General features: G+C 66.3%; 166 protein-coding genes, 6 tRNA genes and 1 other RNA gene. 108 read left to right on the forward strand and 65 right to left on the reverse strand.

The features are described 5' to 3' along the window. Window positions 1–1,194: DUF4263 domain-containing protein (locus tag M9952_13600; GenBank protein MCO5313960.1), on the reverse strand; the 1,194-nt coding region annotated here is incomplete at its 3' end. A gap of 139 nt (window positions 1,195–1,333) precedes the next feature. Beyond that, window positions 1,334–1,717, reverse strand: a transfer-messenger RNA (tmRNA) gene (gene ssrA, locus M9952_13605). A gap of 129 nt (window positions 1,718–1,846) precedes the next feature. On the opposite strand from ssrA, the gene M9952_13610 reads away from it, so the two are divergent. The 4 genes from M9952_13610 (at window position 1,847) to M9952_13625 (ending at window position 4,783) form a co-directional block, all read left to right on the forward strand. Beyond that, window positions 1,847–2,347 (forward strand): GNAT family N-acetyltransferase, encoded by a 501-nt coding sequence (locus M9952_13610; protein MCO5313961.1) that lies wholly within the window; start codon window positions 1,847–1,849, stop codon window positions 2,345–2,347. A 253-nt stretch (window positions 2,348–2,600) separates the two neighbouring features. After that, on the forward strand, window positions 2,601–3,482 hold the full coding sequence (locus M9952_13615; GenBank protein ID MCO5313962.1) for an LLM class flavin-dependent oxidoreductase: 882 nt from the start codon (window positions 2,601–2,603) through the stop codon (window positions 3,480–3,482). A 51-nt stretch (window positions 3,483–3,533) separates the two neighbouring features. Then, window positions 3,534–4,289 carry an aminopeptidase P family protein gene (locus M9952_13620; GenBank protein MCO5313963.1) on the forward strand — a complete coding sequence of 252 codons (756 nt, stop codon included), beginning with the start codon at window positions 3,534–3,536 and terminating at the stop codon, window positions 4,287–4,289. Between the two features lie 50 nt (window positions 4,290–4,339). Next, complete coding sequence (locus tag M9952_13625) at window positions 4,340–4,783, forward strand: OsmC family protein (GenBank protein ID MCO5313964.1); 444 nt, start codon at window positions 4,340–4,342, stop codon at window positions 4,781–4,783. Between the two features lie 26 nt (window positions 4,784–4,809). Here the strand turns inward: M9952_13625 and smpB are convergent, their stop codons facing one another. Beyond that, window positions 4,810–5,286 (reverse strand): SsrA-binding protein SmpB, encoded by a 477-nt coding sequence (gene smpB, locus M9952_13630; protein ID MCO5313965.1) that lies wholly within the window; start codon window positions 5,284–5,286, stop codon window positions 4,810–4,812. Window positions 5,287–5,344: 58 nt separating this feature from the next. Between smpB and M9952_13635 the strand changes: the two genes are divergently transcribed. From M9952_13635 to M9952_13645, 3 genes are all read left to right on the forward strand, one after another. Next, window positions 5,345–5,764, forward strand: a complete 420-nt coding sequence (locus M9952_13635; GenBank protein ID MCO5313966.1) for a M67 family metallopeptidase — start codon at window positions 5,345–5,347, stop codon at window positions 5,762–5,764. 95 nt (window positions 5,765–5,859) lie between these two features. Continuing rightward, window positions 5,860–6,807, forward strand: coding sequence for a cysteine synthase family protein (locus M9952_13640; GenBank protein MCO5313967.1), 948 nt, complete (start codon window positions 5,860–5,862; stop codon window positions 6,805–6,807). Between the two features lie 126 nt (window positions 6,808–6,933). Further along, on the forward strand, window positions 6,934–9,726 hold the full coding sequence (locus tag M9952_13645; protein MCO5313968.1) for an AAA family ATPase: 2,793 nt from the start codon (window positions 6,934–6,936) through the stop codon (window positions 9,724–9,726). 1 nt (window position 9,727) lies between these two features. On the opposite strand, the gene M9952_13650 is transcribed toward M9952_13645, so the two are convergent. Together M9952_13650 and M9952_13655 are read right to left on the reverse strand one after the other, a co-directional pair. Next, a complete protein-coding gene (locus M9952_13650; GenBank protein ID MCO5313969.1) occupies window positions 9,728–10,516 on the reverse strand; it encodes a thioesterase family protein in 789 nt (262 codons plus the stop codon). A gap of 49 nt (window positions 10,517–10,565) precedes the next feature. Then, window positions 10,566–11,663 (reverse strand): GNAT family N-acetyltransferase, encoded by a 1,098-nt coding sequence (locus M9952_13655; GenBank protein MCO5313970.1) that lies wholly within the window; start codon window positions 11,661–11,663, stop codon window positions 10,566–10,568. Between the two features lie 83 nt (window positions 11,664–11,746). Here M9952_13655 and M9952_13660 point away from each other — a divergent pair, with 83 nt between their 5' ends. From M9952_13660 to M9952_13670, 3 genes are read left to right on the forward strand one after another with little or no spacing between them, the layout of a single operon-like run. Beyond that, entirely contained in the window at window positions 11,747–12,871 is a 1,125-nt protein-coding gene (locus M9952_13660; GenBank protein MCO5313971.1) for a ferritin-like domain-containing protein, read from the forward strand. 59 nt (window positions 12,872–12,930) lie between these two features. Beyond that, window positions 12,931–13,152, forward strand: coding sequence for a hypothetical protein (locus M9952_13665; GenBank protein MCO5313972.1), 222 nt, complete (start codon window positions 12,931–12,933; stop codon window positions 13,150–13,152). Further along, window positions 13,149–13,532 (forward strand): type II toxin-antitoxin system VapC family toxin, encoded by a 384-nt coding sequence (locus M9952_13670; protein MCO5313973.1) that lies wholly within the window; start codon window positions 13,149–13,151, stop codon window positions 13,530–13,532. Before M9952_13665 ends, M9952_13670 begins: the two co-directional genes overlap by 4 nt. 125 nt (window positions 13,533–13,657) lie before the next feature. Here M9952_13670 and M9952_13675 read toward each other — a convergent pair whose 3' ends face one another. After that, window positions 13,658–15,211 (reverse strand): AMP-binding protein, encoded by a 1,554-nt coding sequence (locus M9952_13675; GenBank protein MCO5313974.1) that lies wholly within the window; start codon window positions 15,209–15,211, stop codon window positions 13,658–13,660. A 197-nt stretch (window positions 15,212–15,408) separates the two neighbouring features. Here M9952_13675 and M9952_13680 point away from each other — a divergent pair, with 197 nt between their 5' ends. The 7 genes from M9952_13680 to M9952_13710 all read left to right on the forward strand — a co-directional run bounded on the left by M9952_13680 (window position 15,409) and on the right by M9952_13710 (window position 20,055). After that, window positions 15,409–15,564 (forward strand): hypothetical protein, encoded by a 156-nt coding sequence (locus M9952_13680; protein MCO5313975.1) that lies wholly within the window; start codon window positions 15,409–15,411, stop codon window positions 15,562–15,564. A 7-nt stretch (window positions 15,565–15,571) separates the two neighbouring features. Further along, window positions 15,572–16,198: a Fic family protein gene (locus M9952_13685; protein ID MCO5313976.1), complete on the forward strand. Its 627-nt coding sequence runs from the start codon at window positions 15,572–15,574 to the stop codon at window positions 16,196–16,198. A gap of 134 nt (window positions 16,199–16,332) precedes the next feature. Beyond that, window positions 16,333–17,178: a glutamate racemase gene (murI, locus tag M9952_13690; GenBank protein ID MCO5313977.1), complete on the forward strand. Its 846-nt coding sequence runs from the start codon at window positions 16,333–16,335 to the stop codon at window positions 17,176–17,178. Between the two features lie 11 nt (window positions 17,179–17,189). Then, window positions 17,190–17,930, forward strand: a complete 741-nt coding sequence (gene rph, locus M9952_13695) for a ribonuclease PH (GenBank protein ID MCO5313978.1) — start codon at window positions 17,190–17,192, stop codon at window positions 17,928–17,930. A gap of 10 nt (window positions 17,931–17,940) precedes the next feature. Continuing rightward, a complete protein-coding gene (gene rdgB / locus M9952_13700; GenBank protein MCO5313979.1) occupies window positions 17,941–18,561 on the forward strand; it encodes an RdgB/HAM1 family non-canonical purine NTP pyrophosphatase in 621 nt (206 codons plus the stop codon). Beyond that, the gene (gene galT / locus M9952_13705; protein ID MCO5313980.1) at window positions 18,558–19,520 is read left to right on the forward strand and encodes a galactose-1-phosphate uridylyltransferase; all 963 of its coding nucleotides are present in this window, start codon (window positions 18,558–18,560) and stop codon (window positions 19,518–19,520) included. Before rdgB ends, galT begins: the two co-directional genes overlap by 4 nt. Before the next feature lie 7 nt (window positions 19,521–19,527). Further along, the gene (locus M9952_13710) at window positions 19,528–20,055 is read left to right on the forward strand and encodes a DUF1697 domain-containing protein (GenBank protein ID MCO5313981.1); all 528 of its coding nucleotides are present in this window, start codon (window positions 19,528–19,530) and stop codon (window positions 20,053–20,055) included. 34 nt (window positions 20,056–20,089) lie between these two features. Here M9952_13710 and M9952_13715 read toward each other — a convergent pair whose 3' ends face one another. Further along, the gene (locus M9952_13715; protein ID MCO5313982.1) at window positions 20,090–21,196 is read right to left on the reverse strand and encodes an alanine racemase; all 1,107 of its coding nucleotides are present in this window, start codon (window positions 21,194–21,196) and stop codon (window positions 20,090–20,092) included. A 59-nt stretch (window positions 21,197–21,255) separates the two neighbouring features. On the opposite strand from M9952_13715, the gene M9952_13720 reads away from it, so the two are divergent. Both M9952_13720 and M9952_13725 read left to right on the forward strand, forming a co-directional pair. Beyond that, window positions 21,256–22,425, forward strand: a complete 1,170-nt coding sequence (locus M9952_13720) for a thiolase family protein (protein MCO5313983.1) — start codon at window positions 21,256–21,258, stop codon at window positions 22,423–22,425. Then, window positions 22,422–22,841 (forward strand): zinc ribbon domain-containing protein, encoded by a 420-nt coding sequence (locus tag M9952_13725; protein ID MCO5313984.1) that lies wholly within the window; start codon window positions 22,422–22,424, stop codon window positions 22,839–22,841. The genes M9952_13720 and M9952_13725 overlap by 4 nt, the downstream gene beginning before the upstream one ends. A gap of 2 nt (window positions 22,842–22,843) precedes the next feature. Here the strand turns inward: M9952_13725 and M9952_13730 are convergent, their stop codons facing one another. Next, the gene (locus tag M9952_13730; GenBank protein MCO5313985.1) at window positions 22,844–24,580 is read right to left on the reverse strand and encodes an HNH endonuclease; all 1,737 of its coding nucleotides are present in this window, start codon (window positions 24,578–24,580) and stop codon (window positions 22,844–22,846) included. A gap of 222 nt (window positions 24,581–24,802) precedes the next feature. On the opposite strand from M9952_13730, the gene M9952_13735 reads away from it, so the two are divergent. Further along, window positions 24,803–25,396 (forward strand): ATP-dependent Clp protease proteolytic subunit, encoded by a 594-nt coding sequence (locus M9952_13735; GenBank protein MCO5313986.1) that lies wholly within the window; start codon window positions 24,803–24,805, stop codon window positions 25,394–25,396. 289 nt (window positions 25,397–25,685) lie between these two features. Here M9952_13735 and M9952_13740 read toward each other — a convergent pair whose 3' ends face one another. The 3 genes from M9952_13740 to rpe all read right to left on the reverse strand — a co-directional run bounded on the left by M9952_13740 (window position 25,686) and on the right by rpe (window position 27,357). Then, the gene (locus tag M9952_13740) at window positions 25,686–26,129 is read right to left on the reverse strand and encodes a CAP domain-containing protein (protein MCO5313987.1); all 444 of its coding nucleotides are present in this window, start codon (window positions 26,127–26,129) and stop codon (window positions 25,686–25,688) included. Between the two features lie 90 nt (window positions 26,130–26,219). Continuing rightward, complete coding sequence (locus tag M9952_13745) at window positions 26,220–26,648, reverse strand: hypothetical protein (protein MCO5313988.1); 429 nt, start codon at window positions 26,646–26,648, stop codon at window positions 26,220–26,222. 7 nt (window positions 26,649–26,655) lie between these two features. Then, on the reverse strand, window positions 26,656–27,357 hold the full coding sequence (gene rpe, locus M9952_13750; protein ID MCO5313989.1) for a ribulose-phosphate 3-epimerase: 702 nt from the start codon (window positions 27,355–27,357) through the stop codon (window positions 26,656–26,658). Window positions 27,358–27,413: 56 nt separating this feature from the next. On the opposite strand from rpe, the gene M9952_13755 reads away from it, so the two are divergent. Next, on the forward strand, window positions 27,414–28,247 hold the full coding sequence (locus M9952_13755; protein MCO5313990.1) for a 50S ribosomal protein L11 methyltransferase: 834 nt from the start codon (window positions 27,414–27,416) through the stop codon (window positions 28,245–28,247). A 52-nt stretch (window positions 28,248–28,299) separates the two neighbouring features. On the opposite strand, the gene serB is transcribed toward M9952_13755, so the two are convergent. Then, a complete protein-coding gene (gene serB, locus M9952_13760; protein MCO5313991.1) occupies window positions 28,300–29,559 on the reverse strand; it encodes a phosphoserine phosphatase SerB in 1,260 nt (419 codons plus the stop codon). An 86-nt stretch (window positions 29,560–29,645) separates the two neighbouring features. On the opposite strand from serB, the gene M9952_13765 reads away from it, so the two are divergent. The 5 genes from M9952_13765 (at window position 29,646) to M9952_13785 (ending at window position 36,552) form a co-directional block, all read left to right on the forward strand. Further along, window positions 29,646–30,875 carry a TRAM domain-containing protein gene (locus tag M9952_13765; GenBank protein MCO5313992.1) on the forward strand — a complete coding sequence of 410 codons (1,230 nt, stop codon included), beginning with the start codon at window positions 29,646–29,648 and terminating at the stop codon, window positions 30,873–30,875. Beyond that, entirely contained in the window at window positions 30,872–31,714 is an 843-nt protein-coding gene (locus M9952_13770; protein MCO5313993.1) for a glutaminyl-peptide cyclotransferase, read from the forward strand. The genes M9952_13765 and M9952_13770 overlap by 4 nt, the downstream gene beginning before the upstream one ends. Then, window positions 31,711–32,196, forward strand: a complete 486-nt coding sequence (locus M9952_13775) for a septum formation family protein (GenBank protein ID MCO5313994.1) — start codon at window positions 31,711–31,713, stop codon at window positions 32,194–32,196. Before M9952_13770 ends, M9952_13775 begins: the two co-directional genes overlap by 4 nt. Window positions 32,197–32,299: 103 nt before the next feature. Further along, a complete protein-coding gene (locus M9952_13780) occupies window positions 32,300–35,197 on the forward strand; it encodes a DEAD/DEAH box helicase (GenBank protein MCO5313995.1) in 2,898 nt (965 codons plus the stop codon). Next, the gene (locus M9952_13785; protein MCO5313996.1) at window positions 35,194–36,552 is read left to right on the forward strand and encodes a hypothetical protein; all 1,359 of its coding nucleotides are present in this window, start codon (window positions 35,194–35,196) and stop codon (window positions 36,550–36,552) included. Before M9952_13780 ends, M9952_13785 begins: the two co-directional genes overlap by 4 nt. A 7-nt stretch (window positions 36,553–36,559) precedes the next feature. Here the strand turns inward: M9952_13785 and M9952_13790 are convergent, their stop codons facing one another. Continuing rightward, window positions 36,560–37,579: a transglycosylase family protein gene (locus M9952_13790; protein MCO5313997.1), complete on the reverse strand. Its 1,020-nt coding sequence runs from the start codon at window positions 37,577–37,579 to the stop codon at window positions 36,560–36,562. Between the two features lie 220 nt (window positions 37,580–37,799). On the opposite strand from M9952_13790, the gene M9952_13795 reads away from it, so the two are divergent. Then, on the forward strand, window positions 37,800–39,440 hold the full coding sequence (locus tag M9952_13795; protein ID MCO5313998.1) for an ABC transporter substrate-binding protein: 1,641 nt from the start codon (window positions 37,800–37,802) through the stop codon (window positions 39,438–39,440). Between the two features lie 71 nt (window positions 39,441–39,511). Continuing rightward, a complete protein-coding gene (locus M9952_13800; GenBank protein MCO5313999.1) occupies window positions 39,512–40,615 on the forward strand; it encodes a DUF4436 domain-containing protein in 1,104 nt (367 codons plus the stop codon). A gap of 1 nt (window position 40,616) precedes the next feature. On the opposite strand, the gene M9952_13805 is transcribed toward M9952_13800, so the two are convergent. Next, entirely contained in the window at window positions 40,617–41,759 is a 1,143-nt protein-coding gene (locus M9952_13805) for a sterol desaturase family protein (protein MCO5314000.1), read from the reverse strand. Between the two features lie 110 nt (window positions 41,760–41,869). Between M9952_13805 and M9952_13810 the strand changes: the two genes are divergently transcribed. Together M9952_13810 and M9952_13815 are read left to right on the forward strand one after the other, a co-directional pair. Further along, window positions 41,870–42,547, forward strand: coding sequence for a sterol desaturase family protein (locus tag M9952_13810; protein ID MCO5314001.1), 678 nt, complete (start codon window positions 41,870–41,872; stop codon window positions 42,545–42,547). 66 nt (window positions 42,548–42,613) lie between these two features. After that, window positions 42,614–43,036, forward strand: coding sequence for a hypothetical protein (locus M9952_13815; protein MCO5314002.1), 423 nt, complete (start codon window positions 42,614–42,616; stop codon window positions 43,034–43,036). 311 nt (window positions 43,037–43,347) lie between these two features. Here M9952_13815 and M9952_13820 read toward each other — a convergent pair. Further along, window positions 43,348–43,420: transfer RNA gene (locus tag M9952_13820), tRNA-Lys, on the reverse strand. A gap of 130 nt (window positions 43,421–43,550) precedes the next feature. Beyond that, on the reverse strand, window positions 43,551–44,810 hold the full coding sequence (locus M9952_13825; GenBank protein MCO5314003.1) for a hypothetical protein: 1,260 nt from the start codon (window positions 44,808–44,810) through the stop codon (window positions 43,551–43,553). A gap of 73 nt (window positions 44,811–44,883) precedes the next feature. Here M9952_13825 and M9952_13830 point away from each other — a divergent pair, with 73 nt between their 5' ends. Continuing rightward, window positions 44,884–46,311 (forward strand): CoA transferase, encoded by a 1,428-nt coding sequence (locus tag M9952_13830; GenBank protein ID MCO5314004.1) that lies wholly within the window; start codon window positions 44,884–44,886, stop codon window positions 46,309–46,311. 60 nt (window positions 46,312–46,371) lie between these two features. Here M9952_13830 and M9952_13835 read toward each other — a convergent pair. Continuing rightward, window positions 46,372–46,448: transfer RNA gene (locus M9952_13835), tRNA-His, on the reverse strand. 167 nt (window positions 46,449–46,615) lie between these two features. On the opposite strand from M9952_13835, the gene M9952_13840 reads away from it, so the two are divergent. Together M9952_13840 and M9952_13845 are read left to right on the forward strand one after the other, a co-directional pair. Further along, window positions 46,616–47,428, forward strand: coding sequence for an SDR family NAD(P)-dependent oxidoreductase (locus M9952_13840; protein MCO5314005.1), 813 nt, complete (start codon window positions 46,616–46,618; stop codon window positions 47,426–47,428). 135 nt (window positions 47,429–47,563) lie between these two features. Beyond that, the gene (locus M9952_13845; GenBank protein MCO5314006.1) at window positions 47,564–48,082 is read left to right on the forward strand and encodes an SRPBCC family protein; all 519 of its coding nucleotides are present in this window, start codon (window positions 47,564–47,566) and stop codon (window positions 48,080–48,082) included. Here M9952_13845 and M9952_13850 read toward each other — a convergent pair whose 3' ends face one another. Continuing rightward, a complete protein-coding gene (locus M9952_13850; protein ID MCO5314007.1) occupies window positions 48,083–49,330 on the reverse strand; it encodes a cytochrome P450 in 1,248 nt (415 codons plus the stop codon). 292 nt (window positions 49,331–49,622) lie between these two features. Then, window positions 49,623–49,696 (reverse strand) — tRNA-Arg (locus tag M9952_13855). Window positions 49,697–49,772: 76 nt separating this feature from the next. Here M9952_13855 and M9952_13860 point away from each other — a divergent pair. Both M9952_13860 and M9952_13865 read left to right on the forward strand, forming a co-directional pair. Continuing rightward, complete coding sequence (locus M9952_13860) at window positions 49,773–50,201, forward strand: globin (protein MCO5314008.1); 429 nt, start codon at window positions 49,773–49,775, stop codon at window positions 50,199–50,201. A gap of 44 nt (window positions 50,202–50,245) precedes the next feature. Beyond that, window positions 50,246–51,160: a cation diffusion facilitator family transporter gene (locus tag M9952_13865; protein ID MCO5314009.1), complete on the forward strand. Its 915-nt coding sequence runs from the start codon at window positions 50,246–50,248 to the stop codon at window positions 51,158–51,160. 30 nt (window positions 51,161–51,190) lie between these two features. Here M9952_13865 and M9952_13870 read toward each other — a convergent pair whose 3' ends face one another. The 3 genes from M9952_13870 to M9952_13880 form a co-directional block, all read right to left on the reverse strand. Further along, complete coding sequence (locus tag M9952_13870; protein ID MCO5314010.1) at window positions 51,191–51,772, reverse strand: TMEM165/GDT1 family protein; 582 nt, start codon at window positions 51,770–51,772, stop codon at window positions 51,191–51,193. 103 nt (window positions 51,773–51,875) lie between these two features. Then, window positions 51,876–51,950: transfer RNA gene (locus M9952_13875), tRNA-Gly, on the reverse strand. Window positions 51,951–51,972: 22 nt separating this feature from the next. Next, window positions 51,973–52,050: transfer RNA gene (locus M9952_13880), tRNA-Pro, on the reverse strand. Window positions 52,051–52,163: 113 nt separating this feature from the next. Here M9952_13880 and tig point away from each other — a divergent pair. The 16 genes from tig (at window position 52,164) to rpmA (ending at window position 69,588) form a co-directional block, all read left to right on the forward strand. Beyond that, window positions 52,164–53,567 carry a trigger factor gene (tig, locus tag M9952_13885; protein MCO5314011.1) on the forward strand — a complete coding sequence of 468 codons (1,404 nt, stop codon included), beginning with the start codon at window positions 52,164–52,166 and terminating at the stop codon, window positions 53,565–53,567. Window positions 53,568–53,608: 41 nt separating this feature from the next. Then, window positions 53,609–54,256, forward strand: a complete 648-nt coding sequence (locus tag M9952_13890) for an ATP-dependent Clp protease proteolytic subunit (GenBank protein ID MCO5314012.1) — start codon at window positions 53,609–53,611, stop codon at window positions 54,254–54,256. A gap of 183 nt (window positions 54,257–54,439) precedes the next feature. Further along, window positions 54,440–55,714 (forward strand): ATP-dependent Clp protease ATP-binding subunit ClpX, encoded by a 1,275-nt coding sequence (clpX, locus tag M9952_13895; GenBank protein MCO5314013.1) that lies wholly within the window; start codon window positions 54,440–54,442, stop codon window positions 55,712–55,714. 3 nt (window positions 55,715–55,717) lie between these two features. Continuing rightward, a complete protein-coding gene (locus M9952_13900) occupies window positions 55,718–57,067 on the forward strand; it encodes a Mur ligase family protein (protein MCO5314014.1) in 1,350 nt (449 codons plus the stop codon). Between the two features lie 77 nt (window positions 57,068–57,144). Beyond that, on the forward strand, window positions 57,145–57,897 hold the full coding sequence (locus tag M9952_13905; GenBank protein MCO5314015.1) for a hypothetical protein: 753 nt from the start codon (window positions 57,145–57,147) through the stop codon (window positions 57,895–57,897). 58 nt (window positions 57,898–57,955) lie between these two features. After that, complete coding sequence (gene ndk, locus M9952_13910; protein ID MCO5314016.1) at window positions 57,956–58,363, forward strand: nucleoside-diphosphate kinase; 408 nt, start codon at window positions 57,956–57,958, stop codon at window positions 58,361–58,363. A 167-nt stretch (window positions 58,364–58,530) separates the two neighbouring features. Continuing rightward, window positions 58,531–59,538, forward strand: coding sequence for a rod shape-determining protein (locus tag M9952_13915; protein MCO5314017.1), 1,008 nt, complete (start codon window positions 58,531–58,533; stop codon window positions 59,536–59,538). Window positions 59,539–59,553: 15 nt separating this feature from the next. Continuing rightward, window positions 59,554–60,387 carry a rod shape-determining protein MreC gene (mreC, locus tag M9952_13920; GenBank protein MCO5314018.1) on the forward strand — a complete coding sequence of 278 codons (834 nt, stop codon included), beginning with the start codon at window positions 59,554–59,556 and terminating at the stop codon, window positions 60,385–60,387. Further along, complete coding sequence (gene mreD, locus M9952_13925; GenBank protein MCO5314019.1) at window positions 60,384–60,896, forward strand: rod shape-determining protein MreD; 513 nt, start codon at window positions 60,384–60,386, stop codon at window positions 60,894–60,896. The genes mreC and mreD overlap by 4 nt, the downstream gene beginning before the upstream one ends. A 15-nt stretch (window positions 60,897–60,911) precedes the next feature. Beyond that, window positions 60,912–63,185, forward strand: coding sequence for a penicillin-binding protein 2 (mrdA, locus tag M9952_13930; protein ID MCO5314020.1), 2,274 nt, complete (start codon window positions 60,912–60,914; stop codon window positions 63,183–63,185). Then, on the forward strand, window positions 63,182–64,300 hold the full coding sequence (rodA, locus tag M9952_13935; GenBank protein MCO5314021.1) for a rod shape-determining protein RodA: 1,119 nt from the start codon (window positions 63,182–63,184) through the stop codon (window positions 64,298–64,300). The genes mrdA and rodA overlap by 4 nt, the downstream gene beginning before the upstream one ends. Before the next feature lie 94 nt (window positions 64,301–64,394). Then, window positions 64,395–66,344 (forward strand): TIGR03960 family B12-binding radical SAM protein, encoded by a 1,950-nt coding sequence (locus M9952_13940; protein ID MCO5314022.1) that lies wholly within the window; start codon window positions 64,395–64,397, stop codon window positions 66,342–66,344. Then, window positions 66,341–67,039 carry a TIGR03936 family radical SAM-associated protein gene (locus tag M9952_13945; protein MCO5314023.1) on the forward strand — a complete coding sequence of 233 codons (699 nt, stop codon included), beginning with the start codon at window positions 66,341–66,343 and terminating at the stop codon, window positions 67,037–67,039. Before M9952_13940 ends, M9952_13945 begins: the two co-directional genes overlap by 4 nt. Before the next feature lie 30 nt (window positions 67,040–67,069). Next, a complete protein-coding gene (locus M9952_13950) occupies window positions 67,070–68,980 on the forward strand; it encodes an Rne/Rng family ribonuclease (GenBank protein MCO5314024.1) in 1,911 nt (636 codons plus the stop codon). Between the two features lie 41 nt (window positions 68,981–69,021). Next, a complete protein-coding gene (gene rplU / locus M9952_13955; protein ID MCO5314025.1) occupies window positions 69,022–69,330 on the forward strand; it encodes a 50S ribosomal protein L21 in 309 nt (102 codons plus the stop codon). Between the two features lie 6 nt (window positions 69,331–69,336). Further along, window positions 69,337–69,588 (forward strand): 50S ribosomal protein L27, encoded by a 252-nt coding sequence (rpmA, locus tag M9952_13960; protein MCO5314026.1) that lies wholly within the window; start codon window positions 69,337–69,339, stop codon window positions 69,586–69,588. A 125-nt stretch (window positions 69,589–69,713) separates the two neighbouring features. Here rpmA and M9952_13965 read toward each other — a convergent pair whose 3' ends face one another. Continuing rightward, entirely contained in the window at window positions 69,714–70,883 is a 1,170-nt protein-coding gene (locus M9952_13965) for an HD domain-containing protein (GenBank protein ID MCO5314027.1), read from the reverse strand. Window positions 70,884–71,058: 175 nt separating this feature from the next. Between M9952_13965 and M9952_13970 the strand changes: the two genes are divergently transcribed. The 5 genes from M9952_13970 (at window position 71,059) to proB (ending at window position 76,270) form a co-directional block, all read left to right on the forward strand. Next, on the forward strand, window positions 71,059–71,643 hold the full coding sequence (locus M9952_13970; GenBank protein ID MCO5314028.1) for a pilus assembly protein: 585 nt from the start codon (window positions 71,059–71,061) through the stop codon (window positions 71,641–71,643). Next, the gene (locus tag M9952_13975) at window positions 71,640–72,278 is read left to right on the forward strand and encodes a pilus assembly protein (protein ID MCO5314029.1); all 639 of its coding nucleotides are present in this window, start codon (window positions 71,640–71,642) and stop codon (window positions 72,276–72,278) included. Before M9952_13970 ends, M9952_13975 begins: the two co-directional genes overlap by 4 nt. A 2-nt stretch (window positions 72,279–72,280) precedes the next feature. Further along, window positions 72,281–73,846 (forward strand): Tad domain-containing protein, encoded by a 1,566-nt coding sequence (locus M9952_13980; GenBank protein MCO5314030.1) that lies wholly within the window; start codon window positions 72,281–72,283, stop codon window positions 73,844–73,846. A gap of 64 nt (window positions 73,847–73,910) precedes the next feature. Continuing rightward, on the forward strand, window positions 73,911–75,185 hold the full coding sequence (gene obgE / locus M9952_13985) for a GTPase ObgE (GenBank protein ID MCO5314031.1): 1,275 nt from the start codon (window positions 73,911–73,913) through the stop codon (window positions 75,183–75,185). Next, window positions 75,182–76,270, forward strand: a complete 1,089-nt coding sequence (gene proB / locus M9952_13990; protein MCO5314032.1) for a glutamate 5-kinase — start codon at window positions 75,182–75,184, stop codon at window positions 76,268–76,270. The genes obgE and proB overlap by 4 nt, the downstream gene beginning before the upstream one ends. Window positions 76,271–76,349: 79 nt before the next feature. Here the strand turns inward: proB and M9952_13995 are convergent, their stop codons facing one another. From M9952_13995 to M9952_14010, 4 genes are all read right to left on the reverse strand, one after another. Beyond that, the gene (locus M9952_13995) at window positions 76,350–77,195 is read right to left on the reverse strand and encodes a PspA/IM30 family protein (protein ID MCO5314033.1); all 846 of its coding nucleotides are present in this window, start codon (window positions 77,193–77,195) and stop codon (window positions 76,350–76,352) included. A 70-nt stretch (window positions 77,196–77,265) separates the two neighbouring features. After that, window positions 77,266–78,927 (reverse strand): polysaccharide biosynthesis C-terminal domain-containing protein, encoded by a 1,662-nt coding sequence (locus tag M9952_14000; protein MCO5314034.1) that lies wholly within the window; start codon window positions 78,925–78,927, stop codon window positions 77,266–77,268. Further along, complete coding sequence (locus M9952_14005; GenBank protein ID MCO5314035.1) at window positions 78,924–79,652, reverse strand: hypothetical protein; 729 nt, start codon at window positions 79,650–79,652, stop codon at window positions 78,924–78,926. The genes M9952_14000 and M9952_14005 overlap by 4 nt, the downstream gene beginning before the upstream one ends. A gap of 38 nt (window positions 79,653–79,690) precedes the next feature. Continuing rightward, window positions 79,691–81,211 carry an AAA family ATPase gene (locus M9952_14010; GenBank protein ID MCO5314036.1) on the reverse strand — a complete coding sequence of 507 codons (1,521 nt, stop codon included), beginning with the start codon at window positions 81,209–81,211 and terminating at the stop codon, window positions 79,691–79,693. Window positions 81,212–81,327: 116 nt separating this feature from the next. Here M9952_14010 and M9952_14015 point away from each other — a divergent pair, with 116 nt between their 5' ends. Both M9952_14015 and M9952_14020 read left to right on the forward strand, forming a co-directional pair. Continuing rightward, the gene (locus M9952_14015; protein MCO5314037.1) at window positions 81,328–82,239 is read left to right on the forward strand and encodes a MoxR family ATPase; all 912 of its coding nucleotides are present in this window, start codon (window positions 81,328–81,330) and stop codon (window positions 82,237–82,239) included. A gap of 1 nt (window position 82,240) precedes the next feature. Next, window positions 82,241–83,794, forward strand: a complete 1,554-nt coding sequence (locus M9952_14020; protein MCO5314038.1) for a VWA domain-containing protein — start codon at window positions 82,241–82,243, stop codon at window positions 83,792–83,794. Between the two features lie 32 nt (window positions 83,795–83,826). Here M9952_14020 and M9952_14025 read toward each other — a convergent pair whose 3' ends face one another. The 5 genes from M9952_14025 to M9952_14045 all read right to left on the reverse strand — a co-directional run bounded on the left by M9952_14025 (window position 83,827) and on the right by M9952_14045 (window position 88,558). After that, window positions 83,827–84,318, reverse strand: coding sequence for a DUF2505 domain-containing protein (locus M9952_14025; GenBank protein MCO5314039.1), 492 nt, complete (start codon window positions 84,316–84,318; stop codon window positions 83,827–83,829). Between the two features lie 66 nt (window positions 84,319–84,384). Continuing rightward, on the reverse strand, window positions 84,385–85,284 hold the full coding sequence (locus M9952_14030) for a hypothetical protein (protein ID MCO5314040.1): 900 nt from the start codon (window positions 85,282–85,284) through the stop codon (window positions 84,385–84,387). 101 nt (window positions 85,285–85,385) lie between these two features. Continuing rightward, on the reverse strand, window positions 85,386–86,090 hold the full coding sequence (locus tag M9952_14035; GenBank protein ID MCO5314041.1) for a phosphoadenylyl-sulfate reductase: 705 nt from the start codon (window positions 86,088–86,090) through the stop codon (window positions 85,386–85,388). Further along, a complete protein-coding gene (locus M9952_14040) occupies window positions 86,090–87,937 on the reverse strand; it encodes a nitrite/sulfite reductase (protein MCO5314042.1) in 1,848 nt (615 codons plus the stop codon). Before M9952_14040 ends, M9952_14035 begins: the two co-directional genes overlap by 1 nt. 99 nt (window positions 87,938–88,036) lie before the next feature. Continuing rightward, window positions 88,037–88,558 (reverse strand): DUF2752 domain-containing protein, encoded by a 522-nt coding sequence (locus M9952_14045; protein ID MCO5314043.1) that lies wholly within the window; start codon window positions 88,556–88,558, stop codon window positions 88,037–88,039. Window positions 88,559–88,592: 34 nt separating this feature from the next. On the opposite strand from M9952_14045, the gene M9952_14050 reads away from it, so the two are divergent. Beyond that, window positions 88,593–90,347, forward strand: a complete 1,755-nt coding sequence (locus tag M9952_14050; protein ID MCO5314044.1) for an alpha-glucosidase — start codon at window positions 88,593–88,595, stop codon at window positions 90,345–90,347. A gap of 50 nt (window positions 90,348–90,397) precedes the next feature. Here the strand turns inward: M9952_14050 and M9952_14055 are convergent, their stop codons facing one another. Beyond that, window positions 90,398–91,543 (reverse strand): thiolase family protein, encoded by a 1,146-nt coding sequence (locus M9952_14055; protein ID MCO5314045.1) that lies wholly within the window; start codon window positions 91,541–91,543, stop codon window positions 90,398–90,400. A gap of 180 nt (window positions 91,544–91,723) precedes the next feature. Here M9952_14055 and M9952_14060 point away from each other — a divergent pair, with 180 nt between their 5' ends. Further along, a complete protein-coding gene (locus M9952_14060; protein MCO5314046.1) occupies window positions 91,724–92,368 on the forward strand; it encodes a class I SAM-dependent methyltransferase in 645 nt (214 codons plus the stop codon). 12 nt (window positions 92,369–92,380) lie between these two features. Here the strand turns inward: M9952_14060 and M9952_14065 are convergent, their stop codons facing one another. Further along, complete coding sequence (locus M9952_14065) at window positions 92,381–92,941, reverse strand: nitroreductase (GenBank protein ID MCO5314047.1); 561 nt, start codon at window positions 92,939–92,941, stop codon at window positions 92,381–92,383. Window positions 92,942–93,010: 69 nt separating this feature from the next. Here M9952_14065 and M9952_14070 point away from each other — a divergent pair, with 69 nt between their 5' ends. From M9952_14070 to M9952_14110, 9 genes are all read left to right on the forward strand, one after another. After that, entirely contained in the window at window positions 93,011–94,510 is a 1,500-nt protein-coding gene (locus tag M9952_14070) for an HNH endonuclease (protein ID MCO5314048.1), read from the forward strand. Window positions 94,511–94,569: 59 nt separating this feature from the next. Then, on the forward strand, window positions 94,570–95,058 hold the full coding sequence (locus M9952_14075; GenBank protein ID MCO5314049.1) for a 3-dehydroquinate dehydratase: 489 nt from the start codon (window positions 94,570–94,572) through the stop codon (window positions 95,056–95,058). Next, window positions 95,055–96,380: a M24 family metallopeptidase gene (locus M9952_14080; GenBank protein ID MCO5314050.1), complete on the forward strand. Its 1,326-nt coding sequence runs from the start codon at window positions 95,055–95,057 to the stop codon at window positions 96,378–96,380. Before M9952_14075 ends, M9952_14080 begins: the two co-directional genes overlap by 4 nt. 93 nt (window positions 96,381–96,473) lie before the next feature. Next, a complete protein-coding gene (gene efp / locus M9952_14085; GenBank protein MCO5314051.1) occupies window positions 96,474–97,043 on the forward strand; it encodes an elongation factor P in 570 nt (189 codons plus the stop codon). Window positions 97,044–97,045: 2 nt separating this feature from the next. Beyond that, a complete protein-coding gene (gene nusB, locus M9952_14090; GenBank protein ID MCO5314052.1) occupies window positions 97,046–97,480 on the forward strand; it encodes a transcription antitermination factor NusB in 435 nt (144 codons plus the stop codon). A gap of 83 nt (window positions 97,481–97,563) precedes the next feature. Next, a complete protein-coding gene (gene pyrR / locus M9952_14095; GenBank protein ID MCO5314053.1) occupies window positions 97,564–98,133 on the forward strand; it encodes a bifunctional pyr operon transcriptional regulator/uracil phosphoribosyltransferase PyrR in 570 nt (189 codons plus the stop codon). Continuing rightward, window positions 98,130–99,083, forward strand: a complete 954-nt coding sequence (locus M9952_14100; GenBank protein ID MCO5314054.1) for an aspartate carbamoyltransferase catalytic subunit — start codon at window positions 98,130–98,132, stop codon at window positions 99,081–99,083. The genes pyrR and M9952_14100 overlap by 4 nt, the downstream gene beginning before the upstream one ends. Continuing rightward, window positions 99,080–100,357 carry a dihydroorotase gene (locus M9952_14105; GenBank protein ID MCO5314055.1) on the forward strand — a complete coding sequence of 426 codons (1,278 nt, stop codon included), beginning with the start codon at window positions 99,080–99,082 and terminating at the stop codon, window positions 100,355–100,357. Before M9952_14100 ends, M9952_14105 begins: the two co-directional genes overlap by 4 nt. 173 nt (window positions 100,358–100,530) lie before the next feature. Continuing rightward, complete coding sequence (locus tag M9952_14110) at window positions 100,531–102,993, forward strand: MMPL family transporter (protein MCO5314056.1); 2,463 nt, start codon at window positions 100,531–100,533, stop codon at window positions 102,991–102,993. Window positions 102,994–103,106: 113 nt separating this feature from the next. On the opposite strand, the gene M9952_14115 is transcribed toward M9952_14110, so the two are convergent. Both M9952_14115 and M9952_14120 read right to left on the reverse strand, forming a co-directional pair. Continuing rightward, window positions 103,107–104,165: an ABC transporter permease gene (locus tag M9952_14115; GenBank protein MCO5314057.1), complete on the reverse strand. Its 1,059-nt coding sequence runs from the start codon at window positions 104,163–104,165 to the stop codon at window positions 103,107–103,109. Continuing rightward, complete coding sequence (locus M9952_14120; GenBank protein ID MCO5314058.1) at window positions 104,162–105,064, reverse strand: ABC transporter ATP-binding protein; 903 nt, start codon at window positions 105,062–105,064, stop codon at window positions 104,162–104,164. Before M9952_14120 ends, M9952_14115 begins: the two co-directional genes overlap by 4 nt. Before the next feature lie 412 nt (window positions 105,065–105,476). Here M9952_14120 and M9952_14125 point away from each other — a divergent pair, with 412 nt between their 5' ends. From M9952_14125 to M9952_14135, 3 genes are all read left to right on the forward strand, one after another. Further along, window positions 105,477–106,559, forward strand: coding sequence for a zinc-binding dehydrogenase (locus M9952_14125; protein ID MCO5314059.1), 1,083 nt, complete (start codon window positions 105,477–105,479; stop codon window positions 106,557–106,559). A gap of 63 nt (window positions 106,560–106,622) precedes the next feature. Then, the gene (locus M9952_14130; GenBank protein MCO5314060.1) at window positions 106,623–107,444 is read left to right on the forward strand and encodes an SDR family oxidoreductase; all 822 of its coding nucleotides are present in this window, start codon (window positions 106,623–106,625) and stop codon (window positions 107,442–107,444) included. A 24-nt stretch (window positions 107,445–107,468) separates the two neighbouring features. Next, entirely contained in the window at window positions 107,469–108,449 is a 981-nt protein-coding gene (locus M9952_14135; GenBank protein ID MCO5314061.1) for an alpha/beta fold hydrolase, read from the forward strand. A 44-nt stretch (window positions 108,450–108,493) separates the two neighbouring features. Here M9952_14135 and M9952_14140 read toward each other — a convergent pair whose 3' ends face one another. Further along, the gene (locus M9952_14140; GenBank protein MCO5314062.1) at window positions 108,494–110,770 is read right to left on the reverse strand and encodes an aconitate hydratase; all 2,277 of its coding nucleotides are present in this window, start codon (window positions 110,768–110,770) and stop codon (window positions 108,494–108,496) included. Between the two features lie 169 nt (window positions 110,771–110,939). On the opposite strand from M9952_14140, the gene M9952_14145 reads away from it, so the two are divergent. Beyond that, entirely contained in the window at window positions 110,940–111,716 is a 777-nt protein-coding gene (locus tag M9952_14145; GenBank protein ID MCO5314063.1) for a GntR family transcriptional regulator, read from the forward strand. A gap of 74 nt (window positions 111,717–111,790) precedes the next feature. Here M9952_14145 and M9952_14150 read toward each other — a convergent pair whose 3' ends face one another. From M9952_14150 to M9952_14160, 3 genes are all read right to left on the reverse strand, one after another. Next, window positions 111,791–112,006, reverse strand: coding sequence for a Flp family type IVb pilin (locus M9952_14150; protein ID MCO5314064.1), 216 nt, complete (start codon window positions 112,004–112,006; stop codon window positions 111,791–111,793). A gap of 224 nt (window positions 112,007–112,230) precedes the next feature. Then, window positions 112,231–112,881 carry a response regulator transcription factor gene (locus M9952_14155; protein ID MCO5314065.1) on the reverse strand — a complete coding sequence of 217 codons (651 nt, stop codon included), beginning with the start codon at window positions 112,879–112,881 and terminating at the stop codon, window positions 112,231–112,233. Further along, the gene (locus M9952_14160; protein ID MCO5314066.1) at window positions 112,878–114,848 is read right to left on the reverse strand and encodes a GAF domain-containing sensor histidine kinase; all 1,971 of its coding nucleotides are present in this window, start codon (window positions 114,846–114,848) and stop codon (window positions 112,878–112,880) included. The genes M9952_14155 and M9952_14160 overlap by 4 nt, the downstream gene beginning before the upstream one ends. Window positions 114,849–114,921: 73 nt before the next feature. Between M9952_14160 and coaE the strand changes: the two genes are divergently transcribed. From coaE to M9952_14175, 3 genes are all read left to right on the forward strand, one after another. Next, window positions 114,922–115,602, forward strand: coding sequence for a dephospho-CoA kinase (gene coaE, locus M9952_14165; protein ID MCO5314067.1), 681 nt, complete (start codon window positions 114,922–114,924; stop codon window positions 115,600–115,602). Between the two features lie 52 nt (window positions 115,603–115,654). Next, window positions 115,655–117,718: an excinuclease ABC subunit UvrB gene (gene uvrB / locus M9952_14170; GenBank protein ID MCO5314068.1), complete on the forward strand. Its 2,064-nt coding sequence runs from the start codon at window positions 115,655–115,657 to the stop codon at window positions 117,716–117,718. A 114-nt stretch (window positions 117,719–117,832) separates the two neighbouring features. Next, window positions 117,833–118,513 (forward strand): YbjN domain-containing protein, encoded by a 681-nt coding sequence (locus tag M9952_14175; protein MCO5314069.1) that lies wholly within the window; start codon window positions 117,833–117,835, stop codon window positions 118,511–118,513. A 56-nt stretch (window positions 118,514–118,569) separates the two neighbouring features. Here the strand turns inward: M9952_14175 and M9952_14180 are convergent, their stop codons facing one another. The 3 genes from M9952_14180 to aroC all read right to left on the reverse strand — a co-directional run bounded on the left by M9952_14180 (window position 118,570) and on the right by aroC (window position 123,112). Further along, window positions 118,570–121,068 carry an FtsX-like permease family protein gene (locus M9952_14180; GenBank protein ID MCO5314070.1) on the reverse strand — a complete coding sequence of 833 codons (2,499 nt, stop codon included), beginning with the start codon at window positions 121,066–121,068 and terminating at the stop codon, window positions 118,570–118,572. A gap of 5 nt (window positions 121,069–121,073) precedes the next feature. Next, window positions 121,074–121,841 (reverse strand): ABC transporter ATP-binding protein, encoded by a 768-nt coding sequence (locus M9952_14185; protein MCO5314071.1) that lies wholly within the window; start codon window positions 121,839–121,841, stop codon window positions 121,074–121,076. A 179-nt stretch (window positions 121,842–122,020) separates the two neighbouring features. Next, on the reverse strand, window positions 122,021–123,112 hold the full coding sequence (gene aroC / locus M9952_14190; protein MCO5314072.1) for a chorismate synthase: 1,092 nt from the start codon (window positions 123,110–123,112) through the stop codon (window positions 122,021–122,023). A 15-nt stretch (window positions 123,113–123,127) separates the two neighbouring features. Here aroC and M9952_14195 point away from each other — a divergent pair, with 15 nt between their 5' ends. After that, window positions 123,128–125,029, forward strand: a complete 1,902-nt coding sequence (locus M9952_14195; GenBank protein MCO5314073.1) for a hypothetical protein — start codon at window positions 123,128–123,130, stop codon at window positions 125,027–125,029. Between the two features lie 96 nt (window positions 125,030–125,125). Continuing rightward, on the forward strand, window positions 125,126–127,975 hold the full coding sequence (gene uvrA, locus M9952_14200; protein MCO5314074.1) for an excinuclease ABC subunit UvrA: 2,850 nt from the start codon (window positions 125,126–125,128) through the stop codon (window positions 127,973–127,975). Here the strand turns inward: uvrA and M9952_14205 are convergent. Continuing rightward, the gene (locus M9952_14205; GenBank protein ID MCO5314075.1) at window positions 127,953–129,242 is read right to left on the reverse strand and encodes a hypothetical protein; all 1,290 of its coding nucleotides are present in this window, start codon (window positions 129,240–129,242) and stop codon (window positions 127,953–127,955) included. The two genes, uvrA and M9952_14205, sit on opposite strands and share 23 nt — an antisense overlap. A 17-nt stretch (window positions 129,243–129,259) precedes the next feature. Between M9952_14205 and M9952_14210 the strand changes: the two genes are divergently transcribed. After that, window positions 129,260–130,018 carry a glycosyltransferase gene (locus M9952_14210; GenBank protein MCO5314076.1) on the forward strand — a complete coding sequence of 253 codons (759 nt, stop codon included), beginning with the start codon at window positions 129,260–129,262 and terminating at the stop codon, window positions 130,016–130,018. A gap of 134 nt (window positions 130,019–130,152) precedes the next feature. Here M9952_14210 and nadA read toward each other — a convergent pair whose 3' ends face one another. Next, complete coding sequence (gene nadA, locus M9952_14215) at window positions 130,153–131,265, reverse strand: quinolinate synthase NadA (GenBank protein ID MCO5314077.1); 1,113 nt, start codon at window positions 131,263–131,265, stop codon at window positions 130,153–130,155. Between the two features lie 168 nt (window positions 131,266–131,433). Here nadA and uvrC point away from each other — a divergent pair, with 168 nt between their 5' ends. From uvrC to M9952_14275, 12 genes are all read left to right on the forward strand, one after another. After that, window positions 131,434–133,317: an excinuclease ABC subunit UvrC gene (uvrC, locus tag M9952_14220; GenBank protein ID MCO5314078.1), complete on the forward strand. Its 1,884-nt coding sequence runs from the start codon at window positions 131,434–131,436 to the stop codon at window positions 133,315–133,317. An 11-nt stretch (window positions 133,318–133,328) separates the two neighbouring features. Beyond that, window positions 133,329–134,201 (forward strand): class I SAM-dependent methyltransferase, encoded by an 873-nt coding sequence (locus M9952_14225; protein ID MCO5314079.1) that lies wholly within the window; start codon window positions 133,329–133,331, stop codon window positions 134,199–134,201. A 91-nt stretch (window positions 134,202–134,292) separates the two neighbouring features. After that, window positions 134,293–135,138: an RNase adapter RapZ gene (rapZ, locus tag M9952_14230; protein MCO5314080.1), complete on the forward strand. Its 846-nt coding sequence runs from the start codon at window positions 134,293–134,295 to the stop codon at window positions 135,136–135,138. Continuing rightward, the gene (locus tag M9952_14235) at window positions 135,122–136,075 is read left to right on the forward strand and encodes a YvcK family protein (protein MCO5314081.1); all 954 of its coding nucleotides are present in this window, start codon (window positions 135,122–135,124) and stop codon (window positions 136,073–136,075) included. Before rapZ ends, M9952_14235 begins: the two co-directional genes overlap by 17 nt. Before the next feature lie 97 nt (window positions 136,076–136,172). After that, window positions 136,173–137,186: a type I glyceraldehyde-3-phosphate dehydrogenase gene (gene gap, locus M9952_14240; protein ID MCO5314082.1), complete on the forward strand. Its 1,014-nt coding sequence runs from the start codon at window positions 136,173–136,175 to the stop codon at window positions 137,184–137,186. A 1-nt stretch (window position 137,187) separates the two neighbouring features. Then, the gene (locus M9952_14245; GenBank protein MCO5314083.1) at window positions 137,188–138,327 is read left to right on the forward strand and encodes a phosphoglycerate kinase; all 1,140 of its coding nucleotides are present in this window, start codon (window positions 137,188–137,190) and stop codon (window positions 138,325–138,327) included. Beyond that, window positions 138,320–139,090 carry a triose-phosphate isomerase gene (tpiA, locus tag M9952_14250; GenBank protein MCO5314084.1) on the forward strand — a complete coding sequence of 257 codons (771 nt, stop codon included), beginning with the start codon at window positions 138,320–138,322 and terminating at the stop codon, window positions 139,088–139,090. The genes M9952_14245 and tpiA overlap by 8 nt, the downstream gene beginning before the upstream one ends. Window positions 139,091–139,233: 143 nt before the next feature. Further along, window positions 139,234–139,626 (forward strand): MmcQ/YjbR family DNA-binding protein, encoded by a 393-nt coding sequence (locus M9952_14255; GenBank protein MCO5314085.1) that lies wholly within the window; start codon window positions 139,234–139,236, stop codon window positions 139,624–139,626. A 72-nt stretch (window positions 139,627–139,698) separates the two neighbouring features. Further along, window positions 139,699–139,929 (forward strand): preprotein translocase subunit SecG, encoded by a 231-nt coding sequence (secG, locus tag M9952_14260; GenBank protein MCO5314086.1) that lies wholly within the window; start codon window positions 139,699–139,701, stop codon window positions 139,927–139,929. A 171-nt stretch (window positions 139,930–140,100) separates the two neighbouring features. Then, window positions 140,101–141,681 carry an ABC transporter substrate-binding protein gene (locus M9952_14265; GenBank protein ID MCO5314087.1) on the forward strand — a complete coding sequence of 527 codons (1,581 nt, stop codon included), beginning with the start codon at window positions 140,101–140,103 and terminating at the stop codon, window positions 141,679–141,681. Between the two features lie 84 nt (window positions 141,682–141,765). Next, window positions 141,766–141,852 (forward strand) — tRNA-Leu (locus M9952_14270). A gap of 189 nt (window positions 141,853–142,041) precedes the next feature. Beyond that, window positions 142,042–144,540 carry an ATP-binding protein gene (locus tag M9952_14275; protein MCO5314088.1) on the forward strand — a complete coding sequence of 833 codons (2,499 nt, stop codon included), beginning with the start codon at window positions 142,042–142,044 and terminating at the stop codon, window positions 144,538–144,540. A 49-nt stretch (window positions 144,541–144,589) separates the two neighbouring features. On the opposite strand, the gene M9952_14280 is transcribed toward M9952_14275, so the two are convergent. The 5 genes from M9952_14280 to M9952_14300 form a co-directional block, all read right to left on the reverse strand. Next, on the reverse strand, window positions 144,590–145,207 hold the full coding sequence (locus tag M9952_14280) for a site-specific integrase (protein ID MCO5314089.1): 618 nt from the start codon (window positions 145,205–145,207) through the stop codon (window positions 144,590–144,592). 178 nt (window positions 145,208–145,385) lie between these two features. Next, on the reverse strand, window positions 145,386–146,180 hold the full coding sequence (locus M9952_14285) for a hypothetical protein (protein ID MCO5314090.1): 795 nt from the start codon (window positions 146,178–146,180) through the stop codon (window positions 145,386–145,388). Then, complete coding sequence (locus M9952_14290; protein MCO5314091.1) at window positions 146,177–146,863, reverse strand: hypothetical protein; 687 nt, start codon at window positions 146,861–146,863, stop codon at window positions 146,177–146,179. The genes M9952_14285 and M9952_14290 overlap by 4 nt, the downstream gene beginning before the upstream one ends. A 584-nt stretch (window positions 146,864–147,447) precedes the next feature. Continuing rightward, entirely contained in the window at window positions 147,448–148,428 is a 981-nt protein-coding gene (locus M9952_14295) for a hypothetical protein (protein MCO5314092.1), read from the reverse strand. Further along, window positions 148,425–148,844 (reverse strand): PadR family transcriptional regulator, encoded by a 420-nt coding sequence (locus tag M9952_14300; protein ID MCO5314093.1) that lies wholly within the window; start codon window positions 148,842–148,844, stop codon window positions 148,425–148,427. The genes M9952_14295 and M9952_14300 overlap by 4 nt, the downstream gene beginning before the upstream one ends. A 147-nt stretch (window positions 148,845–148,991) precedes the next feature. On the opposite strand from M9952_14300, the gene M9952_14305 reads away from it, so the two are divergent. The 3 genes from M9952_14305 to M9952_14315 all read left to right on the forward strand — a co-directional run bounded on the left by M9952_14305 (window position 148,992) and on the right by M9952_14315 (window position 151,232). Continuing rightward, complete coding sequence (locus tag M9952_14305) at window positions 148,992–149,237, forward strand: type II toxin-antitoxin system VapB family antitoxin (protein MCO5314094.1); 246 nt, start codon at window positions 148,992–148,994, stop codon at window positions 149,235–149,237. Then, window positions 149,234–149,620 carry a type II toxin-antitoxin system VapC family toxin gene (locus M9952_14310; protein ID MCO5314095.1) on the forward strand — a complete coding sequence of 129 codons (387 nt, stop codon included), beginning with the start codon at window positions 149,234–149,236 and terminating at the stop codon, window positions 149,618–149,620. Before M9952_14305 ends, M9952_14310 begins: the two co-directional genes overlap by 4 nt. 226 nt (window positions 149,621–149,846) lie before the next feature. Next, window positions 149,847–151,232, forward strand: coding sequence for an Ig-like domain-containing protein (locus tag M9952_14315; GenBank protein ID MCO5314096.1), 1,386 nt, complete (start codon window positions 149,847–149,849; stop codon window positions 151,230–151,232). Window positions 151,233–151,574: 342 nt separating this feature from the next. Here the strand turns inward: M9952_14315 and M9952_14320 are convergent, their stop codons facing one another. Both M9952_14320 and M9952_14325 read right to left on the reverse strand, forming a co-directional pair. After that, entirely contained in the window at window positions 151,575–151,991 is a 417-nt protein-coding gene (locus M9952_14320) for a type II toxin-antitoxin system VapC family toxin (protein MCO5314097.1), read from the reverse strand. Continuing rightward, a complete protein-coding gene (locus tag M9952_14325; protein ID MCO5314098.1) occupies window positions 151,988–152,269 on the reverse strand; it encodes a type II toxin-antitoxin system prevent-host-death family antitoxin in 282 nt (93 codons plus the stop codon). Before M9952_14325 ends, M9952_14320 begins: the two co-directional genes overlap by 4 nt. 180 nt (window positions 152,270–152,449) lie before the next feature. Here M9952_14325 and M9952_14330 point away from each other — a divergent pair, with 180 nt between their 5' ends. Continuing rightward, window positions 152,450–153,418: an alpha/beta hydrolase gene (locus M9952_14330; protein ID MCO5314099.1), complete on the forward strand. Its 969-nt coding sequence runs from the start codon at window positions 152,450–152,452 to the stop codon at window positions 153,416–153,418. Between the two features lie 98 nt (window positions 153,419–153,516). Beyond that, window positions 153,517–154,563, forward strand: coding sequence for an alpha/beta hydrolase (locus tag M9952_14335; GenBank protein ID MCO5314100.1), 1,047 nt, complete (start codon window positions 153,517–153,519; stop codon window positions 154,561–154,563). Window positions 154,564–154,660: 97 nt separating this feature from the next. Here M9952_14335 and M9952_14340 read toward each other — a convergent pair whose 3' ends face one another. Further along, entirely contained in the window at window positions 154,661–155,563 is a 903-nt protein-coding gene (locus tag M9952_14340) for an SDR family oxidoreductase (GenBank protein ID MCO5314101.1), read from the reverse strand. Between the two features lie 144 nt (window positions 155,564–155,707). Here M9952_14340 and M9952_14345 point away from each other — a divergent pair, with 144 nt between their 5' ends. The 4 genes from M9952_14345 to M9952_14360 all read left to right on the forward strand — a co-directional run bounded on the left by M9952_14345 (window position 155,708) and on the right by M9952_14360 (window position 159,276). Continuing rightward, on the forward strand, window positions 155,708–157,309 hold the full coding sequence (locus M9952_14345) for a nitroreductase family deazaflavin-dependent oxidoreductase (protein ID MCO5314102.1): 1,602 nt from the start codon (window positions 155,708–155,710) through the stop codon (window positions 157,307–157,309). 112 nt (window positions 157,310–157,421) lie between these two features. Continuing rightward, on the forward strand, window positions 157,422–157,913 hold the full coding sequence (locus M9952_14350) for a MarR family transcriptional regulator (GenBank protein ID MCO5314103.1): 492 nt from the start codon (window positions 157,422–157,424) through the stop codon (window positions 157,911–157,913). A gap of 103 nt (window positions 157,914–158,016) precedes the next feature. After that, window positions 158,017–158,472: a DUF1801 domain-containing protein gene (locus M9952_14355; protein MCO5314104.1), complete on the forward strand. Its 456-nt coding sequence runs from the start codon at window positions 158,017–158,019 to the stop codon at window positions 158,470–158,472. 165 nt (window positions 158,473–158,637) lie between these two features. Then, the gene (locus M9952_14360; protein ID MCO5314105.1) at window positions 158,638–159,276 is read left to right on the forward strand and encodes a hypothetical protein; all 639 of its coding nucleotides are present in this window, start codon (window positions 158,638–158,640) and stop codon (window positions 159,274–159,276) included. A gap of 172 nt (window positions 159,277–159,448) precedes the next feature. Here the strand turns inward: M9952_14360 and M9952_14365 are convergent, their stop codons facing one another. The 3 genes from M9952_14365 to M9952_14375 are packed head-to-tail and all read right to left on the reverse strand — an operon-like array spanning window position 159,449 to window position 161,198. Beyond that, window positions 159,449–159,985 carry an arsenate reductase ArsC gene (locus M9952_14365; protein ID MCO5314106.1) on the reverse strand — a complete coding sequence of 179 codons (537 nt, stop codon included), beginning with the start codon at window positions 159,983–159,985 and terminating at the stop codon, window positions 159,449–159,451. After that, window positions 159,982–160,749, reverse strand: coding sequence for an aquaporin family protein (locus M9952_14370; protein ID MCO5314107.1), 768 nt, complete (start codon window positions 160,747–160,749; stop codon window positions 159,982–159,984). The genes M9952_14365 and M9952_14370 overlap by 4 nt, the downstream gene beginning before the upstream one ends. Further along, on the reverse strand, window positions 160,746–161,198 hold the full coding sequence (locus M9952_14375; GenBank protein MCO5314108.1) for a VOC family protein: 453 nt from the start codon (window positions 161,196–161,198) through the stop codon (window positions 160,746–160,748). The genes M9952_14370 and M9952_14375 overlap by 4 nt, the downstream gene beginning before the upstream one ends. Before the next feature lie 78 nt (window positions 161,199–161,276). Here M9952_14375 and M9952_14380 point away from each other — a divergent pair, with 78 nt between their 5' ends. The 3 genes from M9952_14380 to M9952_14390 all read left to right on the forward strand — a co-directional run bounded on the left by M9952_14380 (window position 161,277) and on the right by M9952_14390 (window position 164,932). Further along, window positions 161,277–161,618: a metalloregulator ArsR/SmtB family transcription factor gene (locus tag M9952_14380; protein MCO5314109.1), complete on the forward strand. Its 342-nt coding sequence runs from the start codon at window positions 161,277–161,279 to the stop codon at window positions 161,616–161,618. Between the two features lie 195 nt (window positions 161,619–161,813). Beyond that, complete coding sequence (locus M9952_14385; GenBank protein ID MCO5314110.1) at window positions 161,814–163,454, forward strand: ATP-binding cassette domain-containing protein; 1,641 nt, start codon at window positions 161,814–161,816, stop codon at window positions 163,452–163,454. 125 nt (window positions 163,455–163,579) lie between these two features. Further along, window positions 163,580–164,932: a carotenoid oxygenase family protein gene (locus M9952_14390; protein MCO5314111.1), complete on the forward strand. Its 1,353-nt coding sequence runs from the start codon at window positions 163,580–163,582 to the stop codon at window positions 164,930–164,932. 226 nt (window positions 164,933–165,158) lie between these two features. On the opposite strand, the gene M9952_14395 is transcribed toward M9952_14390, so the two are convergent. Then, entirely contained in the window at window positions 165,159–166,397 is a 1,239-nt protein-coding gene (locus M9952_14395; GenBank protein ID MCO5314112.1) for a hypothetical protein, read from the reverse strand. 121 nt (window positions 166,398–166,518) lie between these two features. On the opposite strand from M9952_14395, the gene M9952_14400 reads away from it, so the two are divergent. After that, entirely contained in the window at window positions 166,519–172,575 is a 6,057-nt protein-coding gene (locus M9952_14400; protein MCO5314113.1) for a DUF4011 domain-containing protein, read from the forward strand. A 168-nt stretch (window positions 172,576–172,743) separates the two neighbouring features. On the opposite strand, the gene M9952_14405 is transcribed toward M9952_14400, so the two are convergent. The 3 genes from M9952_14405 to M9952_14415 all read right to left on the reverse strand — a co-directional run bounded on the left by M9952_14405 (window position 172,744) and on the right by M9952_14415 (window position 175,763). Then, window positions 172,744–173,700 carry a hypothetical protein gene (locus M9952_14405; protein ID MCO5314114.1) on the reverse strand — a complete coding sequence of 319 codons (957 nt, stop codon included), beginning with the start codon at window positions 173,698–173,700 and terminating at the stop codon, window positions 172,744–172,746. Between the two features lie 81 nt (window positions 173,701–173,781). Beyond that, complete coding sequence (locus M9952_14410) at window positions 173,782–175,080, reverse strand: HAMP domain-containing histidine kinase (protein MCO5314115.1); 1,299 nt, start codon at window positions 175,078–175,080, stop codon at window positions 173,782–173,784. Next, entirely contained in the window at window positions 175,077–175,763 is a 687-nt protein-coding gene (locus M9952_14415; protein MCO5314116.1) for a response regulator transcription factor, read from the reverse strand. Before M9952_14415 ends, M9952_14410 begins: the two co-directional genes overlap by 4 nt. Before the next feature lie 113 nt (window positions 175,764–175,876). Between M9952_14415 and M9952_14420 the strand changes: the two genes are divergently transcribed. Both M9952_14420 and M9952_14425 read left to right on the forward strand, forming a co-directional pair. Continuing rightward, a complete protein-coding gene (locus M9952_14420; GenBank protein ID MCO5314117.1) occupies window positions 175,877–176,125 on the forward strand; it encodes a hypothetical protein in 249 nt (82 codons plus the stop codon). Then, a complete protein-coding gene (locus tag M9952_14425; protein MCO5314118.1) occupies window positions 176,122–176,301 on the forward strand; it encodes a hypothetical protein in 180 nt (59 codons plus the stop codon). The genes M9952_14420 and M9952_14425 overlap by 4 nt, the downstream gene beginning before the upstream one ends. Window positions 176,302–176,414: 113 nt before the next feature. Here M9952_14425 and M9952_14430 read toward each other — a convergent pair whose 3' ends face one another. Next, window positions 176,415–176,927 carry a pyridoxamine 5'-phosphate oxidase family protein gene (locus M9952_14430; protein ID MCO5314119.1) on the reverse strand — a complete coding sequence of 171 codons (513 nt, stop codon included), beginning with the start codon at window positions 176,925–176,927 and terminating at the stop codon, window positions 176,415–176,417. Window positions 176,928–177,245: 318 nt separating this feature from the next. Here M9952_14430 and M9952_14435 point away from each other — a divergent pair, with 318 nt between their 5' ends. Together M9952_14435 and M9952_14440 are read left to right on the forward strand one after the other, a co-directional pair. Then, complete coding sequence (locus tag M9952_14435; protein ID MCO5314120.1) at window positions 177,246–178,451, forward strand: hypothetical protein; 1,206 nt, start codon at window positions 177,246–177,248, stop codon at window positions 178,449–178,451. A 26-nt stretch (window positions 178,452–178,477) separates the two neighbouring features. Further along, on the forward strand, window positions 178,478–178,702 hold the full coding sequence (locus tag M9952_14440; protein ID MCO5314121.1) for a hypothetical protein: 225 nt from the start codon (window positions 178,478–178,480) through the stop codon (window positions 178,700–178,702). 91 nt (window positions 178,703–178,793) lie between these two features. On the opposite strand, the gene M9952_14445 is transcribed toward M9952_14440, so the two are convergent. The 4 genes from M9952_14445 to M9952_14460 form a co-directional block, all read right to left on the reverse strand. After that, window positions 178,794–180,908: a DEAD/DEAH box helicase gene (locus M9952_14445; protein ID MCO5314122.1), complete on the reverse strand. Its 2,115-nt coding sequence runs from the start codon at window positions 180,906–180,908 to the stop codon at window positions 178,794–178,796. Between the two features lie 105 nt (window positions 180,909–181,013). Beyond that, window positions 181,014–182,426 carry a BREX system ATP-binding protein BrxD gene (gene brxD, locus M9952_14450; protein MCO5314123.1) on the reverse strand — a complete coding sequence of 471 codons (1,413 nt, stop codon included), beginning with the start codon at window positions 182,424–182,426 and terminating at the stop codon, window positions 181,014–181,016. Continuing rightward, entirely contained in the window at window positions 182,423–185,449 is a 3,027-nt protein-coding gene (gene pglZ / locus M9952_14455; protein ID MCO5314124.1) for a BREX-2 system phosphatase PglZ, read from the reverse strand. Before pglZ ends, brxD begins: the two co-directional genes overlap by 4 nt. Continuing rightward, window positions 185,446–186,627, reverse strand: a 1,182-nt coding sequence (locus M9952_14460; protein ID MCO5314125.1) for a hypothetical protein, incomplete at its 5' end; no start/stop codon positions are given. The genes M9952_14460 and pglZ, both read right to left, overlap by 4 nt.

Raw genomic sequence — 186,627 nt, forward strand, 5'->3', positions numbered from 1 at the left:
ACTTCGATAACCAGCGTTCCACTCAGCGCGGGCCAACAATTCGTCGAAAGTGATGATCTGAGGGTCAATGATGTTACGACGAAACATTTCGAAGCTGCGAAATTTGCTGTCGACGACGCCGCCATGCTGTCCGGTCAGCTGGTCGAGCGAACCGACGACGACATATGAACGGGGGCGCAGGAGGTAGGTGCCTGAGGAAAGCACTTCGCCCTCGTCAGATTTGTCAGCCAAAAAGGTCCCGAGACTCTCGCAAGCGGCTTGGACTGTTTGCTGGATCTGTACGACTGCACCAGTTAGGTGCTTTGAAGGACCCCAGCAGTCGGCACGGTACTCAGAATTCTGTAGCAGTTCTGTCCGGTGGTGTTTGATTTCTGCGAAGACCATTGAGCTGATGAACCCGGCGCTTCGGAGCAGAGCATCGACCCGCTTTCCGGAGCTATCGATGTTGTGTCCACGGCCCGTTTGTTCAAGTCGCCTCGGGTCCCAAGCAGTCAAGAGCTGCTGTCCAAGCCCAACACCCAGCACCCACTGGTTGTCTTCAAGCAACTTCTGCCAAGCTCGTTCCTCGCCGCCTGCAGCACTGCTCGCAGTGTCGAACGCCTCATCATCCGCTAGCCACTGGCGCATGGTGTCGACTACATCGCGCCGGCGTCGCAGGGCAATGATGTCCTCAGCGTCGGCGTCGCTCTCGACGACTGCGCGAAAGCTACCTGGGTCCTTCCTGTAGAACTCAGCCACGGCACCCGGGTCGGAAAACACGGCATCGAGAAGGTCGTCGTCGACGCGTACGCCTTTGTCGCCCTCCACCGGGATCGAGTCGAGCGATTTGATCACACTGATCAGCTTCGCGGCCTGTGAACGATCCAGGGTCAGCAGGTTCTCGAGCTGCGATGACTCTCCGTTCACCTTGACCTTCTGCAGCCGAATCCTCCGTACGGCTCCGCGCTCCCGTGCGATATGCATTTCGATCTGTACGCGCTTCGCTTCCGTCACGTGAATGACCTCACAACTCGTCTCCCACCCGTCGCCATCTTCGACCTCCACCTCGTCGAACACGCGATGCAGATACCGGCCGGGGTGCCCGCTGTCGCTACCGAATCGCGTAGAAAAGCTCTTGGTGAGGTACGTGCGAGTCGGAAGTCTGCCAAGCGCGTATGTCACGTCGGTAACGACGCCGTCGTCGAAATCAATCACCGAAGAAGCCCTCCCACCTCGTGTCACTTCGCCACACGGTGCGCCTGGAGTCACGGCCAGGCGCCACAGCAGTCGAATATAGGGGAAGGGATCCCCGAATTCAGGGGAACCCTCCCGCTGAATTCAGGGGAAACCCCCGAAGTGGAGCTGGGGAGAATCGAACTCCCGTCCGCTCGGCGGTCACTTGACCTGCTACGACTATTCCCGTGAATGTGGCTCTACGGCTGCCACGCCGCCGGGTCAGTTGAACCGAGGTTCACCGCCGGGTCTTTCCCCGATGCCAGTGGTCTTTCTCACCGTCAGCGGTCTCTCCCTGCTGTCCACCGCTACTTCTGTTGCCGGGCTGTAGCGATCTGGCCCCGTGCGGCATTGCTGCTCACGATGTCTCTCTAGACCTGATCAGATCAGGCGGCGAGAGCGAAGTCGCTATTGGCGCTTCTTTTGGTTGCCCTGTTTAACGAGTCTGAGCAACTCGAGTCGCATGAACAAGCTTCCGGTCCCAACGTCGAAACCCTTCAGCCCCTTGTTTGTGGCCTTCACGGTAGCGGTGGACGGCGCGTCCCGGCGAAACATTTCGAAGAGCCAGCTCAGCGTCGTCGTCGCGACGTGCGTCACGACCTCGGCTCGCGTGGTGACGCCCTACGCTCCGACCATGCCTGAGTACTCGATCCGCGATCTGACAAGTGCCGATCTCGCGAGCGCCACGGTCATCAACAATGCGAACGTCCCTGCGGTCGGAGCCGCCGATGAGGCCAAGATGGCGCACCTCTGCGAACTGGCCGAGGTGGCCCTCGCCGTCGTCGACGCGAACGACGTCGTGGTCGGCTTCTGTGTGGTGCTTCCAGCCGGCACGGCGTATGAGAGTGTGAACTACCGGTGGTTCGGTGAGCGTTTCGATGATTTCGTTTACCTGGACCGCGTCGCGTTCGCAGCATCAGCGTGCAACCAGGGGCTGGGCACGCGGCTCTATGGCGAGGTCGAACGGCGGGTGAGCGCTGCGCAGTTCTGTTGCGAGGTGAACCTGCGACCTCGCAACGACGGGTCGCTGCGGTTTCATGAGCGCCTGGGATTCGCCGAGGTCGGCCAATTGGAGACCGACTACGGCGTGCTCGTGAGCCTCCTCGCGAAACCGCTCAGGTCGGCTGGGGAGTAGGTCCAGTGTGTCGAGGACACCACGGAGTAATTCGGTATCTCGTGCCACTCCATGTCGGCTCGCCGGTCTTGAGTTGCGGATTTGCCGGGTTGCCGTTGCGGATTCACCAGGTTGAGCAGCGCAGCGATGCCTCGCCGTCCTCGAGCAGTATCTGACGAGCGGTGGTCCCGTTGTAGGGTCGCTCGGGTCGAAGGATCGCTCGACGGCACCTTGGGTGTCGGCGCGTTGCTCGCCGGTCTCGTTGGGAGTGGACATGCAGATTTCGATGACGTTGCCGACGATGCTGCCGCACGGTCGCCGTGAGGTGGTCGAGTGGTGCCACGCCGTCGACGAGGGGCCATTTTCGAGTCTGGCGGTGCCCGAGCGCGTGACCTTCCCGAGCCACCACTGGGTCGTCGAACTCTCGGCGGCCGCCGCGCTCACGCAACGGGTTCGGCTCTGGACCACCATCGTGGTGTTGCCCGCACACGACGAGGTCGATGTCGCCAAGCAACTCGCATCCATCGATCGATTGTGTGAGGGGCGTCTCACCGTCGGCGTCGGTGTCGGCGGTCGCGATCACGACTACTTGGCGATCGGAGGGTCCCCGCGCCGCAAGTGGCAACGACTGGACGAGCAGGTGGCTCGCATGCGCTCGATCTGGGCCGGTGATCCGCCATTCGAGGGCGCAGATCCGGTCGGGCCCCCGCCGGTTCAATTTGGTGGGCCGCCATTGGTGTCGGGGTCGATGGGCCCCAAGGCGCTGGCCCGGGCAGCACGATGGGCGGACGGCATCGACGATGCATCGACCATCTTTCGGGTCGAGGCCGATGCGACGGCCGCAGCGTTCGAGCGCATCCGCACCGCGTGGACCGACGCCGGACGCAGCGATCGTCCACACATCTCGGTGAGCGTTTGGTATGCGCTCGGCGACGGCTCACAGGAGCGGCTTCGCGACTACGCGTACCGCTACTTGAGGATCATGGGCGAGGGGTTTGCGAAGTCGTGCGCCGGTCTGGTCGAGTGCTACACGCCAGAAGCGCTTCGTGGCGCCGTGGCGACCCTGCGAGACCTCGGGTGCGACGAGCTCTTCCTGGTACCGACGACGGCGGATGTGACCGAACTCGACCGAACCCGCGAAGCCCTCGGCATGTGAGAAGCCCTCGGCATGTGAGACGCCCTCGGCATTTGAAAGGCAACCCACGACATGGCTGATCAACCCCCGACCCCCGACCCCGTCCATCGGGTCGGACGCGAGCGCGACGAGCGTCGCCGCGTCGAACGCCTCAACGAGGCCCAGTCTCGAGCGTCGGAGTTGTTCGACATCGTCGAGCGCGAGGGGGTGATCGTTGCCGGCATCACCGAAGCCGAAGCCAGTCGACGGATCGCTGCCATCGCTGCCGATCGGTTCGGGGTCGTCAATCATTGGCACAAGCGCATCGTTCGCTCGGGGCCAAACACTCTCGCCACCTACCGGGCGGACCCGCCCGACCGGGTCATCGAAGCCGACGACATCGTGTTCGGTGACTTCGGGCCGATCTTCGACGGGTGGGAAGCCGACTTCGGGCGCACGTGGGTCATCGGTGATGATCCGGTCAAGCTGCGCCTACGAGACGACCTTGAGGCGATCTTCGACCTGGGGGTCGCGTTCGCCAACACCCGTGCCGACGTGACCGGGGCGGAGCTGTATGGATACGTCGTGGGTGAGGCGCTGCGCCGTGGCTGGACGTTCGGCAACTTCCACTGTGGCCATCTCGTCGGCGAGTTTCCCCACGACGACTTGGAATCGTCGCATCCCCACGCGCATCTTGCTGCGAGCAACGACGCCCCGTTGCGGTGTCTCGACCCGGCCGGATTGGCCGCCCATTGGATTCTCGAGATCCATCTCGTGGACGAGGCCTTGGAAATCGGCGGGTTCTTTGAACAACTCCTCCCGCTGGAACAGACGACCCTATACCCATAGGGGTATACTGGGGTCGGTACGAGACCACCATCTTGCGAAGGGATTCGAACATGAGCGAACACACCGCAGCAGTCGATTGGGAACGAGGCGACAAACCCTTCGGTCCCGACTACGACCGGACCCACGTGTGGACCTTCGACAGTGGAGTGACCGTGCCGGCGTCATCCGCCCCGGGGCTGAACGGCGACCCCAGCCGCGTCGATCCTGAGGAGGCGCTCGTCGCCGCCCTCGCCGGGTGCCACATGATGTGGTTCCTTTTCCTTGCCCAGGCCGAGGGGCTCGTCGTCGATTACTACAGCGACGACGCGGTCGGGACCATGGAACGCGTCGATCGCGGGATCCAGGCGATCACCAGGATCGAACTGCGCCCGACCGTCGAATGGTCCGGCGACGCCCCGACGGCCGACGTCGTCGACCGCCTGCACCATGAGGCCCATCGGCGCTGCAACATCGCCAACTCCATCAAGGCCGAGGTCACCATCTCCTCGCGCTGAGCCGGCGGCGACCCTCCGACGACCGATCAGGCGCCGTACTTGAGGCGTCGGCCCATCTCGTTGCGGGCCTCTCGCTCGGCGTCCTTCTTCGCGATGTCCTGGCGGCGGTCGCCCTTGGTCTTACCCTTGGCCAGGGCGATCTCCACTTTGATGCGCCCATCTTTGAAGTAGATCCGCGTCGGCACGATCGAGAGCCGATCGGCCATCTGCTTGCGGCGGATCTTGTCGATCTCGCGCCGATGCAACAGCAGCTTTCGGACCCGAAGCGGATCGTGGCCTGAATGGGTCTGGCTGAACGCGTACGGCGCGATGTGCAGATTGTGAATCCACAGTTCGCCGTTGGAGATCTGACAGAACGCCTCTTTGATCTGCACCTGCGCCTCGCGCATCGCCTTCACTTCGCTTCCGCGCAAAACGATGCCGGCCTCGAACTCGTCGAGGAGGTGATAGTCGTGGCGGGCGGCCCGATTGGTCGCGACCACCTTGATCTCGGGCGTTTCCATAAGGGAGCCATGCTACCCGTGGCCCGAGCGCGCCGATCGAGCGGCCTATCGTGATGACGTGTTGCGCCTCACCGTCGATATCCACCGTGCGATGCTCGCCCACGCCTTCGACGGACTGCCCGACGAGGCCTGCGGGCTGATGGTCGGGTCGCTCGGAGGCGACGACGGCGTCGCGTCACTCGTTCGCTTCGAGCCATGTCGCAACGCGGCGCAGTCGTCGCGGATCTACTCGATCGATCCCAAGGAGTGGATGCGCATCGAGCGCGACGCCGACGACGACGAACTCGACATCGTCGGGGTGATGCACAGCCACACCCACACCGAGCCGTATCCGTCGGTCACCGACGTCGACCAGGCTCCCGACCCCGCGTGGCACTACGTGATCGTGTCGCTGCGCGATTCGTCGCCGATCCTGCGTTCCTATCGCATCGTCGACGGTGAAATCATCGAAGAACCGGTGGAGATCGTTCCCGCCTGACCCGGCCGACGCCAGCGGGGAACCTGCTCGGATTTCTTACCAAAAGGGTCGGGATTTAGACTGGGCGAGTCCCGGCAGTCGCGAGGTATGCCCGAATGACCATCTTCTCTTCCGTGTTCGACATGATCGGCAATACGCCGATGGTGGACGTGTCGCGTCTCAGCCCGAATCCCGACGTGCGGATCCTGGCGAAGATGGAGGGGCAGAACCCTGGCGGCTCGGTGAAGGACCGCATCGCCCGCCAGATGATCCTCGAGGCCGAAAAGGACGGACGCCTCACCCCCGGGGCAACGCTGCTCGAACCGTCCTCGGGCAACACCGGCATCGCGCTCGCCATGATCTGCCAGGAGCGCGGCTACCACCTCAAGATCCTCATGCCCGAGTCGGTGTCGATCGAACGCCGCCAGATGCTCGAGGTGTTCGGAGCCGAAATCACCCTCACCCCGGGCGGCGAAGGTTCGAACGGCGCGGTGCGTCGGGCCGTCGCGCTCGCCGAGGAACATCCCGAGTGGGTGTTCCTCTACCAGTACGCGAACGAGGCCAACCCGCGGGCCCACTATCTGACGACCGGGCCGGAGATCTGGGCGGACTGCCCCGAGATCACCCATTTCGTGGCGGGCCTTGGCACCTCGGGGACGCTGCTCGGCGTCGGCACCTACCTCAAGGAACGAAACGCGAACGTGCAGATCCTCGCCGTCGAGCCTCCCGCCGGTGAGCTCGTCGAAGGGCTTCGCTCCCTTGATGACGGCTACATCCCGCCGGTGTTCGAGAAATGGAAGGGTCTCGAGTTGCTGAACGGCAAGTCGATCGTGCGCCCACTCGAATCGCTTGAATACGCCCGCAAGCTCACCACCGTGGGGGTGTTTCCCGGCATCTCGGCGGGTGCGGCGTTCGCCGGAGCCTGCAAGGTCGCCAACCGCATCGACTCGGGCACGATCGTGTTCATCGTCAGCGACTACGGCTGGAAGTACCTCTCCACCGGAGCCTTCACCGACGACCTCGAACAGGCCGCGGCCAACGCCGAGTCGATCATCTACTTCTGAGCCCGCACTTCCTCGGCGGAGAACCACCAATTTGCGGTGTGGCCGCCCTAATGTCGACCGTACTGTCGGCTGGGAGGGTTGCTCGTGCGAGCGCGAGGTTCTCGAGGACGAGTTGGTCGTGGAGGTGTGTTCGTCGGCGCGGGCGTGCGCAGCCGAATCGACCCCGTGATCGAACAGTTGACCCGCACCCGAGCCCCGTCGAACGGTGAAACCGACGAGCCGACAGCAGCAGCCGAGGCGGCATCGACGGCCGCGGCAACCGAGGCCTTGTCGCTGTTTCAGGCAACCAATGACGAAGAGTTCAGCCGCGTTCGTCTCGACAACGAACAGGTCCATGCGGACGAAGTGGCGGCGACCGAAGCTGCGGGTCGAGCCGGCGAGCGCCCGACCGCTCGTCCGGTGTTGTTCGGGCGCCTCGATCTGGTCGACCCCGAAGGTCTCACCGAGACGGTGTATCTGGGCCCGGCGGGGCGATGGGACGCGAAGTCGGGACGTCAGCTCGTCGTCGACTGGCGCAGCGATCTGGGTGCGACCTTCAACCGTGCAACACGGCACGACCCCATGGGCGTCGGCCGGCGCAGGGTTGTGGCGATGCGCGACGACGAGGTTGTCGGCGTTCACGACGAGACGTTGACCGACGGGTTCCACGCAGGCGACCCGGGCGACGCCATGCAACTCGTACTCGACCTGACCGACGGCTCGAACCCTCCGTCGCTCACGCAGCCGGTCACTTCAGCGGTTACCGCAGCGGTCACGCCGGTGGGAATCTTCGATCTGGGTCTCTCCACCGACGGCGATGTCAGCGGTCCCGCAGCGGAGTGGGCCAACTCGGCCGGTCGGCCATCGGTGTGGGCGAGCGAGGTCGAACTCGACCGAATCGGTGTTTCGCTTCGCCACCCGGTCGGGCTCGTTTCGGCGCTGTCCCGGCCGACCGCACAACGCCGTGGCCATGTCCTTGAGACCATGCAGGCCGACCAGGACTGGCTCGTGCGTTGCGACCCGACCACGGCGATCGTGATCGAGGGCCCGGCCGGCACCGGCAAGACCACGGTCGGGTTGCACCGTGTGGCCTGGGTTCTGCATGAACTGGGGGTCGGCGCACCAGGTACGGCCGCGAGCGCGCTCGTGTTGACGCCCAACGAGTCGGCGCGCCAACACGCGCTCGAAGTGCTCGAAGGGCTCGGCGTGTCCAGTGCTTCGGTCGACACGATCGAAACGCTCCTCGGGCACAAGGCAGGCGACCCGGCGGCGGGTGCTCAAACGCTTTCGCGGCCCCGAGCCGACGACGAAGCGGAAGCCCTCAAAGGCGACGTGCGACTCGCTGGGCTACTGCGGGTCGCGGTCTGGATGGGCTGTCGCGCCAACGCGGTCACGGTCGTGGAACGCGGCGTGCGCGCCGTGCTCGGGCGGGCGAGGGTTGAGGCGATCATCGAGTCGGTGTTCGACACCGGGGTGTCCTACGACGACGGCCGCCACGGCGTGATGGCCACCCTTGCCACCGAACTCGCCGATCAGATCATCGCCCGTAAGGTCGATGGCCTTGACGGCGGTGCCTTCGGTCTCGCCCCCCAAGCCGACCAGAACGCCGCGAGCGCGTCGGAACGACGCGTGGCGATGGTGCAGCGAATCGCTCGAGAGTTGCGCTCGTCTGGGCAACTCGATGCGCTGTTGCCGGATCAGCAGGCGGCCGAGGTGTTGGAACGGCTGCTGGGCGACGACGGTTTCCGGCAGCGGGCCAACGACGATCTGAGCGCCGCTGAGGTGGCGCTCCTGGGTCGTTCGAAGGGTGCGATACGCGCCTGGACCGCCGCGGATCTGGTCTTGATCGACGAGCTTTCCTTCATCCTTCACGGCCGATCCGATCGCTTCGATCACGTCTTCGTCGACGATGCGACCGACCTGTCGCCGATGCAATGGCGGTGCGTGGAGCGGCGCCTGCTCGGCGAATCGATCACGATCGCCGGCGATCTCGGCCAGGACGTTTCGCCGTGGAGCGACGGCACCACAGACCGGTCGTGGTCGCGCATCGGCGAACTGCTTGAGTTGGAAAACGGCCTGGACGTGAAGCGTTGTGTGCTCGCCTACCGTCGCCCGCTCGATCTCGACGATCCCGTCGCGGTGCTCGAACCGATACCGATCGAGGAGCGCAGTGTCGAGCCGGGCGAAGTGGAGCAGTGGATTCTGCAGACAGTCATTGAACGGGCGGAAACCGGGGGGAGTGTGGTCGTGATCACCGAAGAATCAAATGTCATACGTATCGACCGTCTGTTGCGACGACCGGTGCTCAACGACGCTGACATCAGCGTGGTTGCCGATCGGGACATCAGCGGACACGAGGCCGACCACGTGGTGCTCGTGAAACCCACCGAGGTCGTTCGCTCTGACGGAGAGCGCGGTCGCCGCCGACTTCGCAGGGCGTTGAGCCGAGCGACGCATTCGGTGACGGTGATCGCGGAGCGTGACTCGGTCTCGGCTCGCGATCTCGTGTCTCGAAGCGTGCCGCGCCCGGCCGCCACCGGGGCGTCGGAGTTGCTCGAGTTCGCGTTGCTGGTCCGCCTGCGCGCTGCCCTGTCGGTGGGCGCCATCATCGAGACGGTCAGTCATGGCCGCCGTTTCCGAATCGAGTCGATCGGCGACGTCGGCGTCGTGTTGTCGCCGGCAACCCCCGGCATCGCCCGCGCCGGGGCAACCGATCGCGTCACCCTGGTGCCGGCCTGGATGTTTCGCGAGACCTGGCGACTTCTCGGCGAACGAACCACACTGCGCCAGAGTGATCTCGCCGCCGGGACCTTCGGCGACCCGGTCGCTCACAGCGCCGAGGTGTTCGCCGTGCTCGCGAGGCTTGCCACGGTCGAGGTCGTCAACGCGAACCCGGCGGAACTGCGACGCCTCGAAATCACGGGGCCATGGCGTTGGTGACTCAGCGCTCGGCGATCAGCAGGTTCTGTGTGGCGGCGCCGATACGGCCGGTGGCGTCGTAGAGCGCGCCTTCGGCCACAGCCGTCCCGCCCGGCTGCAGCCACGTGCGGGCATCGTTCGCCACCCAGTCGCCGACCGGGAGCCGGTGCAGGTTCACCGTGAGGTCCGGGTTGATGAACAGGTGCGTCTCGATGGAAACGACACTTGAGATGCCGTTTCCGAAATCGGCGGGGATCATGACGCGGGTGAGCGGTGAAATGGGTTCATCGTCGACGAGGGGCTTGTGAACCCGGAACCAGAAGGTCGCAGGGCCGGGTACGAGTGGTGATCCGCTGACCGCCCGAATCTCCAGCCCGTCGAGGATGCCGACGCCGCGCTCGACGAGCGGATCGGCGAGGTGCTGGCCCTCATGGGACGCGAACGGTACCCCCGGCGCCGGTTCGCTGAGGGGCGCGCTCGGCGCTGCGTTGCGAATGCGAAGCGCCGTCGCCCGTGCGACCTCGACGCCCTCGTGGCGAAGGGACACCCCGATCAGACGCACTCGCTTCCCTGGTCGCAGCATCGTGGTTTCGACGTTCAGAAACGACAGCGGGACTGGCCGCAGCAACTCGATCGTGAACCGTATGGTCGACAGGTCGGGATCGGGGTCGAAGCGCTCGACCTCGTGGCCGATGAGGGCCGCCACCGGTCCGCCGTGGGCCGCACCCGGATCCCACGGACCACGCGACAGGGCGGTTCCGACGTAGCCGTCGCGGTGTGTTTCGAAAAAGGAGTGGGGAATCTCGGCCATGTCTCCACCATGTCCGCCCGGCCCGTCGACTGGCAATCCCGGGCGGGTGCTACAGCGCTTTGCGGAACACGTCGAAGTAGAGGTCATCGCGTCGCGGCAGGCCGAAACGTTCGTCTCCGTAGGGGAACGGCTGGGTCTCGCCTGTGGGTTCGAAGCCGCGCCGCAGATACCACGCCTGGAGGTCGTCGCGCTGGTGGAGCACTTCGAGTTCCAGCGATGGGCAGTGCCACTCGCGGGCCTGAGCCTCGGCGGCACCGAGGAGGAGGGCGCCGATTCCGCCGCTCTGGCGTTCGGGGTCGACGGCGAACAGGCCGAAGTGCGCGCCGTCGCGCTCGCTGCCGTCGCTGCGATCGACGCGGACACACCCCAAGATGTTGTCAGCGGTATCCACGGCGACAATCAGCACCGCGTCGTGGGCGGAGATCGCCGCATCGACCTCGGTGGGATCGGTCCGTTGCCCGCCGAGCAGGTGGGATTCGGTGGTCCAGCCGGCGTCGTCGCCACGCCCGCGATAAGCCCGGGTCACGACGTCGACGATGGTGTCGCGATCGTCGGGGACTGCGGCGCGGAGTCGAACGGTACCCAACTGCTGAGTGAACCCGGAGATGAGCGCTTCGATGCCGGATTCAAACACCTGGTGTGCTTCCTCGCTGTGGTGGTCGATGCCCAGCCCGCCGAACCCTCCGACCTCGCCGAGGGTCGACCCCAGCAGGAACCGCACGGTGCAGCGAAACACGGTCGAGGCGAATTCGGGCGCCAACCCCCGGTCGATCAGCACGGTGCGGACATTCGCCGAGGTGACGAGCATGCCCGCCGGCCGCGGGCGTGCCAGAACCAGGCGAAATACCGCTGGGTGCTGGTGGGTGAGCGAGCGAAACGACCAGGCCATCGTCCGCACGGCGTCTTGCCAGCTGGCGTCGTGGCTGGGGAGACGCAGTTCGCTCATCACCCGGTCGGTGACGAGGTCGAGCAACGTTTCCTTGTCGCTGACGTGGTGATAGGTCGACATGGTCGAGGCCCCGAGGCGTTGGGCCAGCCTTCGCATGCTCAACGCCTCTTCGCCCTCCTCATCGAGTAGGGCGAGGGCCTCCTCGACGATGCGTTCACGCGAGAGTGAGACGTTGCTGCTGGTGGAGTCGTGTGCCATCGGATGTCATCGTACGGCGTACGAGCTATGCTGAAGTGATTCGTTTGTACGCCGTACGAATTCGCCGATCAGAGGGGGCTGCGATGGCTGAGAGCCATGACCATGACCACGATGTCAACGATGTCAGTTGGATTATGGAGGAGTACTCCCGTCGCGACCTCGACGAGATCGCTCACGCTGTCGACGTCAACGCGGACGCGTTGTTCACCTGGGATTACGACCGTTCGCGTCCTGCGCTGTCGAAGCTGTATGAGAAGGCGAAGACCTCGCAGTGGAACGGGGCCACCGACCTGCCGTGGGAGATCGAGGTCGACCAGGAGAAGGTCGCCACGATGTTGGTGTCGGGCAACGTCGAGCGCTTCAAGGCGTTGTCGTCGCTGCCGGGTTCGCCGGTGAAGAACTTTGGTGACGCCGAGTGGTTGCAGGTCGGTATCGAGATGCAGAACTGGCAGCTCAGCCAGTTCCTGCACGGTGAGCAGGGTGCGCTGATGTGTACCGGTCTCATCACCGCGACGACGCCGTGGATTGACGCCAAGTATTACGCAGCGACCCAGGTGATGGACGAGGCGCGCCACGTGGAGGTGTTCGCCCGGTATCTCTACGAGAAGCTCAACAGTGCGTATCCGATGAACGCGAATCTCGGAAATCTGATCGACGACACGATTCGTGACTCGCGTTGGGACATCACCTATCTCGGCATGCAGATCATGGTGGAGGGGCTTGCGCTTGCGGCGTTCGGTGCGATCCATATGGTGACTCCCGAGCCGTTGCTCAAGCAGCTGTTGCGCTACGTGATGAGCGATGAGGCCCGCCATGTCGCGTTCGGGGTGTTGAGCCTGCAGGAGTACTACCAGGGGCTGAGCGCGGCGGAGCTGCGCGAGCGTCAGGAGTTCGCGTTCGAGGCGGCGGAGCGTCTGCGCAACCGCTTCTTCATGATCGAAGTCTGGGAGCGCATGGGTGTCGAGGCGGCGCCGCTCATCAAGTTGATGCTCGACAACCCGCCGCCCGAGCGCAACGAGTTTCAACACATGCTGTTTTCGAAGATCGTGCCGAACTGCAAGAAGCTCGGTCTCCTCGATGCCGGCGACGGGTGGTTGCGGACCAAGTTCGAGGAACTCGGCATCATCCAGTATGAGAACTGGACCGACACCTCTGATGAGTACGAGCAGTTCGCCCTCGAGAACCTTCCCGCTGCCGCAACCGCATAGGGGGTCGACCCAGACGGTCGACGTCGCGATGCGCATGCTTGGTGCTAGCATTGTACGACATGAGGACGCTGTATCTGCGGAACGTGCCGGACGACGTCGGTGAACGATTGGAGCGCTTGGCGAAGCGGGCGGGGATGTCCGTCTCAGCGTTCGCGACCCGGGAGCTGGCGATGATCGCCCGTCGGGAGGGCAATCCCGCCCTGCTGGCGGAGCTACCCGACCTCGGGATCGAAGCGGCAGCCGTCGTGGGTGATGTCGAGGCTGGTCGCTCCGAGCGGTGATCGTCATCGATGCCTCGGCGGCGATCCTCGGTCTCCTCAACGACGGCGAGGCGCGTTCAATACTCCGAGAGGGCGCCGTTGCGTGCCCTCACCTGGCTGACTCTGAGGTGGCCCACGCTCTACGGTCGCAAGTCCTGCGAGGCACGCTCGGGGCTGAGGATGCCGGGCGGGCCATCGACGTGTGGCGGCGCCTCGGTATCGAACGGATCGGCGTGTCGGGCCTGCTCCCGCGGATCTGGGAGTTGAGGGAAAATGTGAGCGCCTACGACGCCACCTACGTGGCGGTGGCCGAGGCGCTCGATGCACCGCTTGTCACCGCGGATGGGCGCCTCGCTCAAGCGCCCGGGCCTCGATGCCCGATCACCGTGGTCCCGCGTTGACCGAGGGCAGGGACCGGCTGTGACTCGCGCCTGGCACGAAGGTCGATGTAAGCGAGTACGGGGACGCCCGTCACCGATGACGACGTGTTGGCGCTGATCGACGCTGGCCGTCGCCCTCGCAGCCGTCAGTTGACCATCCGGTCGCGGCCCTCCCAGTAGGGGGCGCGAAGCTGGAACTTCTGCAGCTTGCCGGTTGCCGTGCGCAGGAGTGCCTCGCGCACCTCCACCGAGGTCGGCACCTTGTAGCCAGCCAACGAGTTGCGACACCAAGCCCGCAACTCGGCCTCGACCTCCTCAGGGCCGAGCTGCGACAGGGGACTCCCTGCACGCAACACGACAAGGGCCTTGACTGTCTCACCCCACTTGTCGTCGGGCACGCCGATGACCGCCACCTCATCGACATCCTCGTGGCGGAAAACCACGTCCTCGACCTCGATCGAGCTGACGTTCTCGCCACCCGACACGATCACGTCCTTCTTGCGGTCGCTGATCGTGAGGTACCCGTCGTCGTCGATCGTGCCGCCGTCGCCGGTGTGGAAGTACCCCCGGTAGATCGCCTCGGATGTGGCGCCCGGCTTGTTCCAGTACCCGTTCATGACGTGGTTCGAACGCACGGTCACCTCGCCCATGTCGTCGACGCGCAGGTCGACGCCGAGCAGCGGTGCCCCCGCCCGGCTGAGCCTCACCGCCCGCTCGTGGGCCGACAGATCGTCCCATTCGCTGCGGGATCGGCTCATCGTGATGACCGGTGCGGTCTCGGTGAGCCCGTAGATCTGGATGAACTCCCAGCCAAGTTCCTCCTCGACCCGTTCGATGGTTCGCGTGGGCGGCGGGGCACCCGCCATCACCATGCGGACGCGGTCGCGGCCCGGCACCGGATTGAATCCCTGGGCGGCCTCCAACACCATCGCCCCGACCGCCGGAGCCCCGCACAGATAGGTGACACCGTGAGTGTCGACTCGGCGCAGGATCTCGGCGCCGTCGACCTTGCGCAGGATGACGTGGGTGCCGCCCATCGCCGTGACAGAGAACACCTGACCCCACCCGTTGCAGTGAAACATCGGCAGGGTGTGGAGATAGACGTCGCGGTCGTTCACCCCGAGGGTCCAACCGGCCACCGAGGCGTGAATCCACTCCTGGCGGTGGGTGCACTCGACGCCCTTGGGTCGAGCCGTCGTCCCGGAGGTGTAGTTGATGGTGGCGATCGCATCCTCGTCGGCCTCCCATGGCACGGGGTCGACGCCGAACCGGAACAGCGCGGCATCAGACTCGTCGCCGATGATGAACCGGTGTTCGCAGTCGACATCGGCGAGCGAATCGGCCAACTCCGGATCGATCAACAACACCCGAGCGCCCGATTGCTCGACGATGTAACGAACCTCCTCGGCGGCGAGGCGAAAGTTGACCGGAACGGCAACACGGCCCCATCCACACACCCCGAAGAACGCGACGAGGAGCCGGGCCGAATTGTGGCTGACGATGGCGACGCGGTCGCCGCGGTCGATGCCGAGCGCGTCGAGTCCGGCGGCCATCGCTCGTGCGTGTTCGCCGACCTGGCGATACGTCAGCGGCCCGAGCGGCGGTGCCGGCTGGTCGGGTTCGTCGATGACCGCGACCCGGTCGCCGTAAACGGTCTCGGCCCGGGTGAGGAAGTCCAAGACGTTGAGTTGCACCTTCATTGAGCGCTCCACGGAATTGGCCGTCCCCCTGCGAGACCGGCGGCGATGGCCGTATCTTGCCACGCAGTCGCGGTCGGTAGCTTGGTGGCGATGGTCGTGCCCGCGAATCCTTGTCTCGATGCTCGTGAAACGTGCAGCGAGGAGCCGGCGGATCGCCGGTAGAATCTCGCCACGGCCAATCGTTAGCGAGCATCGTCATGAAGCCCAAGAACCCCACAAAGGAACAGATCCACGTCAGTGCCGAACGGGCAACTCGTGACTCCGCAAAGCTCGAAGGCCGTTCTGTTCCGTCGGGATACCAGCGCTCGACGGTCGTCAAGAAGTACATCGACCGAGTGACCCGGCCGAAGTAGCGGCCAGATGTCGCTTCCGCCCAGCTACGGCGACACCCCGGTCGAGGAAGACGATCTTGCTGCGTTCATCCCCGAGGTGTTGAAGGTTCTCGGCGAATGGCCAACGAAGGCCGACGTCTACGAAATCGAACAAGCGATCCAGACTTTCGTTGCCTCCGAATGGATGACGCGGGTGTTGTACTCAGACGTTGGATTGGCCGAGCTTTGCTCGGACCTTACGCTGATGCAGCTTCACCAGGAGCTTTACGAGGACGTGTGGAGTTGGGCAGGCATTTACCGGACGAAGGAATATTCCATCGGGATAGACCCGCTCCTCATCGTCTCCGCGGTTCGAGACTCTCTTGCCAACGCGTTGTATCGGTGGGAGCACGCTGGAGAATGGACGCCGAAGCGATTCGCCGCGTTTGTGCACGCAGACCTCGTGCGGATTCATCCGTTCGTCGATGGGAACGGCCGAACGACCCGGCTGCTCGCCGATCTGGTCTACCTCGCTGCACAGGGTGACGGTCCCTTCCACGTTTTCGACTGGGACATCAACAAACGTCGCTACATCGACCTTCTTCGGGCATTCGACCGTGATCGCGACGAAGGTCCGCTGTCCGAGTTTCTTGGGGATCTGGAGCTCGACGTGTGACGGGGGAAGTGGGGTGGGTGGCAGCGAAGCCGCTCATCGTGATGACCGCCGCGGTCTCTGTGAACCGTCCCACTGCGGGACCGGCGTCGATGGCCGTATCTTGCCACACAGTCGCGGTCGGTAGCTTGGTGGCGATGGTCGTGCCCGCGAATCCCCGCCTCGATGCCGACGCGCCGATCGCCATGTTCGACTCGGGGTTCGGTGGGCTCACCGTGGCCCGGGCGGTCATCGACCTGTTGCCCCACGAGCCGATCGTGTACCTGGGCGACACCGCGCGCTACCCCTACGGTCCGCGTTCCCAAGACGAGGTGCGGGCGTTCTCCCATCAGATCGCCGAGCATCTCGTCGACGAATGCGGGGCGAAACTGTTGATCGTCGCCTGCAATACCGCGGCGGCGGCAGCGCTCGACGAGTTGCAGGACCGCTTCGACATCCCGGTCATCGGCGTCATCGAGCCGGGGGTTCGTTCGGTGCTCAAGGCGACCGAGAACCGCCGCGTCGGGGTGATCGGCACCGTGGGCACGATTGAATCCGGCGCCTACCAGGACACGGTTGCGGATCACGCGGCCTGCACCGGCCTCGATGACGTGGAGTTGTGCGCGCTGTCGTGTCCCGGTTTCGTCGAGTTCGTCGAGCGGGGCGAGTTCGACAGCCATCAGGTACACGTGCTCGCCGAGCGACTCCTCGCGCCCGCCGTCGAGTTCGGGGTCGACAGCCTCCTGCTCGGCTGCACCCACTACCCGTACCTGGCCCGCACGATCGCCGAGGTCATGGGGCGCGAGGTCGTGTTGGTGTCGAGCGCAGATGAGACGGCCTTCGAGATCGCCGATCTGCTGGTCGAGCGCGGGCTCGATCGCGACGAGGCGGTGCCCACCCCGGCACCCCGGTTTTTGACGACCGGCGACGTCGACTGGTTCCAGCACCTCGGCAGCCGCCTGCTCGGACCCGAGTTGGAACGGGCGGAGCGGGTCACCTTGTAACGTCGGGGCCCATGAGACCAGACGGCCGTCGACCCGACGAATTGCGCCCCATCACCATCGAACGCGACTTCACCACCACCTCGCACGGCTCTGTGCTCGTCGCCTTCGGCGAGACCCGAGTGTTGTGCACGGCGACGGTTGAACTCGACGTGCCGCGTTGGATGAAGGGCACCGGAAAGGGCTGGGTCACCGCCGAGTACTCGATGCTGCCCGGCTCGTCCCCCGAACGAATCCGTCGCGAACGCAAAGGGCCCAAGGGCCGCACCCAGGAGATCGAGCGGCTGATCGGACGATCGCTGCGAGCGGTGGTCGACATGAAGGCACTCGGCGAACGTCAGGTGTTGTTGGACTGCGACGTGTTGCAGGCCGACGGCGGCACCCGCACCGCCTCGATTTCGGGTGCCTGGATCGCCCTACACGACGCGTGTGAACGCATGGTGCAGGCCGGCATCATCAAGGCGAATCCGGTGGTCGACCACTGCGCGGCGATCTCGGTGGGGATCATCGACGGCGAACCCCGACTCGACCTTCCCTACGTCGAGGACTCGACCGCACAGACCGACATGAACGTCGTGATGACCGGTGCCGGCGGGCTCGTCGAGGTGCAGGGGACCGCGGAGGACTCGCCGTTCTCACGTGCCGAACTCAATGCGCTGCTCGACCTGGCCGAGGGTGGCATCGCTGAGATCGTCACCCGTCAACGCGAGGTGGTCGCGGCCGCTCCGACGCCGAAGTCGTTCACGGCCCGGTAGGGGCGCAGTGATGAGCGCGACCCCGGTGGCATCGGCAACCGCGAACCCCAAGAAGCTCGTCGAGTTGCAGGTGCTCTTCGACGAGGTGGCCGCTGGATGCTTCGAGTTGGTGCCTCGGCCGGCCGACCTGCCCGACGTGGAGGAGACCGGCGACACGTTGGGCGACAACGCCCGGCTCAAGGCGGTTGCGGTGATGGAAGCGACCGGATGTGCCGCGATCGCGGATGACACGGGCCTGGAGGTCGACGCACTCGACGGGGCGCCCGGCGTTCGCTCGGCCCGCTTCAGCGGCGGCGACCACGACGACGACGCCAATGTGGCACTGCTGCTGTCGAAACTGGCGGGCGTCTCGGAGCCGACGGCTCGGTCGGCGCGGTTCCGCACCGTCATCTGCATCGCGCGGCCCGACGGGGAGATTGCCTTTGCTGAAGGGGTGTGCGAGGGCACGATCGCAGATGAGCGGCACGGCGACGCGGGATTCGGGTACGACCCGGTGTTCGTCCCGGTCGAGGGGGATGGCCGCACGTTTGCGGAGATGGCGCCCGACGAGAAGAACGCCATCAGCCACCGGGGTCGGGCGATACGCGCGGCTGGCGACCTGCTCGTGGATTTCGTGGGACTCGGATCATGAGCGGAGAGTTGCGATTCGATCGCTTGACGGGGCAGTGGGTCAACATCTCGGCTCATCGTCAGAGCCGCCCCAACCTTCCCTCGACCGGCTGCCCGTTCTGCGTCGGAGGGCTCGAGGCGCCCGAACCCTACGACACCTTGGCATTTGTCAACCGCTGGCCGGCATTCGTTCCCGGCGACCCGGTCGACCTCGGCGCGCTCGAGGCCGCTGGAGTCGATCTCGGCGCCGCGGTCGGAGCGTCGGAGGTCATCTTGTACTCGCCGGTCCATGACGCGTCGTTGGCGTCGTTGGGATGGCAACAGGTGCGCAAGGTCGTCGACCTGTGGGCGCAGCGCAGCGAGGAGCTGCTGGCCCGCCCGGAGGTGGAGTACGCCCTCGTGTTCGAGAGCCGCGGCGCCGAGGTCGGGGCGACGATTCATCATCCCCACGGGCAGATCTACGCGTTCGGATTCACCCCGCCCGCGGCGCTCGTCGAAGCCGAGCGGACGCGCCACGACGGCGGCTGCGTCGTGTGCGCCGAGGTGGAACGTGAACGTGGCGACGGCGACCGGGTGCTGTGGGATGGCGACGGGGTGGTGGCGTGGGTGCCGTATGCGTCGGCCCACCCGTACGGGGTGAACATCGTCGCCGCCGATCACCTCGGGCGCCTCGGGGATCTCGACGATGCCGCCCGCGACGGCCTCGCTCGGGCGCTCACCGCGGTTCTGAGCGGTTATGAAAACCTCTGGGCCGACGACCCGAATCGCAGCGAGATCTTCCCGTATCTCATGTGGTTCCACCAGGAACCCTCGACGCGCACCGGCGACTATCACCTGCACGTCCACCTCGCTCCGCCCCAGCGCGCCCCGGGGGTGTCGAGGTTCATCGCTGCCGGTGAGGTCGGGTCGGGAACGATGTCGAACCCCGTCGCCCCCGAAGCGGCCGCGCAAGTGTTGCGCGACGCCATGGGGCTGGGATGAAGCTGCGATGACCAGGTCGGTGGCGTTGATCCGTGGCGTGGGCGGTGCCACGGCGATGAAGATGGCGGATCTGAAGGCTGCTGTCGTGGCCGCCGGCTTGGGAGACGTTGCGACTCTGCAGGTCGCTGGCAACATCGTGTTCGACGACTCCGGGCACGATTCGGCGTACTGGGCTCAGTTGGTCCACGACGCGGTGTTGTCGCAATTCGGCCACGACCTCGCCGTTCTCGTTCGAACTCACCGCCAGCTCGTCGACTTGGTGGCCCGGCATCGGTTCGCCGGAACCCAGGAAGGCAAGTGGTTGATGACGGTCGTGCTCGACGCTCAGCCCACCCCCGAGCGGATCGCTTCGATCGATCCGACGTTCGGGTCTCCCGACCAATTCGTCATCGATGGTGCCGAAATCTTCATCCGCTACGACGGCGGCGTCGCCGGGTCGAAGCTGCAGACGGCGGCGTTCGAGCGCCAATTGGGCGTCGTGGGCACCGCGCGTAACGCGAACACCCTCGCGAAGCTTGTCGAGATGACCGCCTGACTCTTCGGGTGCAGGTCCGCGTTCACCGCGGCGCTCACCAGTTGCGCAGGTCGATCGGCCAGGTGTCGAGCACCTCGGCGTCGAGTTCGATGGTGCCGTCCTCGTTGCACTCGGCGACGACATACATCCGCTCGTGTAGGGCCATCGTGGGGTCGACATGCGCCGGCACCAGGTGCACGCGTTCGCCGACCGCAGGCAGCGCTCGGCCGGAGTCATCCGCGTTCGCGACGAACGTGACGTGCTCGTCGGAACAAAAGAAGGTCGTGTGGCCGATCGTGGTCGGATCACCGTGATCCATCCCGAACGCCTTCAGCCCTGCGTCTGCGACGCCATATCCGTCGGTGCGATTGGTCGAAATCACGGTGGAGAGCACCGACACCGCCTGGCGAAACGGCAGGCCGAGCGTGGCGTAGGAGGTGTCCATGAGTAGGTACGAGCCGGCCTGGACCTCGCTCACCAGCGCCGTGCCATCGGGCGGGGCGTCGTGGAGGTCGAAGGTTCCGGTTCCACCCGCGGACACGATGTCGCCACCGACGTCGTCATGGGCAGCACGTAGCTGTTGCATCGCCAACGCGACCTGCTCGATTCGCCAGGATCGATCGGGGTTGCCGACGACGTGGCCCTCATATCCCATCACGCCTCGGACCTCGAGACCGGCCGACCTGGCCCGGTGCGCCAGTTCGCCGGCGCGCTCGGGCGCCACCCCACAGCGGGGCATCCCGACGTTGACGTCGATGAGGACGTTGAGCGGTCCGCGTCGGCGTGCGGCGGCAGCGACGTCGAGCGTCTGAACCGAGTCGATGGCGACGGTGATTCGGGCGTCGCCATCGGCAGCGGCCTGGACGACCGCGGCCTGCACGACCGCGGTGAGCCCGGCGACGTCGAGGGTTTCGTTGGCCAGCAACAGGTCGGCGCCGAGCCCGGCCCGGATCATCCCCGACAGTTCTCGAAGGGTCGCGCAACACGCCGAGTGGCTGGCGGATCGTTCGGCTGCGTAGCGGGCGAGGCGGGTGGACTTGTGCGCCTTGACATGCGATCGAACCGAGGGGCCCGGGCGAATCTTGGCCATGGCGTCGATGTTGTGGTTCAACGAGGCCAGATCGACGACGAGCGCTGGGGTCGGTAGGTCGGCGACGAGCATCGCCGCACCCTACCCACGCCGGGCGAGTGTGGTTGGGCCGATCGGTAAGGTTGAGGCCCGTGAGGGGACAGGCCGCCATCGCGGGCATCGCTGAGACGCCGTTCTACCGCGGGTCGCCGCGTCTGCCGATCGAGTTGATGCTCGACGCGTCGCTCGAAGCGATCGCTGATGCCGGGCTGGCTCCGAGTGATATCGACGGCATCTGCGCTCCGCCAGGGTTCACGAGCGCGGAGGAGCTCGCTGCGAACCTCGGCATCGAGGACCTGGGATTCTCCGCGATCACCGCCGTCGGGGGCGCCTCGAGCGTGGCCGGCATACGCAACGCAGCGATGGCGGTGGCCACGGGTGTCGCGACCTCGGTGCTCGTCGTCGTCGGATGGAACGGGTATTCGTGGATGCGGCCACGCGACGGGGTGGCGGTGCCTCGCCATGGGCTGGCGATGAGTTCGGCCCAGGACGTCGTGGTCGACGTGATGGTTCCCCAGGGTGCCATCGGCGCGACCCAGTTCTATGCGCCACTCGCGAATGACTACCGCCGCCGACGGGGTATCACCGACGACGACGGGGCTGCGTTCGCGATGGCGATGCGGCGCCACGCGCACCGTCACCCGCTCGCGGTGATGCGTGACACGCCGATGACCACCGAGGACTACTTCGAGTCGTCGATGCTGTCGGAACCGTTCCGCAAGCTCGACTGCTGTCTCGAGACCGACGCGGCGGCCGCAGTCGTGGTGACCTCGGTGCAACGCGCGGCCGACGCACCCCACGGGGTGGTGGCGATCCTCGGCGTGGGGGAGGGGCGACCCGAACCCGCCGACGACATCGCCGGGCGCAGCGACCTGCTGCGCATCGGGCTGAGTGGGGCGGCTCCGAGAGCCTTCGCGATGGCGGACCTCACACCAGCGGACCTCGACGTGGTGGGCGTCTACGACTGTTTCACCTACGTGGCGATGCTGCAGTTGGAGGTGCTCGGTGTCGTGGGCGAGGGGGAGGCGGGCATCGCGGCGCGCGAGGGACGTTTCGACCTCGGTGGTGCACTCCCGGTGAACACCCATGGCGGATTGTTGAGCCAGGGACACATGTGGGGAATGAACCACGTCATCGAGATGACCCGCCAGATTCGTGGCGAGGCCGGGGAGCGCCAGGTGCCCGGCGCTCGGTTGAGTGCGGTGACCGGGTGGGGCGACTTCGGCGATGGAACCGTGGTCGTGTTGGGCTCGAAGCCATGACTCAACACGACGGATTCCCGTGCCAGCCGATCGGTGCTGCCGGGCTCCACCAGCAGTGGTATGACGCCAACGCATCGGCCGGCCGGCTCACCGCACAACGGTGCGAATGTGGACGCTGGCGTATGCCTGCTCGCTACCGATGCGCGAGCTGTCATGGGGAGGCGTGGTCGTTTGAACCGGTTGGCGACCATGGGCGGGTTGTCGGGTGGACCGTCACCCATCGGCCGTTCCATTTCGGGTTTGCGCAGGTCGTTCCCTATGCGTTGGTGATCGCCGAGGTCCCCGAAGGAATTCGCGTGCTGTTGCACGTGCGCCCGAGCCTGACCGACGTTGGGGGCGACATCGATTGGCACGGACGCGAGGTTGTGATCGCGGTTGACGAGTTCGGCCTGCCCTACGCCTCGTTGGTCGGTTGAGTTCATGGTCGGGGTGGCTGTTTGTAGCGGGGGGTGTTGGTGATGGTGGTGCCATCGGGTCGAGTGGCGTGGAGCGGCTGGTTGGGGTTGCCGGAGATGACGGCGTCGCCGTTGTGGTGTCGATGGTGGTGCCCGGGACAGACGTTGGCGAGGCCGTTGGGGTCGGTGGTTCCGCCGTCGCTGTAGTGGACGAGGTGGTGCAGGTCGCAGCCGATGGTGTTGCGCTCGCATCCGGGGAACCGACATCCGCGGTCGCGGTGAGCGAGGGCGCGCCGAAGGACATCGGGAGCGAGGCGTCGTGTTCGTCCGTAGGACAGGGGCGTGCCGTCGCGGGTGAAGGTGGGGATGACATCAGCGTTGGCGAGGAGGGCCCACAGGGTCTCGTCGGTGATGTCGAGGTTGGTTTCGGTGTGGGCTGGGCCGGAGACGTCGGGTTCGCCGTGGTGTTCGCTGAAGAGCGCGGCGAGGCCTTCGTCGGCGCGGTTGAGTTTGTCGAGGTCGATGTGGATGTAGGCGCCGACGCGGCCGGGCCGGGTCAGACCGGCCGCCGCGAGCAAGGCGTCGCGCAACGCTGACGCACGGCGTTGCGCCATGGTCGGCAGGTGTGGTGGGTCGGCTTCCTGCCCAGCGACGGTCCCGCGGTTCCGTCCGCCTGCGGCCTCGCCGTCGGTCTGGCCGCCGGTATTGGCTTCGTGCTCGCCGCCGGTCTGGCCACCGCTCTTGGCATCGCGCTCACCGCCGGTCTGGTCGTCCTGTCGGGCGGTCTCGCCATCGCGCTTGGCGGCGGTCGTGTCTCGGCCGTCCCGACCGGCGTCTCTGGTGGCGCGTTTCCCGTCGGTCGCACACCCGCCTTCCCGGTCAGCGGCGTGCGCGTCGTGAGCGGCGTCGGTGGCAGCGTTCTCGCTGACGGGGTCCTTCCCCGAATCGCTCTGTGCCGTGTGGAGTTGGCGGTTGATGAGGTCGTGGAGGATGGTCGCGAGGAGTGCGCCGTCGTCGGGGGTGAGATCTCCATGGAGGTGCCATCGACCGTTGAACGTTTGAGACAACGTGATGTGGGACGGGTCGGTACTCGGATCACCCGGGCCGTCTTGGTCGAGACGGTCGCGAACGTTGTGGCAAAAGCCTTCGAATCGGTTGAGCGAACACCGCGAGGCGGCATCGAGCAACAGCGGTTGGATCTCGCGGATGGCGTCGATTGCAGCATCGAGGTGGTCGCCCTCGAACGTCTGGGGGATGATCTTGGCGATGGCATCGAGGTGCCCGAGGGTGAGTTCGCCAGCCTCGAACGCGGTGCGGACTTCTCCGAAACGCTCGGTGACGACCCCGGCACGCAGCAAACGGTATGCGTCGCGCCTGGTGATGCCGTGATGGAGCGCGAGCCACAAGCCGATGGTGCCCATGCCATCGAGTTCGTGGACACGTTCCGAGGCTGCAAGCCCGGAAGCGGCGACGTGCAAACGCTCGACGATGTGGGTGAGGCGTGCCGCAGCAACCGACAAGTCGGCAGCAATCTGCGAGCGGTTGGCGCCTGCAGGAGTGCGGACTGCGGCCTTCGTGCCCCGCACTCCCGCGAGCACTGCATCGACGAGCGCCGAGGCCGCTTCGCCAAGGTCGCCGCACGCGCCGATAGCGCCAACGAGGACATCCCAACCACCATCCGGACAGCCATCTGGACCGGCGTTCTCGCCGCGACGGAAAGCACCTGAATCGATTTGAGATGCACCGGCGTAGTCGTACATGTCGCCATAGTATCGAACAGGCGTACGATACGCAAGTCGAAATGCGGAAGAACCAAACAAAAGTTCGATCCGAAGTGTGGGCGTCGTCTGGGTGCAAGGGCAGCGCAGGCAGCAAGGGCAGCACAGGCCCCGGCGGCGCGGAGGTGCTCTCGCGCCGCCCGCGTTGGCTCGTTCGCTCGACCGGTGCCGGAATCGTCAAGGTGCCGACTAACCTTCACTCCAATGGCTAACCCACTTCCGATCTCCGAACTGAGCGGCGGCTTCGACCCGATCTCCGACGTGTCGAGCAAGCTGCTGAAGAACCGCATCGTGATCCTCGGCTCCGAGGTCAACGATCAGGTCGCAAACCTGATCTCGGCGCAGCTCCTGTACCTCGACGGACAGGACGACAGCTCCGACATCTGGCTGTACATCAACAGCCCGGGCGGATCGGTCACCGCCGGTCTGGCTATCTACGACACGATGAACTTCATCAAGCCGAACGTTGGCACGGTCTGCATGGGACTCGCGGCGTCGATGGGGCAGTTCCTGCTGTCGGCGGGAGCGAAGGGCATGCGGTTCGCGTTGCCGAGCAGTCGGATCATGATGCATCAGCCCTCCGGCGGGTTTCAGGGCAACGCGGCCGACATCAAGATCCAGGCCGAGCAGATGATCTACATCAAGCAGATGCTGTCCGAGCGCATCGCCGAGCACACCGGCCAAACCGTTGATCAGATCATCAAGGACTCCGATCGCGACCGTTGGTTCACCGCTCCTGAGGCGAAGGATTACGGCATCATCGACCAGGTGATCGTGCGCCGCGGCGAAATGCACTGAGTTTTCTTGGCGGGGCCAGGGCCGGCGGTTGGCGCGCCCGTACCCCGCGAGCTGCCGCATCGCAGACGGCACTCGCGCTGCGCATCGCAGACGGCACTCGCGCTGCGCATCGCAGACCGGCAGTTGCGACTCCATGACGGACGTGTTGCGACGCGAGTGTTGCAATAGTCACGATTGAATGCCGGGTCGAATATTGCAAACGTCAAACGGCCCGCTCGAGATGAGCGGGCCGTTTCATGTCATTTCGACGAGTTGTGTCGGGTCGGTGGCCCGGCCGGGCCGCCGTGGCTCAGCCCTTGAAGACCTGGACCACGTAATAGGAGCCGTTGGCCTGGGCGACGCCCACCCCGATGGAGGTGTACTGGCCACCGAGGATGTTCTTGCGGTGCTGGGAGGAGTTCATGAACAGATCGTGCACCGCTTCGACGCTCGACGCGTAGCCGACGTTTTCTGCCAATGCCGAGTAGCCGGACATCCCGTCCGTCAGGCGGCTGTGGGCGAGCGACCCCTGTGATGCAAGGTGATTCGCCCAAGCCTGGGCCTTGGTTGCGGCCTGTTCGTCCCACACCAGCGAGTGCGTTCCTCGCGCATTGCGGGCTTCGTTGGCCAGCGTCTGTGAGCGACCCGCCATGGCCCGGTCGCAGCCTGTTGAGGCAAGTAGTGCGATCAGGGTGGTGAGCACCAACGCAACGGTTCGGCGTGATGTTGACGTGGTGCGGATGGTGGCGTGCATGCTGTGATTGCTCCCCTCAGCTCGCCCTAGTCTGGCGTGTAAACAGTCTACCACGCTATTGCAATAGTGTTGCAATTATGTGACGGAATGTTACGGATTGAGCGAGATTCCACAGTTCTCTTCGGCAAATTCCGCAACGTTGTGAGCCGGAGCGTCAATCTTTTCGAGCTGAGCGGTGAGTTCGGTCGCATCGACCTGGCCCGTTGTACCCATCTCGTCGGGGGTGTTCAGGGTGATCTGCACCGTCGCACTCAACGCGTCCACGAGGGCTCGGAAATCGTCGAAGATCTCGGACGGCGCGATGTCTTGCAGCTTGCGGAGCTGGTCGAGGCCGTTGGTGATGCTGCGCTCATCACGACGTTCGATCGCCGTGATGAGGCTCGACAGGCTCTCGATGTGTCGAAGGTCGTTGCAGAACCGGTCCGTGTCGCTGGTGCATGCGGACGCGGTCAGGCCGACGAGAAGGAACGAGGCGGCGGCCGCAATCGTGCGCGTGGCGAAGAGAGGACGAGGCTTCACCGGGTCGTTATCGAGTTGCCGCGGCGGCTTGGCCGATCGCTCGAATCTCGGTGGTCGCCGCAGCGAGCCCGCCGGGGTGGTTGAACAGGGCGCTGCCCGCAACCAGGACGTTCGCGCCGGCACTCGCCGGCCCGGATGCGGTGGCCGGCCCGACCCCGCCGTCGACCTCGATGTCGCAGTCGTAGCCCTCCTCGACCACCCAGCCGCGAATCTCGGCGACCTTCGGCTCCATGGTGGAGATGTAGGCCTGCCCACCGAAACCGGGATTCACCGTCATGACCAGGACCATGTCGAGCAGATCCATGACGTGGCGAATGGCCGAGGCTGGGGTTGCGGGGTTGAGCGCGACCGCCGCCTTGGCGCCGGCCTTGTTGATCGCGTCGAGGGTGCGGTGCAGGTGAAGGCAGGCTTCGGCGTGCACGATGACGATCTCGCAGCCGGCATCGATGTAGCGGCCCATCAACTTGTCGGGCTCGACCACCATCAGGTGGGCCTCGAACGGCAAGCTGACGAGATCGCGCACCGACGCGATGACATCGGGGCCGAAGGTGAGGTTCGGGACGAACACGCCGTCCATCACATCCCATTGGATCCGGTCGACGCCCGCCTTCTCCAACGCCTGGCATTCCTCGCCGAGTCGGGCGAAGTTCGCTGGCAACACCGAGGGGGCGATCTGGATCGGTCGGTCGGTTCCGGGCGTGGAGATCATGGGGGCCACGCTAGTTGGCTGCGATGGCAGGGGCGTTCGCGCCGTAGCCTCAGGTGATGGAATCGCTTGAGTTCGTGGTCGAAGCGGACGAGGTGGAGTTCGCCTGTGGCCTGTGCTGGTCGTTGGGAGTCGCCGGGATTGAGGAGCGCGACGAACCCCATGGCAGGGTGCGTCTGCTCGTGGGGGTCGAATCCGACGCGGCCGATGACGCCGTCGACGAACTCGGGACCCGTTGGGAAGTCACGCGCAGCGAGATGAACGTCGAGGCGTACCTCGATGCGTGGCGCCCGTTCGCCCGTGCGGTGCGAGTGGGGGAGCGGCTGGTGATTCAACCGCCATGGGTGGACCCGATCGCTCGCCCCGGCGACCTGGTCGTGTCGGTCGATCCCGGACGTGCCTGGGGCCATGGAGCACATCCGACAACCGTGCTGTGCGTCGAGGCGATTCTGAGGATCGGAGACCTCGACGGGTGGCGGGTGCTCGACGTCGGCTGTGGCAGCGGCGTGCTGAGCGTGGCGAGCGCGTTGTTGGGGGCGAAGGCGGTGGTCGGGATCGACGTCGACTTCGCAGCGGTCGACGCAACGCTCGCGAATGCCCTGGTCAGTGGCGTTCCCGAGTTGGTCGAAGCCTCCACCACGCCGGTGGGCTCCATCGTCGAGACCTTCGAGATCGTGCTCGCGAACATCGGCCTGGGGACACTGTGCGAGTTGGCCGGACCGATCGGAGCTCGCGTCGCTGCCAACGGGATCTTGATCCTGAGCGGGCTGCTCGTCGAACAGGTCGACGATGCGCTCGAAGCCTACGGAGACTTCGAACCGGTATGGCGGCGGGATCTCGACGGTTGGAGCACTGTGGCGTTGCGGCGGCGCAGCTTCCGCGTCGGACGTTGATCGCGGCGGCAGTCGCCGGCAGTCGCCGGCAACCGCCGTGGGACGTGTCCGTTCAGTTCACGGGCGGGGGTTCCTCGACGATGCCCTCGGCCGCATCGGCGGCCTCGACCTCGCCGCGGCTGACACCCAACATGAACAGCACGGCATCGAGATAGGGAACATTCAAGGTCGCCGCCGCGGCGTCTCGAACGACCGGCTTGGCGTTGAATGCGATCCCCAGCCCGGCGGTGGCCAACATGTCGAGGTCGTTCGCGCCGTCGCCGACGGCCACGGTCTGGTCGAGGGCGATACCTTCGAGTTCGGCCACGTGGCGCAGCAGTTCGGCCTTCCGCGCCCGGTCGACCACCGGACCGACGACCTCGCCCGTCAACCGGCCGTCGACGACCTCGAGCTCGTTGGCGAACGCGTAATCCAGTTCGAGGTCGGCCTTGAGCGCGTCGGTGAAATAGGTGAATCCGCCGGAGACGATCGCGATGCGGAACCCGAGGCGTCGCAAGGTGCGGGTGAAGGTGCGGGCTCCGGGGGTGAGGCGGACTCGGCCGAGCGCGGTGGCCAGGTCTTCGCAACGTTGCCCCTTGAGGAGCCGGACCCGCTCGCGTAGGGACTGCTCGAAATCGAGCTCGCCGGCCATCGCCCGTTCGGTGATGTCTCTGACCTGTTCGCCGCAGCCGCACAGCTCGGCGATGAGTTCGATGACCTCGTCTTGGATGAGGGTCGAGTCGACGTCCAGCACCACGAGCCGTTGCGCTCGGCGTGCCAGGCCACCGGGCTGGATGGCGACGTCGATGTGGAACTCCCGTGACACGGCCACGAGCTGGGTCCGAAGCGCCTCCTCGTCGCCGCGTTGGACCTGGATCTCATAGGCCGAAACCGGATAGCGCGCCAGGCGGACGATGCGATCGATGTTTCCGCCGGCGGTTGCGATGGCCCGGGCGACGGCGTTGAAATGCGTCGAGGTGATCGAGCGGGCGACCACGGTGACGACCATGCCGTGGTCGCGTCGCGTCGGCGTGGGATCGGTTGCTGCGACGGTGATCTGCAGCCCACGGTCGACGCCCATGGACTCGAGGTCATGGGTGAGCGCGGCCTGCCGGACCAGAGGTGCGGTCGCCACGACCCCGAGCACGAGGTGGCCGCGAACGACCACCTGTTCCACGTCGTCGATGACGGCGCCGTGCAGTGCAAGCAGTTCCATCAGCGTCGAGGTGATCCCCCGCTGATCGGGGCCCGACACCGTCACCAGGACCGTCGAGGTGGGATCCGCCGTGTGGTTCTCGGTGCGCTCGGGGTCCTCGGGTTGGGGGTCGCTCACGCCCTTACGCTACCGGCGCCCGAAGTGGTGGCTCCACCGCCGCGCCCGCGCGCGAGGGCGGGCTTGGGGACGCGTAGCGTGACGACGTGCGTGTTCTTCTCGAAACGACCGGATTGGCGACGGGCGGCGAGGCGTTCGGGCGCGACGACAGTGGCCGGGTCGTGTTCGTCGCCGGTGCGTTGGCGGGCGAGCAGGTCGTCGTCGAGATCCTGGAGGAAAAGAAGCGGTTTGCCCGGGGCCGGGTCATCGAGGTTGTGGCTGCGTCGCCCGAGCGCATCGCACCGACATGTGCGGAAGTGGCCAACGGATGTGGGGGTTGCGACCTGGCGCATTCCACCCTCGGGGCTCAACGCGACGCGAAGGTGTCGATGATTCGCGATGCCGCCACCCGAATCGGCCGCCTCGATGCGATCCCCTCGGTGAACGTCGTCGAGTTGGCGACGGTTGGATTCCGCACGACGCTTCGCGCGGGGGTCGCCGGTGGGCGGGCCGGGCTGCGGCGTCGTGGTTCCAACGACCTGGTCGAGGTTGCCGCTTGCGAGGTCGCGCATCCGCTCGTCGAGGAGCTACTGGTGGAGGGCCGATTCGGCGATGCGAGTGAGGTGATGATCCGGGTCGGTTCGCGCACGGGGGAGCGCATGGTCCTCACCGATGGCGACCCGTCGACGGTGTCGGTGCCAGATGATGTGTCGGTCGTGAGCCGAGACGACCTGCTGGTGGGTGCCAACGACGGTCGCCAGGATCCTGGTGGAGTGATCCATGAGATGGTCGCCGGCAGCCGGTTCCGCATTTCGCCGCGGTCGTTCTTCCAGACGCGACCCGACGGGGCCGAGGCGCTGGTCGAGGCGGTTCGCCGAGGTATCGACACGGCTGGGGGGTCGTCGCCGCGGCGCCTCGTCGACCTGTGTTGCGGTGTCGGGTTGTTCGCGGCGACGGTCGAGGCCGACCGGGTGGTCGCGGTCGAGTCGAACCGTTCCTCGGTTGCTGATGCTCGCGTGAATCTGGCCGAACTGGGGCAGCGGGCGAAGTTGGTCCGTTCGACGTTCGAGCGGTGGAGGCCCGACCCCGCAGATGTCGTGGTCGCCGACCCGAGCCGATCCGGCCTGGGAGCGATCGGCGTGTCGAAGGTTTCGGCCACCGGGGCGGAGGTCGTGGTGCTGGTCAGCTGTGACGTCGCCGCCATGGGCCGCGACGTCGGGCTCTTCGCAGATCAGGGCTATGCGCTCGTCTCGGTCGAGATGATCGATCTCTTCCCCAACACCTCCCATGCCGAGGTGGTATCGACGTTGGTGCCGGTCGCCGGGGCGCCACGGTGAGGACAGCACAGGTGTCGTCGCCGAGGACGGCCCGGGTGCTGTTGGTGGTCGCGTGCTGCACGCTGGTCGCGTGTGGCCGCGGCGACAACGGTTCGGACGAATCGCCGCACACCGAGATCGAGGCAGCGGCGGCCAAGCGCTATCGGGTGGAGGTCGTCGAAACACACCCACACGACCCGGAGGCCTTCACACAGGGACTGACCTTCGACGACTCGTCGGTGCTGTGGGAGGGGACCGGTCTGGTCGGGCGGTCGCAGTTGCGTCGGATCGTTCCGGAAACAGGCGAGGTCGAGGTGGTGCAGAACCTGCCGGAGTCGGTCTTCGGCGAAGGGTTGGCGATCGGCCCCGAGGGATTCGTGCAGCTCACCTGGCAACAGCGCCGGGCATATCGATGGAGCTACGACGCCCGCGACGACCTCGGTACGTTCACCTACGACGGCGAAGGGTGGGGGTTGACCTACGACGGAACGCAGTTCATCCAGAGCGATGGATCAGCGACACTGACATTTCGCGACCCGAGCGATTTCACGGTCGTCAAGACGCTGCCCGTCACCATCGACGGCGAGCCGCTCGATCAGTTGAACGAACTCGAGTGGGTCGACGAGATGGTGTGGGCCAACGTGTGGCATTCCGACACGATCGTGGGGATCGACCCGGCGAGCGGGGAGGTCGCAGCGACCGTCGACGCATCCGGCCTGTGGGCCGATTCGGCTCGGACGCAGGAGATGACCCTGAACGGCATCGCCCATCGACCGGGAGATCCGCCGACGCGCCTGTGGCTGACGGGCAAGCTGTGGCCGACATTGTTCGTCGTCGATCTTGTGGAGGTGCAGCCATGACCGTCGAGGTCGATCGTTCGAGTGGGCGTCGGGGCCGTTCTCGGGTTGCCCTCGGGTCCATCGCCGCAGGTCTGTTGATCGTATCGATGGGATGTGGGGCCGATTACCGGTCGCTGTCGCCGGGCGAATGCCTACCTTCGACCGCCAAGGTGGTGGGGCGACGGGAGGCCGACCCGCCGACGACGAGCTGTGAGGGGCCGCATCGATACGAGGTGTTCGCCGTCGGCCGTCTCACCGGCGACGAGTTTCCCGGGCAGGAACAGCTCGACGCCGATTCGCGTATGTTGTGTTACGAGGCGTTCGAGCCCAGTGTCGGCTTTCCGGCGGCGGAGATGGGCGATGAGATCCGCGTGGTGTATCTGGCGCCGACCGAGCAGAGTTGGACCCGAGACGACGATCGCGAGGTCGAGTGCCTGCTGATCTTCACCGAGGATCGCGAGGGGCGGGTTGCGACGCCGCTCAAGGGTGGCGACAGCGGCTGAACGGGCTGAAAGCGGGTCCAGCGCAAAGCCCAGCGCCAGACTCGGAACACGTGTTCGAAATAATCCGAACACGTGTTCGTTGACCGTGCTAGGGTCTCGACCCGTGACGAACGAATGGAACTGGAACAACCAGGTCACCTTCGTGCCGGCCGACCCGCCCCGAGCCGGTTCGCTGGTGTTGTGGGATGAACGTGATACCGGCGGGCTGTTCGCCGCGTCATCCAGCGAACGGTTGGCGATCCGGCGCGGTTCGCGCATCGATGTCGAAGCTCAGCCGGTGGCGCGGGTTCCGCTCGATGCCGCCCTCGAGGCGCTGCTCGACGTCGATACCCCGATGTCTGAATCGGCTCAGACCTATCGGCGTGCGACCAGGTTCGCGCTCGAGTTGATCGAACGGGGCCGGTTCGTTCCGGCGGTGAGCACCGCCGGCTACGACGCCTGGCAGATCGACCCGTTCGACCCACTCGACTATGCGGTGCTGGCCGATCTGGCGGCATCTGCCCCGCCGCAGGCGTTCGCCCTCGCTGCAGAGATTCCACTCGACGGGTCGAACAACACGGCGGCGATGGTCGACCCGGCCTGGCTGTTGCGGGCCTACCTCGATGCGGTGGTCGACCGGTTTGTGCGTTCCGCGGCAGCGGGCGAGGTGGCAGGGTCGCACTTGTGGGCGGCGCTCGATGCTGCGCCGGCCGAACCCGCTCGGCCATGGACGACGTGGGCCTACGGGCATCTGATCTCGTCGACCAGGCTCGGGCTACGCGTCGAGGCGCTCGACATCGTCTCCGACGGGCTCATCGAAGGAGATGCCGCGGGCCAGGGGGCGCTCGACGACGGTCACCTGACCCGGGCCCAGCGCGAGGAACTGGCTCGCTTCAAGGTCATCCCGCAGTTGCGCAGCACGCGGGAGGGGTCGCTGGTGGTCGACATGACGAGGCTCGGTCGTCTGTCGGACCCGGTGCGCCGTCGGTTCGGGGCGGCGACCGAACTCGAGTCGCTCGTCGCGCTCGGACGAGCGGCGACGATGTGGGCTCCTCTCGAGCCGGCGACCGGAACCGAACCCGGCGAGCCCATCGAGGTCGACCTCGACGGGCTGTTGGAGTTCATCGAGGTCGCCGAGGGCCTCGAGGCAGCCGGGATCGAGGTCCTGTGGCCCGCCAGTTTCGACGCCGATTTCACCCCGAGCCTCGTGGGCACGGCCACCGCGGCGCCGCGCGGAGCAGACGACACCGCGACGCTGGGGCTGTCGACGTTGTTGAAGTTCCACTGGAGAGTGTTCTGCGACGGCGAGCGACTCACCGACCGCGAACTCGAGGTCCTCGCGGATGCCAAACGGTCGGTCGTGTTCCTGCGCGGCCGGTGGGTTCGCACCGACCCCGCCCTGGTCGAGCGGTTGCGCACGGTTCCCGACGCCGTCGTGGGGGCCGGAGCGGTCGCCGGGGCCATGGCCGGGTCGACCGTCGACGACGACGGCGAGGTCATCGAGGTCGAATCCGACGAGTACTTCGACGAGTTGCGTGCCCGGCTCAGCGATCCGGATGCGCTGGTGGAACTGGCTGCGCCGCCCGGGCTGCGCGCGCAGCTCCGGCCCTATCAGCGGCGCGGGATGTCGTGGATGGCGGAGTTGTGCCGCATCGGGCTGGGAGGGATCCTTGCCGACGACATGGGGCTCGGAAAGACCCTCCAGGTCATTGCGTTGCACCTGACCCTCGCGGCCGAGGGCTGGGCGCCGACCCTGGTCATCGTGCCGACGTCGGTGTTGGGCAACTGGCGCCGTGAGTTCGAAAAGTTTGCTCCGGATACCCCGGTTCGGGTGGTCTCCGGCTCCTCTGACAGTCTCGAGGCGCCGGCCGACGGCGGTGTCGTGGTGATGAGCTACGGGGTCGCTCGCCGCAACGCCGATCGTCTGGCGCAGATGCGCTGGGGACTCGTCGTGGCCGATGAGGCGCAGCACATCAAGAACCCGCGTAGCCGCGTTGCGAGGGCGCTGCGGGAGATCCCGAGCCGCGCACGGATTGCGCTCACCGGAACTCCGGTCGAGAACCGACTCACCGAACTCTGGTCGGTGATGGACTGGGCGGCACCGGGTCTGCTCGGCTCGGCCGAGAGATTCAGAACGGCCTATGTCGTTGCGATCGAAAAGCACCGAAGCCCGCTGGCTGCCGAGCGCCTCCGGGAGCGGATCGCACCGTTCATGTTGCGTCGGCTCAAGACCGATCCGGGGGTTGCCGACGATCTGCCCCCGCGAATCCATTCAGACGTCACGGTGACGCTCAGCGCCGAACAGCTGTCGTTGTACGAGGCCCTCGTGCGCGAATCGCTCGCCGAAATCGCACGCGCCGAAGGGCCGAAGCGATCGAGCATGGTGTTTCGACTGCTCACCGCGCTCAAGCAGATCGCCAATCATCCGGCCCACTACCTTCACGAAGCCGATGGGGTGCTCGCCGGCCGGTCCGCCAAACTCGAGGCGGCCTGCGACCTGGTGACCGATGCCGTCGACAACGACCGCCAGGTACTGGTGTTTTCCCAGTACGTCGAGATGTGTTCGCTGCTCCAGCGGAGGTTCGCCGAACAACACGTTCATTCCGAGGTGCTGCACGGTGGGTTGCCGGCTGCGGCGCGCGACGCGCTCGTCGCCAGATTCCAGGCGGGCGAGCTCGGCGTGCTCATCATCTCGCTGAAAGCGGGCGGCACCGGGCTCAACCTGACCGCGGCATCGCAGGTCATCCACTTCGACCGTTGGTGGAACCCCGCCGTCGAAGATCAGGCCACCGACCGGGCCTGGCGAATCGGCCAACGAGAAACGGTCATCGTTCATCGCCTCATTGCCGCGGGCACGATCGACGAGCGAATCGCGGAGATGATCGAACGGAAGCGTGATCTCGCAACCTCGATCGTCGGAGCGAGCGAAGAGGCGTGGATCACCGAACTCGACGACGACGCGCTGGGTGAACTCGTCGAGTTGCGATCCGAATCCCGCGAATCGATGGAGGTGCTTCGATGAGTGCCGAGACGACCGGTATCGGCAGCCGTTGGATGGAGCGGCTCGTTGCGGAGGGTCTGGCGACGAGCGGCGACGTGAGTCGCGGTCGTGGGATGAACACCCGTGGTGCGCTCCACGAGGTGTCGGTCGAACCCGGTCTGGTGAGCGCGTCGGTCGCCGGCCGGGGCAGCGAACCTCGGCGTGCCAGCGTCGGTTTCGCCCGGGTGGCGAACGAGGACTGGACGGCCGTCGCGGCGGTGGTGAGAAGCGACGCCCGCTGGCAGGTCGCGGTGGTCGAGGGCCGCCTGCCCGACGACCTGTTGGAGGCGGCCGCGGAGGCCGGGGTGACCATGTGGCTCGACTCGGCGACGACCTCGGTCGACTGCAGCTGCGAACGCGGCGGCACGCTGTGCACCCACGCGTTGGCGCTGTGTGATCACATTGCGACGATGCTCGACGACGATCCGCTGCTCGTGGTCACGCTGCGAAACGGCGACCGCGGGGCATTTGTCGAGGGAGCCGTCGGGGTGACGGGTGCCGGCAGGGGTGGAGTTGGCGGGGGCGGAGCTTCTGTGGTGCTCGCATCAGCGAACGCTGAGTCGACCGATGCCGCCACGTCGGGCGGTGGCGCTCTCGTTGTCACCCCCCGAGGCGCTGGCGTTGACGTCGTCGGCGGCGTTGTCGGATCCGGCGGGTTCCGAAGCGGGGTGGTGAGCCCCATCCTCACCCGCGGCGATGCGGAATTCGTCGACGCGGCACCTGCGTGGCGGCGCAGCCCATCGGTCTCGAACTGGGAGCCGTCGACGCGGCGGCTGGTAGGCCGGCCACGCCTCGCTGCAACTCCGCCGCCGGCCGAACTCGGCGTGAGCCAGCGCGGCATCGACGCGCTGGCGGCCGATGCGGTCGCTCGTGCGAGCGCTGCGCTGGCGGCGATCGACGGGGCGACGGCGGCCGAGGCTCGCACGGCGGCAGGTCTTGGCCTCGACCGCGACCTCGACATGATCCGGCTCGTCGTCGCCGGACGCATCCCGGCCGACCACGCCGCGTCGCGTCTCGATGTCGCTCCGGAACTGTTGGCGGCGATCGTCGCCCACTGGCCGAGCGTCGGCCCCGACGCATTCGACCTCTTGGCGCGCCCCCGACGGTTGAGCGAGTTGGAGGTCGAGCAGCTCGGTCGTGTCGTCGACGGCCGGTTGCGGACCCGTTCGACGGGGGTGCTGCTCGACGACGGGCGCCAGATCCGACGGGCGCCGAGCGGACGGTGGGCGATCGTGGCCACCCGCCGTAGCGGCCGTCAGGTCATCGAGGCGATCGGCGAGGATCTCGTCGAACTGCTCGACGGCGCCGAGGTCGACCTTCGCGATCCCGATCGATGAGAGCGGCTCAGCGCAGGTGTCGGCCGCACTGAGGCCAGGGACGCCAACCCCTCGACGCATACAGCAAGCGCGCTCGACGGTCTTGTTCGGCCGGCGATGCTGCCGCCGGATCGCCGGGAGGTCCGAGGGTCGCCCAGGTCTGGTAGTCGAACTGGTAGGCGCCACGGTACTTTCCCGATGCGGACACGGCCTGGTAGTTGCCGGTCGCTTCACAATGGCGCAGGCGTTCCCACTGCTCCTCGGTCGGTCCGCCGGCCGGAGCGGGAGCGCCCTGGACGGCACCGTCGCCGGGTCTATCGCTGCTCGAGGCGCCAGCGCCGGTGTCGGCGTCGGCATTGGTGTTGGGTTGGGCGTGGGTCGGCGCCTGGGTCGCTCGGGTTTTGAGCGTCTTGGCGGCCGCCGCCTGGCGTTGGGCCTCGGCGTGAAGCCGTTCGGCCTCGGCCTCCATCGCTCGTGCGGCAAGGAGGGCGTTGTCGGCCGACTGGCGGTCTGCTGCGAGTTGGTCGATCCCGTCCGCGAGTTCGACGAGCGCCGGCTCGACCTGAGCTTTGAGCCGTTCGTAGTGACGCACCGCCTCGTCAAATTGGCTGGCCGTACTCGAGGCGAACGTGAGGCGGGCGGATCGCTCCATCGGGTCGGATTGTTCTGCCAGCAACTGCGCGAGGCCGTGGCGGTCCGAGGTGTAGGCATCGACGGTCCAGCGGCGCATTTCCCGGCGGGCGGCCGCAATCTGTTCGACGAGCGAGGCCTCGCTGAGGTTCAGCCCTTCGAGTCGATGCTGCGCGGCGGTCTGCATGCGAGCGACCGCATCGACCTGGGCCTCGGCTGCCACGACGGCGGCTTGGGCGTCGCTGAGCGAAGGCAATGGCGCGGTGCTCTGGGCTGCCGCCTCGGGGAGGGTCATCGGCACCGGGAACTCGCCGGCGCCGGGGAGGTTGAGCCCGCCGGTGACGCCGAGGGAACCGGCGACGGCGAGCGAGAGCGCAGCGATCCACCGCTTCGAGCGCGTCACCATGGTGCTGGGCATGTGTCACCGATCGGCATGGTTTCGACAGACATTGAAGCGATCACCTGATACTCGGGCGTAGCGAACGGGAACCCGAACAGCGAGACATTCGCGCGCCGAGGGTGACGATGAGAAATCGATGGGAGTGATCGGCGGTGAACGGGGCCGGTCAAGGCCGCCTCGCGCAAATGAGCCGAACGGCCCAACCGCAACGGAGAATTTCGCTCCTACCGTGGCCCGAATGATGTGCACGAAACGACTCGTCGTCGTCATTTCCGCGCTGGCGCTGTCGGCCTCGGCCTGTTCGAGCGCGACAGCGGATGAAGGTCCCGACCAGCGGCCGGCCGGTGCCTCGAACACCACGTCGCTGGAACAGGCAGCGGGAATCGGTCCCGCCGGGTCCGGGCCGGCTCCGGCGACGGTCACCCTGGGGCTGCTGCTCGACGTCGATTCATTCGACCCGCTCGGATCGCTCGGAGACTCTGGCGCACTTCAGGCATTCCGGTTCGTCTACGACACGATGGTGAGGGTGGACCGCGACGGAAAGGTGGTTCCCGGAATCGCCGAGTCGTGGACCACCGAGGGGACCTCGACCACCTTCCAGATCCGCTCGGGGCTGACGTGCTCCGATGGAACGGCGCTCGATGCCGCTGCGGTCGGTGCGTCCATTCGAACCCTCGGTACCGAGGGCGGAATGGGTGGAGCAGGGGTGTTCGGCCCCGGCGGACTCAAGGAGGTCCGTGTCGACGAGGGGGCGAACACCGTGACGATCGAGACCGGTGCCTTGTACAACGAAATGCTCCCGGCGATGACCAGCAGCAGCCATATCGTGTGCCCAGCAGGTTTGGTCGATCGGGAGGCCCTGCGGCGCACCCCGCAAGGTTCGGGCCCCTACGAACTGATCAGTTCGCAGCCCGGCACCTACCTGTTGAAGCGCCGCGATGCCTACACCAATCTGCCCGCCGGAACCGCCATCACCGACCTGCCTCAGACCGTGACGCTGTCGGTGATCGGCGATGACGCGACGGCGGCGGACCTGCTCGCTCAGAACCGCGTGCAGATCATCGCGACGCAGTCGTCGATCTCGAGCTTCCTGGCGAGCGACCCGACCCTGGTCGCCGTCCCAGCAGCAGGATGGGGGACCAATGCGGTGACCTTCATGCAGCGTGAGCAGTCGGCCACCGCGGACCCGCAGCTGCGGCGAGGGATGGCCATGTTGCTCGACAGCGTCGAGGGGTCGGCCGCCGAGACGGGAGGCACCGGCATCAGCCGCCGGACGATGTTCACCCCCAACCTTGCGTGCTACAGCGAGGACCTGGCCAAGGCCGCACCGGCCTATGACCCGGCTGCGGCGGCCGCGCTGCTCGATTCGGCGGGCTACGTCGTCGGCGCCGACGGGTTTCGGACGCGCCCGGACGGGACCCCGCTCGTCATCCGAGTCGTCGGAAACAACTTCCAGGGGATGGCCCCGCAGTACATCGCCGACGCGCTCGAAGCGGGCGGCTTCCATGTCGATCTGTTCGTGGGCACCTACGACGAATCGATCGCCAAGCTGCTGAGCGACAACTTCGACGTCGGCATGTACCCGTACGTCTCCTCGGACCCCTCCCTGAGTTCGTGGCCGAACCAGATCGGCACCTCCGCCGTCGCGAATTTCTCGCGGATCAGCAACCTGGAATTCGACGCGTATGCGGCGGCGGCGCTGGCTGCAGACGTTGACTCAGAGCAGCGATGCTCCTCGTGGCACGAAGCCGAGCGCGCTGCGCTGTCGGCGGCCGATATCGTGCCGTTCTCGCAGCCGGTGAAGCACTGGTTCGGCAACGGCGTGACCTTCGACGCCACCTACTTCACCGTCGATCCCTTCTCGATCCGAACGGCGTAGATCACGGCGGTCGGCCGCCCGTCACAGGCCATGGCACCCGCGGCGGGCGTCGGGTTTGGGAGGATGTTCGGGTGACGTCGGTGAACCCCAAGAGTCGAACGTGGGTGAAGGGGTCGCCTCGGCGCCCGAACAAGACCCAGATCGTTGCACTGACGGTGGTGTCGCTGTTGTGTCTGGGGCCGGTGGTCGCCCTCATCGTCGCGATGAATCGGCCGTCGAACCCGCTGCATCTGTTGTCCGAGGAGACCGAGATTCCGAACGACGGAGCGCGGGTGCGGGTCACGGTGGTGTCGATCGCCCCGACGTCGGGCATCGCTCGGGTGCAGATGTCGATCCTGCCGTCGATCGGACTTCTCGACGGCAGCGGTCTCAAAGACCCGTTGTTGCTGAGGGTCAACGACGCCCGAGGCGACAACACGGTCACCTTCGCCGAGGGTGAAGCGGTGCGCGCGGTCGACGTGTCGGTCGACTTGAGCGGCAATTCGGTGGAGCGGTACCCCTTCGACGAGTACGAGTTCGGGTTGTTCTTCCGTCTGGAGTTGGTGGTGAGCAACACCGAGCAGTCCGCGGATGGCAGTGTGATCGTGACCGGCACCACCAAGACCGAATCGGTTCCGATCACCGTCGAACTCGCGGCCGAGGTGAGCGACTTCAACGTCGACGTCAACGAACTCGACCAGGATCTCGCGGTGCCCAACGAGGCGGTGGGCGTTGCGTACCTCGTGCATCGGCCGTTGACGACGACGGTGTGGGCGATCGGGGTCATGGCCCTCATGTGGGGTTTGGCGATCGTCGGCGTGATGATCGTGTGGGCGATTCTCATCTGGCGAATCGACCTGCCGTTCTGGGCGATGGGCTACTTCGTCGGCGTGTTGTTCGCGTTGCCGCCGCTTCGCGATTCCCTACCGGGGTCGCCCCCGCCGGGGACCCTGCTGGACTTCGTCGCGTTCTATTGGGCGGTGGGGATCACCGGAATCACCCTCATCACCACCGTCGGAGTCTGGCTGCAACGGGCCAAGCCGGAGGTGGTGGCCCCGCCGGCCGTCAAGAAGCTCGATGCCAAATCGAACAAGGGCAGCGCCGGCGACGGCCGCGAGGATCTCACGACCAAGGAACACGCGGCGATCACCGACGCCCGGCCGCCCGAGCCTCGGCCCGATGGCGGAGGGGTGTAGCTCAGGTCGTGGGACCCGGCGCAGGCACGGCGCGTCGCGCGTGTTGCCCGTAGGCCCAGCCCGGTCCGCGGTACGCATAACTCAGGCGCTCGCTCCATCTACGGGATTGAGCGATGTCTCTCATGATGTCGGCGTATTCGCGAAACGCGATCGCCGGCAGTGAGAAGGTATTGAGGTTCTTCGTGAGGCCGTAGGTCGGGCGCTCCTCCTCCTTGCGGAAGGTGCCGAACAAGCGATCCCAGACGATGAAGATCCCGCCGTGGTTCCGGTCGATGTAGTTCGGGTTCACGCCATGGTGGACCCGGTGATACGAGGGCGTGTTCATCGGCCCTTCGAACGGACCCATAGTGTCGATCGCCTCGGTGTGAACCCAGTACTGGTAGACGAGGTTGATCGATCGGGACAGTTCGATCAGCCGTGGTCGCACCCCGAGGTAGGCGAGCAGTCCGTTCGGCACGAAGATGCCGACGATGTCGAGCACGGGCTGGCGCAGCGCAACCGACAGGTTGTAGCGCTCGGAGCTGTGATGCACGACGTGGATCGCCCAGAGGAAGCGGGTTTCGTGCTGGAGTCGATGGTTCCAGTAGTAGATGAAATCCCACCCCACGATGGCGAGGGTCCAGGCGGCGATCCCCGTGCCGAGGTCGCCGCGACGCCTGGCCCACAGCCGCTGTGGTGAGGTCCGTTCGGTCCAAGTTGCGGACGCGACGACCGTCGCGATCCCGATCGCCGCGGCGGCCGCGGTTCCACCGACCCGTTCGACAGTGTCGCGTTCGGTGGCGTCGCGTTCGGTGGGTGTGGTCGGTCGGTCGCTGTCGGGGGCAGCGGCGACTCGTCGGGAGCGGCGGCGACGGGTCGATACTGCGTCTGCGACGGTGGCAATCGCCGCCCCGGCCGCGGCCAGGGTCAGCAGCGGTTTGGCGGCCTTGCCTCGGCCGACCTCGAGGTGCGGTCGAACCTGGGAGTAGGCGAGGGGCACCACGACCGAGCCGACGGCGAGCGCGAGGTTCGCCCGGGTGTCGCGACGCTCGAATCTGGCGGCGTCGAGGGTGTGGTCGTCGGGGCGGCGTTGGAGCCAACGGTTCTCGAGCCACATCGTGGCGAAGAACCACGGCGTGGCGGCGACGGTCGGATCGATACTCATCGGACACCCTCCGGCACTGCCTGTTTTCCGGCACTGCCTGTTCTCCGATAACCAGTGGTCGTGATCACGACCACTGGTTATCGGAGAACAGGCCTCGGTAGCATCAGGCTATGGCAGCCCTCGTCGTTGCGGCGCTCGCGATCGTCGGTTGTTTCGCGGCGGGTGCGTTTGCGTGGACGCTCGGCGAGTACCTCCTGCATTCGAGCTTTCACTGGGCCAAGGGCAAGGGGCTGGCGTCGCGGGAGCACCTGGGCCACCACGTGCGGGCGAGTTGGAGGTTCGACCCGGTGCTGCTGCTCGCCTGGCTGGGGGTCGTGCTCGTCGGAGCCGGGCTCGCTTGGCTCGGGTCTCGGTGGGTGCCATCCGTCGTGGCGTTCTCCTTCTCTGCGGGGTGGACGGTTGGGTACTTCTTCTACGAGTGGCATCACCGTGCCGCTCACCTGCGCGGGCCGCGGAACCGCTGGGAACGGTGGCTGCGGATCAACCACTTTCAACATCATTTCGGGCATCCGACGAAGAACCAGCAGGTGACGATCCCATTGTGGGACCACGTCTTCGGCACGGCCTACACCGCAGACGTCGTCAGGGTTCCCCGGCGCTTGGCGATGCCGTGGCTCCTGGACGAGGACGGGAACCTGCGTCCCGAGTTTGTGGGGGACTACGTGATCGTTGGCGATGACCGTTCGACGACCGAGCGCGGCATTGCGCTCGACACGGCGAGGGCCTTTGCGAACCTCGCTCCGACGTCGAACGACCCCGCCTCGGAGGTCGGCGCAAGGGTACGCTGAGGCGGTCTCATCCCGTCGCTACGCCCGGCGCGAATCCGTATGGGACCACAACAACGGGGGGTGTAGGTGGGAACGTTCATCGCTACGTGGAATCCTAAGAAGTCGGAGCTGTCGCCGCAGGACTTGGCGGCCGCGATCACGGACACATCCGCCGGCAAGGTGTGGCGCGGCGCGTGGTCGATGGGAGCGCGCACACAGGGGATCGTGCCGGGTGACCGGGTCTTCCTGCTTCGCCAGAACGTCGATCGTGGTCTGATCGCGAGCGGCGTCGCGGCCTCGGATATCTATCTCGCCGAGAAGTGGGACGGCTCGGGTGCCGACGCTCCCTACGTCGATGTGGAATGGGATCGGGTGCTCGACCCGGCGGACCGGTTGCCGACCGAGTTGCTTCAGGGTCTGGTTCCCGGTGTCCCGTGGAGATTTCTCCGAGCGTCGGGTGGCGAAGAAGAAGGACTCGGTGCGCAAGAAGACCGGGAAACTGGCATGTGAGGCATGTGGATTCGACTTCGCGGCGATCTACGGGCAACTGGGGGGAGAACTTCATCGAGTGTCACCACACTCGCCCGCTGGCCCAGTTCGGCGCCGGCACGACGAAAGCGTCCGATCTGGCGCTCCTGTGTTCGAACTGCCACCGGATGGTTCACCGAAATCGGCAAGGTGCGTTGTCGGTCGAAGAGTTGAAGGCCATCTTGGCGGCGCCTTGAGCCTGGCGACCGGCCTGCCGAGGTGAACTTGAGGATCAGCGTCGACACGCTTCTCCGAAAACGCCAAAACCCGCCATTTCTGGCGGGTTTGCGCTGTACGCCCCCTGGGACTTGAACCCAGAACCTGCGGATTAAGAGTCCGTTGCTCTGCCAATTGAGCTAGAGGCGCATCTGCCATCGGGGGCGGCTTCGTGGAGGCCGACCCGTCAAGGGCGTTGGTCATGTTACTGCCTCAGCCGTTGGGGTCGCCAAATGCAAATGGGGCCCAAGTCGGGCGTCCGTTCAACCGGGTCGTCCGTTCAACCGGGTCGTTGTGTCGAGGCGTTCGCGGTGCGGTGGATGGCCTGGCCACGGAAACGCAGCGGTTGTTCGTCGTACTCCTCCTGTGCGTGGGCAATCCAACCGGCCGTTCGGGCAATGGCGAACACCGCCGTCGACGCACCGACGGGCATTCGACCGACGTAGGCGAGGGCGGCGAGCGCCAGATCGATGTTGGCGCTCCCACCCGCCTCGGTGGCGACGGCCTCGATGAGTTGACGATCGCCCGCCGTTGCGATGGCCGAGACCGCGTCGAGCAACATTGCGGTACGGGGATCGTTGCGGTGGACGACGTGGCCGACACCGAGCGACGGTGAAGGTTCGTCGGCGCGAGACCTCCCCGACTCGACAAACTCTCGATGCACCGCGGCGCTGGCGCGCCCATGGAGCGCCCCGTCGAGCGCGGCCAGGCCGGCGATGAGACAGGTGTCGGGTCGTGCTCGCGCCGAGGCGGCGACTCGAACCGCCAGCGCTGACAGGGCGAGGCCGTGTTCCGCGAGCAGGACGAGAGCGGTGTTCATCGCCCGGACCCGGGCAGGGGTCGCCTTGAGCGGCGACCACAGATGCCACAGTCGTGTAGCGACGCCGAATCGTGTCGAGACTCTCCCGGAACCGGCGCTTCCGGAACCGGCGTTTCCGGAACCGGCGCTTCCGGAACCGGAGTCGCTGGTGACGCCCTCGACCGTGAGCATCGCTTCGATCGCTCGCCGTCCCGCATCGGTCCAGTCGACGCACTCATCACGGTCACCAAAGTTCGATAGCGGCGCACGGTCGGAATCGAGTTGTCGTCGGGTAATGACCTCGATGAGCCGGGGGATGGTCGTCGACTCATCGATGTGGGGCGCGGGCGAGCGCCGGCGCCCGCGGCTGGCACACTCGGTCGTCCATCCTTTGCCGACCTGTGTGGCCGGCGTCTGCCACAGCAGCTCCGCGACCGTCTCGAACGGGAGGTGATCGTCGATGAGTTCCGACAGGTCCATCCCTCGGTACCGCACGACGCCGTTGGTCACGGTGCTGATTTCGGTGGCGACCAGGAGGTCGATGCTGGCGGGTGCCCGACGTTTGGTCCGCGGGCGTGACCGGCTTGCCAGCGCATCGATCTCGTCGGCGTCGTACAGGCTCGTCTTGCCGTCGGGGCCAGGAACCCGACGCAGAGCGCCACGGCTGACGTAGGCGTAGAGGGTGTTGACGTTGACACGAAGTCGTAGCGCGGCTTCGCGGGCCGGGACCAGCTCTCCCATCTGGACATTCTCATCAACAACATTGACGTAAATCAATCTTGATGAGGGGATGTGCCGGGCGGAGGATCGTGCCATGAACGATCTGCACGGAACCATGAACTCCAACGAGGCTTTGGCGGCCTTCGGTGATGTCGTCGACCGCGTGAGCAAGGGGCACGAGACCGGCTCCGGCGACCCCGGCATCCAAACCTCGGCGCTTTCGGTGAGCGGGTCCCGCGTGGTGTGGCCGTCGTCGTTCGACATCACTGGGCTCGCCTTGGGCGCCGTGGCGAACGCGACGCTGGCGGCGGCACGGCTTTGGGAACTTCGAAACGACCTGGGCACGACACCGCGGGTGTTCGTCGACAGTCGGGCTGCGTGTGCGGCCTTCGCACTCGAGTCGCGTTTCGAGCCCATCGGCTGGGAGCGGCCGCCGATCTGGGATCCGATCGCCGGCAACTATCAGACCGCGAACGGATGGATCCGGCTGCACACGAACTACGCGTCGCACCGATCGGCGGTTGAGGAGGTTCTCGGGGCACACGATCGCGCCGGGGTTCAGGCCGCGGTCGCCACGATGGACTCGAACGAACTCGAAGATGCCGTGGTCGACAACGGGGGAGCGGCTGCGGCGATGCGAACCCGCGAACAGTGGCTGGGCTCCGAAGCCGGTTCGGCCACCGCCGCGCCGACCGCACTGGCGACCACCTGGGCCCGGGCCGTTGCGGCCCCGAAATGGTCGGGCGGCGGTGCGCAGCCGTTCAGCGGAGTGCGGGTGGTCGACCTGACGAGGGTGATCGCCGGGCCGACGTGCACGAGGTTCCTCGCGGGATACGGCGCCGACGTGGTGCGGGTCGACCCCCGAGGATTCGAGGAGGTGACCTCGCTGCTGCCGGAAACGACGTTGGGCAAGCGGTGCGCGGCACTCGACCTTCGAAGCCCAGACGACCGGATCGCTTTCGAGGAACTGGTGGCGGGCGCGGACGTGTTGGTGTGCGGCCTTCGGGCCGCCGCGCTCGAGCGGCTGGGATACGGGCACGATCGACTCCGTACGCTCAACCCGGACCTGATCATCGCGCGGGAGAATGCCTACGGATGGGAGGGGCCGTGGGTCGACCGTCGAGGTTTCGACAGTCTGGTGCAGATGAGTTGCGGCATCGCCGATCGAGAGCGGGCATCGGATGGAGCGCCGGGTGCGCTGCCGGTGCAGGCGCTCGACCACGCGACGGGGTGGCTGCTGGGCGCGGCGGTCGCCCAAGCGCTCACCCAGCGGCTCGTCGACGGTCGGGTCGCCACGATTCACGCATCCCTCGTCGGCATGGCCAACCTGCTGTGGTCGCTACCTGTCCCCGACGTGGAGGCCGCCCCAACCTCGCTCGACGAAATTCCACCCGTCGAGCGGTCGACTCATTGGGGCCCCGCTCGCGTCGTCGGGCCAGCGGCAGGTGTCGATGGTGCGCCCCAGGTGTGGGCCTACGAGGCCGGCCCGCTCGGCCGTCATCAACCTCGCTGGTCGAACTGAAGGCTGCGAGCCTCCATGGTCTCGGCCTGTCCCCGAAGTTTGAAATCGGGGGCGGTTCCGTGGGGTGAGTGAGGGGATTCGAACCCCCGGCCTCCAGTGCCACAAACTGGCGCTCTAACCAACTGAGCTACACCCACCACGGGCGGTGGCGACTATAGCCGGACCGCCCGATCGGCACGAAACCGATTCGCGGCCGCGTTCACAGCCGTGTGAGCGCCCCTCCGGCCCGACGGACCGCACGAGACCGGGCGTCCATTCGTCCAGTACAGCGCCAGTATCGTCCTGTGGACCAAAGGAGGGTGCGATGAAGGAATTCGTGGATCGGGTCGCCGTTGTGACCGGCGGCGGGAGCGGGATCGGCCGAGCGACGTGTCTGGCGTTGGCCGAGCGCGGAACCCGCGTTGCGGTGGTCGACCGGAGCGAGGCCGCAGCCCATGAGACCGCCGACCTGGTCAAGACCATCGGGCCGGCCGCCTCGGTGCACACCGTCGACGTGAGCGATGTCGCTCAGCTCGAAGCGTTGCCGAACGAGGTCCTCGAAGCACACGGTGCGGTGAACATCCTCATCAACAACGCCGGGGTGACCTCCGCTGGTTCGTTCGAACGGGAGTCGGTCGAGGACCTGCAGTGGATCGTCAACATCAATATGTGGGGAGTGGTGCACGGGTGCCGCGTTTTCCTGCCGCACCTGCACGAGGCAGACGAGGCCCACATCGTGAACCTCTCGTCGATGGTCGGACTCGTCGGGCTGCCACACAACGTCGCGTACTCACTGACCAAGGGAGCGGTGCGCGGGTTCACCGAGGGGCTTCGAGCGGAGCTCATCCGTACCAGCATCGGTGTCACCACGGTGTTTCCGGGGTCGATCAACACCAACATCACCCAACACGCGCGGGGCGCGGAACGAGATCGGCTCGCTCGCATGGGCAAGAACCGGCTCGCACCCATCGTGATGCGTCCACCCGCAGCCGTGGCGAACGGCATCGTGAAAGGCATCGAGCGCAACAAGGCCCGTGTCGTCGTCGGTCCCGACGCTCACATGGTCAGCCTGATCACCCGCTTCGCGCCCGGCCGCTCGGGACTCATCGGACGGCTCACCAGCCGCGTCGCCGAGTAGCCAGCGCTGACCGGCCAGCGCCTGCCCGCGCCAGCCTGTTCTCCGATAACCAGTGGTCGTGATCACGACCACTGGTTATCGGAGAACAGGTAGTGTGCGGCGGGACGTGTTCGGCGTGAAGGGGACGGGGCAGCGATGGGTAAGGGCGAAATCGTCGAGTGTGAACGGGTGGATCTGGGGTTCCTCTCGGACGCCCCGATCAAGGTGACGGTGAATCAGGTCGTCGCCTGCACCGGACAACGACTCTGGGACATTCTCGCCGACGGCGAGTCGTGGACCCGCTGGGTCAAGCCGATCGTCGGGGTCGAATGGACCTCGCCGAAACCGCTCGGCATCGGCACCACCCGAACCGTGACCATGGTCGGCGGCCTCGTCGGCTACGAGGAGTACCTCGCGTGGGATGCGCCCCGTCATTTCGCCTTCCGGTTCAACCAGACCACCAAGGGCGGCCCGGAAGCCTTCGTCGAGGAGTACCGCATCTACGACCTCGGCAACGGAAGCTGCAAGGTGTCCTGGACGATGGCGATGCGGATCGGCGGCCCGTCGGCCCGGATGCCGGGGGTCGTCGCTGCGGGCATGAAAAAGGCGAACGCCAGCTTCCTCAAGAAGCTGGCGTCCTATGCCGCGTCGAACCCGGTGCTTGCCGACGACTGATCAACCCACGGGGGTGAACGTGGCGGGCAGCGAGTGAATGCCGGCCACGAAGGCGGAGGGTGAGCGGTCGATCGGGCCGTGCGGATCGCTCAACGTGATGTCCGGCAGTCGCCGGAACAGTTCCTCGAAGACCACCTTGATCTCCATGCGGGCGAGGTTGGATGCCATGCAGTAGTGGGTGCCGAACCCGAATGCGACGTGCGGATTCGGGTTCCGGTCGATCCGGAACTCCTCCGGATTGTCGAACACCCGGTCGTCGCGGTTGGCCGACTGATAGAGCATGAACACCACATCGCCTTCGACGAGGTCGACCCCGTGCAGTGTGATCGGCTTCGCCACGGTGCGGGTGAAGTTCATGACCGGGCTCGTGAAGCGGACGATCTCCTCGACCGCCGAGTCGATCAGATCGGGGTTCGCGATCAGCAGGTCCCGCTGATCCGGGTTCTGGCTGAAGGCGCGCATTCCGCCGGCGATGGCGTTGCGGGTGGTCTCGTTGCCGGCGACCATCAACAGCACACAGAACATCAGCAGCTCATCGCTGCTGAGATCCGAAACCGTTTCACCGCCCTCGTAATTCTGAAGGTGGCCCTCCTCGTATTTCAGCTCCCCGGCGTCGTAGGCAGCGGTGAGGATGGAGATGAGATCCTCGCCAGGGTCGGCTCGGCGGGCCTCGATCAGCCCGGCGATGTGGCTGGTGTATCCCTCGAATGCCTCGGCACCCGCCATGAGCGCTTCGACGTCGTCGGGGCCCGCCGCTTCGGCGCCGATCATCTGATCGGACCACTGGTACAGCGTGCGGCGCATGCTCGGATCGATGCCGAGCAACTCCGAGATCACCATCAGCGGTACGTGCATCGCCAGGTCGCCGACGAAATCGATCTCGCCGGAGCCTTCCACCTCGTCGATGACCTCGTTGGTGAGTTCCCGAACGTGTTCGGTCATCTTGCGCACCTGTCGCGGCGTGAATCCCCGCGACAGCAGGCGTCGTTGACGTGTGTGTTCGGGGTCGTCCATCGACACGATCGACAACGGCACGGCGTTGACCGGACGCACACCGAGCCCGGAGATGAAGTGCTCGGTGTTGCGCGACACCTCGATGACGTCGGCGTGGCGGCTGATGGCGTACATATTGGTATTCGCGTCGAACCAGACAGGATGTTCGTCGCGAAGCCACGCGTAATAGGCCCACGGGTCGTCGTAGAGCGCGGGATCGGTGAGGCTGATCGAGGCGAACTCGTCGTTGGGCATGGATTCCCCCTGCGAAGCGGTGATGCGCCGCCAACCGACGACGCTATTGAACGAGCGTTCAACGGCTCGCAGCATAGCTGGACACGCGCTCAAGCCGTCCATCACTTCCAAGCCGGCCACGACCAACCGCTCCACTGCGGTGAACAAGTGCTGCGGTGAACAAGTGAAGGTGGGGGGCCAAGGGCGGCGGGAGCCCCGGCCACGCCCACCTTCGCGGCTGAGTCTGCCGCACTTTCGCGCGATATGCCAACACCACGGCGTAATTGGTCGCCGTGGTCGAATCGCCGCGTTGCGCCCCCGGTAGGAATCGAACCTACGACCTAGAGATTAGAAGGCTCCCGCTCTATCCAACTGAGCTACGGAGGCAGGCGTGACAAGTGTACTCAGCGGTCACCCGGCGACGCCTCGTGGCCAGGCCCGGACCGGGCAGTAGTGTCGGGTGATGGCCACGAGTCCACTCGGAATGCCCCGTGGGGTGAACGAACCCACCGTCTATGACACCGTCGGAGGGGAAGCGTTTTTTCGCGAGCTCGTCGATCACTTCTACGACAACGTCGAGGCCGACGAGCCGCTGGTCGCGTTGTACCCAGAACGCGACGACCTCGGCCCTGCCCGAGAACGATTCCGCCTGTTCCTGAGCCAGTTCTTCGGCGGGCCGCGCACCTACACCGACACTCGCGGCCACCCGCGCCTGCGGATGCGCCACCTGCCCTTCACCGTCGATGAGGACGGTCGCGACCGTTGGCTTCGGGCGATGCGTTCGGCGATGGATGTCATGGACATCGACCCGGCCATCGATGCGACGATGTGGGAGTACTTCGTGCAGAGCGCCGAGTTCATGCGCAACGACCGCATCCCGGAACAGGACTGATCCCGCCCCACCGGCGGCGTCCACACAACAGCGAGGAGGCTCGGATGGGTCACGGTCACGACCATCACCACGCGACCGCGGCACGTGGCGGGCAGCGCCACCGCCGGCCGCTCGCGATCGCGTTAGCGCTGACCGTCGCGTTTCTTGTCGTGCAGGTTGTGGTCGGGTTCGCCACCGGATCGTTGGCGCTCATCTCCGACGCCGGTCACATGGCCACCGATTCGCTGGGGCTGGCGATGGCGCTCACCGCGATCGTGGTCGCGTCGCGGGGCAGCAGCCGCTCAACGCACACCTTCGGCACCTACCGTCTCGAGATCCTCGCGGCGCTGGCCAACGCCGTGCTGCTATTCGGCGTTGCAGGCTATGTGCTCTACGAGGCGGCGGTTCGGTTGGGCGACCCACCGGAGGTCGCCTCGATGCCGGTCCTGATCGTCGGGGTGATCGGCCTCGGCGTCAACGTCGCGGCGTTCGCGCTCCTGCGCGCCGGTGCCAAGGAATCGCTCAACATCGAGGGCGCCTATGTTGAGGTGTTGAGCGACGCGTTGGGATCGCTCGGCGTGATCGTGGCGGCGGTGGTGATGCACGTCACCGGATGGAGGTGGGTCGACGCGGCGATCGGCAGCGCCATCGGGCTGTTCATCCTGCCGCGGGCCTGGCGTCTCGGTGCCGAGGCGTTGCGGGTGCTGCTCCAGGTCGCCCCCGGCCACATCGATATCGACGAACTGCGCCGTGACCTCGCCGCGCTGGACGGCGTGGTGGACGTGCACGACCTGCACCTGTGGACCCTGACCTCGGAGATGGAGGTGTTGACCGCACACCTCCGCACCGCCCCCGGGGCCGACGCTCACTCGGTGCTCGACGACGCCCGCTCGATGCTCGCGGCCAAACACGGGCTCGATCACGCGACCCTTCAGGTCGAGCCGCTCGACCACGAAGGCTGTGACGCGGTCGATTGGTGAAGATCGCATGGCTCGGTCGAGGCACGTCGTTCAGATGATGTCGAGCAACGTCCACAGAGCAAACCCGGCGAACACGGCGGCCCCGACGTAGTTCAACTTGTCGAGGCTGAACCGCTCGGTGAGCTTCGACCCGAAGGTGGCGGCAAGCCCAGACACCGCCAACAGCGCAGCGAACGCTCCGAGGGCCACGCCGAACGGGTCGCCGGTGCGCGCTGCGAGCGATGCGGTGGTCAACTGGGTGAGATCGCCGAGTTCCGCGAGCCCGATCATGGCGAACGCCGCGAGTGCTGCCGCCTTGGCCGAGGTGTCACCGGTGGCGCCGAGATCGTGTTCCTCCTCGTCGCGGCCCGACAGGGCCTCGCGCAGCAGGAATGCCGAACCTGCGGCGAACATGAAAAACACGACGACGTTGACGACCCGGTCGGGCAGTTTGGCGAGCAGGCCGCCGGCGGCTACGGCGATCGTGACGTGCATCGCGAACGCCGCCGCCGAACCCACCCACACGGCGAGGGGCCGTCGATATCGCGTCGTCAACACGATCGTGGCGAACATCGTCTTGTCGGGTAGCTCGGCGGGAAACACCGCGGCGAACGCCGTCAGGGCGGAACTCATTTTGCATCCCCGATGGTGGTCGGTGCGGGAGTTTCGAGGCCGGCGACCGGTTGGTGGTTCGCCGAGGATCTCAGCCAACCACCAACCGGTCACGCCGTTTCGATGGAGCGGGTGACGGTAATCGAAACCGCATAGCCTGCTTGGAAGGCAGGGGCTCTAGCCATTGAGCTACACCCGCAGGAGTTGGCCACTATAGCGGTTGGTCGGGACGGAGAGATTCGAACTCTCGACCCCCGGCTCCCAAAGCCGGTGCGCTAGCCAGACTGCGCCACGTCCCGATGGCCCCGAACGGGCCGCGCCTACCGTACATGACCGAGGACGTCGCGAACGGAATCCGTCGCAGGCGGCCGATTCCGGCGCCCCTCGGTCGACAGAGTAAGCTTCCGTCCCTGTGAAGTCCTCCATCGAGCCCCAAGAGGGCAACAAGGTCAAAATCTCGGTCACGATCGAGGCGGAAGAGTTCGAGCCGGCGATCGCCGCCGCCTGGCAGGCCATCGCCCGAGAGGTCCGTATCCCCGGGTTCCGTCCGGGCAAGGCCCCTCGCAAGGTGCTCGAGGCTCGGATCGAGCCTGGGTATGCCCGCAGCGAGGCCATCAACAAGGCCGTGCCGGAGTTCTACTTCCGGGCCGTGCGCGAGCACGACGTCGACGCCATCGATCAGCCCGACGTCGAGGTGACCGGCGGAGAGGAAGACGGCGACGTCACCTTCGACGCCGTGGTCGAGGTGCGCCCAGAGATCTCCCTCAGCGGCTATGAAGGCCTGACGATCGAGGTCCCCAACCCGATTCCGAGCGACGACGACGTGACCGAACAGATCGATCGCCTCCGTGGCCAGTACGGCGACCTGGTCGCGGTCGAGCGTCCGGTGCAGCGCGACGATTACGTCACGATCGACCTGTCCGCAAAGCAGGGCGACGAGGTCGTCGAAGGTCTCACCGTCGACAACTACAGCTATGTCGTTGGTTCCGGAGTGATCGTCCCCGAACTCGACGACCACCTCGTGGGCGCCGAGGTCGACAACGAACTCAGCTTCACCGCACCGCATCCGCGCGAGGGCGAAGACCCGGTCGACTTCTCGGTAACGGTGCGCGGGGTCAAAGAACAACAGCTTCCCGACCTCACCGATGCGTGGGTGAGCGACGCCACCGAGTTCGGGTCCGTGGCCGACTTCCGCGACGATGTGGTCGAGCGTCTAAGCGCCGCGCGAAAGTCCGAGGCATCGGTCGCCGTGCAGAACGGCCTCGGCGAAAAGCTTGCCGAGCTCGTGCTCGACGAGGTACCCGAGGCATTGCTGAATGCGGAACTGCGGGCTCGACTCGAAAACATGGTTGGGCGTCTCCAACAACAGGGGCTGTCGCTCGACACGTACCTTCAGGTGACCGGAACCGACCCGGCGACATTCACCTCGGATCTCAAGCGCGACGCCGAGGTGGCGATCAAGGTCGATCTTGCGTTGCGTTCGGTGGCCCGCCAGGAGTCGCTGGATCCGACCCAGGACGACATCGACGGCGAGATCGTCAAAATCGCCGAGCGTGTGGAACTCGATCTCGACACGGTTCGTGAGCGCCTCGATGCGGCCGATCAACTTGTCGACCTTCGTTCCGAGATGGCGCGACGCAACGCGATGCGTTGGATGATCGACCGGGCGGAGATCGTCGACGCAGACGGTCACGCGGTGTCCCGCGACGAACTCGACCTGAACTTCGACGATGATGAAGACGACTTCGGTCACGATCATGATCACGATCACGATCATGATCACGACCATGATCACGACCACGATCACGATCACTGAACGTTGACCCGTCGCTGACCTCAACAGAACGGACTCGCACTATGGCCCTTGCCGCGCAGAACTCGATCATCCCGAACCCGGGCGTCATCTACAAGGATTCGCAGGGTCGAGAGACCGTGACGGATCTCTACACGCGCATGTTGCGGGAAAACATCGTCTTTTTGGGCACCCCCATCAACGACGATGTCGCCAACATGATCTGCGGTCAGTTGCTGTATCTCGAAGCCGAGAACCCCGACCGACCGATCAGCCTGTACATCAACAGCCCGGGTGGAGACATCAACGCCCTGTTGGCGATCTACGACACGATGCAGTACATCCGCCCCGAGGTGTCGACCCTGTGTTACGGGCAGGCCGCGTCGGCCGCGGCGGTGCTGCTTGCCGCCGGGGCCCCCGGGCAACGCCTGGCGCTGCCGAACGCCCGCATCCTGTTGCACCAGCCGTACGCCCAGAGCTACGGCCAGGCCTCCGACGTCGTGTTGGCAGCATCGGAGATCATGCGTCTGAAGGACGCACTCGAGAGCATCCTTTCCCGCCACACCGGCCAATCCATCGAACGCATTGCCGCGGACACCGACCGCGACTTCGTGATGACGGCCCATGAGGCGAAGGAATACGGCCTCATCGATGAGGTGTTGGAAGACCGTACGGTCGTCGACAACAGCGCTGCGATCAGCGCGGTCGTCTGAGGCCCAACCGAGATCCTCAGCGTCATCGGTCCACCGAGGGGCCATCGAGGGAGCCAGGACAGTACGGCCCCGGTCGTCACAAACGGTGCCATCGGCACGTGAACATGGTAAAAGTGTGCGGACCAACCGGGGACATCCCATGGCTCGCACCGGTCGGGCAGCAGTAGGAACGGGGAGAGAAGCGTGGCCAAATTCGGAGACGGCGGGGAGCTGCTGAAGTGCAGCTTCTGTGGCAAGTCGCAGAAGCAGGTCAAGAAGCTGATCGCCGGTCCGGGGGTCTACATCTGCGACGAGTGCATCGAGCTGTGCAACGAGATCATCGAAGAGGAGCTCACCGAGGCCCCCGAGCTCGGCCTCGAGGAGCTTCCCAAACCCCGCGAACTGTCGGCATTTCTCGACGAGTACATCGTGGGTCAGGATCGGGCCAAGAAGATCCTGTCGGTCGCGGTTTATAACCACTACAAGCGCGTGCAGCACGGCGGCCGTTCCGAGGGCGAGGTCGAACTCGCAAAGTCGAACATCTTGTTGATCGGCCCCACGGGTTGCGGCAAGACGCTGCTGGCGCAGACGTTGGCCAGGGTCCTCAACGTTCCCTTCGCCATCGCCGATGCGACCGCGCTGACCGAGGCGGGCTACGTGGGCGAGGACGTCGAGAACATCTTGCTGAAGCTGCTGCAGGCCGCCGACTTCGACGTCAAGAAGGCCGAGACCGGCATCATCTACATCGATGAGATCGACAAGGTGGCCCGTAAGGCCGAGAATCCGTCGATCACCCGCGACGTGTCCGGCGAGGGCGTGCAGCAGGCACTGTTGAAGATCCTGGAAGGCACCCAGGCCTCGGTTCCTCCCCAGGGCGGTCGCAAACACCCGCATCAGGAGTTCATCCAGATCGACACGGTCAACGTGTTGTTCGTGTGCGGCGGCGCGTTCGCCGGCCTCGACAAGATCATCGAGCAACGCATCGGTCAGCGCAGCATCGGTTTCGGCGCCGACGTGCGGACCTCCCAGGAACGCATCGACGGCGACATTTTCTCCGAGGTGCTGCCGGAGGACCTCATCCGCTTCGGCCTGATCCCCGAGTTCATCGGTCGTTTGCCCGTGACCGCGGTGGTCGAACAACTCGACCGCGCCGCGATGGTGAACATCTTGACCGAACCGAAGAACGCGCTCATCAAGCAGTACCAGAAGTTCTTCGAGCTGGAAGACGTCGAACTGGAGTTCACCGACGATGCCCTCGACGCGGTGGCGGAACAGGCACTCGCGCGCGGCACGGGCGCCCGTGGCCTGCGGGCGATCCTCGAAGAGGTTCTGCTCGGGGTCATGTACGACCTGCCGAGCCGCGATGACGTCGGCCGTTGTGTGATCGACGGCGACACGGTTCGCGACAAGGTGTTGCCGACGCTGGTGCCCCGCACCGAACTGGCGCGCACCTCGCGCCCACGTCGCGCCGCGAGCTGAGCGGTGTCGGCTCGCGTCGGCGGCAGCGACCCCGAACGGGTCGCCGACGCGCTCGAGTATCTGCGCCGCCTCGTCGATCACGAGATCTCCTCGGTCGGCATCAGCGCGGGATCGGTCGAGGGGCTCAGTCTCGAACGGCCGGCCAAGGTGCTCGAGGCGCTCGGGCGCCCCGACAAGGCGCTGCGCACCGTGCACATCACCGGCACCAACGGCAAGGGATCGGTCGCTCGGATGGTGGAGGCGCTCGTCACCGCGAGCGGGCTTCGAGTGGGCACCTATCTCAGTCCCGAGGGCACGGTTCAGGAACGCATCCGCATCGATGGAGCACCGATCGACGACGCCTCACTGGCCGACGCGGTGTTGACGGTGCGCAATGTCGCGGACGCCATCGACGTGACACTGTCGGCGTTCGAGGCGGTGACGCTCACGGCACTCGTCGCCTTCGCCGATGCTCCGGTCGACGTCGCGGTGGTCGAGGTCGGGTTACTCGGCCGATTCGATGCGACCAACATCATCGATGGTGATGTGGCCGTGGTGACCTCGGTGGGCGGCGATCACACCGACTTTCGCGACGGCTGGCTCGAACGGGTTGCGGCCGAGAAGGCTGGAATCATCAAACCATCATCGGTCGTGGTGCTCGGCGACCTCGATGACGCACTGGTGCCCATCTTCGCCGGCGAGGACCACGAGCACCTGACCCGGTTCGGACACGATTTCGAACTTGTCGACGACCGGGTGGCTCTCGGCGGCCGTCAGATCGAGGTCGTGACGTCGCACCGTAGCCAACTCGGCGCACTCGTCCCGTTGCACGGGGCACACCAGAGTGTGAATGCGGCGGTCGCGCTCGAGGCGACCGAGGCGGTGCTGCACGTGAATCTGACCGACGAGACCGTCGCCGCAGCGTTCGACAGCCTGTCGTTGCGCGGCCGAGTCGAGGTCGCAGCCGTCGAGCCACTCATCGTGCTCGACGGCGGCCACAACCCCGATGCGGCTGCAGCGTTGGGCTCGACGCTGGCGGAGTCCTTCACGGTCGCCGGCCGTCGAGTCGGGGTGGTGGCCATGTTGGCGGGCCGTTCGCCCCATCGGTATCTCGAGGCGCTGACCTCGCACTTTCCGCTCGATCTCGTCATCGCAGCCTCGCTGGGCGGCGAGCGTGGACTCGACGGTTCGGCGATCGTCGACGCGGCGCAGGCCCTCGGTCTGGCGGTGGTCGAGTCGCCGACGCTGGAGGCCGGCCTGAGACGTGCGATCGAGGGTGGCGATGAATCGGACCTGATCGTGGTGTGCGGGTCGTTTCGGGTGCTCGAACCGGCGCATCGGACACTCAAGGCGCTCCAACACGAACACCCCTAGCGGGGTTCCGCTCGGAAAATTCGTCAAGTCGCGGCCGCGGGCTGTCGATACGACGGGTGCACGCCGAGGAGGAGCCCATGTCTCGACCGAGCGGTCAACCGACCGATTCCAACAGCTCACGTCGCCGCTCTCGTCGGCCACAGCGGCACCAGCGCGGTCAGCGCGGGGCAACCCTGGTCGAATACACGCTGTTCGTGGCGCTGTTCGTGCTCGTCGCCGTCGGCGCGGTCGGTGGGCTCAACAGTGGTGCCAAGTCGTACTTCGCCAACTCCTCCTCGCGAATCGGCGAGCCGATCAACAATCGCACCGAGGTCGACCTGACCGGCACGACGACGGTCGGTGGTGGCTGGGGCGGTGGCGGCGCCACGACCACGATCGCCCCAGCATCCACGACCACGGCTGCATCCACGACCACGGCTGCGCCCACGACGACGGCTGCGCCCACGACCACGGCTGCGCCCACGACGACGGCTGCGCCCACGACCACGGCTGCGCCCACGACGACGGCTGCGCCCACCACGACGACTGCAAAGCGCGTGGTGTCGGCGTCAGTCAGCGCAAAGAAGGCCCGAAAGCGCAACGGCTACAAGTCCACCGCGACGGTCACACTGTCGGCGACGACTTCGCCGTCGGTGTCGGGCACCTCAGTCATCATCGGCCTGTACGCCTCGAACAATTCGAAGCTCGGTGAAGGTAACTGCACGATCTCCGGATCGACATGTACCTTCAACGTCACCCTTGCGTCGGGGTATTCAGGCACGTACTGGAAGATCATCTCGGTCGGCTCATCGGATTGGGACGGAGTGAAGCCGTCGGCGACCGCGATGTGAGATTCGGTGGCGCGAGATTCGGTGGCGTCGGGGAACTGCGCCTAGCATCTTCGCCGCCATGAATCGCACCTTCATCATCTGCAAACCCGACGCCGTCGAACGTGGCCTCGTCGGAGAGATCCTCACCCGTTTCGAACGCCGCGACCTCAAGGTCGTCGCCGCCGAACTCCGCACGATCGACCGTGAGACCGCGTCGAAGCATTACGCCGAACACGAGGGCAAGCCGTTCTACGAGGACCTCGTCACGTTCATCGGGCGTTCGCCGGCGCTGTGTGCGGTGATCGAGGGCCCGACCGACACGTGGCAGATCGTGCGCACGATGATGGGTGCCACCAACCCCGCGGAGTCGGACCCAGGGACGATCCGTGGCGATTTCGGACTGGAAATGTCGGAGAACCTCATTCACGGTTCAGACTCCGCCGAGTCGGCGGCGCGCGAGATCGCCATCTTCTTTCCGGGCCTGTGAGCCTCGGCGCCCAACGCTGCTGAGACCGCATCAGGTCTCGCGATGGAGGGGTCCGGAGTGCTGGAGTACCATGGCTGGCGTTGTTAGTCGCGGATGCCGACGCCGCGCCGGCCGACCGGAGGAGTAGCGAAGCCATGGCATCACGGTTTTCCTCGTTCTCCGGTTTCATGGGTCGCGACATGGCCATCGATCTCGGCACCGCGAACACGCTGGTGTACGTGCGTGGCGAGGGAATCGTCCTGCGCGAGCCATCGGTGGTCGCCGTCCACGCCACCACCGGCCAACCGGTGGCGGTCGGGGCGGAGGCGAAGCGCATGATCGGGCGTACGCCCGCACACATCGTGGCCGTTCGCCCGCTGCGCGACGGCGTGATCAGCGACTTCGAGGTGTGCGAGAAGATGCTGCGGTATTTCATCCAGAAGGTGAACCACCGCCGTTTCGCCCGCCCGCGCATGGTGATCTGTGTGCCGTCGGGGGTGACGGGGGTGGAACAACGCGCCGTGCAGGAGGCCGCCGAATACGCGGGGGCCGCCAAGCCGGTCGACATCATCGAAGAGCCGATGGCCGCGGCGATCGGGGCGAATCAGCCGGTGCACGAACCGCGCGGCAACATGATCGTCGACATCGGCGGAGGCACCACCGAGGTTGCGGTCATCTCGCTCGGCGGTGTGGTCGCCAGCCAGTCGGTGCGGGTCGCCGGCGACGAACTCGACGAAGCGATCATCCAGTTCGTCAAAAAGGAATACAGCCTCGCGCTCGGCGAGCGTACGGCCGAGGAAGTGAAGATGTACCTCGGCTCCGCCTACCCGCTCGAACAGGAAATGCAAGCGGAAATCCGCGGCCGCGACCTCGTCAGCGGACTGCCCAAGACGATCGTCACCTCCACCGAGGAGATCCGCGACGCCATCGAAGAACCGGTCTCGGCCATCGTCGACGCGGTGAAGTTCACCCTCGACAAGACCCCGCCGGAACTCGCCGCCGACATCATGGAACAGGGCATCGTGCTCGCCGGCGGCGGGGCGTTGCTCGCGGGGCTCAACACCCGGATCGCGAACGAAACCGGCATGCCGGTGCGCGTCGCCGACAACCCGCTCGACGCGGTGGCGCTCGGTTCGGGTCAGTACCTCGAACTTCCCGAGGCGGCGCGAGGCGTGTTGCACGGCGCCCGCGGCTAGGCCTCGATCCGACGAATGCACGGCTCGAACCCGCGTCGACCCCGCACGACACTGATCATCGCCGTTCTTGCCTCGCTGACGGTCATCACGATCACGGCCAAGGACGTGCCGGTGATCGGCAGCGTGCGATCGGCGATCGTCGATGCGACATCGCCGATCAACGGCGCGTTTCGCTCGGCGACCAAACCGTTGCGCAACTGGTTCGGAAGCGTCACCGACCACGAGCGTGTGGTCGAGGAGAACGAGCGGCTGCGCGATGAGGTTGCGGTGCTCAAGTCGAAACAGATCGCCAACGCGAACGCCGCCACCGAACTCGAAGCGATCAAGGAGCAGGAGGGGCTTCCGACCGAGGAGCACTTCGACTCGTTGTTGGCGCAGGTGGCGACCGGCCCGTATTCGAACTTCGATGAGCACACGCTGATGTTGACTCGCGGCGCTCGCGACGGGGTGAAGGTCGGAAACCCCGTCGTGACGAGTGTCGGCCTGGTGGGCAAGATCGAATCCACGACCGATTCGACCTCCATCGTGCGCCTCATCACCGACCCCGAGATGGCCATTTCGCTGCGCATCGCCACGAAGGGCACCTACGTTGCCGGTCATGGAACCGGCCCGAACAGCCCCTTCGTCGTCGATTACGGAGTCCCGCTGACCGAGGAGATCGCCGAGGGCGAGACGATCGTCACGAGCGGGCTCAACACCGCCCAGTTTCCGCCTCATATCCCGGTGGGTACCGTGACGAAGGTATCGACGAGTCGATCCGACATGACCCAGGTGCTCGAGGTGGCCTACCTTGCGGACTTCACGCGCCTCAACTATGTGCGCGTGCTGCTCTGGGTGCCGAACAAATGACCCCCCTCGACGTCGCCGCACGCTGGGGACTCGTCGTGGTCATCGCCTTTTTGTTGCAGATCGGCCTCGTGACCCAGATGCGTCCGTTCGGCGTGGTGCCCGACATTCTCGTCGTGCTCGCGGTCTGTGCAGGATTGAGCGGAGGAGCCCAACGCGGCGCGGTCGTCGGGTTCTGGGTCGGGGTGCTCTTCGATGCCGTGCGCCCCCAACATGCGATGGGGCTGTCGGCGCTGGCCTACTCGCTCGTGGCCTTCGCTGCGGGGACCGCACAGGTCGCGATGTTTCGTTCGGCCCGGCTCATGAGCATGCTGATCGTCGCCGTCGGTTCGGTGATCGGCGTGTTGTTGTTCGCCATCGGCCATCAGTTCTTCGGGGGGACCGCGCTGACGAATCCCGACCTGGTTCCTATCCTGTGCGTGTCGTTCTTCGTCGGTCTGGCCTTGTCCCGCCTTGGGTTGTGGGTCGCTGGTTGGGCCGACGGCCCCGAGACCCGAAGCGTCGCCGAATAGGAATCAGCACCAGCCATGGTCGAGGACAGTTCACAGACGAGCCCCGTTCGACTCGCCGTGCTCGGCGTCATTTGCGTCGCGTTGTTCTCCGCGATGTTCGCCAGGCTCTACTACCTCCAGATCATCGATCATCAGACCTACCAGGAGGTATCCCAGGCGGTGCACCAACGCACCAAACAGGAGGAGGCCCCGAGGGGCCGGATCCTCGACCGCAAGGGGCGGGTTCTGGTCGACAACGAGACGATCGTGGTGGTCGGCCTCGATAAGGAAGCGGCCCGCGGCGCCGGCCTCGGCAACGGCGAGGGAAGTGACCGCCAGTCACAAATCGACCTGCGCACCGAGATGTTCAACCGTCTCGCATCGGTGATGACCCGCCTGCAGCAACCGGTCAAGGTGCTGGAACTCGAGACCCTCTACACCGATCGACGCTACGGGCCCAACGATTTCATCCCCATCGCCAGCGACGAGGTGACCGAGGAGCTTCAGGCATTCCTGATCGAGAACAAAGCGGATTTCCCCGGGGTATCGGTTCGAACTCGCACGGTCCGCTCCTACCCCTACGGCACGCGGGCGGCACACATCCTCGGCTATGTCGGGCGGGTGAACGCGCAGGAGTTGGAATCCGAGCTCGTCACCTCCCAGGGGACCCCGGAGCAGCCGGCCGACGAGAACGCGAAGCCGTATGCGGCCTCCGACGAGATCGGAAAGGCGGGAATCGAACGCACGATGGAGCGGTACCTTCGCGGCAAGCCGGGAATCACGGTGATCCAGGTGGATGCTCGAGGGCAGCGCATCGGCACGATCAAAGAGCCAGAACTCGAACAGGGCGACGACGTCTGGCTCACGATCGACATCGACGTTCAGGCGTACCTCGAAGACGAGTTGCGCAACACCGTGTTGTCGCGGCGGGGGAACCTGGCCGGATGCAACCCGGACCCGTGCAACTCCACCGATGGAACTTCGGTCATTCTCGATCCGCGCAACGGTCAGGTGCTCGCCATCGCGAGTTACCCGAGCTTCGATCCCTCCGAGTTGGTCAACGGCATCAGCACCGAGGCCTGGGAGCGGCTCACGGCGAAGGAGTACGGCGAGCCCATGTTGAACCGGGCGACCTCCAAGCTGTTCGCCCCGGGTTCGACCTACAAGCTCATCACCAGCATCGCCGGATTGAGAGCCGGGGTGACCACGGCCGATGAGTGGTACCAGGACCGCGGCGTCTATGAGATCCAGAACTGCAAGTGGGCATGTACACGGCAAAATGCTGGCAAGGCCAGGCTCGGCAGCGTGAACCTCGAAAGTGCGATCACGAAGTCGTCTGACACGTACTTCTATCGGATGGGCGATCTGCTGTGGCAGCGCCGCGATGTGCTTGGAGAGAGCCCGATTCAAGACGTCGCCGCCGAGTTCGGGTTCGGCGCCAAGACCGGAATCCAGGTGACCACCGAGGCGACGGGGCGGATCGGCACACCTGCCTGGTTGCGCGACGCCTACGACGCGAACCCGGGGGCCTTCGACCACCGGGACTGGACGGTGGGTGACAACGTCAATGCCTCGATCGGGCAGGGCATGACCGACGTGACCGCCATCCAGTTGGCGAATGCGTATGCTGCGTTCGCGAACGGCGGCACCCTGTTTCAGCCACAGATCGTCCTACAGGTGACCCATCCGATGTCGATGGCGCGCACCCCGGCGGACCTCGAAAACATCACGACCGTGCTCAGTTGGGACCCAAGAACCCTGCGGAGCGAACGAATCGCCTTCAACGAGGTCGACTACCAGGCGATGTACCGGGGGTTCATCGGCGTGACCCAGAGCGGTTCGGGCACGGCGAGAAAGTCATGGCAGACCTTCACCCCGGATTTCTCCGTCGCCGGCAAGACCGGTACCGCTCAGGTTCACCGCAAGGCTGACACCTCGCTGTTCGTCGGCTGGGGACCCGCCGATCCGACCGGTGCGGTGCCGGCGGCCTACGTGATCGCATCGATCATCCCCGAAGGCGGCTTTGGCGACGTGGCCTCGGGCGCGTTGACCATGAAGGTGTTCCGCACCTTGTCGCGCATGGAATGGCCCGTCGCATCGTTTACCCCGACCAGGTCGGCCGCGGCGGGTCCGACCACCAATATTCCGGAATCGGTGTCGACGACCACGACCACGATCCCGATCGCCGGATCCGAACCACCGCTCGGATCGACCGGCGAGGCGATGCCGACCGAATCGAGCGTGCCGGCAACCGATGGTGAATCTCCCGAGGTCGCCCCGGCCGGTGCCGCGGAGGCGCAGACCCCGTGATCACCTCGCGTCCTGCGCCGACCGCGGTGAAGAGCCGCGACATGAATGCCGCATGGCGTCATGTCGATCTCATCATGTGCGTGCTCGTCGGGCTCACCTGCCTGGTGGGAACGCTGATGGTCTACAGCGCGACCCGGACCAAGCCGGCGCTCAGCGGCTACGTGGACAAACACATCATGTTCATCGTGATCGGCATCGGCGTCGCGGCGCTCGTCGCTTCGTTCAACTACGAGCGGCTACGGGCGCTGTCGCCGATGATGTACCTGGTCGTGGTGGCGATGTTGGTGGCGGTGTGGAGGTTCGCCCGGCCGATCAAAGGTATTCGAGCCTGGTTCGAGCTCGGCCCGATTCAGATTCAGCCCGCCGAGCTTGCGAAGTTCGTCGTCATCGTGTTGGTGGCTACGTACCTCGGCAGCATCGACGGCCAGCTGAAACTGAGGCACCTGATCACCTCGCTGGTGATGTTCGCGATTCCGATGGGCCTCATCATGTTGCAGCCCGACCTGGGAACCAACCTGGTGTTCGTGATGATCGCCGCAGGCATGCTGGTGTGCGCCGGGTTTCCGCTGCGCTACATCGTGACCCTGGTGCTGGTGGTGGTCGTCGGGGTGGTGGCGATCCTCAATTCCGACACCCTGGAGGACTATCAACGCGATCGCCTGACGTCGTTCGCGAGCGCGGACAGCGACAGCTACAACACCCGCCAGAGCCAGACCGCGATCAGCCTCGGCGGCCTCGCCGGCGCCGGGTACCTGCAAGGTGAATACACCAAGGGCGGTTCGGTCCCCGAACAGCAGACCGACTTCATCTTCACCGTGTCCGGCGAGGAGTTCGGGTTTCTCGGATCGAGCGTGCTGCTGCTGTTGCTCGCCGGGATCATCTGGAGGGTGTGGCGCACCGCTCAGGTCGCCCGAGACCGCGTGGGTTCGCTGATGTGTATCGGCGTGTTGTGCCTGTTCATGTTCCATGTGTTCGAAAACGTCGGGATGAGTCTGGGCATCATGCCGGTGACCGGCATTCCGCTTCCGTTCGTTTCCTACGGCGGTTCGGCGATGATCACCGCGTTCGCCTGCGTCGGTCTCGTGCAGAACGTGCACATGCGTCGATACCACTGAGCGCACCGTTGTCGGACGCTGGTGGAGCGGCGGCAACACCGGCGTTACGCGTGGTTCAGCGCAGCGACACCTTGCTGAGTAGCATGGTCGCACCATGACGTCGCTGTGGAACGAGCTCGAACCGCTGCTGCACCGCGTTTCCAAGCCGGCCCGCTATATCGGCTGCGAACAGGGTGCGCAGACACCGGAGCATGGCTCCGGCGTCGTTTCATGGCTGCTCATCTACCCCGACACCTACGAGATCGGCCTACCGAATCAAGGTTTGCAGATCCTCTACGAGATCCTCAACGAGCGCCCCGACGCGGCTGCTGAACGGGCTTACGCGCCGTGGGTCGATCTCGAGGCAGAGCTTCGGTCAAAGGGTCTGCCGCTGTTCAGCGTCGACACCCACCGACCAGCGCCGCTGTTCGACCTTTTGGCGTTCAACCTGTCGGCCGAGCTCAACTACACCAACGTCTTGAACTGCGTCGATCTCTCGGGCGTTCCCGTCCGGGCAGCGGATCGCAGCCCGGACCACGCCTTTGTCGTCGCCGGCGGCCACTGCACCTACAACCCCGAGCCGCTGGCGGATTTCGTCGACTTTGTGGTGCTCGGTGACGGCGAAGAGGTCGTCGGGGAGATCACCGAAACCATCGGCGATTGGAAGGCCGACGGTCGAGGCTCGCGCGAGGAGGTGCTCCGCCGTCTCGCGTCGATCGAGGGCGTCTACGTTCCCTCGATGTATGAGGTCGCCTACGAGGGTCGACACATCCGTTCGGTCACCCCGCGGTACCCCGAGTTGCCCGAGGTGGTGCCGAAGCGGACCATCTCCGACCTTGCGGAGTGGCCGTATCCGAAACAGCAACTCGTGCCGATCACCGAGGTGGTCCACGATCGGCTCAACGTCGAGGTCTTCCGCGGCTGCACCCGAAGCTGCCGGTTCTGCCAGGCGGGCATGATCACCCGTCCCGTCCGGGAACGCCCGGCCGATCAGGTTCGCACCATGGTCGCCGACGGCCTGAAGCGCACCGGTTACGACGAGGTGGCGCTGACCTCGCTGTCGACCGCCGACATGAGCGGCATCGCCGATATCGTCAGCGGCATCGTCGGCGATCCCGACAACTGCGGGCAGGTCTCGGTGTCGTTGCCGTCGCTGCGCGTCGACGCGTTCACCGTCGGGATCGCGGCGCAGATTCAAAAGGCCCGCCGGACCGGATTGACCTTCGCTCCCGAAGCCGGCACGTGGCGCATGCGCCAAGTCATCAACAAGATGATCCGCGAGGAAGACCTCTACGGGGCGGTGAACTCGGCCTACTCCCAGGGGTGGCGCCGTATGAAGCTGTACTTCTTGACCGGGCTGCCCACCGAAACCGACGAGGACACGCTCGGCATCGCCGAACTCGCCCGCAACGTCGTACAGATCGGCAAGGAGTACCACAAGTCGCCGTCGGTGACGGTGTCGGTGGGCGGGTTCGTCCCCAAGCCGTTCACCCCGTTTCAGTGGTTTGGCCAGAACACCTCGACCGAGTTGCAGCGAAAGATCGATCTGCTACGCGACGCAACCCGTCGTGACCGCGGCGTTGACCTCAAATGGCACGACCCGAAGGCCACCCTCGCCGAGGGCATCGCGAGTCGGGGCGACCGGCGCATCGGCCAGGTCATCGAGATGGTCTGGCGTCAGGGCGGCACGTTCCAGGAATGGTCGGAGCACTTCGACCTGCAGCGCTGGCAAGATGCCATGGCCGCGTGCGGACTCGACATCGACTGGTACGTGTACCGCCATCGAACCGAGGACGAAATCCTTCCCTGGGATCACCTGTCGGCCGGCTTGCACAAGGACTTCCTGTGGCAGGACTGGCGCGACGCGCTCGACGAGGTCGGTCTTGAGGACTGCCGTTGGACCCCGTGTTACGACTGCGGCGCATGCACCGGATATTCGATTGAACACGTCGTTGCGTCGGCCACACCCCCGGCGGGCGGAAGCCAGGGGACCGGCGTCGATCTGAGCGCCGGCGGTGCCGTACCCGTGTCGCTGCTGTCGCGTCGGCCGGAGGTGACGGTGTGAAGCTGCGCGTTCGGTACACCAAAGTGGGCAAGGTTCGGTTCCTCGGCAATCTCGACCTGGCCAGGAACTGGGAACGGGCCATCCGCCGCGCCGGATTGCCGGTGGCCTACAGTGAGGGCTTCTCGCCCCGCCCGAAACTGCACTACGGACTCGCGCTTCCCATGGGGGCCGAGTCCTTGGCGGAATACCTCGACGTCGGCCTGCGGGACGACATCGAACTTGATGGAGTCGCCGACGCGTTGAGCGCGGCGATGCCGGTCGGGATCGAGGTGACCGATGTCGCCGACGTCCCGTCCGATTCCATCGCCCTCCAGGCGGTGGTCGAACACTGCACCTGGAGATTCGACTTCGACGACACCACGTCGGAGGTGCTCGCAGATGCGGCACAACGCCTGTTGGAGCGCGACGAGGTCCTGTTGACCTTCGAACGCAAGGGCAAGCCCATCACCGAAAACGTCCGTCCGGCAGTGCTGGACCTGAGTGTGACGACCCCGCCGCGCCATGGCGTGGCCTCCCTCTTGGCGACCATCGCCACCAAACCTCGCAGTATCCGACCGTCGGAGTTTCTGACGTGCCTCGCCCTCGAGGGCGACGCGCCACGGATCAGCCGAATCGAACAATGGATGACCATCGACGGTCACCCGGCGCCCTTGACCATGGCGGGCGCGCCGGCCGTCGGAGCCAGTGGACCATGAATCCACCCGGTCATCCTTCACAGGAGCGACATGTCCGAAACCGAACCGAATGCCGAAGCGCTCAATGCGCCGTTGATCCCCAAGATTCCGCCGCCAGCACCTCCGAAACCACCGACGGGAAGGCCCGTGGATATCGGCGAGCCTCCCCCCGGCGGTGGCGCACCGTCGTCGGCGAGCACCGGCGGAACTGACGACGCCATCGTCGGCGAACCCCTCAGCGCGTCGGCGAAGCGTCGGCGCCGCCGCAATCGCGGTGGCGGTGCAGCTGGTGGTGGCGCACAAGGCCAGGGGCAGTCTCCGGCTCAGGGTCAAGGCCAAAAACAAGGCCAGGGCCAGGGCCACAAGCAGGGTCAAGGCCAATCAGGGCGGCCGCCACAGGGCGACGCCACAGCGTCCGGTGCGTCGAAGGGTGCGGCCGCGGGATCAGCGACGGGTTTGGGCTCGTCGGAGCCGGATACTGACGGTCGAAGCGACGGCGGTGGCGAGAGCAAGACCCAGGGCCAGGGCCAGGCGAAGAAGGGTGGGTCGCGCAACCGAAATCGGTCACGAAACCGCAACCGCGCCGCGCAACCGGTCGAGGCGGTTCTCACCGACGAGGACGGTCCGCTCGATATCGACCCCAAGTCGTTGAAGAAGCGCCAAGGTAAGAGCCGCAATGGGCGCGCCGTCGGCCGATACCAGATGAACGTGCACGTCGATTCGGCGGGGCACACCCACATCGCGGTTCTTGAAGGGCGTTCGCTGCTGGAGCACTACGTCAGCCGTCCAGCCGATGACGTGAGCCAGATTCACGGCAATATCTACCTGGGCAGGGTCGAGAATGTGCTTCCGGGAATGGAAGCGGCCTTCATCGATATCGCGACGCCGAAGAACGCCGTGTTGTACCGCGGCGACATCACCCGCGACGCCGATGACGTCGAAGTGGCGGATGACGCTCGCATCGAGGACGTGTTGAAGCCCAAACAGCTCATCTTGTGTCAGGTGACCAAGAACCCCATCGGGCACAAGGGCGCTCGACTGACCCAGGAGGTGTCGCTTCCGGGCCGATTCGTGGTGCTGGTTCCCAACTCGAAGACCTACGGAATCTCCAAGCGACTGTCGGATCAGGAGCGCCGACGCCTGCGCGGGATTCTCGATCGGGTCAAGCCCGAACAGCACGGGGTCATCGTTCGCACGGCCGCCGAGAACGTGACCTCCGAGGAGATCGAACGCGACGTCACCCGTTTGCTGAAGCAGTGGGAACAGATCGAAGCCCTCGCCGCCAAGCAGAAGCGCCCAGCGCTGTTGTATCGCGAGCCGGACATGGCGGTGCGGGTCATTCGCGAAGAATTCAACGAGGACTACCGGGCGGTCATCATCGATGATGCAGCGCTGCACCGTGACGTCCACGACTACGTCTCGGCGATCTCTCCAGCCACCGCCGACCGGGTTCAGTTCTACAACCCGAAGGCCGAAAAGCTGCCGTTGTTCGAGCGCTATCAGATCACCGAACAGTTGCGGAAGGCGCTCGATCGGAAGGTCTGGTTGCCGTCCGGCGGATCGCTGATCATCGAACACACCGAGGCCCTCACGGTGATCGACGTCAACACCGGCCGCAACGTCGGGTCGTCCTCGCTCGAGGAGACGGTGTTTCGCAACAACCTCGAGGCGGCGGTCGAAATTGCGCGTCAGCTTCGACTCCGCGACATTGGTGGGATCATCGTGATCGATTTCATCGACATGGAGATCAAGCCGAATCGCGACGAACTGGTCAGGACCTTCAAGGAGGCGCTGGCCCGCGACAAGACCCGCACGCAGGTCTTCGCCGTCAGCGACCTTGGGTTGGTTGAGATGACTCGAAAGCGAATCGGTGAAGGTCTGCTCGAGAGCTTCGCCGAACAGTGTTCCGTGTGTAACGGGCGTGGCGTTGTGCTGTCGTCCGCCGTCGCGGGCATCGACTAGTTTCCCCCAGCCCGCAGGGCACTGATAGGCTCAAGGATCGTATGTACGCAGTAATCAAGACCGGTGGTAAGCAATACCGCGTGGCCGAGGGCGATCGCGTCCAGGTCGAACGCCTGGGCGAGCCCGGCAGCGACGTGTCCCTCACGCCGGTGCTGGTCGTCGACGGCGACACCACCCTCGCAACGCCCGAACAGCTGAAGGGCGCATCGGTTTCGGCTCGCATCGTCGACGAGACCAAGGGCCCCAAGATCAACGGGTTCACCTACAAGAACAAGTCGAACAACCGGCGCCGCTGGGGTCACCGTCAGACGTTGGCCACCATCGAGATCACCGGCATCACGAAGGGCTGAATCGAAATGTCAAAGACCAAGGGCGGCGGCTCAACCAAGAACGGTCGCGATTCCGAGTCGAAGCGACTCGGCGTGAAGGTGTACGACGGCGGCGTCGTCACCGCCGGATCCATCATCGTGCGCCAACGCGGCACCAAGTTCTACCCCGGCGTGAACGTCGGCCGCGGTGGCGACGACACGCTGTTCGCACTGTCGAACGGCAAGGTGAAGTTCGGCACCCGCAAGGGTAAGAAGCTCGTCGACGTCCTCACGGACTGACCGCGCCAATCCCGGAGGTGCGCCTCCGACCGATACCGGCCCCCGAACCTGCGTCGGGGGCCAGCGTCGTTTTCGGCGACGAACCGTGTGAGGCGAGCCGAGGCGAACCTGGCTTGGGTCGGCGCTCAGAACACGCCAACGCCGAAGGGAAGCGCCGAACGGTCCCAGCCCAGTGAGGTGATGGCCGCATTGAACGCGAACCGGTCGGTCATGCCAGCGACATAGGTGACCGCGTCGACGAGCGCCTCAGAGGAGCCAGCCGGGTGCAGCGGCCGGTCGGAGGGCAGCGATCCCTCGAGCCCGTCGAGCGGCAGGGTGTTGGGTCGATCTGCGAAGTATTCGACGAGGGCCCGCAGCACGCGGATCACCGATTCGGACTGCGCGACCGAGGCCGGACGCATGTAGATCCGCTCGTAGTTGAAACGCCGAAACGCCGCCAAGGCCTCGGCGTTCGACTCGTCCATGCCGATGTGTCCCGTCTCGCAGATCGTGTTCACCATCGCGGAGACGAACGTGTTCAGCTGTTGTTTGCGTGTCGAGCCGCAGCGCTGAGCGACGAGGTCGGGGAGTTGGTCCTCGGTGACGATTCCAGTGTGCACTGCGTCTTCGAAGTCGTGGCAGACATAGGCGATTCGGTCGGCCCAGCTGACGACCTCACCCTCCGGGGTCATCGGCGTCGGGCGGGACCAGCTGTGGTTTCGAATTCCGTCGAGGGTTTCGACGCACAGGTTGAGCGGGCGCAACACGACGTCCGCGCCCCAGACAGCGTGGTCGTAGCCTCCGTCGAGGTACGGAGTGAACGCATCTTCAGATGCGTGCCCGCCAGGGCCGTGCCCGCAGTCGTGTCCGAGGGCGATCGCCTCGGCGAGGGCAACGTTCAGCCCGACGGCCCGGGCCACCGCCGTGGCGACCTGTGCGACCTCGAGCGCATGGGTCAGGCGTGTGCGCTGGTGATCCTCGGGAAAGATGAACACCTGGGTCTTGCCGGCGAGACGCCGGAAAGCGGTCGTTCCGTGCAGGATCCGGTCTCGGTCGCGTTCGAAACACGTCCGGAAATCGTCGGGGGACTCGTCGAGCTCGCGGCGGCCAGCGCCGCTGGCAAGGGTGGCTCCTGTTGCGAGTGTCTCGGCCTCAAGTGCTTCGCGCCGCTCACGGGTCATCGGTTTCGGAGGCGTGAGCCGGTGAAACCCGTCGGCGTGAGCGTGACGCACCGCCGCGTCGTCGGCTGATTGCCCGGACATGGTGGATGCCCAGTGTTCGGCACGTCGAGTGGGTGCAGCGATGCGAGAGGCCATAGGGCAATGCTACGGGTCAGTACCGACAGCGAAGCGGGTTTGGGGGGCGATTGCGGCGCTGTAGCGGACACGCGCCCGGTGGCCGGTATCGAACAGAACGTCTCAAGAACCACCTCGGCCACGCCGATAGAAGGTCGTAGGCCCAGAGGAGCGAATGGAGCACCCGGTGACGACGATGCGAGAACTGCGCAGACTTTCGCGTTCGCAACGCGGCGCCGTCGTGGTCGAATCGGCGCTAATTCTGCCCGTGTTCCTGATCGTCATCTTCGCGACGATGGAGTTCGGGCTGGCGTTTCGCACGTACCTGACCATGTCGTCGGCCGCTCGTGACTCGGTGCGCCACGCCGCAACCATGGGCAGGGACCCCGAGGCGGATTTCCAGGTACTGTACGAGGCCATGCACACCCTCGACGTCGTCGGTGGTGGCAACGTCAGCAAGATCGTGATCTTCAAGGCGACCGGACCCGACTCGACGACCGCATCCGGGGCGCTCGCCGCGTGTCGCACGGCATCGGTGACCAATCTGTGCAACACCTATTCCGGCACGGGCCTGCAGGCGAACCCAGCGGACTTCGGCTGCGGCCCGACCGCGCTCGACCGGTTCTGGTGTCCTTCGAACCGCAAGGTCGCGGTGTCGGACCCGCCGGACTACGTGGGGATCTACATCGAGGTGGATCACCAGGGGATCACCGGGGTGATCGGAATGACTCGAACCTTCAGCGATGAGATCGTCATGCGGCTCGAACCGGTGCGGACATGATCGGGCAGCGTCGTCGATCCGCAGCGTCGCGTCGTCGGAGCGCCTTGCGAGGGCGTCGGGAGCGCGGGGCGGTGTTGGTGGAAACCGCACTGATTCTGCCCATGCTGTTGATGATCGCGCTTGCGGTGCTCGACCTCGGGCTGGCCTGGCGGGCTTCGATGACGGTGACCAGCGCGGCCCGCGCGGGAGCCCGGGTCTCGTCGAATCTCGGAACCTCGTGGAGCACCGACCGCAATGCGCTGATGTCGATCGACGCGGCCCTCGGTGCCATCGATAACGGCGACGTCGTGGCGATCTCGATTTTCCGCTCCAGTTCCGCCGACGGAACGGTTCCGCCGGCCTGCATCACGGCATCGGCCCGCTCCGCCGGTGGAAATGCCGCGGCGCGGTGCAACACCTACACCGGGGCCGATCTCGGCAATGTCGGGGCATTGTCGTTTCCTTCGTCGTGTTCGGGCCGTCACCAGTTCTATTGCCCGTCGACCCGCCAGAACCGCCAGGGTGCGGTCGGCGGACCTGACTACGTCGGGGTGTATGTCGAAATCGCCCATCCCACCATGACCAGGTTGTTCGGTTCGACGATGTCGATCAGCGAAACCGCCGTCATGCGGGTTGAACCGAACGCAGGAGCATGATGATGTCGGTCGCCACCGGTCTGAGGTCAGTGATTCGGCGCCGCGAGTCGGTCCGTCCGATCGGAACGCGTTCGCGACGTCGCCGCGGTGAGCGCGGTTACGTGTTGGCCTTCACCGCCATCATCATGTTGCCGCTGCTGGCCATCACCGGCATGGCCACCGACGTGGGCGCCTGGTACGACCAGGGGGCCAGCCTGCAAAAGGCCGCCGACGCGTCGGCGTTGGCCGGAGTCGTGTGGTTGCCCGATTTTGCGAAGGCGAAGCAGGTCGCGCTCGATACCGCCGAGGCCAACGGGTTCAGCGACAGCGATCCCAACATCACCGTCCAGGTGCAACAGCTGACCAGAACCGACCTCAAGGTGGAGATCACCAACTCGGACGCGCCGGTGTTCTTCTCGCGCTTCTTTTTGAACACGGTGACCATCCGGCGCAACGCGATCGGCACTTATGTGCTGCCGGTTCCGATGGGGAGCCCGAAGAATTTCTTCGGTACGGGGGATATGGCCCCGGCGGCCGACCGCGAGAACATGTGGGCGGCCCTCAACGCGAGGTGTTCGCCGCGTGAACAGGGTGACCCCTTTGGGTCCGAGTATCTCAACGGGTGGAATGGATCGGCGTTCTTTTGCCCGGCCGACCCCAACCCCAACTACGTCGATTCCCCCGGGGATCAGTACGAATACATGATCTATGCCCCGCCGGGACGCACCCAGCCCCTGGTGGTGCACCTGTATCACCCGAGCGTGTCGGGTACAGAACCAGGCGGTCTGAGCGCCGGGGGGACGCCGTGGTCGACGCGCTTTCGGATCTACGCTCCCGACAACACGCCGTTCGACGACGCCGACAACCCGCTCGCGACGTGCACCGGCTCCGGTGAAACCAACCCGCGAACCTACAGCGGTGCGGTGAGCGGAACGGTGTCAAACTGGTCCGGATCGACCTGGTCCCGGTTCTGCACGATCCCGGTGTCGGCGCCGTCGGGCTACTACAAGCTCGGCGTGCGTAACGACGACGCCAACACCGACGCGAGAAGCAACCCCAACACCTACTCGGTGCTCGCGTCCTACAACGGCAACGGCGTGCGTTGCGATCAGCGAACCGACGCACTGTGCCCGACGGTGCAGGGTCGCGACTGGATGTCGATCTACGCATCGGTCACCTCGACCGCGGCGAGCTTCTTCCTGGCCGACGTCGGTTCGGAACACGCCGGCAAACAGCTCGAAATCACCCTGTTCGACCCGGGTGAGGGCGGTCAGACGATCGAGATTCTCGATCCCAACGGCAACCCGGTGCGGATGGACTACTACACGACCGACGGCGTGTTCTCCGCCAACAACGTCGCGTCGATCGATGTGTCGGGCAACTCGTTTCCGCAGTCGGGCCGCCTCAGCGCGTACAAGTTCAACGATCGATATCTGGTGATCACCGTCGACCTGCCGAACAACTACGCCGCGACCTACGGCGCCAACACGTGGTGGAAGGTTCGCTACAAATTCGGCGGTTCGAACGTCAACGACCGCACGACCTGGTCGGTCCGTGTGATCGGCGACCCGGTCCACCTCTCGGACTGACACGACCGGTCCGACTCGCCGCACGCTGACGAATGCCGCACCGCGGCGGTCCTACACTGGCCGAGTGTCCAACTTTGTCGACGAGGCCGCCCTCAACGTGAAAGCCGGCGACGGCGGCGCCGGGTGCGTGTCCTTTCGTCGTGAGGCCCACACCCCCAAAGGCGGCCCCGACGGCGGTGACGGCGGTCGCGGCGGCGACATCTGGCTGCTCGCCGACCGCAACGTCGCATCCCTGCTTGCGTTTCGCGACTATCCCCACCGTAAGGCCACCAGCGGCAAGCACGGGTCGGGGGCTCGCAAGCACGGCGCCTCGGGCGACGACCTGACCGTGCACGTCCCGGAAGGCACCGTCGTGAAGGATCGCGACGGTTCGGTCTTGGCCGACCTTGTGCATCACGGCGACCGCTGGCTCGCGGCGGAGGGGGGCCGCGGCGGCAAGGGCAACGCGAGGTTCCTGTCGAATCGCCGCCGTGCGCCGAGCTTCGCCGAGCAAGGCGAGGTGGGCGAGGAGAAATGGGTGTGGATGGAGTTGAAGCTGATGGCCGACGTGGCCCTCGTCGGATTGCCGAACGTCGGCAAGTCGACGCTCATCAGCCGTATCTCCGCCGCCAAGCCCAAGATCGCCGACTACCCGTTCACCACCCTGGTGCCCAACCTCGGGGTCGTTCGAACCGACGACGACTTCGAAATGATCGTCGCCGACATACCCGGCCTGATCGAGGGCGCGGCGGAGGGCAAGGGGCTCGGCCATCAGTTCCTGCGTCACATCGAACGGGCCCGCGTGCTGGCGATCCTCGTCGACCTTGCCTCGGTGGCCGAACTCGACCCTGAACGACAAGAGGAGATCCTCCTCGCAGAACTGGGTCGCTACCAGCCCGATCTGTTGTTGCGCGAACGGGTGTTGCTCGGCGCTCGGGCAGATCTCGCCGACCCCGACACGATCGACGCGTTCGACGGCCACGTCATCAGTTCCGTCACCGGCCGCGGCGTGGCGGAGGTCATCGGCAAGTTTCGTCAGGCCGTCGAACTGGCCCGGTCCGAGATCGAGGAGCCCGAGGCCTACGCCGTGTATCGGCCGGTGCCCGAGGGCATTCGTGTCGGCCGCAACAGCTACGGCGAGTGGGAGGTGATCGGCCGTGAAGCCTTGCGGGCGGTCGCCGTTTCAGACCTCACCAATCCCGACGCCCTCGATTATGTTCACGACCGCCTCGGCGCGTTGGGGGTCGACAAGGCGCTGGCCCGGGCGGGTGCGCGAAATGGCGACGTGGTGAACATCGGTCCCATGAGCTTCGAATATGAGTCAGGCGATGAGGTGAACTTCGCCGACGGTGGACGATGATTCTCGTCGTCAAGGTCGGAACCTCCTCCATCACCGACGACGACGGGCGACTCGATCGCGAGGCCATCGCCAAGGTGTGCCGCGAGCTCGCAGCGGCGCGCGCCGCCGGCCATCAGGTGGTGCTCGTGAGTTCCGGGGCCATCGCCGCCGGGTTGCCCGAACTCGGCCTCTCCGCGCGTCACCGACCGAAGGACGCACGCACGTTGCAGGCCGTCTCCGCGGTCGGTCAGGCGCGGTTGATGGCAACCTACAACGAGTGTTTCGACGACATCGGCGGGATCGTGTCCGGGCAGGTCCTGTTGACGGCGGACGACTTTCACAATCGCTCGACCTATGTGCAGGCCCGCGAGACGCTCACGCGGCTGCTCGAACTCGGTGCTATTCCGATCATCAACGAAAACGACACCCTGGCCGACGACGAGATCCGCTACGGCGACAATGACCGGATCGCGGCGCTGGTCGCCCAGTTGCTGGGTGCGGAACTACTGGTTCTGCTCACCGACGCTCCGGGCCTGCTCACCGCCGACCCGCGGATCGATGCCGGCGCCTCGCTCATCCACGATGTCTTGGAGTTCGACCACGACCTCGAGGCGCTCGCTGGCGGCTCGGGGACGAACCGGGGCAGCGGTGGCATGGCCACGAAGTTGGGCGCCGCGAAGATCGCGTCGTGGAGCGGGGTCCGCACGGTCATCGCGCGTGCTGCTCGGCCGCAGGTGGTGGCGGACGCTATCGCCGCAGTCGACGGGGTCGGCACGATCGTGTGGCCGGCCGACCGGCGGCTTCCGGCTCGAAAGGTCTGGATTGCGTTCGCCGTCGCGTCGAACGGTCGCCTTCACATCGACGCGGGCGCGGTTCGAGCGTTGCGGGCCGACAAGTCGTTACTCGCGCCCGGGATCACCGCCATCGAGGGCGAGTTCTCCAAGCACGACGGGGTCGAGGTGTTCGGTCCCGACGGCGAACTGGTCGCCAAGGGCACGGTGCGGGTCGGCTCGGCCAGGCTCGGCGAACGCGATCGCACGGGTCAGGGTGCCGCCCCCCACTCGCGTGGCGTGGTCATTCACAAAGACGACCTCGTCGTATTCTGAGTGCCCCGATTGCGCGGGCCTGCCCGGTGCAGGCAGGCCGGCGCGGTCAGGCTGGTGTGGTCAGGCCGGTGCGGGAGGCCTACTCGGCCGCGGGGAACGCCTGGGGCTGCGCCACGGCTTCACCGTCGGGTTGCGGCGCTTCGCCGGTCGATGCCGCCGGTGCAGTCGCGGCCTGGTCTGCCGAGCCTGCCGAGCCTGCCGAGCCGGAAATGCCCAACTCCGAACGCAGCTTCTCGAGACGGGCCTGAGCCTCGACGTTGACCGCGGCCTGTTGCACTTCGAGCATGCGCGACTCGACCGTGGCGCCCTGGAGCTCGGCGCCGGCCATGGCCTTGGCGTAGCGTTCGTCGATCTTGGCGCTGATCTCGCTGAGGGTCGGCACTTCCTGGCCGACGGTTTCGGACAGCGAACTCATGGCGACGTTCATCTGTTCCTGCATCTTCGCCTGGTCGAGCTGGCTCAGCAGCTTCTGACGTTCGGCGAGCTGGCGCTGCAGGTTGGCGCTGTTTTGCTGCACGGCGGCCTTGGCCTGATCGGAACGCTCGGCGGCCTGCAGTGCCATGGCCTTGAGGCTGTCGACCTCGCTTTCGAGTGCGATGAGGCGATTGGCGAATGCCTCGGCGGCATGGGTGTATTCGAGCGCCTTGTCGCTTTGTCCCGCTCGGGTCGCCTCATCGGCCATCAGCACGGCTTGACGAGCCTGCCCGTTGAGGGTTTCCAGCTCGGCCATCTTGTCGTTGAGCTGCTTTTCGGTGAGCTTCTGGTTGGCGATGACGTTGGTTGCCTGCTCCTTCAACCGGCGATGCTGGTCTTGGGCCTGGATGATCGCCTGTTCGAGTTGCACCTTCGGGTCGGCCTTTTCGTTGAACGACATGTTCAACTTCGCACCGAGGTATTTCCACCACTTCTTGAGGGTCTGCAGCATGGTCGCCATGCTACCGGGCACGCACCGGTCGGGTGCGGCGGTTCGTGCGGGTGCGGCTCGTCGCAGATATTCAGACGCGGGCGCGGCGGCGGACGTTGGCGACCGCGGCGGTGACCTCGGGAATCTGCAGTTTGAGCCCGGCTACCGCGTAGGTCGCCACCCCGATCACGACACCGACCGCCACCGAGACAAGCGCTCCTGTGCCACGGTCGGCGCTGAGCACCAGACGGGTTGCGAACACCGCGAGACCCATGATCACCGACGCGGCCGCCATCTTGATGAGCGGGTCGAGGCTCGGTCGAATCACGGCGGGGTCCTTGGCTGTGACCGCTCGTTCGAGGCGACGCAATGCGACGACCGCGGCGATGGCGTAGGAGCAGGAGTAGGCGAGAGCGAACCACGCGCTGCTCGACCGGCCGGAAACGGACAACACGATGACAAACGCGATGTTGGCGCCGTTTTCCAACAGGTTGAGAAAGAATGGAGTGCGGGTGTTGCTCATCGCGTAGAAGCCGCGGCAGGCATACAGATAGGCCGAAAACGCCGGCAGGCCGATGGCGAACGCTGCGAGTGTCGTGCCGGTGAGGCGGGCGTCCTCAGCGGTGAGGCTGCCGCGTGCGAGAAACGAGGCGATGGGAACGGCGAGGAGCGCGTATCCCACCGCCGCCGGCAACAGCAGCGAGGCGAGTAGTCGCAAGCCGCGCACGAACCGATCGGCGAGCGCCTGGTAGTCGGCGGCCGCGACCGCGCTGGCGAGTTCCGGGGTGATGGTGGTCATCAACGAAACCGCGATGAGGCCGTGGGGGAGTTGGAAGAAGATGAATGCGTTCTGATAGCGAGACAGCGAGGTGACGGTGGTTGCAACAAACAGCAGGGCGACCTGGTTTGCCGCCACGTATCCGAAGGTCCAACCCGAGAGCCGGATCAGCGTCGAGACGATCGGGTGGCGAAATCGTGGAACAAAGCGCAGCGGGTTGTGGAGGCGCCTCATCTCCCACAAGAGCGGGATCGTCATGGCGATAATGCCGGCGGTCGTGCCGATACCGAGCCAGTAGATGGTCGAGGAGTCGAAGATCGTCGAATCCAAGATGTCGTCGCGGCCCTGCAGGCGAAATCCGACGATGACGAACGCGATGATGCTGACGACGTTGGTGAGCACCGGGGCGAATGCGGCCGTCTTGTAGCGGCGGGAGGCGTTGAGGTAGGCGGTCGTGAGCGAGGTGATGGCGTAAAAGAGGATCTGAGGGAGGAACAGATACAGCATCGCCATGCCGGACTGGAACTGCGTCCAACTCGACACCTGCCCGTCGAGGTCCTCCCAGCGAGCGGTTGCCCACCGGTCGACGCCGAATGTGAGGCCCATCGCCAGCAGGGTCAGAGCGATCGCTGCCACGAAGCCGACCGACATGAGTACCGAGGCGGCGTCTCGGTCGTCGCGTTCTCGGGCGCGTACGAAGAGCGGCACGAGGGTTGCCGACAAAATGCCGCCGACCACGAACTCGTAGATCAGGTTCGGGGCGGTGTTCGCCAGCGCGTAGACATCTGCCAGATCGGATTGTCCGATGGCCCACGCCAACACGAAGACCCGTGCGAATCCGGTGACGCGACTCAGCGTCGTGCCAGCGGCGACCCACAACGAGTCGCGTTCGACACTTGCCCGCCTCGGCGGCTGGGGAGACCCGGATTCGCTCGATGCGTCGGATGCGCCGACCGAACTCATCGCGTCGGTCATGGAGCCGAGCCGGTCCCGGTGCCTGGCTCTGTGGGCGGGTCGGTCGACGAGGGGCCCGGCCGGCGGCTGAGCGAAGACGTCTCCTGCAAGGCGGAATACACGGCTCCGAGCTCGTCGGAGATGGCCGACACCCCGGCTTCGATCGAGTTGAACTCGTCGGGAGCGTTGGCGCTCACCGACAATTCGATCGCGAGGGCGAGCGTCTCGGTGAGTTCATCGTTTGCTCGTCGCAGCCGCTGTTCGGTCACCTCGACCTGGTCGCGCACGCGAGCGGCGCTGTCGGATTCTGCCAGCATCTTGTACAGGGCGGCTGCCAGCTCATGTCCGGCCTGGGCGGTGCGCCACACGTTGGCGACGGCGTCGTCGACGCGGGATCCGATCGTGTCGAGACGGTCGTGGATCGGCCCCGCCGGGGTGCGCGAAAGCGCGTCGCGAAACGTGGTGCGGGTGCGTTGGGCATCCTGGGTGAGGCGTCGCCACGGTTCCTGCACCGTGAACGGATCGATCCCTCCGGCCCGCTCTTGGGGGCTTCGTGCGCTGAGCAGCCGGATGGCAACACCGATAAGGGCGCCGATCACGGCGAGCAGCACCGCCCCGACCGGGCCCGCCAGCATCCCGATGAGCGCACCGATGGCGGCGCCGGAGATTGCGGCGCCGAGGGTCATCGGAGTCGCCAGAACAGACGCGTTGGGGATCGAGTCGGGCGGAGGGCCAGAGGTGGGCATGGATGCGTTGGGGATCTTGTGGTGACACCGAGCGGTGGTCAGCCGTCGTCGTTCACTGTAGGCGTCGGCTCGGTGGGCGGCGCCGCTGCGGGCGTCGAGTCGTTACCGGCGGCGTAGGTGGTGGTTTCGGTAGTGGTTTCGGTGGTGGGGTCCTCGGCGGTGGTCAGGTCCTCCGGTTCGAAGCGCTGCAGGTCCTCGTCGCTCGGTGCCTCGATCCGGGCGACCCGGGTGGCGTGGCGAACCACCGCGTCTTCAAAGACGTTGCGCACGAAGCGTCCGTTGCCGAATCCCCGTCCGCGTTCGGTGGTGTTGATCAGGTCGTGCAGCTTCGTTCGCGCCTCATCGGAGAGCTCGTAGCGCTGTTTGTCACAGATCCGCTCGAAAATGTCGATCAGCTCGCTGGTCTCGTAATCGGGAAACACGATCGTCTTGGGGAACCTCGAGCGCAGGCCCGGGTTGGCTTCGATGAACGCTTCCATCTCCTCGGGGTAGCCGGCGACGACGACTGCGGTGCGGTCGCGCCGGTCTTCGATCAGCTTGACGAGTTGATCGATCGCCTCGCGACCGAAGTCGTTCTCGCCACCGCGCACCAGGGTGTAGGCCTCGTCGATGAACAACATGCCCCCGTCGGCCTCATCGAATCGGGCCACCACGAGCGGTGCGGTCTGGCCGACGTAGCCGGCGACCATGCCGGAACGGTCGGTTTCCACCAACTGCCCGCGCTCGAGCGCCCCGACCGAGCGGTAGATCTGCGCAAGCAGGCGCGCGACGGTCGTCTTGCCGGTTCCGGGATTGCCCACGAAGACCAGGTGCAGCGTGGTGTCGATGACGGGCAGCCCGCGTTCGCCGCGCAGCTGCTGGACCCGCAACAGGTCGGTGACGCGCCGGACCTCGGCCTTCACTTCGGTGAGCCCGATGAGCGAGTCGAGTTCGGCGAGCAGATCCTCGAAGTCGCGCGGTTCCGGGTCGGGTTCGGCGGGCACGGTCGCATTCGCCGTGGTCTGGGTGGCGGCCTCGCCCGCCTGGGAGGGGCGAAGCGGGGCGGGGAGTTGCCCGGAGGGGATGCCCGACCGGATGGCATCGAGCAGCATGGTCCGGTACGCGCCGATGGCTTCGATCTCGGCGGTGGCGGTCACCTCATCGATCGCCGCGACCACGTGGAAGATGTCGAGTGCCCGCCGGTAGTAGGCCATGGCGTGGGCGGTTCCACTGCGGCGGTCGCAATCCAGAAGGATCTCGAACAGCGTCGTTCGCTGGCCGAGCCAAGCGGCCTTGTGGGTGAACAGATCGGCGTCGCGAAGCTGCTGGGGGCGGGCCCCGGCGAGCGCCGGGTCGGCGAACAACTCGCCGAAGGTTGCCGCAAACGCCCAGAGTTCGGCATCGGTATGTCGTCGGTCGGCATCGATGCAGGCGGCCACGAGCTCTCGGGCCTCGACGATGGTGTCGTGCTCGGCGTTCTCGCTCGAGGCGTCGGGGAGCACCGAGATGGCGTCGCTCAGCGCGGCCGCGACCTCCTCCACGAAGGGTCGAACGACGCCGATAAGTGGGGAGGCGCTCACGGCGACGAGGGTACTTCCTCCCCGAGTACCGACGCGAGGTGCGATGGTGAATCGGCCGTGGCGGTGCTCTCGCAGCGGATTGACCAGGCGGTCAAGAATCTCGGTAGCGTAGGGCCATGTCGTATCGCTTCGAATCCGTGGCCGACGTCCGAGAGCGTCTTGGCAAGGCCGACTACCTTTCCGACGACGCCATCGCCGGCATCGTCTTTCTCGCCGATCGTCTCGGAAAGCCGGTGCTCGTCGAGGGCCCGGCGGGCACCGGCAAGACCCAGCTCGCGAAGTCGGTCGCGGAGATCACCGGCGCACGCCTGATCCGCCTGCAGTGTTACGAGGGCCTCGACGAGTCGAAGGCGCTGTATGAGTGGAACTACAAGAAGCAGTTGCTGCGCATCCAGGCGACCAAGACCGAGGGCGATGGCGCCGACTGGGAGCAGATCGAAGAGGACATCTTCTCCGACGACTTCTTGTTGACCCGCCCGCTCCTCGAGGCGATCCGCGCCGATGAGCCGGTGGTGTTGCTGATCGACGAAGTCGACCGGGTCGAGGTGGAGACCGAGGCGCTGTTGCTCGAGATCCTCTCGGACTATCAGGTGTCGATCCCCGAGTTGGGAACCATCACCGCCAACCAGATCCCGATGGTGTTTCTCACGTCGAACAACACCCGCGAACTGTCCGAGGCGCTCAAGCGTCGCTGCCTGTTTCTCCACATCGACTACCCGGACATGGAGCGCGAAAAGGAAATCGTGCTCACCAAGGTGCCCGACATCACCGAGTCGCTCGCCGACCAGATCGCCCGCATCGTCCGTTCGATCCGCCAGATGGAGTTGAAGAAGGCCCCGTCGGTGTCCGAGGTGCTCGACTGGGCGCGCACGCTCATGCTGCTCGGGGTTCAGAAAATCGACGCCGACACCGCCGTCGGAACCGCCAGCATCCTGCTCAAGTACCAGTCCGACATCGCGAAGGCGTCGAAGGAATTCGCGAACGAGGGCTCGAGCTTGCGCAAGGGCGGCCCGCTCAGCGAGGCCTGACATGGCCGACGACACGGCCTCGGCCGACGCTGCCGGTATCCACGACTCCGCGGACGGGTTTGAGCCCGACGGTGCGGTGCTCATCGCCGAGGGCAGCGGACTGGTCAACCTGCTCAACGGGTTCATCATCGAGTTGCGCGAGGCCGGCCTTCCGGTGAGCCTCAGCGAATCCATCGATGCCATGGAGGCCGTCAAGCACATTCCGATCGAGGACCGCGCCGCGTTCAAATACGCGCTCGCAGCGACGCTGGTGAAGAACAACGCTCACTGGCGCGCGTTCGAGACCGTGTTCGAGGTGTACTTCTCGATGCGTGGTCGTCAGTACCTCATCGGCGACGCCGACGGCGATGAGCTGCCCGGCGACCTCGAGGACCTGCTCGAGCAGATGAGCGGCGCCGGCGAGGGCGACGGCGACGGTCATGGCGGCGGAGGCGCCGGGGGCGATCAGATGACCCCCGAAGAACTCGCCGAGATGCTGTTTCGGGCCTTGCAGCGCGGCGATCAGGCGATGATGAAAGCTGTCGCCCGCCAGTCGGTTCGACGCTACGCGGGGATGGAGCCCGGTCGTCCGGTGGGCGGCACGTACTACCTGTATCGCACGCTTCGGAACCTCGATCTCGACGGCGTGCTGCAGCGCTTGGTTCAACAGGACACCGACGATTCACCCGAGCCGTTGACCAACCTCGAACAGCGCCTTCAAGAAGACGAGTTTCAGCAGCGCATCGAACAACTCAAACAGGAGATCGAGGCGGAGATCCGCCGGCGGCTCGTCGCCGACCGTGGTGTCGAGGCGATGGCGAAGACGCTGCGCAAGCCACTGCCCGAGGACATCGACTTCATGCACGCGAGCCGTGACGAGATGAAGCTGCTGCAACAGGCGCTGCACCCGCTCACCCGCAAGCTCGCAGTTCGTCTGGCGCGAAAACGCCGTCATGGTCGCAAGGGTGCGCTCGACTTTCGAAACACCGTCCGAGCCTCGCTGAGCTTCGGCGGCGTTCCCGTCGAGCCGAAGTTCAAGTACCCGCGGCCGGCCAAACCCGAGATCTTCGTCATCGCCGATATCTCCGGGTCGGTCGCGAGTTTCGCCCGCTTCACGTTGCACCTCGTCAACGCCATCGCCGGTCAGTTCAGCCGAGTCCGCTCGTTCGTCTTCATCGACGGTATCGACGAGGTGACCCACATGTTCGAAGGCACCGAGGACATCGTCGAGGCCATTCACCGGGTCAATACCGAGGCCGACGTCGTGTGGGTCGATGGCCACTCCGACTACGGCCATGCGTTCGAAGTGTTCTGGTCACGGTGGGGCAAGGAGATCGGGCCGCGCACCAGCGTGATGATCCTCGGCGACGCCCGCAACAACTATCACGCCTCGCAGAGTTGGGTCATCAAGGAGATCCAGCACCGCGCCCGTCACGTGTATTGGCTCAACCCCGAGCCGAGAAGCTACTGGGACACCGGCGACTCGATCGTGGGGGAGTACGCGACGTACTGCGATGGGGCCTTTGAGTGTCGCAATCTGCGGCAACTGGAGCGGTTCGTCGACAATCTCGCGTAGCCGGGTGCCGTCGGTCGCCGGGGACCAGCGGTTCAGACCTCGGCCAGGTGGCGGGCGACGACGACCGCTTCCGACTCGAGGTACTCGACGAGGCCGGACACGATCGCCCGTTCGGCCTGGCGACCGACGAGCGGCACCCGCACCTTCAGGTCGCCCGACACCGCCCGGACCGAACCGGTTCCGAGGTCGTAGAACTTCGTTGATGCCGCCGCCTCGAACTTGTTGGCGTAGTGGTCGGGCAGGAAACGAACCGTCGCGGTGAGCGACGGTCGGTCGTAGGTCGCCTCCTCGATCCAGGCGAGCTTGTCGCGGTCGACGATGGCCCGGGCCGCCGCCGGAAGGTCGGCCACAAAGGTCATCCGCGTACGCACGACCGTGCGGTCGCCACGTTCCGTCCGGTCGACGAGTTGCGCTTCGCCGAGTGGCCCCAACGGTCCCAGCCGTCCGACGAACCGAGCGGATTCGTAGCAGTCGAACACCTCGCTGGCCGAGGCATCGAAGCTCTGGTTGACATTGAACACCATGGGCTACTTCCTACCCGATCCCGGGTGGATCCTGCCGTCGTTGTGTGATCCCGTCGGCCGGACCGGTCAGGGCAGTGCGGAGATGGCCTCGTCGAAAACCGAGAACATGGCAGGTCCGCCCTTCTCCTCGCGGGTGAGCAGGCCCAGCTTGCGGCACCGGACCAACACCTCGCGGGCGTCGCGGCCGGGCCACGGCTTCGGGAGCAGTTCGGGTGGAAGCAGTGGGTCGGCTTCGAAGCAGCGCATGAAGCGGATGGCGATCTGCAAGGCACCCGGAAGAAAGTCGTGTTCGGCGATTCGTTCACCCCGCTTCATCATCGCCTCGAGTTCCGCGGGCACGGACTCGTAGGTGGCGATGAAGTCGCGGTAACGCTCGGCGATCTGCTCGAGGGGCCACAGACGACCGGCCAGGTCCCTCGGATTGGACGTGCCGCCGATCTCAAGATCATCGGTCGTCGCCATGGTGACGTAGGCGCCGATTCCGAGCCGTGAAATCTCGGCGCGAACTTCGGTGTCCCACCGATGGGGGGCCACATACAACCCGTTGTGGACGGCCGCCGCGCCGAGTGCCAGCAGTCGGTCGCGGAACCGGTCCCGAGAGGCGCGCATCGGCTCCGGGATGGCAAAGGCGACGATGCGCCAGCGCCGATCCCAGCCGCGGCCGGCGTGGTCCTGTGCATAGGCCAATACGGTGCGGTCGCCGATCGAGCGGAGCTCCGCGAGCCCGGCCTCGGTCGCGTGGTAGCGGCTGTCGCGACCTTCGCCGTCGCGTTCGAAGAGCCCTTCATTCACGAGGCGCCGCAGACACGACCGGACCTGATCGGGGGAGAGCCCGCACGCGTCCATGACCGGGGCGAGTTCCGCGGTGATGATGTCGCCGTTGCGTTTGGCCATCCCCATGACCATCAGTCGGGTCGGGATGCCCGGGTCGTCACCGGTCGAATCTGAAACGATCGTTGGGTTCACGACCACATCGTGGCCAACGACCGGGGTGATGTCAACGTGGAGCGAGGCCGCAATTTCCACCGGCGCGGCCCGCTGGTCGACCGGGCACTAGTGCGGTGGCACTAGGCCAGATGGAGGCCGCACTCGGTCTTGGCGCTGCCGGCCCACCGACCCGAGCGAGCATCTTCGCCCTCGGCGACCGGGCTGGTGCAGGGCCAACAACCGATCGAGGCGTAGCCCTGGTCGAGCAGCGGGTTGTGGGGGACGTTGTTGTCGGCCAGGTACCCGTCGCAGTCGAGTTGGGTCCAGTTCGCGATCGGGTTGACCTTGATGAGCCCGCGAGGGTCACGACCGACGATCGGCGCGTTGGCCCTCGTGGCGGCTTCGTCGCGGCGCAGCCCACTCATCCACGCGGCCTTTCCGTTGAGCGCGCGGTCGAGTTGGCCGACCTTGACCGCCGAGCAGCAGTTCTCGGGATCCTTGACCCACAGTTCCTCGTCGTGCGGAGCGACGGTCATGATGCGCAGGTTCAACCCGTAGTGACGCCGGATCCGTTCGACCGTCTCGATCGTTTCGGGGAAGTGGTACCCGGTGTCGATGAACACGACCTCGATCGCGGGATCGACCTTCGTGGCGATGTCGATGAGCAGCGCGTCGGCCATCGACGCCGCCAGCGCGAGGTGCGGGCCGAAGCTGTCGACCGCCCAGCGCACGATCTTCGAGGCAGGCGCGGATTCGAACTCCTTGTTGATCTCCGCGAGTTCGTCGTCGCTGAACTCAGCGACGACGAATCGCGGCGATGGGATGGCGATGGATGACTCGACCATCAGACTGCGCACTCCGACTCGCCGATTTCGACCTCGAACGGTCCGGTTTCGTCGTAGTCGACGTAGAAGTCGGGGTTCTCCTCGGGGGTGGGGAACACGTCGAGATCCTTCAAGGTCGCGGCGATCGCCTTGGTTCCGCCCGAGCGCTCGAGCCAGCTGCGGAAGTCCTCGCCAGAAATGCGCTCCTCGTTGAATCGCCTGACCACCCGCACGACGGCCTCGGGCGCCGCCTTGGCGGGAAGGCGCAGGGCGCGCTCGCCGAAGTGGATGCGCTCCTGACCGACGTAACCGCCGAGCAGCATCTGATAGCCGGGTGCCGCCTTGCCGTGCGCTCGGCGTTCGGCGCCGTGGAAGCCGATGTCGGAGATGTGGTGTTGCCCGCAGGAGTTGGTGCAACCGCTGATGTTGGTGCGGATGCCGCCGACCTCGGCAAGGCCGGCCTCTTCGAGCGCCACGCCGATCGCTTCAGCGAGACCGCGCGATTGGGTGACGGCGATGTTGCACGTGTCGGCACCGGGGCATGCGACCACGTCGCGTGACAGTTCCGCCCCGGGCTGTTGCATGCCGATGGCGACGAGGCGCTCGTAGAGGGCCGGGAGTTGTTCCTCGGTGAGTCCCCGAAACACGAGATTCTGGCGATTCGAGATGCGGACCTCGAGGTCGAACTCGCGCACGATGGCGGCCAGCCCGCGGAACTGATCGGAGGTGACGTCGCCGAGGCGGGCCCAGGCGTAGGCGCTCACCGTGCCGTTCGCCGTGCCGCGCACGACGTTGGCCTGGTCCCAACGCTGGTACGGGTCGCTCGACAGGAGTTGCACCGGGGTGCCCTGGCCCATCGGCGTGGCGGCTACCTCGTGTGAGCGGCCAGCGGGGGAGTCACCCCATTCGTTGACGACCTCGGGAACGCCGCCCGGCCAGCCGGCAGCGGCCGGCAACAAGCGCCGACTGGCGAGGATGCGGTTGCGCAGTTCCTCCTCGCCGAGTTCTGCCGCCACCCACTTGAGGCGGGCGCGGAGCTTGTTGTTGCGTTTCCCGGTCTGTTCGAAGGTGCGCAGGATGGCCTCGAGGGTCTCCATCAGCTGCTCGCGTGGGGTGAAGTCCTCGAGTGCGAACGCTGCATGCGGGTTTGCCCCGAGCCCCCCGGCGACGAAGACGCGGAATCCGGCCTCGACCGTTCCGTCGTCGAGGGTGCGGGTGACGGCGATGACGCCGGCGTCGTTGAACATCGCCTGGCCGCAATCGGTGTCGCAACCCGAGAAGTTGATCTTGAATTTGCGGGGAAGGCGCTGAGCGAACGGGTGGTGGAGGAAGTAACGAAACGCCGCCTCGGCCCAGGCGCTGACGTCGAGGACCTCGAAGGGGCAGGCGCCGGCGAGGTGGCATCCCTCGACGTTGCGCACCGTGTCGCCGCAGGCCTCGCGGGTCGTCATGCCCACCGAGGCGAACTCGCGCAGGAGATCCGGGACCCGGGTGAGTTCGACGTAGTGGAACTGGAAGTTCTGGCGGGTGGTGATGTGGCCCCAGCCGCGCGAGTACTCGTCCGCGACGCGGGCCATCAGGTCGAGCTGTTCGGCGTTGAGGCGGCCATAGGGCGACTTCACCCGCACCATCTGGTTGGTGCCGCCCTGACGTTGGCCGTAAATGCCGTTGTTGAGGCGGAACACGCGGAAGGTGTCCTCCTCGATCTCGCCGGCGAGGTGCAGGGCGAGCATTCGATCGAACTTGGCGATCGTTTCCTCGATGTCGCCGGCCATGTCGTCGGGGACCTCGTAGTCCCGGGATGGGTTCGTCGGCGAGAGATTCTGGGCTGCCTGGGATGCAGCGGGATCGATTTCGATGATGGTCACGTCGGTCTCCGAGGGGTGAAGTCCTGCCAGTGTACGTTAATCCCGACCTTCTGAGTCAAGAATTGCGAACTGGTCGGTTACTCGCGGAGGTGCGACGGTTCAGCCGATGAAACTGGGGGTGAGGAACTCGAACCCGGGCAGGTTGCGCACCAACCAGAACGACGCGAGCGAAACGAGGGTGACCATCGGCGCCCAGCGCGTCGCCATCGGATCCGGCAGCTTCGACTCGAACGAGCCGCGCAATCCACGTTCCCACGCCCGGATCAGGAGGTAGGTCATCAAGGGGACGGCGACGACGAGCAACACGTTGGAATGCAGCGCGCGGGTGAGGTCTCCGTGGGCGAGCGCGTGGATGGCCCGCATCGACCCGCATCCGGGGCAGAACCGCCCGGTCATCGCGAAGAACGGGCACGATGGCCAATTGCCCTCGACCGCCGGATCTCGCATCGCAATGGCCCCCACGGCCACCACCGACGCAGCGGTGGCGAGCGCGGGCAGACGCCAACTGGGGGGTCGCAACGCCGACGGAAGCGGCACGGCGACGGCGGCCGCCGGTTCGTGCGGTGTGGATTCGTGGTCGTGCGGTTCGTGGGGCGCGGGTTCGCTGGATGCAGGTTCCATGAGAGGGCTTTCGCTCACACGTTAGGGTCTGGCCATGCAACCCGGCGTCGACCCTGCCGACATTTTGTCCGACCCCGAAAGCGCTTCTGACCGTGCACCCAAATGGTGGCAGTCGACGAGCATCTACCAGATCTATCCGCGGTCCTTCGCCGACTCGAACGGCGACGGCATCGGCGATCTCGAGGGCATCATTTCCCGGCTCGACTACCTCGCCGACCTCGGCGTGGGGGCGATCTGGGTGTCGCCGTTCTTCACCTCGCCCCAACGTGACGTGGGGTACGACGTCGCCGACTATCGCAACGTGTCACCGGAGTACGGCACGATCGACGATGCCCAGCGCCTGATCGACGAGGCCCACGCTCGCGGGCTGCGGGTGCTGTTCGACCTCGTGTTGAATCACACCTCCGATGAGCACCCGTGGTTTGTCGAGTCTCGGTCCTCACGCACGAACCCGAAGGCCGATTGGTACGTGTGGGCCGACGCTCGCACGGATCGGCTCGGTCGTCGCCGGCCGCCGAACAACTGGCGTTCGGAGTTGCAGGTCGAACGCGCCTGGCGGTGGTGCCCCGAACGCGAGCAGTACTTCCTCGCCAGCTTCCTCGATTTCCAGCCCGACCTGAACTGGCGCAACCCAGCGGTGCGCGCCGAGATGTTCGACATGGTGCGGATGTGGCTCGGGCGCGGGGTCGACGGGTTCCGCCTCGACATCTTCGGTTCGATCATGCAGGACGCCGCGCTGCGCAACAATCCGCCGTTGCCCACCGTCGTCGCCGGGTTGCCCCGCCTGCAGCGCCCGGTCCACACCCTCAACACCACGGAGAACTTCGAGTTGGCCGCCGACCTTCGCGAGGTGTGCGACGAGTTCGGGCCGGGGGAGCGGGTGTTGCTCGGCGAGGTGTTCGGCGACGAGGACACGCTGGCGCGCTACGTGCAGGTCGGCGATCGGCCGGGGCTGCACGTGGTGTTCCTCTTCGAATTCCTCCACGCGAGCTATTCGGCGAAGCGCTATCGCAGTCTGATCGAGCGGTTCGAACGACGGTTTCCCGCACCCCAGCAGCCGACCTATGTGGTGGAGAACCACGACCGGGCGCGGTCGATGTCTCGCCTCGGCGGCGACGAGCGCAAGGCCCGGGTGTTGGCCACGCTCATGTTGACGCTGCGCGGCATCCCGGTGATTTTTCAGGGCCAAGAGGTCGGAATGACCAACAAGTACATCCCGTTACGCGAGGCCGTCGACCCGATCCCGCGGGTGTTTCGCCGCATCCTGCACGAGCCGCTCAACCGGCGGTTGCCCGAGCGGCTGAACCGTGACGAGGTTCGGGTGCCGATGCAATGGAGCGACGAGCCCGGCGTCGGCTTCACCGATCCCGATGTCACCCCGTGGCTGCGCTACGGCGACGATGCTGCGACACACAACGTGTCGGTGCAAAACGAGGACCCGGCGTCGCTGCTCAACCTGTATCGCGAGCTGTATCACCTTCGTCGCGAGTATCCGGCGATCGCTCACGGGTCGCTGGAGTTGGTTCCGGTCGACGGCGGCGACGAGGTGATCGCCTATCGGCGCGGCGATCCCGATCAGCCCGAAGCCGGCAACGTGTTGGTGGTGTGCAACCTCGGCGATACCGGCGCTGCCCATCGGGTCGAAGCGGGTGCGGCGATGCTGGTTCGCACCGACGACTCGGTTGCTCTGGTGCAGGGCCTCAACGACGAACGATGGCTCAACCTGCCACCCCACAGCGCCGCCGTGCTGAGCGGGTCGGTGCTGGGCGGGGCGCCGCATCGCCGTTGATGGTCGTGGCCCCGCCGGGGCTACCAGCGAGGCCACGACGCTCCGGGCGATCAGACGCGTTCGATGACGGTGGCCGAACCCATGCCGCCGGCGGCACACATGGCGACGGCGCCGAACTGGGCGTCGAGGCGGTCGAGTTCGTTGAGCATGGTGACGATCATGCGGGCACCGGTGCAGCCGATCGGGTGACCGAGCGAGCAGCCCGAACCGTTCTGGTTCACGATCGCCGGGTCGAGGCCGAGGCGCTTGGTGGCGGCGACGGCGACCGAGGCGAACGCCTCGTTGATCTCGACGGCCTGCAGGTCGGCAACGCTCAGGCCGGCCTTGGCGAGGGCCTTACGCATAGCGGGCTCGGGGGTGAGCCCGGTCTCCTCGGCGGCAAGCCCGACCGAAGCCCAGCCGCGGATGATGGCGCGGGGCTTGAGGCCATGCGCCTTGGCGAATTCGGGAGACACGAGCGTGAGCGCAGCGGCGGCGTCGTTGAGGCCCGAGGAGTTTCCGGCCGTGGTGGTCGCCCAGTCGTTCTGGGGATTCAGCACCGGCAGTGTCGCAAGCTTCTCGAGGCTCGAGTTGCGGCGGGGGTGCTCATCGGTCGTGAACTGCGAGCCGTCGGGCAGGGTCACCGGCACGATCTCATTGGCGAACCGGCCCTCGTCGATGGCGCGCACGGCGTTCATGTGGCTGTTGAACGCCCATTCGTCGGCCTGCTCGCGGGTCACCCCTGCGATGCGGGCGGCGTTGTCGCCGACCCCGAGTGCCGTGTTGAACGGCGGTGCGAGCTCGGTCGGCTCGTTGGCCGGGGACAGCCAGAACTCGCCCCCGCGGCTGGTGCCCGGAGCGGTCGTCATCGACTCGACACCGCCAGCGACACCGGCGTCGATCATGCCCGCGGTGATGTTGGCGGCGACCCACTGCACGCCGGCCATTCCAGAAGCACACCAGCGTTGGGTGGCGACGCCCGGGATGTTCGTGAGACCGGCACGGATCGCGGCGTTGCGGCCGATATTGCCCCCACCCTGGAACGACTCACCGAAGCCCATGTCTTCGAACTGGGAGGCGTCCACACCGGAACGCTCGACCGCTGCGGCAATCACGGTTTGGGCGAGTTCGAACGCATCGACCCCGCCGAGCGAGCCCTTGTAGGCGGTGGCGATCGGCGTGCGAACGCCGCTGACGATATAGACCTCGGATGCCATGACGGGAAACTCCTACGAGTGGACGGGTGACCTGACGCTTCGTCAGATCAGCAGTGCGTTCGATTGTGTCATGCGCCACGCAACGACGTGAAGCTGGGCTCGGCCTAGGATCGCCTCGCTCGTTCCTGCGCAATGCCGTACCGGGGCGGCCGGGGACGACCAGTGGCCAGCACTCGAAGGGTGATTGTCTCATCCGACATCGCCGAGTACGTCGTCGCGCACAGCACCGCTCGCGACGAGGTGCAGCGCGAGCTCGCACAGGTCACCGCCGAACGCACCGGCCGTGCTGCCGGCATGCAGATCGGCCACGACCAGGCCCTGTTCATGGAGATGCTCACCCGCGCCATCGGAGCCCGTCGGGCGATCGAGATCGGCACCTTCACTGGGTACTCGTCCCTCGCCATCGCCCGCGGTCTCGGTCCGGAGGGTCACCTGACCTGTTGTGACGTAAGCGAGGAGTGGACCTCGACGGCCCGCGAATTCTGGCGGCGAGCGGGGGTGGAGGACCGGATCGATCTACGCATCGCGCCCGCGCTCGAGACGATCGCGTCGTTCGGTGCGGAGGTGCGCTTCGACCTGGCGTTCATCGACGCCGACAAGGAGAACTACGCCGCGTACCTCGACGCGCTCGATCCCCATCTGCCCGCCGGGGCGATTGTGCTCATCGACAACACCTTGTGGTCGGGGGCGGTGCTCGACCCACCCAGCGACGATGCGTCCGCCCAAGCGCTCGCTGCGCTCAACGATGCGTTGGTCGACGGTGAGCGGTTCACCGTCGCGATGTTGACCATCGGCGACGGGGTGACGATGCTCCAGAAGCGCTGAGCGCTCGGTGGGTCATTCGTGCCAGGTGATGGTCGGGGCCTCGCGCACGCCGGCGCCCTCGGAACCGGTCGGGTAACCCAGGTAGATCGCCCCGGCGCAGAACGTGCCGGGCGGGAACCCGCAAAGCGCGAGCAGTTCGGGAGCGGTCGGGGTGGCGATCGTCGACCACAGCGTCGCGAGCCCGAGCGCATGCGCTCCGAGCAGCATGTTGTTGATCCCGGCCGATACCGAGTCGCGGTTTTCGCCGGTGGTGACCTCGTCGGGTCCTTCGATCGAACCGACGACGATGATGGTTGAAGCCCGGAAGTACTTGGTGCGGGTCTTCTTGATGGCGGCCTCGTGCGCCTCGAGTTTGACCAACACGTCGCCAATCGTGTCGCCGAGACGTTGGCGTGCAGCTCCGGTGAACACGGCAAAGCGCCACGGGTTGGTTCGCCGGTGATTGGGGGCCCAGGTCGCCAGTTCGCACAGGTCCTCGACGACCGCGCGGGGCACCTCGCGATCGGAATCGGTCTGTTTGGTCGTGCGACGGGTGCGCACCAGCGCTTGGAGATCGGTGAACTCGACGGACATGACCACCAGTTTGGCGCGTCCGGGGAGTCACCAACTTCGTTGTCAGGGGTCGCGTTTAGTATCAAACGCATGTTCGAGGGCTTCGACAGCGAACTGAATAACCTGGGTTCCGGGATCGACGATGTGGCGGTGTTGTTCGAGCTGCAACGCCGTTTGGATCTGCACATGATCGACGTGGTGGGCGAGTTGGATGCTGTTGGGATGACCGACATCGTCGAGGGCCTGTCCACCAAAGCGTGGGTGTCGAAGATGGCTCGTTGTTCGGGGGTGACCGCGGCGCGTCGGGTTTCGGTCGCTCGGGCGGTACGGCGCCGGTATCAGCCCGACGTGTTGGACCGGCTCCGTTCCGGTGTTGCGGGGTTCGATCATCTGGTGGTGATCGGACGGTGGTCGAACCCGCGGATCGAACCCACCTGGTCCGACAACGCCGGACCAATGCTGGATTTGGCGGAGCATTTGACGTTCGCGAAATGGGAAAAAGTCATCGCCGCGTTGGCACGACTCGTCGACACCGACGGCACCGAACCCGCCCCACCAGCAGAAGAATCCTGGCTCGACCTACGCGACATCCACGGCCCCGACGGTGTCATCGGTGTGGAGGTCGTCGGAGAGTTCTTCGGCGACTACGCCGAGGTCGTACGCCAGGCCATCAACGACGCCACCAACCGTCACCGCAAAGCTGTCCGCAACGACGCCGAACAGTTCGGCGGGTCACCGACAACATCAGAATCCCAGTTGCGGGCTAAAGCGTTGATGGACCTGTGCCGTTTCGGCACCCAGTTCACCCTGTCGGGTAACTACCGGCCAGGAACCGCAGAAGTCACCATCATCTTGCAGGCCGACGAACACGGCCAACCACGCGCGTATTCGCCTACAGGTGATCCACTCACCGCCGATGTGATCGAACGCATGATGTGTGACCCAGAACTGCGCGCTGTCCTGTTGGACTCGTTGGGCCAGCCGCTCGATGTTGGCCACTCCGTGCGGTTGGCGACCGACGCTCAACGCGCCGCACTCGCCGCGCGTGATGGGGGGTGTTGTTTCCCCGGCTGCGATGCACCGGTCCAACAAACCGAAGCCCACCATGTTCGCCATCACCGCAACGGCGGTGCCACCGCGGTGAACAACCTGGCGTGCCTGTGCCGACACCACCACGGCCTGGTGCACCGCATCGGATGGGCCATGCACATCACCACCGACGGATGGACCCTCTACACCCACCCTTGCGGGATCACGATCTGGGGGCAACAACACGGGGTACAACGCCAAGGCCCCCTCCCCGAAGAACTCGCGGCAGAACCCGAACCCCCGGCCCGGCCCAAAGTGAAAGTCCGCGGCGGGACCGTCGATTTGGGCGACGCTATCGCCACGATCCGGCGCCGTTACGACCGCATGACCGCCAACCCCGACACCCGCATGTACCGACCCCACGACGCCCGCAGGTCAGCCTCCAGCCGAGGCTCGGGCAGGAGCAGCCGAACCGGCGGAGCGACGAGGGCCAGGCGCCCCACAGCCGGGCAACTCTCACTCACCCCGACCAAACCACCCCAACCACCGATACGCCAATGAACCGGCGGCCCCGACGGCATCGGCGCACCGTCGGGAGGTCTTCGCCCTACGCTGAGTGCATGCACCTGACGACCGAGCCGTCGCGCCCAACCCCCGGTGGCGCCCAACTGCCGATCCTGCTGTTGTCGGGGCCGAACCTCAACCTGTTGGGAGCCCGCCAGCCCGAGATCTACGGCACGACCACCCTTGATGACCTGGTGGCGCTGGCCACTGATGAGGCTGCCGCCCTGGGGTTCGCTCTGGAGGCGTCGCAACACAACCATGAGGGTTCGATCGTCGAGGCGGTTCACGCGGCGCGCACCTCGACGTCGGGCATCATCATCAACCCCGGCGCCTTTACGCACTACAGCTACGCCCTTCACGACGCGCTCGCCGCCTATGACGGGCCGAAGGTGGAGTTGCATCTGTCGAATCCGTCAGCTCGCGACGAGTTCCGCAAGCTCAGCGTGGTCGCTGCGGTGGTGAACGGCACGATTGCCGGATTCGGCGCCGGCGGGTATCGGCTGGCGGTTCAAGCGCTCGTCGGATTGATCGGGTCGTCGCGGTGACGGTCTCGATCACCAATGCCGATGTCGATGCGTTGCAGGGAGCGGTGCTGGACGCTCCACTGCATCCCATGGACGTTGCGGGTCGGCTGGGTCGCCTTCGCGAACGGTTCCCCACAGCCGCCGCCGACGGGGGTCCGATCGACGCGCTCGTCGTGACGAACCTCACCAATGTCCGGTATCTCACCGGATTCACGGGGTCCGCCGCGATGCTCGTCGTGACGTCGGCTGACCCAACCGGTACAGCACCCGCCGCGGTGCTGATCACCGACGGTCGCTACCGCGACCAGGCGAGTGCCCAGGTCGAGGCATCGGGGGCTTCGGTGAGGGTGCACATCGTCGCCGACAAGCAGCTTTCGGCGGTGCGCGACGTGCTGGTCGCTGCCGGGGCGTCCAGGGTCGGCCTCGAGGCCGATGCGGTGAGCTGGTCGACACAGCGGTCGATCGTCGAGATCTTCGCCGAAACAGGTCACGCTCCCGAGGGTTCGGGCCTCGATGCGGTCGCCACGACGGGGGTCGTCGAGGAACTCCGTATCACGAAGGATCTCGGGGAGCTCGACCGCATGTTGCGAGCAGCGGCCATCGCAGACCAGGCCCTCGCCAACGTGATCGGCCTACTTGCCGGCACGGCACAGAACGGCACGGCACAGAACGGCACGGCACAGAACGGCACGGCACAGAACGGCACGGCACAGGCACAGGTCCAGGGCTCAGTGGCCGGGGAGCTGACCGAGGCGGCCTTCGGCCTGGCCCTCGACACCGAGATTCGTCGCCTCGGGGCCTCCGCCAACAGCTTCGAAACGATCGTCGCCTCGGGCCCGAACGGTGCGCTGCCGCACGCCCGTCCGACCGATCGGGTCATCCGCCGCGGCGATCTCTTGGTGTTGGATTTCGGTGCTGTGGTCGACGGCTACTGCTCCGACATGACCCGCACCTTGGGCATCGGCGCACCGGGCGACCTCAGCGACCGTCTGGTGGCGATGTGGAACGCGGTCCTCGAGTCCCAAGCGGCCGGGGTCGCCGCCGTCGGCCCGGGGGTCGAGTCGAAGAGGGTCGATGCAACCTGTCGAGAGGTGTTGGAACGCCACGAACTTCTCGAGTACTTCACCCACTCCACCGGCCACGGCGTCGGGCTCGACATCCACGAGGCTCCGCGGGTCTCCAAGCCGTCGACTGCTACGCTCGCGCCCGGTTTTGTCGTCACCGTCGAGCCCGGGGTGTACCTGTCCCCACACGGTGGCGTCCGGATCGAGGACACCGTCGTGGTGACCGAGGACGGATGCCGGCCGTTGACGTCGTCGCCGAAAACGCTCTTCGTGGCCTGACCGTCTCGGGCCGATCACCCGATCACCCGATCACCCGATCACCCGATCGACCGCTATTTCAATCCAGAAACGACCCTCCGACGAGGAACCACCATGGCTCAGATCTCCACCGCCGACTTCAAGAACGGCATCACCCTCGAATTGCCCGAAGGGCTTGTGCAACTCGTCGAGTTCCAACACGTCAAGCCCGGCAAGGGCGGCGCCTTCGTGCGCACAACCCTCAAGAACGTGCGTACCGGAGCGGTGATCGACCGCACCTTCCGCGCCGGCGAGAAGATGGAACGGGCGTTCATCGAAAAGAAGGAGATGCAGTACCTCTACAACGACGGCAGCGACTTCGTGTTCATGGATTCGAACACCTATGAGCAGCTGTCGGTGGCTCCGGCGGCTCTCGGTGACGCGAAGAACTACCTGCTCGAGAACATGACGGCGCAGATCCAGATGTTCGGCGACGAGATCATTGGTGTCGAGTTGCCGGCCTCGGTCGACCTGCCCATCTCCGAGACCGAGCCGGGCCTGCAGGGCGACCGCAGCTCGGCGGGCCGCAAACCGGCGACGCTCGTGACCGGACTCGTGGTGCAGGTTCCGCTCTTCATCGGCCCCGACGACGTCATCCGTGTCGACACCCGAACGGGCGAGTACATCACCCGAGCCAACGGCTGACCGTGGCCAATTCGTATTCACCGGGATTCGTCCCATCAGAGCCGGGTCGCCACGAGGCACGCGAGCGAGCGGTGGCGCTCGGCTACGAAGCCGAACAACGCGACCTCGATGCGGCCGGCATCCTCGACGATCAGATCCTCGACCCCGACCCCTACACCGTCGCACTGGTGGCGGGGGTCGGCGAACACCTCGAAGAGATCGACACCACGATCGAACGCTTCGCCCGAGGTTGGACCCTCGAGCGCATGGCGGCCATGGACCGTGCGGTGCTGCGGGTCGCGATTTTCGAACTCGCCCACCGTGAAGACATCCCGACCCCGGTGGTGATCGACGAGGCGGTCGAACTGGCGAAGCGCTACGGCACCGACGATTCGAGCCGATTCGTCAACGGCGTGCTCGACAGCGCCGCGAACGCGTTGCGTTCGACGGGCTCCTGAACGTCCCGTAACCTCGGCGTCGACACCGTTAACGGGGGTCCGGAGAGGCCTCCACGGAGTGCCTTCGGGCGAGGAGTGTGCGAATGGCCGACCGCGAGCGTCGCGGAGCCCCGCCATACGGCGCTGAGTTCCAGGCGAGAACCGTTGTGATGGATTCCGACGACATCGGTCGTGCGATTCGTCGCATGGCACATGAGATCGTCGAACGGAACCACGGCCTCGACGCCGTGGCCCTCGTCGGCCTCCAGACCGGGGGAGTGCCGCTCGCGGAGGCGATCGCCGCCGACCTCAGCGAGATCGAATCGGTCACCGTCGAGGTCGGCCGGCTCGACGTCGCGTTCTATCGAGACGACATCGGGCTGCGGCCGGTGTTGACCGAGGAGGTCACCGACATCGCCTTCGACGTCGACAACCGCGTGATCGTGCTCGTCGACGACGTGTTGTTCACCGGCCGCACCATTCGCGCCGCGCTCGACGCATTGAGTTCCTATGGCCGCCCGAGGTCGGTGCAACTCGCCGTGATGGTCGACCGCGGCCACCGCGAACTGCCGATTCGCCCCGACTATGTGGGCAAGAACCTGCCGACGAGGCGTGACGAGATGGTCAACGTGTCGGCCTTGGGGGTCGAACTCGGCGAAATGGTGCGCAAATGAGGCACCTGCTGAGTATCGATGACCTGACCCGCGGCGACATCGAGGGGCTGCTCGACCTCACCGACCGGTTCGTCGAAGTGGCCCACCGCGCGGTCCCCAAGGTCCCGGCCCTTCGCGGGCGCACGGTCGTGTCGCTGTTCTTCGAGGACTCCACCCGAACCCGGTTGAGCTTCGAGACGGCGGCCAAACGCCTCTCGGCCGACGTCATGAGTTTCTCGGTGTCGACCTCGTCGGTGAAGAAGGGGGAGTCGCTGCGCGACACGGTGGAGACGATCACCGCGTTTGGCGTCGATGCCATCATCATCCGCCACCGCAGCTCGGGCGCGCCGCTGCAGATCACCCGATGGACCGACGCGCAGGTGCTCAACGCCGGCGACGGATGGCACCAGCACCCGACCCAGGCGCTGCTCGACAGCTACACGATCCGGCAGCGTTTCGGTTCGCTCGACGGTCTTCGCATCGGCATCATCGGCGACATCCAGCATTCGCGTGTCGCCCGCTCCGATGTCGACGCGTTCACCAAGCTGGGCGCCGAGGTGGTGCTGGTGGCCCCACCGACGCTGTTGCCGCCCTCGCTGGAAGGTTGGCCGGTGACGGTGACCCACGACCTCGACGCGGTGTTGCCCACCCTCGATGTGTGTTACCTGTTGCGCATGCAACGCGAGCGGATGGACCAGGCGCTGGTCCCGTCGCTGCGCGAATACTCCCAACGTTGGGGGCTGACTCCCGAGCGTGCGGACCGGCTCGGCGATCAGGCGATCATCATGCACCCGGGCCCGATGAATCGCGGGGTCGAGATTTCGCCGGAGGCCGCCGACCGCCCGAACGCCGTCATCACCGAACAGGTGGCCAACGGCGTCGCAGTGCGGCAGGCGGCCTTGTTCAAGCTGTTGGGAACGAGCACGCAACTCGATGCCCTCGGAGCCTCGGAAGGAACCCCCAAACCATGACCACCGACTACGTCATCAAAGGCGGCCGCATCGTGGACGAGACCGGCGAGTACTTCGCCGACGTCGTGGTGCGCGACGGCGAGATCGTGGGGGTCGGCCCCGACCTGACGGCTTCGCGCACGATCGACGCCGCCGGCTGTGTGGTCGCCCCCGGCCTCGTCGATCTTCACACCCACCTGCGTGAGCCGGGCAAGGAGGAGGCCGAGACCGTCGAGTCGGGGTCGCGCGCCGCGGCGCTCGGCGGTTACAGCGCGGTGCTGGCAATGCCGAACACGACCCCCGCGATCGACTGCGCCTCGGTGGTGCGCGACGTTCAGGAACTGGCGCGCCGGGCGCTCGTCCGGGTCGAGGTCTCGGGCGCGATTACGGTCGGGCGAGCGGGGGAGACGCTTGCGCCGATGGGGGAGATGGCGGATCTCGGGGTGAAGATCTTCACCGACGACGGCACGGGGGTGCAGGACATCGCGCTGATGCGCCGCGCGCTCGAGTACGCGAAGGCCCTCGACGTCACGCTCGCCCAGCATTGCGAGGTTTCGGAGCTTTCCGCCGGGACGGTGATGCATGAGGGGGCCTGGTCGTCACGCCTCGGCCTGCCGGGCCAGCCGGCTGAAGCCGAGGAACTCATGGTGATGCGCGACATCGCGCTCGCCCGCCTCACCGGCGCACGGGTGCATTTCCTGCACCTGTCGACCGCCGGTTCGGTGGCGATGGTGCAGGCCGCCAAGGCCTCGGGCCTGCCGATCACCGCCGAGGCCGCACCGCACCATTTCACGCTCACCGACGAGTGCTGCGCGACCTACGACGCGCTCTACAAGGTCCACCCGCCGCTGCGAACCGACCACGACGTCGCCGCGGTGAAGGTGGGGCTCGCGGACGGAACGATCGACGCCATCGCCACCGATCACGCTCCTCATTCCCCCCACGAGAAGGAACGGCCCTTCGACGAGGCCCCTCCCGGCATGTTGGGCCTCGAGTACGCGCTCGCGCTGGCGATCACCGAGTTGGGGATGGACCTGCGCGAGGTCTTGGCCAGGTTGTCGTGGCAGCCCGCCCGCATCGCCGGGATCGCGGATCGCCACGGCGGACCGATCGCCTCCGGGCGGCCGGCCAACCTGTTCGTGTTCAACCCCGAGGAAGACTGGACGATCGACGACAGCGGCGGCGCCAGTCGTTCGCGCAACGTGCCCTATGTCGGACGTCGGGTCCGGGGTCGCGTCCGCCACACGATCCTCGAGGGCGAGCCGGTGGTGCTCGACGGCGAGGCTCAGCGCTGAAGCCGCTGGCGCTGGCCCGTGGCGCTGGCCCGTAGCCGCCGGCGGCCTCGCTTCATCGAAGGGCACGCTTGCTAGAGTAAACAGCCGTTCAACTGAGGTGAACGCGGCCGCGTGGCGAATCCCCAGCACCGGCCGCTCATCGCCGAACGATTCCCTCACCACCGGAGTACTTCATGTTGGCTCGTCTTGGTTCCTGGTGCTTTCGCAACCGGTGGCAGACCGTGTTCGCCTGGGTCGGAGCGCTCGTCGCGCTCGGCGCGATCGTCTCCGCGTTGGGCGGGGCGCGGTATCTCGAGTCCTTCGAACTCCCAGACTCGGACTCGAGCCGCGGCATCGATGTGCTCGGGTCGGAGTTCGGCGAACTGATGGGGGGCTTCGAGTCCTCGATCGTCGTGCGAAGCAACAGCCCGGTGACGAGTTCAGTCGTGCAGGTCCCGCTTGAGAAGCTCTTCGAGCGCGTCGCGAAGCTGGACGGCGTCGCCGTGTCCTCCCCGTTCGAACCGGGCAACCAGGACTTCCAGATCTCCGAGGACGGCCGCACCGCGTTTGCTCGGTTGACGGTGAATGGCGATTTTGATTTCACCGCCCTGGCGACCCTCGGCACCCAGATCCGCGACGAGTTCCCGAAGATCAAGGGCACACAGATCTACCTGGCGGGCGAGATGTTCGCCGAGTTCGAACCGCCGAAATCCGAGTTGATCGGCCTTGCGTTCGCCATCGTGGTGTTGATCTTCGCCTTCGGATCGGTGCTGGCGATGGGACTGCCGATCGCCATTGCGGTCGCCGGCGTCGGTGTCGGAGCGGTAGTCGTGATGTTGGCGTCACGACTCATCGACGTCCCCGATCTCGCCACCACCATCGGTGCGATGATCGGGCTTGGCGTGGGCATCGACTACGCGCTGTTCATCGTCACCAGGTATCGAGAGCAACTCCACGCCGGTCACGAGGGTGAAGAGGCCTGTTCGATCGCGATCGACACCTCGGGCCGTGCGGTGATCTTCGCCGGCATCACTGTGGTGATCTCACTGCTGGGCATGTTGGCGATCGGGCTGTCGTTCATCGGTGGGATGGGGATCGCTGCGGCGCTCACGGTGGCGGTGACGATGGTCGCCTCGGTGACCCTGTTGCCGGCGCTGCTGGGATTCGCCGGTCATCGGGTAGAGCTGACGCGGTGGCGCGGGCTGATCGCCGCAGGGTTCGTGGCGCTCGGCCTGCTCGGCGTCGGCCTGAACTTCACTCCGATGGTGGCGGCATTCGGCGTCGCGGTCGCCATCCTGGTCGCCGGGTTCTTTGTTGCGCCGCTGCGTGCGGAGGTTCGCCAGCGTCGCCCCAAGCCCGCTGAACAGACCCTTGCGTACAAGTGGAGTCACCTCATCCAGCGTCATCCGTGGAGTGCGATGCTCGCCGGGGTGGCGGTGTTGCTGGTGGTCGCATCGCCAGTGCTGTCGTTGCGCCTCGGATCCGCGGATGCGGGCAACGCTCCCGAGGACACCGACGCCCGGCGGGCCTATGACCTGCTGTCGGAGGGTTTCGGGCCGGGGTTCAACGGTCCGCTGATCGTGACGGTCCGCGGGGTCAACATGATCGCCGCCGGCGGAATCGGGGGGCTGCTCGAGGGCACCGACGGCGTCGCCCAGGTGGTTGGTCCGATCCCGTCGAATCTGCAGGACCTCCAGGCCTCGGGGTTGATGGAGTTCATGTCAGGCGGTGCGGCGGGCGGCGATCCGACGTCGGGCGGCCTATTGCCGAGCGACCCCGAAGAACTGTTGGCCTTCGACCTCTCAACGCTGACGTCATCAGAGTTCGCCCCGCTGCTTCCCGACAATGTCGAGGAGTTGCTGAGCCCGTCGGCGTTGATGTTCCAGGTGTTTCCCACGACCTCGCCACAGGATGAAGCGACGGTCGCGTTGATCGAGCGCATCCGCGATGAGGTCGTTGGAGAGGTCGGTGGCGTGGTCGACGGTGCGGAGCTGCACGTCACCGGCAACACTGCGATCAACGTCGATTTCACGACCTACCTGTCCGAGCGCATGGTGATGTTCTTCAGCATCGTGTTGGCGCTGTCATTCCTGCTGTTGATGATGGTCTTCCGCTCGATTCTCGTGCCGATCAAGGCGGTCATCATGAACCTGTTGTCGATCGGCGCTGCCTACGGCGTCGTGGTGGCGGTGTTCCAGTGGGGATGGGGTTCTAGCCTGTTCGGTGTCTCGCCAGCGCCTATCGAACCGTTCATTCCGGTGATGATGTTCGCCATCGTTTTCGGGTTGTCGATGGACTACGAGGTATTCCTCCTGTCGCGAATCAAAGAGGAATACGACCGCTCCGGCGACTCACGTAACTCGGTGGCCGACGGTCTGGCGGCGACGGCCCGGGTGATCACCGCCGCGGCGGCGATCATGGTGGTGGTGTTCGGTTCGTTTCTGTTCGAGGATGAGCGGGTCGTCAAGAGCTTCGGTGTGGGGCTGGCCGTTGCGGTGTTTCTCGACGCGACCCTGGTGCGGATGTTGCTGGTTCCGGCGACGATGGAACTGCTCGGTGACAAGAACTGGTGGTTCCCCCGCTGGCTCGATCGGATCCTGCCGCGGCTCAATGTTGAGGGCCCGGCCCACGACCTTGACGTGACCCACGACGCCTGAGCCCCTGCCCGGCCCAGCCTCGCGCCCGGCCCAGCCGGTTCTCCGATAACCAGTGGTCGTGATCACGACCACTGGTTATCGGAGAACCGGCGGTTGCGGGCGGTTGCGGGTAGTCAGTCGCCCCAGCGGAACATGCGCGCGGCGATGAGTCCGAAGACCGCGGCGAACCCGAGCAGCGCAACCATCGGTCCCAACGCGGCCGAGGGGCCCTGTCCCCGCACCATCACGTCGAGCATGCCGCGGTTGAGTTGGCCGAGGGGCAGGAACTTCGAGATCGTCACCATCCAAGACGGCGCCCCGTCGAGGGGGAGAAATGAGCCGGACAAGAAGGCCATCGGCAACACGATCACGTTGGCCAATCCCGACGCTGCCTCCGCCGTCGATGCGATCGCTCCGGCGATCATGCCGATGGCCGAGAATGCGAGAGTTGCACACAAGATGAGCGGGATGGTCATGTACCAGCTTCCAGTGAGCGAGAGGTCGAACATCGCCATGCCGACCCCGACGAACACCACCATCTGCAGCATCGCCGCGACGATCGACACCAACAGGCGGGACGCGATGATGGCCTCGGTCGATACCGGAGCGAGGCGAATGCGGCGCAACAACTTGGAGGTGCGCCAGGTGACAAACGGCATCGCAGCGCCGAAGGTCGCACCCATCGCGACCGCCCAGCCCAGCAGTCCGGGGGTCATGACCTGGATGGCGCTGAGCGCGGCGTCCTCCACGGTTTCGATGCTCAACGTGTAGGCGGGTTCGACGCCGGCCACGGCGAGATTGGTGCCGTCGATGAACGCCGACATGGCGCCGCGAACCTGCGCCGCACTGGTCTGATCGGCCTGGGAGTAGAAGAGGTGAATCGTCGTTGCGTCCTGACGTACCGCAGCGTCGAAGTCACCGTTGCGGACCTGTTCGATCGCATCCTCCTCGTCGTCGAACCTGGTGACCTCGAAGAGCTGATCGAAGGCCTCTTTGGCGTCGGTGGGAAGATGACCAAAGAGCGCGACGTCGCCGATCTGCGCCAGGGTGCTCTTGGAACTCGATGCGTCCCGGAAGATCGAGCCGAACAGCACGAGAAACATCAGCGGGAATGCGAGCATCCAGAACCAGTTCTGCTTGTCGCGCCAGTAGCCGTGCCACTGTGCCCGAGTCAGCGCGATGAACGCCGTCATGGCCGGTACTCCCTTCCGGTGAGGGTCAAGAACACGTCCTCGAGGGTGGCCCCGCGAATCCGGAGCCCGGCGAGCGCATCGAGCCCGGCGAGTGCGGTGAGCACCGGCGCCGGATCCTTGGTCGTGATGATCAACGTGTCGTCGTCGATCGCGGTCGACTCGACCCCGTCCATCGACGCGACGGTGCCCGGCTCGATGGCGTCGCGCTCGATGTGAATTCGGTACGGGGCGTCGAGCGCGGCGATCAGCGAACTGGGGGAGTCGTTGGCGAGAACGCTGCCTCGGTCGATGACGGCGATGGTGTCGCAGAGCCGCTCGGCCTCGTCCATGTAGTGGGTCGTGAGTACAACCGTGCGCCCGTCGTCGTTGATCTTTGACAGAAGGTCCCAGAGATTGCGCCGCGACTGCGGATCGAGGCCGGTGGTGGGCTCGTCGAGGAAGACGACCTGTGGGTCATGGACGAGCGCGCAGGCGATGGACAGCCGCCGCGCCTGCCCGCCCGAGAGGTCTTCGGTGCGCGTGTCGGCCTTGTCGGTGAGACCCACCAGTTCAAGCATCTCGGCGACCCGTCGATGCGGGGTTCCATAGAGATCGGCGAAGATCGTCAATTGTTCGGTGACGCTGAGCCGTTCGAAGAATGCCGAGGACTGAAACTGCACGCCGATCTGGGGCAGGAGCTGCCGATTGCGCGGCCACGTGTCGAGCCCAAGCACCTTGGCGGTGCCAGCATCGGGCTCTCGAATGCCCTCGATGATCTCCAACAGGGTCGTCTTGCCGGCGCCGTTGGGGCCGATCACGCCGAAAAACGAGCCCTCCTCAATGTCGAGGGTGATGTCGTTGACCGCGGTGACGTCGCCGTAGCGCTTGAGCAGCCCTCGGGTCTCGATGATGTTGGCCATCTGCCGAGGTTACGCCGCTCACCCCGCCTGTTCTCCGATAACCAGTGGTCGTGATCACGACCACTGGTTATCGGAGAACAGGCGGGGGGGTGTGGGGTGTCAGCCCTTGCGGCGGCCGAACCAGGACCGCGACGTTGTCGCGGCGCTTGAGGCGTTGGACGCGCATTGGCATCGGTCGGCCGGGGCGACATCGCCGAGGACCTGTTCGACGTGACGTCCGCATCCGGCGAAGGTGGGCTTATGGCAGGTGGGGCATTGAACTCGTTGGCACATACCCCCCAGGGTATACGAAAATCAACCGATTGCAAGTCATCGCGCGGAGAGCGCTTGGGCTACGGTCGGGGCTGAGTGGACCGCCGAAGAGAATCGCCGCAGGGGGTGGCGATCGATCGGTTCGCCGAGGGGAGTCCATGTGCGCGCAGCGGTCATGAACGGGCAACGGATCTCAGTCGAGGCCGTGGACGACCCGACTCCAGGTCCGGGCCAGGTGGTCATCGCCCCCGAAGCGACCGGAATCTGTGGTAGCGACCTGCACCTGCGCGAGGCCTATGCCTCCTTCGCCCAGGCGGGCCTCGAGGTCGAGCCGATCATCCCCGGCCACGAGTTCGCCGGGCGCATCGTCGCCCTCGGATCCGACGTCGACGCTCCTGGAGGCGGAACCGGAACCGGAACCGGAACCGGCGACCAGGCACTGCGGGTCGGCGACTTCGTCACCGCCATTCCCTTCACCCACGGTCCCGATGGCCCGGAGGGGATCGGCCTGTCGCCGCGTTTCGGCGGCGGGCTGGCCGAGTTCGTCCTCGCCGACGCCACATCCACCTTCGTGCTCCCGGAGTCGATTCACCCCGATCGGGCGGGCGCCGTCGGGGCGCTGGCCGAACCCCTGGCCGTCGGACTTCGGGCGCTGTCGAAGGCGGCGCCGCAAGGTCCGATCGTCGTCGTCGGCACCGGGCCGATCGGATTGATGGTGATCGCGGCGGCGGTCCTGCAAGGGCGCGGTCCGGTGATCGCCGTCGACCCGTCCGAACAACGTCGCGACGTCGCCCGCCGCGTCGGGGCCCACTCGGCTCATGCTCCCGGAGCGTCGCTGGTCGAGTTGCTGGACACCGTCGGATATCGGCCGAGCACCATGTCGCCGTTGCTGCGCGAGGATCCCGAGCCGGCCACGATCGTGGAATGCGTCGGCAGGCCGGAGGTCATCGAGACGCTGCTGGCCCAAGCCCCGGCCCACAGCCGAGTGGTCCTCGCCGGGGCCTGCATTCACTCACTCGAGATGCCCGTGTTGCAGCTCACCCTGGCCGAGGTCGCGGTCGAGACGAGCTTCGCCTACCGCCCCGCCGACTTCGTCGCCTCGGCGCAGCTGCTGGGAACCCACCCGGAGGTTTTCTCGTCGATGATCACCGCACAGCTCCCGTTGGCGGAGACCGAACACGCCTTTGCGCTCCTGGAGAACGAACCCGAACAGGTGAAGATTCTCATCAACCCGAGCGCCTGAACCCGGAACCAGAACCTGAACCCGAAACCCGGAACCCGAAACCCGGAACCTGCGAGGAACCCCATGTCCGAATCCGCCACACCTGCATCTGTCCCCATGACCTTCCCCGACCGCTTCGCCGGAAAGGTCGCGCTCGTCACCGGAGGCGCGTCCGGAATTGGACGAGCCACGGTTCAGCGATTCGTCGCCGAGGGCGCCCGCGTGGTCGTCGGCGACCTCGCCGACGATGCGCTCGCGGCGGTGAGCGACGAGTTCGGCGAGGCCGTTCGAACGCAGCGGTGCGACGTCACGAACGAGGACGACGTCGCCGCGCTCGTCGCGCTGGCCCGGACCGAGTTCGGCGGGCTCGACGTCGTGTGCGCGAATGCCGGAACCGGCGGATTCGGGCTGATCACCGACATGGACCTCGACGAGTGGAACCGGGTGGTCGACGTCAACCTCACCGGACCGTTCCTCACGATCAAACACGCAGCGCGGGCGATGAACGACGGTGGAGCGATCGTCATCACCGCCAGCCTCAACGCGGTGCAGCCAGCCGCCGGCATGTCGCCGTACTGCGCCTCGAAGGCGGGCGTGGCGATGCTGGCCCGGGTGGCGGCGATGGAGCTTGGCCCGCGGCGAATCCGCGTGAACGCGATCGCACCGGGTCTGGTGAGCACCGGCCTCACCGCTCCGCTGATGAGCATCGACGCCGTGCGCGACGGATACGTCGAGAACACACCGGTCGGCCGCTACGCAGACCCCCGCGAGATCGCCGGGCTCATCGGATATCTTGCCTCGGACGAGGCCTCATTCGTGTCGGGCGCTCTGCATCTCATCGACGGGGGAGCCAACACGATGCGCTACCCCGACCTCGTGGGTGCGTTGAACTCGCTCGAAGTTTGACTCCGAAAGGTCGGGAGGATCCCCGTGGTTGAGCACCAGCACCTCATCGTGTCGAACGGCGACATCGACATCGCCGTCGACCTTGCGACGAGCGGCGAGATCGCGAGTCGTGGCACGGTCGTGTGTGTCGCCGGGTGGCCGGAACTCGGCCGTTCGTGGCGTCATCAGCAGCGTCATCTCGTCGAACGGGGGTACCGGGTCGCGACGGTCGACGTGCGGGGGTACGGCGCCAGCTCTGCGCCGCCCGAGGTGGAGCGGTACACCCTGCGCGAGCTGTCGGGGGACATCGCTGCGGTCGCCGAGGCGGTCTCGGACGATCCTGTCGTCGTGCTGTGTCACGACTGGGGTGCACCGATCGGCTACCACACCGCCATTCGTCATCCGGATAGCGTCGCCGCAGTCACCGGGCTGAGCGTGCCGCACATGGCGCCGAACGGCTCGTCGCCGATCGAGATGCTCGATCTGTTGTACGCCGATCGGTTCTTCTACATGCTCTACTTCGCTCGTCCGGGGGTGGCCGAGGCCGACTTCGGACGCGACCTGCGAGGCTCGCTCAAGCGGTGTTACTGGGCGCTGTCGGGCGAGGCCCCGGCTGGTGCGTGGACCCCCGATGCGCCACGTGACGCGTCGCTGCTCGACCTGTTGCCGCCGTGCCCGGACGGGCCGCTCTCGTTCCTGCCCGACGATGAACTCGACGCGCTTGTCTCGGCCTTCGAGCGCACTGGCATGACCGGAGCGTTCAACCGCTACCGCGCCTCGGCGCTCGACGCTGCGGCCGATCTCGACATCGTCGGCGCCCGGGTGAAACAGCCGAGCTGTTTCATCGCCGGTGCGCTCGATCCCGTGCGCAACATGGTGCCCGGCGTCGACCTGTATTCCGAGGCCGGGGCCGATTGCTCCGAGTTTCGGGGCACCACCCTCATTCCGGGCGCTGGGCATTGGGTGCACCAGGAGGCGATCGCGGCCACCAACGCCGCCATCGACGCGTTCGTCGATTCCCTGTAGGGGATCGCTGACGGCCGTACGCGCCCAGGCCCAGGCCCAGGCGGCTACTTCGCGGCGTTCGCCCGGATGATGTTGAGTGCCGAGCCGGCCTTGAACCACTCGATGTGTTCGGGGCTCATCGTCTGGTTCGCCTGGAAGCTCAGCGTGGTGCCGTCGGGCTTCGTGAGCACGAGGTCGACCGGCCTGCCGGGAGCGAGGTCGGCCAGACCGACGATGGAGATGCGGTCGTCCTCGCCGATCTGGTCATAGACGGTCGGATCCGCGAAGGTCAGCGGCAACACGCCCTGCTTCTTGAGGTTGGCCTCGTGGATGCGAGCGAAGCTGCGCACCAGGATCGCCTTGGCGCCGCGGAATCGCGGCTCCATCGCGGCGTGTTCGCGCGACGAGCCCTCACCCCAGTTCTCGTCGCCCACCGCGATCCACGGCTGGCCGGCCTCGTGGTAGTGCTTGGCGATGTCGGGGAACGACCGGGTCGAGCCGTCGAGCTGATCCTTGCCCTCGCCGACCGCACCGGTGAAGGCGTTGACCGCTCCGAGGAACAGGTTGCCCGAGATGTTTTCGAGGTGGCCGCGGTACTTGAGCCACGGACCGGCCATCGAGATGTGGTCGGTGGTGCACTTACCCTTGGCCTTCAGCAGGATCGGCAGGTCGTCGAAGTCCTTGCCGTCCCAGGCAGCGAAGGGCTCGAGGAGTTGCAGGCGATCCGAGGTCGGCGACACCTTGACCTCCAGGCCGCTCGCATCCTCGGGCGGGGCGATGAAGGTGTTCTCACCCGGGGTGAAGCCGGCTTCGGGGAGCTCCTGGCCGACCGGCACCGACAGCTTCACCTGTTCGCCGGCGTCGTTGGTGAGCGTGTCGTTGATGGGGTCGAAGTCGACCGATCCGGCGAGCGCGAGGGCGACCACGGTTTCGGGAGACGTCACGAATGCGAGCGTGTTGGCCGAGCCGTCGTTGCGCTTCGGGAAGTTGCGGTTGTAGGAGGTGACGATCGTGTTCGGCTCGCTGGTCACCGACTCGGGACGGCTCCACTGGCCGATGCACGGACCGCAGGCGTTGGCCAGCACCGTCGCCCCGGCTGCCTCGAAGGTGCCGAGCAGGCCGTCGCGTTCGATCGTGGCGCGCACCTGTTCCGAGCCGGGGGTGATGAGCAGCGGCGTCTTGACCTTCAGGCCGTTCGCCGCGGCCTCCCTGAGGATGGAAGCGGCACGGGTGATGTCCTCATAGGACGAGTTCGTGCACGACCCGACGAGTGCCGAGCTGATCTCGAGTGGCCAGCCGTTCAGCTTCGCCTCGCTGCCGAGGTCTTTGACCTCCCGGGCAAGGTCCGGGGTGTGCGGGCCGTTGATGTGGGGCTGCAGGGTCGACAGGTCGATCTCGATGACCTGGTCGTAGTACTCGGCCGGGTTGGCCAATACGGAGTCGTCGGCCCGGAGGTGTTCGGCGACCGCATCGGCGGCGGTGGCGATCGCCCCCCGGCCGGTCGAGGCGAGGTAGCGGCCCATCGCTGCGTCGTAGCCGAACAGCGAGGTGGTGGCGCCGATCTCCGCGCCCATGTTGCAAATGGTGGCCTTGCCGGTGCAGCTGATGCTGTTCGCCCCTTCGCCGAAGTACTCGACGATGGCGCCGGTGCCCCCCTTCACGGTGAGGATCTCGGCGACCTTCAAGATGATGTCCTTCGGCGCCGACCAGCCGTTGAGGCTGCCGGTGAGGTGGACGCCGATCAGCTTGGGCCAGCGGATGTTGAACGGGAACCCGGTCATGACATCGACGGCGTCGGCCCCGCCCACACCGATGGCGATCATGCCGAGGCCGCCGGCGTTGGGGGTGTGGGAGTCGGTGCCGACCATCATGGCGCCGGGGAAGGCGTACTGTTCGAGCACGACCTGGTGGATGATGCCCGAACCGGGTCCCCAGAAGCCGATTCCATACTTGGCGGACACCGACTCGAGGAAGTCGTAGACCTCGCGGTTGCCGGTTTCGGCGGCGAGCAGGTCGACCTTGGCTCCCTCCTTGGCCTGGATGAGGTGGTCGCAGTGCACCGTGGAGGGCACGGCGACCTGCGGGAGGCCGGCGGTCATGAACTGCAGCAGCGCCATCTGGGCGGTGGCGTCCTGCATCGCCACGCGGTCGGGGCGTAGATCGTTGTAGGAGACGCCGCGTTCGGGTTCGGCGGTGTCGCTGGGGTCGAGGTGGTTGAAGAGAATCTTTTCGGCGAGGGTCAGGTCGCGTCCGAGACGCTCGCGGGCGGCGCTCAGGCGCTGCTCGAGTGTTGCATAGACGCTGTTGACGAGCTCAATGGGGGTGGTCGCTGAGACAGCCATGTGCGCTCCTAGGTGTTGGGGTGTGTTCGTGATCTGGACGGTACCCGTTGGGCGGGTCGACCGGGTTTCGGAATCGGCTCGGCGCCGGTACCGTGTCTCCACTAGATACAAGTAGAGTACAAGTGTCGACCGCAAGTATACAAGTACCAGACAAGTGGGGTCGGAGCGCATGGACCTGCCGAACGAGGTGGACGTCACGGCCAGCAGCCCGAAACGTCGGATCCGCTATCAATCGATCGCCGAGGACGTGCGACGTCGAATCGTCGATGGCGAATTGCAGCCGGGAGTGTTGTTGCCCTCCGAATCGGAGCTCTCGGGTCGATATTCGGTGAGTCGGGTGACGGTTCGTCGGGCGCTCGAGGCGCTGCGGGGCGATGGCCTCATCGATTCGCGCCAGGGGTTCGGATGGTTCGTGGCGACCGACCCGCTCCGCCAGGAGTTGCGCGAGTTGGGCACGATGGAATCGCAGCTCCGTGCCGTTGGCATGTCGAGTGAACGTCGGATCCTGTCGTTCTCCTTCGTCACCGCGCCGCCGGCGGTCGCTCAGACCCTGCGGGATGACGAGGTGCTCGAGGTGCGCCGACTCAACCTGGCGGACGGCCAACCGTTCGCCGTGGTCACGGTGTGGTGCCCGGCCCGCCTCGGAGCGCAGCTGTCACGCTCCGATGTCGAACGGTCGAGCTTCCTGGAACAGCTCCCCGTCGAGATCGGTGGGGCGAGCCAGACGATCGGCGCCCGCGCCGCAACCGAGGAGACGGCCAAGCTGCTCGACATCCCGGTCGGGTCGCCGTTGCTCGTCGCGGACCGGGTGACGCGTTCCGCCGACGGCGCGGCGGTGCTGATCAGCCGTCACGAGTTCGCCGCGCACCGCACCGAGTTCGTGGTGGAGTTGCCCGCCGCGGTCGCCAGCGGGTTGGGCCCCGCGGGTCTTCGGGTCGTGGAGTAGCGGCGGGCGAGCTGGCGGGCCGGCGGGCGGGGTGACCGGTGCTCGGCTGCGGGCGGGACGGTGCTCGACCGGGTTCAGAGGTGGCCGGAGACGCTGCTGAATCCAGCGGGGAGGGTTTCTCCGAGTGCGGCAACCCCGGCGACGCACACGATGGCGATCAACGCCAGCAGCAGTGCGTATTCGACGAGGTTGGCGCCGCGTTCGGATCGAGACGCTGCCAGGCCGTGGGAGGAACCATCGGTCGAGTCCAGCGCTTCGGTCGTGTTGTCGATGAGCTCCTGGGGTTCCATGACCTGGGTATCGGAGCGTGGCCGTCAGCGCTGAAGCCCGATGAGGCAAGCAGGGTCGAACGTCTTACCGCGAAACGCCGCCCGGCCCACCTCGGCCGTCGCAAACCGCTTCGTTCGCCCCAAAACGCCGTTCTCCGATAACCAGTGGTCGTGATCACGACCACTGGTTATCGGAGAACAGGCGGGGGCAGCTGGGTCAGTGCAGCTGGGGGAGAACCGCCGGGTCAGTGCAGCTCGACGATGCCCATCCGCACCGCCTGCAGGACCGCCTGGGTGCGGTCGCGGGCGTCGAGCTTCTGATAGATCGACGCCAGGTGGTTCTTCACCGTCTTTTGGCTGATGTAGAGCCGCTCGGCGACCTCGGGGGTCGAGCAACCATCGGCGATGAGTTGCAGCACCTCTTCCTCACGCTTGGTGACGGTGCGTTCCTCCTCGGTGCGGGCCTTGTCGTCGAGGCGGCGCACCTCGTCCAGCATCGTCTTGGCCAACTGGGGTGACAGCACGGTCTCGCCGCCAGCGGCCATGCGCACCGCCTCGGCGATTTCGCTGGTCGAGCAGTCCTTGATGAGATAGCCGCTAGCTCCGGCTCGGATGGCGTTGGTCAGCACTTCCTTATCGGCATGCATGGTCAACATGACGACCCGGGCGTCGCTGCCGTGGGTTTTCATCTGGCGGCACGCCTCGACCCCGTCGCAGTTAGGCATCGAGACGTCCATCAAGATGACGTCGGGGACCAGCTGCTCGGCGAGGGCGACGGCCTCCACGCCGTCCTTGGCCTCGCCGACGACGTCGAAACCCTCGTCGATCATCGACCGACGTAGCCCTTCGCGCAGCATCTTGTGGTCGTCGGCGAGCATCAGACGGATCGGGTTCATGTTTGAACTCCTGGGGTTGAACGATCGAAGGATCGGGTTGGGACGGCGGACGGGTTGGTGATCGGATCGAGGACACAGGTGATGGATGTGCCGTGGCCGGGGGTGCTCTGGATTTCGAGTGCGGCGCCGATCGACGAGGCGCGTTCTCTCATTCCGAGCATTCCGTAACTATCCAGTCGGCCGGAACGCCCGATTTGAAAGCCAATTCCGTCATCTGCGACGCGAAGTACCGCTCGTCCGGCCAGATTTCGCCACGTGATGACCACCCTTGTGGCGTTTGCGTGTCGTTCGACGTTGGTCAGCGCCTCTTGCGCGATGCGCCACATCTCGCGTTCCTGAAGCAGTGGAAGACGGCTGGTGGAGTCGACATCGACTTCGATGATCAGGTCGCTGCGTTCCTCGACTCGGCGGGCGTATTGCTCGAGTGTGTCTTCGATCGGCACGGTCTCGGTGACGTCGGTGCGTAGGTCATAGAGGGTGTCGCGCACCTCGCGCACGACGCCGCGCAGGTCCTCGCGCAGGCGAACGAGTTCGCCGCCCACGTCATCGCCCTGCGAGCTGCGGTTGATGACCCGGTCGAGTTCGAAGGCCAGATACGCGAGGGACTGGCCGATGCGGTCGTGCAGGTCGCGTGCGATGCGGGTTCGTTCCTCGTCCGCTCCGACCGTTCGAATTCGCGCGAACCACTGGGCGTTGTCGAGGGCCATCGCCAACGCCGGCACCACGCCGGACAAGACGTTGGCGCAGCGCAGGTCGAACGCGTCGGGCCGACGGTGTTCGACGGCGATCAGTCCGATGGTCGTGCCGCGGGCGACGAGCGCCGAGTAGAGGCCCGATGCGGACCGTTCGACCAGCCCGTCTCCGTCGATCGCTCCGAGACGGGCGAGGCGCACGACGCCGGCGGTGGTGATCGCCTGTCGAAGCCCGGGGGGCAACTCGTCGGAACCGAGCCGATCGGGGAGGTGGCATCCCTCCTGGCGGATGACGTTCCAGTCGCCGGCGGTCTCGTCGAACAAGACGATGGCCACCGAGTCGAACTCGAACAACTCGCGCAACTGCGTCACGGTGGACACCACGACGTCGTGCATGTCGAGCGATGACGGAAGCGTCTGGGTGACCTTGTGGAGCGAGTAGAGCAGCGTGTTCGCATCGGCCAGGCGACTGAGGCGGTCGAAGGCCAGGTCGCGTTCGCGGTCCGCCTGTCCGGAGAGTTTTCGTCCGAAGCCCGCGACGAGGGCGATCAGGAGCACCAGGGTGGTCCACGTGCCGGACAGCGTGAGCGCTTCGGTGTGGTTTTCCTCGACCAGGATCGTGGGGACTCCGACGATGATGGCCAGTCCGGCCGCGGCGCGAAGCGCGTAGCCGAATCCGCCCGCGAAGCCACTGATCACGATGATCGGCAGGAGGCTGAACACGAACGGACTCGTCCAGAATCCGGTCGCCGCCACGACGCTGGTCAACACCAGGGACTCGAGGAGCAGTTGGCGATCGATCGCCGACGGGGAACCATCTCGAACGGGACGGATCGCCCGGTAGGTCGAATAGCCAGCGACGACCACGGTGCCGACGACGGTGGCCAGGTCGCCGTCGATGAGCGTCGTGGCGGCCAACAGCAGCCCGATTGCGACGGTCGAGAGGCGTACCGCGGCGATCATCGGGTTGAAGACGCTCAACCGGTCATGGCTGCTGGTGGTGGCGGTGACGTCGGGGCCGGGGTCTCCGGGTGGCGCCGGCGGGGCGGAGAACGGACCGTCAGGAACCGCTCCGGCGTCGGTGTTCGTGGTGTGTCCGAGTGCCGTGTGTCCGAGTGCCGTGTGTTCGAGCGCCGTGTGTTCGAGTGCGTCATCGGCCGGAGTCCCCGAGGGCGACGGATCACGCTGCCCCGCCGTGGGCCCGACGGCGCTCGGGCTCAGCACGGCCGTCGCCGATGCGACGTCGGAGAACCTGGGGGAAATTGCCCGCTTCATCGCTGGTTCTATCGGCAGCTTCGGGCAGAACATGAGTCGTGTGACTCACCGGGGGGTTCGATAATCTCCCCGCATGATTCTCGTGGGGCTCACCGGAGGCATCGGATCGGGAAAGACGACGGTGTCCGCGGGGCTCGCCGCACGGGGTGCCGTGGTCATCGATGCCGACCGGATCGTTCATGAACTGCAATCGCCGGGCCAACAGGTGCTCGCGGAGATGGTCGAGCGCTTCGGCGAAGAAATCCTGCATCCCGACGGCACATTGAATCGCCAGGCGGTGGCCGACCGCGTGTTCGGCGACGAGGAGGCGTTGGCCGACCTCGGCAAGATCGTGCATCCGAGGGTGTCGGAGGAGATCTTTCGCCGCGTCGCCGAACAGGACCACACCGACAACATCGTCGTGCTCGACATCCCGTTACTCACCGAATCCGGCTGGGAGGGCATGGTGGGCACGATCGTCGTCGATCTCGACACCGAGTTGGCGGTGCAGCGGCTGATGGCGCACCGGTCGTTTCCCGAGGCCGATGCCCGGGCCCGGATCGCCCGACAGGCGACCCGCGAGGAGCGTCGGGCCGGAGCGTGGATCGTCATCGACAACTCGGGCGATTTCGACGATCTTGAGCGCCTGATCGACGATGCCTGGGAACAGATCCTGGCCAAGCGCGACGAGGTGCTCGCCGCCGGATTTCATGGGACGGTGACGCTGGGGCGCGCCGCCGATCGTGGCGCTGAAACCACCGGCGAGACCCGCTGACTCGCGAGTCCGCGAGCATTGACTGTCAGGGGTCGTCACTAGCCTGTGGCTCGTGACCGATCTCGACCAATGGGGCATCACCCGCTCCGACAAGAAGTTCCAGGTCGTGTCCGAGTTCACGCCCGCGGGCGATCAGCCCAAGGCCATCGAAGCGTTGGCTGACGGGGTGTGGACCGGGCACCGCTTCCAGACCCTGCTCGGCATCACCGGTTCGGGGAAATCGGCGACGGTCGCCTGGGCGATCGAGAAGCTGCAGCGGCCCACCTTGGTGCTGGCACCGAACAAGTCGCTCGCGGCCCAGTTGGCGAACGAGTTCCGCGAGTTCTTCCCCAACAACGCGGTCGAGTACTTCGTCTCGTACTACGACTACTACCAGCCCGAGGCGTACATGCCCTCGTCGGACACCTACATCGAAAAAGACTCTTCGGTGAACGACGAAATCGACCGGTTGCGCCACGCCGCCACCTCGGCACTGCTGACGCGGCGCGACGTGATCGTCGTCGCGTCCGTTTCGTGCATCTACGGCCTCGGCTCACCCGCCGAATATGCCGCGAGAATGGTGGTCATGCGCGTCGGCGAGGAGCACGAGCAGCGGAACCTGCTGCGCCGGCTCGTGGCCATGCGTTATGAGCGCAACGAGATGAACCTGACCCGCGGCAAGTTCCGGGTGAAGGGCGACACCCTCGAGGTTCACCCCGCGTATGACGAAACGGCGGTCCGTATCGAGTTCTTCGGCGACGAGATCGAGGCGATCTCGGTGTTCGACCCGCTCACCGGAGAACGGCTGCGCCAGCTCGACGAGTTCATCCTCTTTCCAGCCACCCACTACACGACCTCCGACGACCGGATGACCGCGGCCATCGGCCGGATCGAAGACGAGTTGCAGCAGCGGCTGGCGTATTTCGAGCGGGAAGGAAAGCTGCTCGAGGCCCAGCGCCTGCGGATGCGCACCCAGTTCGACCTCGAGAACATGGCGGAGATGGGGTTCTGTAACGGGATCGAGAACTACTCGGCCCCGATCGACGGACGCGCCCCCGGCGAGCCGCCGTTCACGCTGCTCGATTTCTTCCCCGACGACTACCTGACGATCATCGACGAGAGTCACGTCACCATTCCTCAACTCCACGGCCAGTTCGAGGGAGATCGAAGCCGCAAGCAGACGCTGATCGAGCACGGTTTCCGCCTTCCCTCCGCGGCCGACAACCGTCCGCTCAGGTTCGAGGAGTGGGTTGAGCGGGCCGGCCAGACCATCTTTCTGTCGGCCACTCCGGGGCCGTGGGAGCGCGAGCACTCCGGCGCGATCGTGGAACAGGTCGTGCGCCCGACGGGCCTGATCGATCCGGTCGTCGAGGTGCGCGGGACGAAGGGGCAGATCGACGACCTGCTCGCCGAAATCAACAAGCGGGCCGACCTGGGCGAGCGGACCCTGGTCACGACGCTGACCAAGAAGATGGCCGAGGACCTCACCGACTATCTGTTGGAGATGGGGGTGCGGGTGCGCTACCTGCACTCCGAGGTCGACACGATCGCCCGAATCGAACTCATCCGCGACCTGCGCCTCGGCGAGTTCGACGTGCTGGTCGGCATCAACCTGCTGCGCGAGGGACTCGACATTCCCGAGGTGTCGCTGATGGCCATCCTCGACGCCGACAAGGAGGGCTTCCTTCGATCGGAGTCCTCGCTCATCCAGATGATCGGTCGCGCGGCGAGAAACTCCGAGGGCGTCGTGGTCATGTATGCGGATTCGATGACCAAGTCGATGGACCGGGCGATCGGCGAAACGAACCGTCGCCGCGAGTTGCAACTCGCCTACAACGCCGAACACGGCATCGTGCCCCAGACCATTCGCAAACAGGTGCGCGATATCGTGGCCGATCTTCGCGGCAGGGGCGACACGCCGGTGCCGGGCAAGGACCGCCGTCGCCAACGCGCCGCAACCTCGACGCTGCGCGAGGAGTTCGGGTCGCTGGCCCCACAGGACCTCGGCACGCTCATCGAAACCCTCGAGATGGAGATGAACGAGGCCTCGGCCGACCTGCGCTTCGAGTACGCGGCACGGCTGCGAGACGAGATCAAGGAACTCAAAAAGGAGTTGCGCGATGCCGGGGCGGCCTGAGCATCCAGGGTTGGGCGGCGAGTTGGTGGGTCAGAATCCGAAGCGCAGCGAGGTGCTGTGAGAGCGCTGAATATCCGAACGACGAAACGCAGCGTCGGGGCATAACCTGCCGTCATGGGCGACAACGAAAACGACGCCATCGATCTCGAACACAGCAACGGCTGGCTCGCGTTCGAGATGCTGGGCACGCTGCTTGAGGAAGAGGAGTTCCATCCCGAACAACTCAGCGGAACGACGGCGTACCGATTCGGGGTTTCCGGAACCAACGGACAGTTCCGAGTGGTCGCGCACTGCAACGTGGAACTCGAACAGCTCTACGTCTACGTGCTCACCGACGTTCGAGTACCCGAACCGCGTCGGGGGGCGGTGGCCGAACTGATCGCTCGGGCGAACTACGGCATGCGTATTGGCAATTTCGAACTCGACATGCGCGACGGCGAGGTCCGGTACAAGTCGAGCCTCGACTTCGAACACAACGAGTTGACGCCGAGCCTGGTGCACAACGCGATGATGCCGGCGCTCGCCACGATGGATCGCTACTTCGCCGTGGTGATGAGCGTTGCGTTCGGGTCCGTCTCACCGGCCGACGCAATCACCGTTCTGGAGCCTGCGCCCCAGGTCCCTGCGGATGAGTTCGCAGCCGAGGAGTTCCCAGCCGAGGAGTTCGACGACGAGGGCTTCGACGACGACGAGCTCCTGGACGACGAGTTCCCGGAGTTCGAACTCGGAGAGGCCGACGTGTCGGACGACGCGTCGACCGACACGGCCGAGGACGATCACCCGGCCGAGGACTGACCGCCAGGAAGACCGACCGCCAGGCGGACGCGCCGCCAGGCGGTCACGTCTGTCGGCTATTCGACCTTGACCGCGTCGAGGATGTCGAGACGCGAGGCCCGGCGGGTGGGGGCGATCGCAGCGACGACACCCAGGACGATCCCGAGCACGAAGATGCCCGCAAGCTGTTTCCACCCGAATGCGATGTCGGCCAACTCGGTGGCTCGCAACAACAGCCAGGCGACAAGCGCGCCACTTGCGAGGCCGATGATCGTGCCGAGCAGCGACATCTGCACGGCCTCGAAACGCACCATCCGACGCACCTCGCGTCGGGTCATTCCCACTGCGCGCAGCAGCCCGAGTTCGCGGCGGCGTTCGAAGATCGACAACGACAGCGTGTTGACCAGGCCGATCAGGGCGATCACTACGCTCATCCCGAGCAGGCCGTTCACGGCGTTGATCAGGAAATTGAAGACCGACTCGATGATCCGCCCGAAGATGTTGCCCTCGAACACGAAGATGTTGCCGAGCCCTTGGGTGATCTCCTTGATCTCGCGGGTCGCCTCGGACTTCCGGGTCGGTTCGAAGGCGATCATCATGTAGTTCACGCCGTTGTCGGCGGGAGCGATCTCATCGAACAGTTCGGGTGACAACACGTAGCCGAGCGACCCGGCGTCGAAGGTACTTTCCAGATAGTCGGCAAGCTCCACGGTGATGGAGGTGCCGAGCGCGTTCGTGATCGTCTTGGGGCCGAGCGTCATCGAGTTCGCGTCCATCGGCAACGACACGGCTCGGTCGCCGAGCTCGTCCCAGCTCATCGACACCGGCGTGATGCCGAGCCGCGAGAGGGCGCTGAGGTCGTCGGTGGTACTCACGACGCCGACCGCCCCGTCGATCGTGACGTTGTACTGCCGGATTCGAACCGAAATTTCGACGCCGTCGACCGCCTCGATTTCCTCGACCATCTCCGGGTTGATCGCCCCGGTCATCGCCCCGACGTAGACGTCGGTGCTCTGCTGGTCCTCGACGTAGGACAGCACGGTCGATTTGAGCGAGTTGCCGGCGATCGACACCAGCGTGACGAGCATGACCCCGATCACGAGCGCGTTCATCGTGGTGGCGGTGCGTTTGGGGTTTCGCGACAGGTTCTCCGAGCTCAGTCGACCCGGCGTTCCGGTGAGCGAGACGAGCGGGCGGGTTGCCCACGCCACGAGCACGGTCAGGGCGGGGCCGGAGAGGAACACGCCGATCACCAGAAGGAACGCACCGATGCCGACGAACCACCCGGAGCGGGTGAGGCACAGGCCGACGCCGGCGAGGAACAACACGACGGCGGCGCCGAGGCGAATTCGACCGAGCCGGTTGCGCTCGATGGCGGCCTCGCGCATGGCTTCGACCGGGGCGGTTCGTCCGGCCCGCCAGGCGGGGATCAGCACCGACACCATGGTGACGATGATCCCGGCGGCGAACGCGGTGATGACGATCCCGGGGGTGATGACGATCGACGCCGGTGGAAGGTCGAGGTCGAACGCGTTGAGCACGGCGGTGAGCCCCACCGTGAGCAACGTGCCGAGGAGTAGTCCGATGACCGATCCGATCAGGCCGATGCCGAATCCTTCGAGTCGCAGGGAACGTCGAATCTGGCGTGGGGTGGCCGCGACGGCGCGCATCAACGCGAGTTCGCGGGTGCGTTGCTGAACGACGACCGAGAAGGTGTTGAAGATCACGAATCCGCAGACGAACAGCGCCAACAGCGAGAACCCGGTGAGTACGGGCCCGAGCACATTGAGCACCTCGTTAAGGACGCTTCGCATGCTTTCGCGGAACGTGTCGCCGGTGACGGCGGTGAATCCGTCGGGGAGGGTGACACGGATCGACTCGGCGAATTCGCCCTGAGACACGGTGCCGTCGCTCTGCACGAGCACGCGGGTGAAGGTTTGTTCGGCGTTGGCGCCGAGGGTGAATGCCCAGTCGGGGGCGGCCATCACCGTGCCGGTGGAGTCGACCGAGTCGGTCGTGCCGAAGCTGGTGACCCCGACGACGGTCACGTCGACCGCTCCGCTGAGGGACGTGAGCGACGCGGAGTCGCCAAGGGACAGTTCGCGATCCTTCATCGTCCCGCGGTCGAAGGTGACCTCGCCTTCCGCCTTCGGTGGGCGCCCCTCGACGATGGTCACCGCGTTGAGGTCGTTGTCGTACCACGGGCGAACGGTGAGCCCCTGCATGTCCATGATCGACAGGTCGTCGGCGAACGCGTCGTCGGCGAAGCGCGACATCCCGCTGATGTCGCCGATCGCCGCCTCGACGTGGGGGAGCGCGGAGATGGTCTCGACGAGGACCTTGTCGATGCCCGCACCCGACATGAGTCCCGACCCGGCGAGTTCCTCGTTGCGCAGGGTCACCGCGGCGTCGACGTGTTCGTACTGCCGGTCGATTTCTCCGCCGAGGGAGTTGCGGATCGAGGTCGTCAACATGTTGCCGGCGACGAGGAACGCCACCCCGATGGCGATGGCGACGAGGGTGGCGATGAACCGCGACAGGTTGGCGCGGAGGGTCTTCATGGCGATGGAGAACACGGCGCTCAGCTCCCGAACTGCAACATGTGGTCGATGACGGATTCGGTGGTGGGAGATTCGATGCTGTCGACGATGCGGCCGTCGGCCATGAACACGACGCGATCGGTGTAGCTGGCGGCGACCGGATCGTGGGTGACGATCACCACGGTCTGGGCGGCCTGATCGACGGTCGTGCGCATGAACTGCAACACCTCGGCGCTCGAACGCGAGTCGAGGTTGCCGGTGGGTTCGTCGCCGAACACGATCGTGGGCCGGGTCATGAGCGCCCTGGCGACCGCGACGCGTTGCTGTTGGCCTCCGGACAGTTGGGCCGGCTTGTGGCGCAGGCGGTCGCTCAGCCCGACGACGCCGACGAGATAGTCGAAGTACTCCCGGTCGACGGGGCGCTTGGCCAACTTGAGCGGCATGAGGATGTTCTCCTCGGCGGTGAGCGCCGGCACGAGGTTGAACGACTGGAAGATGAACCCGAGTTGCTCTCGACGCACGAGGGTGAGTTCGGTGGGTGACATGTGGGTGGTTTCGACGCCGCCGATGAACGTTCGGCCCGCCGTGAGGGAGTCGAGGCCCGCCATGCACTGCATGAGGGTCGACTTGCCGGACCCGGAGGGACCCATGACGGCGGTGAACCTGCCGGATTCGAAGGCGAGGGTGACGTTGTCGAGCGCCGCGAGCGGTCCGTCGCCGGTGGTGTAGACCTTGGAGCCGTCATGGATCGACGCCGCCGGTACCGACGCAGGTGGGGCCGAAGCTGGCGGGGCCGATGCAGGTGACATTTGGGGCATCTGCGGGGAAATCGGGGGTGGTACCGGTGGGGGAATCGAACTCAACGGGGCTCCAGGGCATGGTCGGTCGTGGGACGAGACTACGGGCGGCGGCTTGGTCGATGGTGGCGCGTTTGGCGAGAGTGGCGAGATCGGCGAGATCGGTGAAGTGCCGGCGCCGGCACCGGCGGCTACAGCACGTCGACGGCGCGCTGGCGCAGCCAGTGGTCGGCGAGGGTCAACAGGGCGGCCGCCTCGACGAGGGGGACGGCGCGGGGCAACACGCACGGATCGTGGCGTCCCTTCGCCGCCAGTTCGACGGGCTCGTTGTCCCGGTTCACCGTCATCTGGGGTGACGAGATCGTGGCGGTGGGCTTGAAGGCGACACGAAACACGATGTCCTCGCCGTTGGAGATGCCACCCTGGATGCCGCCCGAATGGTTGGTGGCGGTGCGGGGCCGGCCGTCGGGGCCGGGCACGAAGGCGTCGTTGTGTTCACGGCCCGTGAGGCGGGTCGCGGCGAACCCGTCGCCGAACTCGACCCCGCGGGTTGCGGGAAGCGACATCGCCGCCTTGGCGAGATCGGCGGTCAGCTTGTCGAAAACCGGCTCGCCGAGGCCGGCGGGCACGTTACGGGCGACGCAGGTGACCACGCCGCCGAGCGAGTCTCCGTCCCGGCGCGCCGCTTCGATCGCCTCGGTGATCCTCGCCGCGTGCAGCGGCGACGGGCATCGCGTCGGGTCGGCCTCGACCTGTTCGAGGGTCACACTCGTCGCGTCGATCGCCTCGTCGGCGTCGATCGAATGCACCGAACTCACCCACGCGAGCACCTCGATGCCGGCGGCGACCTTCAGCAGCTTTCGGGCGACGGCTCCGGCGGCGACCCGGCCGATGGTCTCGCGCGCCGAGGCCCGTCCGCCGCCGGCGATCGCGCGGATGCCGTACTTGGCGTCGTAGGTGTAGTCGGCGTGGCTCGGCCGGTACAGGTCGGCCATGTGGTCATAGGCGCTCGAACGGTGATCGGCGTTGCGGACCTCGAGCGCGATGGGGGTGCCGGTGGTGCGGCCCTCCCACATGCCCGAGAGAATCTCGACGACGTCTGCCTCGTTGCGTTGGGTGACCAGTCGGCTCTGCCCGGGTCGACGACGGTCGAGGTCGGCCTGAATGTCGGCCTCGCACAGTTCGAGCCGGGGAGGGCAGCCGTCGACGACGACCCCGACCGCCACCCCATGGGATTCGCCGTAGGTGGACACCCGAAACAGCCGGCCGCTCTGCGAAGACATGCTCACAAGTATGGCGTGGACGCCGATTGGTTCATGATGAGTTCCGCCCTGCCGACGATGGCCGCGCTTCGCACGCGCATGTTCGATCGACAGGTCTCGCGAGTGTGGCCCCACGCGTTGGCCTTGTTCGCCCTGTTGATGGCCTGTTCGTTTCTCGTGTCGAACGGCAGGATCTCCAACGCCGATGAGGGGGCGGTGCTGTCCCAGCTCGAGATCATCGACACCTACGGAAGCTGGATGATGCCCAATCCTCTTCCATCGATCGACCCCGACGGTTCCTGGTTCGGCATCGAGAACTCGGACCTCGGCGCCACCGGGTTCCTCACCTACGGCAAACACCCCATGTACCCGACGGCGATGGCGCCGTTCTACGCCGCGTTCGGCTATCACGGCCTGTTGAGCGCCTCGGTGCTCGGCACCGTGGCGACGGCGTGGGCGGCCGCCGCGTTGGCCCGGCGTTGGCGCCCGAGCGCTGCGGTGGCGACGCTGTGGGTGGTCGGGGTGGCGACGCCGATCTTCTTCGATTCCTTCTGGGCGATGGCCCACACCATCGGCGCCGCCTTTGCCACGGTGTCGCTACTCGGCGCGATCGCCGTGGTCGTCGATCGTCGCCGGATCCACCTCGTCACCACCGTGTTCGGCGTGGCGGGAGCGGCGTTGTTCCGGAGCGAGGGGGTGCTGTGGGGTCTCGCGCTCGGCGTGGCGGTGGCGCTGTGGGGGTCGTTGGACGCGTGGCGCCGGGCTCGTGCGGAGGCCCCCGGTACGTCGCCGAGGGCGTCGGTTCTCCGGTGGGTTCGCCGTCTCGACCCGTTCGCGGTGGCGACGAGCGCACTCGCGGGTGGGGCTGCGATGGCGGTCTGGTGGCTCGACGGGCGCTGGTTCAGCGCGCTCGCGCAGGGCGACCTCGAGGCGTTTCGCATCGTCACCGAAGACATCGGTTGGCTCGAGGGCCGCTGGAAGGGCATCGCCACCTCGGTGGTGCAACTCGACATGAACCACAACGCCATCGCGTCGCTGTCCGCACTCGCCGCGGTCGCTGCGGCGGTGATCGGGGCCACGGCGTTGCGTCGCGACGAGCCGGACGAGGGTCGCCTGAAGTTGGCGGCGGTCGTCGGATCGGCGGCCGTCGCCGGTGCGGCGATCGCGCTCATCGCCGGTTCGGCGTCGGTCGTGATCGCCGGGGTGGTGTTCGCGAGCCCCTTTGTCTTCCTCGGTCTCGCCGCCATGCGCCGCGACGTCGCAGCGTTGCCCGGCATGGGGTTGTCGCTGGGTGCCAGCGGCGTGTTCGTGGCGGCGATCATTCTGACGCAGTACCCGCAGGGCGGTGGTTTCGAATGGGGTGGCCGTTATTTCCACCTCGTCCTGCCGACCTTGACCGCGATCTCGATGGTCGTGGTCGCCGACGGGTGGGCCCGCGTGCGGGGTGGGTCCGCGGTGTCGCTCGGTACCAGACGGGCGGTGTCGACGGTGGTGTTGGCCTTCGCCGCGGTGACCGCGGCCCAGCAACTCGACGTGCAGGTGGCCTCGCGGCAGGGGCCTGCGGATCTGGCGGAACGCATCGCCGAGATCTCCGCCGGACTGCACGACGGAATCGGCGGTGATGCTGGCGGTGAAGTCGGAGGTGAGGCCGGGGGCGAGCCCGGACGCGGGGCGATCGTGGTGGTCGACCACCCGGCGTTGGGGCGCGCGATGTGGGCGGAGGCGGTGCACGGCCGGTACCTGCTGATCGATTGGAGCGACCCCGGCGAACTCACGCGACTCGGCGAACGGATGTCGGCCGCTGGGGTGCGCGAGTTTCTCTACATCACCGCGAGCGATCCGCAACAGCGTCGCGAGCAGGTTCCCGGGTATCGCTGGGATCCGCAGCGCAGCGCAATGGGCACGAACTATCACTTCCTGGTGATGACCGCCGACTGACCGCCGACTGATCGGCCGGTCTGATCGGCCGATCTGATCAGGCCGCATCCGGCCGACGAACGAGTGTTCGGAAGCGATGTGATAGCGTAACGTCCGATGGCCGATACCCTCTCCATTCGCGGCGCCAAAGAGCACAACCTCAAGAACATCTCCCTCGACCTTCCTCGCGATCGCCTCATCGTGTTCTGCGGGCTGTCGGGGTCCGGCAAGAGTTCCCTTGCGTTCGACACGATCTATGCCGAGGGGCAGCGGCGATACGTCGAATCGTTGTCCTCCTATGCCCGCCAGTTCCTCGGCCAGATGGACAAACCCGACGTCGAGGTGATCGAGGGGCTGTCGCCGGCCATCTCCATCGACCAGAAGACCGCGTCGAGAAACCCGCGCTCGACGGTCGGCACGGTCACCGAGGTCTACGACTATCTGCGCCTGCTGTATGCCCGCGTCGGAGTTCCGCACGACCCCGAGACCGGCGAGGAGCTCATCAAGCAGACGCCCCAGCAGATCGTCGACAAGGTCCTGGCCCTCGAGCCCGGAACCCGGTTCCAGGTGCTCGGCCCGGTGGTGCGCGGGCGCAAGGGCACCTACGAGAAGCTGTTCGCCGATCTCGCCAAGGATGGGTTCGCCCGCGTGAAGGTCGACGGTGAGGTGCACGACCTGGCCGAGATCACGGGCGACTCGCCGCTCAAGCTGGCTCGCTACGAGATGCACGACATCGACGTCGTGGTCGACCGTCTGGTGTTGCGCGACGATCTCGAACGGCGCCTCACCGAGTCGATGGAGACCGCGCTGCGCCTCGGCGAGGGGGTCGCCCACATCGAGCTGCTGCCCAAAGACGGCGAGCCCGAACTGTTGACGTTCTCGGAGAAGTTGTCGCGGCCCTCCGACGGCAAGAGCTTCGACGAACTCGCACCGCGCAACTTCTCGTTCAACACGCCCTACGGTTACTGCCCGACCTGTCAGGGCCTCGGTGTGAAATTCGAGGTCGACCCCGAACTCGTCGTGCCCAACCCCGACCTGTCGATCGGCGAGGGCGCCATCCACCCGTGGGCGAGCGGGCACGCCAAGTACTTCCACCGCCTCCTCGAATCCACCACCGAGCAGTTCGGCATCGACATCGACGCCCCGTGGGCCAGCCTCGATTCTGATGAGCGGCGGCTGATGCTGTACGGGGTCGAGGCCGGCGACAAGGTGCTGGTGAAGTTCCGCAATCGTTACGGCCGCACCCGTACCTACTCGGCCACCTACGAGGGGGTCATCCCGTGGCTGTCGCGGCGCCATTCGGAAGCCGAGAGCGACTGGGCCCGCGAGAACGCCGAGGGCTACATGCGCGAGGTGCCGTGCCACAGCTGCGGCGGCGCACGCCTCAACGAGTACTCCCTCGCGGTCACCGTCGCCGGCCACAACATCTTCGAGCTGTCGAGTCAGCCGATCACCACCGCGCTCGACATCATCGCCGGCCTCGAGTTGAGCGACCGTGAAAAACAGATCGCCGAGCGAGTCCTGAAGGAGATCACCGCCCGGCTCAGGTTCCTGGTCGACGTCGGTCTGGGGTACCTGAACCTGCATCGAAGCGCGGCGACGCTTTCTGGCGGCGAGGCCCAGCGCATCCGTTTGGCGAGCCAGATCGGCTCTGGGCTCGCCGGGGTGCTGTACGTGCTCGACGAACCCTCCATCGGGTTGCATCAGCGCGACAACCACCGCCTCATCGAGACCCTCAAGTATCTGCGCGACCTGGGCAACACGGTGATCGTGGTCGAACACGACGAGGACACGATTGCCGTGGCCGATCACGTGGTCGATATCGGGCCGGGCGCGGGGGAGCACGGCGGTGAGGTCGTGTATTCGGGTTCGGTCGCCGGGCTGTTGAAGAACCGCAAGTCGATGACGGGCAAGTACCTGTCGGGTCGGCTCAAGATCGAGGTGCCCGAGACCCGCCGCGAGCCCGGTGAGCGCCGGCTCATCATCCGTGGAGCACGTGAGAACAACCTGCGCAACATCGACGTGGAGATTCCCCTCGGCGTGTTCGTGGCGATCACCGGGGTGTCGGGGTCGGGCAAGTCGACGCTGGTGAACGACATCTTGTTGCGCTCGCTCAGCCAGCAGTTGCACGGGGCCAAGACCCCGCCGGGGCTCCACAAGACCATCGAGGGCATCGACCAGATCGACAAGGTCATCAGCATCGACCAGTCGCCGATCGGGCGCACGCCCAGGTCGAATCCGGCCACCTACACCGGCGTGTTCGACCACATCCGCAAGCTGTTCGCCGCCACGACCGAGGCGAAGGTGCGCGGCTATCTGCCCGGTCGTTTCTCGTTCAACGTGAAGGGCGGCCGCTGCGAGGCCTGTTCGGGCGACGGCACCATCAAGATCGAGATGCATTTCCTGCCCGACGTCTATGTGCCCTGCGAGGCGTGCAAGGGCGCCCGTTACAACCGCGACACCCTCGAGATCCTCTTCAAGGGCAAGTCGATCGCGGACGTGTTGAACATGCCCGTCGAGGAGGCGAGCGAGTTCTTCGCTAACCAGCCGAACATCGCCCGCTACATGGAGACCCTCGTCGACGTCGGCCTCGGCTATGTCCGCCTCGGCCAGCCCGCCACCACCCTGTCGGGGGGCGAGGCGCAGCGGGTGAAGCTGGCCACCGAGTTGGCGCGCCGCTCGAAGGGCCACACGCTGTACGTGCTCGACGAGCCCACAACCGGGCTGCATTTCGAAGACATCCGCAAGCTTCTCGGGGTGTTGCAACGCCTCGTCGACAGCGGACACTCGGTGTTGACGATCGAACACAACCTCGACGTCATCAAGACCGCGGACTGGATCGTCGACCTCGGCCCCGAGGGCGGTGCCGGCGGCGGAACGGTGTTGGCCGAGGGGGCGCCCGAGGCCGTGGCCAAGGTCGACGCCAGCCACACGGGGCAGTTCCTCAAGCCGTTGCTGGGTCTGTAACGGTCCTTCGTTCGCCCGTGCCGGTTGGACTCGCCGGTGTGGTCTGCGCGGTCTGCGCGGTCACGGTCTGAGCGGTCGCCGCGCCGCGCCGGGTATTCGCCCAGAAGAATGCGAGGAAGGCGACCTGGCTGGCGGCACTGCAGGCCGCGGCGCCGTTCATCCCCCAGATCGGAATCGTCACGACGAACCCGGTGAGGGTGAAGGCGGCGATGATCACCGAAACCCGGGCGACCCCGGAGTCGTCGCCGGCGACGAGCTGCAGGGTGCGAAACGGCGCCGAGAGTGCGAGGGCCACGGATCCGATCAACAACAGCGCCAGCGCGCTGCGGCCGTCGCGGTACTCCTCGCCGAACACCGTGACGGCCAGCGTTGCGATCGCCGCGCCGCCGGCGGCGGTTCCGATGCCGAGGAGCGCGGAGAGTCGCATGCAACGACGTCGTAGTTCGGCGTCGTGGGCACCGCCGTGGCGGGCGAGCGCGACGACCCTCGGGACGGCGGCGGTGATCGACAACCACAACACGAGCGACAACGCGTTGGGGAATCGCAACATGGCCGCGTAGATGCCGGTCTCGTGGTCGTTCACGAGCCACGCCAACAACACGACGTCGAGGGAGATGATGAGGTTCTCGGCGAAGATCGCCACCTGTCCGTGTCCTCCCGCCGGAGCGCCGGCGGTCGACCGGTGCCCGCGCGGCGCCGGGTTGATCGCCACCGAGGTTGCGTACCAGAGCAGCGCTGCCGCTCCGATGATGAGCGACGCGCTCGAGTCCGTCGTGCCTCCCGCGACGATGCGGTCGACGGCGAGTACTCCCGCCACGATGCCGGCGCCGTGAACGAGGGAGGGCACCGCCGCGATTTCGAGGCGGTTCTGGCCGGTGGCGATCCATTCTCGGCTCGCTCCACGGGCGAACACGCCGAGCGCCATCGGTGCGAGTTCGGGCCAACCGATCGCCACGGTGGCGAGGGCGACGAGGGCGGTTCCGGCCAGCGACCACGACTCCCGCCGACGCTGCCACGCCCAGATGGCCGGGCTGTCGGCTCCTCGGCCAGCGACCTCGCGGGTTCCGGCGTAGGCGACGCCCCGGTCACACGCGAGCGCTACGAATCGAACGATGACCAACAGGACCGAGATTCGTCCGAACGAACTGGGTCCGAGCGAGCGCGCCAGCAGAACGTACCCACCGAACTCGGCCACATTGCCGGCGACGCGAAGCCCGACACCGCGAACCTGGCGGAACGAGGAAGCCCGACCGGTTTTGCCACTCACACCTTTACGCTACCGGTATGGATCTGAACTCCGTCGATGTCGTGATCCTCACCTGGAACGATGAGCCGTCGATGCTCGACACGGCGATTCGCTCCGCGCTGGGCAGCGTCGGGGTCGAGGTGTCGGTCCACGTCGTCGACAACGGCAGCGAACCCGCACCGCTCCTCGCCGAGGACCTGCAAACCGACCCCCGGGTGCGCCTGATCCGGTCCGAACGCAACCTCGGGGTGGCTCGCGGCCGCAACCTCGGCATTGCGTCGGGCCACAACCCCTACGTGTTGCTGCTCGACAGCGATGCCGAGTTGCGCCCCGACTGTGCGCGACGCCTGCTCGACGCCGTGCGGACCCCCGTGCCGGGCGATGTGTCGTTCAGCGCGCCCGTCTATGCGGGCCAGCGCCCCGAAGAGTCCGCAGGCATGGCCCCGACGTTGAGGTTGAAGATGGCCCGAGCGCTGAACCTTCGGGGGGACTACCAACCCGTGGCGGTCGACGGGGAGCCGACGTGGGAGATCGACTTCGCCATCGGTGCGTGTCAACTGTTTGAACGCTCGGCGTGGGAGTCGATCGGCGGCATCGACGAGACCTACTTCTACGGTCCTGAAGATGTCGACTTCTGCCTCCGCCTCAAGAAGAGCGGCCGCCGTCTCGTGCAGGTGGCCGGCGCCGAGTGCGTCCACCCGCCGCGACGCCGACACAAGAACCTGCTGACCGTGCGCGGCGCCCAGCACGGAGTGGCCGTCGCCCGCCACCTGTGGAGACACCGCGGCGGCGTCTGACCCGCCCCCGGCGCCCCGCCCTCGTTGGGCGTTCTGTAGGTAATCGCGGTTGTCATAGCAACCGCGATTACCTACAGAACGGGAATCGGGCGGGCGCGCGGCGGGGGAATCGGGCGGGCGGTGGCGGGAACAGCTCAGGTGATGTCGAGCATCCGCTGGAGCGCGACCCGGGCCCACGCGGCGTCTTCGGGGTCGACGACGATCCGGTTCGGGACCCGGCCCTCGACGAGTTCCTCCAACACCCACGCCAGGTGCGGGCCGTCGATGCGGAACATGGTCGAGCACGGGCACACGAGCGGGTCGATCGAGGCGACCGTCTTGTTCGGGGTCTCGTTCGCCATGCGATTCACCATGTGAATCTCGGTGCCGACCCCGATGACCGACCCCTCGGGGGCATCGGCCACGGCTCGCAGGATGTACTCGGTGGATCCGACCATGTCGGCGGCGTCGCACACCTCGTGGCTGCACTCGGGGTGTACGACGATGAGCGCCCCCGGGTTCGCGGCCCGGAAGTCCTCGATGTGTTTCACCGAGAAGCGCTGGTGCACCGAGCAGTGGCCCTTCCAGAGCAGGAACTTGGCGGTGACGTCGTCGGGGGTGAGCCCACCGAGGTCGAAGCGGGGGTTCCACACCCGCATGTGGGACTCGTCGTAGCCCATCTGATAGCCGGTGTTGCGTCCGAGGTGCTGATCGGGGAAGAACAGCACCTGGTCGCCGCGCTCGAAGGCCCACTCGAGCACCGCCCTGGCGTTGGAACTCGTGCACACCGCGCCGTGGTTGCGCCCGACGAAGGCCTTGAGGTCGGCGGCGGAGTTCATGTAGGTGATGGGGATCACGCGGCTGATATCGACGTGTTCGGCCAGGTCTTCCCAGGCCTCCTCGACGGCGTCGATGTCGGCCATGTCGGCCATCGAACATCCGGCGTTGAGGTCGGGCAGCACGACCTGTTGGTGGTCGCCGGTGAGGATGTCGGCGGCCTCGGCCATGAAATGCACGCCGCAGAACACGATGTAGTCGGCCTCGGGGCGGGCCTTCGCGAGGGAGGCGAGCTTGAACGAGTCGCCCCGGGCATCGGCCCAGCGGATGACCTCGTCGCGTTGGTAGTGGTGGCCCAGGATGAAGAGGCGATCGCCGAGGGTCGCCTTCGCTTTTTCGATACGTGCGGCGAGTTCGGCGTCGGAGGCCTCGGTGTAGGACTCGTCGAGTGAACGCTGGATGCGAAGCGAGATCGGGGTTGCTGTCGTCATGATGCCTCCTGACGGTAGGTGCCGACCACGGTAGTGCTCAGCCGCGGGACAACCGGATCCCATCGTTTCGCATTCCCGAATCGGGACGAAAGCAATTTTGCCCAGGCGACGTCCGAACCGTGCCGAACCGTGCCGAGGGGGCCGAACCGTGCCGGTAGCGTTGGGCCCGTGGTCACCCGTCCTCCCGCCGGCTCCATTCCCGACGCCCCCGGGAGTTATCAGTTCAAAGACGCCGAGGGTCGGGTCATCTACGTCGGCAAGGCCAAATCCTTGCGCCAGCGGCTGAACAACTACTTCGGCGACCCGCGCCTGATGCACCCGCGCACCGCGCAGATGGTGGCCACCGCGGACAGCGTCGAGTGGATGCAGGTCAAGACCGAGGTCGACGCGTTGATGTTGGAGTACTCCCTCATCAAACGGCATCGGCCCCGGTTCAACGTGCGGCTCGTCGACGACAAGAGCTATCCGTTTCTTGCCGTCACGGTCGAGGACGAGTGGCCGCGGGCGATGGTCATGCGCGGTTCGAAACGCAAGGGTGTTCGCTACTTCGGCCCCTATGGCCACGCGTATGCGATCCGCGAGACCCTCGATCTGTTGTTGCGGACCTTTCCGATCCGCACGTGTAGCGACTCGAAGTTCCGGACCCACGAGCGCCAGGGCCGGCCGTGTCTGTTGTTCCACATCGAGAAGTGCTCGGGTCCCTGCGTCGGTGAGATCGACAAGCCGTTCTACGACCTGTTGGTTCGCGAACTGATCGAGTTCCTCGACGGCGACACCGACCACATCGTCAAGCGCATCGAACAGCAGATGCACGACGCCGCTTCCGATCTGGAGTTCGAACTGGCCGCCCGGCTGCGCGATCGCCTCGCCGCGGTGAAGCGGGCCATCGAGAAACAGGAGATGGTGGCCGCCCGCGACGAGGACCTCGACGTGATCGGCATCGCCCAGGACGACCTCGAGGCGGCCGTTCAGGTGTTCTACGTGCGGCGAGGTCGCGTCGTTGGTCGCAAGGGGTTTGTGCTCGACAAGGTTCTGGCGTTGAGCGACAGCGAGGTCGTCGAGCGGGTGCTCGAGGAGCTGTATTTCGAAGAGCCGCCACTGGGAGTGCCGAAACAGGTGCTGGTGCCGACCGAACCCGACGACTCGGAGGTCTATCGCGAGTGGCTGAGCACCCAGCGGGGATCGAACGTCGAGATTCGGGTGCCGCAGCGAGGCGACAAGCGGTCGTTGGCCGAGACGGTGACACAGAACGCGGATGAGGAGTTTCGCCGTCATCGTCTGCGTCGGGCCTCCGATCACAACAGTCGCGCCAAGGCCCTCCAGGAACTGCAGGACTACCTCGATCTGCCAGAGGCACCGCTTCGGATCGAGTGCTTCGACATGAGTCACCTCCAGGGCACCGATTACGTCGGGTCGATGGTCGTGATGAGCGACGGGCTGCCCGACAAACGCGAGTACCGCCGGTTCAAGGTCAACACCGTCGGCGGCCAGCGCATCGGCGACTCCGACGACTTCGCCGCCATGGAGGAGGTGCTGACGCGGCGCTTCACGAACTATCTGGAAGACCGCGCCAAGCCCGTCGAGGAGCGTGGAAGGTTCCAGTACCCGCCGCAGCTCCTGGTGGTCGATGGCGGCAAGGGGCAACTCGGCGTGGCGGTTCGCGTGCTCGAGTCGCTCGGCCTCGACGAGGAGATTCCGGTGTGTTCGTTGGCGAAGCAGTTCGAGGAGGTGTTCGTGCCCGGGCGCTCGGCTCCGGTCCGGGTGCCCCGCCAATCCGAGGCACTGTTCTTGTTGCAGCGGATTCGCGACGAGAGCCACCGCTTTGCCATCACGTTCCACCGCGAGCGGCGCGGCAAGCGCATGACCCGGTCGGTGCTCGACGACATCGCCGGGTTGGGGCCGACCCGCCGCAAACGGCTGGTGTCGGAGTTGGGTGGGGTAAACGCGGTGAAGGCCGCGTCGCTCGACACCTTGAAGGCGTTGAGTTGGCTGCCCGATGCGGTGGCGGAGGCGGTGTACGCCAAGACACACCCCGAGGCCGGCGACACATAGGCTCGACCCCCGTGTCAGGCGAACGAACCGATCACAGCCCGTCCGATAGCGCGTCCGACAGCGCGTCCGACCGCAGCGAGGCCGGCAGCGGTGCGAGCGTCAGCGGTGCGGCCGACCGGGGCCCGAGCGTGCACGAGGCCAATACCGCCGCCGAATGGGAACGCCATGCGGCCTGGTGGCAGGACGGATTCACCGACGGGGCCGACTCGGAGTACGTCGAACAGATCATCCCCCTGGTGGCGCAGTGGTTGCCGGCGGCGGCAACGGTGCTCGACATCGGGGCCGGCGACGGCCAGATCGCGCGCATGGCGGCGGCGAACGGGCATGTCTCCATCGCCGTGGAGCGCAGCGAGTCGCAGATCGCGGTCGGCTGCGAGCGCGACGCCGCGAACGCCGGGGTCGCAGCCGTTCGTTGGGTGCGTGGCGACGCGGTCCGCCTTCCCCTCGCCGACGACTCGGTCGATGCCGCGGTGCTGTGTCTGGTGATCGAACACATCGAGGACTTCGAAGCGGCGTTCGCCGAGGTCGCCCGCGTGCTGCGGCCCGGCGGACGGATGCTGGTGCTGATGAATCACCCGATCCTGCAGACCCCGAATTCGGGGTGGATCGACGATCACATCCTTGAGGAGCAGTACTGGCGCATCGGCCCGTACCTGGTGGAAACGACGACGAGTGAGGAGGTGGGCCGCGACGTGTCGTTGACCTTCCATCATCGTCCGCTCGGTCGGTACCTGAACGCGGCCGCCGACCTCGGGCTGAACCTCACGGCCTTCATCGAGCCCGCTCCGCCCTCCGGGTTCCTGGCCGAAACCCCCGAGTACAGCGACGCCGACACCATCCCGCGGCTGTTGCTCACCGTCCACACCCTGGCCGGCGGTAGGTAGGGCTGCGTTTCGGCCCGAACAGGTCGGAGCGAGGGGCGCGTCGTATCGGCCAGAGCGCGGATGCTGAGTGGAACACCGATACGGTGAGAACGTGAGCGAAATCCTCATCATCACCGGTATGTCCGGGGCCGGTCGGTCCCAGTTCGGCAATCACCTCGAGGATCTCGGGTGGTTCGTCATCGACAACCTGCCACCTGCGCTCATCGAACAGGTTCATGAGCTCGCGATCGGCAAACGTCAGGACGTGCGTTTGGCGATCGCCATGGGGGCCGGTGCCGCGGAGGAACTGGAGGCGGGGATCGCCCATCTGCGCGCGAACGGGTCGAGCGTGCGGATGGTGTTTCTCGATGCGACCACCGAGGTGCTGGTCCGCCGCTATGAGAGCACCAAGCGCCGTCACCCCCATCTGGTGGGGGAGAGCCTGAGCGAGGCGATCGAGCGCGAGCGTAGGACCCTCGCCCCGGTGCGGGCGGCCGCCGACCTGCACATCGACACCAGCAGCCTGACGCCGTATGCGCTGAAGGAGCGGGTCAACGAGTTGTTCGGTGGCGACGACGCGCTCGACCCGATGGCGACGACGGTGATGAGCTTCGGCTACAAGCACGGGGTGCCGGCCGACGTCGACATCGTCATGGACTGCCGGTTCCTGGCCAACCCGTTCTGGATCGATCATCTGCGCCCGCTGACCGGCCAGGACCCGGAAATCGTCGAGTACCTCGAAGCTCAGGAGAACACCGCGGAGTTCCTCGACCGCTTCGTCGACCTGCTGGAGTTGCTGCTGCCGGCCTATCGCGCCGAGGGCAAGTCGTATCTGTCGATCGCGCTGGGCTGCACCGGTGGACGTCACCGTTCGGTGGCCATGGCTGAGGCGATCGCCCGCCGCATCGAGGCGTTCGGTGTCGAACCGCGGGTGTATCACCGTGACATCGCACGCTGACCCGCGGCTCGCAGCTGAACCCAGGCTCGCAGCTGAACCCAGGCTCGCAGCTGACCCGCGGCTCGTCGCTGAACCGAGGCTCGCCGCGCTCGGAGGTGGCCACGGTCTGGCAGCCTCGTTGCGCGCACTTCGGACCATCACCTCCCAGCTCACCGCGATCGTGTCGGTGGCCGATGATGGCGGTTCGAGCGGGCGGCTTCGCGAGGCGGTGGATCAGGCGGCACCGGGGGACCTGCGCAAGTGTCTGTTGGCGCTCGCCGATCCGTCGACCCCGCTGGCTCGTGCCTTCGGGTACCGGTTCTCCGACGGCGACCTCGAGGGTCACGCGTTCGGCAACCTGATGCTCAGTGCCCTCGCTGCGGTGTTCGAGGACCTTCCCGATGCCGTCGACGCGGCCGGCGAGATGCTGCACATCGCCGGGCGCGTCCTGCCGGCGACGATGACCCCGGTGGAGTTGGTGGCCACGACCGGGTCGGGGGACGAGGTCCGCGGGCAGGTCGCGGTGATGCGTACGGTCGGAGTGCGTCGCGTTCGCCTCGAACCGGGCGACGCGCGCCCGCCGTACAGCGCGCTCGATGCGATCGGCGAGGCCGACGCCGTACTCGTGGGGCCGGGTTCGTTATATACCTCGGTGCTCGCGGCGCTGGCTGCTCCGGGGCTGGTCGAGGCGATCAATGCGGCCGACGCCCCGGTGCTCTATGTCGCCAATCTGCACTCGCAGCCCGGCGAAGCGGAGGGGTACACGCTGTCGGATCACGTCGAGGCGCTCGGCCGCCACGGCCTCGTCCCCGACGCGGTGCTGTATGACCCGTCGACCTTGCCGATGGGAGATCCGGTCGGCGGGGCGATCGCGGCGCCGCTGGCCAACGCCAGTGGGCGTGCACATGACACCGTGAAGCTCGCCGACGCCGTGCGCACGTGGCTCGCGGACCTCTGAATCGGCGCCGCGACGCCGACAAACCACCGGCCGGTTCCCTTTCTGTCGCCACTTTGGGCAACAATGGAGGGGTCATCCAACGCTAATGAGGAGCGAAATGAGCGTTCGTGTAGGTATCAACGGCTTCGGTCGTATCGGTCGTAACTTCTTCCGCGCGGCAAAGGCACGCGGCGTCGACATCGACTTTGTGGCCGTCAACGATCTGGGTTCGCTGACCACGATGGCGCACCTTCTCAAGCGCGACTCGGTCGGTGGCACCTACCCGGGCGTCATCAAGGCGGTCGACGGCGGCATCGATGTCGACGGCGACGTGTTGAAGGTGCTCTCCGAGCGCAACCCCGCCGACCTGCCCTGGGGTGACCTCGGCGTCGACGTCGTCATCGAGTCGACCGGATTCTTCACCGACCGCGAAAAGGCCGCTGCCCACATCGAAGGTGGCGCTCCCCGCGTCATCGTGTCGGCCCCGGCGACCAACGCCGATGCCACCTTCGTGGTCGGCGTCAACGACGACACCTTCGATCCGGCGAACCACATCGTCGTGTCGAACGCGTCGTGCACCACCAACTGTTTCGTGCCGCTGATCAAGGTCCTCGACGATGCGTTCGGCGTCGACAAGGGCCTCATGAACACGATCCACGCCTACACCGGCGACCAGAGCCTCGTCGATGGCCCGCACTCCGACCTTCGTCGTGCCCGCGCCGCCGCGATCAACATCGTGCCGACCTCCACCGGTGCCGCCCGCGCCACGTCGCTCGTGTTGGAGTCGATGAAGGGCCGCCTCGATGGCACCTCGTTGCGTGTGCCGATCCCCACCGGTTCGATCACCGACTTCACCGGCCTGCTCAACACCGAGGTCACCGTCGACGAAGTGAACGCCGCATTCAAGGCCGCCGCCGAGTCGGGCCCGCTCGTGGGCATCTTGCAGTACACCGACGAGCCGATCGTCAGCTCCGACATCGTGGGTTCCACCTACAGCTCGATCTTCGACTCGGGCCTCACCATGGCGATGGGCAACATGGTCAAGGTGCTGTCGTGGTACGACAACGAGTCGGGCTACTCGAACCGTCTCGTCGACTTGGCGCTCAAGGTCGGCGCGGCCAACCAGGGCTGAGATGAAGTTCGGCGTTCCAGAACTCGAGGACCTGCCCGACGTTTCGGGTAAGTCGGTCCTGGTGCGCGTTGATTTCAACGTGCCCATCAAGGACGATGACGGCTCGAAGACCATCACCGATGACCTGCGCATCCGCGCCGCGTTGCCCACCCTCGCGTGGTTGACCGAGCGCGGTGCGAAGGTCACCTGTGTCACCCACCTGGGACGCCCCAAGGGCGCGCCCGATCCGGCGTTCAGCGTTGAGCCGGTTCGGGCCCGCCTCGCGGAACTCGCCCCCGGCGTGGAGCTGTTGGAAAACGTCCGCTTCAACGCCGGCGAGACCGCGAACGACCCTGCCTTCGTGCAGGAACTCATCGCCGGTCACGACCTGTACGTCAACGACGCGTTCGGTGCCTCGCACCGTGCGCACGCGTCCATCGTCGGTCCGCCGCAGTTCCTTCCCTCCGCCGCGGGTCGCCTGTTGGCCAAGGAGGTCGAGGTGCTCGGCGGGTTGCGCAACGACCCGGCGCGCCCCTTCATCGCCATCACCGGCGGGTCGAAGGTGTCGGACAAGTTGGGTGTGATCGAGGCGATGCTCGACATCGCGGATGGTCTGATCGTCGGCGGGGGCATGTGTTTCACGTTCCTGGCTGCGCTCGGCCATTCGATCGGCAATTCGCTGTTCGAGGCCGAACAGGTCGACAACTGCAAGCGCCTGCTCGACGCCCACGCCGATCGGCTGCATCTGCCGACCGACATCGTGGTCACCAACGGCAAATTGTTCGACCCGGAGGCGGGCGGCGACGTTCGCCACGTCGGGCGCAACGTTCCCGATGGCTACATGGGCGTCGACATCGGCCCCGAATCGGCCGGCAACTTCGCCGAGATCATCCTCGGTGCGCGCACCGTGTTGTGGAACGGCCCGATGGGGGTGTTCGAGGACCCGCGTTTCGAGGCCGGCACCAAGGCGGTCGCCGAGGCGGTGGCCGAAACCAGGGGATTCAGCGTGATCGGCGGCGGCGACAGTGCCGCGGCCATCGCCCAGTTCGGACTTGCGGCCGACGTCGACCACGTGTCGACCGGCGGCGGCGCCTCGCTGGAACTCATCGAAAAGGGCGACCTTCCCGGCCTCGCGGCCCTCAGAGGAGCAAGCAATGCCTAAGCGCATCCCGATCATCAGCGGCAACTGGAAGATGAACCTCAATCACCTTGAGGCCCTCACGCTCGTCCAGAAGCTCAGCTACAACCTTGCGGGTCACAACTACGACGCCGTCGAGGTGACGGTTCACCCGCCGTTTGTCGACATCCGGACCGTGCAGACCGCCATCGAGTCGGATCGCATGTCGATCGTGCTGGGTGCGCAGAACTGCTACTTCGAGGAAAAGGGCGCCTTCACCGGTGAGGTCGCACCGTCGATGTTGGCGAAGCTGAACGTCAGCTATGTGATCCTCGGCCACTCGGAACGTCGCGAGATCTTCGGCGAGACCGACGAGATGGTGAACAAGAAGGTGCACGCCGTGTTCAAGGCGGGGATGACGCCGATCCTGTGCTGCGGCGAGACCCAGGCCGAACGCGAAGGCGGCGAGGCTGAGGCGAAGGTCGGCGGCCAGATCCGTGCCGGTCTCGCGAAGCTGAGCACCGAACAGGTGGCCTCGATGGTCATCGCCTACGAGCCGATCTGGGCGATCGGCACCGGTTTGACCGCCACCCCCGACGATGCGCAGGCCATGTGCAAGCACGTCCGCACGGTGGTGGCCGAGGTGGCCGGGCAGGCAGCGGCCGACGCGGTACGGATCCAGTACGGCGGCTCGGTGAAGGGCGGTAATGCGTCGGAGCTGATGGCGCAGCCCGACATCGACGGTGCGCTCGTCGGCGGCGCCGCACTCGATGCGGACGACTTCGCCCGCATCGTGCAGTTCCGCTGATCGTTTGTATTTTCTGGGACGCCCGGTGTTTCGGCTGTGACCGCAGCCGCGACACCGGGCGTTTCGGGTTCTTGAGGGCGGGTTGCTGCGGGTAGCGGCGTGTCGAGCAATCGCGGCGGGTTGCTTCGGGTAGCGTCGGGGGGATGGCAAGGGCTTGGGACGACGCACGACACGACGAGTTGCTCAACGGCGTTCGGGGGATCTGCATGTCGTTTCCCGAGGTCAGCGAGCGGCTGAGTCACGAGATGCCCACGTGGTTCGTGCGCGAGAAGCGGGTTGTGGCGTACTTCGTTGCCGATCATCACGACGACGGGTATCTGGGTTTCATGTGTCCCGCTCCCGATGGCGTGCAGGCCGAACTGATCGAGGCGGAACCGGACCGGTTCTACCGTCCGCCCTACTTCGGCCATCGCGGGTGGATCGGGGTGCATCTCGCGGAGGACTGCGACTGGGACGAGGTCCGCGAGATCCTGCTCGACGCGTACCGCAAGGTCGCCCCGAAGGTGCTCGCTGCGCAACTCGAAGCCGGGAAGTAGCCGGGGGAGTAGCGGGGGAGTAGCGGGGGAGTAGCCGCTACGGGGGCCAGTGCGAGTAAGGTGTAGGACGCTATGTACCTCGTGTCGTTGGTCCTCCAGTTCGTGTTGTCGATCGCGGTCATCGTGCTCGTGTTGATCCACAGCGGTAAGGGTGGCGGTCTGTCCGACATGTTCGGCGGTGGCCTGAGCGCCGCGGCCTCGGGTTCGACGGCGATGGAACGTCAGCTCACGCGCATCACGGTTGTCGTGGCGCTGCTGTTCTCGTTCAACACGGTCATCCTCGCGTTGTTGATGGACAAGTAGTCCGCCGCGGCCGGCGTCTCGCCGTTGGCTCGCGGCTGCCGTTCGGCGGCTAGCGTCAAACTTTCTGCTGAAAGCGACACGTGGTGTCGCTTTCAGCAGAATCTTCGCGTGCGGGTGCGGGGGTTTCGCCGGTTCTACAGCTGATGAGCATCGGTGCCGACACTTCCCGTCATGGGGAACACCACGAGGGCAACCGCTACCGCATGGCTCTCGGCGTTCGCTGCAGTGGTGGCGATCGTGGCGTCGGGGTGCTCGGCCGGGCAGCAGGCGGGTGCCGATGAGGTTGGTTTCGGTGACGGTGCCTCGCCCGGGACGACCGCGGGACATGGGGTCGTTCGGATCGGCCACGTCGGGGAGTTGGTGAGCGATCCGCTTGCGGTGGCGGCGACCGATTCGGCCTCGGTGATGCTGGTCGACGCGCTGACCGACGGCCTGACCTCGGTGGACGACGACGGGTCGGTGGTGCCGGCGGTCGCGAGTTCGTGGGATTCGGCCGATGGGGCGACGTGGCGCTTCACGATCGACCCGACGCGGACGTGGTCAGACGGGACACCGATCTCCGCACAGGATGCCCGTGCGACCCTCGAGCGGGCGCTGGGGTTGCGCTCGGAACGTCTGGCGGGGGCTCGGGTGGCCGATCTCGTGGGGGACGTCTCGGGGGAGGCCGCGATCTCGGTTGAGGACGATGACACGGTGGTGGTGACATTGGCATCGCCGAACTACGAGCTGCCGGCCGCGCTGGCTGGAGTGGCCTACGGCATCGTGCCCGCCGCGGTGATTTCGGGTGAGCCGGCTGATGGGTTGGACCTGCTCGATGGCGGCGTTGCGAACTCGGGTCCGTTCGCCGGAACGAGAGTCGTCGGAGAGTCGCCGGTGGTCCGTCTGGAGGCTCGTGATGGCGACTCGGATGCCGTGCGGCAGGTGGAATTCGTCGAGTTCGGCAGTGCCGAGGAGGCGTGGACCGCGTACGAGGCCGGCGACGTCGACCTCGTCGAAGCCGATGCTGGTGAAGCTGATGCTGACGAAGCTGATGCTGACGGGTCCGTCGGGGGCGACCGTGCTGAAGTCGAGGCGGTTGGAGCGACCGTCGTTGCCGCGCTCGGATCGAACGGGGCGTTCGCCGATCCCGCGGTCCGTGCTGGAGTGGCAGCGGCATTGTCGGCCGGCGGGGCGGCGGGGTCACTTTGGGAGTCGTTGCTGGTGGGGATCGACGTGTCGTCGTTGACGCCGGCGGGCGACACTGCGGTGATGGGGGCGCTGGCTGGGGTGCCGTTGGAAGTGCACATCGGGCCGGGGTCGGCGACGCGTGCGGTCGGCGATCGGGTGGTGTCGGTGTTGTCCGAGGCCGGAGTTGCGGTTCGTCGGGTGGACCACACGGTGTCGTCGATGGGGGAGTCGCTCGCCGGTGGGGCCGACGTGATCGTGTTCGCCGTGCCCGGGCTCCAGGCGTCAGGTGGGCTGGCGTTGACGGCGCTGGTCGGAACCGGGGGAGCGGAGAACGTCGCCGGATTCAGCGCTGCTGTCGTGGACGAGTTGTTGGCTGCCGCTCGGTCATCGGCCGAGACCTCACAGCGCCGTCAGTCGTACTCGGCAGCGCTTCGGGCGGCGGTCGACGCGGGTGCGCTCGTGCCGTTGGGAACGATCGGTGACGTGTGGACGGTGTCGTCTCGGTTGTCATTCGGGGTCGGTGGAGCCGACGAACGGTTGGCTGCCACGCCGTTCGATCTCGCGGCGATTCGCGTTGAGCGGTAAACGCATCGGGGGACTGGTTCCGGTGGTTTCGCTCGTCGAGCGGGCCGCGCTATGATGTCGGTCGCCTCATCGAGGCCCCACCACGTCGGAGTGGCGGAATTGGCAGACGCGCCAGACTAAGGATCTGGTGCCCGTAAGGGTGTGGGGGTTCAAGTCCCCCCTCCGACACCAGTTGACCAGGGCAAACGCCCTGGTCGGCGCAGTTTTCAGCGGCGGTCAGTCGGGTCGAATCGGTCCCTTGTCATTGATTCGTCATCAGCGGCGAACTACATCTATGTGATTTGTCACACCACCTCGGTACGCTTGCACTGACTCGGCAGCGCGGGCGCGCTGCGTGTCCGAGGAAGGTGTGAAGCTCCGATGAAGGTCGCCGCTGTATACGTCCGGTTCTACCGGGCCTTCAATTTCAACTTCCTCCGGAAGAACAAGGACAACGCGGACCCGAACCCCTGGGACGACTACGAGGGGATGTTCTTCCCCTACGTCAAGATCCCCCTCGACCCTGAGGTGACCTCCGTCGTGGGCGCGAACGAGTCCGGGAAGTCCCAGCTGCTCTATGCGATCGAGTGCGCCCTGGGTGCCGAAGTTGCAGGTCCCGACGCGTTCTGCCGGTACTCCCAGTTCTTCACGGTCGATGACAAGCTCAAGAGCCCCCACTTCGGGTTGGAGCTCGTGCTCGATGAATCCGAACAATCCTCGCTCTCTGCCGCGTTCGACGCGCTGGTACCGCGGCGGGTGTTCGTGTTTCGCGAGCAGCCCGGCCAAGTCCGCATCTATCTCGGTCCCGATTCCGCCCCGATCGACCGAGCCAGTGATGACCCGGCGATCACCACGCTCCTCCCGAAGTCGTTCCGCATCCACCCGAAGAACTCGCTGCCCAACACCGTCCCTCTCGACTTCCTTGTGCGGCACGCCGACGAGACCGGGACCGAAGGTGATGTCGTCAACCGCAGGGCCCGAGTCACCGTCGTCCCCGAGTTCTTCGCGAAGCTTGGCGGGCTTCGCGGCCTCGTCGGAACCGCCCAGCTCAAGGGCTCCGACATTGAACCCCACCTTCCGAACGGAACCGCTGCGGCCGCCACGGCTGAGGAACTCGCACAGTGGGAGCTTGCCTACGACTTGCTGGTCACTGTCGGTGGGGTCGACCCGTCAACCTTCACGCAGCTGCAGCGGGCCGTCACCGAGCAGCGGGAAGGCTTCGTATCTGGCCTCGTCGCGTCGATCAACCGACAGCTCTCCGCTGCACTGAACTTGCGCCGCTGGTGGAGCCAGGACGAGGAGTTCGAGTTCCTTGTCCAGTCCAAGGACTTCGACCTCGTCTTCACGATCAAGGACCGCACTGCCAGCGAATATGAGTTCAGCGAGCGCAGCGACGGCCTTCGCTACTTCCTGTCCTACCTCGTCCAGTACCTGCGCCACGTGGGCATCGACGACCCAGCGACGCTCCTGCTGATGGACGAGCCCGACGCCTTCCTATCGAATCAGGGCCAACAAGACCTGCTTCGACTGTTCCAGCACTTCATCGACCGCGACCCCGGCTCGAGTCGGCAGGTCGTCTTCGTCACTCACTCGCCCTTCCTCATCGACAAGAACCGCGCCTACCGGGTCCGTGTTCTCGACAAGGGCGTCGGCGACGAAGGCACCCGCGTCGTTCGCGACGTCTCCCGGAACCATTTCGAACCGCTCCGGTCCGCGTTCGGTGGCTTCCGCGCTGAGACGGCGTTCATCGGGAACTGCAACCTCACCGTGGAGGGGCCATCGGACCAGGTGTACTTGGCCGGGATGTCCAGCGATGCGATCCGTCGGGGGGCAACTGGCGACGAAGCGATCGACCTGAACCAGGTCACGCTCATGGACGCAGGGTGCGCGAGCCAGGTCCCATACACCGTGTTCCTGGTCCGGGGCCGAAGCAAGAAGGAGCAGCCCGCCATCGTCGTCCTCCTAGACGGCGATCGGGCTGGCCTCGAAGCCGCCACCGCTCTGCAGGAGGCCTACGGGAAGCCGATCGTTGACGAGAAGTACGTGACCACGATCTCAGCTGCCAAGCTCCCGGCGGTCAGCTGTGACCGCTTTGGTGGACCCAAGGACATCGAGGATCTGGTGACGCCAGCCGTGATGCTGGAAGCGGCCGCGCGGTTCGCCGAGGAGATCGGGCTTCCCGGGGTGGCCGTGCCGGCGGTGGACGATCTCAAGTCGTACCTCACCACTGAAGACATCAGCATCCTGGATGCTGCTCAGCTGGCCGTTTCCGCCGCCGGCTCGGCGCTGCACTTGGACAAGGTCGGCATGGCCCGGCATGTCGTCGACGTAGTCGAAGACGATCTACATGACTCCGAGATGGTGCGAGAGAACTTCCGTCAGCTCTTTCTGCACCTGAGCGAGCTCACGTCTGCCGCGGTCCTCGAACGCTCTCGGACGGGCGTCGGGCGGCGGGTCGACCGCGAGATCAAGACCTTCCTCAAGGACCACCTCCACGGCGCCACCCGAGGCGAACTGCGGGTCTTGCTGCGAAGCGTCGACGTCTTGCTTGACAGTTCCGATGAGGCTGAAGCTGTACGCACCCAGGTCCGGATCATGCAGAATCACCACCAGCTTCATCGGGACCTCACGTCTCCAGTCGAGGCCTTCGAAGACGTTGCGCGGAAGCTCGCGGCCATGAAGTACGCCGGGGTGGTCGCCTCCGAGGAGGAGACCGAAGCGGACGACGAGCGCGCTGGCGTGGACGCCGACGAGCCAGCCGCCCATGAGGACGACGTTTCGACGACCCCCGAGAAGGCCAGTCGCAAGGCGAAGGCGGGCCCGAAAGCATCGGGGAACCACGACGGCAGCGCGTCCCAGCCTGAGGAGGCCGTCGGATGAGGAGAGGGAGTCGTCGGTAGCTCAGCTGGGAGGTCGCGTCCTTGCTCCATCATCCGGCTCGACGATTGAAGATCCGCGCCGCGACGCGATCGGCGGCGTCGGACTGCAGGGGACGGCGGACCTGGGTGTAGATCTCGCTGGTGATGTGGGTGCTGCTGTGGCCGAGGCGGTCGCTGACGACGTGGATGTCGATACCTTCCTCCAGGGCGAGGGTGGCCCAGGTGTGGCGGAGGCCGTGGAGCTTGAGCCTCGGTAGGGGCTGACCAGGGTGGGCCTTGTTGTGGGCGTACTGCTTGCGGAGGAACTCGCGGCTGAACCGTTCGGGGTGGAACCGCGTGCCGTCGGCCCGGCAGAAGATCCAGGCGTTGTCGAGGTCGACCTCGGTCCACTTGAGCCCGAACACCTCGCCGCGGCGTGAACCAGAGGCGGCGAGGTGGAGCCAGGCCGGCAGGTAGGGGCTGTCGGCGACGAAGTCGAGGAACCTGCCGAGTTGCTCGCAAGTCCAAGTGGTTGGCCGCCCTCGCCGGGTCGAGGCGATGGGCGGGGGAGTGGCAGCCACGGCGTCGCGAGTGATGTCGGCCGCGGCGAGGAACGCCTCGCCGACTGCATCGGCGACCTGCTGCCACGTGTGGCCGTCGCCCTCGAGCTCCACGATGAGGTCGAGCACGGCCTGGTCGTGCTGGCGGGCCGGCGTGCCCGGTGCCCGTCGTTAGGGGTCGAGGAGCTTGCGGTAGAGGGTGTTGAGGTCCATCGGCGTCAGCTCCTGGAGCCGGGTTCCGCCGATGGAAGAGGGTGATGAGCCACGCACCGAACGTGAACCGCGCTCCACGAGACCCGCTTGATGCTCAGGCCGGAGTAGGTCCGACCGTCTCGGTGAGGAGGGCGCGCAGCCTAGTCCGGAGTCGCGCTGCTGGGTCGGCTTGGAGCCCGGTGGTCAGTGCGTTGAGCGCGGTCCCGTTCGGACCGAGCTCCCTCCAGAGAGCGGCCCGGACTTCTTCGAGCGGCTTGCTCGACTCGAACGTCGCCGGCTCGACTCCCTCGGCCGCCGCGACCTCCAGGCATCGCCAGAGGTCCTCGACGTCTCGGTCCTCGGTGCGGACCGTGCGGACCAGCGCCTTGAGCGCCAGCATCCCGACAGCGTCGGGAAGGGAAACGGTGGTCGACAACGTCTCACCATCGGTCAGGCGCAGGTCGATTCCCACGTTCACAGCGGGCCGTTGGAACGCTTCGGCGAGGCCGGGGACCTCGCTGGTCACGATCGACCCGACCCTGACGGTGCCACGGGAGCGGGATCGGTACGTCGGGATGAGCAGATCAACAGAGGCGACACGGCGGTCGTCGACGGGACGCTCCCACCGGTTGCCGGCCACCTTCCGGTAGCCCAGGGCTTCAATCGCTGCGACGAGCTCCGGGCCTCGGAGAAGGTGAGGCGGGACACCGAAGTCCGCGTCACCGGTGGCTCGGAGCGGCAGGTCGAGTCCGAGCCGCTGTACGTGGAGCATGACCGCTACACCGCCGATGAGGCGATGGTGTTCGGCCATCCCGGTGGCCGCCATGGCCGACGACACGTCGGCGACGGCGGTGAACCCGCCGTCCATTGCGGCCGAGAGGCTGGCGAGGACGACTCGTCGGCCGGTCATCGGGGCCTCGGCAGGGTTCGGGCGACGATGGCCGTGCGTAGTCGGTCGGCGGCTTCGGCTCGGTCTTCGCCGCCGAGGTCGAGCAGGTCCCACCATTGCTGGCACGGGTCGGTCATGGAGTAGCCGTCGACCTCGTCCACCCAGGGTGGGGCAGGGGAGAGGAGCCGATGGTCGTCGGCCCATCGCAAGATGAGGCTGGCATCAGCGCGACCCTCAGCGGGGACGAACCCGGCCTCGGTGGCGGGCAGTTGGTCAGCGACGTAGGCGATCGTGATCGTGGGGTGACGCCACGGGGCGAGCAGGTCCGGGGCGAGGTCGGCGGAAAACGCGATCGCTGCCTCTCGTTTGGCCGCGAGCGCCTGTACACGGCTGGCCTGCTCGGCGAGCGGGCGGGTGCTGTACCAGTACGACTCCGGCTCGACGAGGTGAGGCCGAGTCCTCGCTCGGTAGAGATCGAGCAGCTTCGCCGGGTCGCCGACGTAGCCATCGGGAGTGGCGGACACAGCGTCCAGCTCCGCGAGCTGCTTCAGGATCTGTGAGGCCCGCGGTTGGGTCACCCCCGCAGCAGCAGCGATGGCGACCCCCGTCATCGGGGGGTAGGACGCCACCATGAGCCGGACCACCGCAGCGGTGCCCGCACCCCAGCGGCGCACCACGTTCTTCGACACGACCGTCTGCGGCATGACACCAGGGTATAAGCCTTCTCCGACCAAGGCAAGGAACACTTATAGGAAGTCTTATGGCAGCGCTTAGACGGGACGGCTTTACGTTGCCTACGGACGACCTGGCGAGTGATGACATCGTGATGACATCGCGCCGAGGTCGGCCGGCCTCCCGTTGGAGAACTGCTCCTCAGAAGGGTTTTCGGGTGGACCGGGCCGTGTCGTTGGTGAGCGCTGGAGTCTCCACTCCGACATCCGCCATCAAAGGCGAGGCTGGAACCCTGGTCCCAAAGCGATCCGGTTGGGCGGTGGCCGTGTCGACCGTGATGCCCGGCTCCCAACTCCGACACGCCTCGACGGCTGTCATCAGACTTGTCATCAAACGTGATGACAAACGGCGGTTCTCAGCGATACGGGCTGCCACAAGGCCCAGACGAAAACCGGCTCTGACCTGCACGGATGGGGACGCACTGGTACGGCTAGTCACCGCTGATGGCGGCGTTCAAGTCCCCCCACCCACATCCGGGTCAGGAGCGCCTGAATTAGGCTGAGCGCTAGCCGATTCCGAAGCGTTGAACTGACACCAAGAGTGCGGAGCGTCGAACCTATGGCGGCGGAGCGACCGCGGCGTTGCTGTGGGCGTTGCGGCGGGCGTTGCGAAACGCCTCGAAGCTGTCCCAGGCTTCGATGGCTGCGGCGACCGCGATCAGGACCCATTGGTTGATCGTCGGGGTCCAGTCCCATTCGGCCCGTTCGGCGACGAGCTCGAAGAATCGGGTGTTGAAGAGGCGCTCGTCGAGCGCCAGCCACGCGATCACTGCCAACGACGTGAGGTTGACCGTCAGGTTCACCCAGGCGAGCGGGAAGGTCCAGCGGCGCCTAGCCAGTGCGATCGCCTGCACGATGGCCGATGCGGCGAGGATCGCGAGCAGCACCTGACCCGGCCCGTTCCAGATGTCGGGATGCAGCAGCGGCACGCCCTCGCCTCCGTCGCGCAGGAGGGGTCGTGCGTGCTGCCACACCAGTGCCACCCCAACCAGGACGGTCATGACGATGCCGAACACGGCGTCGCTGACGTCGAACCCCTTGGCTTGCGTGGGTGAGGGTAGGTCGGGGAGGTCGTCGGTGGTCCACGAGCTCTTCCATCGGTCGGCGAAGGCGTAGACGAGCGTGACCCAGAAGGCGACCTGGATGCCGGTGCTGAATACCGCGCCCAGCACAGCGCCGATGAAGCCGAAGGCGCTGGGGTCGTCGGCGAACGCCTCGCCGATCACGGCGATTGTGGTCACGATCGGCACCGCAATGAAGGCGACCAACTTGAGGACGCGAAGGTACTCGGGGAACACCTCGTGGCTGACCAGGGCGCGGGGCTGTTCGACGTAGCGGGACGCGATTCGGCTCGGATCCCCCAACTCGGTCAGCACGGCGTGTTCGACCTCATCGGGGTCGAGCGTCGGGGCCGCGTCCTGGCGGGCGTCGGCCATCTCGGCGATGAGCTCGTGGAGCTCGCGGTCGATCTCTGGCCGTTGCTCCTCGGGTAGGAGCCGCACGACGGCCCATACGTATCTGTCGGTCAGGGTGCTCACAGGTCGCTCGCCTCCGGGTTGCGGTCGGGACCGTCGTCATGGGGACCGTCGTCATGGGGATCGTCGTGGGTGCTGGTGTTCGCCACGACGGCATCGATCGAGCGGTCGAGGTTGCGCCACTCGGCCAGCAGGACCTCGAACATGGCGATGCCCTCGGGCGTCGTCACGTAGAACTTGCGGGGCCGGGCCTCGTCGGTGTTCCACTCGCTTGTCAACAGGCCTTGGCTTTCGAGCCGGCGCAGCAGGGGATACAGGGTGTCGCCTCCAACGACGATCCCGACGGCGGCCAGGTCCTCGATCAGCCGGTAGCCGTAGCGGGGCGATCGCAGTGCCGCCAGGCAGGCCAGTACCACGGTGCCGCGGCGGAGTTCTTGGAGGTGCGGCCCTCGTGCGTCGCTGTCGGCACGGCTTGCCATGCCAACGCACTATACCGTGTGACACACGGTATAGTTCAAGTGGCTTTGCCGATCGAAACTCAATCGCCACGGCATTTGGCACGTCCATAGGAAGATACCAGGGTGGATATCTTCCTGAACGGGAGGACCGCGTCTAAAATTCTCCGTATGGCGCTCAACATCAAAGACCCGGAGACAGACCGACTCGTGCGAGAGCTCGCCGCGCTCACCGGCGAGTCGATCACCGAGGCAACCCGCCGAGCGGTCACCGAGCGGCTCGACACGGTGCGCCGGCGAGCCCGGACATCACCGGATCTCACCGACATCATCGAACGTGGGCGCTCACGAGCGATCCTCGATCCCCGGCCGATCGAGGAGATCCTCGGTTACGACAGCGAAGGGCTACCTCGTTGATCGCCGTCGATACCTCAGCGGTGGTGGCTGTCGTGCTCGGCGAGGACGAGGCGGAGTCGATGTTGGCTCAGATCCAACAGAACCCATCGATCATGTCAGCGGCCACCCTGCTGGAGGCCTCGATCGTCGTCGAGGCGCGTCAGGGGCCTGATGCGACACGGGATCTGCAACTCCTCGTCGATGCGGCAATCGAGATCACCCCGTTTGACCTCGATCACACCCGGGTGGCCTTCGAGGCCTGGCAACGGTTCGGCAAAGGACGCCATCGTGCCGGACTGAATCTGGGCGACTGCTTCGCCTACGCAACGGCGTCCCTCGCCGGAGTCCCGCTGCTGTTCAAGGGGTCCGATTTCACACAGACCGATATCGCATCGGTCCTGTGATACCTGCGTTGTGATTCAGTCCCGGTTCTGGGGCTGATTCCGACCTGATTCGGGCGAGTGTTGTACATCAGGGGCGCGATATCGCGCCCCTGATGTACAACACTCGAACCGGCGAGCCAGCGAACCGGCCAGGGTGATATCCCCACGCATTGATGAGTGAATACGCCACCTTCGCGTGAACAATCACCCACTCACCGAGGATCGGTGTGGAGCCGACTGGTTTGCCATGGTTATCCGATCCCATCTCAACCGCCTCTGCGCCATCTTGGCGATGGTTCCCGTGGTCCTGCTCACCGCTGTCGTCGGTCTTGGACTCTCGGCAATTCCGGCAAGTGCAGCCGCCATCGACTCCTCCTGGACGCTGACCACCTCAACGACCAACGTTCAGAAGACATCATCGGTCGAGGTGAACTGCACCTGGGCCGTCCCCGACGATGCTGTCTCCGGCGACACCTTCAGCCTGACGCTTCCAGCCCAGCTCGATTGGCGGGGCGCTCTCACCTTCTCGCTGATGGACCCGACCGGCACCGAGCCTGTCGCCACGGCGGTTGTTGCACCCGATGGCAGGACCGTCGAGTTCACGCTCACCGCCTATGTGAACGGACGAAACAACGTCAACGGAACCTGCCGGTTCTTCACCCAGTGGACCGAAGCGACAACCGCGACCGAAACCAAGACCGTGTACTTCGACGCAGGGGGCGTTCAGGTGCCGCTCGAAGTCGGCGTCGTGCCGACCTGTACGGTCAACTGCTACATCGACCACACCATCGCTACCAAGCACGGGTGGGATGCAGGCAACGGCCAGGTCCGGTGGGTCATCGCCACGCCCGCCCCTCGCGACCTCGGCGTGGATCAGGGTGGCAACGTCGTCACCATCCACGACAAAGCAACCGCAGCGAATGGCTTCACGTTCAACTGCGAGGAGGTCATCGTTCGACGCGGCACCACCGTTGGCGGCGGTTCGGGCTTCCTGCAGTCCCCCTACAACCAGACCACCTGGCGCAACTCGACGGGCAACTTCCCCGCTGGCAGTTACTGCACGCCTACCGAACTCCACCTCGAAGTCACCAACATTGCGGCAGACCAGATGGTGGAAGTCTGGGTCCTCGGCGCGCCGATCGCTGGCTACGCCGGAGAGTTCTTCACCAACGAGGCGTCGGTTCAGATCAACGCACTCGAGGCCGAGGTCGACGACGCTCGCGTCCGCAACCAGAACGCCAGCGGCGATGGTTCGGGCGACGCTGGTTCGGGCGACGGCGACGCTGGCAATAATGGCTCTGGTTCGGCCGGCGCTGGTTCAGGTAACACGACCACCACGACCTCGACGACGGTGCCGGAGACCACGACCACCACGACATCGACGACGGTGCCGGAGACCACGACCACTGCCGACGGTCTGACCGCCCCTACAACGGCTCCCACCGGAGTCCGTGGAGCCTCAGACGCTCCTGTCGATTACCTCGGAAACGCCACTCGTCGTGGCGGAACCTCGGTTCTCGCCTTCACCGGATCGTCGAACACCCCGCTGGCCGTCGCCGCGGTGATGCTGATCATCGGCTCGGCGCTCGTCGTGGTCGCTCGACGCAAGGTCGAGATGGAACCAAAGTCATGATTCAAGCGCTCGAAGCGTTCGTGTCGGGGCGGTCTGGTGGACAGCCCGAAGCATCGGCCCTTTCGTGGCGGTCGCCGTTTCAGCGGACACAGGCGGACGCGTGGTCACGTCACCTGCGAACGAGCTGTGGGGTGAGTGGTGGGGCGAGCGGTTCTGCCTACGCAACGGCGTCCCTCGCCGGAGTTCCTCTGTTGTTCAAGGGATCCGATTTCACGCAGACCGATATCGCATCGGTCCTGTGATGCAGCGTTTCGTTCGCTGCCCCGAGTCTCGATAGGACCGCGGAGCCTCTCACCTGGGATCTGACGGTGCGCGCCTGGCGGGCTGACGTTCCATCAAATGTCAGTGGGGTCGCACCGGCTCGGCCCCGGGAGCGATGACGCCAAAGCCGAGTTCTCTCGCAGATTCTTGCAACCGGCGGTCGTAGGTGAGCACCGCGTGGACGTCGAGCCGGTTGGCCGCCTCGAGGTGAAGCGCATCAAGGGTCCGAAGGTATGGCATTGGGAGAAATCCGGCGTTGCGGTAGACGGCACGGTCGAGCGCGGCAAGCGACACGCCATCGAGCAGTTGGGTGACATCGGCGTGGTCGACATGTTCTCGTACAGCAAGGCGCCGCAGTTCGGTCTCCAGGAGGTCGCTTGAAACCAGCGTCGCTGAGGTTTCATCCAGCCATGTCGTCAGCGCGTTGCTGTGCGGCTCTTCGACGAGGAGGGCCCCAAGCGCAGACGTATCGACGTAGACGACGACAGGGTCGCTCACAGCCGGTCCTCCCGCATTTCGTCGATGGTTACGTTGAGTGGTTGCGTTGCTTGTTTTCGCACGATGCGCAGGTCGGCCCAGCCACCGCTGCGCTTCGATGGGCGGACAATCTTCAACGTTGGTGTTGGCGCATCAAGCGGAGAAAGCTTGCCGACCGGCACTCCGTTGTTGGTGAGTATGAACGATTGGCCTTCGCCCACCTCGCGGAGCACACGCCCAGACTCGTTGCGCAGTTCCCTTTGTGACAAACGCGGTATCTCAGATTCTTGGGTCGCCATGGGATGAGTGTAGCACCCGTGCGACGAACATCGATGTCATCGGGGCCTGGACCCGGTGCGGGGTGGTTTCGAGACGTTCAGCTCGTTCAACTCGTTCAACTCGTCGAGCTCCACACGCCGGCCCGCTCACTCGACCCCTAGTCTCCGGCCAGCACCTACCCACCGATTCGGAGGTCTGCGTTGACGCTGCATCCGGCCTTTGCTGCCTACCTTGACGAGTTGAATGTGCTCGTGGCCAAGAGCCGCGACGAGGGCGTCGAGCCAACCGCGGCGTCGGCCCGTGAGGCGCTGGCGAGCCTGAACCGATTCGCCGAACCCTCCACACCGGTTGCTCGAATCTTCGAGGCTCGGATCGGCTATTCCTCCGATTCGGGTGCGGTCGAGGTGCCGGTGCGGGTGTATGTGCCCCGACCGGAGGAGCCGTCCGACGTCATCGTGTTCGTGCACGGCGGCGGACACATGGCCGGCGACCTCGACGTCTACGACTTCTCGGCCCGACGCACCGCCGCGGCAACCGGCATGGTCGTCGTGTCGGTGGACTATCGACGCTCACCCGAGACCCCGTTTCCCGGCGGCCTCACCGACACCTACCACGTGGTTTCGCAGCTCGAGGAGGTGCTGGCGGGCGTGGCCCACACCGGCCGGGTCCATGCGGTGGCCGATTCGGGCGGCGCCGCCAAGGTCGCATCGATTGCGATGCGCGTCGCCGCAGGGGAGTGGGCCTCGCCGATCGAACGCCAAGTGTTGCTGTATCCGAGTCTCGACTACACGCTGAGCGGTGCGTCGGTTCGCCAATTCGCCGAGGGCTACTTCCTCGAATCCGATCGGGTCGAGTGGTACTTCGACAACTACCTGCCGCCCGGAACCGACCGCGCCGCGGTGTCGCCGCTGTTCGGGCCCGTTTGCGCCGATCATCCCGACACCCTCGTGATCGCGGCCGAATACGACCCGCTGCTCTCCGAAGCCGAGCGATATGTCGCCCGCTTGATCGAGGCCGGCGCACGGGCCCAGCTGATCGTCGCCCCCGGAATGATCCATGCGTACCTCTTCTTCGAACACCTCGTTCCCGACGAAGTCGCCACGACCTATGAGGTCATCGCCCGGTTCCTGCGCACGGGCGAGGCAACCTGGGATCCGTCTTCTCAGTGAACCGAACCCGTTGAACCGAACCGGTGCCCGGCGGCTGCCAGGGACACCGCGTAAGATCCGTCGCACCGACTCGTTGAGTCGGCGACGAGGAGATTGTCATGAGTGAGCTGTTGGCCGGGCTGAAGATCGATCACGTGGCGACCCCGCGTCTGCGCACGGCGGTGCTGGTCGACGAACGCCACGACGGTGAACCGGTCGTGTTCGTGCACGGAAACGTGAGTTCGTCGTTGTTCTGGCAGGAATCGATCCTGGCCCTTCCCGACGGATTCCGGGGCATCGCACCGGACCTTCGCGGGTTTGGCGAATCCGAGACCGCACCGGTGGATGCGACGCGTGGGCTCGGCGACTTCGCCGACGACCTGTACTCGCTGCTCGACACCCTCGACATCGACCGAGCCCATTTCGTCGGTTGGAGCATGGGCGGCGGCATCGTCATGCGCATCCTGCTCGAACGACCCGAAATGGTCGCAAGCCTGACCCTGGTCAGCCCCGTTTCCCCCTACGGGTTCGGTGGCACGAAGGGGGCATCGGGGGAACCGGTGACCGCCGATGGCGCCGGAGCCGGCGGCGGCAGTGCGAACCCCGACTTCGTGGCGGCGCTCGCTGCAGGCGACCGAGGTGACGATTCGCCGACGTCGCCGCGCAACGTGCTCAACGGTGCGTATTTCGCCAACGAGTTCCGGTCGCCGCTCGAAGAGACGTTCCTCGACTCGATGCTCACCACCAAGGTCGGTGACGACAACTACCCGGGCGACGCGACCGGTTCGGAGAATTGGCCGGGGTTCGCACCGGGAACCCGAGGCGTGCTGAACACGATGGTGCCGGGCGTCCACGACGTGTCCGGGATCGTCGGGGTCTCCCCGAAGCCGCCGATCCTGTGGGTGCACGGGTCCAAGGACGTCATCGTGTCGGACGCCTCGATGTTCGATCTGGCGACGCTGGGCCGCATGGACGTCGTACCCGGTTGGCCGGGCGAGGATGCCTGCCCACCCCAGCCGATGGTGACCCAGACCCGGGCGGTGCTCGACGACTACGCCGCGGCCGGCGGTTCCTATCGCGAAGTCGAACTCGATTGTGGCCACAGCGCCATGGTGGAACGACCCGACGAATTCCAAGCGGCGCTCGCACAGGTCCTGCGCGGCTGACGCCGGGTGACGCCGGGTTGCGGCCGGGTTGCGGCCACGCTGCCGCAACGACGCTGCCGCAACCCGGACCTCGACGACCCGGACCTCGACCACTCGTTCAGGTCGTACCGAACGGATCGCTCCACCCGTTGGACTCCAGGATCGAGCGTTGATGGTCGACGAACGACGCCATCTCCACCTGCCCCCAGCCGTCCACACTTCCGGTCCCGTCGAGCTGGCGGACGTTTCGGCCGAGGGCGATCAGCAACTCGATGCTTCGTGTGATCTGCCCGCTCAGCGTGGCGGGGTCGGCGGTCGCGAGTGCCAATGCCGCCTCGGCCATGGTCTCGAGCGGTTCGAAGCGGTCCGCTGGGACCGCGCCGGACGCGACGAGGTGAGGGGTGGCGATCGCCGCCTGGGGTGCCAGGGCATTGACGGCGATGCCAAAGGGGGCGAGTTCGGCGGCGACGGAGGTCGTCAACCGGTTGAGTGCGGCCTTGGTCGTTCCGTAGCCCGCTCCCTGCAACGCCACCCGGGTGGTCGGAAACGGGGGGCCGGGGGGATGCTGGGCGGCGAAACTCGTCACGTTGACGATCCAGCCCTCGCCACGGGCGCGCATCGTGGGCGCGACGTCGGCCATCAGGCGCCACGGGGCCAAGACGTTGACCTGGTGGTTGATGTCGATCTGGCGGTCGGTCCACTCGTCGAAGGGTCGATAGCCATTCGCCGCTGCGTTGTTGACCAGGATGTCGACGGGGCCGATCTGTTCGGTGACTGTGTCGACGAGGTGGTTGCGGCCGCCGTCGGGATCGGCGAGGTCGACAACGAAGGGCAGGGCCCGCCCGCCGTCGTCCTCGATGAGGCGTCTGGTCGTAGCGAGGCCGTCCGCGCTGCGCGCCACGATGGCGACGGTGGCGCCCTCGGCTGCGAGTCGGCGGGCGATTGCGGTGCCGGTGCCACCCTGGGATGCTCCCGTTACGAGCGCTACGCGATCACGGCAGCGAAGGCGTGAGGTGTGCATTGGCGCTTCCTCCGGGTCGACCGGTCGGGCCATTAGTTGCCTAAGTCAAGTACCTTGAGGACTGTACCAGGTATGATCGCCGGTCGGGACAACGGCCCGTGATGAACGGCCGGTGATGAACGCTGCGTAGAACGGGGGGAGCCGATGCGAGTGATGGTGACCGGGGCGACCGGTTACGTCGGGGCGCATACCACCGCGGCGTTCGTCGCCGCCGGCCATAGCGTCGTCGCGCTCGTTCGCAGCGTCGACCGATTGATCGAGCCGATGGCGGCGCTCGGTGTCGCCGTTCCCGAGACGGTGATCGGGGACATGAACGACAGCGAAGCGGTTCGTTCCGCGTTGAGCACCTGCGACGCCGTTGTTCACTGCGCCGATGTCCACTGCGCCGATGTCCACTGCGACGCCGAGGTGTCGACGGATCCTCGTAGCGACGGGTTGATGATCGAACGGAACCGCAACGGCACCCGTACCGTGCTCGGCCTCGCCCATGAGCTCGGGCTCGACCCCATCATTCACATCTCGAGCACCAGCGCCCTGTTCGAGCCCGGGGTCGCAGCGTTGACTCCCGACCATCCCATCGGCCGGTCGTCGATGCCGCACGCACGATCGATGCCGCACGCACGATCGGCGGCGGCGTGCGAAAAGGTGGCTCGCGACCTCCAAGCCGACGGTGCCCCGGTCGTGATCGTGTACCCGAGCGGAATTCTCGGCCCCGGCGCCGGTGCGGCGCTCGGCGAACCCGCCACCCAGATGGCTCGCTTGGTAGCTCGCTTCGTTGCCAGCGGCGTGATGCCTACCCGTCACGCCGCACTTTCGATCATCGACGTCCGAGATCTCGCCGCGGTCATCGTTCGGCTTCTCGAACCGGACCGGGGTGTTCGCCGGATCATGTGCGGAGGCCATTTCGTCGGTCTCGCCACCCTCGCCACCGAGTTGCGACGACTCACCGGCCGCCGCTTTCCGGTCGCCCCGGTGCCTCCCGCAGCCTTGCGGTGGGCCGGGTCGGTGATCGACGCGGTGCGAGGGCGGTTCAATTTCGAGACCGAATCGACCTACGAAGCGATGGAGCTGGTGACCCGGTGGAACGGAACCGACGACACCTCGATGACCGACCTCGGCATCGAACTCCGCCCGCTCAGCGACACTCTTGCTGCGTCGTTGTCAGCCTGGTCGGAGGCCGGCCTGGTCACGTCTCGTCAGCTCGGAGCGTTCGAACCGGCAATGGGCAGGCCGGCACGCCCGCCGCGCGGCATTCGCGTCCCGGGCAGGGTGATGAGCTCTCGGCCGCTGCGCAAGTTCGGGCCGAGGGTCTTTCCCCCGCTTCACCGGGCGATCGACCGACTCAGCGGCGGTCGCATCATCGGCGACAGTCGAGCCTCGCCGTTGATGATCCTCGAACACACCGGAGCCAAGACGCTGACCGTTCGCCGCACACCGCTGGCGGTGGTCCCACGTTCCTGTGGAACGTTTCTGGCTCTCGGCAGCAACTTCGCGCAAGAAAGCCACCCGGCGTGGACGACCAACCTGCTGGCTCACCCCTCGACGACGATGCACTTTCGAGGACGCGACATCGCGGTCGAGGCCGTCCTCTTGACGGGTCAGGAACGTGCCGACGCCTGGGACGAGGCCATCACGTGGTATCCGGGGTGGGTGCGATACGCGCAGTTCACCGACCGGGAGTTTCGGCTCTTCGAACTCGTGCCCGAGGGCCACGAACGACATCCGACCAAGCGCTGCGAACCATGATCGCCGCTGCGTTGACTCGCCGCTGCGCGGACTCGCCGCTGCGCGGACTCGCGGGTGTTAGCGGGTCCGGACAGGTTCCGTACGATCGCACTCGGCCGGGCGAGGAGCATCCGTGGGCAAGCGTAGGCAACAACAGTTCGAGGAGTCGGGGGCTGAGGACGATCTTCTCGTTGTGATCCAGCGCCTGGGTCGCCTGATTGGGAGCCGTCAGGTCGCGGGTCGAATCACCGATGCTGCAGGTGTTGAGATCTCCCAACAGGGTGTGCAGATTCTCCGCTCGTTGCTGCGTCACGGTGAGTTACCCATCGCCGGCGTCGCCGCCGCTGCACACATGGACATCTCCGCGGTGAGTCGCCAGCTCGGGCCGCTGGAGGAGGCCGGACTGACCGCGCGCGGCGCGGCCAAAGACGATGGCCGAGTGGTGCTCATCCGGCTCACGCCAAGCGGCCGACGTGTTGCTCAGCGAATCCGCAGTGTCGGCCTTCGACATCTCCAAGCGTCGCTCATCGCATGGTCGGCCGACGAGAAGCATCAACTGGCGGAGTTGCTGGGCCGCCTGATCGATGACATGCAGCGCACCGATAGCGAACGTGTCGACGACTGACGCCGAGATCGGTGCCGAAGACTACGTAACCGAGTCAATTAAATGCCGAAGGGTGGGGCCGTGGGTGGGACGATCGCCCCGCCGGCGCCGTAGTGTCACCCTTGTGGAACGAATCGAGACCGTGGGAGGGATCGAGACCGTGGCAACGATCAAGACCAAGCCGACCGGTAGCGACGTCACAGCGTTCTTGGATGCGGTGCCGAACGAGCGGCGTCGAGCGGAAGGCCACGAGGTGTGCGCATTGTTCGCGCGCGTGACCGGTGCGCCGGCGGTCATGTGGGGTCCGTCCATCGTGGGGTTCGGATCGAAGCCCTACACGAACACGACCGGAACGAACGAGTGGTTCATCGTGGGCTTTTCGCCCCGTGCGAACGCTCTCACCCTGTACGGGATCCATGACGGGTACGGACCCGCCGACCCGCTGCTCCAGCAACTGGGTCCGCACACGACCGGGAAGGGTTGTCTCTACCTGAAGCGTCTCTCCGAGGTCGACAGGGAGGTGCTGGAGCGTCTCGTCGTGCAGGCCTGGCGGAACGCGAACGACGGCTCTGCGACGTAACGCTTCGTCCGGCGGGGCGGGTCGGCCGACGAAAGATCCGCCCCGATTCCGCTGCGCCGGGTAGCTTGGGGCACCCGGGTGTGGTGGGAATTGGTTTGCGAAGCTTCTGGAGGTTCGATGTCGTCGGCGAGCACTGGTTCCACCCTTTCTTCTGATCGACCGGTCGTGCTTTCCGACGCCGGCGACCGCCCCGAGTCGAGTCTCGAGGACATGAACGTGTTCGTCGTGTCGGGAGATCCGATCGTCGGGAGCTTGGTCGACGCCTACCGTTCAACCCTCGCAGAGGCGGGGGAGCCGGATTGGCAGACCGCGGTTCCGCCGAGCTTTCGACCGATCAACCGATCGGCGTTCCACGTCGTGGTAGATCCGATAGGGCGGCCGGTTGCCGTGTCCAACACCACTCTCGGCAAGATCGACGAGCTCTCGCTCGCGCCGTACGTCGACCCGATGAACGTGCCGGCCGGACTCATCTGCGAATGCCCGTCCATCGCCGTGCTTCCCGAGGGGCGAATCGAGGGGCTCACCGAGCTGTTGTACCGATCGATGTACACCTTTGCGCGACGTCAAGGGGCACGGTGGCTGATGTCGTTTGTCGATCCGCTCACGCTGACGCTGTTTCGCGACGAGGGGATCATGTTCCGTGCGCTCGGCCGAGTGACGACCCACCAGGGGTTCGAAGCGGTCGTGATCGGCGAGGAGCTGCGTGTCATCGAAGGGCACCTGGCTCGGGCGCGACCGGAGTTTCTCGCGTTCTTGACGGAGGCGTTCACCGACGAGGAGCGTGTCCGCTTCGAACTCCCGTAGCGCGGCGAGTGGTCCGATCGACGCTCGATGCGCGGCGCCCGGCGGGCGGGCGGGCGGGCGGCCCTGTTCACCGCCGCCCACAGTTCGTGAGCGTCACCCACAGTTCGTCACCGCCGCCCACAGTTCAACTGTGGGTGATTCCGGCCACCTGTGCGCCTGATTTGCCCACAGTTCAACTGTGGGTCGGGTGTCCGGGCGCCAGCGTGTGGGTCGGGTGTCCGGGCGCCAGCGTGTGGGTCGGGTGTCCGGGCGCCAGCGTGTGGGTCGGGTGTCCGGGCGCCAGCGTGTCGAGCAACGCCCGTACGCGGCGTTCGATGTCGTCGCGGATTCGTCTGACGGCGTCGAGGTCCTGGCCGGCGGGGTCGTCGAGGGCCCAGTCCTCGTAGCGTTTGCCGGGGTAATAGGTGCAGGTGTCCCCGCACCCCATGGTGATGACAACCTCCGCGCTGCGCAGGTTGGCGTCGGTCCAGCGTCGTGGCTGTTCGGCGGCGATGTCGATGCCGACCTCGGCCATGGCGGCCACGGCGACGGGGTTGAGCTGCTCGGCCGGTTCGCTGCCTCCAGACCAGGCCGTCGCTCGACCTGCGGCAAGGTGACGGAACCACCCGAGCGCCATCTGTGACCGACCGGCGTTGTGTATGCACAGAAACAGTACGGTCGGACGGTCTTCGGTCGGACGGTCTTCGGTCGGGCGGGGGGAATCGCTCACTGGGCTGCTCCTGGTTTAGTGGGTCGTTCGGTGGAGGGGTGGGTGCTGGGGTGGAGGTAGCGGGATAGGGCGAAGGCGAGGGTGCCGCCGATCAATTGGAACGCGATGAAGGGCGCTGCGCTCGACGGTGCGATTCCAGTGAAGGTGTCGGTCAGGGTCCGCCCGAGAGTGACTGCGGGGTTGGCGAAGCTCGTTGAGGAGGTGAACCAGTAGGCGGCGGTGATGTACCCGCCGACTGCGAACGGCGCGAACCTCGCTCGTCCGGTGCGACCGAGTCCGAGGATGACCATCATGAGCCCGAACGTGGCGACCACCTCGCCGAGCCATACTCCCGACGATGACCGCTCCGTGTGTGAGACGGCGACCGCGTCGAGGTCGAACATGAGGTTGGCGATCATGCAGCCGAGGCCGGCACCGAGGATCTGGGCGGCGATGTAGGCGGTGGCGGTCGCTGATCGGATGGCGCCGCCGAACCAGTCGATGAGGGTGACGACCGGGTTGAAGTGGGCGCCCGAGACCGGTTCGAACACGGCGATGAGAGCGGCGAGGCCTGCACCGGTTGCGAGCGAGTTCTGCAGGAGTTGCAGGCCGAGGTCGTCGGGGGAGAGCCGCTGAGCGGCGATGCCGGATCCGACGACGACGGCCACGAGCAGCCCGGTGCCGAGCGCCTCGGCGACCGCGGCCCGGCCCCCGGACAGCGCGCCGGGCCGCAGCGTGTCGGGCTGCAGCGGGGTGGGCCGCAGCGTGTCGGGCGAGCGTCTCAACAGCAGCTGTTGGCCGAGGCTGAGGCGGCGCCCGAGGCTGAGGCTGAGGCTGAGCCGGCGTCGGCGCGCTGCGAGTTGGTCATCTGCTCGGCGTCGCCGGTCTTGACGTAGACCTCCCAGGGGGCGCCGTCGGGGTCGGTGACCCACGTTTCGGTCTTGTGGGCGTAGCAACAGGTCGTGTCGTCGACGCCGGTGGTGTCGAGCCCGTCGCCGGACAAGCGGGATTCGGCCGCCTCAACCTCGGGTGCGGTGTCGACTTCGACGCCGAGGTGGTTGAGGGTGCCACCCACGGCGCCTTCGATGAGGACGAGCTTGAGTGGCGGGTCGGCGATGGCGAAGTTGGCGTATCCGGGTTTGCGCTTGGCGGGCTCCGCGGCGAACAGCTTGGAGTAGAACTCGACGGCCTGGTCGATATCGGACACGTTGAGGGCGAGTTGGATTCGTGACATCGGGATTCTCCTCGGGTTGCGGTAATCTATTGACGAATATCAATGTATCGATGGGTGTCGATGAATGCAAGGAGTGTCGTGAAGAAGATCGCCACGGTCGACGAGTGCTGTCCTCAGGTCCTCAACGCACCGCTCGACGCAGACGAAGCCGACCTGCTCGCCGCGGGATTCAAGGCGTTGGCGGATCCGGTGCGCTTGCGGCTGCTGTCGCTCATCGCCAACGCTCCCGGCGGGACCGCCTGTTCGTGCGACCTCGAAGAGCCGGTCGGGAAGTCGCAGCCGACGGTGTCGCATCATCTGTCATTGCTCGCCGACGCCGGGTTGATCACCAAGGAGAAGGTCGGCCGCTGGGTCAACTGCACGATCGTTTCCGAGCGACTCGAAGCGCTGCGCGACGCACTCGACTCCCGAACGCCCTGAACCGAGCCAAAGCCGAGCCGAAGCCGAGCCATGCGCCAGCGGCGTGTCCGGCGCCCACAGTTGAACTGTGGGCGATTCCGGCCACCTGTGCGCCTGATTTGCCCACAGTTGAACTGTGGGTCGAACCGCCAGCCGAACCGCCGGTCGAACCGCCAGCCGAACCGCCAGCCGAACCGCCTTGGCTAGTGTGCCGACGTGTCGTTGAGCGTCGAACATCTCGCCTATGCCCATCCCGGTGGGGACATCTTGTTCGACGATGTGTCGTTCAAGTGCCCGCGGGGTGTGGTGAGCGCGCTGGTCGGCGGTAACGGTGTCGGCAAGACGACGTTGATGCGTCTCGTCGCCGGCGAGTTGGACGCGCTCGACGGCGACATCGCGATCGCTGGCGAGGTTCATTATCTGCCACAGGACCTCGGCATCGGCGACACCGACGTCACGGTCAAGGAGTTGTTGACAGCGGTCGCCCCGAAGCATCTGGCCGCCGCCGGCAAGCAGTTGATCGAGGTTGAGTCGCGCCTGATCGCCGGCGACGACCAGGCCGCGTTCGAGATCGGCGACGCGCTCGACGCCTGGGGTGGTGCCGGCGGGTACCAGCTCGAGGCCACCTGGGATGAGGCGTGTCGGCGGGTGCTCGGCGACGGGCTGAGCGCGGTCGGCGACCGGATGGTGAGCACGCTGTCGGGTGGCGAGCGCAAGCGCCTGGTGCTCGACGTCGTGTTCGCCCTCGACCCCGAAGTGGTGTTGTTGGATGAGCCGGACAACTTCTTGGACATCCCGGCGAAGAACTGGCTCGGCGAGTGCCTGCAACAGTGTGACGCCACAGTGTTGTTGATCTCCCACGACCGTGAGTTGTTGTCGACCGCTGCGGATCGAATCGTCACCCTGGAGGCCTCGGGTGCGTGGGTTCACGGAGCCAGTTATCGCACCTATGACGATGCGCGGGCCGAACGCCAAGAACGCCTCGCCGCCGATGTCGCCCGGTGGGAGGAAGAGGAGCGTCGCCTCTTTCAGTTCTATAAGACGATGAAGCAGCGTGCGGCGAGCAATCACCGCAATGCGGCGCGGGCCGACGCCGCGGAGACGCGGTGGAAGAAATACGTCGAAGCGGGCCCGCCGCCGCCCCCGGCGCCGCGCCATCAGATCACCCCCAAGCTGGTCGGGGCCGACAGCGGGCGGGTGGTGTTGCGCTGCGACGGCCTCGGGGTGGATGGATTGGTGTTGCCGTTCAGCGGCGAGATCCACTTCGGCGACCGGGTGGGTCTGGTCGGGCCGAACGGAACCGGTAAGTCGCATCTGATGCGGACCTTCGCCGGCGAGCTCGCGGCTGGCGACGGGGCGTTCACCTACGGCGCCCGCATCAACATGGGGTACTTCTCGCAGATGAACCGGCGCGTCGAGTTCGACGACAGCGAGTTGTTCGAGATCGCCCGTCGTCGGGTCACCAACGACACCGCGGCGATGGGTGCGCTCGGGCGCTACGGGTTGGCGGGAGCTTCGGACCGGTTGGTCGACACGCTGTCGGGTGGCCAACGAGCCCGGCTCGATGTCATGTGCCTCGAACTCGACGGTGCGAACCTGTTGCTGTTGGACGAGCCGACCGACAACTTGGATCTCGAGTCCTCCGAGGTGTTGCAGGACGCGCTCACAGCGTTCACCGGCACGGTCATCGCGGTGTCCCACGACCGGGCGTTTCTGCGGTCGCTGTCGACGTTTTGGCATATCGACGCCGACGGGATCGTGCGGGAGTTTCCCGATGTCGATTCGGTGATGGCGGTCCTGCAGGGCGACGTCGCCGCCTCGTCGGTTCGCGAGGCGCGGGTGTTGACCGCGGACTGACCGCGGATTGAGCGCGGACTGACGGGTCTGACGGCCGGAGCTCGACCTGGCTCGGTGCGATGTCGCGCGCATCGGTGACGCTGGTAGGAATGGCGGTGTCAGGGCGAAACGCGAGGGGGCCAGCCGTGTCGACGATTGAAGTGAATAAATGGATCGAGGGGCCCTACGCGCCGATTCCCGGTGACGTCACGGCGACCGAGCTCGAGGTGATCGGTGAGCTGCCGGCCGAACTCGAGGGCCGCTATCTACGAAACGGCCCCAACCCGATCGGTCCGGTCGACCCGGCCACCCATCACTGGTTCGTGGGCGACGCGATGGTGCACGGGATTCGCATCAGGGAGGGTCGGGCCGACTGGTACCGGGCCCGGTATGTGCGCTCGACGGCGGTCAGTGAGGCGCTCGGTGAGGCGCCCGCGCCGGGGGAGCGTCACGGCACGTTCGACACCGCGAACACCAACGTCATTGGGCTGGACGGGCGGACGTTCGCGATCGTCGAGGCGGGCGCTCGACCGGTCGAGTTGAGCTACGAACTCGACACGATCGAACACAGCAGTTTCGGTGGCACGCTGCCGAACGGCTTCACCGCACATCCCAAGGTCGATCCGGCGACGGGCGATCTGCACGCCATCGCCTACCACTGGGCGATTCCGGGTCTTCAATACCTCGTGGTGGGCCCCGATGCCCGGGTGCGCAGCGTCGAGACCATCGACGTGGCCGGGGGGACGATGGCACACGACTGCTCGATCACCGCCACCCGGATGATCGCCTACGACTTTCCGGTGCTGTTCGATTTCGATGCCGTCGTCAACGGCGCCAGCTTTCCGTATCGCTGGAACGATGACTACGGGGCGCGTGTGGGGGTGTTGCCGCTCGGCGGTCGCGGCGATCAGGTCCGGTGGTTCGAGGTTGAGCCCTGCTACGTCTTTCACCCGCTCAACGCATTCGACGACGGCGACAAGGTCGTGATCGATGTGGTTCGGTACTCGCGGATGTTCGACGTGCGTCCGCTCGGTCCGGAGGAGTCGGTGCCGTTGTTGTGGCGCTGGACGTTGGACACGGCGACGGGTCGGGTGAGCGAGGAGCAACTCAGCGATGTCGCCCTCGAGTTCCCTCGGGTCGACGAGCGACTGGTCGGCCGGCAACACCGCTGGGGCTATGCCTCGGGGGTTCAACGTCGCGACGACCTCAACGACTTCGGCGGAGCGCTCGTGCGACTCGATGCCCGGGGTGGCGACGCCGAGATCATCGATATGGGGCCGGGCCGTGTGGCCGGCGAGTGGGTGATGGTGCCGCGCCACGAGAGCGCGGACGAGGACGACGGCTGGTTGATGAGCCTGGTCTATGACGCTCGGACGGATCGCAGCGAATTGGTGGTGCTGTCGGCCTCGGATCCGACGGCGGGTCCCGTCGCTCGCGTGCTGCTGCCCAACCGGGTGCCGCACGGCTTTCACGGCAACTGGGTGCCCGACGCGTTCTGAGCGGGCCGCGGTGCCGGCGGCGCCGGTCGGGCAGTGATCGAGTCGGGTGTTGTACATGAGGGGCGGGGGTTTCGCCCCCCCTCCATCAAAAACCCCCGGGCCGCAACACACGGCCGAGGGCAAAGATTGTGCAGAAAGCGACATCACGTGTCGCTTTCTGCACAATCTTTGAAAGTTGCCGGGTCCGAGCCACCGAGGACTCGAGTGTGGGAGGACGAGCGGTACTTCAGCCGTCGTGTTGAGCGTCGACGCTGCTTCGACCTTTACGTCGCTCGGCGAATCTGACGGCGAGCTTGTTCTTCGTCGCTCCGGCCCGGTTCTTGGCCTCGTCACCGAACCGCTTGAGTTCGTCAACACCGTCGGCCCCTGCTTCAAGGGCATCGGACCAGCGCTCTGCCATGGCTTGTTTCCATCGCTTGGCTTCAGCGGGGTCCTGTCCGGACTCGATACCGAGGACGTGGTGGAACGAGCCGACGTCGTGTGCAACCGCGTTGACGGAGGCGACGACACCGCGTGACTTCTGCGGGTTGAACAACACCTTCGAGTTGGCCCTGGACGCAGCAACATCCATCTGAGCAAGGAGGCGGGTGGTGCGCTCCAAGACCTGTTCCAACCGGTCTTGTCTCGCCGCCTGAAGACCCAGGCGGTGGGCCTCGAGTTCCTCGGGAGCCCCGTCCAAGACACGATCGAGTTCGAGGACATCGACAGCGTCGTACAACTTGAAGCACTGAGCGAGGACCACCAGCCATTTCTGGACGTCGGCCTTCGCTCCATCGGTGTTCCTGGCGAGGTCGGAGATGCTCCACGACGCTTCGATTCTGTCTGCGAGGTCGCCGAGTTCACGCAGCGCGACACCCACGGTGTCGTGAACGGCCTGTGCCGATGACTGCACCTTTGACCACGTCACATCCGAGACTCGACCGACCGAACCTCGAACGCTCATCGCCTCTCGAACCGCCATCTCGACCCCGTCCAAGCGGGCGAGGACCACGTTGGTCTGGGACCGGAGAACCCGGTCGAGCTTTGCATCGATCACCTTGAGGTAGTCGACGATCTGGTCCATTTGTTGTTGCATGGCCCGCTGCGACATGAGCCCGGCGACACCCGTGAGGACCGCGGGGTTCGTGATGATCGACGTTGGCTTCGTGACGATCTGAACCCAGCTCTGGATGTCACCTCGTTCGCCCAACATCGCATGGCTGACGCCTGGCGTTTTCGTGGGAGTCCACCCGATCTCTTTGACCTTCTGCGCGGACTCCTCGGTGAGTTTGACCCAACGGCTGGAGTTCGCCATGACCTGGGATCCCGCGTCAGCGAACGTTGCGCCTGCCTTGAACAAAGCGGTGCTCTGGGACGCCCCGACGGTCGCCAGCCCGGTCGAACTCATGAACCGCTCGATAGCACGCTCGGAGCCGACGACGGCAAGACCGTCGTTGTCCCGGAATAGTTCGATTTCGTCGTTCATCTGCCTGCCTTCCGCTCGCCTGTCAGGGTATCGGCGGTGGGCGGAACTCCGCATGGGCGCTGTGCACCCGGAGGCGACCGATGTCGAGGAAATCGGGGGCCGACGCCTCTAAACTCCGGCTGTGGCGGAGTTGGTCGACATCAGAATCGAAGCAGCGGGGACGTACTACTTGGCGGCGAGCCATATGGCGCCGATCCGCCGTGTTGCGATCACGAATCTGGCGCTCGAAGCCGTCGAAGCGGTGGTGACGTGCCGGGTGGAGTCGGCGTCTGCGAGCGATTTGCTCTACCCGGTCTCGCGGCGGATCGACATGCCGCTGGTCGGCGGCGATGAGGTGTGGGAGCGGATCGCCATGCGTCCGAACCTGCGCGCCCTCGCCATGTTGGAGGAGCGGATCGACGGCTACGTCGTGGTCGAGGTGATCGTCGACGGGGAGGTCGTTGGCATCCAACGCGAACCGATGACGTTTCTTGCGGCCAATCAGTGGTTGTTCCGGCCGTCGCACTACGACTCGCTCGCGGCGTTCGTGCAACCGAACAGCCCTGCGTTGCGGCCGATACTCCAGCGAACGCGCGAGCTGTTGGGTGAGCGCACGGGCGCCACGTCGACGGAGGGATATCAGTCGGGTACTGACCGGGTGAGGCAGCTCGCCCGCGCAGCATTCGACGCGATGTTTGAAGCGGGGATCGAGTATTCAAACCCTCCCGCAGCCTTCGAAGGCTACGGCCAGAAGGTGCGAACACCTGAGATGGTCATGGCCGAATCGGCGGCAACGTGTCTCGATTCTGCATGTCTGTACGCCTCGGTCCTCGGGGCGATGGGCCTCGACGCGATGGTGGTACTTGTTGCCGGGCATGCCTTTGCGGCGTTCACGACCGACGAGGCGGCCGCGCTCGACCCGGGTCTGAACGAGCCGGTGGTCACCGACCGAAACCTGGTGTCCTCTTTGGCCGCGAACGATTCGCTGATTGGCGTCGAAACGACGTCGTTCACTCAGCATGTCGACGGTGGGTACGACGCTGCAGTTCGGCGTGCTGCGAGTCATTTCGGTGATGGCAGCGACGGGTTGAATGCCGTGGTCAACATTGGGCGGGCGATCGCGTTCGGTGTCGCCCCCTTGCCGACCGCGGCGGTGATCGCACGCCGTGCAGGCGAGAGTCTCGACCAGGGCGAGATCGTTGGGTCCTCAGCAGTCGCCGGCGGCGCTGCGTGGCCCGCTCCGGCCCCGACCCACAGCTCTGCTCCGCATCCGCATCCGCCTCCGCCTCCGCATCCGTCGGCCGTTAGCCGACCAGCTGCGCCGGTGGATCGAATGGAGCGGTTCGAGGCACCCGAACGCGTCGTCAATTGGATGCGTTCACTGCTCGATTTGAGCTATTCGAACCAACTGCTCCGCCTCGGAGGTTCGAGGGGTGATCGCGGCGTGCTTCGGTTGCCGCTGCCGACCAGGGCGTTGTCAGCGCTCGAGGACCGGTTGATGGCATCGAAGCCGATCTACCTGGTGCCAGCCACCTCGGCTCCGTCCTCACTCGGTCGGGACCCGGACAACGACGAGCTGTATGCGGCACATATCGCGACGAGCGGCCAAGCGTATTTCCCGAGCGTCGGCGACGCGATCGCGCAGGCCGAAGCCTTGCGATCCGTAGCGGAGGAGCAGCTTGCGGGCGCCACCGCTGCCGCTGTGGAGCGCGTCGTCCAGGCAACGCTGACCGACGACTATTCAGCGACGCTCAATCGCAGCATTGGGTCGCTTCGACGCAAGGCTCGAGAGATCGAGAATCTGACGGGTTCGAACAACCTGTTCTTGTGCATCGGGCTGCTCGAGTGGGGCGACCTGGTGAACGGAACGATCGCGTCGGTCGAGGGCAGGGCGCCGCTGATCCTGGTTCCGGTGCGGGTTCAAGGGCGAGAGGCGACGGGGTATTCGATCGTCATCGACGATGCCGCCGAGCCGGTTGCGAACTACTGCCTGATCGAAAAGCTCCGCCAGACGCACGGTTTGTCCCTCGACACGCTCGAGACCCCGGTCACCGACGAGCACGGCATCGATGTGGCCGCCCTGTTTGCAGAGGTTCGCGATGTGTTGTCGGCAGCGAAGGCGAACAACGCCCGGGTGCTCGAAGTGGCCCATCTCGCCGTTGTCGATTTCGCGTCCTTCCGTCTGTGGCGTGACCTGCGGGACCATTGGCGGGAGTTTGTGAAGGCACCGATCGTGTCCCACCTCGTGTCGACGCCGGGAGAGACGTTCGTCCAAGAATTTGGCGACGTTGACGGGGCCGAGCTCGTCGAGCCGCTGTGTCCGGTGCAGTGCGACGAGTCGCAACTCGAAGCGGTCCAATGGGCGGTGGCCCGTCGGACTTTTGTGCTGGAGGGGCCGCCGGGGACCGGCAAGAGCCAGACGATCACCAACCTGCTCGCGGCGTCGATGGCGGCGGGGCTCAAGGTGTTGTTCGTCGCGGAGAAGCAGCCGGCGCTCGAGGTGGTTCGACGGCGCCTCGACGAGGTGGGGTTGACCGCCTCGTATCTCGACCTCTTCGACAAGAAGGCCAAGCCGGAGTCGATTCGATCGCAGATCCGCAACTCGCTCGACCTCGACGCGGTCGATTGTTCCTCGGAGTGGAGCGAGACGGGCGATGACCTCGAGGCGGTGGATCGGAGGCTCACGGGCTACCGGGACGCGCTCCATGGCACGAACGCGGTGGGCGACTCGGCGTGGAGCGCATATGACGAGTATCTGCGACTCGGAGACGGCCCGTTCCTGACGATTCCGCCGGCGGTGCTGGCGGCGGGGCCCGAACGTCTGGCTGCGGCCGCGCGGACCTTTCGTGATGTCGGTCGAATCGTCGGGGATCGGGTCCGGACGGATCATCCCTGGTCGCTGGCCCGATGCACCACCCTCGATTCGGTGGATCGCGCCCAGTTCTCGGAGGTGCTCCGACAGCTCGCCCAGTGCCGCCGCTCGATCATCTCGGCTCCAGCGCCGGTCCGTTCGCTGCTCGAGTCGGTCGAGTCGCCGACCGACCTCGCTCGCCTCGCAACGTTGGCGGAGCGTTTTGACGCCGTGTCTCCCGTGGGCACGATCGACGCGTCGGTCGGCACCGATGGGTGGGTGGCGGGGTGGAGCCAGTTCTTGGCGCGGATCGATCGTTTTGTGGCCTCGCACCGTGAGCTGAGTGTGGTTGTGCAGCCCACGATCTACAACGTCGACATCGCACCGTTGATCGCTTTGGGCGACGCCGCGATGTCGGCCGGGCTGTTGAGTCGTTCGCGATCCATCCGCGAGTTCCGCGCCGGGGTTGCGCCATTTCTGGTGCAGCCACACGTCGAGGTCAGCGTGGAGGACCAGTCTGCGGTCCTTCGTCGTGTCCAGCAGGTCCAAGCCGAATGGGCCGCGTTGCGCTCAGCGGTCGCTCAGGCGGTGCAGCTTCGTGGGTTGGCCGATTGGGATCCGCTCGGCCAAGGCCACGTCGACGCGTTGCGCGCCCACCTCGAGCTGCAGGCGACGACGGCGCAGGTGCTGGCAGACCCGTTCGGTCAGGCGATGGCGGAGGCCACCCTCTCAGCAACCCCCCTGCCCGATGGGTTCTCCGCGAGCCTGCGGTACTGCACGAATGCCTGGGACTACATCGCCCGGGTCCTGGTTGTCGATGCTGGGTCGTTTCAGCGATGGGTCGGCGTTCGATCGTTCTTCGAGGCGTGGGCGGGTGCAGAGTCGTCGTGGTTGGCTGACGAGCGCCTGATCGAGCTCCAACGCTGGTCTGAGATCGCCGCCGCGATCGCCCCGCTCACCGACGTCGGGTTGCATGAGGTCGCCGGCTCGGTTCTGGACGGAGCGCTGCACCTTGATGAGGCGACGTCGATGTTTCGCCGAGGGTTGAACCGTGCATCGGTGTCGGAGCGTTTCGATGCCGGAGGCCTGGCGACGATCGATGGCCGCGCGCACGACCGGGCTGCCGAGGACTACGCCGCGCTTCAGCAGCGACGGCGAGAGCTCATGGTCGACCGGATTCCGGCGGAGCTGATCCAACGCCGACCGATCCCCGGAGGGAAGCGGACGGGCAAGTGGGGAGAGCTTGAACAGGAACTGAATCGCAAGTCCCGTCGATTGAGCCTGCGCGCACTGTTTGAACGCTACGGCGCCCAGATCAGCGACCTCACGCCGTGCTTCTTGATGGGCCCCGATTCGGTGGCCCGGTTTCTCCCGCCGGGAGCGGTCGATTTCGATCTGGTCGTGTTCGACGAGGCGTCGCAGATCGAAGTGCCACGAGCGATCGGCGCTATGGGCCGCGCCAAGGCGGCGGTGGTGGTCGGCGACACTCGACAGATGCCACCGAGTCGATTCGGCGGCCGTTCCGGAGGTTCCGAGGACGAAACCGAGGAGCCGCTCCTGGTCGATCTCGAAAGCATCCTTGAGGAGTGTCGGGAGTCAAACATTGCTGCGCTCACGTTGAAATGCCACTACCGAAGCCGTCACGAGGGTCTGATCGCGTTCAGCAATCGGCACTTCTACGACGATGCGCTCACGACCTTTCCGTCGCCTGCGGATGAAGCGATTCCTCCGATCGGGTGGAGGCGGATCGACGGGCGCTTTCGGCGTGGGCGGGTCGACAGCTCCGAGACGGACTGGCCGTTGCGGACGAACCGGGTCGAGGCCGAAGCGGTCGTGGCGGAGGTGCTTCGGCGCATCGAGAACCCGGTGAGCGCAGACGAAAGCATCGGCGTGGTCACGTTGAACGCACCACAAAAGGACCTTGTGATTTCGTTGTTGGAGGCGACAAAGCACCCGAAGGTGCTGGAGTTGCTCGAGCGCGATGACAGCACGTCGTTGTTGGTCCAGAACTTGGAGAACGTCCAGGGAGACGAGCGCGATGTGATCTTGATGTCGGTCGGGTTCGCTCCGCAGTTCCGTGTGGGCCCCGACGGAGCCGAGGTTCGCGGCCGGCTTCCGTTGAACTTCGGGCCGCTCAACCAACGTGGGGGTGAGCGCCGCCTGAACGTAGCGGTGACCCGTGCACGTGCAGAGGTGGTGGTCTTTTGTTCATTCGACCCAGAAGAGATGTCGGTCACCGACTCGTCCGCGGTCGGGATTCAACTGTTGTGCGAATACCTCACGGCGGCACGAGACGGCGCGGAGGGACGCTCACGCGGGTCGGGTCGCCGCTCGCCGAGTCGACACCGTGACGCCGTTGCAGAAGCACTTCGTTGCGAAGGGTACGAGACCGAGGCCGACGTCGGGTTGAGCGACTTCAAGATCGATCTCGCTGTGCGGCGGCCGGGGGATAGGTCGTGGAAGGTGGCCGTGTTGTTCGACGGGCCCGGTTGGGCCCGTCGCAGGACGGTGTTTGATCGTGATGTGATGCCGAGTTCGGTGCTCAAGGGGCTCATGGATTGGCCCGAGGTCGTCCGTTTGTGGCTGCCAGCGTGGGTGTTCCAACGAGATGAGGTGCTGGCGAGCATCGCCGCTGCGCTGGGCCGTGCCGACGTGGCCGAGGCTGAGCGGATCGCACGGGATGCTGCGAGGATTCACGTTGCGGCGACACCTTCCATGGAGGCACCTTCCATGGCCGCGCCGCAGCTGGCTTCTGGCGCCATCGGAGGGGCGGTCGGGGCCGATCGTACGGCGGTCACCGACGATGAGGCGACGTCGGTGAGCGGTCACGGTTCGGATCTCGACCGACTCGGTGATCCACAAGTCGAAGCCGACCTTCGCAACGAATTGTCGGAGATCATCGAATCACTCGGTCCGATCGAGGCATCCGAGTGTCTTCGAACGTTGGCACGCAGGCACGGACTCAACCGCGTCACGGCAGCTCGGATCGACCAACTGGCCACGCTGCTGCCGAGCGATCTCGTTCGGACCTCTGACTTCGGCAGTTTCGTGTGGCCGCGCCGGCTTGACCCTGACACGTGGAGCCTGTGGCGAGGATCGGGAGAGCTTGAGCGGCGCTCCGCAGACCAGATTCCCCCAGAGGAGATCGTCAATACGTTTTTCGCCCGGCTGAACGAGGGTCCGCCGGTGGAGGTCGAGGATTTGTTGAAGGCTTCGTCGATGATGCTCGGATCCTCGCGGCTGACGGCGCCGTACCGGGAGCGTCTGTTGGCGGTGCTTTTGTACTGCGTGGAACACGGCCTATTCGCGCTCAACGACAACGTAGTCTCAATGTCTGCGGCCCGGTAGGGTCATGACCGTGTCGTCGCGTGAGCGCTGCGGCGCGTGAGCGCGGCGGCGCCGGTCGGGCAGTGATCGAGTCGGGTGTTGTACATGAGGGGCGCGGTATCGCCATCCCTCGCCAAATTCAACAACACCCGGGCCGCAGCACTCGGCCGCGCCCCCGGCCGGCGCCCGTCAGGCGATCTGGATGACGCCGTAACTGAGCATCGAACCGTCAGCGTTCGCCCGGGTGTTGAGCACGAAGGGTTCGTAGTCGTTCGGGAACACGCCGTCGGTGCCACTCGCGAGGGTCGTGTCTTGGCTTCCCCGGCCGGAGTATCGATCGTGGGTCGTGTAGATCTCCTCGGCGAGTTCATCGACGTAGCACCATTGCGAGATGATGCGGCTCGTGCCGTCGGCGTCGCTGACCGCGAAGTGAATGTGGATGGTCCGCCCGGAGTACCAGCCCGGAAAGATCGTCTTGAAGTTCACTCTGCCCTCGGCATCGGTCGTCGCTTGACCGCGGCAGTAGCTGCTCTCGAGCGCCTGTGGGGCGTCCTCGGTGCAGAACGCTCCGGCGAATCGTGTGGCGTCGTGGCTTTCGCTGGTGTCTCCCGAATAGATGCCACGTGCGTCGCAGTGCCACACCTCGATCGTGTATCCGTCGAGCGGCGCGCAGCTCTCGTCGATGAGTTGCAGGCACAACTGCATGGGCAGCCCGGTGGTGCCGAGGGAGATGTCATCGCCGGTGTCGGATTGGAAGTAGCACGGTCCTTCCATCAATGCGGAAGTGAGTGTCACGGTGCACGCCGTGGCGGTGGCGAAGATCGACGTCGACGGATAGTCCACGGTGATGAGGTCGGTTCCCCCAGACGCCCACGCTGGCGTCGGTGCGGTTTGCGGGGGTGTCGTGGTCGAGGACCCAGTCGTCGTGGTCGAGCCAGCACCGCCGGCCGTTGTGGTGCTTTGCGACTCCGAGGCGCCGTCATCCTCGCTGCACGAACTCAACATTGCGGCGGCGGGTAGGGCGACCACACCTCCGAACACCCCGCGGAGCACCGTGCGCCGAGACAGTTCCACGTGGTGCGGGGATCGCTCGACCGCAGTTGATTCGGACGTCGGTGTCGCGGCGGGTTGTGGCTCGCAGGTCATGGCGGCAGTCTTGCACCGCGGTCGAGTCCTGGAGGGGGCGAGTCCTGGAGGGGTCGATCGCCGGCGTTGGCCCCCGCCGCGTTAGCGGGCGGTGCGAGGTTGGGCGAAGCGCCCCGCCGGTAGGACCAGTCGAAACGAGGTCGGACTGCTCGATGCGACCACCAAGCGGCCTCCTTCGGCCTCGGCGAGCGAGCGTCCGAGTGCAAGCCCCAAGCCGTGACCGTGGGCTCCGGGGTCGCGTCGTTCGAAAAGGTCCTCGGTGGCGCGTGTGAGTGATCCGTCATCGCCCACGACCACGTCGAGGTGGTCATCGCGCGTTTCGACGGTCACCGAGACGCGTCCGGATCCATGATCCAGCGCATTTTGAACCAGGATGTCGACGATCTGATCGAGGACCGCACCGCTCACATGCGCTCGACCATCCTCTGCGGTGAGCGCAATGGAGCGCCCGGCCGCGTCGAAGGTTTCGTTCCAACGATCGCGGATGGAACCCGCCCAACTGTCGAGGTCGAGGGCATCTCGTGACGTCGGTTGATCGCGGGCGACTCGAAGCAGTGTGGTGATCGTGGATTCCAACCGGTCGGCGTCGGCGAGGGCGCCGGCTATTGCCTCGTCGGGTGGCTCGCTCGGGTGGTCGAGTTCGTTCTCGAGGGTCAAGCGAAGCGAGGTCAGCGGTGTGCGAAGTTGGTGGGAAACATCGGCGGTGAACGAGCGTTCGCGCTGAAGCACCGCATCGAGACGTGCCGCGGTGTCGGCGAGTGCTTCAGAGGTGGCGTCGAGTTCGGCGATTCCCGATCGAAGCGGTGCAAGAGCGAAATCCCCTTGCCCCAGCCGCACCGCATCGTCGCGGATGTCGCTCAACGGCTGCACCAACCGGCCGCTCAACCATCGCCCGACCACCACCGCGCCCCCGAGGATCACAAGGTTCATGCCGCCGAGCAGCACCAGCACCTTCGCCACCCGCCGACCCGCGGCCGAAAGGGGTTCAGCGACGCGAACCGTGCCGATCTTCTCCTGATGCGCAACCACGGGGCGGGCCAGCACCCGTTCGGTGCGCGTGGTTCCCGTGAGCGTGAGCAGATGAGCCGAATCGGTGATTCGATCCGCCCACTTCGGACCGACTCCGGCCACGAGTCGACCCTCAACGTCGTACACCGCCACATCGACCGGCTCGCGGTAATCGGGCAGCGGGTAGTTGCCGTTGGCGCCGAAGTCGCCATCGAGGGTGAGCGCGTTCACCGCCCGCTCGGCGATCAGCGAGAAGTTGCGGTCGACCCCGTCGCGCTCGTTGGAGATGATGTACCAGCCGAGTGGGAGGCTGAGCAGGCCAAGACACACCACCGCAACCCCGACGATCGCGGCCAAGATCCGGCGCTTCATCGCGGTTCGCGCTCCCAGCGATAGCCGACACCTCGAATCGAGGTGATCCGCGAGGGTGAGCCCGGGGCCTCTCCGAGTCGTCGCCGCAATGAGGCAACGTGAACGTCGAGGGTCTTGGTCGACCCGAACCAATGCTCGTCCCACACGTTCGCCATCAGATCTTCGCGGGTGACCACGCGCCCCTCATGGGCGATGAGCTCCACCAGCAGGTCGAACTCTTTGACGCGCAACGCCACCTCGGCACCGTCCACGCGCACTGTGCGGGCACCCAGATCGACATCGATTCCGGCGCTCGACAGGTGTTGGTCGGTGTCGTCGTCAACCAGGGCGACCTGGCGCAGGTGGGCCCTGATTCGGGCCATCAACTCGGCGAGTCGGAAGGGTTTCACCACGTAGTCGACCGCGCCGACATCGAGGCCGATCACGATGTCCATCTCCTCGGCCCGCGCGGTGAGGATCATGATCGGAACGCTCGGCCATCGACCACCGAGTTCGCGTGCCAGGTCGAGTCCGTCGGCGTCGGGAAGCCCGAGATCCAACAGGATCAGGTTCGGTGCGTTGACGATGGCACGGGCGGTGGCCGCGTCGGGAGCGGCGATGCACTCGTAGCCGGCATTGCCCAACGCACGCACGAGGCCCGAGCGAATTCCCTCGTCATCTTCAACCACCAGGACCTGTTCCACGCCCTCAGTGTGCCGGAGCGGGGCGTTGGTGCCGACACCATCGGGCGAGGTTTTACCGTCCCCTCACCTTGGTCTAGTCAGCCGACAACCGGGCGGTCCCCATCATGTGATCCATGCAACCGGTCTTTCTTGATCACCGCTTACCCCGTCTGGCGCACGGATCGCTGCTCCTCATCGCCGCCGTGGCGCTTGTGATGGGTGCTGTCGGGTGGGTCGCTCTCGGTGCACACCCGCTGTCGGGCCCGATTCTCGTGAATCTAAACAGTCACCGAGGCATCCACATCACCGACATCTTGGCGGCGGTGCCGCTGGGCGTTGCGCTTGCACTCAGTATCGAAGCGTGGCGGGTGATCCGGCCATGAAGGCGCGAGAAGGTGTCGTGGTCGGGATCGTGGGAGTGATGATCGGCGCGGCCATCGACGCGAGCTGGCGGGCGGATGAGCGGGCGAGTTGCCGCGATCGGCTCCTGCTCGCAACGGGAGTCGAGGCGACGATGTTGCCCCGTTCCTCGCCGCTACGCGACCGTCGACTCGACTGAGATACCGGCGTTCGCGGCCAGGACGCTGCGTTCACCCGTTGATGTTGCCTGCATTGCCGGCGTCTCATCGACGGACCCCGTGCGGTGGTTGTGGCCGCTTCGGCCGCGCCGCGCTAAAAGACCCATCGGGTCGCCCGCTGGGCGAACTCGTCGGGCCGTTCAATCATCCCGATCACCTTCGTCGGGCGCACCTGGAAGGCCGCGTTGCCGGAGAAGAACGCCTCCATCTCGGTCAGCTCGTCAGCTTCGTCGCTGGCGTCGTCGCTGGCGTCGCGGTACTTGAGCGCCCAGGCCCGGGCGACCTCGGCGGGTGGCGTGAGTTCGACTGCGACCCCTTCGAGCGACACGAACTCGACCGTGTCGGCGGTGGTGACCGCAACGTGTGGGTTGGCCCGCAGGTTTCGTGCCTTCAGCGCGGTGTGGGCGCACGAGAACCAGAACGTGTCGTCGTCGACCCACACGCCCCACACCGGCGTGGAGTGGGGTCGGTGGTCGGCATCGACGGTGACGACCCAGTAGTTGCGATTGGGGACCAGCCGTTGCCGGGCCCAGTCCCACGGGAGCGTGCCATCGAGGTCGTCGGGGACGCCGTATTCGGCCATCGCTGGGCGTTGTGCTTCGGGCATGGTCGGCACCGTACCCGCTGACGGCACGTGGGTGGGGAAGCTTCGGTGCGCGGGCCGGGGTGATGAGACCGTCGGCGATGAGACGATCGAGCGGACGCGGCTGGCTGGGAGGCACGAGGCGTGCGATTGCCGTGCCGCGGTCGGTCACGGTCACTTCGCGTCCGGAGCGAACCGCGTCGAGATACCGGCCGAGGTGATCGCGTAGTTCGTGGAGGTCGACTTCCATCTCGGAAGTGTGGCGCTTCGAGGTCGCAAGAGCGAGCCAGAATGGCCTTGTCGTTTCAGTGGATCGGGGTGTGATCGTGAAGGGGTCCGGGGTTGGACGTTGATGTGCAAGTTGACGGCAGCGAGTTGTTGTTGGTCGTCCCGTTGGTCGGGCCACCGCAGAACATAGGGGAGCCCGACTCGTTCTCAGCGGTGGACGCCGATCTTGAGTTGCCGCCCGAGTTCTTCGCGACGTTGCGCCGGTTCGCAGTGCCGGGGGAGTTCGTCGTTGAACTCGGCGCTCGGTCGGTTTGGGTTCGTCGTGCCAGTGTGGTCGCTGTGGGCGACGGCGATCTCGAGGCGTGGTTCGCCGTCGTCGGGTTCGACCCGGTGTCGACCGTGGTCGCCGACTGGCTGGACTGCGCCAGGGTGTTGAGCAAGGCCGACGTCGTGGCAGAGGTCTGTTCGGCGGTCGGCATCGAGCCGCTCGACGCAGCGACGCGGGGGACGGTGTTGGTCTTGATGCTGGTCGACGACCCGTCGTCTGTCGCCGACGTGGCGGATCACCTGAGGACCAGGGCGCCGTCGACGGAGTCAGTCGTTCGCCTCGACGCGTCCGAAGACTCGCCGGCGGGTTCGCTGAACGGGGCTGTGCTCCGGCGGGTTGTGACTCGGCGCACCTGCGGGTTTGTGATCGGCGGCGCGAACGCGTCAGCGTTCTTCACCAAGACGCTGCCTCGAGAACTCGACAACCAGTACATGTTGGCGGTCGTGATTCTGCATTGGCAGCGCCGCCACCTCTTGACGATCCTGGAGGGGGCACAACAGATCTGGGCGCAGACCGATGGTGGGAGTAGGGGTGTGGAACGTTCCACGTCGATCCGGCGCCGGTTCGACGAACTCACCGAACTGCGCGGCCGCTACGCCCGTCTGGTTTCGAGCGGAACGTTCGGCCCGGTGTTCGAATCGATGACCCAGGCGAGATTCTGGGCCGACCTGAAGGACATCTACGGGGTCATCGACCGCTATCAGGAGGTCAGCGACGCGCTCGACACGTTGGGCCAGTCGATCGAAACCGAGGCGGGTCTTCGCTTGGAACGACTCCTGGCCTTCTTCGCGCTTGTGCTTGGCGTGCCGTCGCTGATCTTCGCCGTGTTCGGCGCCAACATCGGCGATCTCACACGAAGCGGCGCGGTGTCGTGGGTGCTGGTGACGGTCATCTTCATCGTGTCGCTGACCGTCGGCGCCGCGGCCTACATCGGCGCGGTCGGACGCAGCACCGCCCGTCCGACGATTCGGAACCGACGGGGGCTGCGGTGAGTGCAGGTCGACGGGAGGGTCGTGACGTGGAGCAATCAGGTACCGATGGATCGCTCGATGACTTCCTTCAGCGTGTCGATGACGTGCTCGATCGGGCGTTTCCCGTCGAGCCGGCCTCGGCGGAGAAGGTCGAGGGGGCGGCTGGGGCCGAGGCGGCGGCCGGGGTCGAGCGGCTGGTGGTGTCTCGGGTGAGCGATGAGCGTCAACGCCAACTCGAGCGTTTGGGTGATCCCGACAACGAGTCGTGGTAGCGCCGGGCGCGACGGCGAAGTGTTGTACATCAGGGGCGCGATATCGCGCCCCTGATGTACAACACCCCCGCCCGTGCATGGCCGGCTCCGGTTACCCCCGTGGTTCGGCGGCGAGTTCGCTGAGTACCCGCCGCACGCCGGCAGGGTCGATGAGGCGTTGGCGTGCCACCTCCAGCGCGAGGGCCGGCGGCAGGCAGTCGGAGAACTTCATGTTGTCCGCGAACTCGGCTGCGACCTGGGGGGTGGGCAGCGTGTCGGGGTGTAGGTCGCTCAGCGCCTGGCGCACCGCGGCGCTGGAGGCTCGGGGTGCGTCGAGTCCGATCGACAGGTCGTCGCCGGCAGTTGCCGCCAGGTCGCCGAGGGCATCGCTGAGTGACGCGTTGGCCCGCTGCCCGGCCCAGGTCCACCAACGTGCCCGCGTCGTTTCCACCACTACCGAGGTGCGTGAGCGCCGGGCGAAACCCAACTCGACGCGTGACTGTCCAAGCGCGGTGCGGGCTCGTTCGGTGAGGGTGACCCCCTGGGGATCGCTACCGCAGGCCACCTCGCGCATCGCGTTGCAGAGTTCGTTGCCGAGCGCTCGCCCCGCGCCGAACCATCGCGAGCTGCCGACCTTGTCAGACGGTTCGACCCAGGCGAATTTGCGGTCCCAGTCGATGCTGGTGATCTTCCAACTCCGCCCGGCGAGCAGCACGGTCGCATAGGACCGGTCGTTGGTGAGCAGCGCGGTCGGGTCGAGGTGGCCGAGTTCGTTGGCTCCGTGGCGTACGACGAAGGTCGGCGGCGTCGTGAACACCGAAGACAGCTCCATGAAGTGGCGAAACCCGTAGCTGCGTTCCCCCTCCGGGCCGATCGACAACATGGAGTGATCGTCGAGGAGCATTCCGCTCGACACGAGGTGTTCGACGATCTGTTCGGCGTCGCCGCGTTCGATCGCTTCTCGGTAGGCGGGCACTCGTGCGATCACGTCCTGCCACAGGTTGCGCCCGAGGTGGCCTTGTTGGATGACGTAGGCGAGGAGTTGGTGTGCGAGCAGGTGCAGTGGCAGCGGCGGCGCCTCGACCGGTTCGACGAACCCGCCCGCCCACAGGTGCAACAGTCCGGCGGCCTGCAACAGGGGCAGCCCGTCGCCGGTGGTGAGAAACAACATGTTGCGCGTCGAGCCTGCCCTGCGGCCGGTGCGCCCGAGGCGTTGCAGGAACGAGGCGACGGTGGTGGGGCTGTCGAGTTGGATGACCCGGTCCAGGTCGCCGACGTCGATGCCGAGTTCGAGGGTGCTGGTGGCGACGATCACACAGTCGCGGGCCTCGGCGAAGGCGGCCTCCGCGCGGCGGCGTTCGTCGAGGGCGAGCGACGCGTGCGACACGAAGGTGTTGACCTCCCGCGACCGCAATTCGGCGGCGAGGGTTTCGACGCGGGCACGGGAGTCGCAAAACACCAGTCGTTTTTCGCCGGCGTGCAGTTTGGAGATGACGATGGCGGCATTCGCGAGGTTGCCGACGTGATCGAGGGTGATCTCGGGTGCCGCTGCGGTTGCACCTGCGTCGGGTGCGACGACTTGGCGCGGCGCGGTGCTGGAGGCGACGAGCCAGTCGAGGAGGCGTTCGGGGTCGCCGACGGTGGCGGACAGCCCGATGCGTTGCAGGTCGCGGCCGGCGATCGCCGACAGGCGTTCGAGCACACCGAGCAGGTGCCAGCCCCGGTCGTCGCCGCCGAAGGCGTGGACCTCGTCGACGATGACGTTTCGAAGGTTGCGAAACAGCCGGTCATGGTCGGTTTTGGCCGATAACAGCATCGCTTCGAGCGACTCGGGTGTGGTGAGGAGGATCTCGGGCGGGTCCTCGATGATGCGCCGACGGGCCGGCGAACCGATGTCGCCGTGCCAGATCCCGACCCGCAACCCGGCGAAGGCCCCGTACTGTTCGAGACGGATGTGGAGGTTGTTCAGCAGCGCCCGCAGCGGACACAGATACAGCGTGGAGAGCCCGGGTCGCCGCTCGGTGAGAATCTGGGTGAGCACCGGGAACATGGCGGCCTCGGTCTTGCCGCCGGCGGTCGGCGCGAGCGCGAGGACGTGTTCTCCGGCGAGGATCGGGGCGATCGTGTCGCGTTGCAGCGGCCGCAGGTCGCGCCACCCGAGGCTGTTGATGATGTGGTGCGCCACGATGGGGTGCAGCAGGGCGAAGGGGTCGGTGGAGTCGCTCACGAGAAAATGTCGCTTGGGTTGGGTCGGGTGTGGTTAGGCCGGGTGTTGTACATCAGGGGCGCGATATCGCGCCCCTGATGTACAACACTCGACCCGTCAGGGCACTCAGCCCTGGTCGGTGCCGAGGTCGAGGTTGAGGTCGAGGTCGATGTCGTCGGGCCCGAGGCCGGCCGGCCCAGGCGCAGAGCCCGGCTCGGAGCCAGGCACAGAGCCCTGTTCGGCGCCCCGTTCGGCGTTGCGTTCGATATCGGACAGTTCCGCGTCGCCGACGGTGAGTTGGTAGTCGCGGCGAGGGTCGAAATCGTCGAACAACTCGACGCGGTCCAACACGTCGCCGACGAGTTTTTTGAGGAACAGCCGCGGTGCAATGCCCACCTGGCCGCCGAGTTTGCCGGCCACGGCATCGGCGAGGTCGCCAACGTAGCGATCGTCCACCATCGACTCGACCCGCTCCGCCGCGGGTGATCCGGCCACGAACACCGCTCGCACGTTGGTGCCGAGTTCGACGAGGCGGTCGTGGTCGAAGCCGCTGAGGCGGATCTGTACCGCCCTGGGATTGTCGAAACGCGGGTCGCCGGAGAAGTCGACGGCGAGCCGCTGCGCGAGCGGTGCGAGGCGTTGCACCCCCTGTGGCCCGTCGAAGAACGCGGGGGTTCCGGTGATGAGCAGGTACAGCCCGGGGAACCGCCCGCCGTCGACCTCGTCGATGAGTTGGCGCAGCGCGTTGAGCGACTTGTCGCGCACATCGGAGCGCACCCGTTGCAGCGTCTCGACCTCGTCGATGATGACCAACAGTCCGCTGTTGCCCGAGTCGCGGATCATGGTGAGTAGCCCCTGTAGAAACGACAGCGCTCCGGCGTGGTCGACGTCGCCTTTGATGCCGGCGTAACGCTTGACCGACGCGGCGACGTTGGGTTGGCCCCCCAGCCAGGCGACCAGCCCGTCCGCGGTTGCGAGATCGCCGTCGAGGGTCGCTCGCCGATACGCCCTCAGCACCGTGGCGAAGGTCGGGTTGGTGCGGCTGACCTCGGCGAGTCGCGCTTCGAGCAGGCGGTCGGTGCCCGCAACCAGGGCCGCCTCGTCGTGTTCGTCGACGGTGCCGTCCGCGAGGACGTCTTCTTCCAACACGAAGAACCAGCCGTCGATCAGCGAGCGAAACGCCCCGGTGTCGCCGTCGCCGACGGCGAGTCGTTCGACGAGTCGCCGGTACACGGTCTGGAGTTGGTGCAGGGGAGTTTCGGTTTCGGAGATCTGGATTTCGCTGGTCACGAACCCGGCGCGCCGGGCACGATCCGCGATCCAACGCGACGCGAACGTCTTGCCCGACCCCCATTCGCCCCGGATGCATTTGAACACGCCGCCGCCGGTTGCCGCCCGGGCGAGTTCGTCGTCGATGGAGGGGCCGAAGCGTTCGAGGCCGACGGCGAGCAGGTCGAGGCCACGCGCCGGCACGGTGCCTCGCCGCAGCGCGTCGATGACTTCGTCTCGGCGGGCTTTGCTGGGCGTCGGGGCGGTCATGGGGCTCCTTGGAGGAACTGCGAGCGCAGCAGCTTCTCATCGAGTCGTACTTCGCGGGCGGTCGTGTCGACGGTGAGCACACCGAAGCCGTCGACGTTCAACAGGCGGCTGAGCACGACGACGAACCCGGCGACCCGGGCGCCGGGCATGCCGGTGGCCTGGGCGAGCACGGCGTAGTTGGCCACGCCGCCGCGGCGATGGATCGCGGCGAGGGTGTCCCGGACCTTCTCGGCGTCGGGTTTGGCTCGACGAATCGAGCCGAGTTGCAACGCGTAGACGTCGGAGGCGAGCACCTCGTCGACCCAGCCCGGCACGTTCCCCGTCGCGCCTTCGCCCGCGCCCGCGCCGCCGACAGAACCGGCGGCAGATCCAGCGTCCGGGGCGCTCGCAGAATCGAGAGCCGAATCGAGCGCCGGCTCGAACAGGGCCCCTTGCCCGGCGGAGGCTTTCGGGGTCTTCTTCGCTGGGCGTTTGGCCGCCGTCGACTTTTTGGCCTCCTCGACGACGTCGACGTGAAGGTCCCACCAGGTTGGCGTGGCGACCGACAACAGGTCCCAACCTTTGGGCAGTTCGATGCCGGCGGGAGCGTAGACCGACAGCGGAACGATGCACTCGTCGGGGGTGGCACCGCCGTGGTAGCCGCCGTGTTTGGCCGAATAGCGCAGGTCGTCGTGATAGGGGGCGAGCACGCCGCGGTCGTCGCCCAACAAAACCCTCGGGCCACGCAACAACACCTCATCGGCGCTCGGTTCGCGGTCTGCGATGCGCCAGCGGTCGCCGCCCTCGCCGGATCGTTCGACCTCGCCGCGGCCGTCGAGGCCGACGCCGAGCACGTGGCCGTGGTCGGCGGTGATGACGACGATTCGCCCGGCGTTTGTGGCGTCCCGCAACAGCCCAGGCAGCACATCGAGGTGTTCGAGGCGGTATTCGGGGGTGAAGGTGCCGCGGCTCAACTGGTCGTCGATGGTGTTGATCACCGCGGCGACAACTCGGGGCCCGTTCTCGCCGAGGGAATCTCTGACCGGGGCGGGCAGGCTCTGTCCGATGCCGCCGCCGAAGTCGGGCCGCTGATGCCACAGCACCGCGCCGGGACCGTCGAGTTTGGCGATCTTGGGGTGTTTGGGCAGTTCACGGGTCTCATCGGCGGCGGCGCCGGTGCGCAGGGTGCCGGCGAGCAGTGAGGTCCGCGACGCCTCGGTGACCGTGGGCAGCGCTGCGAGCGCGACCCGTCGTTGGTCGGTGGGCGAAATCTCCTTGAGTCCGAACTGGGCGAACTGATCGGCGAGTTCGAGGAAGGGTGCGAGCCCGCATCCGTCGAGCACGATGAGCAGAATCGCCGCGTGGTTGGCGAGCGGGGCGATGACCTGGCCGAGCACGGCCTCGACGGCCACGACCTCGTCGGCGGGCAATTCGGCGGCGGTGCCGTCGACGCTCCAGCGGGCCAGCGCTTCGGCGAAGGCCCGGTTGCCGTCGGCTCGGCGTTGGTGGGCGGCGGCGCTGATGCGTTTGAGTGCGTCGGCGAATCGTGGGGGAGTGTCGTCGCCTTCGCCCACCCTGCGGCGGGCGGCGTCGACCCAGGCGCCGTCGGCCCGGTAGGCCTCGATCGACTCGGCGAGGGTCAGCACCGGCGAGTTCGGATTGCTCCCAACGCCGGTGCCGTGACGTGCGCTGATCGGGTCGGCCAGCCACGACACGAGCCGCGCCGCGAGTTGGGCGCGTTGGGCGCGGGGACGACCCGCCGGGGTGGCGCTGAGGCGGTGGGTGACGACGCGCTGCACCGCCTGTCGAAGGGTGTCGGCGGCGACCCCGCCGACCTGACTGGCGCCGCCGGCCTTACTGGCGGGGTCGGTGCTGGCGGGATCGCCGAGGGCGGCGTCGAGCAGCACGACGAGTTGGTCGAGGCGGGCTTCGAAGCTGACGTTCAACACGTTGCTGGCATCGGGTGCGGGTGCCTGCCATTCGCCGACGAGGGCCGACCCGGTGGCTTCGAGTTGGTAGAGGTCGGCGTGGGTGACCCCCGACGCGCCCAGCCCAGCCGACACGCCCAGTCCTCCCGAAGCGCCTAGCCCTCCGGAAGCGCCCGGGCCGCTGCGTTCGGCGATGTCGGCGAAGGCCGCCTCGGCGGCTTCGGCCCAGGCTTGTAACGCCGAGTCGGTGACCGAGCGGCATCCGGTCAGGTCTTCGATGCGGGCCTGGGCCATGCTGGCGCTCGTGGCACCCACGACGGTGCGCGCCGCGAGCCCTGCGGGCAGACAGGTTTCGCCTCGGCCCTGGGCGATTGCCCCGGTGACGAGTTGGCCGGCGGGGCCCAACAGCTCGCCGAGGGTCGAACAGAGCGAGGCGACCACCGTCGGGTCGGCGGTGTCGAGGTCGGCCGCGAAGGTGGTGCTTGTCGTGGCGAGGATCAGCCGTTCGAGGGTGATGCCACTCGCCCCCAGAATCGCTGCGGCGAGGGCGCGCAGCGCAGCATCCGCGCTCAACACGACGGCACCGGCGGGCAGCGATTCGACGGGTACGTCCAACAGCGGGTCGGCCATCCACGAGAACCGCGAGTCGCCGAAGGCCGGGTCGAGGGTGCGGACACCGAAGCGTTGGCGAACGGCGTCCCACGGGCTGAGCCCGTAGAGCTTGGGGCGCACGAATCGGCCCAACACGTCCGCGCCGAGCACCCCTTCGGCCACGTCGGTCAACACGACGAGGGTCGCGTTCGGGTCGCCGGCGGCGGTCTGGTCGAACTCGGCGATGGCGCGCCGAACCGCGAGGGGGCTCTGGCACGCCTGGACTGAAATGGTGCCCACGGCGGGGTCGTCCAGATCGCCGAGGTTCCACACCGGGGTCGCTTTGATGCCGACGATGAACGGTTCGGGGTGGAGGCGCCCAGCCATTGCGCCGCGCAGCTCTCGCACGAGTTGGCGCACCAGCTCGGCGGTGGCGACGCGTGCGGGCGCGCCAGCGACAGTGCCCCCAGCGGCAGCGCCGGTTCCGGCGCCGCCTGCGCCAGCCGTACCGACCGTGGGGGTCATGAGGGGGCGTCTCCGAGCGAGCGGATGACGATTTCGAAGGGGCCCTCGCCGTGGGTGCCGGCGTCGATTTCGTCGCGCAGTTCGCTGAGGCGTTTCGCCGCTGCGGTGGCGCTGAGGCCGGCCTCGGAGGTCACCTCGCCACCACCCTCGCCACCACCACGAAGGCCGACGGCTGGCGCATCGACGACCGCAGCCACCTCAGCGACTTCAGCCACCGGAACCGCCGGAGCGGCCGGAACCGCGGGTGGGGTCGGGGCGGCTTCGGCGAACACGATCTCGCGGGCGGCTTTGACGAGTTCGCTCAGCGCAGGAGCGAGTTGGGTGACGTATTCCTCGGTGTTGAGCAGTGCGCCCAGCCGTTCGCCGAGATGTGCGCCTTCGGAGCGGGTCATCGCGGTGGCGAGCAACTTGACGTCGATGCCGGCGATGGTGCTGGAAACGGCGGTGGCCGACTTGATCGACGCTCCGATCGCCTCGGGGCTCGGGCTGAGATCCGCGGCGACGAACGCCTCGACCTTGGCGAGGTCGCTGCCGGCGGACGCGATCGCGCCGAGCAGTCGGGCCGCGTTGGTTGCGGTGGTGATCCGCGCCACCCCGCCAGCAGCACCCCCGGCACCCACGAGCGCGGCGAGGGTTTCGAGTTCCCCGCCCAACGACTCGACCGCGGCGAGATGTTCGTTGGCGGCGTTGGCGAGGCGTCCGCTCAGGCGTGCGAGCGCGACCGCCGAGGGTTCGTCGGCGAGGCCGGCCACACCGAGCACCCGTGCGGCCCGGTCGACCGCGGTTGCCCAGTCGGCGGGGGAGGGCAGCTCCTGGGAGACGACCTCGTAGTGGTCCGACAGCGAGTCGATGGCGACGCGGGCGGGGCCGCCGTGGTCGGTGAAGATCCGGTCGGTGGCAGCGGCCCACACGATGAGCACCAGGTTCGCCAGTTCCTTGCTGAGCCCCATGGGGGAGGGGTCGTCGATCCAGGCGCGCAACTCGGCGACGGTGACGTGGCCCTCGGCTCCCGACTGGGCGCGTTCGGCGATTTTGCGGGTGAAGTGCGGTTCCCACCGTTGGGACACGTCCAACAGGAACGCCTGTTCGGATTGCACGCCGAGGCGCAGCGGGTTGGCGATGCGTGACATGACCCGCCGCTCTGCGGTGGGCACCTGGGCGATGCGCCGGTCGGGGGC

The sequence above is a fragment of the Microthrixaceae bacterium genome, assembly GCA_023957975.1.
Lineage (GTDB): Bacteria > Actinomycetota > Acidimicrobiia > Acidimicrobiales > Microtrichaceae > JAMLGM01.

Coding starts and splice junctions, on each gene's coding strand:
- M9952_13975 (MCO5314029.1), top strand. CDS start 71,640: ATGATCGGGCAGCGTCGTCGATCCGCAGCGTCGCGTCGTCGGAGCGCC.
- M9952_14290 (MCO5314091.1), bottom strand. CDS start 146,863: ATGCCGCAGACGGTCGTGTCGAAGAACGTGGTGCGCCGCTGGGGTGCG.
- M9952_13915 (MCO5314017.1), top strand. CDS start 58,531: ATGGGTCGCGACATGGCCATCGATCTCGGCACCGCGAACACGCTGGTG.
- gap (MCO5314082.1), top strand. CDS start 136,173: ATGAGCGTTCGTGTAGGTATCAACGGCTTCGGTCGTATCGGTCGTAAC.
- nadA (MCO5314077.1), bottom strand. CDS start 131,265: ATGACGACAGCAACCCCGATCTCGCTTCGCATCCAGCGTTCACTCGAC.
- M9952_13650 (MCO5313969.1), bottom strand. CDS start 10,516: ATGGCCGAGATTCCCCACTCCTTTTTCGAAACACACCGCGACGGCTAC.
- M9952_13950 (MCO5314024.1), top strand. CDS start 67,070: ATGTCCGAAACCGAACCGAATGCCGAAGCGCTCAATGCGCCGTTGATC.
- M9952_14005 (MCO5314035.1), bottom strand. CDS start 79,652: ATGCCCACCTCTGGCCCTCCGCCCGACTCGATCCCCAACGCGTCTGTT.
- mrdA (MCO5314020.1), top strand. CDS start 60,912: ATGGTCGAGGACAGTTCACAGACGAGCCCCGTTCGACTCGCCGTGCTC.
- M9952_14025 (MCO5314039.1), bottom strand. CDS start 84,318: ATGGTGTTCAATGTCAACCAGAGCTTCGATGCCTCGGCCAGCGAGGTG.
- M9952_14255 (MCO5314085.1), top strand. CDS start 139,234: ATGGCAAGGGCTTGGGACGACGCACGACACGACGAGTTGCTCAACGGC.
- M9952_13825 (MCO5314003.1), bottom strand. CDS start 44,810: ATGGGAGAGCTGGTCCCGGCCCGCGAAGCCGCGCTACGACTTCGTGTC.
- M9952_14275 (MCO5314088.1), top strand. CDS start 142,042: ATGAAGGTCGCCGCTGTATACGTCCGGTTCTACCGGGCCTTCAATTTC.
- M9952_14265 (MCO5314087.1), top strand. CDS start 140,101: ATGGGGAACACCACGAGGGCAACCGCTACCGCATGGCTCTCGGCGTTC.
- M9952_14110 (MCO5314056.1), top strand. CDS start 100,531: ATGTTGGCTCGTCTTGGTTCCTGGTGCTTTCGCAACCGGTGGCAGACC.
- M9952_14035 (MCO5314041.1), bottom strand. CDS start 86,090: ATGGTCGAGTCATCCATCGCCATCCCATCGCCGCGATTCGTCGTCGCT.
- M9952_13740 (MCO5313987.1), bottom strand. CDS start 26,129: ATGCACGCCACCATCCGCACCACGTCAACATCACGCCGAACCGTTGCG.
- M9952_13790 (MCO5313997.1), bottom strand. CDS start 37,579: ATGCCCAGCACCATGGTGACGCGCTCGAAGCGGTGGATCGCTGCGCTC.
- M9952_13685 (MCO5313976.1), top strand. CDS start 15,572: ATGTCGCTTCCGCCCAGCTACGGCGACACCCCGGTCGAGGAAGACGAT.
- M9952_13730 (MCO5313985.1), bottom strand. CDS start 24,580: ATGTACGACTACGCCGGTGCATCTCAAATCGATTCAGGTGCTTTCCGT.
- M9952_13970 (MCO5314028.1), top strand. CDS start 71,059: ATGCGAGAACTGCGCAGACTTTCGCGTTCGCAACGCGGCGCCGTCGTG.
- rdgB (MCO5313979.1), top strand. CDS start 17,941: ATGAGCGCGACCCCGGTGGCATCGGCAACCGCGAACCCCAAGAAGCTC.
- M9952_14175 (MCO5314069.1), top strand. CDS start 117,833: ATGGGCGACAACGAAAACGACGCCATCGATCTCGAACACAGCAACGGC.
- M9952_13640 (MCO5313967.1), top strand. CDS start 5,860: ATGACCATCTTCTCTTCCGTGTTCGACATGATCGGCAATACGCCGATG.
- M9952_13715 (MCO5313982.1), bottom strand. CDS start 21,196: ATGCTCGTCGCCGACCTACCGACCCCAGCGCTCGTCGTCGATCTGGCC.
- M9952_14115 (MCO5314057.1), bottom strand. CDS start 104,165: ATGACGGCGTTCATCGCGCTGACTCGGGCACAGTGGCACGGCTACTGG.
- M9952_13905 (MCO5314015.1), top strand. CDS start 57,145: ATGTCTCGACCGAGCGGTCAACCGACCGATTCCAACAGCTCACGTCGC.
- M9952_13660 (MCO5313971.1), top strand. CDS start 11,747: ATGGCTGAGAGCCATGACCATGACCACGATGTCAACGATGTCAGTTGG.
- M9952_13980 (MCO5314030.1), top strand. CDS start 72,281: ATGTCGGTCGCCACCGGTCTGAGGTCAGTGATTCGGCGCCGCGAGTCG.
- M9952_13620 (MCO5313963.1), top strand. CDS start 3,534: ATGGCTGATCAACCCCCGACCCCCGACCCCGTCCATCGGGTCGGACGC.
- M9952_14430 (MCO5314119.1), bottom strand. CDS start 176,927: ATGCCCGAAGCACAACGCCCAGCGATGGCCGAATACGGCGTCCCCGAC.
- M9952_13870 (MCO5314010.1), bottom strand. CDS start 51,772: ATGAGTTCCGCCCTGACGGCGTTCGCCGCGGTGTTTCCCGCCGAGCTA.
- murI (MCO5313977.1), top strand. CDS start 16,333: ATGGTCGTGCCCGCGAATCCCCGCCTCGATGCCGACGCGCCGATCGCC.
- M9952_13805 (MCO5314000.1), bottom strand. CDS start 41,759: ATGAGTATCGATCCGACCGTCGCCGCCACGCCGTGGTTCTTCGCCACG.
- M9952_14425 (MCO5314118.1), top strand. CDS start 176,122: ATGAAGGCGCGAGAAGGTGTCGTGGTCGGGATCGTGGGAGTGATGATC.
- M9952_14160 (MCO5314066.1), bottom strand. CDS start 114,848: ATGAAGCGGGCAATTTCCCCCAGGTTCTCCGACGTCGCATCGGCGACG.
- M9952_14155 (MCO5314065.1), bottom strand. CDS start 112,881: ATGAACCCGATCCGTCTGATGCTCGCCGACGACCACAAGATGCTGCGC.
- M9952_14305 (MCO5314094.1), top strand. CDS start 148,992: ATGGCGCTCAACATCAAAGACCCGGAGACAGACCGACTCGTGCGAGAG.
- M9952_13840 (MCO5314005.1), top strand. CDS start 46,616: ATGAAGGAATTCGTGGATCGGGTCGCCGTTGTGACCGGCGGCGGGAGC.
- M9952_14045 (MCO5314043.1), bottom strand. CDS start 88,558: ATGGAACCTGCATCCAGCGAACCCGCGCCCCACGAACCGCACGACCAC.
- M9952_14120 (MCO5314058.1), bottom strand. CDS start 105,064: ATGGCCAACATCATCGAGACCCGAGGGCTGCTCAAGCGCTACGGCGAC.
- M9952_13775 (MCO5313994.1), top strand. CDS start 31,711: ATGACCGTCGAGGTCGATCGTTCGAGTGGGCGTCGGGGCCGTTCTCGG.
- M9952_14420 (MCO5314117.1), top strand. CDS start 175,877: ATGCAACCGGTCTTTCTTGATCACCGCTTACCCCGTCTGGCGCACGGA.
- M9952_14055 (MCO5314045.1), bottom strand. CDS start 91,543: ATGGCATCCGAGGTCTATATCGTCAGCGGCGTTCGCACGCCGATCGCC.
- M9952_14345 (MCO5314102.1), top strand. CDS start 155,708: ATGCGAGTGATGGTGACCGGGGCGACCGGTTACGTCGGGGCGCATACC.
- M9952_14145 (MCO5314063.1), top strand. CDS start 110,940: ATGGACCTGCCGAACGAGGTGGACGTCACGGCCAGCAGCCCGAAACGT.
- M9952_14325 (MCO5314098.1), bottom strand. CDS start 152,269: ATGGCGACCCAAGAATCTGAGATACCGCGTTTGTCACAAAGGGAACTG.
- M9952_13940 (MCO5314022.1), top strand. CDS start 64,395: ATGACGTCGCTGTGGAACGAGCTCGAACCGCTGCTGCACCGCGTTTCC.
- M9952_13710 (MCO5313981.1), top strand. CDS start 19,528: ATGACCAGGTCGGTGGCGTTGATCCGTGGCGTGGGCGGTGCCACGGCG.
- uvrA (MCO5314074.1), top strand. CDS start 125,126: ATGGCCGATACCCTCTCCATTCGCGGCGCCAAAGAGCACAACCTCAAG.
- pglZ (MCO5314124.1), bottom strand. CDS start 185,449: ATGACCCCCACGGTCGGTACGGCTGGCGCAGGCGGCGCCGGAACCGGC.
- M9952_14000 (MCO5314034.1), bottom strand. CDS start 78,927: ATGACCGACGCGATGAGTTCGGTCGGCGCATCCGACGCATCGAGCGAA.
- M9952_14070 (MCO5314048.1), top strand. CDS start 93,011: ATGTTCGAGGGCTTCGACAGCGAACTGAATAACCTGGGTTCCGGGATC.
- M9952_14020 (MCO5314038.1), top strand. CDS start 82,241: ATGGCCGACGACACGGCCTCGGCCGACGCTGCCGGTATCCACGACTCC.
- M9952_13755 (MCO5313990.1), top strand. CDS start 27,414: ATGGAATCGCTTGAGTTCGTGGTCGAAGCGGACGAGGTGGAGTTCGCC.
- M9952_13675 (MCO5313974.1), bottom strand. CDS start 15,211: ATGAAGGTGCAACTCAACGTCTTGGACTTCCTCACCCGGGCCGAGACC.
- M9952_14340 (MCO5314101.1), bottom strand. CDS start 155,563: ATGCACACCTCACGCCTTCGCTGCCGTGATCGCGTAGCGCTCGTAACG.
- M9952_14150 (MCO5314064.1), bottom strand. CDS start 112,006: ATGGAACCCCAGGAGCTCATCGACAACACGACCGAAGCGCTGGACTCG.
- rplU (MCO5314025.1), top strand. CDS start 69,022: ATGTACGCAGTAATCAAGACCGGTGGTAAGCAATACCGCGTGGCCGAG.
- M9952_14375 (MCO5314108.1), bottom strand. CDS start 161,198: ATGTCACGAATCCAACTCGCCCTCAACGTGTCCGATATCGACCAGGCC.
- M9952_13795 (MCO5313998.1), top strand. CDS start 37,800: ATGATGTGCACGAAACGACTCGTCGTCGTCATTTCCGCGCTGGCGCTG.
- M9952_13655 (MCO5313970.1), bottom strand. CDS start 11,663: ATGGCACACGACTCCACCAGCAGCAACGTCTCACTCTCGCGTGAACGC.
- smpB (MCO5313965.1), bottom strand. CDS start 5,286: ATGGAAACGCCCGAGATCAAGGTGGTCGCGACCAATCGGGCCGCCCGC.
- M9952_13865 (MCO5314009.1), top strand. CDS start 50,246: ATGGGTCACGGTCACGACCATCACCACGCGACCGCGGCACGTGGCGGG.
- rpmA (MCO5314026.1), top strand. CDS start 69,337: ATGTCAAAGACCAAGGGCGGCGGCTCAACCAAGAACGGTCGCGATTCC.
- M9952_14210 (MCO5314076.1), top strand. CDS start 129,260: ATGGATCTGAACTCCGTCGATGTCGTGATCCTCACCTGGAACGATGAG.
- galT (MCO5313980.1), top strand. CDS start 18,558: ATGAGCGGAGAGTTGCGATTCGATCGCTTGACGGGGCAGTGGGTCAAC.
- M9952_14315 (MCO5314096.1), top strand. CDS start 149,847: ATGGTTATCCGATCCCATCTCAACCGCCTCTGCGCCATCTTGGCGATG.
- M9952_13965 (MCO5314027.1), bottom strand. CDS start 70,883: ATGGCCTCTCGCATCGCTGCACCCACTCGACGTGCCGAACACTGGGCA.
- M9952_13810 (MCO5314001.1), top strand. CDS start 41,870: ATGGCAGCCCTCGTCGTTGCGGCGCTCGCGATCGTCGGTTGTTTCGCG.
- M9952_13860 (MCO5314008.1), top strand. CDS start 49,773: ATGGCCACGAGTCCACTCGGAATGCCCCGTGGGGTGAACGAACCCACC.
- M9952_14140 (MCO5314062.1), bottom strand. CDS start 110,770: ATGGCTGTCTCAGCGACCACCCCCATTGAGCTCGTCAACAGCGTCTAT.
- M9952_14245 (MCO5314083.1), top strand. CDS start 137,188: ATGAAGTTCGGCGTTCCAGAACTCGAGGACCTGCCCGACGTTTCGGGT.
- mreD (MCO5314019.1), top strand. CDS start 60,384: ATGACCCCCCTCGACGTCGCCGCACGCTGGGGACTCGTCGTGGTCATC.
- M9952_14100 (MCO5314054.1), top strand. CDS start 98,130: ATGAGGCACCTGCTGAGTATCGATGACCTGACCCGCGGCGACATCGAG.
- M9952_14130 (MCO5314060.1), top strand. CDS start 106,623: ATGTCCGAATCCGCCACACCTGCATCTGTCCCCATGACCTTCCCCGAC.
- proB (MCO5314032.1), top strand. CDS start 75,182: ATGATTCTCGTCGTCAAGGTCGGAACCTCCTCCATCACCGACGACGAC.
- pyrR (MCO5314053.1), top strand. CDS start 97,564: ATGGCCGACCGCGAGCGTCGCGGAGCCCCGCCATACGGCGCTGAGTTC.
- M9952_13610 (MCO5313961.1), top strand. CDS start 1,847: ATGCCTGAGTACTCGATCCGCGATCTGACAAGTGCCGATCTCGCGAGC.
- M9952_13995 (MCO5314033.1), bottom strand. CDS start 77,195: ATGCTGCAGACCCTCAAGAAGTGGTGGAAATACCTCGGTGCGAAGTTG.
- M9952_13785 (MCO5313996.1), top strand. CDS start 35,194: ATGAGTGCCGAGACGACCGGTATCGGCAGCCGTTGGATGGAGCGGCTC.
- M9952_14395 (MCO5314112.1), bottom strand. CDS start 166,397: ATGAACGACGAAATCGAACTATTCCGGGACAACGACGGTCTTGCCGTC.
- M9952_14065 (MCO5314047.1), bottom strand. CDS start 92,941: ATGTCCGTCGAGTTCACCGATCTCCAAGCGCTGGTGCGCACCCGTCGC.
- efp (MCO5314051.1), top strand. CDS start 96,474: ATGGCTCAGATCTCCACCGCCGACTTCAAGAACGGCATCACCCTCGAA.
- rpe (MCO5313989.1), bottom strand. CDS start 27,357: ATGATCTCCACGCCCGGAACCGACCGACCGATCCAGATCGCCCCCTCG.
- M9952_14300 (MCO5314093.1), bottom strand. CDS start 148,844: ATGGCAAGCCGTGCCGACAGCGACGCACGAGGGCCGCACCTCCAAGAA.
- M9952_14105 (MCO5314055.1), top strand. CDS start 99,080: ATGACCACCGACTACGTCATCAAAGGCGGCCGCATCGTGGACGAGACC.
- brxD (MCO5314123.1), bottom strand. CDS start 182,426: ATGACCGCCCCGACGCCCAGCAAAGCCCGCCGAGACGAAGTCATCGAC.
- tpiA (MCO5314084.1), top strand. CDS start 138,320: ATGCCTAAGCGCATCCCGATCATCAGCGGCAACTGGAAGATGAACCTC.
- M9952_13890 (MCO5314012.1), top strand. CDS start 53,609: ATGGCCCTTGCCGCGCAGAACTCGATCATCCCGAACCCGGGCGTCATC.
- M9952_13850 (MCO5314007.1), bottom strand. CDS start 49,330: ATGCCCAACGACGAGTTCGCCTCGATCAGCCTCACCGATCCCGCGCTC.
- M9952_14405 (MCO5314114.1), bottom strand. CDS start 173,700: ATGACCTGCGAGCCACAACCCGCCGCGACACCGACGTCCGAATCAACT.
- aroC (MCO5314072.1), bottom strand. CDS start 123,112: ATGTCTTCGCAGAGCGGCCGGCTGTTTCGGGTGTCCACCTACGGCGAA.
- M9952_13830 (MCO5314004.1), top strand. CDS start 44,884: ATGAACGATCTGCACGGAACCATGAACTCCAACGAGGCTTTGGCGGCC.
- M9952_13845 (MCO5314006.1), top strand. CDS start 47,564: ATGGGTAAGGGCGAAATCGTCGAGTGTGAACGGGTGGATCTGGGGTTC.
- rph (MCO5313978.1), top strand. CDS start 17,190: ATGAGACCAGACGGCCGTCGACCCGACGAATTGCGCCCCATCACCATC.
- ndk (MCO5314016.1), top strand. CDS start 57,956: ATGAATCGCACCTTCATCATCTGCAAACCCGACGCCGTCGAACGTGGC.
- M9952_13680 (MCO5313975.1), top strand. CDS start 15,409: ATGAAGCCCAAGAACCCCACAAAGGAACAGATCCACGTCAGTGCCGAA.
- M9952_13735 (MCO5313986.1), top strand. CDS start 24,803: ATGGCTAACCCACTTCCGATCTCCGAACTGAGCGGCGGCTTCGACCCG.
- M9952_14285 (MCO5314090.1), bottom strand. CDS start 146,180: ATGACCGGCCGACGAGTCGTCCTCGCCAGCCTCTCGGCCGCAATGGAC.
- M9952_14075 (MCO5314049.1), top strand. CDS start 94,570: ATGCACCTGACGACCGAGCCGTCGCGCCCAACCCCCGGTGGCGCCCAA.
- secG (MCO5314086.1), top strand. CDS start 139,699: ATGTACCTCGTGTCGTTGGTCCTCCAGTTCGTGTTGTCGATCGCGGTC.
- M9952_13615 (MCO5313962.1), top strand. CDS start 2,601: ATGCAGATTTCGATGACGTTGCCGACGATGCTGCCGCACGGTCGCCGT.
- M9952_14335 (MCO5314100.1), top strand. CDS start 153,517: ATGAGTGAGCTGTTGGCCGGGCTGAAGATCGATCACGTGGCGACCCCG.
- M9952_13665 (MCO5313972.1), top strand. CDS start 12,931: ATGAGGACGCTGTATCTGCGGAACGTGCCGGACGACGTCGGTGAACGA.
- M9952_14015 (MCO5314037.1), top strand. CDS start 81,328: ATGTCGTATCGCTTCGAATCCGTGGCCGACGTCCGAGAGCGTCTTGGC.
- M9952_14185 (MCO5314071.1), bottom strand. CDS start 121,841: ATGTCACCTGCATCGGCCCCGCCAGCTTCGGCCCCACCTGCGTCGGTA.
- M9952_13625 (MCO5313964.1), top strand. CDS start 4,340: ATGAGCGAACACACCGCAGCAGTCGATTGGGAACGAGGCGACAAACCC.
- M9952_14050 (MCO5314044.1), top strand. CDS start 88,593: ATGCAACCCGGCGTCGACCCTGCCGACATTTTGTCCGACCCCGAAAGC.
- M9952_13725 (MCO5313984.1), top strand. CDS start 22,422: ATGACTCAACACGACGGATTCCCGTGCCAGCCGATCGGTGCTGCCGGG.
- M9952_14410 (MCO5314115.1), bottom strand. CDS start 175,080: ATGAAGCGCCGGATCTTGGCCGCGATCGTCGGGGTTGCGGTGGTGTGT.
- coaE (MCO5314067.1), top strand. CDS start 114,922: ATGATTCTCGTGGGGCTCACCGGAGGCATCGGATCGGGAAAGACGACG.
- mreC (MCO5314018.1), top strand. CDS start 59,554: ATGCACGGCTCGAACCCGCGTCGACCCCGCACGACACTGATCATCGCC.